Annotated in this window: 163 protein-coding genes, 1 tRNA gene, 1 rRNA gene and 9 pseudogenes (1 of these 174 running past the window's edge); 80 read left to right on the plus strand and 94 right to left on the minus strand. The window is 62.6% G+C overall.

All coding sequences use genetic code 11. The features are described from left to right. From H3V53_RS01840 to H3V53_RS01850, 3 genes are all read right to left on the minus strand, one after another. Positions 1-913, minus strand: partial view of a PhoX family protein gene (locus H3V53_RS01840; RefSeq protein WP_336596451.1) — the start only. Its footprint begins 1,076 nt before the window's first position; 913 of the gene's 1,989 nt are visible here — the first part of the coding sequence; the start codon lies at positions 911-913; its stop codon lies beyond the left edge, outside the window. A 159-nt stretch (positions 914-1,072) separates the two neighbouring features. Next, on the minus strand, positions 1,073-1,774 hold the full coding sequence (locus H3V53_RS01845; protein WP_054922642.1) for an SDR family NAD(P)-dependent oxidoreductase: 702 nt from the start codon (positions 1,772-1,774) through the stop codon (positions 1,073-1,075). Between the two features lie 83 nt (positions 1,775-1,857). Continuing rightward, positions 1,858-2,034, minus strand: coding sequence for a hypothetical protein (locus tag H3V53_RS01850; RefSeq protein ID WP_336596452.1), 177 nt, complete (start codon positions 2,032-2,034; stop codon positions 1,858-1,860). A 153-nt stretch (positions 2,035-2,187) separates the two neighbouring features. Here H3V53_RS01850 and H3V53_RS01855 point away from each other — a divergent pair, with 153 nt between their 5' ends. Next, entirely contained in the window at positions 2,188-2,556 is a 369-nt protein-coding gene (locus H3V53_RS01855; RefSeq protein ID WP_336596453.1) for a hypothetical protein, read from the plus strand. On the opposite strand, the gene H3V53_RS01860 is transcribed toward H3V53_RS01855, so the two are convergent. Then, positions 2,511-3,518 (minus strand): AraC family transcriptional regulator, encoded by a 1,008-nt coding sequence (locus H3V53_RS01860; RefSeq protein WP_336596454.1) that lies wholly within the window; start codon positions 3,516-3,518, stop codon positions 2,511-2,513. The genes H3V53_RS01855 and H3V53_RS01860 overlap by 46 nt on opposite strands. A 206-nt stretch (positions 3,519-3,724) precedes the next feature. Here H3V53_RS01860 and H3V53_RS01865 point away from each other — a divergent pair, with 206 nt between their 5' ends. Further along, the gene (locus H3V53_RS01865; protein ID WP_336596455.1) at positions 3,725-4,318 is read left to right on the plus strand and encodes a phosphatase PAP2 family protein; all 594 of its coding nucleotides are present in this window, start codon (positions 3,725-3,727) and stop codon (positions 4,316-4,318) included. A gap of 399 nt (positions 4,319-4,717) precedes the next feature. Here H3V53_RS01865 and H3V53_RS01870 read toward each other — a convergent pair whose 3' ends face one another. Next, complete coding sequence (locus H3V53_RS01870) at positions 4,718-5,038, minus strand: DUF4148 domain-containing protein (RefSeq protein WP_054922653.1); 321 nt, start codon at positions 5,036-5,038, stop codon at positions 4,718-4,720. 238 nt (positions 5,039-5,276) lie between these two features. Here H3V53_RS01870 and H3V53_RS01875 point away from each other — a divergent pair, with 238 nt between their 5' ends. The 3 genes from H3V53_RS01875 to H3V53_RS01885 all read left to right on the plus strand — a co-directional run bounded on the left by H3V53_RS01875 (position 5,277) and on the right by H3V53_RS01885 (position 6,624). After that, positions 5,277-5,621 carry a cupin domain-containing protein gene (locus H3V53_RS01875; RefSeq protein ID WP_336596456.1) on the plus strand — a complete coding sequence of 115 codons (345 nt, stop codon included), beginning with the start codon at positions 5,277-5,279 and terminating at the stop codon, positions 5,619-5,621. Between the two features lie 121 nt (positions 5,622-5,742). After that, positions 5,743-6,018, plus strand: a complete 276-nt coding sequence (locus H3V53_RS01880) for a hypothetical protein (RefSeq protein ID WP_054922632.1) — start codon at positions 5,743-5,745, stop codon at positions 6,016-6,018. 165 nt (positions 6,019-6,183) lie between these two features. Continuing rightward, positions 6,184-6,624 carry a zinc-finger-containing protein gene (locus H3V53_RS01885; RefSeq protein ID WP_336596457.1) on the plus strand — a complete coding sequence of 147 codons (441 nt, stop codon included), beginning with the start codon at positions 6,184-6,186 and terminating at the stop codon, positions 6,622-6,624. A 78-nt stretch (positions 6,625-6,702) separates the two neighbouring features. Here H3V53_RS01885 and H3V53_RS01890 read toward each other — a convergent pair whose 3' ends face one another. From H3V53_RS01890 to H3V53_RS01900, 3 genes are all read right to left on the minus strand, one after another. Beyond that, entirely contained in the window at positions 6,703-7,506 is an 804-nt protein-coding gene (locus tag H3V53_RS01890) for a DNA-3-methyladenine glycosylase I (protein WP_336596458.1), read from the minus strand. Between the two features lie 833 nt (positions 7,507-8,339). Next, the gene (locus tag H3V53_RS01895) at positions 8,340-8,672 is read right to left on the minus strand and encodes an alpha/beta fold hydrolase (RefSeq protein WP_336596459.1); all 333 of its coding nucleotides are present in this window, start codon (positions 8,670-8,672) and stop codon (positions 8,340-8,342) included. 261 nt (positions 8,673-8,933) lie between these two features. After that, positions 8,934-9,794: an MBL fold metallo-hydrolase gene (locus H3V53_RS01900; RefSeq protein WP_336596460.1), complete on the minus strand. Its 861-nt coding sequence runs from the start codon at positions 9,792-9,794 to the stop codon at positions 8,934-8,936. 84 nt (positions 9,795-9,878) lie between these two features. Between H3V53_RS01900 and H3V53_RS01905 the strand changes: the two genes are divergently transcribed. The 4 genes from H3V53_RS01905 to H3V53_RS01920 all read left to right on the plus strand — a co-directional run bounded on the left by H3V53_RS01905 (position 9,879) and on the right by H3V53_RS01920 (position 11,880). Next, positions 9,879-10,196 carry a metalloregulator ArsR/SmtB family transcription factor gene (locus H3V53_RS01905; protein WP_336596461.1) on the plus strand — a complete coding sequence of 106 codons (318 nt, stop codon included), beginning with the start codon at positions 9,879-9,881 and terminating at the stop codon, positions 10,194-10,196. A 16-nt stretch (positions 10,197-10,212) separates the two neighbouring features. Next, entirely contained in the window at positions 10,213-10,647 is a 435-nt protein-coding gene (locus H3V53_RS01910; RefSeq protein ID WP_336596462.1) for a YeeE/YedE family protein, read from the plus strand. A 1-nt stretch (position 10,648) separates the two neighbouring features. After that, positions 10,649-11,080 (plus strand): YeeE/YedE family protein, encoded by a 432-nt coding sequence (locus H3V53_RS01915; RefSeq protein ID WP_336596463.1) that lies wholly within the window; start codon positions 10,649-10,651, stop codon positions 11,078-11,080. 278 nt (positions 11,081-11,358) lie between these two features. Then, the gene (locus H3V53_RS01920; RefSeq protein ID WP_419539396.1) at positions 11,359-11,880 is read left to right on the plus strand and encodes an aspartate carbamoyltransferase; all 522 of its coding nucleotides are present in this window, start codon (positions 11,359-11,361) and stop codon (positions 11,878-11,880) included. Between the two features lie 71 nt (positions 11,881-11,951). Here H3V53_RS01920 and H3V53_RS01925 read toward each other — a convergent pair whose 3' ends face one another. Next, complete coding sequence (locus H3V53_RS01925) at positions 11,952-12,299, minus strand: carboxymuconolactone decarboxylase family protein (protein ID WP_336596464.1); 348 nt, start codon at positions 12,297-12,299, stop codon at positions 11,952-11,954. Between the two features lie 66 nt (positions 12,300-12,365). Beyond that, on the minus strand, positions 12,366-12,884 hold the full coding sequence (locus tag H3V53_RS01930; RefSeq protein WP_336596465.1) for a hypothetical protein: 519 nt from the start codon (positions 12,882-12,884) through the stop codon (positions 12,366-12,368). Positions 12,885-13,154: 270 nt separating this feature from the next. On the opposite strand from H3V53_RS01930, the gene arsD reads away from it, so the two are divergent. Together arsD and arsA are read left to right on the plus strand one after the other, a co-directional pair. Continuing rightward, positions 13,155-13,520, plus strand: a complete 366-nt coding sequence (gene arsD, locus H3V53_RS01935; protein ID WP_336596466.1) for an arsenite efflux transporter metallochaperone ArsD — start codon at positions 13,155-13,157, stop codon at positions 13,518-13,520. A 13-nt stretch (positions 13,521-13,533) separates the two neighbouring features. Continuing rightward, positions 13,534-15,284 (plus strand): annotated as a pseudogene (gene arsA, locus H3V53_RS01940) (arsenical pump-driving ATPase). 467 nt (positions 15,285-15,751) lie between these two features. Here the strand turns inward: arsA and H3V53_RS01945 are convergent. Next, a complete protein-coding gene (locus H3V53_RS01945; RefSeq protein ID WP_336596467.1) occupies positions 15,752-16,300 on the minus strand; it encodes a hypothetical protein in 549 nt (182 codons plus the stop codon). 1,776 nt (positions 16,301-18,076) lie between these two features. Between H3V53_RS01945 and H3V53_RS01950 the strand changes: the two genes are divergently transcribed. Continuing rightward, positions 18,077-19,228: an NHL repeat-containing protein gene (locus H3V53_RS01950; RefSeq protein WP_336596468.1), complete on the plus strand. Its 1,152-nt coding sequence runs from the start codon at positions 18,077-18,079 to the stop codon at positions 19,226-19,228. 511 nt (positions 19,229-19,739) lie between these two features. Here the strand turns inward: H3V53_RS01950 and H3V53_RS01955 are convergent. The 3 genes from H3V53_RS01955 to H3V53_RS01965 are packed head-to-tail and all read right to left on the minus strand — an operon-like array spanning position 19,740 to position 23,029. Further along, a complete protein-coding gene (locus tag H3V53_RS01955; RefSeq protein ID WP_336596469.1) occupies positions 19,740-21,107 on the minus strand; it encodes an MFS transporter in 1,368 nt (455 codons plus the stop codon). Positions 21,108-21,141: 34 nt separating this feature from the next. Then, positions 21,142-22,080 (minus strand): 3,5-dioxohexanoate:acetyl-CoA acetone transferase, encoded by a 939-nt coding sequence (kce, locus tag H3V53_RS01960; RefSeq protein WP_336596470.1) that lies wholly within the window; start codon positions 22,078-22,080, stop codon positions 21,142-21,144. Positions 22,081-22,114: 34 nt separating this feature from the next. Then, entirely contained in the window at positions 22,115-23,029 is a 915-nt protein-coding gene (locus H3V53_RS01965) for a 3-hydroxyacyl-CoA dehydrogenase family protein (protein WP_336596471.1), read from the minus strand. Between the two features lie 134 nt (positions 23,030-23,163). On the opposite strand from H3V53_RS01965, the gene H3V53_RS01970 reads away from it, so the two are divergent. Both H3V53_RS01970 and msrB read left to right on the plus strand, forming a co-directional pair. Further along, on the plus strand, positions 23,164-24,186 hold the full coding sequence (locus H3V53_RS01970; RefSeq protein ID WP_336596472.1) for an AraC family transcriptional regulator: 1,023 nt from the start codon (positions 23,164-23,166) through the stop codon (positions 24,184-24,186). Positions 24,187-24,648: 462 nt separating this feature from the next. Beyond that, on the plus strand, positions 24,649-25,101 hold the full coding sequence (gene msrB / locus H3V53_RS01975; protein WP_336596473.1) for a peptide-methionine (R)-S-oxide reductase MsrB: 453 nt from the start codon (positions 24,649-24,651) through the stop codon (positions 25,099-25,101). 121 nt (positions 25,102-25,222) lie between these two features. Here msrB and H3V53_RS01980 read toward each other — a convergent pair whose 3' ends face one another. Then, positions 25,223-25,726, minus strand: coding sequence for an MOSC domain-containing protein (locus H3V53_RS01980; protein WP_336596474.1), 504 nt, complete (start codon positions 25,724-25,726; stop codon positions 25,223-25,225). A 99-nt stretch (positions 25,727-25,825) separates the two neighbouring features. Here H3V53_RS01980 and H3V53_RS01985 point away from each other — a divergent pair, with 99 nt between their 5' ends. After that, the gene (locus H3V53_RS01985; protein ID WP_336596475.1) at positions 25,826-26,143 is read left to right on the plus strand and encodes a hypothetical protein; all 318 of its coding nucleotides are present in this window, start codon (positions 25,826-25,828) and stop codon (positions 26,141-26,143) included. Positions 26,144-26,164: 21 nt separating this feature from the next. Here H3V53_RS01985 and H3V53_RS01990 read toward each other — a convergent pair whose 3' ends face one another. The 5 genes from H3V53_RS01990 to H3V53_RS02010 all read right to left on the minus strand — a co-directional run bounded on the left by H3V53_RS01990 (position 26,165) and on the right by H3V53_RS02010 (position 35,015). Further along, positions 26,165-27,445: a DUF445 domain-containing protein gene (locus H3V53_RS01990; RefSeq protein ID WP_336596476.1), complete on the minus strand. Its 1,281-nt coding sequence runs from the start codon at positions 27,443-27,445 to the stop codon at positions 26,165-26,167. Positions 27,446-29,561: 2,116 nt separating this feature from the next. Further along, a complete protein-coding gene (locus H3V53_RS01995; protein WP_336596477.1) occupies positions 29,562-30,530 on the minus strand; it encodes a ParB/RepB/Spo0J family partition protein in 969 nt (322 codons plus the stop codon). 12 nt (positions 30,531-30,542) lie between these two features. Beyond that, entirely contained in the window at positions 30,543-31,694 is a 1,152-nt protein-coding gene (locus tag H3V53_RS02000) for an AAA family ATPase (protein ID WP_054922621.1), read from the minus strand. 84 nt (positions 31,695-31,778) lie between these two features. Continuing rightward, positions 31,779-33,134: a replication initiation protein gene (locus H3V53_RS02005; protein WP_336596478.1), complete on the minus strand. Its 1,356-nt coding sequence runs from the start codon at positions 33,132-33,134 to the stop codon at positions 31,779-31,781. Between the two features lie 1,041 nt (positions 33,135-34,175). Further along, complete coding sequence (locus tag H3V53_RS02010) at positions 34,176-35,015, minus strand: MipA/OmpV family protein (protein ID WP_336596479.1); 840 nt, start codon at positions 35,013-35,015, stop codon at positions 34,176-34,178. A 238-nt stretch (positions 35,016-35,253) separates the two neighbouring features. On the opposite strand from H3V53_RS02010, the gene H3V53_RS02015 reads away from it, so the two are divergent. After that, positions 35,254-35,916, plus strand: coding sequence for a MarR family winged helix-turn-helix transcriptional regulator (locus H3V53_RS02015; RefSeq protein WP_336596480.1), 663 nt, complete (start codon positions 35,254-35,256; stop codon positions 35,914-35,916). Then, entirely contained in the window at positions 35,864-36,808 is a 945-nt protein-coding gene (locus tag H3V53_RS02020) for a LysR family transcriptional regulator (protein ID WP_336596481.1), read from the plus strand. The genes H3V53_RS02015 and H3V53_RS02020 overlap by 53 nt, the downstream gene beginning before the upstream one ends. 18 nt (positions 36,809-36,826) lie before the next feature. Here the strand turns inward: H3V53_RS02020 and H3V53_RS02025 are convergent, their stop codons facing one another. From H3V53_RS02025 to H3V53_RS02045, 5 genes are all read right to left on the minus strand, one after another. After that, positions 36,827-38,713, minus strand: coding sequence for an ATP-binding cassette domain-containing protein (locus tag H3V53_RS02025; RefSeq protein WP_336596482.1), 1,887 nt, complete (start codon positions 38,711-38,713; stop codon positions 36,827-36,829). Then, entirely contained in the window at positions 38,710-39,585 is an 876-nt protein-coding gene (locus H3V53_RS02030) for an extracellular solute-binding protein (protein WP_336596483.1), read from the minus strand. The genes H3V53_RS02025 and H3V53_RS02030 overlap by 4 nt, the downstream gene beginning before the upstream one ends. Positions 39,586-39,696: 111 nt before the next feature. Beyond that, the gene (locus H3V53_RS02035) at positions 39,697-41,157 is read right to left on the minus strand and encodes an efflux transporter outer membrane subunit (protein ID WP_336596484.1); all 1,461 of its coding nucleotides are present in this window, start codon (positions 41,155-41,157) and stop codon (positions 39,697-39,699) included. 19 nt (positions 41,158-41,176) lie between these two features. Next, positions 41,177-42,460 (minus strand): efflux RND transporter periplasmic adaptor subunit, encoded by a 1,284-nt coding sequence (locus H3V53_RS02040; RefSeq protein WP_336596485.1) that lies wholly within the window; start codon positions 42,458-42,460, stop codon positions 41,177-41,179. Between the two features lie 9 nt (positions 42,461-42,469). Further along, entirely contained in the window at positions 42,470-45,703 is a 3,234-nt protein-coding gene (locus H3V53_RS02045) for an efflux RND transporter permease subunit (RefSeq protein WP_336596486.1), read from the minus strand. A gap of 320 nt (positions 45,704-46,023) precedes the next feature. On the opposite strand from H3V53_RS02045, the gene H3V53_RS02050 reads away from it, so the two are divergent. Then, entirely contained in the window at positions 46,024-46,347 is a 324-nt protein-coding gene (locus H3V53_RS02050; RefSeq protein ID WP_336596487.1) for a DUF4148 domain-containing protein, read from the plus strand. Between the two features lie 65 nt (positions 46,348-46,412). Here the strand turns inward: H3V53_RS02050 and H3V53_RS02055 are convergent, their stop codons facing one another. The 5 genes from H3V53_RS02055 to H3V53_RS02075 all read right to left on the minus strand — a co-directional run bounded on the left by H3V53_RS02055 (position 46,413) and on the right by H3V53_RS02075 (position 56,204). Beyond that, positions 46,413-49,349, minus strand: coding sequence for a bifunctional diguanylate cyclase/phosphodiesterase (locus tag H3V53_RS02055; RefSeq protein ID WP_336596488.1), 2,937 nt, complete (start codon positions 49,347-49,349; stop codon positions 46,413-46,415). Continuing rightward, positions 49,346-50,587 carry an ABC transporter substrate-binding protein gene (locus tag H3V53_RS02060; protein ID WP_419539401.1) on the minus strand — a complete coding sequence of 414 codons (1,242 nt, stop codon included), beginning with the start codon at positions 50,585-50,587 and terminating at the stop codon, positions 49,346-49,348. Before H3V53_RS02060 ends, H3V53_RS02055 begins: the two co-directional genes overlap by 4 nt. Positions 50,588-50,970: 383 nt before the next feature. Further along, positions 50,971-51,666 carry an alpha/beta hydrolase gene (locus H3V53_RS02065; protein ID WP_336596489.1) on the minus strand — a complete coding sequence of 232 codons (696 nt, stop codon included), beginning with the start codon at positions 51,664-51,666 and terminating at the stop codon, positions 50,971-50,973. Positions 51,667-51,835: 169 nt separating this feature from the next. Next, entirely contained in the window at positions 51,836-55,024 is a 3,189-nt protein-coding gene (locus H3V53_RS02070; protein ID WP_336596490.1) for an autotransporter outer membrane beta-barrel domain-containing protein, read from the minus strand. A 763-nt stretch (positions 55,025-55,787) separates the two neighbouring features. Then, positions 55,788-56,204: an organic hydroperoxide resistance protein gene (locus H3V53_RS02075; protein WP_336596491.1), complete on the minus strand. Its 417-nt coding sequence runs from the start codon at positions 56,202-56,204 to the stop codon at positions 55,788-55,790. A gap of 182 nt (positions 56,205-56,386) precedes the next feature. On the opposite strand from H3V53_RS02075, the gene H3V53_RS02080 reads away from it, so the two are divergent. Beyond that, the gene (locus H3V53_RS02080) at positions 56,387-56,539 is read left to right on the plus strand and encodes a hypothetical protein (protein ID WP_336596492.1); all 153 of its coding nucleotides are present in this window, start codon (positions 56,387-56,389) and stop codon (positions 56,537-56,539) included. Between the two features lie 94 nt (positions 56,540-56,633). Here H3V53_RS02080 and H3V53_RS02085 read toward each other — a convergent pair whose 3' ends face one another. The 6 genes and pseudogenes from H3V53_RS02085 to H3V53_RS02110 form a co-directional block, all read right to left on the minus strand. Continuing rightward, positions 56,634-57,410 carry a DUF899 domain-containing protein gene (locus tag H3V53_RS02085; RefSeq protein WP_336596493.1) on the minus strand — a complete coding sequence of 259 codons (777 nt, stop codon included), beginning with the start codon at positions 57,408-57,410 and terminating at the stop codon, positions 56,634-56,636. Between the two features lie 283 nt (positions 57,411-57,693). Continuing rightward, entirely contained in the window at positions 57,694-58,218 is a 525-nt protein-coding gene (locus H3V53_RS02090; protein WP_336596494.1) for a DUF6622 family protein, read from the minus strand. Between the two features lie 281 nt (positions 58,219-58,499). After that, positions 58,500-58,583 (minus strand): annotated as a pseudogene (locus H3V53_RS02095) (AsnC family transcriptional regulator); the annotation flags it as partial. 301 nt (positions 58,584-58,884) lie between these two features. After that, positions 58,885-59,472, minus strand: a pseudogene (locus tag H3V53_RS02100) (SDR family oxidoreductase); the annotation flags it as partial. A gap of 439 nt (positions 59,473-59,911) precedes the next feature. Beyond that, the gene (gene phoU, locus H3V53_RS02105) at positions 59,912-60,619 is read right to left on the minus strand and encodes a phosphate signaling complex protein PhoU (protein ID WP_336596495.1); all 708 of its coding nucleotides are present in this window, start codon (positions 60,617-60,619) and stop codon (positions 59,912-59,914) included. Positions 60,620-61,000: 381 nt separating this feature from the next. After that, positions 61,001-61,242 (minus strand): annotated as a pseudogene (locus H3V53_RS02110) (hypothetical protein). 300 nt (positions 61,243-61,542) lie between these two features. On the opposite strand from H3V53_RS02110, the gene H3V53_RS02115 reads away from it, so the two are divergent. The 4 genes from H3V53_RS02115 (at position 61,543) to H3V53_RS02130 (ending at position 64,543) form a co-directional block, all read left to right on the plus strand. Further along, positions 61,543-62,694 (plus strand): FUSC family protein, encoded by a 1,152-nt coding sequence (locus H3V53_RS02115; RefSeq protein WP_336596496.1) that lies wholly within the window; start codon positions 61,543-61,545, stop codon positions 62,692-62,694. A gap of 150 nt (positions 62,695-62,844) precedes the next feature. Continuing rightward, positions 62,845-63,210: an FAD-dependent monooxygenase gene (locus tag H3V53_RS02120; protein ID WP_336596497.1), complete on the plus strand. Its 366-nt coding sequence runs from the start codon at positions 62,845-62,847 to the stop codon at positions 63,208-63,210. Continuing rightward, positions 63,108-63,752 (plus strand): FAD-dependent monooxygenase, encoded by a 645-nt coding sequence (locus H3V53_RS02125; protein ID WP_336596498.1) that lies wholly within the window; start codon positions 63,108-63,110, stop codon positions 63,750-63,752. The genes H3V53_RS02120 and H3V53_RS02125 overlap by 103 nt, the downstream gene beginning before the upstream one ends. Beyond that, positions 63,653-64,543: an FAD-dependent monooxygenase gene (locus tag H3V53_RS02130; RefSeq protein ID WP_336596499.1), complete on the plus strand. Its 891-nt coding sequence runs from the start codon at positions 63,653-63,655 to the stop codon at positions 64,541-64,543. The genes H3V53_RS02125 and H3V53_RS02130 overlap by 100 nt, the downstream gene beginning before the upstream one ends. Positions 64,544-64,709: 166 nt before the next feature. On the opposite strand, the gene H3V53_RS02135 is transcribed toward H3V53_RS02130, so the two are convergent. Continuing rightward, positions 64,710-65,444, minus strand: coding sequence for an ABC transporter substrate-binding protein (locus H3V53_RS02135; protein ID WP_336596500.1), 735 nt, complete (start codon positions 65,442-65,444; stop codon positions 64,710-64,712). Positions 65,445-65,802: 358 nt separating this feature from the next. Here H3V53_RS02135 and H3V53_RS02140 point away from each other — a divergent pair, with 358 nt between their 5' ends. Both H3V53_RS02140 and H3V53_RS02145 read left to right on the plus strand, forming a co-directional pair. Next, positions 65,803-66,144: a DUF4148 domain-containing protein gene (locus H3V53_RS02140; protein ID WP_336596501.1), complete on the plus strand. Its 342-nt coding sequence runs from the start codon at positions 65,803-65,805 to the stop codon at positions 66,142-66,144. A 67-nt stretch (positions 66,145-66,211) separates the two neighbouring features. Continuing rightward, positions 66,212-66,550, plus strand: coding sequence for a DUF4148 domain-containing protein (locus tag H3V53_RS02145; protein WP_336596502.1), 339 nt, complete (start codon positions 66,212-66,214; stop codon positions 66,548-66,550). Positions 66,551-66,581: 31 nt separating this feature from the next. Here the strand turns inward: H3V53_RS02145 and H3V53_RS02150 are convergent, their stop codons facing one another. Then, positions 66,582-68,051: a heavy metal sensor histidine kinase gene (locus H3V53_RS02150; RefSeq protein ID WP_336596503.1), complete on the minus strand. Its 1,470-nt coding sequence runs from the start codon at positions 68,049-68,051 to the stop codon at positions 66,582-66,584. Next, positions 68,048-68,719 carry a heavy metal response regulator transcription factor gene (locus H3V53_RS02155; RefSeq protein ID WP_336596504.1) on the minus strand — a complete coding sequence of 224 codons (672 nt, stop codon included), beginning with the start codon at positions 68,717-68,719 and terminating at the stop codon, positions 68,048-68,050. Before H3V53_RS02155 ends, H3V53_RS02150 begins: the two co-directional genes overlap by 4 nt. A 270-nt stretch (positions 68,720-68,989) precedes the next feature. On the opposite strand from H3V53_RS02155, the gene H3V53_RS02160 reads away from it, so the two are divergent. Next, positions 68,990-69,658: a carbonic anhydrase gene (locus tag H3V53_RS02160; RefSeq protein WP_336596505.1), complete on the plus strand. Its 669-nt coding sequence runs from the start codon at positions 68,990-68,992 to the stop codon at positions 69,656-69,658. A gap of 129 nt (positions 69,659-69,787) precedes the next feature. Next, complete coding sequence (locus H3V53_RS02165) at positions 69,788-71,347, plus strand: SulP family inorganic anion transporter (protein WP_336596506.1); 1,560 nt, start codon at positions 69,788-69,790, stop codon at positions 71,345-71,347. Positions 71,348-71,368: 21 nt separating this feature from the next. Here the strand turns inward: H3V53_RS02165 and H3V53_RS02170 are convergent, their stop codons facing one another. The 6 genes from H3V53_RS02170 to H3V53_RS02195 all read right to left on the minus strand — a co-directional run bounded on the left by H3V53_RS02170 (position 71,369) and on the right by H3V53_RS02195 (position 78,693). Then, entirely contained in the window at positions 71,369-72,676 is a 1,308-nt protein-coding gene (locus H3V53_RS02170) for a cation:proton antiporter (RefSeq protein ID WP_336596507.1), read from the minus strand. 174 nt (positions 72,677-72,850) lie between these two features. Beyond that, on the minus strand, positions 72,851-73,531 hold the full coding sequence (locus H3V53_RS02175) for a response regulator transcription factor (protein WP_336596508.1): 681 nt from the start codon (positions 73,529-73,531) through the stop codon (positions 72,851-72,853). Positions 73,532-73,560: 29 nt separating this feature from the next. Further along, positions 73,561-74,640, minus strand: coding sequence for a porin (locus tag H3V53_RS02180; RefSeq protein WP_336596509.1), 1,080 nt, complete (start codon positions 74,638-74,640; stop codon positions 73,561-73,563). Between the two features lie 56 nt (positions 74,641-74,696). Then, the gene (locus H3V53_RS02185) at positions 74,697-75,764 is read right to left on the minus strand and encodes an ABC transporter ATP-binding protein (protein WP_336596510.1); all 1,068 of its coding nucleotides are present in this window, start codon (positions 75,762-75,764) and stop codon (positions 74,697-74,699) included. Further along, entirely contained in the window at positions 75,757-77,493 is a 1,737-nt protein-coding gene (locus H3V53_RS02190; protein WP_336596600.1) for an ABC transporter permease, read from the minus strand. Before H3V53_RS02190 ends, H3V53_RS02185 begins: the two co-directional genes overlap by 8 nt. Positions 77,494-77,604: 111 nt before the next feature. Further along, complete coding sequence (locus tag H3V53_RS02195; RefSeq protein ID WP_419539398.1) at positions 77,605-78,693, minus strand: ABC transporter substrate-binding protein; 1,089 nt, start codon at positions 78,691-78,693, stop codon at positions 77,605-77,607. Positions 78,694-78,819: 126 nt separating this feature from the next. Here H3V53_RS02195 and H3V53_RS02200 point away from each other — a divergent pair, with 126 nt between their 5' ends. Continuing rightward, positions 78,820-79,491: a response regulator gene (locus H3V53_RS02200; RefSeq protein ID WP_336596511.1), complete on the plus strand. Its 672-nt coding sequence runs from the start codon at positions 78,820-78,822 to the stop codon at positions 79,489-79,491. Then, complete coding sequence (locus tag H3V53_RS02205; protein WP_336596512.1) at positions 79,488-80,903, plus strand: sensor histidine kinase; 1,416 nt, start codon at positions 79,488-79,490, stop codon at positions 80,901-80,903. Before H3V53_RS02200 ends, H3V53_RS02205 begins: the two co-directional genes overlap by 4 nt. A gap of 79 nt (positions 80,904-80,982) precedes the next feature. Here the strand turns inward: H3V53_RS02205 and H3V53_RS02210 are convergent. From H3V53_RS02210 to H3V53_RS02220, 3 genes and pseudogenes are all read right to left on the minus strand, one after another. Next, positions 80,983-81,942, minus strand: a pseudogene (locus H3V53_RS02210) (hypothetical protein); the annotation flags it as partial. A 237-nt stretch (positions 81,943-82,179) separates the two neighbouring features. Further along, a complete protein-coding gene (locus H3V53_RS02215) occupies positions 82,180-83,106 on the minus strand; it encodes a winged helix-turn-helix domain-containing protein (RefSeq protein WP_336596513.1) in 927 nt (308 codons plus the stop codon). Between the two features lie 402 nt (positions 83,107-83,508). Beyond that, positions 83,509-84,624, minus strand: a complete 1,116-nt coding sequence (locus H3V53_RS02220; protein ID WP_336596514.1) for a transglutaminase domain-containing protein — start codon at positions 84,622-84,624, stop codon at positions 83,509-83,511. A gap of 553 nt (positions 84,625-85,177) precedes the next feature. On the opposite strand from H3V53_RS02220, the pseudogene H3V53_RS02225 reads away from it, so the two are divergent. Continuing rightward, a pseudogene (locus H3V53_RS02225) lies at positions 85,178-86,305 on the plus strand (serine hydrolase domain-containing protein); the annotation flags it as partial. Between the two features lie 81 nt (positions 86,306-86,386). On the opposite strand, the gene H3V53_RS02230 reads toward H3V53_RS02225, so the two are convergent. Next, a complete protein-coding gene (locus H3V53_RS02230) occupies positions 86,387-87,328 on the minus strand; it encodes a DMT family transporter (protein WP_336596515.1) in 942 nt (313 codons plus the stop codon). Positions 87,329-87,457: 129 nt separating this feature from the next. On the opposite strand from H3V53_RS02230, the gene H3V53_RS02235 reads away from it, so the two are divergent. Together H3V53_RS02235 and H3V53_RS02240 are read left to right on the plus strand one after the other, a co-directional pair. Next, a complete protein-coding gene (locus H3V53_RS02235; RefSeq protein ID WP_336596516.1) occupies positions 87,458-88,384 on the plus strand; it encodes a LysR family transcriptional regulator in 927 nt (308 codons plus the stop codon). 154 nt (positions 88,385-88,538) lie between these two features. Beyond that, positions 88,539-88,802 carry a hypothetical protein gene (locus tag H3V53_RS02240; protein WP_054922596.1) on the plus strand — a complete coding sequence of 88 codons (264 nt, stop codon included), beginning with the start codon at positions 88,539-88,541 and terminating at the stop codon, positions 88,800-88,802. Positions 88,803-88,925: 123 nt separating this feature from the next. Here the strand turns inward: H3V53_RS02240 and H3V53_RS02245 are convergent, their stop codons facing one another. From H3V53_RS02245 to H3V53_RS02260, 4 genes and pseudogenes are all read right to left on the minus strand, one after another. After that, positions 88,926-90,395 (minus strand): MFS transporter, encoded by a 1,470-nt coding sequence (locus H3V53_RS02245; RefSeq protein WP_336596517.1) that lies wholly within the window; start codon positions 90,393-90,395, stop codon positions 88,926-88,928. 76 nt (positions 90,396-90,471) lie between these two features. After that, complete coding sequence (locus H3V53_RS02250) at positions 90,472-92,433, minus strand: aconitase family protein (protein ID WP_336596518.1); 1,962 nt, start codon at positions 92,431-92,433, stop codon at positions 90,472-90,474. Positions 92,434-92,526: 93 nt separating this feature from the next. Next, a pseudogene (locus H3V53_RS02255) lies at positions 92,527-93,419 on the minus strand (LysR family transcriptional regulator). Between the two features lie 57 nt (positions 93,420-93,476). Then, positions 93,477-97,073 (minus strand): indolepyruvate ferredoxin oxidoreductase family protein, encoded by a 3,597-nt coding sequence (locus H3V53_RS02260; RefSeq protein WP_336596519.1) that lies wholly within the window; start codon positions 97,071-97,073, stop codon positions 93,477-93,479. Between the two features lie 100 nt (positions 97,074-97,173). On the opposite strand from H3V53_RS02260, the gene H3V53_RS02265 reads away from it, so the two are divergent. Next, the gene (locus H3V53_RS02265; RefSeq protein WP_336596520.1) at positions 97,174-98,079 is read left to right on the plus strand and encodes a LysR family transcriptional regulator; all 906 of its coding nucleotides are present in this window, start codon (positions 97,174-97,176) and stop codon (positions 98,077-98,079) included. 884 nt (positions 98,080-98,963) lie between these two features. Beyond that, entirely contained in the window at positions 98,964-100,235 is a 1,272-nt protein-coding gene (locus tag H3V53_RS02270; protein ID WP_336596521.1) for a hypothetical protein, read from the plus strand. A 33-nt stretch (positions 100,236-100,268) separates the two neighbouring features. Here H3V53_RS02270 and H3V53_RS02275 read toward each other — a convergent pair whose 3' ends face one another. Continuing rightward, positions 100,269-101,180: a LysR family transcriptional regulator gene (locus H3V53_RS02275; RefSeq protein ID WP_336596522.1), complete on the minus strand. Its 912-nt coding sequence runs from the start codon at positions 101,178-101,180 to the stop codon at positions 100,269-100,271. Positions 101,181-101,301: 121 nt separating this feature from the next. On the opposite strand from H3V53_RS02275, the gene H3V53_RS02280 reads away from it, so the two are divergent. The 3 genes from H3V53_RS02280 (at position 101,302) to H3V53_RS02290 (ending at position 104,332) form a co-directional block, all read left to right on the plus strand. Then, a complete protein-coding gene (locus tag H3V53_RS02280; protein ID WP_336596523.1) occupies positions 101,302-102,033 on the plus strand; it encodes an SDR family oxidoreductase in 732 nt (243 codons plus the stop codon). Between the two features lie 195 nt (positions 102,034-102,228). After that, a complete protein-coding gene (locus tag H3V53_RS02285) occupies positions 102,229-103,422 on the plus strand; it encodes an MFS transporter (RefSeq protein ID WP_336596524.1) in 1,194 nt (397 codons plus the stop codon). 178 nt (positions 103,423-103,600) lie between these two features. After that, a complete protein-coding gene (locus H3V53_RS02290; RefSeq protein ID WP_336596525.1) occupies positions 103,601-104,332 on the plus strand; it encodes a haloacid dehalogenase type II in 732 nt (243 codons plus the stop codon). A 52-nt stretch (positions 104,333-104,384) separates the two neighbouring features. Here the strand turns inward: H3V53_RS02290 and H3V53_RS02295 are convergent, their stop codons facing one another. Next, on the minus strand, positions 104,385-104,657 hold the full coding sequence (locus H3V53_RS02295) for a hypothetical protein (RefSeq protein ID WP_054922593.1): 273 nt from the start codon (positions 104,655-104,657) through the stop codon (positions 104,385-104,387). Between the two features lie 147 nt (positions 104,658-104,804). Next, positions 104,805-105,551 (minus strand): glycine zipper 2TM domain-containing protein, encoded by a 747-nt coding sequence (locus H3V53_RS02300; protein WP_336596526.1) that lies wholly within the window; start codon positions 105,549-105,551, stop codon positions 104,805-104,807. 285 nt (positions 105,552-105,836) lie between these two features. Between H3V53_RS02300 and acnB the strand changes: the two genes are divergently transcribed. After that, on the plus strand, positions 105,837-108,422 hold the full coding sequence (gene acnB / locus H3V53_RS02305) for a bifunctional aconitate hydratase 2/2-methylisocitrate dehydratase (RefSeq protein WP_336596527.1): 2,586 nt from the start codon (positions 105,837-105,839) through the stop codon (positions 108,420-108,422). A 181-nt stretch (positions 108,423-108,603) separates the two neighbouring features. On the opposite strand, the gene H3V53_RS02310 is transcribed toward acnB, so the two are convergent. Beyond that, a complete protein-coding gene (locus H3V53_RS02310; protein WP_336596528.1) occupies positions 108,604-109,215 on the minus strand; it encodes a TetR/AcrR family transcriptional regulator in 612 nt (203 codons plus the stop codon). A gap of 157 nt (positions 109,216-109,372) precedes the next feature. On the opposite strand from H3V53_RS02310, the gene H3V53_RS02315 reads away from it, so the two are divergent. Continuing rightward, positions 109,373-110,236 carry an NmrA family NAD(P)-binding protein gene (locus H3V53_RS02315; protein WP_336596529.1) on the plus strand — a complete coding sequence of 288 codons (864 nt, stop codon included), beginning with the start codon at positions 109,373-109,375 and terminating at the stop codon, positions 110,234-110,236. 462 nt (positions 110,237-110,698) lie between these two features. Beyond that, the gene (locus H3V53_RS02320) at positions 110,699-111,454 is read left to right on the plus strand and encodes an SDR family oxidoreductase (RefSeq protein ID WP_336596530.1); all 756 of its coding nucleotides are present in this window, start codon (positions 110,699-110,701) and stop codon (positions 111,452-111,454) included. Between the two features lie 381 nt (positions 111,455-111,835). Here the strand turns inward: H3V53_RS02320 and H3V53_RS02325 are convergent, their stop codons facing one another. Next, positions 111,836-112,546, minus strand: a complete 711-nt coding sequence (locus H3V53_RS02325; RefSeq protein ID WP_336596602.1) for an SDR family NAD(P)-dependent oxidoreductase — start codon at positions 112,544-112,546, stop codon at positions 111,836-111,838. Between the two features lie 943 nt (positions 112,547-113,489). On the opposite strand from H3V53_RS02325, the gene H3V53_RS02330 reads away from it, so the two are divergent. Then, positions 113,490-114,035, plus strand: a complete 546-nt coding sequence (locus H3V53_RS02330) for a hypothetical protein (protein ID WP_336596531.1) — start codon at positions 113,490-113,492, stop codon at positions 114,033-114,035. A gap of 404 nt (positions 114,036-114,439) precedes the next feature. Here H3V53_RS02330 and H3V53_RS02335 read toward each other — a convergent pair whose 3' ends face one another. After that, a complete protein-coding gene (locus tag H3V53_RS02335; RefSeq protein ID WP_336596532.1) occupies positions 114,440-114,994 on the minus strand; it encodes a carboxymuconolactone decarboxylase family protein in 555 nt (184 codons plus the stop codon). 123 nt (positions 114,995-115,117) lie between these two features. Continuing rightward, entirely contained in the window at positions 115,118-115,936 is an 819-nt protein-coding gene (locus H3V53_RS02340; RefSeq protein WP_336596533.1) for an alpha/beta fold hydrolase, read from the minus strand. Between the two features lie 342 nt (positions 115,937-116,278). On the opposite strand from H3V53_RS02340, the gene H3V53_RS02345 reads away from it, so the two are divergent. Next, on the plus strand, positions 116,279-117,196 hold the full coding sequence (locus tag H3V53_RS02345; RefSeq protein ID WP_336596534.1) for a LysR family transcriptional regulator: 918 nt from the start codon (positions 116,279-116,281) through the stop codon (positions 117,194-117,196). A 336-nt stretch (positions 117,197-117,532) separates the two neighbouring features. Here the strand turns inward: H3V53_RS02345 and H3V53_RS02350 are convergent, their stop codons facing one another. Continuing rightward, positions 117,533-118,339 carry a YkgB family protein gene (locus H3V53_RS02350; RefSeq protein ID WP_419539402.1) on the minus strand — a complete coding sequence of 269 codons (807 nt, stop codon included), beginning with the start codon at positions 118,337-118,339 and terminating at the stop codon, positions 117,533-117,535. Between the two features lie 63 nt (positions 118,340-118,402). Next, a pseudogene (locus tag H3V53_RS43530) lies at positions 118,403-118,663 on the minus strand (Tn3 family transposase); the annotation flags it as partial. A gap of 86 nt (positions 118,664-118,749) precedes the next feature. Here H3V53_RS43530 and H3V53_RS02355 point away from each other — a divergent pair. Next, a complete protein-coding gene (locus H3V53_RS02355; RefSeq protein ID WP_336596536.1) occupies positions 118,750-119,052 on the plus strand; it encodes a hypothetical protein in 303 nt (100 codons plus the stop codon). Positions 119,053-119,372: 320 nt separating this feature from the next. After that, positions 119,373-119,516, plus strand: a pseudogene (locus H3V53_RS43535) (DUF637 domain-containing protein); the annotation flags it as partial. A 52-nt stretch (positions 119,517-119,568) separates the two neighbouring features. On the opposite strand, the gene H3V53_RS02360 reads toward H3V53_RS43535, so the two are convergent. The 3 genes from H3V53_RS02360 to H3V53_RS02370 all read right to left on the minus strand — a co-directional run bounded on the left by H3V53_RS02360 (position 119,569) and on the right by H3V53_RS02370 (position 122,530). Beyond that, positions 119,569-119,649: transfer RNA gene (locus H3V53_RS02360), tRNA-OTHER, on the minus strand. A 91-nt stretch (positions 119,650-119,740) separates the two neighbouring features. Then, positions 119,741-120,010 (minus strand): DUF2934 domain-containing protein, encoded by a 270-nt coding sequence (locus tag H3V53_RS02365; protein WP_336596537.1) that lies wholly within the window; start codon positions 120,008-120,010, stop codon positions 119,741-119,743. 132 nt (positions 120,011-120,142) lie between these two features. Then, positions 120,143-122,530 (minus strand): glucose/quinate/shikimate family membrane-bound PQQ-dependent dehydrogenase, encoded by a 2,388-nt coding sequence (locus tag H3V53_RS02370; RefSeq protein WP_336596603.1) that lies wholly within the window; start codon positions 122,528-122,530, stop codon positions 120,143-120,145. 385 nt (positions 122,531-122,915) lie between these two features. Here H3V53_RS02370 and H3V53_RS02375 point away from each other — a divergent pair, with 385 nt between their 5' ends. The 3 genes from H3V53_RS02375 to H3V53_RS02385 all read left to right on the plus strand — a co-directional run bounded on the left by H3V53_RS02375 (position 122,916) and on the right by H3V53_RS02385 (position 125,846). Then, the gene (locus H3V53_RS02375; protein WP_336596538.1) at positions 122,916-123,680 is read left to right on the plus strand and encodes a DUF4148 domain-containing protein; all 765 of its coding nucleotides are present in this window, start codon (positions 122,916-122,918) and stop codon (positions 123,678-123,680) included. A gap of 267 nt (positions 123,681-123,947) precedes the next feature. Then, positions 123,948-125,156 (plus strand): NAD(P)/FAD-dependent oxidoreductase, encoded by a 1,209-nt coding sequence (locus H3V53_RS02380; protein WP_336596539.1) that lies wholly within the window; start codon positions 123,948-123,950, stop codon positions 125,154-125,156. Positions 125,157-125,276: 120 nt separating this feature from the next. After that, the gene (locus tag H3V53_RS02385) at positions 125,277-125,846 is read left to right on the plus strand and encodes a YbhB/YbcL family Raf kinase inhibitor-like protein (protein WP_336596540.1); all 570 of its coding nucleotides are present in this window, start codon (positions 125,277-125,279) and stop codon (positions 125,844-125,846) included. 21 nt (positions 125,847-125,867) lie between these two features. On the opposite strand, the gene H3V53_RS02390 is transcribed toward H3V53_RS02385, so the two are convergent. Further along, positions 125,868-126,617, minus strand: coding sequence for an SDR family NAD(P)-dependent oxidoreductase (locus H3V53_RS02390; protein ID WP_336596541.1), 750 nt, complete (start codon positions 126,615-126,617; stop codon positions 125,868-125,870). Between the two features lie 109 nt (positions 126,618-126,726). Between H3V53_RS02390 and H3V53_RS02395 the strand changes: the two genes are divergently transcribed. Then, positions 126,727-127,623: a LysR family transcriptional regulator gene (locus H3V53_RS02395; protein ID WP_336596542.1), complete on the plus strand. Its 897-nt coding sequence runs from the start codon at positions 126,727-126,729 to the stop codon at positions 127,621-127,623. Positions 127,624-127,813: 190 nt separating this feature from the next. After that, on the plus strand, positions 127,814-128,557 hold the full coding sequence (locus tag H3V53_RS02400; RefSeq protein WP_336596543.1) for an SDR family NAD(P)-dependent oxidoreductase: 744 nt from the start codon (positions 127,814-127,816) through the stop codon (positions 128,555-128,557). Between the two features lie 94 nt (positions 128,558-128,651). On the opposite strand, the gene pdxR is transcribed toward H3V53_RS02400, so the two are convergent. After that, positions 128,652-130,169 carry a MocR-like pyridoxine biosynthesis transcription factor PdxR gene (pdxR, locus tag H3V53_RS02405; protein ID WP_336596544.1) on the minus strand — a complete coding sequence of 506 codons (1,518 nt, stop codon included), beginning with the start codon at positions 130,167-130,169 and terminating at the stop codon, positions 128,652-128,654. A gap of 402 nt (positions 130,170-130,571) precedes the next feature. Here pdxR and H3V53_RS02410 point away from each other — a divergent pair, with 402 nt between their 5' ends. Further along, entirely contained in the window at positions 130,572-131,186 is a 615-nt protein-coding gene (locus H3V53_RS02410) for a TetR/AcrR family transcriptional regulator (RefSeq protein ID WP_336596545.1), read from the plus strand. Positions 131,187-131,226: 40 nt separating this feature from the next. Here the strand turns inward: H3V53_RS02410 and H3V53_RS02415 are convergent, their stop codons facing one another. Continuing rightward, positions 131,227-132,084, minus strand: coding sequence for a DMT family transporter (locus H3V53_RS02415; RefSeq protein ID WP_336596546.1), 858 nt, complete (start codon positions 132,082-132,084; stop codon positions 131,227-131,229). Continuing rightward, positions 132,081-133,103 carry a LysR family transcriptional regulator gene (locus H3V53_RS02420; protein ID WP_419539399.1) on the minus strand — a complete coding sequence of 341 codons (1,023 nt, stop codon included), beginning with the start codon at positions 133,101-133,103 and terminating at the stop codon, positions 132,081-132,083. The genes H3V53_RS02415 and H3V53_RS02420 overlap by 4 nt, the downstream gene beginning before the upstream one ends. Positions 133,104-133,329: 226 nt before the next feature. Here H3V53_RS02420 and H3V53_RS02425 point away from each other — a divergent pair, with 226 nt between their 5' ends. Next, entirely contained in the window at positions 133,330-133,704 is a 375-nt protein-coding gene (locus H3V53_RS02425) for a hypothetical protein (RefSeq protein WP_336596548.1), read from the plus strand. Positions 133,705-133,829: 125 nt separating this feature from the next. Further along, on the plus strand, positions 133,830-136,577 hold the full coding sequence (locus H3V53_RS02430; protein WP_336596549.1) for an ATP-binding protein: 2,748 nt from the start codon (positions 133,830-133,832) through the stop codon (positions 136,575-136,577). A gap of 92 nt (positions 136,578-136,669) precedes the next feature. Here H3V53_RS02430 and H3V53_RS02435 read toward each other — a convergent pair whose 3' ends face one another. From H3V53_RS02435 to H3V53_RS02450, 4 genes are all read right to left on the minus strand, one after another. Then, positions 136,670-137,650: an alpha/beta fold hydrolase gene (locus H3V53_RS02435; RefSeq protein ID WP_336596550.1), complete on the minus strand. Its 981-nt coding sequence runs from the start codon at positions 137,648-137,650 to the stop codon at positions 136,670-136,672. 30 nt (positions 137,651-137,680) lie between these two features. Further along, complete coding sequence (locus tag H3V53_RS02440; protein ID WP_336596551.1) at positions 137,681-138,106, minus strand: DUF3331 domain-containing protein; 426 nt, start codon at positions 138,104-138,106, stop codon at positions 137,681-137,683. 31 nt (positions 138,107-138,137) lie between these two features. Beyond that, positions 138,138-138,653: an Ohr family peroxiredoxin gene (locus H3V53_RS02445; protein ID WP_336596552.1), complete on the minus strand. Its 516-nt coding sequence runs from the start codon at positions 138,651-138,653 to the stop codon at positions 138,138-138,140. 484 nt (positions 138,654-139,137) lie between these two features. Further along, the gene (locus H3V53_RS02450; RefSeq protein ID WP_336596553.1) at positions 139,138-139,716 is read right to left on the minus strand and encodes a TetR/AcrR family transcriptional regulator; all 579 of its coding nucleotides are present in this window, start codon (positions 139,714-139,716) and stop codon (positions 139,138-139,140) included. Positions 139,717-139,831: 115 nt separating this feature from the next. On the opposite strand from H3V53_RS02450, the gene H3V53_RS02455 reads away from it, so the two are divergent. After that, positions 139,832-140,809, plus strand: coding sequence for an SDR family NAD(P)-dependent oxidoreductase (locus tag H3V53_RS02455; protein ID WP_336596554.1), 978 nt, complete (start codon positions 139,832-139,834; stop codon positions 140,807-140,809). A 73-nt stretch (positions 140,810-140,882) separates the two neighbouring features. Here the strand turns inward: H3V53_RS02455 and H3V53_RS02460 are convergent, their stop codons facing one another. Genes H3V53_RS02460 through H3V53_RS02470 form a run of 3 tightly spaced genes read right to left on the minus strand, consistent with a single transcriptional unit; the run spans position 140,883 to position 141,705 of the window. Continuing rightward, the gene (locus H3V53_RS02460) at positions 140,883-141,161 is read right to left on the minus strand and encodes a VOC family protein (RefSeq protein WP_336596607.1); all 279 of its coding nucleotides are present in this window, start codon (positions 141,159-141,161) and stop codon (positions 140,883-140,885) included. Further along, positions 141,122-141,286, minus strand: a complete 165-nt coding sequence (locus tag H3V53_RS02465; RefSeq protein WP_336596555.1) for a VOC family protein — start codon at positions 141,284-141,286, stop codon at positions 141,122-141,124. The genes H3V53_RS02460 and H3V53_RS02465 overlap by 40 nt, the downstream gene beginning before the upstream one ends. 56 nt (positions 141,287-141,342) lie before the next feature. Further along, entirely contained in the window at positions 141,343-141,705 is a 363-nt protein-coding gene (locus H3V53_RS02470) for a hypothetical protein (protein ID WP_336596556.1), read from the minus strand. A 147-nt stretch (positions 141,706-141,852) separates the two neighbouring features. On the opposite strand from H3V53_RS02470, the gene H3V53_RS02475 reads away from it, so the two are divergent. Then, on the plus strand, positions 141,853-144,051 hold the full coding sequence (locus tag H3V53_RS02475) for a TonB-dependent siderophore receptor (RefSeq protein ID WP_336596557.1): 2,199 nt from the start codon (positions 141,853-141,855) through the stop codon (positions 144,049-144,051). Between the two features lie 97 nt (positions 144,052-144,148). Here H3V53_RS02475 and H3V53_RS02480 read toward each other — a convergent pair whose 3' ends face one another. Then, the gene (locus H3V53_RS02480) at positions 144,149-144,325 is read right to left on the minus strand and encodes a hypothetical protein (protein ID WP_336596558.1); all 177 of its coding nucleotides are present in this window, start codon (positions 144,323-144,325) and stop codon (positions 144,149-144,151) included. 227 nt (positions 144,326-144,552) lie between these two features. Between H3V53_RS02480 and H3V53_RS02485 the strand changes: the two genes are divergently transcribed. From H3V53_RS02485 to H3V53_RS02510, 6 genes are all read left to right on the plus strand, one after another. Next, positions 144,553-145,002: a DUF2231 domain-containing protein gene (locus H3V53_RS02485; RefSeq protein ID WP_336596559.1), complete on the plus strand. Its 450-nt coding sequence runs from the start codon at positions 144,553-144,555 to the stop codon at positions 145,000-145,002. Positions 145,003-145,042: 40 nt separating this feature from the next. After that, on the plus strand, positions 145,043-146,314 hold the full coding sequence (locus H3V53_RS02490) for a PQQ-dependent sugar dehydrogenase (protein WP_419539403.1): 1,272 nt from the start codon (positions 145,043-145,045) through the stop codon (positions 146,312-146,314). A 289-nt stretch (positions 146,315-146,603) separates the two neighbouring features. Next, positions 146,604-147,869, plus strand: coding sequence for an ABC transporter substrate-binding protein (locus H3V53_RS02495; protein ID WP_336596561.1), 1,266 nt, complete (start codon positions 146,604-146,606; stop codon positions 147,867-147,869). A gap of 129 nt (positions 147,870-147,998) precedes the next feature. Continuing rightward, complete coding sequence (locus H3V53_RS02500) at positions 147,999-148,874, plus strand: branched-chain amino acid ABC transporter permease (RefSeq protein ID WP_336596562.1); 876 nt, start codon at positions 147,999-148,001, stop codon at positions 148,872-148,874. A 14-nt stretch (positions 148,875-148,888) separates the two neighbouring features. After that, positions 148,889-149,812, plus strand: coding sequence for a branched-chain amino acid ABC transporter permease (locus H3V53_RS02505; protein ID WP_336596563.1), 924 nt, complete (start codon positions 148,889-148,891; stop codon positions 149,810-149,812). Then, positions 149,809-151,341 carry an ATP-binding cassette domain-containing protein gene (locus H3V53_RS02510; protein ID WP_336596564.1) on the plus strand — a complete coding sequence of 511 codons (1,533 nt, stop codon included), beginning with the start codon at positions 149,809-149,811 and terminating at the stop codon, positions 151,339-151,341. The genes H3V53_RS02505 and H3V53_RS02510 overlap by 4 nt, the downstream gene beginning before the upstream one ends. A 13-nt stretch (positions 151,342-151,354) precedes the next feature. On the opposite strand, the gene H3V53_RS02515 is transcribed toward H3V53_RS02510, so the two are convergent. Then, entirely contained in the window at positions 151,355-152,923 is a 1,569-nt protein-coding gene (locus H3V53_RS02515; protein ID WP_336596565.1) for a methyl-accepting chemotaxis protein, read from the minus strand. A 390-nt stretch (positions 152,924-153,313) separates the two neighbouring features. After that, positions 153,314-153,559, minus strand: coding sequence for a hypothetical protein (locus H3V53_RS02520; RefSeq protein ID WP_336596566.1), 246 nt, complete (start codon positions 153,557-153,559; stop codon positions 153,314-153,316). Positions 153,560-153,810: 251 nt separating this feature from the next. Here H3V53_RS02520 and H3V53_RS02525 point away from each other — a divergent pair, with 251 nt between their 5' ends. From H3V53_RS02525 to H3V53_RS02535, 3 genes are read left to right on the plus strand one after another with little or no spacing between them, the layout of a single operon-like run. Continuing rightward, complete coding sequence (locus H3V53_RS02525) at positions 153,811-154,650, plus strand: DUF4118 domain-containing protein (protein ID WP_336596567.1); 840 nt, start codon at positions 153,811-153,813, stop codon at positions 154,648-154,650. 14 nt (positions 154,651-154,664) lie between these two features. Continuing rightward, on the plus strand, positions 154,665-155,555 hold the full coding sequence (locus tag H3V53_RS02530) for an alpha/beta hydrolase (RefSeq protein ID WP_336596568.1): 891 nt from the start codon (positions 154,665-154,667) through the stop codon (positions 155,553-155,555). 2 nt (positions 155,556-155,557) lie between these two features. After that, on the plus strand, positions 155,558-156,415 hold the full coding sequence (locus H3V53_RS02535) for a MipA/OmpV family protein (RefSeq protein ID WP_336596604.1): 858 nt from the start codon (positions 155,558-155,560) through the stop codon (positions 156,413-156,415). Positions 156,416-156,518: 103 nt separating this feature from the next. Here H3V53_RS02535 and H3V53_RS02540 read toward each other — a convergent pair whose 3' ends face one another. Beyond that, entirely contained in the window at positions 156,519-156,800 is a 282-nt protein-coding gene (locus H3V53_RS02540; protein ID WP_336596569.1) for a DUF2059 domain-containing protein, read from the minus strand. 641 nt (positions 156,801-157,441) lie between these two features. Here H3V53_RS02540 and H3V53_RS02545 point away from each other — a divergent pair. Then, positions 157,442-158,260: a flagellin domain-containing protein gene (locus H3V53_RS02545; protein ID WP_336596570.1), complete on the plus strand. Its 819-nt coding sequence runs from the start codon at positions 157,442-157,444 to the stop codon at positions 158,258-158,260. Positions 158,261-158,429: 169 nt separating this feature from the next. Here the strand turns inward: H3V53_RS02545 and H3V53_RS02550 are convergent, their stop codons facing one another. Next, on the minus strand, positions 158,430-158,888 hold the full coding sequence (locus tag H3V53_RS02550; protein ID WP_336596571.1) for a GNAT family N-acetyltransferase: 459 nt from the start codon (positions 158,886-158,888) through the stop codon (positions 158,430-158,432). 526 nt (positions 158,889-159,414) lie between these two features. Between H3V53_RS02550 and H3V53_RS02555 the strand changes: the two genes are divergently transcribed. Next, positions 159,415-159,771: a BON domain-containing protein gene (locus H3V53_RS02555; RefSeq protein WP_054922422.1), complete on the plus strand. Its 357-nt coding sequence runs from the start codon at positions 159,415-159,417 to the stop codon at positions 159,769-159,771. A gap of 287 nt (positions 159,772-160,058) precedes the next feature. Next, positions 160,059-160,697, plus strand: coding sequence for a VOC family protein (locus H3V53_RS02560; RefSeq protein ID WP_336596572.1), 639 nt, complete (start codon positions 160,059-160,061; stop codon positions 160,695-160,697). Between the two features lie 69 nt (positions 160,698-160,766). Here H3V53_RS02560 and H3V53_RS02565 read toward each other — a convergent pair whose 3' ends face one another. Beyond that, a complete protein-coding gene (locus H3V53_RS02565; RefSeq protein WP_336596573.1) occupies positions 160,767-161,684 on the minus strand; it encodes a LysR family transcriptional regulator in 918 nt (305 codons plus the stop codon). Positions 161,685-161,789: 105 nt separating this feature from the next. Here H3V53_RS02565 and H3V53_RS02570 point away from each other — a divergent pair, with 105 nt between their 5' ends. Next, positions 161,790-163,061 (plus strand): MFS transporter, encoded by a 1,272-nt coding sequence (locus H3V53_RS02570; protein ID WP_336596574.1) that lies wholly within the window; start codon positions 161,790-161,792, stop codon positions 163,059-163,061. A 151-nt stretch (positions 163,062-163,212) separates the two neighbouring features. Here the strand turns inward: H3V53_RS02570 and H3V53_RS02575 are convergent, their stop codons facing one another. Next, positions 163,213-163,794 (minus strand): hydrolase, encoded by a 582-nt coding sequence (locus H3V53_RS02575; protein WP_336596575.1) that lies wholly within the window; start codon positions 163,792-163,794, stop codon positions 163,213-163,215. Between the two features lie 69 nt (positions 163,795-163,863). On the opposite strand from H3V53_RS02575, the gene H3V53_RS02580 reads away from it, so the two are divergent. The 9 genes from H3V53_RS02580 to H3V53_RS02620 all read left to right on the plus strand — a co-directional run bounded on the left by H3V53_RS02580 (position 163,864) and on the right by H3V53_RS02620 (position 174,672). After that, positions 163,864-164,586 (plus strand): TetR/AcrR family transcriptional regulator, encoded by a 723-nt coding sequence (locus tag H3V53_RS02580; RefSeq protein ID WP_336596576.1) that lies wholly within the window; start codon positions 163,864-163,866, stop codon positions 164,584-164,586. Positions 164,587-164,699: 113 nt separating this feature from the next. Continuing rightward, positions 164,700-165,170, plus strand: a complete 471-nt coding sequence (locus H3V53_RS02585; RefSeq protein ID WP_336596577.1) for a nucleoside deaminase — start codon at positions 164,700-164,702, stop codon at positions 165,168-165,170. Between the two features lie 1,000 nt (positions 165,171-166,170). Next, entirely contained in the window at positions 166,171-166,497 is a 327-nt protein-coding gene (locus H3V53_RS02590) for an HdeA/HdeB family chaperone (protein ID WP_336596578.1), read from the plus strand. A 461-nt stretch (positions 166,498-166,958) separates the two neighbouring features. Continuing rightward, positions 166,959-167,606, plus strand: a complete 648-nt coding sequence (locus tag H3V53_RS02595; RefSeq protein WP_336596579.1) for a TetR/AcrR family transcriptional regulator — start codon at positions 166,959-166,961, stop codon at positions 167,604-167,606. Positions 167,607-167,709: 103 nt separating this feature from the next. After that, positions 167,710-168,972, plus strand: a complete 1,263-nt coding sequence (locus H3V53_RS02600) for an efflux transporter outer membrane subunit (RefSeq protein WP_473766651.1) — start codon at positions 167,710-167,712, stop codon at positions 168,970-168,972. Continuing rightward, the gene (locus H3V53_RS02605) at positions 168,927-169,301 is read left to right on the plus strand and encodes a TolC family protein (RefSeq protein WP_473766652.1); all 375 of its coding nucleotides are present in this window, start codon (positions 168,927-168,929) and stop codon (positions 169,299-169,301) included. Before H3V53_RS02600 ends, H3V53_RS02605 begins: the two co-directional genes overlap by 46 nt. 62 nt (positions 169,302-169,363) lie before the next feature. Further along, on the plus strand, positions 169,364-170,602 hold the full coding sequence (locus H3V53_RS02610; RefSeq protein WP_336596580.1) for an efflux RND transporter periplasmic adaptor subunit: 1,239 nt from the start codon (positions 169,364-169,366) through the stop codon (positions 170,600-170,602). A 10-nt stretch (positions 170,603-170,612) separates the two neighbouring features. Continuing rightward, positions 170,613-173,957 carry an efflux RND transporter permease subunit gene (locus tag H3V53_RS02615; protein ID WP_336596581.1) on the plus strand — a complete coding sequence of 1,115 codons (3,345 nt, stop codon included), beginning with the start codon at positions 170,613-170,615 and terminating at the stop codon, positions 173,955-173,957. 61 nt (positions 173,958-174,018) lie between these two features. Continuing rightward, positions 174,019-174,672: a TetR family transcriptional regulator gene (locus H3V53_RS02620; RefSeq protein ID WP_336596582.1), complete on the plus strand. Its 654-nt coding sequence runs from the start codon at positions 174,019-174,021 to the stop codon at positions 174,670-174,672. A 127-nt stretch (positions 174,673-174,799) separates the two neighbouring features. Here H3V53_RS02620 and H3V53_RS02625 read toward each other — a convergent pair whose 3' ends face one another. From H3V53_RS02625 to H3V53_RS02640, 4 genes are all read right to left on the minus strand, one after another. Further along, positions 174,800-176,206, minus strand: coding sequence for a sugar porter family MFS transporter (locus H3V53_RS02625; RefSeq protein WP_336596583.1), 1,407 nt, complete (start codon positions 176,204-176,206; stop codon positions 174,800-174,802). Between the two features lie 261 nt (positions 176,207-176,467). Then, positions 176,468-177,388 (minus strand): AEC family transporter, encoded by a 921-nt coding sequence (locus H3V53_RS02630; protein WP_336596584.1) that lies wholly within the window; start codon positions 177,386-177,388, stop codon positions 176,468-176,470. A 118-nt stretch (positions 177,389-177,506) separates the two neighbouring features. Next, a complete protein-coding gene (locus H3V53_RS02635; protein WP_336596585.1) occupies positions 177,507-178,556 on the minus strand; it encodes a 2-dehydropantoate 2-reductase in 1,050 nt (349 codons plus the stop codon). Between the two features lie 111 nt (positions 178,557-178,667). Next, complete coding sequence (locus H3V53_RS02640) at positions 178,668-179,435, minus strand: class II aldolase/adducin family protein (protein ID WP_336596586.1); 768 nt, start codon at positions 179,433-179,435, stop codon at positions 178,668-178,670. A 191-nt stretch (positions 179,436-179,626) separates the two neighbouring features. Between H3V53_RS02640 and H3V53_RS02645 the strand changes: the two genes are divergently transcribed. Both H3V53_RS02645 and H3V53_RS02650 read left to right on the plus strand, forming a co-directional pair. After that, entirely contained in the window at positions 179,627-180,331 is a 705-nt protein-coding gene (locus H3V53_RS02645) for a Crp/Fnr family transcriptional regulator (RefSeq protein WP_336596587.1), read from the plus strand. Between the two features lie 363 nt (positions 180,332-180,694). Further along, positions 180,695-182,086, plus strand: a complete 1,392-nt coding sequence (locus tag H3V53_RS02650; protein WP_336596588.1) for an FAD-binding oxidoreductase — start codon at positions 180,695-180,697, stop codon at positions 182,084-182,086. Between the two features lie 44 nt (positions 182,087-182,130). Here H3V53_RS02650 and H3V53_RS02655 read toward each other — a convergent pair whose 3' ends face one another. The 7 genes from H3V53_RS02655 to H3V53_RS02685 all read right to left on the minus strand — a co-directional run bounded on the left by H3V53_RS02655 (position 182,131) and on the right by H3V53_RS02685 (position 189,406). Next, positions 182,131-182,850, minus strand: a complete 720-nt coding sequence (locus H3V53_RS02655) for a DUF1223 domain-containing protein (RefSeq protein WP_336596589.1) — start codon at positions 182,848-182,850, stop codon at positions 182,131-182,133. A gap of 54 nt (positions 182,851-182,904) precedes the next feature. Further along, on the minus strand, positions 182,905-183,759 hold the full coding sequence (locus tag H3V53_RS02660) for a YkgJ family cysteine cluster protein (RefSeq protein ID WP_336596590.1): 855 nt from the start codon (positions 183,757-183,759) through the stop codon (positions 182,905-182,907). Positions 183,760-183,927: 168 nt separating this feature from the next. Further along, on the minus strand, positions 183,928-184,920 hold the full coding sequence (locus H3V53_RS02665) for an SDR family oxidoreductase (RefSeq protein ID WP_336596606.1): 993 nt from the start codon (positions 184,918-184,920) through the stop codon (positions 183,928-183,930). A gap of 52 nt (positions 184,921-184,972) precedes the next feature. Then, complete coding sequence (locus H3V53_RS02670; protein ID WP_336596591.1) at positions 184,973-186,619, minus strand: GMC family oxidoreductase; 1,647 nt, start codon at positions 186,617-186,619, stop codon at positions 184,973-184,975. Then, a complete protein-coding gene (locus tag H3V53_RS02675) occupies positions 186,609-187,274 on the minus strand; it encodes a gluconate 2-dehydrogenase subunit 3 family protein (RefSeq protein ID WP_336596592.1) in 666 nt (221 codons plus the stop codon). Before H3V53_RS02675 ends, H3V53_RS02670 begins: the two co-directional genes overlap by 11 nt. Beyond that, positions 187,267-188,223: a hypothetical protein gene (locus H3V53_RS02680; RefSeq protein ID WP_336596593.1), complete on the minus strand. Its 957-nt coding sequence runs from the start codon at positions 188,221-188,223 to the stop codon at positions 187,267-187,269. The genes H3V53_RS02675 and H3V53_RS02680 overlap by 8 nt, the downstream gene beginning before the upstream one ends. A 31-nt stretch (positions 188,224-188,254) precedes the next feature. Next, positions 188,255-189,406 carry an enolase C-terminal domain-like protein gene (locus H3V53_RS02685; RefSeq protein ID WP_336596594.1) on the minus strand — a complete coding sequence of 384 codons (1,152 nt, stop codon included), beginning with the start codon at positions 189,404-189,406 and terminating at the stop codon, positions 188,255-188,257. 205 nt (positions 189,407-189,611) lie between these two features. On the opposite strand from H3V53_RS02685, the gene H3V53_RS02690 reads away from it, so the two are divergent. Together H3V53_RS02690 and H3V53_RS02695 are read left to right on the plus strand one after the other, a co-directional pair. After that, the gene (locus H3V53_RS02690) at positions 189,612-191,405 is read left to right on the plus strand and encodes a thiamine pyrophosphate-requiring protein (protein WP_336596595.1); all 1,794 of its coding nucleotides are present in this window, start codon (positions 189,612-189,614) and stop codon (positions 191,403-191,405) included. Positions 191,406-192,021: 616 nt separating this feature from the next. Continuing rightward, positions 192,022-192,187, plus strand: a 16S ribosomal RNA gene (locus H3V53_RS02695); the annotation flags it as partial.

Below are 192,187 nucleotides of genomic sequence, written 5' to 3' on the forward strand. Positions count from 1 at the left end.
CCAGGCAGTAGTGCTTCCTGACCGTGCCCGTGCCGTCGGGATGCACGGTGACTTCCGGCAAATGTCCGTAGTGATATGGCCGCGCTGCCGTTGCACTGCCGTACAGATTCTGGCTATACGCCTGGAACTGCGTGTTGGTGGCGATCGTCGCGGCATCGGGCTCGTACTCTTCGCTCGACAGATGCGTATTCCACGGCGACAGGCTCGCGCCGCAGGTGATCCACAGCCCATGCGCGCCCGATGTGTCGACGTTCGAATAGCTGACCAGCGTGAGCTTGCCCGTCGCCGGGTCCTGGTCGAGCGTGAGCACGGCGATAGGCGACGGCAGCTTGCCGTACATGTCGCCGGCCGCCGTCTGCGACTGGTCGCGCGTCGTGTATTCGAATTGCACGACGGCGAATACCGGGTTGCCCTTCACGCCTTTCACGGTCGGCTTGTCGAGCCGGATCAGCGACGTGCCGTCCGGACAGTCCGAATAGAACTGACGCTCCTTGCCGGGCACCGAGGCGTCGATGATCGGTTGATTGTTGATGTCGAAGTAGCCGCCCGCGACGATCGTGCCGCCCGTTGTGTTCGGCACCGTGTCGCCCGTGACGAAGAACGGCTGATACGCGAGCTTGTATGTGCGGCGGCTGCGGTCGCTGAACTGCGCGGTCATCGTCGACGCGACCGTGGTCGTCGCCATCGCGGCCGGGTTGGCCAGCGTGGGCGCGGCCATGCCGCCGAAGGTCGCTGCCACGAAAGCGGCCGCGGGTGCGGGCGTGGCCGCGCTGGGCGCGTCGTTCGCGTCATGGCTGCTGCCGCCGCAAGCGGCGAGCAGCGACGCCGTGGCCGCGCCGCCGAGCGGCAGCATCGGCGCACCGGCGATGATCTTGAGCGCCTTGCGGCGGGAATAGTCGAGTGGCTGCGCCATGTTCTTTTGATCCATTGGTGGGGGTGGTTCGTCGGCCGGAAGCTGGCCCACGCCCTGGATCGTTGGTCCACGGCGCGCCTTGGTGAGGCGCTACTTTAGAAAATGATTATGAAATACATTTGACAGTCGACTGTAATGTTGCAAGCCGCCTTGCTGGCTTCACACCCGGCCCGCAACCGGGATCAACGCGCCCGTGATGCACTGCGCCTCCTTCGACAGCAGGAACGCGATCACGCCGCCCAACTGCTCGGGCGTCACCCAGCGCGTGAAATCGGCGTCGTGCATGTCGGCGCGATTCTGCGGCGTATCGATGATGCTCGGCAGGATCGCGTTGACGGTCGTCCCCTTGTCCTTGAGTTCTTCGGCAAGTGCTTCCGTCAAACGCATCACGCCGGCCTTCGACGCCGCGTAGGCGCCCATCCCCATGCCCGCCTTCAGTCCCGCCATTGCGCCGATATTGACGATGCGGCCGCCGACGTTCGCGGTCACATGCCGAAGCGCCGCTCTCGTTGCATTCAGCGCCGTGTTCACGTTCACGTCGAACATGCGTTCCCACGTGTCCGCGCTGCCGTCGGCGACCGTCTCCCAGCTGAACCCGCCCGCGATGTTGACGAGCGCATTCAGGCCGCCGAGCTGACTGACGATCGTTTCGATTGCACGCTGCGCGGCGTCCCGTTCTGCGAGATCGATGCCGTTCACGACGCAGGCGTTCGCGAGCGCAGCAGGCAGGTCCGAGGGCGTCTTTCCCCTGCCGATCAACGCGACCTTCGCGCCGCGTTGCGCGAGCACTTGCGCCGTCACGAGACCGAGATTGCCGAAGGCACCCGTAATAGCGACGATGGTTCCATCGAGATTGTTCATGAAGTACGCGCTCCCAACGCAAGTCGAACTCCCTCGCAACGCGCAAGGGAAAGAACACAGTGTTGACGTCCCGCTCGCTCGCGTCAATCGACGTTATCGCCATCACGCAGCACGCGCGGCACATTGCGCAGGACGCGCGGCAAAGTCCGCACGATGCGCGGCGCAGAAAAAGACGATCGGACAAAGAGCCGCGACGCGAGAGCAAGGGTGATCGACGCGCGCTGCCTCATAGTGAATCCAGAGACGGCATCGAGCACCATGAAGCAACCGTTGCAGCAACCACGTTCAACGACGTCGCGCAGCCAGGTCTTGTGAAGTCAGGGTGTCCAGCCTTTTCCATCGGCGTGACGGGCGCGCATGCGCCTTCACCGGCCGACAGAACCCGCGACCCTTTCGATTCAGGAGGCCTTGTCATGCGTCTGCCCGGCCCGCACCGAGATTGCATCAGCGACGATCCGCACGCGCAGTTGCTCGCGCAACTGCAAAGCGATCCGCTGATACGCGACGGCCTCGCGCTCCTGCCGCCCGTGCTGTTGTTCGTATTGCTGCATGTTCAGGCGCACGTCGGCTGGGACGCGTGCTTCGCAGCCGTACGCCAGCTGGAGAACGATCACGGCAGACACGTTCGCGAACTCAGCACCGCGCTATCGGCATTGAAATCGCTGCGCGGCTCGCGGGCCTTCGATCCTCTCGTGTGGCACGCCTCGGCGCGCCGCCTGAAGCACGCGGCCGTGTGTCACTGGCTTTCGGCAAGCATCTCGACACCGTTCACATGGCTATGACGCTTGCGCCACGCAGCGGGCGGATGGCCGAACTCACGCCGGAACGCCCGATGGAACGCCGACTCGGATTCATAGCCCACTTGTTCGGCAATCGCTGCAATCGCCTTGCTGCCGTGCGAGAGTTCCTGCGCCGCTACGATCAGGCGCCAGCGCGCGAGGTATTGCATCGGCGGCTGCCCTAGCAGGTCGCTGAAGCGATGAGCGAACGCCGAACGCGACAGGCCCACGTTTCGCGCGAGTTCGTCGACGGTCCAGTTGTAGGCGGGCTTTGCGTGCAGCATGGACAGTGCGCGACCGACGAAACGGTCCTTCACGCCCGCCAGCCAGTTCTTGCGATCGGCGGGCAGTTCGTCGATGCAGCGGCGCACGGCCCAGACGAACAGCAGCTCCGACAGGCGCGACAGCACGATTGCGCTGCCCGCGCGCCGTTGCGCGGCCTCGGCGGCGGCAAAGCGCAGCGACGCTTCGAGCCATGTCGAGTGAGGATCGTTTCGCACGTCGACCTTGAAGATGCGTGGCAGCGCAGCGAGCACGGGATTGTTGGGTGCGTCGTCGCAGGCGAGAAAGCCGCACAGCATGCGTGTCGGCAGTCCGCCTCCGCCGTGCGACAGACTCAGCACTTCGCCGGGCCCCGCCGCAACCTGCTCAGCGAGCAGCGGGCCGGCGGGCACGGGCGCGAGGTCGGGCGCGCTTCCCATGATGTGCGCCTCGCCTTGCGGCACGACGAGCAACTCGCCCGCGCTGACGCTGAAAGGGGGATCGGCGCGATCGGGCAAGCGCGCCCAGCAGGCGCCTTCCGTGACGAGATGATAGGAGACGACGCGGTCGGCGCGTGGCAGATACGACGTGCACAGCGCTTCATCGGCATGACCGACGAGACACCACGGCGCCGTCAGTTCAGCGTGGAGATAAACCGCGCCAGCAAGGCGCACGACGCGCAGCACGTCGGAGACTGCATCCATGAAACACCGCCCTTCGATTTCGGCATATTGCTAAAAGACGGCATACGTACCGCCTTTTGCAAGTTCAACGAAAGCGTACTCCGATCGCCGCGAGCGGGCACGGCGCGTGGCGGTATGAGCGTGGCGGCATAAGCGCGTCATAAGGTTCGGCCGGTACGATCCCCGGACGTTCTTCTGCAGAAGCCGAGTCCTCCTCACCATCGCTCATGAACACGTTCAACCAGTCGCTCTTTCTCGCGATCAACGCGAGCTCGTCGATGCCGCGCTGGCAAATCGACGCCGCAATTGCGATCGCCGACTATCTGATCTATCTCGTGCCGCTGATGCTCGCCGCGCTGTGGCTGTCGGGCGGAAAACGGCAGCGCGAGACTGCCGTGCGCGCGTGTTGTGTTGCGATGCTCGCACTCGGATTCAATCAGCTTATCGGTCTGGTCTACATGCATCCAAGGCCGTTCATGATCGGTCTGGGTCACACGTTCGTTGCACACGCGCCGGATTCGTCGTTTCCCAGCGACCACGCCACGGTCTTCGCGAGCGTTGCGTTGACCTTGCTGTGCGCGCGGATGTGGCGGCGCGGCGCGCTGATGCTGCTGACCGGCTTGGCTGTCGCGTGGGCGCGCGTCTTCGTCGGCGTGCATTTTCCGCTCGATATGGCGGGCGCCGTCATCATCGCCTGCGCGGCGTTCGTCATCGTGATGCCGCTATGGTCACGGGCTGGCGAGTCGCTCACGCGCGCGGTGATCGCCGTGTATCGCAAGGTGCTCGCCTGGCCGATCGCGCAAGGCTGGATTGCGCAGTGAGCGTGTGATGTCGGTGGCCTTGCGCGACGCCCGACGCGACCACGATGGTATGCGACATGACGCGCTTGCCGTCGTCGTGTTCCAATTCGCTGAGTACGCGCTCGCAATCAACGCTCGCACGCGCGTCGGAAAGGAAATATGTATACCGAATTTTCGCGCCTGCATGCGCGCACGGCGCGTCAACGCCTGGCGGGAAATGCCCGTCGGAAATCGCAGGATCGCACATGAGGGCCCGGATCGTCGTCACGCCCACGCGCGACGCCGTGCCCCAAAAAGCAAAACCGCGACATGCGTCCCGTCGAACGACGGCGCGAGTCGCGGCTGGATGAAGCGGGTTAAACCCCGTTACAGCACGTAGAAGGCGATTGCCCCGCCGGCCGTCTCGCTGGCGCGCATCGATCAGTGATGCTCGAACACGGGAACCGAGTACGAGCTGGGCGCAAACGAAGCGCGTTGGCCCGCTTGCGACGAACCATCAGCGACACCGCCGACTGCGCTATTCGCGGCGCCGTTCGCACTTTCGACCTTGGCTTCCGCTGCCTGAATGTTGGCCGGGTATTGCGTATCGCTGCTGTTCGAAGGGACGTAACCTGCCTTTTCCAGTTGCACCAGTTCAGCGCGAACCTGGGCACGGGTTACGGGCTGACTGGATTGCGCGAATGACAGCATCGGAACAGCGAGGACAGCAGCAACTGCGACAGCCTTGATGAGCGATTTCATGATCATTACCTCCAGGATTTCGTTTTCGGATGCGTCGAACAGTTCGTTCGTCGCGTTGAAAACAGTGTAGGACTGACGTCTACTCGGATAAACCCCCGATCGACTAACTCACAGTTTCAGTAAACGCTATAAAACACCCGTCTCCCGTGCGAACGGCTGCACGCGCATGCGAAACGGCGATGGTTTCCTGACGAGGCGTAAGCGTGAATGGCGAGCGCCGCGGCGCGAGGAGAACGATATGAACAGGCAACACCCTTCACCGCGCTTTTCATCGATCGACGCGCATGCGCTGCCGTGGATGCCATCGGCATGTTCGCACGGCGTCGAAATCAAGCATCTCGGCAAGGCCAACGGACGCGCCATGCAACTCGTGCGCTTCGCGCCGGGCACGGTGTTTCCGATGCACCTGCACACGGGGCCGGAATTCATCTACATGCTGGAAGGCGAGGCCTTCCAGAATGGTGCGCGCCTGCTGCCGGGCTGGATCGGCGTCGCCGAAACGGGGACTGTCGATAACGGCTTCAGAAGCGATGCCGGGTGCATGTTTCTGCTGTTCTACGAACTGACACAGCGCTTTTGCTAGCGGCATGCGCCTGCGTTGCGCCCGGCGCCGCTGTCGAAAGGCGTTGCCATCGGGGCGGCGTCCATGGTAGAAGCTCCGCGCGCCCGTTTCCGGCGCGACGAATTATCGACAGGAGCATACGTTGAAGAGGACCGCCGAGAACAAGCTGAAGGTGGTGGCAGTGCGGGTGGACCCGGCGATCGAACGAAGGCTGCGGCTGCTGGCGGAAGTCACGGGACGCCGGCAATCGTTCTTTCTGCAGCAGATGATCGAAAGCGGCATCGGCGCGATGGAAGAAGCGTGGCTGCCGCCTGCCGTGCTCGCGCAGGTGCGCGACGGCACGCTGCCTGCGCAGGAACGCGAGCGCGATACCGCGCCGGATCTGTTCAGCGATCTTTTCGCCGACGAGAACCGCTAGTTCACACCCCGACCGCGCGCTACGCGGGTGACGAACACGCGCGTCGCGCCAACGGCCAGCGAAACGGCAACGGGTATCTTTGGGTAAGCTCATCGTATTTCGTCGCTGCGTTCATCCACCGTCGAGCCGTCGTATGAACCATCTGAAACCCGCCGAGGCGCCGCGATGCGCGTAGGCAAACCCGTCAAGGCGCTGCCGCAGCCGCTGTGCGACTACTGCGGCGCGAAGGCCGTGTTCGCGCGCGCGGGCGACGAAAGCTATCCGTATCGCGACGATCACGGCCCGGTCTGGGTCTGCGTGCCGTGCCAGGCGTGGATCGGCATTCACGCGCGCAGCACGCGGCACGTCCCGCTCGGCCGGCTGGCGGATGCCGCGCTGCGCGACGCAAAAAGCCGTCTGCACGATGCGCTCGAACCGCTCGTCGCGGGCAAGGTACGGCGCGACGGCGTCAACGCATTCGAAGCGCGCGCCAAGGCGATCCGATGGGTTTCGACGGAACTCGGCTTCGATCCATTGCCCAATTCGATTCACATGCTCACGCCCGATCAATGCGAGCAGGCGCTTGGCTATGTCGAGGCGTTCATGGCCGCGCGTCGCGGCGGTTGACGGGCGGTCGAGGGGTGCGATACATCGCGCGGTGCTGCGCGACGTTGCGTTGCACAGCGCTTGTGGATGACGAAGACGTCATCCGCGCGGCCAGACGCCCGAGCTTCCGCGGCGATGGCTGTCGACCAGATGCGTGTCCACGATGCCCGTCGCTTCCATCAGCGCATGCATCGTCGTCGGACCGACGAACACGAAGCCGCGTTTGCGCAGCGCCTTGCTTAGCGCAAGCGATTCGGCCGAGGTCGTCGGAATCTCCGAGATCGTGCGAGGCGCGGGCGTTGCGTGCGGCTGGAACGACCAGATCAGCGCGGCCAAGCCGCCCTCTTCGCGCAGCCGGATCGTGGCCGCCGCATTGTTGATGGTCGCGAGAATCTTGGCGCGGTTGCGGATGATGCGCTCGTCGGCCATCAGACGCTCGATGTCCTTGTCGTTGAATGCAGCGACGGCATCGGGATCGAAGCTCGCGAACGCCTCGCGAAACGCGTCGCGCTTGCGCAAGATCGTCGCCCACGACAGCCCCGACTGGAACGCCTCGAGACTGAGCCGCTCGAAGAGGCCGCGCTCATCGCGCACGGGCATGCCCCATTCGGTGTCGTAATAATGCTTGAGCAGCGGATCGACGGCCGCCCACGGCGGACGCGCGAGGCCATCCGCGCCGACGATCGCGTCGAGCGGTTGCGGCTTCTTCGGGCGCGCGGCTTTTTTCGCCGCCGCACGTGGCCTCGCGGCCGCCGCGCTTTTTTCAGCGACGGATTGCCTCGCGCCTGCCTGCTTTCTCGCTGCGGACGTTTTGGCCGTGGACTTTTCGGCCGTGGATTTTTTAGCTGCCGGCGTGTCGGCGGCAGGCTTCGCTTGCGGCCTGGCGGATAGGGGTTTCTTCATCGTCGGTGCACGTGTCGGGCGGGGCAAGGGTTCGGCGTGCGGCGCGCATGGCGCCGGATCGGGCGCGCTTATTGTCGTCGCGCTCGCGTGCCCGTCGCAAGCGCGGCGAATGATTCAGCAAGCGCGCCCATTCGCCCATTCCGCCCATTCCGCCCATTCGCTGCCCGCAAATAATGAAACGTTCCCAATCGCTATATCGGTTGCGAGAAAAATCAATTACGACAATGGGTTAGCATGATTCGGGGAACGCTTTTCCCAGCGGCAATCACCCGTGAAAACGACAAACTTTGCCTCGATAGCCTCGAACACAAAGAATACGTTATTTCTCTTTTAAATCATGAAGTTATGAGAGAATTGCCCGATTGCCCGCTATGCTTGGATTGATGAAGCGCGCCTACGGTCAAGTCGCAACTCAGTGCCGTGATGAACCAGCCGCATCGCTCCACAGGTCGCCATGTTCCTTTGACGGAGCGGACGCACGGCGCTCCGCCGCTCCAACATCAATGAATCAATCAGTGGTTGACTCGCTTCGCGAAATCCGAAATCGCGTCAGCCATTGCCTTCGGCTGTTCCGGCGCCATCGCATGACCTGCGTTGCGCAACACGACGACAGTCACTCGATCTCCGAGCATGTTCTTGAGCACTTGCGAGAACCGGCGAGGCGCCACCGCATCGTTCTCTCCCTTGCAGGTCGAGAATCGGTGCAGTGCCGGCTGCGAAATAGTCGTCGACGGGAGTAGTGTTACGTGCATGGCCCTCTGCTTCGTGGCTTTCGGGATGCCACCCGCCGAGCCAGACACTGGGGTCGTTCCCGGGAGCGAAGAAGGCATCCTTCAGATACTGCAGCCGCTGCTCTTGCCGACACCGCGAGGTTCCGGACGCAGCACACGGAACCCATCCGCGACGAGATATTGCGCCACTTGGTCGTAATCGCGCACCGAGCGTCCCAACGATGGAACAATAACGATAGTCGGTCCCTTGCCTTGGCTCAAGACCTCAATCTGGACATCTCCATGTTTGACAACGTCGACAGTGAATTTCACACCGCCGGCTGCCGCAAAGGCGCTTACCGACATGGAGAGAATGACGGCTACATGGCCGCATGCGAAAACGCATTCATTGGCGGCGCTGCTGCAGCACAGGGCCGCATCTCGGAAACGGCCCACGCCCTGGGCAACTCCAGAAAAGTGTCATTGGGAGAACATACGCAAACATGCGATTGCAGTCGAACCGCTTCATTGAATGTTCGGGCCTGTCAGGCATTCCTTGTCTGGGCTTTAAGGCCCTCGATGCGGTTGCAAACGCAACCGGCAGCGCCCGGCGCGCCGGTCATATACTTGCGCCTGTCAGGGCCCGTGTGCAGGCATCGGTCGACACGCTAGCGGCGACAACGGCCGATGCTGACTATTAGCGAGCGTTTGACTGCCCTACAATACATTTATTGGAATCTTTAGATAGCTGACGCCGTTCTCCTCGACCGGCGCAAACGCGCCTGCCCGGATGTTGACCTGCACGGATGGCAGAATCAGCACCGGCATCGCAAGCGTCGCATCACGCGCCTTACGCATGCTCACGAACTGTTCCTCTGTCACGCCATCGTGCACGTGGATGTTCTCGACACGCTGCGCCAGTACCGTGGTTTGCCATGTGGGCTTGCGTCCTTCGGGAGGGTAGTCGTGACACATGAACAGCCGGGTGTCGCCCGGCAGGTCGAGCAACTTTCGAATTGACCTGTATAGCCTGTGCGCATCGCCGCCGGGGAAATCACAACGGGCGGTACCGACATCGGGCATAAATAGCGTGTCCCCGACGAACACTGCATTCCCGATCTGGTAGGCCGTGTCGGCAGGAGTATGGCCTGGCACATAGAGCGCCTTTGCCGTCAGGCCACCGATGCAAAACGTCTCGTCTTCGTGGAAAAGATGGTCGAACTGAGAGCCGTCTACATGAAATCCCGGTTCGAGATTAAAAAGCTTTTTGAAGACCCCTTGAACGGTGCGAATGTGTTCTCCAATCGCAATCTTTCCACCAAGCTCGCCCCGCAAATAATGCGCTGCAGACAGATGGTCCGCGTGCGCGTGGGTCTCCAGAATCCACTGCACGCGCAGGCCATGATGGCGAACGAATTCGACGACCTTGTCGGCGTTCGTCGTTGAAGTGCGTCCTGCTTTTGGGTCGTAGTCAAGGACCGGGTCAATGACTGCACATTCCTGATGCCCGGACCGGAAAACCACGTATGTGACCGTGCCGGTGACCGGGTCGAAGAACGGTTGAATGATGGGCTGCATTCTGACCTCCTCAGATGCTCCCATTCTATTCACAAATAATCTATAATTCAATATATTATGATTATGTAAATTATAGGATGAGATATGAGGAAGAAGTCCGCCTCAATCGACCTTTCGGTGATGCAGGCCTCGGCAGAGAAAGCCAGTGCGCTCCTGAAGGTACTGGCTAATCCTGACCGGCTGCTTCTGATGTGCCAGCTGTCCCAGGGCGAGTTGTGTGTGAGCGACCTGGAAGAACAGTTGGGCATACGACAGCCCACGCTCTCCCAACAACTCGGCGTACTTCGCGATAACGCGCTTGTCGAGACACGCCGGGAAGGGAAAAGTATCTTTTATTCCATCGCGAGCAAGGAAGCAATTGCGGTCATGAATGTGCTGTACGAACAGTTCTGTGCCAAATGAAGATGAGGAGGGGGCCATGTCGATTGATATCGCGAGTTTCACACCCGGTCTGTCATTGGCTGGCGGCCTGGTGATTGGCGCTGCGGCTGCTGTGCTTGTTTTGCTCAACGGACGTATCGCCGGCATCAGCGGGATTCTCGGTGACCTGCTGGGCACGCCTCAGAAAGATGTGGGTTGGCGTGTCGCCTTTCTCGCAGGGCTAATCGGGGCACCTGTGCTGGCAAGTCTGCTCGGCAATCCGGTCGCGCCTGATATTCAGGCCGGGTGGGGCGAAATGCTTGTCGCGGGCTTTCTGGTTGGCATCGGCACGCGTTACGCGAGCGGTTGCACAAGCGGTCATGGTGTCTGTGGCATCTCGCGTGGCTCCGTCCGTTCGATTATCGCGACGGCTACATTCATGGCAAGCGGTTTTCTGACCGTATTCGTGTCCAGACATCTGCTGGGAGGCTGAAATGGGTTTGCTCGCTGCTTTGCTTTCCGGCCTTCTGTTTGGCGTCGGCCTGATGGTGTCCGGCATGGCCAATCCCGCGAAGGTGCTAGGATTTCTCGACCTCGCGGGACGATGGGACCCGTCACTTGCATTCGTGATGGCTGGGGCAATAGCCGTAGGCTCTATTGCGTTCGTGTTTGCTAAACGCCGCGAAAAATCGCTGCTGGGCCTGCCCATGCAGGTTCCAGCCGGTACCGCCGTGACGTTGAGACTGGTACTGGGAAGCGCGGTGTTTGGCGTTGGCTGGGGGCTTGCAGGATTCTGCCCGGGGCCCGCACTGGTCGCCATGGGCGCTGGCTTTCCGAAGGCGTGGGGTTTTGTGGCTGCGATGCTCTGCGGCATGATGGTGTTCGAGCTTCTCGAACGTGCGAAGCTGAGTCGACAGCAGGCCTGAGTAGTTGCACACTCATTTGAGCGCGGTCCGCACAAATGCGGCGGATTTGTGAGGCAGACGAACGGACAGCTTGATTGCAGGAGGATGTCTCTGGGAGATGTCGTCGGCCTGATTCTCGCGCTGACGGGTGCTGGCGGTGCCATCGTGGCACTCCCCTTACCGCTCTTTGTTCTTCGCCTCGATTTGGCCGACGCTTCGCCGCTAGCTCCACTTGCTGCTGGTCTGTCTGCGGGAATAGGGCAATCAGGCACAGGTTGGCCACGCGGGAGTCTCATGCAATGAAAGAGACCATATTTTTTACTACGCTAATGGTGATGGCGGGCTTGGCCGCGCCGTTTGAATCGTTCGCGGCGGACGCTCAACGTCAGGCAGAGGTCGCGCAGCGAGGTGCGGAGGTTATGCCGTTCAGCCTCGAGGCCACGACCCACATCTTCACCAAATCGGTCGATGGTGGAATCCAGCAGGTGATTGCGAAAAACCCAGCCGACAGCGTCCAGATTCGGCTGATTCGTACGCACCTGCGTGAAATCCAGACGCAGTTCCAGCGTGGTGATTTTTCGGGACCTGCTCGGACTCACGGAACCGACATGCCTGGATTGGCGCAACTCAGAGCGGCAAAACCCGGTCAGGTATCGATTGCGTACAAGGACATTGAAGGTGGAGGCGAGCTTAGTTATCGCAGCGATGACCCAAAATTAGTGTCGTCACTTCACGAATGGTTCGACGCACAGCTTTCGGACCACGGCGCTGACGCGATGGATGGGCATATGCATCATCACCAAGGGATGACGCCGCCATGAGTGCCATGCTGTGGTCCTCTTCGGGGGCTGCTTTGCACCGCAGACACTGGTACACATCCGGGCGGTTGATTTCAGAGCGAGAATTCATCAAAGGCTCTCAACGCATGGGTGGCATACATCATCGATGGGCCGCCTCCCATATAGACGGCAGTGCCAAGCACGTCTTCCAGTTCGGCCTTTGTCGTGCCCAGCTTCACCAGCGTCTGGACGTGAAAGCCGATGCAGTCGTCGCAACGGCAGGCAAGCGCAATCCCTAACGCGACCAGTTCCCGCGTCTTTCGGCTCAGCGCCCCGTCCTTTGTCCCAGCCGCAGCGAGTTGCCCGGATGCCGTCATCAACTCGGGTTGTGACGCGCGCATCGCTCGCATCTGAACCGATACCGCCCCTGTCAGGTCTTTGTAGTTGGCATTTCCGCTCATGTTCGCTCCTGTAGGTGGCGAGCTTTTGAGGCTGGAATGTCGTCGATATTCGGTTCTCCAGTATGTCTACTGCGCGCCGGCAGGCGGTGGCCCCATCCGGTATTGCTGCTGGAACATCATGTTATTCATCATCTCCTGCTGCATCCGCAAGTATTGGTCAGTCATATATTGACGCTGCCGCAGTTGCTCGGGCGTCAGGTGTGAGTAGTAGCCACCCATATGACCCCAGCCTCCCATCATCCCGGGCCCAGCGCCACCCATCATGCCTGGGCCCATTCCGTGGCCCATCATCCCCGGGCCCCACATCCCGTGCATGATCGTCATCGCGCTTTGCATCGTGGCCCAGTGCTGCTCAAGTAGCTTCTGGCGTTCCTGAGGGTCTTGTGTGTTGCGAATCTGGTCCATCTGCGCTTGCATTGTCTTCATTTGCTGCTGGAGCTGGCCGAGATTCTTGTCGAACTCTGCAGCGCCGGCGGGTGGCGTTTTTGAACTGCCTTGCGGCGCACCTGTGTCCTTGGGCGCAGCTTGCAGGACGGGGGATGTCAATGCGATACCGGCAGCCATCGCAACCAGAAGCTTTTTCATATCTCCTCCCTGTGGACGAGCGACTCGACGACAGAGCGTATGCAGTCATCGTGCACACAAGGCTACATGTCAGCAGCGACCTTCCCTTGACGCTCGTCAACGAAGCGGCTGCGGTCGAGGAGCAAGTGATTTGATTTTCCATGCGGGGAAACGCCGTTCCATCGTCTGTGACTTGACCGAGGTCAATGACTCGTCCTTCAGAGGGACGAGCATGACCGAGGTGGACACGGCTGCCGTTCGGCTGGACAAGCAAATTTCGTAGGAGCGACGATGAGCAAACTTGAAGTGTTTGAACCGGCCATGTGCTGCGCGACGGGTGTGTGCGGCGTCGACGTCGACCCGACGCTTGTTCAGTTCAGCGCTGACGTTCGTTGGCTTGCTGAACATGGTGTCGAAGTCGTCCGGCACGGCCTCGGACACGATGCGGCTGCCTTTGCGGCCAATCCGGAAGTGGTCCGGGAGCTGCATGCGGGTATGGACCGCCTGCCCATCGCAACGGTGGATGGCCGGATTATCTCTGTCGGGGTCTATCCGTCACGTGCCCAGTTGATCCAGAAACTGGGCCTCAAGATTTCCGCCGCCGACAAGCCGCACATCAAGGTCGGAGCCTGCGGTTGCAAGCCTGGCGAATGCTAACCGGCGCACCGATATGACACTTCCTGCCGTTACAACTCGCCATCTCTTTTTCACCGGGAAGGGCGGCGTCGGTAAGACGTCGCTCGCGTGTGCAACGGCGCTGCAGTTGGCCGAAAAGGGTAAGACCGTGCTGCTGGTCAGCACCGACCCGGCGTCCAATCTCGATGAGGTGCTCGAAACTCGACTTTCCGGGCGGCCGACACCAATTGCCCAGGTTCCGAACCTCCACGCGCTGAACATCGACCCGGAACTCGCTGCGGCGGCCTACCGCGAGCGTACGGTCAGCCCTTATCGAGGCGTGTTGCCCGATGCGGCAATTCGCAGCATGGAGGAACAGTTTTCCGGTGGCTGCACCCTCGAGATAGCGGCGTTCGACGCCTTTGCCGACCTGTTGGGCGGTAGCGCCACCACGAATGCGTATGACCACATCATTTTCGACACCGCACCCACGGGGCACACGTTGCGTTTGCTGACACTGCCGTCTGCATGGAGCAACTTTCTGTCGACAAACACAACCGGCAACTCGTGCCTGGGACCTCTGACGGGCCTTGAGCAAAACAGGCAACTGTACGCAGCGGCCGTTGCCGAACTGACCAACCAGGACCGCACTATTGTCGTCCTCGTGACACGACCAGAGGCATCTGCATTCCGTGAGGCGGAGCGAACCCGTATCGAACTGGCCGACCTCGGGGTCCGAAATCTTGTGCTCGCCGTGAATGGTGTTTTCAAGGCTGTCTCATCTGACGATGACATTGCTTGCGCGATGGAAGAACAGCAGGGCGTAGCGATAAAGGCGATGCCGCCGGGTCTCGCAGCCCTTCCGCGGAAACGGGCTTCATTCCCAAAGGATTGGTTGGGCTGACCGCGTTAAAGGCGTATTTGCACCCGGAGCAGATTGCCGCGCCGAGAACAGATGTCCGGTTGAGCGTGGAGTTGCCCGGCGGCCTCGTGCCGCTTGTTGACGACCTTGAGAAAGCGGGGCATGGCCTTGTCATGACGATGGGCAAGGGTGGCGTCGGCAAGACGACGGTTGCTGCGACGATAGCACTGGAACTGGCTCAGCGCGGACACGCAGTCCTGCTTTCGACCACTGACCCGGCCGCGCATGTGGCGTGGACTTTCCAGGAGTCGCTGCCGGGTCTGAGCGTGAGTCGCATCGACCCGGAACTGGAAGTCAACCGCTATCGCAATGAGGTTCTTGCCAAGGCCGGGACTCAGCTCGATGCCCAAGGGAAGGCGATGCTCGAGGAAGACCTGCGGTCGCCGTGCACCGAGGAGATAGCTGTTTTTCGCGCATTCGCGCGAACGGTGGATGAGGCCCGGGACGCGTTCGTGATACTCGACACGGCCCCGACCGGACACACCATCCTGCTGATGGACTCAGCGGAGGCTTACCATCGCGAAGTCATGCGCACCCAGGGCGATATGCCAGACGAGGTTCGCCAGCTTCTGCCACGTCTGCGTGACCCCGAGTTTACGCGCGTACTTATCGTGACGATTCCTGAGGCGACACCGGTTCATGAGGCGGAGCGACTACAAGCCGACCTTCGCCGGGCCCATATTGAACCGTATGCCTGGGTCATTGAGCAAAGTCTGCTCGCAAGCGGCACCCACGACCCGGCACTCGCCGAACGAGAGCGCTACGAGGTGCCATTCATCGAGCGCGTGGTGAAGCAGGACGCGAAACGGGCTGTGTTGTTGCCGTGGCAGGCCACTCCGCCCGTTGGTCTACGCGGGCTTGAAGAGCTGGCCCGCGGACATTGACCGATGAAACGGCTCGTAGCGGACAGCACGCGCCGGCAATCACCCGACCGTACGCTGGCCGGTGCTCAGACGCCACAGTCTCTACGAACCTTAGCCGCCCATCTCGAACTTTCACTCGAATGCGCCCGCGTCTCATCATCATGCAGTCCCGCCTACGGAAATATGTGATGTATGTTTGAGACCGAGCTGGCTCGGACAACGATTTGCATAGAACCGGGACAATTGAAAAAGCGTGCTTGTTGAGTTTCGTGCCATCCAGCGACGTTATTGATTAGCGAATTGACGAGCTAAATCGGATGTCATATGGGCCTCATCCTCTATCACGGAATCCCTGCTGACTTGAAGGCGGTAGTGTTTGCGGCAGCGCCGTGAGCGGCCCTGCATGCACCGGCTGCCATGCATCAGCCCATAAAACGGAGTATATTTCCGGCGCCGCGATAGGTCGGGTCTTATTCAAGTCCTGGGCTCTAACGTCCAACGGTAATCATCAGGGTTGTGTCCTTCGCAATGTCCACCGGCATTCCAAAGACACTCTCCGGGATATGGAACCGGCCGCCATAATGAATCGTATGGGGGTCAGGGGAGAACAGTTTGAGCATAAGGAAATAACCGTCGCCTACGCCTGTGCCGATACCGCCGGTCGTGTTGGAAATCCACGGCGTGGGAGCGTCAAATGTGAATTGGGCGGTGGTCGTCCGATACGCCGTCACATCGGTGACCGGCACTCCATCGACGGTCACGAACAAGTCCTCGATGTAGTTAGCAAATTGCTGGGCAATCGCCAGCTGGCCGGCCGCCGTGGTGTCATTGAAGGGCGGCGCGTCGAGCGATGACGCCTCGTCATCAAGCGTGGACAGAAAGATGGGAGTGCCTGAGGGAATAATCGTCGCTGACTGGTCACAGACTTCACCAGGGAGGTCGGGAGCGGACCGATACCAGACATTTCCGCTTTGACCTGCCGAAATGGGGCGACTGCAATCCAGAAACGGGTGAGGAAGGGGACCATCGACTGGCAACGCGAGCGCCCACTGCCTGTACGTTTTGCCTCGATAAACGGCATTGTGCGGGATGACTTGCGGATTGACGGATTGCGCCGGGGAAGCTGCACTAAGCGCTGATGTTTAAGCAGTGGTGGAATTGCCGCTGTCGCCGCCCCCACAGCCTGCAAATGCAGTCGCGAGCAATACGGTGATTGCCAATGTCTGCAGAGTTTTCTTAAGAGACGCCAGTAGGTCTTCCATAGCAACCTCCAACATACGAAAACGTGCTTTCTAGCGAGAGCCGGCGTTCCGCGCGACGGTGCTCGAAGAGAGGGCAGACAATGGTCAACGCGATGCCGGATGGCAGCGGCACAATAAGTTGGCCGGAGTTTTGGCGATGCTTTTATCTTGGCGACTTGATGAGTGACCGTGGGCTTCGCACGTTATGCCACCTCCACTCAGGGCGGACCATGAAAGGGGCGAGCGCAATTGTCCTCTGCAGTTGATATCGACAGAGACAAGTGCACGCGTGCGCCTAAGATGGCGCGCAAAAGCGCTACTGAGGGAAAAGAGAGAAAGTATGCGGGAAGCAGGTGTCCATACGCGCCGATTTCCTGATTCACTACACCGCCCCGAGCACCAGCAAGCTCACGATGAGGCGAGGAATATCGCGTTCAATATGCGCAAAGCCTAGGGCACCGTTTTGTTGATTGCAACCCAAGTATATAGATTTCGCGTCGGCATACCGATGAACTAGTGCGGAATAAGGATGCCAATCTGCAATCCGTCGCAACCGTTAGTCGCGTGGTTTAAAAAAGTCCATGTTGAAAAGCGCACAGCTAAAGCGGCGAATAACATTCAGTGTTATTCGCTGGCCCCACCTTCCCGGAATAACCGGTCACTTGTTGGAGCCGTCTGCTGGTTGTGGCCATGTTTGACTACATGAAGCGTAACAGTGACTGCCGTTGTTTCACAAACAAATCTTTATGCGAAGCCACGAGTCGTACTCCACATGAAATGATAAAAATAGAATTGACGCAGGCCGATGTCGAGCAGGAGTTCAAGCAACAAAAGGAGTTCTGAATTTCGAGCGGAGCCCTTCGAACCGATGCAAAAGAATCTTTAACGTTAGTCCGCCTTGGTAGCGATTCTCCGCCATAACGCAGACGCCACCGGAAAAAACACAGAGGCGGTAATTTCTGACGACGCGCGAACTATACTGTTTGCCACATGAGAGTGCTTTAAAGATATTAAAGGCCGGTTTTTGCTGTCAATTGAATTGCTAAGACCAATCTCGAGGGCTAATTCCGCGCTTTACACGTGACGCAGCTTGCCAATACGTCCGCCAGCATTCCTCCGCTCGCGCTACCGTTCTTCTCGTATCGTGCTTATGCGACAGGACCATTGACTGTGTCGTTCGGCGTAGTCGCTGACACGCTGGTTTTTGCTCTGTGAGGCAATCAAGGCATGCCCCACGATTGTTGTTGTTCGCCACGAACAGCAGGGTAGGCATTAGTCGCATTCCCCGCTGAGGTGGTCCCAACGACGTTGCCCACTGGAATTCGCCATGAACTTTTTCCTCTCGTTCCTAAAAAAAGCATTTCATGCAACAGGATTCGCCATATTGGTCGCAACGACCTTGTCGGCATGTGGCGGAGGTGATTCGGGCGCGACGGGTTCGTCCGCCGACAAATCAGCGTCGCCGACGCAGACAGACGGTGGATAGGGTGTTGCCTTCGCTGAGCTTACCTCGCTGGTCCTACTCGACGTTCTTGTTGGCAATCAAGCAGTAAAAACGAATGGAGGCATCAAATGAGTACGTCTTTTCTTTCATCGGTCCATGGCGCCCCGACAAGACGTCGTTTTAGCTACCGAGGCGCACTGCGCTCAGTATTACTGTTCCTAGTCGTTGTGAGTGTTTCCTGGCTGGTCCCCCAGACGGCCACTGCCGATAACGTGTTCATCGGTGACGTAGGTGACAATTCAGTGAAAGCTTTCGACGCGACAAGCGGGGCGTTCAGCGGAACGTTCATCGCCCCAAAGAGTGCTGGTCTAAAAGGCCTGACAGGAATGATTTTTACTGATGGGCAACTCGTGGTTGTTAATCAGAATACGAGCTCAGGAGGAAGCTCGGGCCAACGCGGTGAAATTCTGCGCTTCGATGACGTCACTGGCACTTTCATCGGCAAGCTCGTCGCGTCTAGCGACCGCAACGCACCCTTTGCTCCGCAAGGCATTGTGCGCGGAGGACCAGACAATGCCTTCTATGTTGCTGATATCGGCGACCAGTCGAAGAAGTGCACAAACGAAGGCAATGTCAAGGTATATGACAATGCAGGGGCGTTTAAAGGCAATCTCGACCGGCAGGCATTTCATAAGGAATTCCATCCGAGAGGTATGGTGTTCGGACCGGACGGCCTGCTTTATGTCTCTGCTGTGGGCTGTCTTGACCCGACTGACGCGCTATACGACCCACTCGCTGGGTACATCTTGCGATTCAATGCGACGACCATGCGTTTCGTAGACGAGTTCGCTTCAACTACCACAGTGCCAAGGTTGCACCGTCCAGAAGGCTTGGTGTTTGATAACGCAGGTAACCTGTGGGTGACCAGCTTTCGGGATAACTCTCCCGACTCCACCGACGTCGACAGAATACTAAAGCTCAATGGCAAGACGGGTAAACTTCTCTATGCATTGCCACTATGGGTTTGGGACTCATCCAAGCCGGCAGCTCAGGCCATTCTTGCGAGGGCCTATGCGCAGGCGGTTCTCTTCGGGCCCGAATCCAAGCTTTTTGTTCCTATCACAGGTGGCGGTGGAGATACGGCGGGACAAGTGAGGCGTTGCAATATCGCGACAAATCAGTGCGACGTTATCGTTCAGGCCGGTGGAGTGCTGGAGTCGCCGTGGTTCCTGATTTTCCGGAGCACGGACCCCGCGACGCTCCAATATACGGGGCGGTAGAGCCCCGCAGATGGCAAGGCGGCTTCGGTCCAATGTGCTTGGACCGGCCGGGCCGCCGGCGGGCACGTTTAGCGCGATAGCGATGACGAATGCGAACGTGGCGATTTGGGGGCAAGTGAGTGAGGTATCAGGACGTCGAGCCTGGCTGAGGCCAAGGCCTACCTGCTCCTTCGCAAGGCGAACTGCCGATGCAGGAAGCTCCGGCGAATATGACTTTATAGACCATTGGCATATCGGTGCACACGTTCGGCAGTGGCAGGCACATTTGAGGGGTCCGCGACTTTGCTGGCGGGGCGATAATTGGCGGAGCAATTTACACAGTCAACGGCGATTTCCCGGGAGCCATCTTTTCGCGCGTGTCCGAGAGACTGGACATCGAGAATAAAACTGGAAGTGATTTGACTCCGTGTAGTGCGCGCCGGCGAACGCCGAGTGCGCTGCGAAAAGCGCTAGGAGGCCACACGCCTGCATCGACAGCTGCCGCACGGCGATTGCGGGCCGAGTCACTGTTTTACCGGCTGTCGACTGCAACTCCGACTCGTACGGCATTTTTCGGTAATGCAAAGAGCACTGCCAGTCCACCGACCACCATCACTGCCGAGATGAAGTAGATGCCATTTGACAGACTTCCTGTCTGGGTTTTGATAAAGCCCAACAGCGTTGGACTGACAAAACCGCCAATTACGCCAATCGAGCTCACAAGGCCAATGCCAACGGCTGCCGAATCTGTGTTGAGATACGTAGGCGGGATAGCCCAAAACGCGATGCCCGCGCCGAACTGAAAGAAGCCGACAAAGCACAGCAATGCAAGCGTTAGTGCAAGTGAGTTGTGCAACTGCGGTGTGAGAGTGAGTCCGATGGCAGCAATGATGAGCGAGCCCCCAACATGCCACCGACGCTCCTTGAGTTTGTCGGAGCTCTTACTCACCAGTAGAACACCGGCACCGGCAAATGCATAGGGGATGGCAGAATACCAGCCGACCATCGCCAGGTCACTGACGCCCAGCCCCTTAATCATCGTCGGCAGCCAGAACGTGAATGTATAGTTCGCACAAGCGGTCGCGAAGTAAATCAGAGCTAAAAGCCAAACACGTGGGTCCGTCGCTGCCTGCCGAAACTCACCAGAGGGGCTTGTGTGGCGCGACTTCACTCGTCCGGTATCCGACTCAAGTACCTGATGCACGACCGCTTTTTCGCTTTCAGTTAGCCACGGTGCCTCGGAAGGTCGATTCTTCAACACAAGGAAACACACCACCCCGAGGATAGCGGTAGGAATGCCCTCGATGAGAAACATCCACTGCCAACCTGCGTAGCCGCCGACTCCGCCCATGTGCGACATTATCCAGCCCGAAATGGGTCCTCCAATGATGCCGGCGACTGGAATTGCGAACATAAACTGTCCGGTAACCGCTCCTCGTCGGGTACTTGGATACCAATACGTCAGATACAGGATGATGCCCGGGAAGAATCCTGCTTCGAAGAGTCCGAGCAGAAAACGTACGACATAGAACTGCGTAGGCGACGCCACGAACATCGTTGCCGCCGATGTGATGCCCCACAGGAACATGATGCGCAACATCGTCAGACGGGCACCGACTCTCTCCAGCAAGAGATTGCTCGGGACTTCAAAGAGCAGATAACTCAGGAAGAAAATGCCTGCGCCCAGCCCGTACACTGCGTCCGAGAACCCAAGGTCCGTCTTCATCTGCAGTTGCGCGTATCCCACGTTGATGCGGTCGAGAAACGCGAGGAGATAGGATACGAACAGCAACGGCATCAAACGCAGTGTTATCTTTCGATAGACGGCACCTTCTGTCGTTGCATCGACTGTCGACCGGCCATAGGTGTCGTTACTCAAGTGAAGTGAGGGGCCCATCATGTCTCCAATATCTTATGGCGTCACAAGTTGTTGACTAAAACCCGACCTTGTCGCGGCCCTTCAACTTGAGAATCTCGCGAGCTTCCGCTGGCGTGGCAATCTCGAAGGAAAGCTCTTCGAGGATGCGACGGATTTTCCGCACCTGTTCTGCATTCGATTGCGCCTTCGTTCCTTTGCCGAGGTAGATACTGTCTTCGAGACCAACCCGAACGTTGCCACCCATAATTGCGCCCATCGTCAGGAGCTGCATCTGATGACGCCCTGCGCCAAGGATGGAGAACTCGTAGCATTCGCGCCCGAAAAGGCGGTCCGCGACGGTCCGCATCATGGCGAGATTCTCCGGGTCGGGACCTACACCGCCTAAAATTCCGTAGATTGACTGGATGAAAAATGGCGGCTTGATAAGGCCTTCGTCCACGAAGTACGCGAGGTTGTAGAGGTGACCAACGTCGTAGCATTCGAGCTCGAAGCGCGTGCCATGCTCGCCCAGTTCCAAAAGGATGTGCTTGATGTCCGCGAACGTGTTGCGGAAGATGAGGTCTTCCATGCCTTCGACGTAGGATTGCTCCCACTCATACTTCCAGCTCGAAATCTTGCGCGCGACCGGGTGAATCGAAAAGTTCATCGAACCCATGTTCAACGAACACATCTCGGGCTTCGCTTGCAGCGGATAGGCAAGGCGCTCTTCCAGCGTCATGCGTGTACTGCCGCCCGTTGTGATGTTGATGACGGCATCGGTTGCCTCCTCAATCCGGGGGATGAACTGGTTGAACAGCGCCGGTTCAGGCGATGGGCGTCCATCCTTCGGGTCCCGGGCATGCAGGTGAAGAATCGCTGCGCCAGCCTCCACAGCCTCCATGGATTGCTCCGCAATCTCGTCGGGTGTGATGGGCAGGTACTCCGACATGGTCGGAGTGTGAACAGCGCCTGTTACAGCGCAAGTAATGATGACCTTGCGGTTCGTCGAACTCATGGTGTCTCCGGATGCTTCTCGAATGTCTGGTGCCTTAACTGTCACCGGCGGCGATGAGATGTAGAGCAAGACGGCGGCACACTTCTTCCGCTTGGTCAGCCGTCCATTCCCGCAGTCCCTTTCCAGTGCGCATGCCGGCGTGGCCTTTTTCAAGCAGGTCCACAAGCATGGGAGACGGCTCTTTGCCACAATCCAGGTCCGGAAAAATAATCTGGTGGACCGCGCAGGCCAGTTCGAGGCCTACAAGATCGGCGTTTTCCATGGGCCCCAGTACGGGTAAGCGCATGCCGAAGCTCTGCTTAACGACCGTATCGATGGTCTCCGCGTCACACACGCCACGCTCGACGAGCGAAATAGCTTCGCGCCACATAGCGTGCTGCAACCGGTTGCCGATGAATCCCGGCACGTCCTTATAGACCTTAACCGGCGTCTTTCCCAGCTCACGGAGGATTTCGAAGGTCTCATCGAAAACCGAATCCGCTGTGTAGTTCGTCGCGACGACCTCGACGAGTGGCACAAGGTGAGGAGGGTTCCACCAGTGCGTTCCGACCAGCCGGAAGCGAGCCTGGTTTTCAAGGTGCTCGCCAATTTTGGTGATGGGGATGACGGAGGTGTTGCTTGCCAGAATCGCCGACTGCGGTGCGGCGTCCGCGATGCGTTTAAAGAGTTGTTGCTTCAGTTCGATACGCTCGGAAGCAGCCTCGATGACCAGATTTGCATTGGACACAGCTTCGGCCAGGTCGCCGCACAGATGAATGCGCTCGAGCACGACGTCAGACTCGATTTTCATCTGCTCGAGATTGTGTTTGATGTAGCCGCGCGCGGCTTTCAAGACGTCCTTGCTCGTGTCGGTGAGGGTCGTCTCATGCCCTGCGGTTGCAAACACCTGAGCGATGCCATGCCCCATCAGGCCAGCGCCGACAACGGCTACTTTCAAATTCCTTTGCACCTGTGTCTCCAATGTTGGCGCAATCAGACAACGGCGAAATTGCGCACTTGGAGCCGATACTATGCAGAGGGGACTTATGCGATAAGCTCTTTTTCGGACAAGATTGTATCTAAATGGGACATGGGAGGAACAACGTGTCAGCCAGGCTGCCGTTGCTGAATGAGCGCATTTACGCGCCGTACAAGATTGAGATGTTGGTGGAGACCCTTGCAGAACAAGGGATTGCGCCCGAAGACGCACTCCGTGGCAGCGGCCTTGGAGCCGAAGAAATTCACAATCCAGACCGGCTTACCTCGGTAAGGCAGTACCTGAGCGTATGCCGGAATGCCGTCCGGCTGTCCCGGGACCCCGCGACGCCGTTCAAGGTGGGGAGCAAGATGCACCTCTCTGCCTACGGTATGTACGGCTACGCACTAATGTGCAGCGTAACGATTCGAGATTTCTTCAACCTTGGGGTTAAGTACCACAAGCTCGCGACGCCTACACTGACAATTCAGTGGCGAGAGCAGCCCGATGCAGCAGTATGGGTCTTCCCGGACGCATTCATCACGGGCCCGTCGCGCGAACTCAAGGAGTTCCTCATCGAGCAACAGTTCGCTCAGCACGTCATCCATCTCAAAGATGTCGCGGGCCGGGACACGGCGGCAATAAAAGCATGCTTTGCGTATCCTGCCCCCCCTCATGCCACCATCTACGAAGAGCATCTTGGTTGCCGCTGCTTCTTCGACCAGAATGAATGCGAGCTCTACTATCCCGCATCCATCCTCGACCAGAGACCACAACTCGCCCATCGACTGACGTCGACCCTGCTCCAGGAAACATGCGACCGACTCATCGGCGAGACCAAAACATCGTCTGGCACAGCCGGTGAGGTATATCAGTTGCTGATGTGTACGCCCGGACACTTCCCGTCAATGGAAGAAGCAGCCGACGTCCTCAGCATGACTCCGAGAACCCTGCGCCGACATCTTGAGTCTGAAGGCACTACGTTTGCACAGATTTCTGACGATGTTCGATGCTCGCTAGCGACGGAGTATCTTCGAACAACCAAGCTGAGCACTGACGATATCGCCAGCCTCGTAGGCTTCAGTGAAACATCGAATTTCCGCCGCGCCTTCAAGCGTTGGACAGGAAAGGCACCTAGCGATTTTCGTTAGCACCTGCCAATCGATGCCAAGGTAAGGGCAGCTCGCGAGGCGAAGGCAACAGGGCAAGCAGGATGGCTTGATTTCCATGTGTTTCCGGCCCATTCGAGTTGCCCCCCTCGGAAAAAGCGTGCCCGAAGCGGCGAGCACCGCAATCTTTTCGCGACGTGGTAGGGGTGAAACATCGCCGAGACAGGACGCCTCGGGCCTGCCGTCCCAAATACGTTCCCGGTCTTATTTCACACGTTTGGCCGGGGAACCTTACCCCTCCTGGAAAGGCTATCTTTTCTCCGTCGGGAACGCTCGCATTGTTAGCGAACATTCGCCCATTCGCCGTATTGCATGCGGGCTGCAGCCCGCCGGACATTTGCGTATCCTTGTGCGTATCGACACCGCCCATATATATGAAGCCCGCCAGCGGCGGCGCCAGCCTTGGCGCCCCAGTGCCCGCGCCCATCAAGGAGAGATTCACAGATGCCCGCGTATGACAAAACCCCGGAAGCATTGGCCCGTCTGACACCCGAGCAGCGTCGCGTAACGCAGGAAAGCGGGACGGAACGCCCGTTTTACAACGAGTTCTGGGACAGCAAGGAAGCAGGCTTGTATGTCGACGTCGTATCCGGCGAGCCGCTCTTCACGTCGCTGGACAAATTCGACAGCGGCTGCGGCTGGCCGAGCTTCACGAAGCCGCTCGAGGACACGCATGTCGTCGAGTTGCGCGACATGAGCCATGGCATGATCCGCACGGAAGTGCGCTCGAAACACGGTGACAGCCATCTGGGCCACGTGTTTCCAGATGGTCCGCGCGAAGCGGGCGGGCTGCGCTACTGCATCAATTCAGCGTCGCTGCGCTTCATCCCTGTCGCAAAGCTGGAAGAAGAAGGCTACGGGCAATATCGGAGTCTGTTCGAGCTCGCGAAGAAGTAATGCGTCGCGGGCAGCCTGCCGGCGAAATGGTATGCTGCCACACATGCTGTCGGCGCGGCTGCGGCCGTTTGTTGCCGTGGGGCCGTTGTCCGCGCCGCGTTTGATACATTCCTCCGAACCGCTAGTCCGACACGGGCAGCGCTTCAATCCGATCTCCGATGCGGATTGCGCCGCCCTTCACGACACGCGCCGTGATCCCGCCGAAGCCGCGCACCGCGTTGTAGCCGCCCGCGCCCAGCACGTCTTCCATGCGCGAACATGGATGGCAATCGCCCGTCGTTTGCAGCACGGCTTCGCCGATCCGGAATTGCCGGTCTTTCAGCGCCATCAGATTGATGCCCTCCGTGACGATGTTGCGCCGCAAGTCGCACGCGTCGATGTCGTCGCGTCCCAGGTGACTTGCAATGCTGCGCAGACTCTCGGCCTGAATCAGCGTGACCTGCCGTGCGCCGCCGCGGCTCGCATAATGATCGCCGACGAGGCCCGCGTCGAAATCGATCTGAGCCGCCTCGACCACCGACATCGCGACTTTTCGCCGCGCCCGCAAGCCGATCCAGACGATCTTGCCGGGATGGACAGGGCCGTTGATCAGACGGGCGAGCGGCGACGCAGGGTTCAACGGCATGAGTGGACGGTAGAAAAGGGTCAATAGCGATGCGCGCCGGGCTCAATCGAAGCGGCGCCCGTCTTTATACTATCGCCCATCTGATAACAGGAACCGGAAATGAAACGAGCAGTAGCCACGGCGGCGCTCGCCGTCTGCCTCGCGCAACCTTCGATGCAGGCGTATGCGCAAACGGTCGCCGACCAGTGCTTCGCGATCGGCGATATCGCGGGCCAGGTCGCGTCCTGGCGCCTTCACAAAAAGAGCAAGGCGCAGGCGCTGGCGCAGGCCCAGAAGTACTACAAGGAGGCGTCGGATCAACAGGCCGTCACGGCGATGATCGACAGGCTGTACAGCGGCGCGGCCATGACGCCCGATCAGGCGAGCATGGTTTTCACGCAGGAATGCGCGCAGCAGAAAAAGCGCGCGGCGCAGTAACGGGACGTCGGCGCCTGTCCGCTACCATGCGTGCAGCCGCGCGTACGCAAACAGTTGCGAGCTCGCGTAGAGCAGCAAGCCAATACATCCGCCGACTATCGTTCCGTTGATGCGGATGTACTGCAAATCCTTGCCGATGTTCAGCTCGATCTGCTGCGACATCTCGCGGGAATCCCAGTTTTTCACGGTATCGCTGATGTGGCGCGTCAGGTAGCTGGCGAAATCCGGCGCCATCGCCCGGGCCGCCTCTTCCATGTGTGCGTTGAGCGACCGGCGCAACGACTCATCTTGCGCCAGCTCGCGCCCGATCCACCGGCCCATCGCGGCCACTTTCGAACGCAGCACGGAATCGTCGCGCGCGAGATCGCGCCGCAGCCAGTCGCGCAGTTCGCTCCACATATCTTTCACGTAGAGCGCGAGATTCTCGCTGTCTTTTATATAGCGCTTGATTTCCTCCCCTTTTTGCAGAAACGCCGGATCGGACTTTAGTCGAACGACCAGTCGCGCAGCCGCCTCATCGAATTTGTGCCGCAGCTTGTGGGCGGGATCTTCGCTCACGCGCAGCAGCATATTGTTCACCGTATCGGCGACGACCTTGGCCGCGTTCTCCCCAAGCCATTCAGACGGCATGATCTTTTCGAGGGTCGGATACTCGCGCTTCAGCCAGTCGACGATCTGTTCCGCGATGAACGCACGCACAGGCGGTTCGCGCAGCAGCGCCATCAGATGATCGATGCCGTCGTCGAGTAGTTGCTGGTGACGGCCGTCGCGCGTCAGCGTGTCGAGAATCGCGCCCGTTGCCTTCGACAGATCGATTTTGTCGAGCATCGCGTCGAGCGCATTCCTGATGAACGTCTGGATGCGCGCGTCGTCGAGCAATTCGAGGATGCCGCCCGTCAGCTTCAGGACGTAATCGCCGAGACGCTGGGTATTGCTATCGACACATAGCCAGTTTGTGATGCTTTGCGCGGGGTCGTGCTTGCGAATCAAGCCGATGATCGAAGACTCGTCCAGAAACTTCTCGCGCACAAACAGGGCGAGGTTGTCGGCGATTTTCTCCTTGTTCTGCGGAATGATCGCCGTGTGCGCCGCGACGCCCGGAATGGGCACGCGCCGGAACAACGCGACGACGGCAAACCAGTCGGCCAACGCGCCGACCATCGCCGCTTCGGCGATGGCCTTGATCCCGTCGATCCACATGCCTCGTTGCATGAACGCCGTCGCGACGAAGATGGCGGTGGCGGCCAGCAGCAACAGCGTCGCGCGTTGCTTGGCGCGTTTGAGCTCGGCTTCTTTGTTCATCGGCTGGGTGGGATGGTTTCTGTCGGGTGGCGCTCGCAGGAGACGTTCCAGCCGCCCCTTCGCGCCTGATGGATATTGTGCGGCCCCTTGCAGCGGCGACGGCGGATGATTCGGGGCGTTCTTGGGCGCTCTTGACCGTTGGCAACCCCTCGATTCGTTCTAAATACAACGATATACGTATCGAACGTTACGGTTTAAGCGGTGCGAGGAAGAAAATCGTCGAATCGGCGATTTACCGCAAAATATCTCACGTTCGAGCGCAAAACGCGTGAAACATTCGGGGTTTGATTGGCTAACTCATTGCATTATAAAGGTTTCTTCCTATGCAGGGTTTTCTTAAGGTTGTTTCACGGATTCGGCGGCAAGTTGTTGTCGGCAAAAGTTTTTCTGTGCGGTTTGGTATGGTTAAGAACACGTTGGCGGTTTCTGGGCGTACCGCTTGGGTGCTATATGGTGGCTCGCCGTTCGTGCGACGCGGCGGCGGGCTGGGCATCGCCGTAATCGCCGATGCATTCAATAGGACTTCTTACCGTCTTGCCCAGTGTGCATTTCGCAGGGAGCTTCGGCTTTATGTCTGGTCGCTCATCGCAGTGATGAGCCAACAATTCTCTAGTTTGGCTGTCCGATCTCGATGGGATCGTCCACACATATTTTGCGAGGCGAGCGACTCAAGCTTCTGTTCGGGTTCTCCGCTGCACGCGATAGGAAAACATCGCCTTAATAAACTGTCTGCCGTTAGCGATCGGCTTTGGCTGGTTGTAGCTCTGCGAACAGCGGCACCTGAGCCTCGCAGTCGTCAGTGCGGCAATCTCTATGCAAGTGACGGCCGCGTGCTAGGAAGCGACCGCGATTTATCGCGCCCTTGCCGTTGTTTAAGTCGCTGTGGCGAGGCTGGCGGATCGATGTCCGCGACTCGGCGTCGAGAACCCGATCGCAAGGTCCGTCGTGGCGGCGATGCCTTGGTGCCGAATCGATCGATGGCGGAGCGGCATTGAGAATTCGTACACGCGTACACGGGTTGGTGCAGCCCGAATAGACCGTTTGCCGCGAACGGTTGCCGCGCTAAATGCGAGCTGGGAGGCCAGATTTCATAAGGTTCTGTCAATGCGAGATTCGGCCCGTGCTTTGCCGCGACGCGACGCTTTGCATTAACTCGTCATCGATCCGACGGATGCGATATCGGCTCATCGAGTGCGAACTACGGCTTTGTCGCTTTAAGCGTTGCCGACTCTCGCACCGCCGCGTTGATCAAATCAGGTCACCCGAGCGGCGCAGGAATATATCCGCCCAAAAAGCTCGAGTCCGTCGAGTCGAGGGGGCACATCTTCACCGCATAAGGGCTTCGGAACGAGGCCTACAGTAAGGCCCGCTCGTGGAAATCGTGATGGCGCTGGTCCTTACCGGCAAATCCGGGTTAGTGATCGTGCGTGGGATCGTTTGCCTCTTCCGTTCTATAGCCGGCTAGCTCACTGACGCGCGGCAAAGCATAGTCATCAGCGTAACGGGCCTGCACCTGTCGCGATGCATGCATGGGATTGGGCGCCAAACGCGGCTGTCGGAGGCGCATCGCCCGTCTCGCCGCTTTTGGTCCACAAGGCGAAGGGCCTTCGTTCAGGCAACGTTCCTCCAACCTATTCCGCTTCTGTCTTTGATCACCGCAGATGGCAGCGCGAGCCGCAACTGTCTCGTCAGAGGTAGATCCGCCCGTCGTTGATGTGGTGCCGAGCATCGAATGCGCTGGGGTTATTTACCGTAAATAACCGCGGCCGACCCGCAGTTCTGCCCTCGGCGCAGCGCGGGCGCCCGAGACTATTTACTGTAAATAACCGGTAGGCGGCGACGTTAGCGAGCGTCGAACCGAGAACGCAAGTGTCACGGTAGCGCATCGCACCTATTTACCGTAAATAACCCACCGCAGCACCAATGCTCGCCCTCCGGCAAACGACTCTACGCCTCCGACGGCCATATCCGGAGACGATCGACAGAACCTCAAGGGGATGGGTCTTTCAGACCGAGGAGGGAAAGGCGTGGAGAGCACCACGCCTCGAAACAACACCGCACTTCACGAACCATCTTACAAGCGCGCCCGACGATCCGGCGGGTGACGCATTAACCATCATTCACCGGACGACTGCACATCCTCAAGAAACCCGGTGATCAACTGACGCAACTCTTCCACGCGGTCCTGCGGCACCCCGCTCGCACGCAACCGGATCACAAGCAGATCCCCCTTGCGTTGAATCCCGACCTCCTCCTCTTTTCTAGCGGGAGTCGGCGCACGCGCCGCGCCAAGCAAAGCAGAAAGCACCTCCGGCGCAGTGCGCGACGGACCATCCGCAAGCTCCACCGCCCGTTGCATGATCTCCTCAGGCGTCTTCTTCAACGCAACGGACAACTTGCGTGCCGCTTGAAACTGGATGTCGTGCGGAGACGGAAACGCACTGACGATCTCCGCAGGAAGCTCTGCGACCAGCAGCGCGCTAGAGATATTCCCCTGCGACAATCCACATGCCTTCGCCATTGCGTTCTGCGACGGCCACAGTTGATCGTCGAGCGCGCGCTTGTACCAGACGCCCTGCTCCCACGGGCTCAGATTCTTGCGCGCCCGGTTCTCCTGATCCATCTGGACAAACTGACCTTGCTCCGTGATTTCGCGGTCCACGATCGCGTTCACAGGCAGGCCCAGTTCTAGACATGCGCGATGTCGGCGGTGTCCGAAGACAATTTCATAGTCGTCGCCGTCCCCCGATGGCCGCACCTTGATCGGTTGCGTATTTCCGCCCGCCTCCGCGATCAGTGACTTCAGCTCGGCAAAACTCTCATCGCCAAAATCCTGCCGGTTCGCCCACTTCGATGCGCGAATCGTCTTCGGGTCGAGCGCACGAATAGGCACCGATCCGTCGTATTCTTTGAGCTGCGCCTCAAGCTGCGAGACGCGGTCGGAACTCTCGCGCATCGCGCTACGAAACGCCAGCATCTGACCGGGCGCCGTCCGCGGCGAAGCACCTCGACCCGACGCTTCCTGGGACGGAGCCGGTACCATCAGGTCGCCAGTCTTTTTCGCAAGCCTGTCCTTGATCGACATTTACTCCTCCCTTTATTTCGACTTCGCCCAGAAGGCCACAATGGATTGCTCAACGATCTCCGTCACGCGGTCATAGGCTTCGCGTGCGCGTCGGTACGTCTTCGCATTGCCGTCGTAGCGCGAGATGTCATACACGGTGCCGAATTCCGCCGAGCTCGCAGCCGTCACCGCCGTCTTCGGAATCTCGACGGGGAGAACCTTTTCCGCATACGTCGCCGAAATCCACTCGCGCACCACTCCCGCCGCTGCATCAGCCGGATCAACGCGCGAGAGCAGCACGTGAATAAACTCGAAAGACTTGTCGGTGTTCGTCTCAGCCGTGAGATTCGAGGCGAGGTCGCTGAACAAGGTCCAGAACTGCGCCGAACTCGCGAAATCGAGCGCGTTCGGCGGCGTTGGAACGATCAGGCCGTCGGCGGCCATGAACGCATTGACCGTGCCGTAGCTCAGTGCCGGCGGCGTGTCGATGATGATCACGTCGTAGTTGCTGCGCGCCTGCTCCAGGCTCAAATTCAACACGTTCCAGAACTCGAAGTCCGGTTCCTTCATCTGGCGGCTCGGCAAGATGAACTCGACATTGAAGAGTGACGACGACGCCGGCACGAGATCAATGCCATCCCAGTACGTTTCGCGGATCGCGTACTCGATGCTCGATTGATCGCCCGTTGCCAGTGCGGTGATCGTCGAATCCTCTTCGACTTCCGTATCGGGAAGAATGCCGAACAGCGTTGTGAGCGAACCCTGCGGATCGGTGTCGATGACGAGCACGCGATGACCTCGCAGACTCAGGCCTTGGGCCAACGTCATCGCAGTGGTGGTCTTGCTGACCCCGCCCTTGAAGTTACCGATCGCAACCGTCATGGCCGGCGCGCTGTCGGGGCGCAGCGCATTGCCGCGATACGCGCGAACCCAGGAACGTGCTTCGGGCAGTGAGAACTCGCGCCGCGAGCCCGTCGCGTTGACGGTACCGGGCGGCAGATCGCCTTTCGAGGTGCGATAGGTGATCTGGCTCTTGTCGACTTCGCAGAGCGCGGCTAGTTGGGAGGCGTTGAAGACGGGCGGGTTTTTGCGGGCATTCGGCGCCAGCATGCGGCCCCGAACCTGGGAGACGATGTCAGTGGCGCGAGCGGCCTGATCGACGATATCTTGAATAGTAATGTTCATTAGCTGATCCGCAAGAGACGATGCAGTCAGCTTATATCAGATGGCTCGACAGAAAGCCATTTATTCAACGGAAAAACGGGATTTTTATGAATTCCGTTGCAACGCAACGTCCTGGTGATTCTCAGAAAGCCACGCGTCGAACTTGGCCGCGTCGAATTCGGGTCGCACGCGGTTTCTGAGCCAGGACGCGAAATTCACGCGACCAACAGAGCCCGAGAACAGTCCCGGGCTGTCTGGCCGGAATTCGCGGGCGTATTTGGTACCGTCACCTTCGATGAACTGACGCGCGAAGGCGCGTTTGTCGTCCTGCGTCAGCGCCTTGACTGCCACGGCGCACTGCAGACGATCGAAGTCGATGCGCAATTCCTGAAGCCGTGCATCCAGCGTCCGCGACCGCGCGGCTGCCGCCTGCTTCTGAGCCTTTTCCCGCTTATCCTTTTCGTATTCCGGTTCAGAAACATCTGCCTTGTTCTCGATCAGCGTCCGGATAAAGCCAGCTGTCGACCGCTTGATCTGGCCTTTGCGGTCCTTTTCCTCGGCGAGTTGAACCACAAGGCGCGCGCGCTCCTCATCCTCGATGACAAAGCTCAGAGCCAGCTTATCGCCGATGCCGTGCGCCCTAAGCTTCCGATAGATCTCGCTATCGCGCACGTGAGCAAAGTCGTCTTCTGTTTCGGGCGTCAGAAGCGACTGCTGCGCGCCCTGGCGAATCAGAAATTTCACGCCCGTTACTGAGCGTCCTAGCCGTTGATATTCCACGTCGACGTTGATGTCCGAGACGTCGTTGATCTCCTTGACGGCCTTCTGAATAACCTTGCTGTTCAGACGACGAAAATCGTCGTAGTACTCCTGGGTGGCGCCCAACAGCTTTCGAAGTACAGGCAGCTCGATCCAACCTGTTGACCCAACCTTCTGAAAACGCAGGCAATTTTCGTAGAGCGTCAGCGCGTGCGATTTTGAGAACTTGCGCTGTACGCCAAGATTGACCGTCGCATAAATGGACGGGTCATAGAGCTTTTCGGCGAGCGCCTCGTCATAGCGATACGAACAGACGCCGGCGCGAATCTCTGCAAACGACAAGATGGGCATGACGCTCCATCGCTCGCGTCCGTCGTCCATCACGTTGAACTCGACGGCCGTGGTGACCAGCTGCCGAAGCGCCTCGCGGAGCTTTTCCGTGTTTTCGCTTTCCGTCCAGCCGAGCACGAGCATGAGCGTGCGCACCGGAAGACGGTGCGTTCTCGTGTTCAACAGATTGTCGTACGAATGCAGCAGCAGCACGTTGGACAGCTTCCGCTCGAGCAGCGAAAGGTCCCCGCTCGTGTGGATCGCGGCAACGTGCTTTTTGACGCTTTCGGTACGGACGTCAGTCGGCATGGATCTCGGCATGCCGGGATTGTGCGCTAAATGACCCCAGCTTGCAATCACCGGCTGGGACATTGATACCGCGCATCCGGAAGCTTCCGCATTTTTCGCGCGACAACGACGCAGCTCAACGTCCCCTTTCGCTCAGTCACCACAGAAGGGGACGATTCCACCGCGTTTGGGGGCGCGAAACGCCCCAGAAGGGGACGTATAGTCTGAAATGGCACCCCAGTCAGGGACAGAAGCCACCCCAAACGGAGACATTTGTGCTCGCTCTCCCTTACCGGATAAGGCTTCTGTTGCTGTAAACGATGTAAACGTTGTTTACCAAACGGTTTACAAACATCAAGACACCCTAAACGGGGACAACGAAACGCTCATGTTGTTGTTTTCCATCCCGAAATCGAACCGATAAAGACACGGGCCTAACGCTGTTGCACCGAGATTCGAACTCGAGACCACGCGAACGATGCCGGCTAACTCCCTGAAGACACGAAGCAAAATTGGACGAAGCCGGCTCCCCGCTCGAATTGGTCTAATGTATTTACCGTAAATAAGTGCCGCATGCTTCCCCGCCGTGCAACCGCCACGCCCCAACTGGGGACATCAGATCTCAGCGCGCCATCTGCTGCCGACGCAACCCCAACTGGGGACATTCGCGCGTGTTTCGTCGTCAAATTGGCCCGTGCGAACGATCATGGAGCACGATACGCCAACAAACTTCAAGAGGCGTAAGGGATTTCGCGCTTCGCCACCCCGAATGGGGACATGAACTCGGGCGCCGAGCAGCCACGCGCGGCGGTTGCGAATCGCACACCCCAAATGGGGACGATGGAACGAGCACAGTCCTATTTACGATAAATAGCGCTCTCCTGAAGGCATCTGTAAGCCAATGCGGAGATGCAATCTCCGGAGGCACAGCGTAGCGAAAAGCGGCCCGGCGCAGCAGCACCGCGGTTACGATCGTCCAGAAACGTCAGAAAAACCCGCGACGAACAGCTGCAACACCGCAAACGCCAAGCAATTTCACTTGAACGTTCAGGATCACCAGGTAATCAAGCGGCTCTGGACATGTCGAAAAGTCGCTCAATCGAACCCCGCCCAACGCATCGCACTTCAAAACTGATAGTTGATGGAGACGTCGCACACGCCGTTCGTTTTGGACTGCGTGATAGGGCTGTTGGCCGCGCTTCCAAGCAGGCGCTTGAGTGCGCCGTCCGCAGTAACAAACCAGTGTTTGTTGACGAACCAGATCATCGTGACGCCGAAGCCCGCCGACTTCAACCCGGCGCTCGCGTCGTACGGCGAATAGCGGGAAGCGGCTGCCTGCGTTGCGCTCACGCCAAACCAGCTATTCATATATTTGGAATCGGCGAACGTCACGGACGGGCCCGCGAACCAGAAAAAGTGTTCCGAACTGCCCGGCAACGGCATGTAGGCGCCAAGGTCTGCCACCCATCCGTTCGATCCGCCGAAGCTGCGCGTCACGGCCCCACGAAACACAAGCGGAAATTCCTTTGACACGACGTATTCGCCCGCCAGCTTGGCCTCCGGCGCGGGGTTGATGTTGCCGAGCCCATCGAGCCGCGTGGGATCATCGTGCGCGCGCCGGCCCAGATCATAGACGGCGGCGATGCTCACGCGCCAGTTCGGACCTTGGATCACATTGACGCCGAGCCCTTCACCCGTCGACAGAAAGGCGAGGTCTTTGTAGCGGATGTCCGTGCTGGGGCCGACGAGCGTGTGGTAACGATCGGAGCCGTCATAACGCGGCTCGAAGGTCGCGCCGATGCCAATTCGTGCTTCCCAGTTTGGCCGGTTCGGCTGAAACAGCTTTTCGAGCGGAATGCCGGCCGAATATTGCCATTCGCCAAGGGGCGAAGGCGTTTGCGCCACGGCTGCGGGCGCGCCGCAGATCAAATAAGCGAGGCTGGCATAGACCGGTAGCTTTGTCATGTCGACGAACGTTTCCGTTGTGAATTGGCTGACGCGACAGCAGCAATCCTCGTACCTGATCGGCAAATTTTGCGCATTTGCGCGAGGCGATCGCATTGAGCCGAAAACGCGTCTTCGTGCCTTTCGCAGCAAACAACCCGCAAACGATACGTCCGCGAAACCTCATCCCCAGCAACATCGCCTGCCGCACCTATCTATATAGTTGTCTGGCTAGTCAAATCGGACCCGCACTCACGCCATGTTCGACCGATGCCTCGATTACAACGCGTCCGCGCCTGCATGTCTCATCGAGCGGGAGTGGGCGGCGGTCTACGCGGACTTCGGCTCGACTCCTGCGCAGGGCCACGTACCGCGCATCGTGCAGACGAAGCCCGGCTGTCGCGGCACCGACATTGCGGCCACGGCCGGCATTGCTCGGCCGACGGCCACGCGGCTCATCGACTGTCTGTCGGACAAGCAACTCGTCGAGCGTCGGCGGGGCATCAGTGATGGACGCGAGTGGGGCGTCTACGCGACCCGCAGGCAAGGCGCTGCAAAAATCCATCGCGGACGCGAGCACGCAGCTGACGCGTCGCTTACGCGCGAAGATCGGGCCGGATGTCGTCGACAGCACCATGCAAGGCATGCGCAAGATGCGAAAAGCGCTCGCATGACACAGGGCAGCGATCTTGCCGCTCATGCCAACGCAGCGCATTCGCTGCCTTTCGATTTCATGAAATTGTCGGCGCGTGGTGAACAGTCAATTCAGCGGCTGCTGCTTTATCGATGCGAGCGCGATTTGTACAGTCCACAGTTGAACTCTGACTTTCGTCGTGCCTGCGGGACGGCGATTCCACAGAAGCGCAACGATGGACTATCTGCAGTCACTCAGAATGTTTGTAAAGGTCGCGGAGCTCGGTAGCTTCACGAATGCGGCCGATCAGATGAAAGTGTCGAGCGCGGTTGCGACGCGCAGCGTGGCGTCGCTCGAAGAACGGCTCGACGCGCGGCTTTTGCAACGCACGACGCGCAGTGTGACGCTCACCGAAGCCGGCCGTCTGTTTCTGGATCGCGTCAGATCGATCGTCGAGGAGATCGACGACGTGGAGGGCGGGTTGCTCGCCGCGACTCACATTCCGGCGGGCACGCTGCGCCTCGCCGTGCAAGGCAGCGTCGGCGCGGGTTACCTCGCGAAACTGCTCAGCACGTACAGCGCGCGCTATCCGCACGTCGTGCCGCAAGTGATATTCGCCGACGGCCCGATCAGCCTCGTCGAAGGGCGCTTCGACGCCGCGCTTACGAGCGACACCTATCCGCATCCCGGTTCGGTCGTCGCTCGCACGTTTGCGCGACTCGATATGGCGCTCGTCGCGTCGCCGCGCTACGTTCCGAACGTGCGCGGCATCACGGAACTTGCAGACCTCGAGCGCCTGGTGATCCTTTCGCACGAGGACGGCGCGACCAGCGCGGAACATGATCTTGCGCGCCGTTGGCTCGACGCGAACGTGCCGCACGCCACGCATGTCCGCGCCAACAGCAGCGACATGGTGCGGCGTATGGCCATCGAAGGGATGGGCGTTGCGCTGCTGCCCGCCGCGCTGATCGACGACGATCTGCACGAACGCGCGCTGCTGCGCGTGCTGCCCCACGTCGCATTGCCGTCGATGGGGTTGTCGATCGCGTACGGCAGCCGACGCAATCTGGCGCCGAACGTGCGGGCACTGGTCGACTTTCTCGTCGAGCATTCGGCATACGATTCGCTGAAGGTGCCCGTCAGCGGGCAGGAAGAGGCCGCGCTCGCGGCGAACGACTGACGTCTATACGATTCACGTCTACGCGGCGGACGACGAGGCGGACGACACGCTGTCGCATCGAACGGCCCGGGCCCGATCGACCCACACGCTGACGCCACGCGGATCGATATCGAAGCGCACGCTCGCAGGCTCCGACACAGGCGCGAGTGCGCCGTCGCCCGCCACATCGAAGCGCATTCCGCCGACATTCAATACCACGTACGGATCGCCGTGCCGCAGCTCGACGGCATCGACGGCGCCCGATTGCGCGCCGTGCGCCGAGATCGCGATCGACGACGGCGAAACTCGCCACATCACGCGTTCGCCCGCGGGAATCGAGCGATTCGCAGTGGCGATCGACAGTCCCGATGCCGTATCGACGACGCCGTGCTCACGCATCGTTCCTTCGCCCACGTTGTGCAAGCCGAGCAGGGCCGCGACCTGCAATGATGCGGGTTGCCCGAATACCTGATCGACGGTGCCCGACTGCAGCACGCGCCCATGTTCGATGACGAGCACTTCGTCGGCGAGCAGCGCGGCTTCGTCGGGATCATGCGTGACGATCACGGTGACGGCCGAAATCTCGCGCTGCAACGCGCGCAGCGCCTGTTGCAGGCGGCGACGGCGCGGCGTATCGAGCGCCGAAAACGGCTCGTCGAACAGCAGCAGCTGGCTATGCCGCGATAGGGCGCGCGCCAGCGCGACGCGCTGCCGCTGGCCGAACGACAACTGATGCGGCAAACGCGCCGTCAGCGCCGACAGGCCGAGATGCTCGATCCAGTAGCGCGCGCTGGAAGGGTCGGCATCGACGGGGAACGACAACTGCCGCGCGAGCGTCATGTGTGGAAACAGACCGTAATCCTGCGGCATGTAGCCGATATGACGGCGCTCGGGCGGCAGCGCATCGAGCTGCGCGCCGCCGAATCGAACGAAGCCCATCTCGTTGCGTTCGAGGCCCGCAATCAGTTTCAGCGCGAGCGACTTGCCCGAGCCCGACGGCCCGATGATGGCGAGCCGGCGCGTCGAAGGCATCCATTCGATGTCGAGATCGAACGCGCCGAGCTGGCGTCTGAGCGCGATCGCCAGGCGCGGATTGGGCAGGGCAGGGCGTGCCGGCTCGCTCGCGAGGCTGTCGGCCGTATCGCCGTTATCGGCGGCGTTGAACAGGTTCCCGCGCCCGCCGCGCCAGGCGACGGACAGCGCCGCGCACAACACGGCAATCGCGAGCGTCGGCAGCAACAGCGGCATCATCGCGGGCAGCCCCTGGCCGCCGAACACCACATACGTATAGACGGGCAGCGAATACGGATGGTAGGCCACCATCACCGTCGCGCCGAATTCGCCGAACGCGCGCAGCCACGCGAGCACGAGACCCGCGCGGATCGACGGCCAGGCGATGGGCAGCATCACCCGGAAAAAGCGGCTCGCCGCGCGATGGCCGAGCGTGGCCGCGACGTCGTCATAGACGGGATCGACGGAGGCGAACGCCGAGCGCGCCGCGACGATCAGAAAAGGCGCCGCCACGAATGTTTCGGCGAGCACGATGCCCGCGAACGAGTCGGTGAGTGCGCCGTTCGTGAGCTGACCCAGCCAGCTATACGGGCCGAGCAGAAACAGCAGCAGCACGCCGCTCGTGAGCGGCGGCAGCGCGAGCGGCAATTGCACGACGAACCCGAGCAACGCCATGCCGCGCGAGTCCGAGCGCGCGAGCCAATAGCCGAGCGGCACGCCGCCAATCAGTATGGCGAGCGACGCCACGCTCGCGCTGCCCGCCGACACCGCCACGGCCGACCACGTCGCGCGCCAGTCCACGTGCGTCCAGTCCGCCTGTCCGATCTGCGGGATGCTCGCGAGGAACGGCGCGCACAGATAGACGGCGAGCAGACATGCCAGCCACAGAAGCGGACGCGCGGCCGGCCGGGTCATGGCGCGGCGTCGGTCACGGCTTGCACGGAAGGCGGCACCGCCTGCACATTGCCTGTCACGGTGGGCTTGATCACCTCGACGCCATGCTGCTTCAGCAACGCGCGGCCCGTATCGCTCAACAGGAAATCGACGAAGCGCGCAGCGCCCGTCTGGTTGGGGGCGTCGTTGAGAATCGTCAGTGTGTAGCTCGCCTTTGCCTGCAGTTCGCGCGCGGGGCGCAGCGCGGGAATCTTCAGATCCGACGTTTCCGTCGAGTAGAAGAAGCCGGCATCGAGCTGGCCCGACTGCAGACGGCCGACCAGCGTTTCTTCCGGCAGCACCTGCGCGGGATTCTCCGGATCGCCGAGCGTCTTCTCAACGAGATCCGGCTGGTGATACAGCTGCGCCGCCTTCGTCATCATGTCGACGGTGAACGCGCCTTTCGGATCGAGCTTCGGATCGGTGCGCCCGATGCGGATGCCCGGCTCCTGCAGCACCTGATCCCAGCGCTTGCTCTTGAAGTCGGCGGCGAAGCGGCTTTGCGGGTGATAGCCGATCATCAGCGGCGATTCGGCGAAGTTCACATACCAACCCACATGATCGCCATTGGCGGGGCCCATCAGGCCCGCGTTGACCTTCGGGCTCGCGCTGATGAACACGTCGCCGCGCCGCAGTTTGCCCTTGATCTCGTTGGCGATCTTGTTCGAGCCCGCCGCGTAGCCGCTGAAATGCAGGCCCGTTGCCTTTTCGAAAGCGGGACCGACGCTGCGCTCCATCAGATTCACCAGCGATCCTGCGTACAACACGTTGACGGTGCTTTCGTCGGCGCACGCCCCGCCCGCAAATAGAAGGCCGGCCGATACGATCCCCGACAGCAACAGCTTGCGCATCATCACGATGTCCCCGTGCGTTATGAACGCGCATATATTACGACGACATCCTGTCGCGATGCAGTTGGCGAACCACGGCGCTCTGCGCCACGCCGGGCGCCGGCGCAGCAAGCGTCAGTCGGTTGCATTCGCATCCGTCAGCGACGCGCGATCCCAGCCGCCGCCGAGCGCCTTCAGCAACTGCACGCTCGCATCCACACGCCGCGCGTCGATCTGCTGCGTCAACCGCTCGTTGGTGAGCGCGATGGTTTGCGCGGTGACGACGTCCAGATAGCTGACGGCGCCCGCCTGATAGCGGTTGGTCGTCAATTTCAGCGACAACTGCGCCGCCGACGTCGCGCGCTGCTGGCTGTCCGCTTCGCTTGCGAGCGTATTGAGCGTGGACAATTCGTCTTCGACCTGCTGGAACGCGACCAGCACGGTTTGCCGATAATCGGCGACCGCGCCGTCGTATTGCGCGTTGGCGCCCTTCAACGCGGCGGAGCGCCGACCGCCGTCGAACAGCGTGCCCGCTATCTGCGAGCCAAGCGACCAGAACAGGCTGGACGCTGTGAGCCACGGAGCGTAATACGAGCTTTCAAGCCCCACCGCTGCCGACAAGGTCAGATTCGGATAGAACGCCGCGCGCGCCTGGCCGATCTGCGCATTCGCGGCCGCGACGCGCCGCTCCTCGGCCGCAATGTCGGGACGCCGCTCCAGCAATTGCGATGGCACGCCCGTTGGGATCTGCGGCAGCGTGACGGTTTCGACCTTCGGCGGCAAAGAGAACGAAGATGCCGGTTTTCCGATCAGCGTCGCGATTGCATGTTCGAGTTGGGCGCGTTGCACGTCGATGTCGCTGTCCTGCGTGCGCGTGCTTTCGAGTTGCGTCTGCGCTTGCGCGACTGCCGATGCATCGATCGCACCGTCCTTCAGTTGCTGTTGCACGATGCGCAGCGCGGCGGCATAAGCCGTGACGGTGTCGTCGAGCAGCTTCTTTTGCCGGTCGAGCGAGCGCAGATTGAAATAGTCAATGGCGAGATCGGTGGCGACCGACAGACGCACGGATTCGAGATCCGCTTCGCTGGCCTGAGCGTTGTCGCGCGCGTTGACAACGGCGTCCTTCACGCGTCCAAACAGGTCCGGCTCCCAGCTCGCCGCAAGTCCCGCCGAGAAATCGGGCACGGTATGCCCCGCCAGCCCCTTGTGCACCACATTCTGCGACGTGCGAAAGCGTTGCGCCGACGTCCCTGCAGTGACGACGGGCGAATAACCCGAGCGCTGATAGTCGACCATCGCGCGTGCCGCTTCCAGCTGCGCGACGGCTTTGCGCACGGTCTGGTTCGATACATCGACCTGCGCTTCCAGGCGGTTCAGCTCGTCGTCGCCGTAGAGCGTCCACCATGGGCCGCGCGGCTGTGCATCGGCGGGCGCGGCGAGCGTCCAGCCCGCCGACGCCTGCGGCGTGCTGGCGAAGTGATCGGGCACGGCCGTTTGCGGCTGTGTGTAATGCGGCAAGGTGGAACAGGCGCTCAACGCGCCCGCGACGGCGACGACGAGCGCCTTGCGAATCACCGATTTGCGGATATCGAACATGATGGGTCTCGCGTCGCGCTCAGGCGTGCTTCGCCGGTCCGGCGGCCGCGGGCGCTGCCGCCGCTGCTGGCGCCGCCGCCGTCGCGATGCGCACGGTCTCGCCGTTGCTGATCGCATCGCCGGGATTGTTGATCACGCGGTCGGCCGCCGTGAGTCCCGTGGCGACTTCGACATACGTGCCGAAGTCCCGGCCGATGGTCACGGTGCGCAACTGCACCTTGTTGTCGCCGCCGACCACCGCGACGGTCACGCCGTCCGGCCGGAACAGCAGCGCGCTCACGGGCACTTCGAGCGCGGGATGCGCCGTCTGCAGCGCAAGATGAACCTGCGCATACGCGCCCGGCAGCAACGCGCCGTCGCGGTTGTCGACGTCGACTTCGACGCGCAGCGTGCGGCTCACGGGATCGATCGAGTCCGACGTCCGCGCGACCGTCGCATCGAACTTGCGCCCCGGATACTGCTGCGTCGTCAGATAGACCTGCGTGCCTTGCGTGACCGTAGCGGCGTCGTTCTGCGGCACGTCGACATAGACTCGCAGGCGGTCGGTCTGTTCGATGTGAAAGAGCTGCCCCGGGTTGGCCGCGAGGCCGGGCGTGCCGCCCGCCGTCACCAGCGCGCCGACGTTCACGTTGCGCGCGGTGATGACGCCGTCGAACGGCGCCGTCACCTTCTCGTATGACACCAACTCTGTCAGGCGCGCCACGTCGGCCTGCGCCGCCTGCCAGGCCGCGAGCTTCGCCGCGCTGTCGGCTGTCTTCGCGTCGGTGTCCTGCTGCGAGACCGATTGCGTTTGCAGCATCGTCTGCCAGCGCTGCGCCGTGCTGCTGGCGAAGCCGTAGTTGGCCTTCGCGGTCGCTTCGTCGGCGCGTGCCTGACGCAACTGCGCGTCGAGCTCGGGCGTGTCGATGTCGGCAAGCGTCTGTCCCGCCTTGACCTTCGCGCCGATGTCCGCGTACCAGTGCTGGACGTAGCCGCTCGTGCGCGCATAGATCGACGCGTCGGCATAGGGCGTCACGGCGCCCGGCAACAGCAGTTCCTGCGACGCGGGCGCGGGCTTCGGCGTCACGGTTTCGACACTCAGATAACGTTGCGCGTCGACCTGATCTGTCAGCGCCGCGCTTGCGTGCCAACGCGGCACGATGCCGATCGCGAGCAGCGCGGCGGCGACCGCGGCGAGCGCGACGGGCAGCAGATAGCGCCGGCGACGCGGCATGGGCGCGCTGCCGGTTTGCGCGAGATCGGTGCGCGCGAGATCCGTGCGCGTGGACGGTTCGGGAGCCGTCGGCAGAGTGGGCGTGGTCATGGCAGTTCCTTATTCAGCATGTGTGGTCACATCGGCGCGACCGGCTTCGTGTCTGGCGCGGCGCTTCGCGAGCCACGCGTGCACGGCGCCGAACACGACGGGCACGAGCATCAGCGTCGAGACGGTGCCGATGGCCAGCCCGCCGATCACCGCGCGTCCGAGCGGCGCGTTCTGCTCGCCGCCGTCGCCGAGTCCGAGCGCCATCGGCAGCATGCCGATCAGCATCGCCAGCGCTGTCATCAGCACGGGACGGAAGCGGTTGAAGCCGGCGTCGAGCGCGGCCGCGAGCGGCTCCATGCCGCCCGCGAGCGATTCGCGCGCGGTGTTGATGACGAGAATGCTGTTGGCCGTCGCGATGCCGATGCACAGAATCGTGCCCGTCAGCGCAGGGACGCTCAGTGTCGTGTGCGTCGCGAACAGCATCCACGCGATGCCCGCGAGCGAGCCGGGCAAGCCGCTGACGATGATCAGCGGATCGAGCCACGACTGGAAATTCACCACCATCAGCAGATAGACGAGCACGATCGCGAACACGAGCCCCGTGCCGAGCCCGGCGAACGACTGGTTCATCGACTGCACCTGGCCGCGCATCACGATCGACGAGCCGGGCGGCAATTGCGCGCGTGCGGCGTCGACGAGCTTCGTCACGTCGTCAGCGACGCCGCCCAGATCGCGCCCTTGCGTCGACGCGAAAATGTCGAGCACAGGCTGCACGTTGTAGTGCGACACGACGGCCTGCTGCGTGCTGCGCGACATCGTGCCGAGCGTGCCCAACTGGTTCTGCGGATTCGCGCTGACCTGGTTGGCCGCCTGATTGGTCGCCTGATTGGTCGCCGAAGTCGTCGACAACGGAATGTTGGCGAGCGTCTGCAGCGAGTGAATATCGTATTGCGGCACTTCGGCCATCAACGGATAGCTCACGCCGTTCTTCGGATCGAGCCAGAAATTCGGCGTGGTCTGCGAACTGCCCGACAGCGCGATCAGCAGATTCTGCGCGACGTCCTTCTGCATGAGCCCCGCCTGAATGGCCTTCGTGCGATCGACATCGACGTTGATGGTCGGCTCGTCACCGGGCTGCTGGATGCGCGCATCGACGAGCCCGCGCACGCCGCGCATCTGCGCGAGCAGCTTGTCGGCGACGACGCGGTTCTGTGCGAGCTTGTTGCCGACGATCTGCACGTCGATCGGCGCGGGCAGGCCGAAGTTGAGAATCTGGCTGACGATGTCGGCGGGCAGGAACGCGAACGTCACGCCCGGAAACGACTGCGCGAGCACGTTGCGCAACTGCGCGACGTATTGCGCCGTTGGCTTGTGATCGGGTTTCAGCGTGATCAGGATGTCGGCGTCCTCGGGGCCGATCGGGTCCGACGAGTCGTACGTGAGATTGATGCCGCTCACTGGCACGCCGATGTTGTCGAGCACGGCGGCCTGATCCGATTTCGGAATCACGGTGCGGATCTTCGCTTCGACTTCGTCGGTGATGCGCGCCGTCTGCTCGATGCGCGTGCCCGTCGGCGCGCGCAGATGCAGACGGATTTCGCCCGTATCGACGGCGGGGAAGAAGTCGCGTCCTTCGAATGCAATCAACGCGAGCGACGCGAAACACAACACGAGATAAATCGGGATGAAGCGGCGGCGATTGGCAATCGCGCGTTGCAGCACGCCGTGATAGCGGTGGCGCAGCGCCTCGAAGCGTTGTTCGAAGCCGCGTTGAAAGCGCACGAAGAGGGCGAAGGGACCTGATGCGTGTTGAACATTCGCGGAAGGCGCGCGCATCAGATACATCGCGAGCGTCGGAATCAGCGTGCGCGAGAAGAAGTACGACGCGCACATCGCGAACACGACAGCTTCCGCCAACGGCACGAACAGATAGCGCGCGACGCCCGACAACAGGAACATCGGCACGAACACGATGCAGATGGAGAGCGTGGAGACGAAAGTAGGCACGGCGATTTCTCCGGACCCGTTGAGAATAGCGTCGTGTAGGGGCTCGCCTTTTTCCAGATGATGCGTGATGTTTTCGATTGCCACGGTCGCGTCGTCGACAAGGATGCCGACCGCGAGCGCGAGCCCGCCGAGCGTCATGATGTTGATGGTTTGCCCGAGCGCGAACAGCGCGATCAGCGACGTCAGCACGGCAAGCGGAATCGACACCGCGATGATGAGCGTCGCGCGCCAGCTGCCGAGAAACAGCAGGATCATCGCGGCCGTCAGGCACGCGGCGATCAGCGCTTCGCGCACGACGCCCGAAATCGCCGACTTCACGAACACCGATTGATCCGACAGCGGCGTGATGTGCAGCGCGCTCGGCAAGCCGGCGGCGATCTTCGGCAGCATCGACTTGACCTGCTGGATGATGGTGAGCGTCGACGCGCTGCCCGTCTTTTCGATTTGCAGCAGCGCCGCGCGCTTGCCGTCGCTGCGCACGATGTTGGTCTGCGGCGCGTAGCCGTCGATCACATGCGCGACATCGCGCACATACACCACGCTGCCGTTAGCCGTCTTGATGGGCAGGTCGTTGAGCGCGGCCACCGTGCTGGTGCTGCCGTTCATCTCGACGTTGTATTCGCGTGCGCCGATCTTCGCGGTGCCGCCGGGCAGAATCAGATTCTGGGCGTTGACGGCGTTGACCACATCGATCGGTGCAAGGCCTTTTTCCTGCAGCGCTTTCGGGTCGAGCTCGACCATGATCTGACGGATCTTGCCGCCGTACGGCAGCGGCACGGCCGCACCCTGAACCGTGGCGAGCTGCGTGCGGATGAAGCTGTTGCCGAGGTCGTAGAGCGTCTGCTCGGGCAGCGTCTTGCTCGACAGACCCAGTTGCAGCACGGGCACCGTCGAGGCGTTGTACGTGATGATGTTTGGCGGAAGAGTACCTGGTGGCAGCACTTTCAGGATCGACGCGGAGTTCGACGCGGCCTCCGCGATTGCGCGATTGATGTCCGCGCCCGGATGGAAGAACACCTTCACCACAGCCACGCCGTTGAGCGACTGCGATTCGATGTGCTCGATGTCGTCGACATCGGTGGTCAGCGCGCGCTCGTAGTTCGACACGATGCGATGCGCCATGTCCTCGGAGGAGAAGCCGTTATAGGTCCAGACGATGCTGACGACGGGAATGTCGATGTTCGGAAAGATGTCCGTCGGCATGCGCAGGATCGCGAGCGGCCCCACGATAAAGATAAGCACAGCCAATACGATGAAGGTGTAGGGCCGCCGCAGGGCCAGTTTGACGATCCACATGACGTTTCCTTGGACGATGATCTGCCGGAAATGCACGGCGGCGGTGCGCGCTCGGGCATTGCATGGGTCGCAGTGTGACGGCGAGGCCGTTACCTATCGATAACTGGCACATTACAAATCCGACATCTTCGAGCGGCTTCGGGACGGTCGCCGGACACGCACATCGCGCAGATGACGCATTTGTCATGTGAGAGACAGCCTTCGGTCAGTGGTCATTGACCACAATGGTGGCAACCCTTAAGAAGGGTATTGGTGCCGCATTCGCATGCCATCCGGCGCGAATGCGGCGCGGTCCAGGACTCACACGCAGGTGAACCATCATGAAAGCACTGATCCAGGCGGTCGTCGTTTCGTGCGCGCTGGCTGCGCCGGCACTTTCTTTCGCTCAGTCCGAACAGGGCGACGTCACGCGCGCTCAGGTGCGCGACGATCTTCAGCGCGTCGAGCAGGCTGGCTATCGCCCGATCGCGCGCGACGCCAGCTACCCGGATGACATTCAGGCCGCTGAAGCGAAAGTCTCGGCGCAAGACCCGCAGCCGATGACGCATACGGCCGTGGGCGGCGTCGCACCGAACGGCATGATGCAGATGGGGGCGCCGCGCTCGTCGGATGCGTATCCCGAGCCCATCTTCTTCGGCAACTGATTGCACGGCGGCGGGTGTGTGCCGCCCGCCAGCACGTCATCGCATCTGATGCGGCAAGCTGCGCGTCAGACGTTTTCCTCGCTGCATTCGATGCGCGGCCAGACGAGTGCCTCGAATGCGTCGGGCGGCACCGGCTGCGACCACAGGAAGCCTTGCGCGAAGTCGCAGCCGACGGCGGCCAGAAACGCGCGCTGCTCGACAGTTTCCACGCCTTCCGCGATCACCTTCAGGCCGAGCTTGTGCGCGAGCACGACGATTGCCTCGCACAGCGCCTGATTGTCGGCATCGAGCCCCAGGTTCTGGACGAAGGAACGGTCGATCTTCAGATAGTCGATGTCGAAGCGCTTCAGGTACGCCAGCGACGAATAGCCCGTACCGAAGTCGTCGATCGAAATACGGATGCCCGCATCGCGGAACGTCGCCAGCTTTTCGTCGATCTTCAGATCGGCGTGCAGCAGCAGCCCTTCCGTAATCTCGACCGCGATGCTTTGCCCCGGCATGCTCTCGCGAACCAGATACTCGGACCACTGCGTGCATAGCTGCGTGTTCTGCCGGATCTGCACGGGCGACATGTTGACGCTGATCTGGAACGATGGATGGAACCGGCTGCGCCATTGCTTCGCCTGATGCACGGCCTGCCTGAATACCCAGTCGCCGATCGGCACGATGAGTCCCGTGTCTTCCGCCAACGGAATGAACTCGAGCGGGCTGATCGTGCCGCGCTCGGGATGCAGCCAGCGGATCAGCGCTTCGGCCTTGTGGATGTCGCCCGTCGCGAGCTCGACGATTGGCTGGTAATACAGCTCGAACTGTTCGCCGGGCAGCGCGGCGCGCAGATCGCTCGTGAGCCGCAGACGCTTTTCCGCCGCGACCTGCAGATCGGGCGTGAACCAGGCGAAGCGGTTGCGGCCCGCGTTCTTGGCGGCGTACATGGCCTGGTCGGCATTCTTGAACAGGACGTCGAGTTCGCGGGCGTCGTCGGGATACAGCGTCACGCCGACACTCGCCGAAATGAACGCATCGTGCGGCCCGAGCTTGAACGGCTCCGACAGCGCGCCGATGATCGTCTGCGCCACGCGTTCGATGCTTTCCGTGTCGTGCAGATCCGGCAGGATCACGGTGAACTCGTCGCCGCCAAGACGCGCGACGGTATCCGGTTCGCGCACGCACGACGTGATGCGCCGCGCGGCCTCGATCAGCAGCGTGTCGCCGAAATCGTGGCCGAGCGAATCGTTGACCTCCTTGAAGCGGTCCAGATCGATCAGCATCAACGCCATCCGATGCCGGGCGCGTCGCGTGACCTTCGCTTCCTGTTCGAGCCGGTTCTGGAACATTTGCCGGTTCGGCAGCCCCGTCAGCGTGTCGAAATTGGCCTGCCGCCAGATCGCGGCTTCGAAGGCCATCCGGTCCGACAGATCGCGGCCCACGGCCAGCACCGAGTTCACGTTGCCCGACGGATCGACCTCGGGCGTCAGGCGAATGTGCGAGCACTGCTCGACGCCGTCCCTGTTGACCCAGCGCAGTTCGAACTGCCCGCTCTTGCCCGTCTCGATGACCTGGCTGATCTTGCGTTCGTAGATCAGGGCGTTCGCGCCGCCGGGAAGCTCCGAAGGCCGCTTGCCGAGCGCTTCGCCGAGCGTGTGTCCCGCCGACGCGCAGAAAGCCGGGTTTGCATAGGTGCGGCGAAGATCGCGGTCGTAGCGTGTGATCGTGTCCGGCGAATTGTCGATCAAGGTCCGCGATTCCTGCTCGCGGCGCGTCAGCTCCGCCGTCCGCTCGACGACGGTGTGTTCGAGCGACGCGTTGATCTCGTTGATCTTCTGGATCTTTTGCCGGATTGCCGCGCGCATTCTTTCGAAGCGCTGCGCGAGCCGGCCCAGTTCGTCCTGATCGCCCGTTTCGACGTGCGCGTCGGCGAGCGCATCGGCTTCGGCGCCCGCGTCACTGCCCGTATCGTGCATCTTGCGCACGAGTTCGTTGAGCGGCGCCGAAATGCTGTGTGCGATGAAGTACGCGAGAAAGATCGAAAGCAGGAAGCCCGAAATGCCGACCAGCACGATCTGGTTGCGCACGGATTGCGCCTCGGCCGTCAGCCGCTTCTCCGGAATCGTGCTGACGACGAACCACGTGGTGCCGGGAATGCGCGTGTACGCGGCAAAGTAGCCCGTGTGCTCCTTGCCTTCGAAGCTGACGAAACCGTCCGGCTCGCCGTTGCTGTCGTGTGTGATCCCGTCGATGAGGGCCGGCTCGGCGGTGTCGTCGGCGCTCATCGACGCGTAGTCGGAACGCACGATCAGCCGGTTGTTGCTCGCGTCGAGCACATAGACTTCCGTGCCCGAGCCGAGCGCGACGTCGTTGAAGATCGTCGAAAAATACTCCGGGCGGATCACCAGCACAAGACTGCCGAGCCGCCCGTTGTTGCTCTTGCCGATGACGGCGCGCACCATGCCCAGGTTCTGTTGCCCGACACCGTTGTCATAGCTGCCCCAGTAGGGCCGCCCGTTCCGATCGGGCGCCTGCCGCACGAAGCGCATCACGCCGCGCGTGAGTTGTGCGAACGCTTGCGTGTCCATGATCCGGTTGTTGGCGTCGAGCAGGTACTTCTCGTTGACGAAGTCGGCCGAACCGTAGTGATCGAGCAGAAGGCGCGTCATGTCCTGGCGCGCTTCGTTCTGTTCCTTCGCGCTGCCGTTCGCGACTTTCGTGAGCGCCGCCTGAACCTGATCGGACAGCACGAGCAGGCTGCTTTCCGTCTCGATCTGCTCCATGCGCAACCCGACGTTCTTCGACACCTGCCTGACCACTTCCTTCGAGAAGATGCGGGCCTTTTCCTTGATGGCCGCCGTCGACTCTGCGTACGAGATGTAGCCTGAAATGAGCACGGGCAGCAGCGACAGCAGGATGAACGCAGTCATCAGCCGGTAGCGGATTTCGACCCGGCGCAGCAGATCCTGCGAGAAAAAGTCGAAAGCCCGTCGCAGTGAACCGATGATCGCGTTCATTTGTAATGCATCTTCGCTTCATGCTTGACGGACGCATCGAGCAGGGTGGCAGCCTGTCTGGGCGTGATCCTGTTCAACAGCACGTCCTGCATCAAACGGTGCAGCCGCTCGATGGAGTTGGAGGGAAGCTCCGAATAGTACGGACTCGCCGTGACGGGATAACGACTCACTTCGTTCGTATAGGCGACGATCTGCGGGTCGCCCGCGATCGCTTGAGCGCCCGGCCTGAACGGCGAAATGTTCTGCCGCTTGCGCTGCACGATCGCGAAGCCCTTGCCCGTCATGAACTCGACAAAGCGCAGCGCGGCCGCCTTGTTGGGTGTTTCGCACACGGCAAAACCCGTCTCGCTGCCGATCACGGGCACCACGCGCTTGCCGGGGGCATTCCACGGCGGAATGAACACACCCGCCTCGAAGGGGTTGCCGTGCAGCAGCAGACCGGCGGCCCAACTGCCGTGGAACGCCATCGCGACCTTGCCTTCCTTGAACAGGCGGATGCCGCCGTCGTAGTCGGTCGCCATGAATCCATCCTGCACGTAGCCGCGCCGCGCGATCAGCGACAGCTTCGCGAAGATGTCGGCGGCTTGCGGCGTGTCCAGATCCAGCGTGCCGTCTTCCATTTTCTTTTTCCAGTCCGGCTCGCGCGCGACCACGTTGTTGGCGAAGCCGAAACTGAACGGGCCGTTGCCCAGCATGTTCGGAAAGCCGCCGTTCCACATGATCGGCGTGAAACCCGCGCGCCTGAGCTGTTCGCACACGGCAAGGAACTCGGGGAAACTGGTCGGCAGCGTCTTGACGCCGGCCTTCGCGAACATGTCCTTGTTGTAGTACATCAGCACCGTCGCCACGCCGCCGGAAATGCCGAAGGCCTTGCCCTGGCGGCTGGTCCAGTCGCCCTTGAGCGGGTCGAGCATGTTGCTCCACGCCGTGGTGTGGCTGACGGCGGCCAACACGCCCTGATCGGCGAGTGCGGCGGCGTAGGCATTCGGATTGACGCTGACGACATCGGGCAGGTTGCCCGACGCGATACGCGGCTTGATGTTTTCCTCGACCGAATTGCCGACCATGAATTGCACGTTCACGCCGATGTCGGGGTTGAGCTTGCTGAATTCGGCTGCGATCTGCAGCATTTCTTCCGGCCAGTCCGGCGCCCAGATCAGCGCGGTGATGGTGGTCCGGGTCGGTACGGTTGCGCTTGACGAGGGGGAGCCTTTCCGATGGCAACCATACAACGACAAAAACAGCGAAGTCACGAGGCCACAGAGCAGGGCGGCAAACGCAATTCGGCGCACTTGGGAACCACTATGAGTTTCGGATCGGATCGGCCGGGGCAACGCGGAGCGCGGTCGATCTGCACGCGCAAACGCTTGCGGCAGGGTTGCGGCGGATCGAACGCGTACCAGGGCGTGACGGCGGCAAGAAGAAGCGGACGGGCAGTGCCTCTACTGCATATCGGCAACGGCTCCGATTACTTGAGCGCGGCGGCCCGTCGATATTCGCGCGAGCCCGGTGCCGCGACAGGCGGTGAGAGAAATGGGTGCGATGAACCAGGTCGTCGGCGCATCGCGTGTTGCAATCGATGCGCCGGCGGCCGTGCTGTTTGATGCTATCTATTCGCCATTTACATCGAGAGCGCGCGGGCAGCCTCATCGATGAGACCAGCGACCTCGACGGGACGCGACGCTAATGACGCGTGACTCGATGCGAGCGTGATGACTTTTTTCGCCTGAAGCCTTGCTGACATCATCTGTTGATTGGCCGGCGAGATCATCCCGTCTTCGCTCGAGATCTGATACCACGATGGCTTGTGTTTCCACGCGGGCGACGTGACGGTATCGCCGAACGTCTTTATCAGCGGTGCCTTCTGCGTCACGGCCATGACCAGTGCTTCGTCCGATGTCAGATCCTGGCAGAAGCTCTCGTGGAACTTCTCTCGTTTGATCCACAGATAACCATCGTTGTCGGGAGTCAGATTCTCCGCGGCGACGGGCGGGTTCTGCTGGGTGATCGCGCCCGGGCTTTCGCCTGAATCGGGTGCAAATGCGGCGATATAAACCAGACCAGCGACGTTGTCGCCATGGCCGGCTTCCGTTATCACGGCACCGCCGTAGGAATGACCGACCAGCAGCACGGGACCATCGATCTGCGCAACCATCTGCCGTGTGCGTGCTGCGTCGTCGGCGAGCGACGTCAACGGGAGCTCGACGGCATGTAGATCGGTATAGCCCTTGCGCGACAACTCGACGATCACCTTGCTCCAGTGCGCTGCTCCTCCCCAAAATCCATGGACGAATACGATTGCTGGTTTGACGCTCACGATTTGCCTCCAGTGCATACATGCGACGTTAAGTTCCGGTGCGAATCGGGTTGACGGCTGGCTATCGCACCGGGCCAACAGCGACTGATATCTGAGGTTGCTGAATGCGCCGGCGTCGGGCGTTCGCTGCATTCACTATCGCGATCGACGCTGACAAACCGGCAGGACGCTACCAGCGATAGTCAAAGCCGGCGCTGCCCGCATGTGAGGTGCTACGGCCACCGAACTCGCCGTCGTAGCGGACTCGCAGATGCGTGCTTCGACCCAGCGAGACACTCGCGCCCAATTCGATCTGCGCGGCATCGCGCGCGAGGCCGCTGCCGTGGACCGTAAAGCCCGTGTTCGGCGCGCCGGAGAAGCTCGCGTCGATCGTCCGCGTGAGCGCGCCGTATTCGTGCGCCCACGCCGCGGTGGCGTCCACGCGCCATTGATGTCCCAACCAGTCGATCGCGCGACGCCACTGCGCGCCGAGCAGAGACCGCACGGCACTGCCCGACGGCGACTGCACCGCCAGATTCACGGAATCTGCGCCCGTCTCGGTGATTGCTGGCAAGACAACGTACTGCGCTTCCAGACCGATAAACGGCGACACCACGCCAACGGGACCGGCATCGAGGTCGACGCCCGTTTGCAGCGACGCGAAATACTGGTTCCCGTCCACCTTGCCTTGGGCCGTGCGCGACGGGATGGTGAAGGTGATGTCGCGCTTCATTTGATCGTCGTTGCGTCCGTAGCCCAGCGCGCCCTGCAACCAATACCGTCCCGGCGCATAGCTGCCGTACAGCGCGATCTGATAACTGTCGAACTGTCCGTGTACGGGCAACGTGTCGGTGGACGTATTGCCGTGGATGTAGCTGAGCGCCGCGCCGAGCGTAACCGGCCCCGCGACACGATAATCGATGCCAGCGATCGCACCGGCGAGATCGATCTGCTGCGTGAGCCACGTGTCGTATCCGCCGTTGCTGCCTGTTTTGCCGAGCAGCGCTGCCCACGAGCAGATGCGTGTGTCGCCATCCGCCGGGAACTGCGTGGACCGGGCGGCGGGCGTCGTGGACTTCGTGCATGAACTGCTGCGCGCGTCGGCGAGGCGCGCCTGAATGGCATCCGTCGTTTGACGCGACGCTGCGACGTGGGCGCTGAGCAGCGCCGCATACGACTCCGCGCCCAGCTGGTCGAGCGCGGCGTAGGCCGCCGGACCTTCGATACTGACAAGATCGGCGGCGACGCTCAGGAAATCGCGGCTGGGTGGCGTGCCCGAGCCGATCGCCGCGATACCGTGATCCAGCGCGCCTTCTACGGCAAGCTCATTCGGGGTGCCGCCCGCGTGCAGAAAATCGCGTTGCACGACGAGGTACGCGTGATCGGCATCGTACGCAAGCGACGGTTGGACAAACGGGCTGAGCGTCGAGACACCGGCGAACGTGCCGCTCACGCCTGCCGACGCCGCGACGATCGTGTAGATATCGGTGCGGTTGAACGACGTCGTTCGGAGACGGGCGAGTACTGTCCCGCCCTGTAATGTCGCCGGGCCTGTGATGTCGACGAGATCGTTGCCCGTGGGCAGCACATCGACCACGTAGCGGCTTCCCGCAGCCTGCGCAAAAGAACCGGCGACGTGCAACGTACCGACCGCGAGCGCCGGCAGTGCGGACACGGCCGTTCCCAACGGCGCGGCAACGGCATTGCCCGGAGCGATTGCGCCTTGCACGACGAGTGCGCCCTCGACGGTTCCCGTTCCGGCAATCGCTGCAGCCGGCGCAACCGCGGTGGCTGTACTGCCCAACGTGCCATTCACGCGCAGCGTGCCCGTGTCGACCGTTGCATTGCCGACCGAGGCATCGCCTGCCAGCGACCAGTCAGTGCCGCGCATCGCAAGCGACGCGAACCCGTACAGGCGGCTTGCGAGACTGCCCGTGCCTTGCAACACCAGCGCATTCCCAAGGCCATTGCCGCCGTCGAGGTCGCCTGTCACATTGCTGCCGCTGACGAGCGTCAGCGCGTCGTCCGAACCTGTGAAGCGGACGGCGGCGTCGCGGCCCATCAGGTTCCCTGCGTTCAGGATCACGACATGGGAGCCGGCGAGCACGGCGACGCCCTGTTCGCTGGAAATCGCCGCGCCGGCCTGGTTGACAACGCTCACACGGCCATTCGCCGTATCGAGGCTGATGGCGGGCGAGCCCGCGCCGACCGCGCTGATGGAACCCGCATTGACGATGCTGCTGCCGCCGCCTTGCACGGTGAGCGTGGCAGTGTCGCTGGCATGGCCGTCGATGGTGCCGCCATTCACGATTCGGCTTGCCGCTCCGAGCGAGATCGCGCTTCCTGTTTGTGCGTGCACGGCGCCGCCGCTCGCGATTTCGACATCGATACGGGTGGCCTGCGGGACGGCGGTGATACCGCCCGACAACTGCCCCGCGACGATCAGATTGCCTCCCGCAATCTGCCACGCCTGATTGACGCTGCTTACGCCCGTCAGCGTCCAGGTGCCGACGTCCTGCTTCGCGAGCATGTCGAAGTTGCGGTATTGCGCATTGGCGCCGATCGAAGACAGGTCGAAGGTACCCGCCGTCGTGCCGCCGAGAATCAGCGCGTTGGCGCCGCCCGCGTCGTGCGCCCCGCCGTCCACGATCCCCAAGATGGACGACGTGCCCGTGATGAGCAATGTGTCGTCGTGCGGACCGAACAGGATCGCTGTCCCGCTATCGCCGCCCATAATCGTGCCGCTATTGACGACGAGACCGCCCATGCTGCTGGTGCCCGTCGTCAGGTCAATTGCGGCCTTGCTGCCGGATGCGATGAGGCCAGCGTTTATGACCGTTGTCGCGGGCGCGGAAAGGATGGCCGATGCGGAACCCGCGATGCGGCCGGTTGACAGATTGGTGATGGCGCCGCCGTCGGGCATGTGGATCGCTGCCTGCGTGTTGGCGAGGCCGACGACGTCTCCCGCGATATCGCCTGCGTTGACGACCGTGCTCGTCGAGCCGCGCACGAAGACGCCGTCCAGCTTCCCGGCGATGACCGCGCCGACGTGATTGGTGACGTCGGCGCCGCCGAAGAGTGCGACTGCCGTGGTGATGGGACTGATGAACTGTCCATTGTTGACCACGGTGGCGTGCTGGCTGAACTGGAGCGCCCAGTATCCGCCCGCGACGGTGCCGTTATTGGTCAGCATCCACCCGGAACCCGCTACGCTGTCGATTGCGGTGACGCCTGTCGCTCGCGTATCGATGATTGCGCCAAGCACCACCACATAGGGATTGCCGCCCGAGGTCAGCACATAGCCGGTCTGTGAGCTTGTCAGATCGGTAGCGCCTGCCTGCTGGATGACGCCGCAGACGATCACGACGAGCATCATCATGGCGTGAACGCGAGACAGTTCGCATACCTGAGAAGCTCGAAAATTCCCGGCTGCACTATATGTGGTTCGTGCTTTCGTCGAGCGCATGGCACATTCGGAAAGGACTGCCAATCGAGGCCCCTTTTGGGGACGGGGTGAAGCGCGGTAGATGGGTCTAGAGGTACGTCTAATATCTGAAGCGATGCTTTGGGTCAAGGGGGCGGGTCCGATGTGGCAGGCAGGGCCACGTGCTGGACTTTAAATCGACCACGGGAAAACGTGGAATGATGCTTTCGACGGGCGGTTGCGAGGAACGGCCTCGGCCAATATGGGACCTCTGACCGACCAGCGATCGGAAGAAAAGCGCGTGAGGCCAGAATTGTCTGGTGCGCGTGCCCGGAGTCGAGCTACAGGTCAACCGACCTGCCCTCAGGATTTCCAACGTGATCTTACGGACGGAAGTAAATGCTCCATCATCATTAGGTGGCTGGAAAGAAACGATTCCGTTACTTAACCCCCGAGGTCAATCCACCTCAACGGATCGGAGAACTCCGGATTTGTCCACGCCGTGAGCAAAGAGGCAAACGCCAGACGTAAAACGAAGCGCGGGCGGTGAGTGCGCCAACACTCACCGCCCGCTGACCACCACCAACTCACAGCAGGAGTTGACTACGGCTGATGCCAATCTTAAAGCACGTCCATCTGTCACGGAGCGATTCGTGACCATCCAGCATTCACAGCGCTACCGGTGCAACTGGCGAAGCCGCACGGTTCCGCCGCGACGTCAGACAAGCGTGAGCGTGACGTCGATGTTGCCGCGCGTTGCCTTCGAGTACGGACAGGTCTGGTGCGCTCGGTCGACCAGTTGCTGCGCGACGTCGCGCGGCAGGCCGGGCAGGCTCACGTTCAGACGTGCCTGAATGAAGTAGGCGCCATCCGTGGTGCCGAGATCGATTTCGGCATCGACAGCCGTTTCGGCTGGCAGCGAGACGTTCAGCGCACGCGCCGCACCGCCCATCGCGCCGATGAAGCACGCCGACCAGCCCGCCGCGAACAGTTGCTCGGGGTTCGTGCCCGCGCCCGCGCCGCCCGGCGTCGACAGTGCGATGTCGAGACGGCCATCCGAGCTGCGCGCCGCGCCTTCCCGACCACCCGTCGTGTGAACCTTGCCTGTGTACAGCACCTTGTCGATCCGCGTCATGATGCGTTGCTCCCGTTGGGTTGATGAGGTCAATCGATGTGCGTATTGGAGCGCGCGGATGTATCTCGCATGTGTCGGGTACGGGCGGTTTTGTATGCACGTGTATCGATGCGCGGCGCGCCGATACATGGCGGTACAGAGCAGGCATCGTCGGGCGATTCGTCGGCGTGCCGGAATGTTCGATGTATGGACAGCATGATCGGTGTCGCCCGCAGCAGTTGCCGTTCATCTCGATGTCGTTCTACAGCGCGCCGTTCGTCGATCGACTCGACGGCGCGGATGTCTCGTGGATCGTCGGGCTCGCCGTCACGCTCCGAACGTGCCGGCGCGCATGATCCTGCCGTCGGATGCGACGCATGCCGTGCAGGTCAACGATGCCGTGCCGCAGTAAGCGGCGGGCATCGTCTCTCATTCCGCCGTGCTCGCGCTTTACGCGTTGCCCTCGGCGGATCTCTTCCTGAACGCCGCTTCGCCCGCGTCCGACACCTCGACCCACTTCCGGTCCGGCGGCGCGTCGTCGATGTAGCTGTCGTGCCAGTTCCACCATTTGTAGGTCGGCGTCTGCGGATAGCCTTCGGGCGAATCTTCCCAGACTTCCTGCCGTCCTAGCGGCGTGATGTCGAGATAGTTCCAGGTGCCGCCCATCTGCTCGTCGCCGCGATTGTTGAGGAAGTAGGTGCGAAACACGCGGTCGCCGTCGCGGAAGAACACGTTGGTGCCGTGCCATTCGCCGACGCCGAAGTCGGCATCGAAGCTGTCCGTGATCGTGAACCACGGTATCTGCCAGCCCATGCGTGCCTTCAGATCGGCAATGGCCGCTTGCGGCGCGCGCGACACGAACACGAGCGTGGTGTCGCGTGCGTTGAGATGCGAGACGTGTGCGACCTGATCGGCCACCATCGAGCAGCCGCGGCACGCGTGCTCCGGCCAGCCGAACACGCCAGGCTCGAAGAACGCGCGATAGACGATCAGCTGCCGCCTTCCGTCGAACAGACCGGTCAGATCGACCTTGCCGGTCGGGCCGTCGAATGCGTAGTCTTTTTCGACGGCCATCCACGGCATGCGGCGGCGCTCGGCGGCAAGCGCGTCGCGGGCGCGCGTGTGGGCCTTCTCCTTGACGAGCAACTGCTCGCGCGCGGCTTCCCATTCCTGCTGCGATACGACGGGTGGCGTCTGCATGGCGCCGTTCTTGTCTGATGTACTCATGGCTCGTGCGTCCTCCTGATTCGGGCAGGTTGCCGCGCTTCATGGCGAAAACGCGGCGCTATTCGCTGTTCATCGTTCGATGTTCGCGCGATGTTTGCGCTGAGACAGTCTGGACCTGGAAAGCGAAGCCGGGGAGTAACAAGTATGGCGGCATTGAGCTTCGGGAGATGTGCGGGCGACCCGATCCGGGCGCCCTTGCACAGTTGGCCTTGCTCGGGCCGCGTCGCTGACGCGGCCTGGTTCGGGCGGCCTCGTTCGGGCGGCCCGATTCGCATGCTCCCGTTCAGGCGCTCTGCGAGCAGGTCTTGATGAACCGGCGCGCATTCATCGCCCGGCAATATGTGAGGAAGCGTCCGCCGAACACGCCCGCCACGATGCCCGACACGGCTGCACCGATCAGCACGTACGTTCCCAGCGCGGCGACATCCGTCGCGGTCGCCATTTCGACGCCGAGCCAGAATTTGGCCGCGAAGGTAGCGACGATCAGCACCAGCGGCACGACGGAGCCGGGCGTCATCACGGTATGGCTGACGGGATCGACGATGAAGCGGCTGCGGCTCGCGATGAACACGCCGCCTGAGATACCCACGAGCGCGCCGACGATCCACACGATCACGGAAGACCATCCCGACAGCGGATCGGTGATCAGATGCAATATGCCCCAGCCCGCGAAGATGACAGGGACGATGGCCAGTCTGGACAGCGTCGCCGTGCCGCTGTTCAACGCCTTGAACCCGCGCGAGAGCAGGATGACGAGAAGCACCCACACCCAGATGGGGGTGCCTTGAATGATAGTTGCGATCGACATGATGCCCTCCTTCTGAGCCGTTTTTCCTCGATGTGATGACGTACTGCCGGATGACCAGCATCGTACGCAGCGGGAATTAGCGAAGAATGAGGGCGGCCTTCGGCGGCCTTCGGCGGCCTTTGGCGCCGTCCTGCGTTCGGTCAGGGCAGCGGGAGCGACGGCGCGATGACGCGATGACGCGCTCACGCGTCATTCGTCGCCGGGATCGATGGGCGGCCGAGCCGGGCTTCACGCGGCGTCGTGAAGCACTCGACGTTGTTGGAGAAGACGAATTGCCGCTAGCACCGCTGGATTTGCGGACATCGCGCGAAACTGCGCTTCATCGCGTCGAGCAAATGGATCTGCTCGCTTTCGACCTCGACGTTCGCCGCCTGTGCTGCGATGGATGCCAGACCGCGTGAGCGCGAGCGCGGCGCGGCGCGGCGCGGCGCTTTCACGCGTATCAACCACCGCCCGCGCATCGCCGCTCATCCCACGAGCAGCGATTGCCCGCCGTCGATCCAGACGGGCGTCCCCGTGATGAATCGCGCGCGCTCCGAGACGAGAAAGGCCACCATTTCGGCGATGTCGTCGCCCGTGCCGGCCTTTCCATCCGTGAGCGGGATCTTTCCTTCCGGATAGTCGGCGGGCTCCGAGGCTTCGCCCCCCCGAGCGGGCATTCGTGTTTTCGTCGATGCTCGATTCGATTTTCCCGGGACACACCACATTGACGCGAATCTTGTGCTTCGCGAGTTCGAGCGCGACCATCTGTCCGAGCGCGAGCAGGCCGCCTTTGGTCGTCGAATAGGCGGATGCGCCACCGTGGCTGAACACCCGCGTGCCATTGATCGACGAAATGATGATGATCGAGCCCCGACCTGCGCGCTTCAGATGCGGCACCGTGTAGTGCAGCGTCAGATAGGTGCCGCGCAGATTCGTGTTCAGCGTGTTGTCCCATTCGTCGGGCTGCAGTTCGTCGATTGGCGCCCAGACGCCGTTGATGCCCGCATTGGCCACGACGATGTCGAGCTGGCCGAACATCGCGATACCGCCTTCGATAGCGGCCTTGAAGCCCTTGTCGTCGCGCAGGTCGGCCGTGATGCCGAACGCCTCGCCGCCCCCTTGTTCGATTGCCTCGACCGTGGCATGGGTTTCGTCTTCCTTGTGCGCGTGGACGATCACGCGCGCGCCGTCGGCGGCCAGCCTGAGCGCGCACGCCTTGCCGATGCCCGAGCCCGCGCCCGTGACGAGCGCGACTTTTTCCTGCAGATCCATTCGCTTCTCCCTGTCCGCGTTCGATCAACCGCCGCCGATGCCCTGGAGCACCTTTCCGGTGCCGTTGCAAACGCTACAGCGCTGGCCTTCGACGCTGCCCTTCCCATGACAGGCGGGACATAGATCCTCGCCGACTCCGGGGGCGTCAGGCGGACCTTCGTCGCCGGGATTGAGTGGGGTGTCGTCGGGTTGCATGTCGGCCTCCGTATTCCGAACCAGTCGTTGGAGAGGCGCAAGTGGCATTCCCGCCAGGTGTGCCCGTCAGGCGCGGACAGGTGATAGCTGGGGAATTGGCGGGGGACGCCGATTCGCAGGCGTCCGCGCTAGGCGACCTCGTTCCGGTGCGCGTGCCGGGCAAAAAACCTGCGGCAACACATGAAGGAAACGGGGCGCAAGCAGAAGGCAAGAAAGGGCAAGAAGGCTGTGCTCGAGTGCGGCGTCAGTTGGCCATCGCCTCGCGTTCGAGTTCGCCGAGCGGCATGTGCCGCACATCGCGGCCTTTGACGACGAACACGACGAACTCGGCGATGTTCTTCGCGTGATCGCCGATCCGTTCGAGCGCTTTCGCGATAAACAGATATTCGATCGCGACCGACACCGTTCGCGGTGTCTCGCTCATCTGCATGACGAGCTTGCGAACCGACGCGCGGAACACTTCGTCGATGGCCTGATCGTCGCGCACGAGTTTTGCCGCGGCGACGGCATCCATCCGCGCAAACGCGTCGAGCACGCCGTGCAGGATCGACGACGCCAGTTCGCCGCAACTCTTCAGCTCGACGAGAGGAATGGCGGCCGTCTGGCCGTTTTCATCGATGCGGCGCAAGCGCTTGGAAATCTTGCGCGCTTCGTCGCCCATACGTTCGAGATTGGTCACGCATTTGGACATGGCCATCAGCAGGCGCAGGTCGCGCGCGGCAGGCTGGCGGCGCGCGATGACGCGATGGATTTCCTCGTCGATCCGGATTTCGAGCGCATTGAGGTCGCGTTCGCTCGCGCGGATCTCTTCGAACAGCGTTGGGTCGTAGTCGCTCAGCAGCGTCAGACAGCGCGCAATCTGCAATTCGACGCGGCCGCCCATTTCGAGCAGTTCAGTCGACAGCGCGGTGAGCGCGGCCTCGAATTGACTCGACAGATGCTTGTTGGACATGGTGCCCTCCCTGGGCCGTCAAGACCCGATGACGAAGGTGCCGTCGCGCGTCGAAACGAACTGGACACACAAATGGGACGCGCGAGGGAAACCGTATATACCGTTTTATGGTAACGATGCAAAATGACGCGCGCAAGGCATTCTGTGCGCTTGTGCGATTTTGTGTTGTTTTTCGGGCGAGCGGAGTGGGTAGATGCTGCGAAGGGCGTGACGCGAGCAAAGCAGAGGCCAGGCGAACCGGGACACGTGAAGTCGCGAGCGGAATGTGGGTTCGCGAGGGTAGTTGGATTCGCAAGCGTCGCGCGCGTGGTGCTTGCTGCGCGCGTTGCGCTTGCCGTTGCCGCGGCAAGATGTGCGGATGCGCGGCGCGGCCGGCAAAGACTACATGGCCGTATCGCCGCCTAGAGAGGGCGAAATGGTGCTGTCGCGCGTCGGATCGTCCGCCCGTTCGTCGGGCGCGCGGGCCTCATCGACACGGGCGGGTGCTCGCGATGGCACGTCTCTATGGAGCCGTTGACAAGGCATTGCTGAAACGCGTCGGCGTCTTCTTTTCTGGCGAAGGTGTACGCCGTCTGTTCGACCTGAATTTCGGTGTCCGACTTGCGGATCGTGGTGATCGTCATGGCTGGCTCCCGTGAGCAAAACGCAATCGACAATCGGCGCGCAAGCAGCGTTCCCGCGATGCCGTCGCGCAGAACAGGCGCGTCTGGACGGCGCCGGGCGGGCTTTGCAGATCGCGCCCAGCTGCCGTGCAGCCCGCTTTGATCCCGCCGATAGCTCGCGGCTATAGCGGCCCACCGCCTTGCCGCCATCGCGCCGACGCCGCGACAGTGCCGGCAGCGCCCATCCCCGGAACAAACGCAGGCACTGACGTACCATGCTGGAGCGATCCTTTTCATGTCCTTTGGCCCGTGGCGCGCATCATGTACGACACGTTTCTGCTGGCATTGCGCAATACGCTCAGCGCTTTCCGCGCGGAGCTGTCGTGGCGCACGCTCGCCGCGCGCGTGCGGCGCTGTTCGGAAGCGGTGCTCGCAACGTTGGTCGCCGTGTGTGTGAGCCGCTTTTTCGGCCTGCCGGAAATATGGTGGGCCGCGATCTGCGCGTTTTCGCTGACGGGCCTCGCGCTGGGCGCCGCGCTCGATCTCGGCGTGCAGCAGATCATCGGCACGTTCGGCGGGACCGTGATCGGGCTGCTGCTGTCGCGCTTGGCCGCACATGACGTTGCCGTGTTCGTGCTGACGATGGCGTGCCTGTCGGCGGCCGGGCTCTACCTGGCGACGAAACGCTCGGCGGGCTACATGTGGATTCTGTCGACGGCGCTCGCCATTTACATCGTGGCGACGACGCATGCCCAACCCGCCGCCGACCTGCGCGGCGTCGCGCAGGCGCTCTGGATCAATGCGCTGATCGGCACCACGGCCTATCTCGGCGTGACCTTGGTGGTCGCGGCGGCGATGCTGCTATGCAACGCGCGCAGGCCGGCTGCCGAAGCCGGCCATCCCCGCTTCGCGCATGCGCTGACGGACCGCACGCTGGGCCGTCTGCCGCATACGACGATCGGCGCGGTCACGTTGTCGATGCTCGCGTATCTCGCATGGCGCTATCCCGTGGAAGGGTTCGCGCAGGCCATGACGACGGCCATCGTCGTGCTGATGGTGCCCGTGGACGCACAAGGCACGTGGTCGCCGTACGGCGTCGTGCAGCGGATGTGTCATCGGCTGCTCGGCTGCGCGCTGGGCTGTGCCGTCGTGCTCGCTGTGCTGCCGCTGACGGCGGGCAGTCTCGTCGACTGTCTGCTCGCGGTGTGCGTGTTCGTGTGGCTCGCGTGCTTTCTGCGCTTTGGGCACTCGGACATCAGCTATGTCGGTACGCAGTTCGGCGCGGTCGTCATCCTGTCGTTCGTTCACGACCGCGTGTGGCTCAGCGACGATGCAGGCGTTGCCTATCGCCGGCTGGTGGGGATCGCGGCGGGAAATGTCGCGCTCGCCGCTGTGTTCGTGCTGGTGATGGCAGCGTGCGCCGTGTGGGCGCGCAACCGGACGGCGAAGCAAACCGGCAAGCAGACCCCATAGCGCCGGCGCGGCGACGGGTTGCGGGCACCGTGATCGCGCGATGGCGCGGCGCATCGCCTATGCTTGTCTGGCTCGCGGCAGCCGTGCGCAATGCCCGTTCGCCGCACGCCGGAAAGCGCGCGCAATGATCCACCCCATGAGGAGCAGACAATGGATGACGTGGATGTGCTCGTCGTCGACGCGGGCCCGGTCGGCCTGCTGCTCGGCACCGAACTGATGCGCGACGGCATCGCCGTCAGCGTGATCGACAAGATGCCGTCGCGAGGTTTCTTCTGCAAGGCGCTCGGCATCACGCCGCGCACGCTGGAGATTTTCGACGACCTGGGCATCGTTGACCGCGCAATCGACGCAGGCCTCTGGCTGACGGGCGTGCAGACGTGGGTCGATGCGGCGAAGGTTCCGGCGCGCAGCATGTGCATGCCGGAAGCGGTCTGCCGTACGGCTCGCTGTCGCTCGCGCAAAACGAAACGGAGCGGCTGCTCGAAACGGCGTTCGCGGAGCATGGCGGGCGCGTGACGTACGGCACCGCGCTAGAGCGTTTCGTCGAGACGGACGGCGGCATCGAAGCGCGTTTGACCGGGCCGCAGGGCGAGACGCATGCGGTGCGATGCCGATGGCTCGTCGGCTGTGACGGCGCGCACAGCGCGGTGCGCACTGCGCTGGGGCTCGCGTTCGAAGGCGGGCAATATCCGCAGACCTTTGCGCTCGTCGACGTCGACGTGGATTGGGCGTATCCGCGCGGGCCGATGTACCGCTTCGAATGGACGGATGCGGCGCGCGCGAAATCGAGCGTGGCAGCCGTGCCGGTGCGCGGCTCGCAGCGGCGCTACCGGCTGTCGATGATCGTGCCCGACGAGCAGGCTTCGTCGCTTGCGGGCGTTGCCGCGCCGGACTTCGACACGATGCGCGCGCTGCTGCTGCCGTCGCTGCCGCCAGACACGCGCTTGTCGTCGATGCGATGGTCGTCCGTGTACCGCGCAGTCATCGCATCGCGTCGGCTTACGGACGCGGCCGCGCGTTCATTGCCGGCGACGCCGCGCACATCCATCCGCCCGTAGGCGGGCAGGGCATGAACACGGGGCTGCAGGACGCGCACAACCTCGCGTGGAAGCTCGCCTATGTGGCGCGCGGCGTCGCAGGTCCGGCGCTGCTCGACAGCTATTCGGCGGAGCGGCATCCCGTGGGCGTCGACGTGGTGCACTCGACGAGTGCGGCGCTCAATGCCGTGCTCGCCCGCGAGGGCGCCAATCCGGCGATGCGCGACACGCAGTTGCTGATCACGTATCGCGGCAGCGCGATCGTCGACGACATGTGCGCCGACGCCGACCCCGCGTTGCCCGCGCCCGGCGATCGTCTGCCGGATGCGTGCGGGCTGTCGCAACACTTCGTCGGGCATCCGCGGCGGCTGCACGAATACATCGGCCGTGGGCGGCACACGCTGATCGGCTATATCGACGCGGCGGGGCCGCAATACGACGCGTTCGTCAACGCGTGCCGCACGCTCGACGCGACGCTGCCGGAGGAGGCCGCATCGGCTGTGCTCGTCGCGGCGCCGGGGTTGCGACGTGCCAGACGACGAACGGATGACCGTGCTAACCGACACGTCGGGCGAATTCGCCGTGGCGTATCGGCCGGCGGGCGGCGCGGCGTGGATCGTGCGGCCCGATGGACATATCGGCTGGCGCAGCCGTGGCTGTGCGGGGGAAGCGGTGAGCGGCTGGCTGGAGCGGCTGCGGAAGACGGGCGGCCCGGCGCGATAGCTGCGCGAGCGCGTACCGCAAGCGCGAAATCGTACTCGCCGTCGACGAACGTGCGGGCAGGCGGCGGCGACGATTTAACCGTTAATTAGAAAGATTCTGGAGTCGTTGCCCCGCTGCAACATGGCATGTCTGACATGTGCGCTGCGCCGCGCGGGTGGAACTCGCCGTCCCTGCGCATAGGCGAAAGAAAGCCGCCGGCGTGCTGCCGGCGGCGTCATGGGTCAGGCAAGTTGAATCGATGGAGAGAGCGCCCGATCAGCCTTCAGGCGCGACCGATGCGCCCGCGACCCCGTGCCGCGCGAGCGCGTCGGCGACGAAGCCCGTCGCTTTCATCTCTTCGACGAATGCATGCAGCGCGTCGGCGGCCGCCTGTCCGCGGCTTTTGGGCGTGCCCATCGCCTGCTGGATCACCATGAAGCGTTCGTCGAGCAGGCGAAGGCCCGTCATGTTCTTCGTGTCGGCCTCGAGTTGCTGCTTGACGCCCGCCGCCACTTCGAGATTCTGCTCGAGAAAGGTCTGCACCACGGCGGGCGAAGTCGGCGCGCGGACGATCTGCGCGGACCGCAGCTCGCGCGTGAGGAACAGGTCATACGCGCTGCCTTTGCCGACGGCGACGCGGTTGTGCGGCTGATCGACATCGGCGTTCGTCCTGACGGGCGACTCGTTGCGCACGAGATAAAAGCCTTCGATCAGCACGTACGGCGCCGTGAACGCGATCTTCTCGCCGCGCACGGGATCGACGGCGAAAAAGCCGAAATCCGCTCGCTCTTCGTTGATCGCTTCGACCGATTTCCCGGCCGCATCGAATACCACCAGTTCCAGTTCGACGCCGAGCCGTTGCGCGAAGGCGCGCGCGAGATCGATGGATACGCCGACCGGCTCGCCGGTGCCGGGGTGCCGGTTGGCGAGAATCGGATTGCCGAGATTGATCGATGCGCGCACCTTGCCCGCGGGCGTGAAGGCGGCGACGACGGAGGGATCGAAGGTCATGGCTGCTCTCGTTGCGACCGCGCCTTTGGGCGGCGGTCTGGGTTCAGAAATATGACTGACAGGCAACAGTAACCGTGCGTCGGACGACTCGCGTGCAAGCGTACGCGGCGCATGTATTTGAGGCAAGGATCGACACAAAAGTCACGTTGAACCTCATTGTTGTCCCAAGGCGCGCGCACTGCCGCGTCGAATATCGCTTGGCACAGCCATCAAGCGACGCTCAGGCGGCCAACTGTGACCGCCATATGACGCATCGCATTCCTGACAAAAACATCATCGGCGGATCATGTTGGCGATTCCTGCGCGAGCCAAACTGGCGTCGAAGTCAATCACGACATCGACCGCAAAGGAGGTTCAAATGAACACGCGAAGTTGGATCTGCATGGGCCTGTTCAGCGCGTTGCTGGCGCCACTGGGCTACGCGTATGCGAACGAAGGCCCCATCCTGCACGATCACGGCTATGGCGGCACGCGCAACACGACCGTCGAGTCGGGTCCGGCACCGGCGGCCGCGGTCAACGCACCGCCTGTCGTCAAGCGCGCGCCGCAGGGCAAAACCCGGGCCGAAGTGCGCCAGGAACTCATTCAGGCATACAGGGACGGTCTGATACCCATGACGGAAGCCGACTATCCGCCGAGCAGGCAGACCATCGAGCGCAACAAGGCGCGCTTTGCCGCGTCCGAACGCTATTACAAATAATCCGCAACACCCGCGTTTGCCTCTCGCGGCAGCGCAAAGCGCCTTTTTCAAATGGATGGAGTCGCACATGAAAACATGCTTCACGCTCGCACTGACGTCGGCGGTACTGTTGTCTTCCGCCGTGCATGCGCAAGGTCTCACGCGCGCAGAAGTGCATCAGCAGCTCATCGACGCGCAGGCCAAAGGCTCGCGTTACGTCACGGAGACTTCGTATCCCGAGGTTCATCCGGCTTTTGCGCAGAAGGTCAAAGCCGACGCCAGGACGCAACCGGCGCAAAGCGGCGAAGGCGGCGTGCCGACAGGCACGCAACAGTCGGGCGCCATGCCGCATGGCAATCCGATGCCTGACGGCAATCCGCATTGCGTCGGGCCAGTGACCTTCTGCAATATCTACGCGGGATCGTGATGCTGTGCGGCGAACACGGCGCAGCCGACGCTCACGCGCGAACGCGCCTGAATGTCAGCACAAACGCCGTGCGCACGCCCGGCTCGCTCGTCACGCTGCACGCGCCGTCGTGTTCGTCCATGATCGAGCGGACGATGGCGAGCCCGAGGCCCGTTCCCGATGCCGGTTCATGACGTGCGGGATCGACGCGATAAAAGCGGTCGAAGATTCGTTCGAGATGCTCGGCGGCAATACCCGCGCCAGAATCGATGACGGCCACTTCCGCCGCGCCGTCACGCTCCGTGCATTGCACGACGACTTCGCTGCCTGCGGGCGCGTGAACGAGCGCATTCGAAATCAGATTGCTCAACGCGCGCTGCACGAGCAGCCGGTTGCCTTCGAAGCGCGCGTCGTTCACGACGCGTATGCCGACATCTTTTTCGCTGGCGAGCGACTCGTAATATCCGGCGATCCGCTCGGCCTCTTCGCGAGCATGCAGGCGCTGAAATGCCAGACGATGCGCGCGCTTTTCGGATCTGGCGAGAAACAGCATGTCGTCGATCATTCGCGAGAGGCGCTGCGTCTCGTCGATGCCCGACTCGATCACTGAGCGGTATTCGTGTGCTTCGCGCGGCCTCGACAGCGCCACTTGCGACTCCGCGAGCATGTTGGTCAGCGGCGTGCGCATGTCGTGAGCGAGATCGGACGAGAAACGCGACAACTGGACGAACGATTCATCGAGACGTTGCAGCATCCGGTTGAACGCCTGGTTCAGCGCGAGTATTTCCCCCGACATCGAAATGTCCGGCAACGGCTGAACCAGTTTGCTGCACGACACCTGGTCGGCCCGCTCGGCAAGCAGCTTCAACGGCCGCAGGCCGAGCTTTGCGAGCCAATACGCGCCCACGGCGGAAACAAGTGCACCGAGCAGCGTGACGAGCACGACATTGAACGCATAGACGCGTAGCAATGCGCGTTCGCGGCTGCCGTCGTACTGAACCACGGCGAAAACGGCCCCGGCTTGCGACGCCGCTCCCGCGAGCGGCATCCATGCGCCCACATAGCGGATCACGCCGTTATTCATGTCGAGCGTGTGTGGCGCTCTGCCGCGCTTGTCGATGCGCAGACCCTCGCGGTCCACGAAGCGGTCTTTGATGCGGTCTTTGAAGCGTTCCATGAAGCGGTCTACGAAGCGGCCTACGAAGCGGTCAGAGCGCACCAGCTCCTGCCCATTCGCGGCGTAGAGCGCGATCTCCATGTTTTCGTGCCCGTGAAACGGATCGAACCAGACGGGACGATGTGCGGCGACGTCCGCGTGGCTGTTCAGCGTGGCGAGGCGCGCGCGGGTGGCCGCGAGTGTGCGCGCGATGTCTTCCGTCGCGTCGGCTTGCAGGTTTTGCCCGAGCACCGCGTACAGATACAAACCGTTGATCGTGAGTAACGCCGTGCTGGCCAGCGCGAACAGCACGGCAAGGCGCACACTGAGCGTGCGCGGCAAAAGACGCTGAACGGGCAGGTTCAATCGCGGGCCTCCAGCACGTAACCCATGCCGCGAACCGTGTGGATCAGTTTGAGCGGGTAGATGTCGTCGACCTTCGCGCGGACTCGCCTGACGGCGGAATCGACGATGTTGGTGTCGCTGCTGAAATTGATGTCCCACACCTGCGAAGCGATGATCGAACGGGGCAGCACTTCGCCCGCTCGCCGCATCAGCAGCCACAGTAATGAAAATTCCTTGGATGTGAGGACGATTGTGTTGCCCTGGCGCGTCGCCTTGCGTCTCATCAGATCGAGTTCGAGATCGGCGACTTTCAGGAATGCAGGGTCGCGGCCTTTGCCTCTGCGCAAAATGGTGCGAATACGCGCGAGCAATTCGTCGAAATCGAACGGCTTGGCCATGTAGTCGTCGGCGCCCATTTCGAGCCCCATGATCTTGTCGGCGATATCGTCGCGCGCGGTGAGCATCAGCACGGGCGTGGCATGTGTTTGCCTCAGCGTAGCCAGTAATGACCAGCCGTCAAGTGCGGGAAGCATGACATCGAGCACGATCAGATCATAGGCACACGCGGTGGCCTGACGAAGTCCTGCCGCGCCGTCGCGAACCCAGTCTGTCGAAAAGCCCGCTTCAGCAAGGCCTTTTTGCAAATGGCTGCCCGTTTTGGTTTCGTCTTCGACAATCAATATTCTCATTTCAGCTCTTTTCGTACAGTGAATGATGCGGCATGCGTATATGACGAAGATCTCATTTGGCCGTCATGCAAACGCACCCGTTCATCGCTACATTGATTTATCGAAGGGCCGGTGCACGCCGATGAGTGCGGCATCGACTCGATCAGAAGCCTGTGAATCCGCCTGCACGCGGAAAACAGAAAGAAGGCGGCGAATGCCAATCGCTCGAATAGACATCGGTCGCGCAGCACGGTTCCGTAGCTGCGGATGCAAACCTGACGGGAGTATTCAATGAACAGAACGAAGCATATGTTGCTGCGGAACATGGCGTGGGCGAGAGAATCCGCGCAAAGTAATCCGGCTTTTTTCGCGGGTCTCGCACGGGGGCAGAGTCCGAATGCGTTGTGGATCGGCTGTTCCGATAGCCGCGTGCCCGCCGAGATCGTGACGAACTGCTCGCCGGGCGAACTGTTCGTTCATCGCAACATCGCCAACCTCTTCTCGACCGACGACGACAACACGATGAGCGTGCTCGAGTATGCGGTTCAGGTGCTGAAGGTGGACGACATCATCGTCTGCGGGCATTACGGATGCGGCGGCGTGAAGGCATCGCTGCTGCCGCCGCCCGCGGACCTGCCGCATGTGGCGCGGCGTATCGCGCGTATGCGCTCGCGCGCGAGCGCGCTGGACGGCTGCGCCAGCAGCGACGATCAGGTCGACCGGCTCGCCGAGCTGAATGTGATCGCGCAGGCGAAGGCGATCCGCGCGACGTCCATCGTTCGCAACGCGCCGCACGCGCCCGCCGTGCATGGCTGGATCTTCGGACTGCACGACGGCCACATCAAGGTGCTGGCCGCGGGCGAGCGTCATGCGACGCACGGCGCATCGCATAGCGCGTCGAGCCAGCGCGACGCGGCGCCCGTTCTGCAGCAGCATCGCGCGGAGGCAATGGCCGGTTGAGCCGCGGCAAAAGGCTCAGGCTCACGTCAAAAGGCTCACGTCAAAAGCGCTAGAACACTTACGCCTGGAGACTTAAGCCAAAAGCGGCACCCGAAGCACCTCGTCTCCTACCTTTGGAATTCCACACTCATGAATCTACGCGAACAGCTTGCATCGTTTCCGCGCGACATGTTTGCCGGCACCGTCGTCTTTCTCGTTGCGCTTCCGTTGTGTCTGGGCATCGCCAATGCGTCGGGCGTCGATCCGTTTGCGGGTCTGCTCTCCGGCATCATCGGCGGACTCGTCGTGGCTTTGCTGAGCGGCTCGCATCTGAGCGTCAGCGGACCCGCCGCCGGGCTCGTGGTGATCGTCGTCGACGGCATTGCGAAGCTCGGCAGTTTTCCTTCGTTCCTGATGGCCGTCCTGCTTGCGGGCGTGATCCAGTTCGGCTTCGGCATGCTCAAGGCGGGGCGCTTCGCTTCGTATGTGCCGTCGTCCGTCATCAAGGGCATGCTGGCGGCCATCGGCCTGTTGCTGATCATCAAGCAGATGCCGCTCGCGGCCGGGCTCGCCAACGGCGGCGCGACGGCGCCCGCTCTCGCGGCTGGCACGGTCGACACGCCCTTCGGCGCGATGTCCGTAGCGGCCTGTTTGATCGCGATCGTGTCGCTCGGCATTCTCGCCTGCTGGGAGACGCGGGCCGCGCGCCGCTTCGCGCTGGTGCGCTATATGCCCGCGCCGCTTGCCGTCGTCGTGTTCGGCATCGCCGTCACGCTGCTGCTGGACTTCGCAGCGCCCGGTTTTGCGCCGCCGTCCGAGCATCGCGTGTCGCTGCCTTCGCTGGCTTCACTCGCAGCACTGGACGCGGCGTTCAACTGGCCCGACCTCGCGCACCTCGCGAATCCCGATGTCTGGCGTCTGGCGATGACGCTCGCCATCGTCGCCAGTCTCGAAACCCTGCTCAGTCTCGAAGCCGTCGAGCAGCTCGATCCGAAGAAGCGCCCCGTGCAGCCGGATCGCGAGCTGAAGGCGCAGGGGATCGGCAACATGGTGGCGGGCGCGATCGGCGCGCTGCCGATCACGTCGGTGATCGTGCGCAGCTCGGCCAATGTCAACGCGGGCGCACAAAGCCGCTGGTCGGCCGTCGTGCATGGCGTGCTGCTGCTCGTGAGCGTGTTTGCGTTGACGGCGGTGATCAACCTGATTCCGCTTGCGTGTCTCGCCGCGATCCTGATCTTCACGGGATTCAAGCTCGCGAAGCCTTCGATGTTCGCCGACGCCGCAAAACAGGGGCTCGCGCGCTTTGCGCCGTTCATCGTGACGATTGCGGGCGTGCTGTTGACGGATCTTTTGATGGGCATCGTGATGGGCATCGCGTGCAGCGTGGCGCTTGCCGTCTACGCGCACATGCAGCGGCCGATCACAATGGCGCAGCACGACGATCACTATCTGCTGTCGTTTCGCAAGGACGTGTCGTTTCTCGCGAAGGTCAGCCTGAAAGCGCATCTGAAGGCGATTCCGGACGGAGCCGTTGTGATACTCGACGGCTGCCGCGCGGATTTCATCGATCCCGACGTGCGCGAACTGATCGACGAGTTTGTGAAGGCAGCGCCCGGGCGCGGGATTCATGTCGAATGCCGGCAGCTCGCGGCGGCGGTGCCGGAGCCGGACAAGGATGCGGCGTTCGGAATGCGACTGCGCCGGCAATGACGCACGAACGCCGACGCGCGGTTATTCCGGCCTGCCCGCTTTGGCCGTCCGCTCGTCGCGTCCTATGCCCAGGCGCCGGCTCAGCCTGCTCAGCGTCAATCCGTTACAGACGAGGTTGAGCAGCACGAAGCCCGTCGCCATCGTCGCGGCGAAGTGACGCGTGCCCGACGGCAACGCCGCGTTGCGCGCGATGCAGATCGCGAGCGTCAGCGTGACGGGGCCGCGCACGCCGCCCCACGCGATCAGAAACCGGTGCGCGCGCGGCAGCGGCTTGCAGATACCGAGCCGGCTCAACAGCGGGAGGCAGAGCGTCAGGATGCAAAGCCGGCTCGCGATGGCCGCAGCAAGCGCGAGGCAAAGCGTGATGGCGTCGAGCGCATTGAGATCGTCGAGCATGCCGGGCACATGCGCGGAAGCGAGCAGAAACACGGCGGCTGCCGCCAGCGCCGCCTGGTTCTGCCACAGGTGCCTGAAGAGCGTGAGGTGCGAGGCGGCCCAGCGCGATTGCATCAGGCGGTTTGCCACCAGACCTGCGCAGACGGCCGCCGCTACGCCCGATACGTGCAGCCAGTGCTCCGCCGCGGGATAAATCAGGTTGGGCACCGCTAGCGACAGCGTGTACGCGGAAAAGGGCGCACTGTGCAGCGCCCCGGACAAGGCCACGAACGCTGCGCCGACGATGCTCCCCAATGCGCAACCGCCCGCGAGCGAAAGCAGGAAATGCCCGAGCGGATGCTCGCCCGCCGCGCCCGAAGGTGGCGTGAGTGACAGTGCGCCGATCAGCAGCGTCGAAATGGCAATCGCTGCTGCGTCATTGAAGAGACTTTCTCCTTCGATAAGACGTATCAGACGGTCGGGTACGCCGCTGCCCTGGAATAGCGAAATCACCGTGGAAGGATCGGTGGTGCTGACGATGGCGCCGAGCAACAGGCAGACGACGAGGCGCTGCCCGCTCATCAGGTACGCCATGAGTCCGACGCCCGCCGTCGCTGCCAGCACCGCGCCGATGGCGAGCACGAGGATGGGAGCGAGGTCGGCGAGAAAGCCTTTAGTGTCGACTTCCATCGCGGCCTGGAAGAGTATCGACGGCAGGAAGATCCATAGATACGCCTCTGGCGGCAGCGCGGGCGTCAGAAACGATGTGATGCTGGCTGCCGTGAATTGCGGCGCGACATGCTCCAGCATCCAGTAGACGATGCCGAGCAATACGCCTGCGCCTGTCAGCGCGAACGAATCGGGCAGACGCAAGCGCTGCGCCAACGCATGACACAGCGCGATGATGAGCAGCAGGCTGCCGGCGCGGGTCGGCAGTTCGATGGCGAATTCCAAGGGAAGTACTCCAGCGGCGACGAAGGGACGACACACCGGGCGCGCCCCAATGCATTGCGGGAAGGCGTGTTTGACGATGAGGCGGCGACCTTAGCCTGGAAGCGGGATCATCGCCTTGATAATGGGCAACGCGTCGCGTGCATGGCGTCAAGCGGCTCGGACAGTCCGGACGGCTCAGACCGCGAGCCTGCTGCGCGTGCGCAGGATATAGCCGACGCCGCGCAGCGTCAGTATCTCCGCGGACGACGTGAGCAGGCGCTTGCGCAAACGGTGGATATACAGATCGATCACATCGGTATTGGGCTCTTCTTCGAGCGAATAGACGCTGTTGATCAACGCTGCCTTGGATACCGTCCGGCCTTGCCGCAGCATCAGCGTTTCGAGCACCGCGTGTTCGCGGCGTCGCAGGCCGAGGGCCGCGCCGTTGTGCAGGAACTCGCGCGTCGCGGGGACGTAGCGCAGATCGCCGCAGACGAGCGCCGTCGACATGTCGGTCAGCTTGCGCCGGATCAGCGCCTTCACACGGGCAAGAAGTTCGCGCGAGTCGAATGGCTTCACGACAAACTCGTCGGCGCCCGCCGAAAAGCAGAACAGCTTGTCTTCAATCGATTCATGCTCGGTGAGCATCAGCACGGGCACGTTGTCGCGGCGCCGGCGTATGCGCGCGAGCACGTCCACGCCGCTCATGCGGGGCAAGCGGAAATCGAGCAGAACGGCAACGTAGTGCTGCGTCGCCATGATGGCTTCCGCACTTTCGCCGTCGTGCACGATATCGACGACGAAGTTCTCTTCCTGCAGCAGCGCCCCGATGCTTTGCGCTTGCGCCGCGTTGGACTCCACGATCAATAGCTTCATGTCGCACCTCTTGGCAACCGGCCCGCGATCTAGAAACGATGCTGCAACCCCGCCGTGACACCCGCCTGCGTGTCCGCCGCGCCCACCAGGTCGCGTGACAGGCTGACCGCCCGGCCGTTCTTCGCCATCGCGTATCCGCCGGACAGATAGACGAGCGTGCGCTTGGACAAGGCGTACTGCGCACGCAGCGAAAGGAGCGTCGGGTCGGCATGGGTTGCATCCTTGATATCCTGGCGATAGACGGCTCCATGCAGCGAGAACGACGGTGTCAGCTCGACGATGCCGCCGAGCCAGATCATGTCGCTGCGCAGCGCCGGCTCGGATGTCCTGAACGTGCGCCGGTAGTGGCGGTAGCCCGCCATCGCTTTCGCGCCGCCAAAGTCGTAGCTGATGCCGGCGTGAATCATCTGAAGCGCGTCGGTCGGGTCGGCGGGCGAGACGCTGTCGCCCGCGCCGTTCTGCCGGTCGAACGTGACCACGGCGGCCAGCTTGCCGAGTTCGTAACCCAGCCCGACGTCGTATTTCGAGGCCGTTTTCAGGCCGCCCGGCACGTTGCCGAAGCCATAGAGCAAGCCGAGCGTGAAGCCGGCGAATTTGCCGTCGTAGCGCACGGCATTCGCCGAGCGCGCGAACAGGATGTCTCGCCGCCCGCCGCTCGCTGTCGAGGCAATCGCCCACGAATAATTGGGCGCATAACCCATCGGATCGAACGGCAGCATGTAGTCGAACGTGACCGTGAACGTGCGGCCGAAGATCAACTGACCGAACCGGTTTTTCAGGCCCACGGTGGCGCGCCGTTCGAACAGCGCGCCCGGCCCGTCGTCGAACTGCCCGTTCCCGATGTTGATGCCGCTTTCCAGCTGGAAGATCGCCTTCATCCCGCCGCCCACATCTTCGACGCCGCGCAGCCCCCAGCGGGCTGTGTTCTTCGCACCCGACATGAACCGCAGCGCGTTGCCGCCCGCTGCGGCGTGGGTCACATACTCGATGCCGGCGTCGACGATGCCATACAGCGTCACGCTCGACTGCGCGCGCGCCGCCTGCGCGAATCCGACGCACGTCAGCGCGCACGACACGCTGATGGACGTGCGCGCAATCCTCGATCTCATGGTGGTGTCTCCCTGTTTGCTTTATCGACGGCACAGGCGCGCGATGCGCTGCCTCGTCAGTTCGCATGCGCGAACACCCAGCAGTCGTGGGAAGGGAATTCGAGCCAGTGCCTGCCTGCCGGGCGCGGTGTCTGGCCGAATGCGCGCAGCCGCAACTCGCCGCAATGGAACAGGTATTCCCAGCGGTCGCCCAGATACAGCGATGCGACGAGGTCAGCGGCAATGCGGTTGCTGCCGGGGCCGTCGGCGACGCGCAGCCGCTCGGCGCGGATCACCGCTTGCGCGGGCTGACCTGCCTGCAGCGGCTCGCGTGCGTGCGCCTGGAGTTGCCAACCCTCCCCCGCGAGCGTGACGCGCGCGCCGTCCACTGCGGCGACGCGCGCACGGAAGCGGTTGTTGCTGCCCATGAACTCGGCCGCGTAGAGCGAGCGCGGCGCGCCATAGAGATCGGCGGGCGTGCCTGACTGTTCGATGCAGCCGTTGCGCAGCAGCAGGATGCGATCGGACATCGCCATCGCCTCCGTCTGGTCGTGCGTGACGCACAGCGCGGACAGCCCGAGCGACACGATCAGCTCGCGCAGCCACGCGCGCGCTTCCTCGCGCAGCTTGGCGTCGAGATTCGACAAAGGCTCGTCGAGCAGAATGACGGGCGGGTTGTAGACGAGCGCGCGCGCAATCGCCACGCGCTGCTGCTGCCCGCCCGACAGTTGGTACGGGTAACGTGCCGCGAGATGACCGAGGCCGAGCTGATCGAGCGCTTCCTGCACGCGCCGCTTTTGCGCGGCGGCGTCGACCCGGCGCAGCTTCAGGCCATAGCCGACGTTGTCGGCGACCGTGCGATGCGGCCACAGCGCATACGACTGGAACACGAGGCCGAGCGAGCGTTGCTCGACGGGAAGATCCACGGCGGCGCGGTCGTCGAAGAACAGTTGATCGTCGAGCTGGATGCGGCCCGACGATGGTTGCTCGAGCCCGGCGACGGCACGCAACAGCGTGGTCTTGCCGCTGCCGGATGCGCCGAGCAGGCAGACCACTTCGCCCGCGTTCAGTTCGAACGACACGCCGTTCAGAATCGGGTTGCTCCCATAGCTGAGGAACAGATTGTCGACGACGAGCTTATCCATGAAGCTTCACTCCGAAACGCAGCGCGACGGCGAGCCCCGCGCCGACCATGGCGATGTTGATGACGGACAGCGCAGCGACCTGATCGACGGCGCCCGTCGCCCACAGCGACACCAGCAGCGCGCCGATCACTTCCGTGCCGGGCGAGAGCAGATAGACAGCCGTCGAATACTCGCGCTCGAAGATCATGAAGATCAGCAGCCACGCGGCGAGCAGGCCGAACCGCACGAGCGGCAACGTGATGTCGAGGCTCACGCGGGAACGCGTGCCACCCGCGCTGCGTCCCGCTTCTTCGAGTTCGGGGCCGACTTGCAGCAGCGCGCTCTGGATCAGGCGCATGCCGTACGCGAGCCACACGACCGTGTACGCGATCCAGATGCTCCACATCGAGTTCTTCAACTCTTTCAGTCCGGGCACGAACAGGAAGATCCACAGGAACGCGAGACCCGCGAGCAGTCCAGGCACCGCGCGCGGCAGCAGCACGATGTAGTCGATCACGCGCGTCGCCCAGTCGTGGCGGCGATGTCCGGCGAACGCGACGAGCGAATAGAAGCCGACGGCGAGCGCACCGCCCAGCACGCCGATGCCGAGCGTGTTGACGATCGCGCGCACCAGGTTGTCGTGCTCGAACAGTTGCGTGAAGTTGGCGAAGGTCAGCACGTCGGCAAGTTCGACGCCTTCGCCCCACGACGTCACGAACGCGCGCAACACGATCCCCGACAGCGGCACGGCGACAGTCAGAAACAGCCAGAGCCCGACGACGGCAAGCGCGACCCAGCGCCAGGTGCCCAGCGGCAGGGCCCTTTGCCGCGCACCTTTGCCCTTGACCGTCACGAAGCGGTTCGCGCTCTTTAGCAGATGACGCTGCAACAGCACGAGCGGAAAAGTGATCGCGACGATGCAGACCGCGACGGCCGCCATCAGGTGATACGACGGAACGCCGAGCTTGTTGGTGAGCTTGTACAGATACGTCGCGAGCACCAGATGACCTTCGGGGTCGCCGAGCACGAGCGGCAGGCCGAACACCTCGAAGCCGAGAAAGAACACCAGCACGCCGGCGAACAGCAGCGCGGGCATCGTCATCGGCAGGCTGATGCCGAGCGCGACGCGAAACGGCCTGGCGCCTGCGACGCGCGCGGCTTCTTCGACATCGGAGGCGAGGCTGCGCAGCGCCGCCGACGAATACAGGTACACGTGCGGCACATGCGTGAGCCCGACGATCACGGTGATCGCGAAGATCGAGTACACGGTCCACGGCGCGTCGGCCGTGCCGAACAGTGCCTTCCACCACACCGAATAAAAACCGGCTGGCCCGGCGGCGACCACGTAGCCGAACGCGAGCACCATTGGCGAGACGAACACGGGCATCAGCAGCAGCGGTTCGAGCCAGCGTCGGCCGGGCAGGTCGGTGCGCACCATCAGGAAGGCGAGCACGCCGCCCAGCGGAATGGAGATGAACAGCATGCCGCTCGCGATCAGAAACGAGTTCTTCACGGCCGACCAGAAGTCGGGGTCACTGAAGACGAACGCGAAGCTGCTGGTGCCCACAACGCGCTTCGCATCGAAGAACGGCGCATTCAGCGCGCTCTGGAACAGGATGAACCCGAGCGGCAGCACGACGGCCAGCGTCAGCACAGCGATGACGAGCCAGCGCAGCACACCCGCGAGCGGGCGCAAGCCGCGTGTCGCGAGCGCCGGCACCGGCGCCGCGGAAAGCGCGCCTACGGGCATGTCGCGGCGTGCGGGGGCGGCGGTTGAAGGCATGAGTGTCCTCCTGCGGCGTGATTCGCCGCATCGAGCAATACGTGATGGATGGAAAGGGCGCTGCGGGTCAGACGCGGGCTAGCGCCGGACTGCCCGTTGCCATTGCTTCAGGAATTCGAGGCGCTTGGCCTGGTCGAGGTAGACCAGCAAGCCAGCGCCGACCGGAATGGGTTTCAGCGAATCGCCGAGTTGTTTCGACAGGCGTGCCATCGATGTCTCGCCGTCGACGTCGGCGCGAATCGAGAACAGGTCAGCCCGATTGGCGAGCAGCGTCTGGCCGCGCTTTGACAGCAGATAGTCGACCCAGAGCTTCGCGGCATTCGGATGCGCCGCGTTCTTTGAGATCGTCACAAGGCGGCTGACGACTTGCGTGTAATCCTTCGGATAGACATAGCCGATGGACGGATCTTTCTTAGCCTTGGCAAACGCGTATGAGCCGAGGATGTTGTAGCCGATCAGGTTCTCGCCCGACGAGATCCGCTCCATCATTGCGCCCGTACTTGTCTGAAGCTTTGGCTTTGTCTCGCCGATTGTTTTGACGAGTTCCCAGGTGACTTGCGGATTCACTCGGACATCTTGCGTCAGGTAATTGAAGCCGGTGCCCGATTTTTCGATGTCGTAAGTCGTGACCTTGCCCCGGTACTGATCGGCGCGCGCCCGCAGCAGCCGGATCAGGTCCGCGCGCGTTTGCGGCACATCGCCCGCTGCTACGAGCCGCTTGTTGTAGACGATCGCGAGCGGCTCATACGTCGTGCCGTAAGCCTGCTGCTGGTATTGCGCCCACTGCGGCAGATGGGCGGTTTCGGGTGATTCGTACGTGAGCATCAGGCCGTCGTTGACGAGCTTGACCTGGAGGTCCATTGCGGAACTCCACAACACGTCCGCGCTCTTACTGTTGGCCGCGCGTTCACTGATGTAGCGGTTGTACAGTTCCGTACTGTTCATGTCGTGGTATTCGATCTCCACGCCGTACAGTGCTTCGAAGTCCTTGATGAGTGGCCGCACGGGCGCGGTATCGGTGGCCGAGTAGACGATCAGCTTGCGCTCTTTTTTCGCGCCGTCTATCACCGCCTGATAGCCGCCCGGATAACCGGATGGAACCTGTGCCGACGCGTAGCCGGCTGAAAGAAGAATGGATAAGGCAATGCAATGCAGGACGGTCCGCACGTCTTCCTCCGCGTCGAATGTTTTGTGTTGCGAAGTTTAAGTAGTGCGTGCTTTCTGATCGCTTTCATTTTTAAAGAAAATCAAGGCGCCATCGCCGACAAGTCTTGAATAACAGAGGTTCCCACCATGCGTGTTCTGCTCGTCGAAGACAGTCCCATCCTTTCCCGCTCGCTCACTGATGCGCTCACCAGCGCGCGCCTCACCGTCGACTGCATGTGCGACGGCGAAGCCGCCGATCACGTGCTGCGCACGCAGGACTACGCGCTCGTCATTCTCGATCTGAATTTGCCCAAACTCGACGGCCTCGAAGTGTTGCGGCGGCTGCGCGCGCGCCGCAACGCGGTGCCCGTGCTGATCCTGTCGGCGCAAGGTTCCGTCGAAGACCGCGTGCGCGGCCTCGAGCTCGGCGCCGACGATTACCTCGCCAAGCCATTTGAGCTGACGGAACTCGAGGCGCGTGCGCGGGCATTGATCCGCCGCAGCCACGGGCACGGTCCTTCGCGGGTGCAATGCGGCTCGCTGGTGTACGACAGTATCGATCGCGGCTTCAGCCTGGACGCGACGCCGCTGCCGCTCACGCCGCGCGAGCGCGCGGTGCTCGAAGTGCTGATCCTGCGCAACGGCCGCGCGATCAACAAGGAGACGCTGTCGGAGAAAATCTTCGGGCTCGACGAGTCCGTCAGCCCAGAGGCGATTGAAATCTACGTGCACCGCCTGCGCAAGAAGATCGAGCACAGTGATGTGGCCATCGTCACGCTGCGCGGCCTCGGTTATCTGCTGGAGGCAAAGCCGCAATGAAACGTCGCAGCCTGCGGATGCAGGTATCGATATGGCTGCTCGGGCCGCTGCTCGCACTGCTCGCGCTCGATGCGTGCCTGACCTACCAGCGCGCCATGGACGCGGCCAACGCCGCATTCGACCGCACGCTCGGCTTCTCGTTGAAGTCGATCCGCGAGGGCATTCGCCTGCGCAACGGCGACATCGAAGTGGACCTGCCGTATCTGTCGCTGGACATGTTCGAATCGAACACGGGCGGCAAGATCTATTACGTGGTCCGCGACGAAAGCGGCCGCGCGATCACCGGTTATGCCGATCTGCCGCTGCCCGCGAAGCGGCTCGCCGAACCGTATCAGACGCGCTTCTACAACTCGACGTTTCGTGGCCAGCCATTGCGGATGGCGGCACTGCGGCTGCCTGTGCACGATGTGCCGAACGCGCAGACGCGCGTCGTGCAGGTGATGGTCGGCGAAACGCCCGATGCGCGCGAAGCGCTCGCGCGCGAGATCCTGTCGGGCTCGCTGTTGCAGGAGGGATTGCTGGTGGTGCTGGCGCTCGGCATCGTGCGGCTCGGCGTCGAGCGCGGCTTGCTGCCGCTCAGACGCTTGTCCGCGAAGGTGGCTGCACGCTCGGACGACGATCCCACGCCGCTCGACAAAGAGGGGCTGCCATGCGAGGTGGCGCCTCTCGTCGAATCGATCAATCAGTACATCGGCCGCACGCAGCGGATGCTGATATCGCGCCGGCGCTTTTTCGCGGATGCCGCGCATCAGCTGAAGACGCCGCTTGCCGTGATACAGGCGGAGTCCGAACTGGCGATGCGCGACGACGCGCCCGCGCCGGCCGGCACGCGCGAGTGCCGCGACGTGCACTTGCGCCGCCTGAACCGGGCGGTGAGGCAGGCGGCGCGGATCGTGCAGCAATTGATGTCGTTGTCGCGCTTCGATGCGGACAGCGGTCATGCCGTGCAGCTGGTTGTCGTGCCACTGCACGCGATCGCCCGCGACGCGGCGCTCGACTGGTCGCCCGTGGCGCGCTCGCGCGGCATCGATTTGGGCTTCGAGCAGGCGGCACGCGTGGACGTGGTCGGGCAGGCGCATTTGCTGACGGAACTGGTCGGCAATCTGATCGACAACGCGATTCGCTACGCAGGCGACGCGTCGGTGATCACCGTGCGGGTTGCATCGCACGACACGCGGCCGGTGCTCGAAGTGATCGACGACGGCCCCGGCATTGCCGCCGACGAACGCGAAGCCGTGTTCGAACGCTTCTATCGAAGCAGCGCGACGCAGACTGTCGAAGGGAGCGGGCTTGGGCTGTCGATCGTTCGGGAGATCGTGCGCGTGCACGACGCGCGAATCAGTCTGCTCGATGCGCCCGGCGGCGGGTTGATCGCGCGGGTGACGTTTCCACCCGCGAAGCGCGAGCGATGAGTGGTTTGTTCTGCGGGCGCATCACGATGCACGAATTCGCGCATACCGGGTCCGGAAGCCGGCGCATTTCTCACGCCTGTCAGCCACTGTCAGGGTGCCCCGCAATGAAGCTCGTGAATGCGTCATAAGGTTGACTCAATATGGCACCGTCGATCATCAGGCCGAAGGTGTCGTTCCCGCTGTCGAGTTCGTAGTACATCACCGATTGAATGTTCTTCGCCTTCCTGGCCACGAAGTAGTTGGCGAACTTCGTGCTGATATAGCTTGCGCGATACGCTGCTGACTGTTCGGGCCCTGTGTTCCATTCGGTGAGCAGGAACGGCACGCCGTAATGAGCCTGGCAATACGCAGGCAGGTCGAAGCCCGGGCCCGATCCATCCGAGCCGAGGTTGAAGATGTCGCCGTAGACCTCGAAGTTATGCCATGTCGTCATGTCCCAACGTACCGTCGGATGGCCGCTGCTTCCATCCGGCTGCGTGCCGTTCCACAACGCGTCGGATGCGCCGATGTCGGCCACAGTGAAATTGACGCCGCATCTCGCGGCTGGTTGCGCGGACTTCACGCCATCGATCATTCCGCGAATGAGGCCGCGCATGACGGGCCAGTTGGTGTTGTTGAAATCCACGGCCTTGGTGCCGGCATTGGTGGGGTCGAGAATGATGTCGCCTGCCCGTGTCAATTCGTTGCCGCACTCGTACATCGTCACGCCGTAGGGGCCAAGCGCCGTGGCGACCGTTGCCGCGCAGGACCGCCCGCGCTCGTACGCGATCGATTCGCTGGCGAACATGACGCGATTGCTGTCGTAGATGCTGAGATCGATAAGCACGAACAAGGTCAGTCCTGCCGCCTGGAATGCCTGAGCGAGTTTCACGACGGCGCTCAGTTGCGGCGGGTCGTCGGTGCAGCCGAGCCGATAGGTCGAGCAGCCCAGGGCTTTCACGATCGCGACGACCTGGGCGGGCGTGTAGCGATAATCGTAGTGTCCGTTGATTCCGTAAAAGGTACCCGCAGTTGCTGCAGTGACGATGCGCGGGTTGCTCGTCGCAGCGCTCGGGGCGGAGCCACTGCCGCCGCCGCATCCGCCCAGCACATAGCTGCCCCCGAGCGCCGTCAGGCAGCCGAGAATCTGACGTCTTTTGAGCATGTGATTGCTCCCCGCCGGCGCCCGGCAACAGGTTGCGAAGACGAGCGGCGGAAGAGCGCAGACGCGAGGGCGGCACGCAGGGCGTCTGCTGGCCGCGCCGGTTCTCGTCATTGCGGCCTCACCGACGCGTCGTCAGTTGTGACGGGCGACAGCATCCATGGCCGCCGCGACGACAGGATCTGCCTGCCCCCACGGCGCACGCATCCCACGCTCGTCACAGTCGAGTCTGGCGGCCGCGCACGCAAATACCCGCGCGCCTCGCCCGCCGTGTGGCCCGACCAGGCATCGCTTGACTTGCAGCAGCCCGTCGTTCACCAGCGGACGCAGCGCCCTGAGGACTTCGCCGCGGCTCGTGTCCAGTTGCTCTGCGAGATGTACTGCAGTGCATTCGCTACCGTCGGCCAGCAGCGCAACGATGCGCTCCGCCAGTCCTGGAGCTCGCCGTGTTTTGCAATCCAGAGGGGCAGGAATCCATGTCGCGACCGGGCGGGACTCGTCTCGCGCCATTTGCGGGTATTGGCGTTCCTCTCGACAGCCGACGAGTGAAGGATTCCGCGCTCTCTTGCAGCGTTGATCGATGTCCAGCTGGCTCAAGGGATTTTCGAAGATTCGCGCGAGCTGATCGATGTCGAAGCGGCCGCGAAGTGCGCGCCAGACATCCTGCCAGCCATCAAAGGCACCGCTTCGGGCAAGCCCGAAGGCGGCTTGTCGAACGGCCTCGCGTGCCTCGACAAGATCCCAGTTCGTGATGGGCCTCATGGCAGGTTCCCTCGTGAACGGCTGGCACGCAATTTCCCCGGCATGCGGGCGATGTGACGAGGAGGCGGATGCGCGGGTTGACAGCGGGCGCTCGCGCGTAGAAGGGTCAAAGTCGAAAAAAGCGGCAGACCGGCGGCGCGGATCATCGCCATCATCAGGGCGGTTGACGTTGTCATGGAAATGCTCCGGACAAAGCAACCTGCTCAGAATAAGCCTGACGTCCAGCGACCTGTATTGGACTTTGGTCCAATAAGGGCAATATGCGGTCGATTGGGGAAGCGTCAAAAGGCAGTGGTCCATAGACTGACTCGGGTAGCGCAGTCCGGTAGCGAGATTATTCGCAGCGTGATGGTGTTTCAGACAGCGCTCTGCCGGCAAACTGTCCAAACGCCACCATTAAAAGCCTTCACTGTGGACCAAAAGTATGGTCGAAGAACAATGGGAAAACGTCCGGGCTTCTATAAGAATACCTAACTAAATGAAGAGATCGCTGACCGTTGCTGGCAAGCGGTCCAGGCACTTTCGAAGCCCCGCATCCTTCAAGGCGACAGGGCTGCCTGGCGCGTCGAGCTGACGGATCGGCAGCAGTTTTCAGCGGGCAGCGTCGCGTAGGTTGAGCGGTTTACCCGAGTTCGCCTTGGCCGCGTCTGGTGTGTTCGCAGCTGAGCGACGCGTCGCCACCTGGCGCCAGCCACGCCTCAGTCAGCGCACCGCCACGCGCATGGGCTTCGCCGCTGGCTGAGACCTCGCCTGCGCGTCCGCCTGGTCAACGGCGACGCGCCACTTCGGAAACGTGCCGGAGCCGTCGACTTTCCACGGATCGCCCATCTCGTCGACATACATTGCGTTCGCGCTTCGCCCGACGGCCGGCGCGCGCTGCGGCGCGCCCGGCGCATCGCGTTCGAACGACCGGCTGCCCTGTTCGTTGAACACTGTCGCGAGCGGCCGCCGCGCCTGGCCCGACCGGCTGAGCGGCGCGGCAATCGCTTTCGCGGGTGCGCGCAGCACTGCGTCGGCGCGCTCGCGGCCGGCGAGGATCGCGCCGAGGAGCGCAGACGGGCCGATCGAAGCCGATGCTTCGCTGGCCGTATCGCTGGCGCGCTTTGCGCCCGGCGCGCTCGGCGAATCGAGCGCGAGCGGTTCGCTCGCCCCGTCGATCTGCACGACGAGGATGACGTGCCAGTCGTCCGGCGTGTTGTTGTAACGCGGCGCGAGCGACACCAGACGCAGCCGCGCGATATCGAAGCCCGCGTCGCGCAGCAGCAGGTATTTGGCGACGGCGAAATCCTTGCACACGCCGCTTTCGGCAAAGAAGCGTGCCGGCGCGTAGTAGCTGCCGTCGGTGCCGTCGCGGTAGCGGACCTCGTTGACGAGCGCGTTGGCGAGCAGTGCGGCCGACGCATCGCCGGCCTTCGCGCGCTCGTCCCGCACCTGCGCAACGAGGCGGCGCCAGCCGGCAGGTTCGCGCGTCAGATGGCCGCGTAGCGCCTCGCGCAGGCGCTGCACGCGGCCAACCGCGTCCGACGACGGTTCGAGTTTGTTGTCGGCAAGCGGCAGCAGGAACATCAGGTCGCCGACTTGCGCGAACTCCGGGCGGATCTTGCGATTGGCTTCCCACCACGTCCCGGCGCGCAGGCGCTCGATACCTGCTTTCAGTGCGCGAGGCGTGACGGCATCACTGGACGCCGCGTCGCGCGCGCCGGATGCATCGTGTTGCAATGCGGTCTGCAGACTCGCGGCACCCGCGACGTAGGGCAAAAGCACCGCGGCCGCGATCGAGCACTTCAGAACGCAGAGGAGCAGTCGGGCGAGCGGCATATGCAGACTCCGGAAGCGATACCGGGCGCCGACGCGTCCAGTGTTTCGAGCCACCGATGCTGTTATTGCGCGATTGCGCGAACGACAGCGCCGGCTTGAAACCAACAGTGCACGCAATGTGCCAATTCTTTGCGTCGCGCTATGTCACTGAAAATCAAGGAAACTGGCTTTGGTGGCAGGCGCATTGCAAACTTCAGATGGCGCTCAACGCCCGACAGGCGCGCGATAGCTGTTGGTTTTTATGGAACACATTGAGCCGGTGAAGCTGTTCGATCGCCCGAATTGCTATCTGCGCAAATCACACGCTCGCTTCGCACGCGGCGTCCTATAGTTGTTCGGCACGCACCGAAAGAAGAACGAGAGCGCTTGCCTGGAAGCCCACGTGCAGCGCGGTGTCCTGATGTCGCTCATTTCGGTTTGAGCACACTCGTGAAGCAGCTTGCATCCAGCGACGCTGAACCCGCCCTGATGACATGGCGTCGGGACGACGGAGGGAAAAACAATGGCAACGCCCCGCTTTGTTATGGACTCGGCGCGCGTGTTTTCGCGCGGCATGTATGCGGTTGCACTGGCCGTCGGGATAGGCCTGTCGATTCCCGGTTGCGGTGGCGACGACAACCCGGCATCGACCGAGCCCGCATTCGCCATCGCGGCGCGCCCCCAGATCAACGCCTTGCTCGCGGACACGATGACATCGGGTGCTGTCGTCTATGTGCAATCGCCAAACGGCGACTGGCTCGCATCGTTCGGAACGGCAGTGCGAGGGACGAACACACCGATACCGACGACCGCTCACTTTCGCGTCGGCAGCGTGACGAAAACCTGGACGGGCACGGTGATCCTGCAACTCGTGCAGGAAGGGAAGATCGCGCTGAGCGATCCGATCGGCAAATACGTCCCGAACGTCCCCAACGGCGACCAGATTACGATCGAGCAGTTGCTGACGATGCGCAGCGGCCTCTACAACTATTCGACCAGTCTCGCATTCAATCAGACGCTCGATTCGCAGCCCAACAAACTCTGGACCGCCGCGGAACTGCTGGACATCGGCTTGGGGCAGCCGGTGTATTTCGCGCCGGGTGCCGACTTTCGCTACTCGAACACGAACACGGTGCTGCTCGGACTTGTCATCGAGCAGCAAACGGGGATGAGCGCCGCAGACGCGATGAAAGCTCGTCTTTTTGCGCCGCTCGGCTTGACCGATACGTTTCTTCCGCCGCAGGACGACACGTCGCTGCCCGCGCCCGCGCCGCATGGCTACCAGTGGGGCACCAATGCCGAGACGACCGATAGCGACGCGCTATCCCCCGAGCGTCAGGCGGCCGCGAAGAACGGGACGCTGCAGCCCACCGACGTGACGGGCGTGAGCACATCCTGGGCGTGGACGGCCGGCTCGGGCATTTCAACCGTCAAGGAACTGGCGGCGTATGTGCAACGGATGGTCGGCGGCGGCTATCTGAACGCCGGTCTGCAGGCACAACGGCTCGCCAGTTGCCAGTCGCTGCAACCGTCCGATCCGATGGCGGCCAGTTACTGCCTTGGCCTTGCCAAATTCGGCACGTTCTACGGACACACGGGCGAAATACCCGGCTTCAATACGTTCATGGGCCATGATCCGGCCACGAAAACGACCATCGTCGTGTGGGCGACGACGGCTGCAGCGCCCGACGGCCGCGCACCCGCGAACGTCATCGCGCAGATTCTCATGAGCGAACTCAGCAAGGCATCGGAAGTACCGAGCGAGGCCGGCCCTAGTGCGTCATCAGGCGTCGTGCGAAACGGCCGCGCGCACTCCTTCGACGCAGGCGGAGGCGCTGGCGCGCTTCTTCCACTGCGCGGTGGCGAGCACGGAGGCGAGCACCATCAGTGCGCCACCGAGCCAGCCCGACAGCGAAAGCTGCTCGCCGAGCCAGATGTACGCGAACCATGCGCCGAACGCTGGTTCGCTGCCCATCAACAACGCGACGCGCGTCGGGCTACTGCGCTTGACGGCGAAATTCTGCGCGAAGAAGGCGAACAGCGTGCAGGCAATCACCAGATAGCCAATGCTCATCCAGAAGAGGCCGTGCCCGGCGAACGTCGGCAGCGCCGGCCAACGCGCGCCGGGCAAGATCAGGGCGACGACGGCGCTGCCAAGCGCGACGGTGCCCGCCTGAACCGCCGTCACCGATAACGGCGCGATTGCCGAGTCGCGCATCACGCGTTTGGTCACGCAGACCATCAATGCGCGCAGCAGCGCGGCAAGCAGAATCAGCGCATCGCCCGTCGTCGGAATGAACACACCGCCGCTCACGAGGGCTGCGCCCGCCAGCGACAACGCGACGGCCATCCACTCCGCGTTCGACGGCTTTCTGCGCAGCAGCGCCCATTCGACGAGCGGCGTCAGCACGACACACAAGCTGACCAGAAACGCTGCATTCGATGCGCTCGTCAGCGATATGCCGAACGTCTCGGCCAGAAAAATGCCGAGCAGCAGCACACTCGCGCCCAACGTGCCGGCCAACGCGGACGGCTTCGCATGCCGCAGCGAGCGCAACGCCGGCGACAGCACGATGAAGGTCAGCCCGAAGCGCAGCGCCAGCAGTCCCAGCACGGGATAGAACGCCAGCGCGGCTTTCACGACCCCGTAGCTCGTGCCCCAGACCATCGCGACCGCGAGCAGCATCAGGTCCGACATCCAGAGCAAGCGTGTTTGTTTCGACATGGCGGACCTCTTCTTTCTTCGGACAGGACCGAATTGTCCGGTATTGCACGCGAAACTATAATCCGGTCGCGGCGAACATCTTCTGTGTCGCCAGTGCACAAATGCTTTTGCGTCGATGCGAGCACGACAATGAATCCCACCGAGCTTTTCGCGCTGTTGCCGGACATGGCAACCTTCGCCCGCGTGGTCGATGCCGGCAATTTCTCCGAGGCCGCGCGCCAGTTGGGCAGCACGCCGTCGACGGTCAGCCGGCAGATCAAACGGCTCGAAGAATCGCTCGGCACGCGCTTGCTGGAACGCTCGACGCGCAGCGTCCGGCTGACGGATTCGGGCGCGCAGGTGTACGGCTATTGCCGCGACATCGTCGGCGCGGCGTCGGGTGCCGTCGACGTCGCCGGACAAGCGGTCGGCGAACCGCGCGGGAAGGTCAGCATCAGCGCGCCGATTGCCTACGCCCGCTCCGTCATTCATCCGCTGATTCCCGGCTTTCTGCGCAGCTGGCCGGACGTGGACGTGCAACTCGTCTTCGCCGACCGCGAAGTCGACCCGTTGCGCGATGACGTCGACGTGGTGATCCGCTTGACCCGTTCGCCTCCACTGGGTCTTGCCGGGCGGCAGATCGGCACGGTGAAATGGCTGCTGTGCGCGTCGCCGGGCTATCTGGCGGCAAACGGGACGCCTGTCGAGCCGCGCGATCTCGCCCGGCACGAGTGCCTGTATCTCGGCGAAACGGTCGACGACAATCGCTGGCATTTCCGGCGCGGCACGCAGACCCAGTCGCTGGAAGTCAGGGGACGGTATATCGCCAATCACACAGGGGCTCGTCTGGATGCGGCGTTGCAGGGCTTCGGCATCGCGAGCCTGCCCGATTTCACCGCTGCCCAGGCGCTGAGCGAAGGCGGCCTCGTCCAGGTGCTGGACGAGTGGGCATTCGAGGCGCGCCCCTATATGGGTCCTGTCTGGCTGCTGTATCCGCCCAACCGCTTCCTTCCGTCGAGGGTGCGCGCGCTGATCGACTATCTCGCCAGCCATTTGCACGGCCCGGCGGGCGAGTGAATGTCACCCATGACGACGCATCAGGGTTTGTACCTATTCTGGCAACATTCAATTGTTCTGCGAGGGCTTAATTACATCTCTCCTCCGGCCTAGACTGGAATCACTGAAACGCAAACAGGGTGTTTGCGAAGAAATCCAACTGGAGGTAAAGATCATGAAACTCGTTCAATCGCTCGTCGTTGCAGCCGCTCTTGCTATCCCCGCCGTTTCGTCGTTTGCCCAATCGACTGACACGGCTCCCGCAACCAACGCCCCGGTCACGCAAGCAGATGTCGGCGGTGTCGCCGATGGTTCGTCGGCAGCGGGCACGCAGCATCATGGTTTCCGCAACGCCGTTTCCCGCGTCGAGCACAAGATTCAAGGCTCGATCCGTCCGGACGCGAACTCGGGAATGAAGCCGATCTATTTCGGCAACTAAGCCACTGTGCTGATGGTTGTCGCTTTGGTCATGAGCGAGGCGCCTACGCCCTGTCAACCGTGGCGTGGCGCCTCGCTCATTGAACGTTGAGGCGCGGGCATGCGCACAGCGCCACCCATCACTTCAGTGAGAAATGCTTTCCAGCGACTGGCCGAGCGTGCGCGGCCCCATCATACCGATCGAGAGCATCACCAGCATCATCGATCCCGCGATAAACACGAACACCCCCGCCACGCCGAAGTCTTTCAGCGCGAAAGCGATGATGAACGAGCTGAACACGGCCGACAGCCGGCTCCACGAATACACGAAACCCACGGCGCGAGCGCGGATCGACGTCGGATACAGCTCCTGCTGATACGTGTGATAGGTGAACGAGATGATGTTGCCTGCGAGCGTCAACAGCACGCCGAGCGCAACGATCGTCACTGCCGAGCTCGCCTGGCTGAACGCCAGCCCGCTCACGATATTCAGCGCCGCCATGCCGACGATCACATGCTTGCGCTCGAAACGATCCGCGATCCAGTAGCCGAGCATCGGTCCGATCGGCGCCGCGAGGCCGATCACGGTCGTATAGAGCAGGCTCGACGTCACGGTGATGCCCTGTTTGACGAGAAGCGTCGGCACCCAGTTTGCAAAGCCGAAAAAGCCAACCGTCTGGAAGACGTGAAACACGATCAGCATCAGCGTGCGCGAGCGATACGGCGCTTTCCACATATCGGCGAAACTGGCCTTGCGCGGCAGCGGATCGGCGGGTCCGGGCGCAGGTAACGCCTGCCCGTACTGTCGAGCGACGGTGTCTTCGAGCTTGCGCAGCACGGCGTCCGCTTCTTCGTTTCGGCCTTTGCTCAGGAGCCAGCGCGGGCTTTCGGGCAGATTACGCCGGAAGTACCAGACGAACAGCGCGCTGACTCCGCCGAGCAGCACGACCCAGCGCCAGCCATCGAGCCCCAGCGGCGCACGCGGCACCAGTTGCCACGACAGAAACGCCACCACGGGCACCGCCGAGAAACCGATGGTCTGACAGACCGCGAATGCGCGCCCGCGAAGATGCTTCGGCGCGAGTTCCGACAGATACGTGCCGATCGTCACCAGCTCGACGCCGATCCCCATGCCCGACACGAAGCGCCAAGCGTTGAGCGCGCCCGCGGAGTCCTGAAACGCCATCATCGTATTGGCGGCCACGTACCACAGCATCGACCAGGTGAAGATCGCGCGGCGTCCAAACCGGTCGGCGAGAAACCCGCATGCGATCGTGCCGACGAACAGGCCGCTGAACAGCGCCGCGATAAAGCTCGCCACGCCCGACGTGCCGAACAGCCCCGGCGTGGTCGGCGTGAGGATGCCGCTTCGGACGAGACCGGGGGCGACGTAGCCGGTATAGAGCAGATCGTAGAGCTCGAAGAAGAAGCCGAGGCTGAGCAGCAGGATCAGCTTCCAGATCGCCCGGGTTGCGGGCAGGCGGTCGAGGCGCGCGGATACGCCGGCGGGATCGGCGAGCGCGGCGGCTTCCGCCGATTGCGGTGATTGTGCTGGTTGCGCTGCTTGCGGGCGGTTCGCCGCGCGCAGCGCGGACGCTTCCTCCGTGATGGCCATGTTTGTCTCTCCAAAAGTCTGGTCATTGTAGTGATGTCGTGTCGCGAGCGGGGCGCAGCTCAGCCGCGACCGGCACTCATGGATAGCGCGCCATGAGTTCTTCAAACGAGGCGATATGGCCGGCGATGGCGCTCGCCACTACGGTCGGCGGGCTGGCGAGCCAGACCTTGCCCGGCCCCGAGCGGCCCGGAAAATTTCGGTTGATCGCGCTGATCGTGATCTGACCTTCCTCGGTCGACGATCCCGGGCCGCAGTTCGCGCATGCGCCGCACGACGGTTGCAGCAGGATCGCGCCGACGCGTTCGAACGCGTCGAGATAGCCGCGCCCGATGCAGTAGTCGCGCACATCCGACGTGCCGAACTGCAGATACAGCTTGATGCCGTCAGATACGCGCAGGCCGCGCGCCGCGGCCCATGCGAGCACTGCGTGATAGTGATCGAAGTCGTCACGCTTGCCCGCCGTGCACGAGCCGCCATACGCGATGTCGATGTGCGGCCGTTCGGTCATATGGCGCAACGCGATGCCGTTGCCGGGGTCGCCCGGCGCGGCGAGCATCGGCGAAACCTGCGTGCAGTCGATTGCAATCACGTCCGCGTACTGCGCGCCCGGATCGCTGTGCATCCACGGCTCGATCGTGAAGTCGATGCCGCGCCGTTGCTTGAGAAAGCGCACGGTTTCTTCGTCAGGCGCGACGATGCCCGCGAAGCCGCCGAGTTCGGCCGTCATGTTCGTCAGCGTCGTGCGTTCGTCAGTGCTCAGTTGCGCGATTGCCGAGCCGGCAAACTCGAAGATCTTGCCGACACCCGCGCCCTCGCGAATGCGCGGCTCGGCCAGCAATTGCAACACGAGGTCTTTCGCGGTGACGCCCGGCGCAATGGCACCGTTGAACTCGATGCGCAATGCGAACGGCACCGTCATCCGCACGGCGCCCGTCACGAACGCATTCGCCATGTCCGTCGTGCCGACGCCGAACGCAACGCAACCGAGCGCGCCGCTATGCGGCGTATGCGAATCGGTGCCTGCGATCAGTTGGCCCGGCAGCGCATAGCGTTCGGCCATCATCGCGTGCGAGATGCCTTCCGAGCCTTCGTCGATGCCGCTGCCGTTTTCGCTGAGATAACCGTGTTCCGTCAGCCCGTACTCTTTCACGAACGCGCGATGTGCCGCCGACAGTTCGCGCACGTCCGGCAGCAGGCCGTTGCGGATGTGCAGCTCGCTGCGATGCGAGTACGACAGATGGTCCTCGAACGTGAGGATGGTCTGCGGGTCGTACAGCGGCAGCGGCTTGCCGAACGCCGCGTGCAGCATATGCGTCGCCATGCCCGTGTAGTACTCGTGGATAAAGCGCCAGTCGGCTCGCACGAACGCGCCTTCGCCGGGTGTCGATGCGTCGCCGGTCGATGCCGTGCGCAACGCGTGACGCTCGATGATTTTTTGCGCGAGCGTGCGCGGCTTTTCGTCAGTGGCGGATGGCGCAGCTGTCTGCACGTCGCGCATGTGCGCCGCGCCGTAGGGCAGCAGGCCGCCGCTGCGCAGGATCGACGCGGCGAGCGTTTCGCGCGAGGCGACGAGTTCTTCGATATCGATCGCTTCGCCGCGCTGAATGCGTTCGATCAGCCCGAAGTCCGTCGACGTGAACAGCCCGACGTTGTCCGCATTCTGCCTATAGATGCGCTCGAAGCTCTTCGCGATCACGAGCCGCACGCCCGCACGATATTCGGCGACAGGGCTATGTTCGCGCGACGAGCCCTTGCCATAGCGATTGCCCGCGACCGTCACGCAGAAATTGCCTGCGCGCACGGCGTCGAGACCAATCGGATTGCGCTCGCCCGCGCGCAGGCCGACATAGGGCACGCGGCCAAGGCGTTCGTCGAAGCGGGTGAGCACGCTCATCGGCGTGATTTCGTCGGTCGAGACGTCGTCGCGCAGCGGGCCAGCCGTCTGTAGCGTGAGGTCGTCGCCTGCAAGCTGACGTTCGATCAGGTGCGGATCCGCGCACAGAAAAAGGACCCGGCCCGTGAGGTTGAGTGATGCCATCGTCGTCTCCTTGCGCCCCAATCTAGACGGCGAGCGACGAAAAGGTGAAGTGCTCAAATGACAAGAGGGTCATCGCAAACGGCGATGTTCTCGTTAACCCTCGTTCGACGTGAGCAGATCGATCAGCGCCTGAACCGCGCGCGGGCGCGGCTTCTTTCTGAGCGCGTGCAATTGCAGCGTGCGTGTTTTGGCCCAAGGTTCGTCGAGCGGCCGGCGCACGAAGCCGTGCGAGCCCGCGAACGCCGACGCCGCGCTCGTCGGCACGATGCCGATGCCAAGACCGGCTTCGACCATCCGGCATTGCGCATCGAAACTGTTGACGGTCACGGAGAAACGCAGCGGCGTGCTCGCCGCAACGGCACGCTCGCGCAGCACGAGATCGAGCGAGCCGCCCGCCTGAAGCGCCACGAGCGGAAAGCGCAGCACGTCGGCGAAAGCGGGCGTTTCGAGCGCGGCTAGCTCATGGCCGACGGGCATGACGACCAGCAATGGGTCGTCGGCGAAATGCCACGATTCCAGTACGCCCGGCGCGCGGCCGCCTGACGAAATGCCGACATCGGCGCGATCGTCGATGCAGGCACGCACGACTTCGTCGCTGATGTGCTCGCTCAACGCGATTTCGACGAGCGGATAACGCGCCTGAAACGCCTTCAGACGCTCCGGCAAAAACCCGACGATTGCCGACGCGTTCGCATACAGACGCACGACGCCCGCGACCTGCCCCGCGAGCGACTGGACTTCGCGCGCCATCGTCTGCAACTGCTGATGCACGGCGCGCGCATGCGTGACGGCATGCCGGCCGGCCTCGGTGAGTTCGACGCCGCTCGGCGAGCGGGTCAGCAACGGCGCGCCGACGGCGGCTTCGAGATCGCGATGCGCCGGCTCAGCGCCGACGGCGCGATGTGAGCGCGGCTCGCGGCGCGGCCGATCGAGCCTTCCTCGACGACGGACAGAAACAGTTCGAGGCTGTACGGGTCGATGCGCATGCGGGCGTGTCGGGAGTTGCGGCAGGCGAAATGGTAGCAGGTGCCTGCCACGCTCATTCATGCGCTCGCGCGCGCCAGCGTCTTCGTTCGATACTCGCTTAGCAACCGCTCGCGCTTCGTCTGCGCGGCGGCCATGTTGCGGTCCTTCACGTGGCCGAATCCGCGAATCTCTTCCGGCAGACGGGCCAGTTGCAGCGCCGCCTGATGACGCTCGCTATCGAGACTCGCGCAGAACTCGTCGATCAGCGCGAGGTAGTCGGCGATCAGTTGCCGTTCCTGACGGCGCTCGTCGGTCTTGCCGAACACATCGAACGCGGTGCCGCGCAGTCCTTTCATGCGCGCGAGCATTCTGAAGACGGGCAGCATCCACGGACCGAAGCGCTTTTTCTGCAACTGTCCCTTGTCGTCGCGCTTCGCGAGCAGCGGCGGCGCGAGATAGAAGTTCAGCTTGTAATCGCGGCCCGGCTCGCCTTCGAACTGCTGGCGCAGTTTCTCCATATACGACGGGTCGGCGTACAGACGCGCGACTTCGTATTCGTCCTTGTAGGCCATCAGTTTCGCGAGATTCGCTGCGACCGCACGCGTGAGCGGCAGTTTCGCGTTGCCCGTGATCTGCATTTCCTTCGCACGAATTGCGTCGACCGCCTTGCGATACGACTGCGCGTACGCTGCGTTCTGATACGCGCTCAAGAGCGTTTCGCGGGCCGCAATCAGCTTGTCGAGCGATTCGGGCATCTGCACGACGATCGCCTGTTGCGCAACCGGCTTGATCAGCGCTTGCACAGCGGCCTCGCCATGATGCGCGACATAGCGTCCCCAGTTGAACGCCTTCACGTTCTTGTCGACCGATACGCCGTTGAGTTCGATCGCGCGCAACAGGCTTGCCAGTTCCAGCGGCAGCCAGCCCTTTTGCCACGCGAAGCCCAGCAGCAGCGGATTGCTGTATAGCGTGTCGCCGAGCAGCGCGAGTGCGAGCGCATTCGCGTCGATGAACGCGCATCCGTCGCCGATGCTCTCGCGCAATTCCGTTTCCGTCTGCGTCCCAGGAAAGCTCCAGTCCGGGTTGCGGACGAAGTCGGCCGTCGGTGTCGCGCCGCTATTGATCGCAGCGCAGGTCACGCCGTGCTGCGTGCGCGACAGCACATCGTTCGATGCCGACACGATCGCATCGCAGCCGATCACGAGGCGCGCTTCACCCGTCGCGATACGCGTGGCGTGCAGCGCGTTTGGTGTCGATGCGATCTGCACGTGGCTCAATACCGCGCCGCCTTTTTGCGCGAGGCCCGCCATATCGAGCACGGTCACGCCTTTGTGCTCGAGATGCGCAGCCATCCCGATCAGTCCGCCGATCGTCACGACGCCCGTGCCGCCGACGCCCGTCACGAGCACGCCATAGGGCCGCTCGAGCGCGGGCAGCGAAGGCAGCGCAAGCGCATCGAAATCCGCGCCGTCATTTGCACTGCCTGCGCGCGCCGCCGCTTGCGGCTTGCGAAGCTGCGCGCCTTCGGCCGTCACGAAGCTCGGGCAAAAGCCCTTCACGCACGAAAAGTCCTTGTTGCACGACGACTGGTTGATCTTGCGCTTCGTGCCGAGCGGCGTTTGCAGCGGCTCGACCGACAGACAGTTCGATTGCACCGAGCAATCGCCGCAGCCTTCGCACACGGCGTCGTTGATAAAGGCGCGGCGCGCGGGATCGGGATACGCGCCGCGCTTGCGGCGCCGGCGCTTCTCCGTCGCGCAGGTCTGGTCGTAGATCAGCACGGTGGTGCCGGGCTGCTCGCGCAATGTGCGCTGCACGTTATCGAGCTGGTCGCGATGATGCACATCGACGCCCGCAGGCAGCACGATGCCCGAGTGATACTTTTCCGGCTCGTCGCTCACGATGACGATGCGCTTCGCGCCTTCGGCATGAACCTGATGCGCGATCTGCGGCACGGTCAGCACGCCGTCGACGGGTTGGCCGCCCGTCATCGCGACGGCATCGTTATAAAGAATCTTGTACGTGACGTTCGCGTTCGCCGCGATGGCCGCGCGGATCGCGAGCAAACCGGAGTGGAAGTACGTGCCGTCGCCGAGATTGACGAACACGTGTTTGTCGCCGGAGAAGTGCATCTGTCCGAGCCACGCGACGCCTTCGCCGCCCATCTGGCTGAAGGTTTCCGTCTTGCGGTCCATCCACATCGACATGTAATGGCAACCGATGCCTGCCAGCGCGCGGGAGCCTTCGGGCACGTTCGTCGACGTATTGTGCGGACAGCCCGAGCAGAACCACGGCTTGCGCTCGACGGCCACGCGGGGTTTGGCCGCATCGCGCTCTTTCGCCTCGATGATCGCGACGCGCGCGAGCATGCGTGCGCGCACGTCGGCGGGCAGATCCGCGCGCGCGAGACGCCGCGCAATCGCCTTTGCGATCAGCGCCGGCGACAGCTCGTAATGCGCGGGCAGAAGCCAGTCGCCGCGCGGCACCGACCATTCGCCGCCTTCGTTGTCACGCTCGTCGAATTTGCCGTAGATCTTCGGCCGAACGTCCTCGCGCCAGTTGTATAGCTCTTCTTTCAGCGCGTATTCGAGAATCTGGCGCTTCTCTTCGACCACCAGAATCTCTTCGAGACCCGTCGCGAATGCGCGCGCATCCTGCGCGTCGAGCGGCCACACGCAGCCGACTTTCAGCACGCGCAAGCCGATTTTCGCGCACGTGTCGTCGTCGAGGCCGAGATCGCTGAGCGCCTGACGCACGTCGAGATACGCCTTGCCCGCGGTGATGATGCCGAAGCACGGCGTCGGCGAATCGATCACGACGCGGTTCAGTTTGTTCGCGCGCACGTAGGCGAGGGCTGCGTACCACTTCTCGTCGAGCAACCGCGCTTCCTGCGCGAGCGGCGCGTCGGGCCAGCGGATGTTGAGGCCGTTTTCGGGCATGACGTAATCGGTCGGCGTGACGATCCGCACGCGGTCCGGGTCGAGATCGATCGAAGCCGTCGATTCGATGACGTCCGTCACGCACTTCATCGCGACCCAGAGGCCCGAATAACGGCTCATCGCCCAGCCGTGCAGCCCGTAATCCAGATACTCCTGGACGTTCGCCGGATAGAGCACGGGAATGCCCGCCGCGATGAACGTGTGTTCCGACTGATGCGCGACCGACGACGACTTCGCCGCGTGATCGTCGCCTGCCAGCACAAGCACGCCGCCATTCTTGTCGCTGCCCGCCGAATTCGCGTGCTTGAACACGTCGCCTGTTCGGTCGACGCCCGGCCCTTTGCCGTACCACATGCCGAATACGCCGTCGCGCGTCGCGCCCGGCCACAGGTTGATCTGCTGCGTGCCCCACACGGCCGTGGCGGCGAGATCCTCGTTGACGCCCGGCTGAAACACGACGTCGTGCGCTTGCAGATGCTTTTTCGCTTTCCACAGAGACTGATCGAGCGCGCCGAGCGGCGACCCGCGATAGCCGGAAATGAAGCCCGCCGTGTTGAGCCCTGCTTTCAGATCGCGCGCCTTTTGCAGCATCGGCAGACGCACCAGCGCCTGCGTGCCGCTGATATAGACGCGGCCTTTTTCGAGCGTGTATTTGTCGTCGAGCGTGACGGACGCATTGGGCGAGGCCGTATCGGCCGCGAGGTCGGAAGCGATGGCTAGATCGGGCGCATTCATGGCAGGGCTGTCTCCGGGGAATCGAATTTTTTGCCGAGTATAGGAAGCCGATTTGTCATCGTAAAATCACAAATAGACAACTCTGGTATTCGAAAATCAGATGGCGTTCGATCTCACACTGCGGCAACTGCGTTACTTCGTGGCGGCGGCGCAGACAGGCCAGTTCTCGATGGCGGCCGTCAACGAGCATGTGTCGCAATCGGCGATCACCAACGCCGTGCTGGCGCTGGAGAGCGGACTCGGCACGCGGCTGTTCGAGCGGCTGCCGCAGGGCGTGACGCTCACGCCGGACGGTCAGGATTTCTACAACCACGCGCGGCGCGTGCTCGACGCGGCACGCGACGCCGTCCACAAGCCGCCGTTCCGTTCCCACGACATGCGCGGCACCGTGCGGATCGCGGCGTCGTATACGGTCCTCGGGTATTTCTTGCCTGATCTGCTGGCGCGGTTTCGCGCGACATATCCGTATGTCGAATTCGATCTGCACGACATGGAGCGCGTGGAGATCGAGCAGGGCGTGCTCGCAGGCGGGATCGAAATCGGCGTGGTGCTGCTGTCGAATGTCGAAAGATTGGGCCGCTTCGGCAATCAGGTGCTGATGCGTTCGCGGCGGCAGTTGTGGGTCGCGCCGACGCATCCGCTCGCACAGGTCGAAGCGCCGTCGCTGAAGGACATTGCCGCGCATCCGTACATCCTGATTACCGTAGACGAAGGGGAGCAGTCGACCCTGCGTTACTGGAAGAAAAAAGGCATCGCACCGAAAATCGCCTTTCGCACCAGTTCAATGGAGGCGTTGCGCGGACTCGTCGCGCATGGCTTCGGCGTGACCGTGCTGTCGGACATGGTGTTCCGGCCGTGGTCGCTGGAAGGCCGGCGCATCGAGGTGCGGCCGATTCTCGATGTCGTGCCGCAAATGGACGTGGGCATGATCTGGCAGAAAGGCGCGCAGCTGAACGGCCCAGCGGCTGCGTTACAGCAATTCCTGATTCACGCGTGCGGGACTTGAACGGATCTGCGTATCGCTGATGGACGTGGCCACAATTCACGAGACGCAACGAGGACGCTCAAGCGCCAACACGAAGGCAACGCCGTTGCGCCTCCACCTCTACGCTTATAAGGCGGTCGGTCGGCCAGTGAAGATCAGGCAATCCGGCGAAGCGGCCTAAGGCATCGAACCTGGTGATTCGATAAAGCGGATCGGTCGAATTCGGGCTCGACATTCTTTCCGTTTTTTCCTGATCAATAACCTCCATTCAGTATTTCGCGCCACATTACTGACGTTAAGGGCCGATGCTTTCAGGGTCGATTCGGAAAAAATATTCTCGTTATCCGGCTTTTCTAATCAAGGTTGAAACGCCAGGATCTTCGGTAATTATGTCTTGCGTGGCGGAAGAAACGCCGCTCTTTTCGACCCGCGCGTAATTTCTCGACTACTAATTCGCAAAGACCGAACGATCGAGGTCCAACAATTACCGCATCGACGCGCATTAGCCGTCGGACACGCCCGCGCGGTCATCACTCATTGTCAAAAAAAGGGCAATTTTCCTTTCCAGACTCTAACGGTCGGAAGAATGGTGCTAATTGGACTGAAGACCTGTAAATGAGACTGCATCGCAGGTATTATTTACCCCGATCGAAAACTGCTGTTCAACTGCGCCACGGGTTTAGCCGACGGCATTCAACCCTCGGCGCATCACCACCCACGAAAGACCTGTCGTAGTCGCGGTTCAATCAGGCTCTACCATTCTGTTTCTCAAGCATTGATCGAAATGCAATGCTAGTCATTAGGCGTGCGAAATGATAGTCGGGTCGCGCGCTTTGGTTTGGAAAATCGGCAGTCATCTTTTTGGATTTTCCCCCTGAAATTTTGTCGATGAGGACGAGTTTGCAATGATTAAAAGACGTCAATTCCTTCGTGGCCTGACGGCCCTCGGTGGCAGTTATGTACTGACGGGGTATGGTCAGAGTTCGAGCGGCAGTGCAGGCGCATCGCCTGACGGGACGACGATACCTTCTGCGTCGTCCATCATCGACAAGACGGGCGCAACGTGGACGGTTGTCAAAGGTGTCATTTATCGGAATGGCCGCACTGTCGGCAATACGTACAGCGTGTCGCTGCTGCTCTGGTACGGCGGAAAGATGTGGCACATAGGCACGGGCGGGCAGTTCTACGTATGCAATGACCTTGACCAATGGTTGCCATGCAGCGACCCGCGCGTCGACGTGGCAGCGACGCCAGGAACGTTCTACGGGATCAACGGCCACCACGACTACACCTACACACCGGCACAACTGGTGTCGATCCTGAAGGGCATGGGCGTCACGACCTATCGCGTGGGATGTTCTGACGACCCCAGTCAGGTGAACGCCGTCGTCAAGCTGGCTCAGGCATTCCAGTCCAATGGAATTTCACTGTTCGTGCTGATCAATCAGGGCATCTACGATTCCGTCGGCAATCTGTTCAGCAGCGAGTCGGCGGCCTACAACCGCGGGCTACAGGCGGCCATGACTGTCGCCAATGCGCTCAAGCCTTATGGCGTCACCCTCTACGAGTGTGGAAATGAACTGACGCGACAGGTACAGACCGTCCTGGACTTCACGAACGCAGGCACTAAAGCCATCGACTTCAACAACGCAAACTGGCCAGTGATGCGCGGTGCAATGCGCGGGATGATCGACGGCGTCAAGACCGTTCAGCCGTCGGCAAAATGCGGCATCAACTTCTGTGTCGCGGACATTGGTGCAGCAGACGCATTGTGGGACGGCATGCAACCGGATGGCACGGGTGGCTATCCAAAGGTGCGATGGGATATCACGACCTGGCACAACTACGAGGTGTACGGCAACCTCTTCAACATCGGCATTGACGGTGCGGGGCCGGGGTTCGATCTGCCGACATACTGCAAGGCCCGCTACGGCGTGCCGTTCATGGTCACCGAATGGAACACGGGCCCGGAGAAGAGTCAGGCCTATCGAGCCAACTACATCACGACCACGCTGGGCAATTTCTATCAGGCGCGGAAAACGCACAACGTTCAGTCTGTGATGTATTTCATCCTGGATAGCGGAAACAACACCTTCGGCGTGATGACCAACGGCGCTGCGCTCAATCCGCCGTACAGTGCGTTCACCAGTTTCGTGGCATCTAACCCGGATAGGTGATGCAGGGGAGAACTTCGCAGCGGCCGGTTCGCGTCATCGCAATGGCAGCCAAAGCGGGCTCTCCCACGCCTTGAGCGCATCGAGAAACGCCTTCAGCCTGGATGGCATAAAGCGCCGCGTCGGATAGACGGCATGCACGTGTATCTCCGGTGACGACCATTCGGGCAATACGCGAACCAGTTCTCCGCTCGCGATATACGGATCGCAATAGCTGGAGGGCAGGAGTGCGATGCCGTGCCCGCGAAGGGCAAATGCACTGACGATGTGAAAGTCGCGCGCGGCGACGGGCCCCTTCACGTGCACCTTCGCCGACTTTCGACCGCTGACGAGGTGCCATTCGGTCTCGTTGTTTCGAGCATTGATCAACACGCATGGATGATCGCCGACCTCGTCGGGCCGAGAGGGAAGACGGTGATTGCGCGCGTATCCGGCCGACGCGACGAGCTGCCGGACACTCCTTCCCACGCGTTGCGCGACGAGGCTCGAGTCCCGCAATTCGCCAAAGCGGATCGCCACATCGACGTTTTCGGCGATCAGATCGACGAACGCATTCGTGAAATGAAGCTCCACCTGGATCTGCGGATAGTCGTTCAGAAATGCCGACAGGAATGCGTAAAACGGCTCCTGCTCGAGCATCACAGGGCCGGAGATGCGCAGTAGACCCTCCGGTCTTTTTTGCGTCTGCGTGATCACCCGTTCCGCGTCGTACAGATGACTCAGCGGCTCGCTGCACTCGTCGAAATAGGCTCGCCCTTGCACGGTCAGGCTGAGCTTGCGGGTCGTGCGTTGCAGCAGCGTCACGCCAAGGCGTTCTTCGAGCGCAGTGACCTTGCGGCTCACGGTGGAGACGGGCATGCCAAGCGCGCGGGCAGCGCGGCTGAAGCTCTCGAATTGCGCTACCCGGACAAAGACGGCGATATCGTTCAAGTCAGCCAGTTCGGTCATGTGAGGCTCGTCATGGACTTTTGCATTGACGGAAAAGACATTCCATATATTCCAGTCTAATCAAAAATCGCGCGTCGAACGACACTTCTTTCCATGCAATTCAACTTCTCGGAGAGAAATCATGGCAAACAAAGTCGTCGTTATTACCGGAGCTTCCAGCGGAATCGGTGAAGCCACCGCCAGGCTCCTCGCCTCGAAAGGCGCCATCGTCGCCCTGGCGGCGCGCAGGCTCGACAACCTCAAGCGCATTGCCGCGGATATCGAGGCAAAGGGCGGCACGGCATCCGTTCATCAGGTCGACGTGACGGATCAGGCACAGGTCAATCGCCTCGTCAGCGAGGTCGTCTCGCAACATGGCCGCCTCGACGTGATGGTGAACAACGCGGGCCTGATGGCGATTGCGCCCCTGTCGCTGCGCAAGACGGACGAGTGGGACCGCATGATCGACATCAACATCAAGGGCCTTCTTTACGGGGTCGCGGCGGCTTTGCCGGTTTTCGAAAGGCAGCAGTCGGGTCACTTCATCAATATTGCGTCGGTCGTGGGCCTGAAGGTCTTCAGCCCCGGAGGCACGGTGTATTCGGGGACGAAGTTCGCGGTCCGCGCCATTTCCGAAGGTTTGCGTCATGAGGTGGGCGGCAACATCCGCACGACGGTGATTTCGCCCGGGGCAATCGACACGGAACTGAAGTTCGGTTCCGGCCATGACGACAGCCGCGACTTCGTCGTCGATTTCTACAAGATGGCCATTCCCGCCGATGCCATCGCGCAAGCCATTGCCTATGCGGTCGAGCAGCCCCGCTCGGTCGACGTCAACGAGATTGTGATCCGTCCCACCGTTCAGGATTTCTGAAAACGGGCGCTATCGTCGCCTAGATCGGTATGAGGCTGGCGGGCCGGAATGACGTTGAACCCGTCCGCTCGCCAGCGGCGTTTCGCTTAAAGCCTGTTAGTTCGAGTCGCGTGACGTTCAGGGATGAAAGACGTGTCACTCGACCTGCTTTGAAATCGCGAATGCGAATTCAATGACTCTATTGAGGACATCATCATGCCTGCTGCAGTGTTTTCTCTGGCGTTCGCGGCCTTCGCGATCGGAACGACAGAATTCGTCATCGTCGGCTTATTGCCGGACATTGGAAGAACCTTCGGAATTTCCGTATCGACGGCTGGGTTGCTGGTGAGTTTCTACGCCTTGGCCATCACGGTCGGCACGCCGTTAATCTCCGCCGTGACGGCACGGCTGCCTCGCAGGGTGTTGCTGCTTGCCCTGATGGCACTTTTCACGCTTTGCAATCTTGCTGCGGGATTTTCAGGCGCGTTTCCGGCGTTGCTGGCGATTCGAATCGTAATGGCCGTCGCGCATGGCGTTTTCTTCGGCTTGGGCACGACCGTCGCCATGTCGCTGGTGCCGACGCAGAAGTCGGGCAGGGCGGTCGCCATCATGGTTAGCGGCCTGACAGTGGCGATGGTCACGGGCGTGCCTGGCGGCACATGGCTGGGAGATCTGATGGGGTGGCGGCTTCCGTTTCTCGTTGTCGCTGCAATGGGCGCGCTTGCGACGGCTGGGCTCTGGTGGTTTTTGCCCGCGCTTTCGACGCAACGCAGTTCGGGCAGCATCCTGTCGCAGCTGTCGCTGGTCAAGAGCCGCGCGTTGATGCCGCTCTACGCGATGGCTGCGCTCGGGATGGGCGCGACGTTCACGGTCTTTACCTACCTGTCGCCGTTGTTGACGCATAGCGCGGGGCTGAAGAGTGACGGCGTGACCCTGGGGTTGGTGATCTTCGGTCTGGGATCGGTCGTCGGGACCATCGGCGGCGGCCGTCTTTCTGACCGTTATGGGCCGAAGCCCAGCATGAACATCGCATTGACGGGACTCGCCATGTCGGTGGCCAGTCTGTGGATCACCGCGCATCAGCCGGTTCTCGTCATGGTCAATCTGTTCGTCTGGGGCGCATTCGCCTTCGCCATTCCTCCCATCATGCAGGCGACTGTTGTCCTGATCGCCCGACGCGTGGCGCCGCAGGCCGTCGGTACAGCCGCCGGGCTCAATGTCGCGGCGTTCAACCTGGGAATCTCTGGCGGCTCCTTCCTTGGCGGACTGGTTTTGACAGGCGAGAACGTCCTCGCGACGGTCTACGTCGGCGTGGCTCTGGCGATCGCAGGGCTGGTCGTTGTGGCGATGTACCGATGGTCCGGGCGGCCTTCTGCCGCGACACCTCGCCACGCTGTCGAAGAGTGCTGAACGGGCACGACGGACGGCGACGACACAGAACCATTCGATGAGGAACATCGTGAACCCATCACACCCCCAACCCATTCACCCCGGCAGACGACGTTTTGTGCAACTGCTCGCATCGCTGCCGTTCGTCCCGGGCACTGCACTCGCTCAGACACTTTCAACCATACCGTCAGGAGCCGCGATGACGACTGCGGAACATATCGTCCGCCCGAAGGCTTTGGTCTTCGACATGCAAGGCACCGTCTTTGATTTCTATGATCCGATGATGCGTGAACTTGCCCGCATTCCGTCCGTTGCATCGCACCTTTCGCATTGGTCGACCTTCCCGGGCAGATGGAGCGCGTCGGCACACGACGCCATCGTCGAGATCTCCGCCGGTCGAAAGCCGTGGCAACCCAATAGCGCTGTCTACGCAGAGGTCTTGAACCCTTTGCTCTCGCGCTATCCGGGCGGCGAAACGCTTTCTGTTGAAGACAAGACCCGATTGCTAGGTGTCTGGGGGAAGATGAAGCCGTGGACCGATTCGGCGAGGGGCTTGATCTCACTACGCGAGACGTTCGTGATTGCAACGCTGACGAACGCGTCGATGGCCGGAATGATCGCGCTCGTCAAGCGCGAGAGGCTTCCATTCGATGCGATCCTGACGGGTGAACTGGTTCACGCGTTCAAACCCGACCCACGGGTCTACCAACTCGCGTCCGACTATCTCGGCTTTGCACCCGGCGAGATTCTGATGGTATCGGCTCACAAGTGGGATCTGCTGGCGGCCAAGCGCAGCGGCTTGCTCACGGCGTTCGTTCCGCGTCCCTATGAAAACGGCCCACAGACCGAGGCGGATATTTCACCCGAGCCGTACATCGACGTCACGGCTGCCGGTTTGCCGCAACTCGCTTCGCTACTGGGTCGCGGCTGAAGCGGCCGGTTCGATCGCACCGGCGCGCACTGGCATCCGCATCCGATCGGCTTCAGTCGTCATCGTCGTGATGATGACGCCAGCCGCGATGACGACCATGATCGTGCCACCGGCGATCGTCCGGATAGCCGTATCCATAGCCGTAGTAGACAGGCGCGGGCGCATAGACGGCGGGCGGCGGCGCCTCGTACACGACGGGCGGTTGCTCGACATAGACGGGGGCGGGAATGCCCAACGTCACGCCGACATCGACATGCGCCATCGCTGCCGTCGACGAGCAGGCAGCGATGAGGCCAGCGGTGCATATGAGAGTGAGGCGTTTCAAATTGTTGCTCCGTCCGTTGGGCGTTTGCGAATCAATGCCATTCGATGGCATGGGCGCAGATTCTAAAAATGCAGTCGTTCTCAGGTTGCATCGTCGATGTTTCCTCTGTAACCGGTAGTAACTGATGCATCGTGTTCGCTGACGCCGTCACGAGGCTGTCAGCGTGTCGCCTGATACGTGCACGCGCTCGCCGACCTGCACGGGCGGTTGTGTCGTATAGCTGAAGTTGCGGTAGCTGCCGTCTTGCATGCGGACCTGAACCTGATAGCTCGTCTGCTTGCGCACCGCATGTTCGATGCCGTTACCCGCCAAACCGCCGCCGACAGCGCCTGCCACCGTGGCTAGAATGCGGCCGCGTCCGCCGCCGATCTGGTTGCCGATCAGTCCGCCCGCAACCGCGCCGCCGACTGCGCCGAGGCCTGTCGTCGGCTCCGATGTCTGAACCGGGTTGATCGCGACGACTTCGCCGGAATACGGATCGGCGGCGATTGGTCGTGGGCTGGAAGGTTGCGAAGACGTCTGCGAGTAGTCGCCGTTGGCGTACTGCGGAGCGGGCGTGACATGCGGCTTTTGCGTGTGATGGACGCGCGGCGGCGCAGCCGGTTGCGTCTGTTGTGCAACGGCTTGTGCGGCTGGCTGCTGAAGAGCGGGTTGAACGGCAGGTTGAGCGACAGGTTGAACGGCGGGTTGAGCTGCGAGCGGCGCGCTGGCCGTCTGCGCATTGGCTGCTGCGACCTGCGCATCCGGCGCCGGCACTGCGCGCGATACGGGAAGAATGCCCGTCATCGCTGCGACGCCGGTTCCGCAGGCAAGAATCACGGAGATCGCTGCGCCCGCGATCAATGGATGAATGCGGCTGCGTTGCGGAATGTTGTTCGTCACGTTCGGGTTCATTGCGGGCTCCACGGGTGTGTGTGCGAGAAATAACGCGGAGTGGAGGCTGGCGGTGCACGCGCAAAACGTGAGCTTTGTAAGCATATGTAGCGCGGCCAGGCGCAAAGCCGGCGGATGCGCCAGTCGGTGTATCGGGCGACGGTCGTTGCGTTCAACTCTTATATAAGACATAAGACATTTGACACAGCATGCCAGTCGCAACTAGAATCGCGATCAAAGCAGTGCCGATGGCAGCCTCGACCTGTCAGCAACGCCTTCCCCTGAAACGCAAAATCACGGTCCCTCATGCTTGATAATTTTCGTGCTCACGTAGCCGCACGCGCCGCGCTCGGCATTCCTCCTCTGCCGCTGACGGCTCAGCAGACCGCCGAACTGGTGGAACTGCTGACGAATCCGCCTGCCGGCGAAGAGCAGACCTTGCTCGACCTGATCACCCACCGCGTGCCCGCTGGCGTGGACGAGGCCGCACGCGTGAAGGCGGGTTTCCTCGCGGCCGTGGCCAAAGGCGAGACCGCTTGCCCGCTGATCTCGCGCGAGCGCGCCACCGAACTGCTCGGCACCATGCTGGGCGGCTACAACATCCAGCCGCTGATCGAACTGCTGTCCGACGCCGAAGTCGGCACCGTGGCGGCCAACGCGCTGAAGAAAACGCTCCTGATGTTCGACCAGTTCCACGACGTCAAGGAACTGGCCGACAAGGGCAATGCCAATGCACGCGCCGTGCTGCAGAGCTGGGCCGACGCCGAATGGTTCACCAGCCGTCCGGAAGTGCCGCAGAGCCTGACCATCACCGTCTTCAAGGTGACGGGCGAAACCAATACCGACGACCTGTCACCCGCCCCGGATGCCACCACGCGCCCGGATATTCCGTTGCACGCGCTGGCGATGCTGAAGAACGCCCGTCCCGGCATCACGCCGGAAGAAGATGGCAAGCGCGGCCCCGTCAAGTTCATCGAATCGCTGAAGGAAAAGGGCCATCTGGTCGCGTACGTGGGCGACGTGGTCGGCACCGGCTCCTCGCGCAAGTCGGCGACCAACTCGGTGCTGTGGTTCACGGGCGAAGACATTCCTTTCATCCCGAACAAGCGCTTCGGCGGCGTGTGTCTGGGCGGCAAGATCGCGCCCATCTTCTACAACACGATGGAAGATGCCGGCGCGCTGCCGATCGAACTCGACGTGTCGAAGATGGAAATGGGCGACGTCGTCGAACTGCGCCCGTACGAGGGAAAGGCGCTGAAGAACGGCGAAGTGATCGCCGAGTTCCAGGTCAAGTCGGACGTGCTGTTCGACGAAGTGCGCGCCGGCGGCCGCATTCCCCTGATCATCGGCCGCGGATTGACCGCCAAGGCGCGTGAAGCGCTGGGCCTCGCTCCGTCGACGCTGTTCCGCCTGTCGCAACAGCCGGCCGACAGCGGCAAGGGATTCTCGCTGGCGCAGAAGATGGTCGGCCGCGCCTGCGGCCTGCCGGAAGGCCAGGGCGTCCGGCCGGGCACGTACTGCGAACCGAAGATGACCTCCGTCGGCTCGCAGGACACCACGGGCCCGATGACCCGCGACGAACTGAAGGATCTGGCCTGTCTGGGCTTTTCCGCCGACCTCGTCATGCAGTCGTTCTGCCACACGGCCGCGTATCCGAAGCCTGTGGATGTGAAGACGCATCAGACCCTGCCGAACTTCATCAGCAACCGTGGCGGCATCGCACTGCGCCCGGGCGACGGCGTGATCCACTCGTGGCTGAACCGCATGCTGCTGCCGGACACCGTGGGCACGGGCGGTGATTCGCACACGCGCTTCCCGATCGGCATCAGCTTCCCGGCGGGTTCGGGCCTGGTCGCCTTTGCGGCCGCCACGGGCACGATGCCGCTCGACATGCCGGAATCGGTGCTGGTCCGCTTCAAGGGCAAGATGCAGCCTGGCGTGACCCTGCGAGACCTCGTCAACGCGATCCCGCTGTACGCCATCAAGCAAGGCATGCTGACGGTTGCGAAGCAAGGCAAGAAGAACATCTTCTCGGGCCGCATTCTCGAAATCGAAGGCCTCCCCGATCTGAAGGTCGAGCAGGCATTTGAATTGTCGGATGCTTCCGCAGAACGTTCGGCCGCGGGCTGCACGGTCCACCTGAACAAGGAACCGATCATCGAATACCTCAACAGCAACATCACGCTGCTGAAGTGGATGATCGCGCAGGGCTACCAGGACCCGCGCAGCCTGCAGCGCCGCATCAAGGCGATGGAGCAGTGGCTGGCCGACCCGCAACTGCTGCAACCGGATGCCGACGCCGAATACGCCGCCGTCATCGAAATCGATCTCGCCGATATTCACGAGCCGATCGTTGCCTGCCCGAACGATCCCGACGACGTGAAGACGCTGTCGGACGTGGCAGGCGCGAAGATCGACGAGGTGTTCATCGGCTCGTGCATGACCAATATCGGGCACTTCCGCGCCGCGTCGAAGCTGCTGGAAGGCAAGCGCGATATTCCCGTGAAGCTGTGGGTGGCCCCGCCGACCAAGATGGACCAGAAGCAACTGACGGAAGAAGGCCACTACGGCGTGTTCGGCACGGCGGGCGCCCGTACCGAAATGCCGGGCTGCTCGCTGTGCATGGGCAACCAGGCACAGGTGCGCGAAGGCGCGACGGTCATGTCGACCTCGACCCGCAACTTCCCGAACCGCCTGGGCAAGAACACGAACGTGTACCTCGGCTCGGCGGAACTGGCAGCGATCTGCTCGCGCCTTGGCAAGATTCCGACCAAAGACGAGTACATGGCCGACATGGGCGTGCTCAATGCCAACGGCGACAAGATCTACCAGTACATGAACTTCGACCGGATCGAAGACTTCAAGGAAGCGGCCGACACCGTGTCGATGTAAGCGTGCTGGCACACTGCGGCGGATTGTTCTTGCCGTAGCGCCCCGAATGCCCGCCGCAGGCGAATGCCTGCGGCGGGCATTGTCAATTGTGCGGGCGCGGGTTAGGTGTGTGTCTCGAGCGTAGTTATCGAAGCGCTATCACGACAATCGCGGGATCACGGCACCCCGCGACAGACGCGCGTCAGTCGAGAGCTGCTCGCGTTTCACGCAAAATCTCTTCTGACAGTTCAGGGTCATCGATCGCGCGAGCCAGAATGATGGCTCCAACGATGCTTGAAAGCGTGTGAATCGCATCGCGACGAGCATTTTTCTTTCTTGTCTTTCCGCGAGGCTCAGTGAATCCTTTGATCATCCCCTCGACATGCTGTGTGAAGGCGGGTTGAGCGGCGGGTTCACGGGCAATCTCGCCGGCCAATCCTGCCATCATGCATCCGCTGCCTCTGTCGTCGCGATGTTGCTCCGTCAGATATGCGTCCACGTACTGAGCTCTCAGTTCGCCGCGCGCCGCGCCTTCTCTCATCGACTCGAGCGCTTTGGCCGAGGTGTCTTCGATGCTCTTCGCGATCAGATCCTCTTTTGACTCGAAGTGATGGTAGAAAGCGCCGTGAGTAAGGCCGGTCGCCTTCATGATTTCGCTCAGGCTGACGCCGGAAAATCCGCGTTCGCGAAACAGAATCGATGCTTGTTCCAGGATGCGGGCATGCTTTTCTGCCGTCTCTTCTGGCGGGTAACGCATACGTCCTCCGACAAAACCGGAAAGAAATGAATTGACTTCAAACAGTATAGCCATCATGCTTCGCAAATCAAAGCATGATGGTCATCATGTTTGAACGGCCGCATTGAATTGTTCTGTGCGTGCTTGCGCCCCATAACATGATGACCATACTGCTTGACCGTGCGAGCATGGCGCGCACGCCGTGCCCGCGTTTTCTTAGTTTCCGGAGGCTTATATGAAGAAGTTTCTCGTCACAGGTTCCACTGGCGCCACGGGCGCGCCTACCGTTCGCCTCCTGCGGGCACACGGCCACAACGTCGTGGCTTTTGTTCGCCGTGAAGACGACCGTTCTCAGGCGATGAAGAAACTGGGCGCAGACATCGTGACGGGTGACATGCTGAAGATCGAAGATGTCCGTCGTGCGATGAAGGGTGTCGACGGCGTCTACTTCTGCTATCCGCTGACGCAAGGCGCAGTAGAAGCAGCCGCGATCCTCGCCCAGGCCGCAAGCGAGCACAGCGTGAAACAGATCGTCTACATGTCGCAACGGCAGTCGCGCCCGCACGCACGCAGCCCGGCAACGATGGGCCACTGGCTATCCGAGCAGATCCTCGACCGCTCGGGCGTTCCGGCAGCCCATCTTCGCGTCAACTTCTTTGCCGAATGGATGTTGTACGCAGCCGCCGAGATCCGCGCCGGCCGCTATCTGACGCCGTTCGATCCGCACAGTCGCTTCGTGCCCATCGCCGCGGCCGATATCGCACGTGTGGTCGTAAAGATTCTTGAGAATCCCGAGGCGTTCGGTAACGCGATCATCCCGGTCACAGGCCCGGTCGAAGTCAGCCACATCGAACTCACGGGCATCCTCGCGAAGACGCTCGCAAAGGAGGTTCGTTTCGAGCAGGTCTCGGTGGACGAATTCGTCAAGACCCTCGGCCTGGACGGCGATCCTTCATTTGCCGCCCATTTCAAGGCGGTCAAGATCGATCAGCAGGAGCAACTGCTTGCCGGCATCGATAAGAGCGCGGCGCAGATCGTCGGTGAGCCGCTAGCGACGCCCGAACAGTTCATCGAAGCGCATCGCCATTTGCTGGCGTAAAGGTCACCGCTGTCAGACGGGCCGGGTCGCTGCCGCGTCGGAATGAGCGAGCGGGCGTTTCTGTGGGAGGATTCCAGCATTCGCAGCAGGGCATCTTCCGGGACAGAACGGTCGGTTCCGAGCGAGACAGCCGGCTGCGGTGCCGTCAGTTTGAGCACGCAATGCGGGCCGGGCTGAACGCGCGGGCGGTCAAACTGTTTTCGAGGAAGAGCGCGCCGATCGGCGCGATCGCGCGGATCGGTCTCGACAGGCTGATGAAATCAGACGAAACGCAGTTTCACATCAACTCCGCACAAGTCGCTCACTGCTTGAGCGGATGAATGAGCAAGCAGCGACGGGCTGTCCTTGATTGGTTCCAAATAGACAACAGTATGAGTCGCATCACGCATCTGCCCGGAGAGGCGGCGAATGTCTATGATGGTCTTATGCGGAATCCGCCGCTACGGATAGGGAGAACGCGTCATGAAGATTGTCGTCATCGGCGGTACGGGCCTGATCGGCTCAAAGACTGTCGCGATTCTGGCCGGGCAAGGGCATGAACTGGTCGCGGCCTCGCCCCGAAACGGTGTCAACAGCATCACTGGCGAGGGACTCGCGACGGCCATGACGGGCGCGCAGGTAGTGGTCGATCTCTCCAACTCGCCATCGTTCGAGGACAGCGCGGTGCTGGAGTTCTTCAAGACATCGACGAGCAATCTTCTCGCAGCGGAGGAGGCGGCGGGTGTCGGGCACCACGTCGCGCTTTCTATCGTCGGTATCGAGCGCACGCCGGAGAATGGCTATTTTCGTGCCAAGGTCGCGCAGGAGCAACTGATCGAAGCATCGGGCATTCCCTACACCATCGTTCGCGCCACGCAGTTCCTGGAGTTCCTTGGCGGCATTGCGGATTCGTGTGCGGTGGGTAACGAGGTCAGGGTCTCGCCGGGTCTCTTTCAGCCTATCGCCGCTGACGACGTTGCGGCCAACATGGCTGAGGCCGCGCTCGCGGCGCCACGCAACGGCATCGTCGAGATAGCGGGGCCTGAGCGTGCGCCGTTCAACGAGATCATTGCCCGCTATCTGAAGCATGTTGGCGACCCTCGCGAGGTCGTGCGTGATCCCGCCGCGCGCTATTTTGGCGGTCTCGTCGAAGAACAGTCGCTGGTGCCCATGGGCGAAGCGCGCCTGGGCCGCGTGGGCCTGGATGAATGGCTTCGCCGCTCAAAGCAAAACACCTGAATCCGATTTGCGGCTGGCAAGTCCGACTTTCTCGCCGAGTTTTCCGCGATCAGGCGATGCTCGACGCCGTCGCAAACGCATTGGCGCGCGACGGCGAGCGTTTTGTCGCGGAGCAATCAACGCTGCGTTACGCGCCGCGTACGACTTGCTGCCGCCACGGGAGCGACGAGTCGTGACTCTCGTCGCAGCGGGGATGATAAAGAAGCAGAATGCGTCCACGATGAAGAAGATCCGAACCTCGCGTCGAGCGAAGCTGGAGGAGAACGAACCCGATGGCGGAGTACCGTTGATAGCACTGCCCTGCGTGTCTGGGTATAGGAGAATCGACGCTAATTCGGTTCTACCAGATGCGACAACGCGTGTCGCATCGCCCGTGGAGATTTAGCGGCCGGCGCTCTGGCCGCCGTCGACGTGCAAGATCTCCCCTGTGATGAACGGCGCCGAATCCAGGAACAGGATCGCATCGGCGATATCGCTCATCTCGCCCATATATCCGAGCGGATGTAGAGCGCCCAGCGCTTCGTGCGTTTGCGGCGCATGCATCGGCGTCTTGATGATGCCTGGTGCGACGGCATTGACGCGTATCCCTTTCCTGGCGTACTCGATTGCAAGTGACTTCGTGGCCGCGTTCAAACCACCTTTGGTCAGCGCCGCCAGCACCGAAAACACGCCGCTAATTGCAACGTCGGCGGTACTGGAAGTTACGCTGACCACGTGGCCACTCGAATGCTTTTCCATTTCGGCAATCGCGAGTTGCGTGATGTGAAAGAACCCCGCGAGGTTGACATTCACCACTGCGGCGTAGTCCTCGACGGTATGTTGCGTGAAGGGTTTCCCGATGTAGATACCCGCGTTGTTCACCAGTGTGTCAATCCGGCCAAATTTGCGGATGCCTTCGGAAATGACGCGTTGCGCAGTGGACGCATCGCCAATGTCGCCGGCTACGGTGAGTATGTTCGGATCGTCGGATGACCCGATCGAACGCGCGGTCGCGACGATGCGATAGTCGAGCTTCCGAAACGCCTTCACGACTTGGGCGCCGATGCCCCGCGATGCTCCCGTCACGACGACAACCTTTTGTGATGTGCTCATGCTGTACCTGGAGATGTGTCTGGAGGGAGTGCCGTATCTGACTCTTGCCGCGGCACTCAGGTAGATGTTTGGGTGAAGCAAAAGATAGTCTTCATTGGGAGTCTTCTGGACGAGACTCGTTCGACACATACTGCCGTCGAAGCGTGCAGTTGTATTGAGCCAGTCGCCGGTTCGTTGGATGGTCCACTTGCGGATTTTCCGAACAGGTATGGCGATTTTCGTGCTTGGAATGTTATGGAGAGGAAGAATATACTGAGGCCCGCTCAAGACGGTATGACGCGCTGCGGCGTCACGTCGTGCCGGACTGAGAGTCGGGCCAAATCCGTAGCGTAGCGCCACAGAATAAGCGGCGCGCGATTGTCGGTACATGCCTTGGTGCCCAGGGCGGGAATGAAAAAATCCCTGCTTTCGTATGCCAGTAGGCGGTCCGGCATTCCCGCGTCGGCAAAATACGACCCAAAATACCACCGATATGTTTGGGCTTATAACGGCGTAGCTGACGTTGCGCCTTTAGCCGCCACGGCCCGTCCGCGCGGTGCAGACTGTTCCGAATCGTCTTGTAGGTTGACGTCATTATGCGGATGGCCGAGACGTCGTTGCTCGGGGAGGGCTACGAACACGCGCACAATTTCGCCTCGACCGATGTTCGGCCAGACGGGCTCGACATCAGCAACGCGGCAGACAGCGGACAGTGGCAGTATCAAGCAATCCGACGTCAGTTTCCTTCGTCAGCGAACCCACACTTTCGGCCATAAAGAGACATTCGACGCTGCAGGCTAGATCACCAACAATCCGATGATGCAAGGTACGTATGAGTTAAGTTCGCTCGCGCACTGAATGCAACAATTCAATGGGGTGTAGTACACATCTAACAGATTCGACAATAATGCCGACGGGCGCCCTCCCCTCGGCCGACTCTAGTGCATTCCAAGGTGTCTGATTTATGGATCACAGGCTACTCAAGAAGTACCGGGAGTATGCGAACACAGAAGAGGCGCTTGCCGTTCTCTTCGTGAAGAAACATCTCACTCAGGCGAAGGGACACTGGGTGGACGTCGTCGATTGCCAGCGCTACGAAATGTCATCGGACAGCCTTCACTTCAGGTTCGTCGTTGGCGCTCTGTACGAGAGAAGGATTCAACCGCAATACCCACCAAGATCCTCGTATACCATCAACGGTAAATTTGATGAACACACCTACTACTTGATGGCGCGCGCCATAACATGGGAAACCGCCCACAACGACATCGAGCAGCAGAAGTCCAAGCGTGTAAAGCCGTTGAAGTTCGAGATCACGGGTGTTAGTTACGACAAGAATCGGAACAACAAGGCCTACTTTCGGGAGGATGCCCCGCGAGAAATTAAGGCACTTGCGGCCAATCTTTACGACCGTACTGACCCGTTGTGGGACAAGGCCGTGCAATACATCAACGCGCCCGAGTTCGTCTATGAGGTTCGCCAAGCCAGGATCATCTTGCACGGCACCTAGAAACGCAGTCACGCAGACGCCGCTTCGCGGCGCGGCTTGATTTCGGCGTTCCTGAACGTCTGCTTCTGCGAGCCGGTCATTTCCGCTCAGGGTCGTCTACGGAAGTTCGGCTTTCACCATGGATCGCAGTGTTCGAGGCGACCTCGGATTTTCGGGTTCGCCCATCAAGGGACATTAATGGATCAACTTATATTGCTGCCCGCGCGAATAGGTGAAAGCACTGCTCAAGCAGTGCCTGATCGTGGTTTTGTCGCCGCAAATCGAAAGAGTCGGCTTCGGCCTATCGCGTATCACCATTGGTCGAATTGGGCAAACGCTGATCAATGTTCCGTCTGTGCTGCTCGCGACGCGCGATCGCGAGACCACATTGGTGCTGCCGTCCCGTCGGGCGTTTTGTTATACGGTTAGCCGGCGCGGAAACCGGCGTCGATTTTGGGCCGCGACAGATGAGCAACCGTGTTCACGAGTGTCTTTGCGGCGGCAGCCAATGCGATGGTCACCATCGCGCGGTGGTCGAATCCCGCGGCTTTCAGGGCATTGACGTCACTGTCCGATACCTGCGTCCGGTTGGTTGCGATTGCGGCAGCGAAGCGACGCACGGCTTCCAGCCTGCAATCCGGAATTGTGCTTCCGTTTCTCAGTGCCTGGACGACGTCGGCCGATGCGCCCAGCTTCGCCGCGAGAGTGGCATGCACGGCAATGCCGTAACCCGCAGCGTTTGCGCGGCTTGCGGAGACCATTGCGACTTGCTGTGCGATAGGGTCGAGCGAACTTGCCCCAAGAGACTGGAGCATCGCGATATAGGCTCCGAGCACCGGCGGTTCGGCGGCAATCGCGTAGCCCAGGTTAGGCACGAAGCCGAACACGCCACGCATGCCGTCGAGCAATGCTTTCGCCTCGGCAGGTGCCGATGCTTCTCCCAGTTCTCCGAACAGTGCCGCGCCTTGCGCCGAATCCACGGTCCGCGCCAGAAATGCCCGGATGATCGCCGCGACTTCGTCGAGATGCGTTTCCAGCGGGAAGTGTCCCGCGTCGACGAAGTGAACCTCCGCTTCCCTGTTCTGGTTCGAGCCGGCGTCCCGTCAGGATTTGATGAATTCGAGAAGGTCCGGGTTGAGGACGTCCGCGTGGGTAGTCAGCATGCCGTGCGGGAAGCCAGAGTATGTCTTCAGCACACCGTTCGCGAGCAGGTCGACCGCGCGCGGCACCGAACTGGCGAACGGGACGATCTGGTCGTCTTCGCCATGCATGACCAGTACCGGCACAGTGATCTTCTTCAGGTCTTCGGTGTAGTCCTCCAGCCAGGAGGATACGGTCTCGTAATGGGCCTGGGCGCTGCCGGCCATGCCCTGGCGCCACCAGTTCGCGATCACCGCCTCCGACGGCTTGGCGCCTGGACGGTTGAATCCATAGAACGGACCCTCCGGGACTGCCCGGTAAAACTCCGACCGGTTGCCGAGCACGCCTGACTTAACCGCGTCGAACCACTCCCGCGGCTGACCGCCAGGGTTCGCGTCGGTTTTCACCATGTTCGGCGTCAACGAGGCCACCAGCACTGCCTTGGCGACCCGCTCCTGGTGACGAGCGACGTAGCGGGCCACCTCGCCGCCGCCGGTGGAGTGCCCGATGTGGATCGCGTCGCGGATGCCGAGGTGTTCGGTCAGTGCAGCGAGGTCGGCGACCCAGTGGTCCATGTCGTTGCCGGTGCCGACTTGCTCGGACCGACCGTGCCCACGCCGGTCATGGGCGATCACCCGGTAGCCGTGGTGAAGGAAAAACATCATCTGGGCGTCCCAGTCATCGGCAGACAGGGGCCAGCCATGGCTGAAGATGATCGGCTGACCGGACCCCCAGTCCTTGTAGAAGATCTGCACGCCGTCCGGAGTGGTGATCGTAGGCATCGCTGGTACCTCCTTTAAAAAGATCGATTGAAGCGTTGGTGCTCCGCGAGGCATCGAGAGCGCTGCGGGCGGCTTCTTTCGCAGTCAAATTTCACAGTGCGCATCTGAAAACTGCGAGCGGAGCGCACTCCGACAACGCCGCGATGGACTGCAGTGGCGGAACGCGATGCTAAGCTTGGAATCTATAGACATTGCCCTCTCCTTCGTGGATGCGACTGGTGTGCCGCGGTGCCTCCGTCGATGCATAGACGGAAGCTACTGCAAAGAATAGGCATCCCTTTCCCTGAGGACAAAGGCTTTGTAAGGCACTTACCTATGCCTTGAAGGCATATCGGAAATCCAATGGAACTTCGACATTTGCGATATTTCGTGGCCGTTGCGGAGGAAGGCAGCCTATTGACGGCCGCTCAGCGGAGATTGCACACGTCGCAGCCGTCGTTGAGCCGGCAGATTCGCGACCTGGAATCCGAAGTCGGTGTGAAGTTGCTGGAGCGCCAGGCACGTGGCGTGGCGCTCACTGCCGCCGGGAGGGTTTTTCTTGATCACGCGCGCCTGGCGCTGTTGCAAGTTGAAGCGGCTACTGACGGCGCGCGGCGGGCGGACCAGCCGGAAAAGCCTGTTTTGTCCATGGGTTTCCTTGCCGGGCAGGAAGTTGTGTGGCTACCCCACGCGTTACGGATCCTCCGCGAGGAGGCGCCGCAGGCCGAGATCACGTTGTGCAGTCAGTCCTCCCCAGAACTTGCGCTCGGGCTGATGCGAGGGAAGCTAGACGTTGCCTTTCTTCGCCATGAGCGACAGACGGATGGCCTGGCTTTCAAGGTCTTGGCAAAGGAGCCTCTGATCGCCGTGCTGCCCGCAGACCATCGCCTGACGTCACGCAAAAAAATCCGGCCGCAGGATCTTGCCCGCGAAATCTACGTCAGTTCAGCCAGGACTTCGCCTGTATTGGAGTCCGTGATTCAGGATTACGCATCGAAAGTCGGAATCACGCTCAAGCCGGGGTACGAAGGCGAGAACCTCCCGTCGGCAATGTCGCTTGTCACCTCCACGGGTGGCGTTACGCTTATCCCGCTGTATGCGCAAAACATGCTGACACCGAATGTAGTTGCGCGGGCTCTCGACGGCGTGCCGCCGACGATTGATCTTGCCATGGGATACAACAGTGCGAATACAAACCCGTTGCTACTTCGGCTTTTATCTCGTGCTGATGAGTTGGTCGAGAACGTTCAAGATCAGAGCATCATTCGATATGCCGTCTAGGTAATGGGTGCCTGCCCGGTCGCTTCGAAATCGAACGGCCGCTTTGCCGGACCGGGCGGCCGTCTAAATGCCAGGGTGGCACGACATCAACGTTACGCTTGTTTCTCACCGTGCAGGATGGGTCAGAGAGATTACCTCCGGTGATTGCAGCGCAAGTTGCTTCTCGCTTCGTCGGCTGAGTTGCCCTGTGCTGCTTCTCTCACGGCAAAAAAAAAAAGCCGACCGCTTGGCCGGCAAACTGTTCAACCGTATCGCGCATAGCGCGGTAGTTGTAAACCGCGCAAGACGCATCCCCAAACCCATGACAGGTGGACCAGGGACACGTTCCTGCAGCCGTTATACCTTCAGTTTGCGGAAAGGGCCGACGTCCCGTTGTGCGGCAGAGCCGCGGGCCTCCATCACTCGGGCAACGTCCTGCTTGAGCAGATACACGGAAACAACCAGCAGAACAAGATCCTTCAAAAGGAAAGCCGAAACTATTGTCATGGCAGGAAAGCCTCCAGCGGCGTGCTCCCAAGCGCCAGGCGCGAATGGAAAGATCGAGAACGTTGCTATGAAGCTGAACGTGGAACCGAGGGCGCCCAAGACGCCCAATTTCTTATTCCAGTAGCCCAAGAACAGTAAAGAGCCGAACGTCCATTCTGCCGTTCCCAAAAGAATGCTTGTGCCTCCAACGCCCAACACCGCAGGCATCCAGAAGATAAGCGGGCCGTGGGTGATTAACGGAAGCAGTCCTGTGATCTCAACATCGAACCATTTATCGTAACCGAACCACGCGAAAATGATCACCATCGCGGCGCGGATCAGGTGGTAATCGAGGTCGCGCGTCATAAGGACGGAACGACTCAATATATTGATGATGTAATTCATGATTTTCTCCATGTTCATGCTAGGGGCACTTTGGCGCCAGTGGCGGTCTAAAGTGCGAGGGCCCGGACGCGCGACATCGAAACTCGTTCTCATCAGTTCGCTTCCGTAAGTGAGACCAGTATATGAGTCGGATTTGATACCCGTAATGCCTAATTGGCTCGATAAAATGCTCGAACGTATCATCGCGTGAATGCGTGCGGCTGCAAATCCTCTCCATGCGCTTCCTGTTTGCGCGCACCTTTCGCCGTAGCTGCTTCTTCGCAGACACGTCATCACGGCTTTACGGAACCGCTTCACGATCCGGCCACGCGCCGCCACGTTCCGCGGAAATTGACATGTGAGCGGCCTCAAAGAGCCCGATGTCGCGATCATTTCGTCGCGGCGTCGTCCGCGCTCCTGCACGATCTCGCCGGTATAGATGGCGCGCTGCAACTGATCGACCGATTCGCCGCAGTTGAGCAACGTATGTATCTCTCGGCTGAACTCAATGTTGCTGAAGTAATCGCACAGGAAAAGCATGCGCAGTAAGCTGCCAAGGTGGTCTGCTGCCCGGTACAACGGGTCGCCCTGCGTCGCGCTGCCGAACCGCTGCAATGCGGATGACAAGTATTCGTCCCGGGGGGCTCGATATGGTTTTAATCCGCCGGTGACGATCGGCCCAAAGTTGAATCAAGGAACTGAATATGCAACTGAGCCTGGAGTTGAGAAAAAATCTTGGTTGGCTGGCCGAGAACTGGGAGAGGAAGCAACTGGCACGTCTCTCGCCGTACAACACTGCCTTCTATTCTGCACTGCGGAATATCTTGACAGATTGCGGGAGCCAACGGGACGTCGCGCTGGTTATCGAAGGAACGTTGGGGAAGGTGGCAGACGGGTACGCGCATATGCTCGATGTTAATTCAGAAGAGCTAGCGAATGACCCGTGGGCTGCATTGCGACGCCTCGGAGAAATTTCTGAAGATCTTAGGAAGGCCGGAAGCAAGTAAATCCGAAGTTTGATACGGCGTGCCTCGTGTAGTCCAGCGCTTTCCGGTACGCCACGATACGCATCATCAACGACAACAGGGGAAATTGCTTCGACGCGTTGGAATCAATCCTGCGGGGAGGAAAGATGAGAATGATTAAACTGATTTCGGTCTCGCCGGCATTGCCGAGTCCGTGGGCGTGGCGATGCTGTCGGTGGGCATTACCAACGGCGTGACGCACAACACCATACGAGTGCATTGGTATTGCGTACTTGTCACTGAACCCGAACAAACTCGGCGATAGTGTCCAGACGCTTGGGCAGACGGCCGGGACGAGTTCGGTGGTCGGAACGACCATCTCGCAATCGACCGGGTCCACCGGAGCCAGCTTGTCGCAGCAGGCACGTGGTATCGCGACACAATCCACGCTGGCGGCTGGCGTGCAGACGGCCATCAAGGGCGGCAGTTTCCTGACCAACCTTGAAACAGACGCAGTAAGCAGTGTTGCAGCGGTTGGGGCAAATGATATAGGCACCTTGGCTCAGGGCGGGACTCGAACCCGCACGCCTCTCGGCGCTAGTCCCTCAAGATAGTGCGTCTGCCAATTTCGCCACCCGGGCAAGGGGCCGCAATGGTAGCAACTCGGCGAGCGCTTTGAAGCGGTCCGCGCCAAAAATCTCAGACAACGCCGCGAACCGCTCACGACGCATTATCGTGTGCGCTTCGCACGCGGCTTGGCCACCGCCTCGACGTTGGGCGTGTCGCCTTCCTGCGGGTCTTCGCTTTCGAGCTGCCGTTTGTCCGACTGCTCGACGGGCGGCGTGACGGACGCGTCGTCGACGCCCTCCGCTTCGATCTGTCTGCGCGCGGTATCCCAGTACTCGTCCGCATGCTTCTTCGGATCGTCGTCGCGTTCCCACAACTCGTACGCGCGTTCGCGAATGCGCTCGTCGATGTTTCGTTCGTCACGCTCAGCCATGTCGCTCTCCTCGATCGGATACGGCGCGCATCCCGGCGATGCGCTTGCGCATTCGCGTGAGCATGCGCGGTGCCTGGCCGGTCGATTCGCAACGGCAAGCGATGCGCGGCGGCGCGCGCGCATGCAAGCGCGCTATTTATTCGGCAGCGCGTACGCGATCACATAGTCGCCGAGTTTCGTCCCGAACGAGCCGTGCCCGCCTGCCGCGATTACCACGAACTGTTTGCCGTTCGCCTCGTAGGTCATCGGCGTGGCCTGTCCGCCCGCGGGCAAACGCGCATGCCACAACTCGTCGCCCGTATCCGTGCTGAACGCGCGCAAGTAATTGTCGGCGGTCGCGCCGATGAAGAACACGTGACCGGCCGTCGTCATCGGGCCGCCGAGCATCGGCATGCCCATCTTGAACGGCAGCGGCACGGGCGCGCTGTCGCGCACCGTGCCGATGCGCTTTTTCCACACCACCTGGTTCGTCTTCAGATCGATTGCGGCGACATAGCCCCATGCCGGCTGTTTGCACGGCAAGCCGACGGGCGACAGGAACGGATTCAATGTGACGCCGAACGGCACGCCGTATTGCGGCTGGATGCCGACTTCCGTGCCCGTTCCGCCCTGGCCGCTCGCGGCAGGCTGCTCGGGATTGCCCGGTCCGCGCCTGATGAGCCGCGACACGAACGGCAGCGCGATCGGATTGGCGATCGCGAGTTGCCGGTCGGTATCGACGGCCAGGCCGCCCCATTCGAACATGCCGAGGTTGCCGGGAAACACCAGCGTGCCCTGTTCGGACGGCGGCGTGAACGTGCCTTCGTAGCGCAGCCGATGAAAGATCACGCGACACGCGAGCTGGTCGTACATCGTCGCGCCCCACATGTCGGCACCCGTCAGGTTCTTCGTGGGGCGAAAGGTCAGCTGCGAGAACGGCTGCGTCGGCGACACGCGATCGCCTTGCGCGGCGCCTTGCGGAACAGGCTGCTCGGGCGCGGGCACGATGGGCGTGCCCGTGCGCCGGTCGAGCACGAAGATGTTGCCGGTTTTCGCGGGCGCGTAGATGGCGGGTATCACATTGCCGTTGCGGTCGGTGATGTCGGCGATGGTCGGCTGCGCCGGCAGGTCCATGTCCCACAGGTCGTGATGAACGGTCTGATAGAACCACGCGAGCTTGCCCGTCGACGCATGCAGCGCCAGCAGCCCGCTCGCATAGCGCTCATCCTGCGGCGTGCGGTTGCCGCCCCAGATGTCGGGTGTCGTCACGCCCATGGGTAGATAGACGAGGTCGAGCTTCGCATCGTAGGCCGAAGGCGCCCACGAGTTCGGCGAATTCAGCGTGAACGCGTGCTGGTCGTCGGGAATCGCATTCGGCGTATCCGAGCCCGGGTCGAACGCCCACACGAGCTTGCCCGTTTCGACGTCGAAGCCGCGGATCACGCCGGACGGTTCGTGCGTCGAGTAGTTGTCCGTCACCGAGCCGGCGATCACGATGATCTTGTCGGTGACGACAGGCGGCGAGGTCGGCTCGTATTGGCCCGCTGTCTTCACCGGCTGCAGATGCTGCAGGTCGAGGTCGCCATTGTTGCCGAAGCCCGCGCAGCGTTGTCCCGTTGCCGCATCGAGTTCGAACAGATGGCCGTCGTTGACGGGCAGGATCACGCGGCGCGCGCACGCGGGCAATGCCTGTCGCGCGGCGGCGTCTTTGGCGGCGGCGGCTGCTTGCGTCTCGTGATACGACACGCCCCGGCAGGTCACGTGCTGAAAGCTCGGATCTGCCTTCAGGCGCGGATCGAAGCGCCATTTCTCCTTGCCTGTCGCTGCGTCGAGCGCGAACAGGATCTGATGAGGCGAGCACAGATAGAGCATGTCGCCGACCTTGATCGGCGTGACCTCGTCCGTGATTTCGATGGGATCATTGGGGCCTTTCTTGTCGCCTGTTTCGAAGGTCCACGCGACCTGCAGGTCTTTGACGTTTTGCTGATTGATCTGCGTGAGCGGCGAGTAACGGGTGCCCGCCTGCGTGCGGCCGTACGCGGTCCAGTCGCCGGGCTGCGAGTCCGCCTGCGCGGACGGCGTGGGAGCCGTCGCTGCAACCGTGCCGTTGAGCTCCTGAGGATCGTTGAACGCGGCATACGCGAGCGTGATGCCCGTGAGCACGAGGCAGACGACGAGTGCGACAGCGCCGCGCCGCGCCGATGCATCGAAGAGACGGTAGACGAAGGGCAGCAGCAGCCAGATGCCGAACAGCACAAGGATGTCGGTGCGCGGCGCGAGCGCCCAGAAGTCGAAGCCCGCTTCCACGACGGCCCATATCAGCGTGCCGATCAGCAGCAGCGCATACAGCGACAACGCGAGCCCGTTGCCGCGAGCGATGAGCCACGCGATCGCGAGCAGCGCGATGCCCGCCATCACGTAATAGGGCGAGCCGCCGACCGCGACGAGCCAGCCGCCCCCCACCAGCAGATACATGCCGGACAGCACGGCAAACAGAATGCTGAGCCATCGTGCGAGGTTCGACGGCGATGCGCGCTTCATGTCGCGCGATGCCTCTACCTGGGTCTCGTGGTTCATGCTGCAATCCTCCGTGAAAGATTAGGCGCGCATGCGATTGCGTTAGTTTCCGTTACTCAGTGTAGTCGGCGACCGGGCGGGCGCTTCGCGCATGCAATGGAGATAGGACAAACCAATCCTTGCCAGCATTCTTCGTGCCGTCCGCTGGAACGCGTTCGCAACGCGTGCGCAATGCTTACATCGGTCTTTCTTGAAGCGGCATGCATGGCGCGTCGTTCGCATCGCTTGCTTCCCGCGCTTCACGCGCTAGTGACGCGTCGCGCTGACCGTGTTTATCATGTTGCGATAGGGCCGTGCGGCGGGGTGGGCATCCGTCTTGCTCGAAACGGCTTCGCGCTGGAGTGAAACGATGAACGGTCGCTTCGACAGGAAGGCTATTGCGGGCTGCGTCGTGATGGGCGGACTCGCCCTTGCCGCGGTGGCATTGCATATGGAGTCGGCAGACTCCTCCAGGCCCGCGCTATTTCAGCGCGACGATATTCCCACCGCCGACAATCCGCCCCAAGCGCCGCTTGTCGCCCCGCTTGTCGCCCCGCTTGTCACTCCACGCGTCACCCAGCTTGCCAACCCTGCGGGCACTGCGCCGCCCGCCATCGCGCACGACGACACCTCCGACGCGGATATCGCGTACGTGCTGCAGTCGGTCCACGACAGTCTGCAACGCAACGATCTGACGGCCGCGAAGGTGCTGCTCGAAGCCGTGCTCGCCGTCCACAGCGATCTGCCCCAGGCGCTGGCGCTGCAGCAGGAATTGCGCGCGCGCGAGGCGAAACAGGCTCGCGCTGCTGCGGATGCGCTCGTGACGGCAAGTGACAGCCCGCAGGCCGCCGCGCCTGCCAGCGTGAACGCCGTGCAGGCTCGCCCGGCGCAACAGAATGCGTTGCCTGTCGCACATGAACCGGACCGCAAGCATGAGCGGACCGCGCGGCATGCGAAGGTGGCGTCGAGCGGAAAGACCCACGCCAGATCGCATCAGGCGTCCTCTGCCGCACAGCGCGATCACACGGTTCATGCATCGGCGCAGCGTCCGAAGTCGCGCGCCGAAGTCGTGGCGGAACTCAGGCGCGCTCGCGCCAATGGGTCGATACCAAACTACAGCAACCGCCATCCATAGCGCGGCGATGGCGGCCGCCTTGGTCGCACACCACCTCCTCAGTTCCCCTTTCCGGCGATATCGATTGTTGCTGTCGAGACAACACGATGCGGCTGTCTGCGTGTCTTCTGGCGCCGCGCGTCCAAACCTACAATCCGTCACACCTGCCAGAAATGGTGCGGCACGCCGGCGTTCATCGACGCACGCCGCCTGACGATGCACGGTCCCGATGGTGTCGACCAGGGTGCCCGCCATCGACTTCGTAACTCTCTAACTGAAGGCAAATTCATGTCGCAGAAGATCCTGATCGTGGGTGCCGGTTTCGCCGGCGTGTGGGGCGCGCTGGGCGCAGCGCGCGTGCTCGACAGCGCCGGCGTGCGCAGCAGCGACGTCGAAATTACGTTGATCTCGCCGCAGCCGGAATTGCAGATCCGGCCGCGCATGTATGAAAGCGAGCCGCAGAAGATGGCCGCGCCGCTGTTGCCGCTGCTCGAGGCCGTGGGTGTGAAGTATGTCGAAGGCAGCGTCGATGAGATTTCCGTTCGGGACAAGACAGTCAATGTCGTGTCGGCCGACGGGCAAACGCGTTCGCTCGCCTACGACCGCTTGCTGCTGACGAGCGGCAGCAAGCTGAGCCGCCCGCCCGTTCCCGGTCTTGCGGAGCATGCGTTCTCGGTCGATCGTATCGAAGATGCCGTCTTGCTCGATCAGCACTTCGCCAGCCTGATGAAGCAGCCCGCAACGCCTGCGCGCAACACCGTCGCGATTGTCGGCTGTGGCTTCACGGGTATCGAGGTCGCAACCGAATTGCCGAAGCGCCTGCGCGATGTGTTCGGCGCCGACGCGCAAACGCGTGTCGTCGTGATCGGCTCGCAGGATGAAATCGGTCCCGATCTCGGGGCCAATCCGCGTCCTTTCATTGCCGAGGCGTTCGAGTCGCTTGGCGTCGAGGCCGTGCTCGGCTCGGGCGTGGTGGCGATCGATGCAGACGGCGTGCGGACGGCGTCGGGCGCGCGCATCGAAGCGAAGACGGTGATCTGGGCTGGCGGCATGCGCGCGAGCACGTTGGCCGCGCAGGTATCGTCGCGCCTCGATCCGCTTGGGCGCGTCGAAGCCGCCGAAGACCTGCGTGTGCCGGAAGCACGCGACGTGTTCGTGGCGGGCGACGTCGCGCGAGTCCTGACCGACGACGACGGACACTACGCGCTGATGTCCTGCCAGCACGCCATGGTGATGGGCAAGTTCGGCGGCTACAACGTCGCCGCCGATCTGCTCGGTCTGCCGACGCTCCAGTACCGCCAGCCGTTCTACGCGACGTGCGTCGATCTCGGCGAATGGGGCGCCATTTATTCGGAAGGCTGGGACCGTCAGGTCAAGCTGACGCGTGCCGAAGGCAAAGAGCGCAAGCGGATGATCAACACGAAGTGGATCTATCCGCCGGCAGCCGATCGCGTAGAGGCACTGGCCGCCGGCGATCCCCTCGCGACGTTCGGCTAGACGGATGTAGCCGCTCGCGCTGTAAAGGCGAACCGGGCGGATCTCCGGGTGCGGCCGTGATGCGGTTCTCACGCATCGCCGCCGCACACGTCACACGTTTTTCTTGCAACGGAGCGCGCGATGCGGCTGACCGTTCTTCGAACGACGATCTGTTCTGCAGTGCTTCTCTCGATCATGCCGGCGATAGCGCTCGCCGAACCCTTCACCGTGAAAGTGGACGACCTGAGTCGCGGTCAGTTCGCGAACGAGCAGGTGTACGGCGGATTCGGCTGCCACGGCGACAACGTATCGCCGCATATTTCGTGGTCGAACGTACCGGCGGGCGCGCAGAGCATCGTCGTGACGATCTATGATCCCGATGCGCCGACGGGCGGGCTCGGCTGGACACATTGGGAAGTGGTCAACATTCCGGCGACGGCTACGTCGATCGACAAGGGTGCATCGGGCAATCCAAAGCGCTTGCCGACGGGCGCCGTCGAAACGCTGACGGACTTCGGCGAGTCGCGTTACGGCGGTCCTTGTCCGCCGCAGGGAACGTCGCATCGCTATGTCGTCACGGCGTCTGCGCTGAACGTGCCGCATATCGATGTGCGCGCGGCATCGAGCCCCGCGCTCGTCGCTTATCAGATGCATGGCAACGTCATTGCGCAGGCCCGATACGTCGCGAAGTATCGCCGGGCGCCGGAGTGAACCTCGCCCTTGCATCGCGGCTCACGTCAGCGATATGCCGCCATCGACGCGCAGATTGACGCCCGTGACGAAGCTGCTTTCGTCGCTGACGAGAAACAGCGCGGCGCGCGCCAGTTCTTCCGGGCGTCCAAGGCGCCCGAGCGGAATGCGCCCGGCGACGGCTGCCTCGAACGCGGGGCGGGACGTCGCGTCGATGCCGAGCTTGGAAAGAATCGGCGTATCGACCGGGCCGGGACTCAGTACGTTGACGCGAATGCCGCGCGCTTTGAATTCAAGTGTCCAGCTTCGGGCAAACGCTTCAATTGCCGCTTTGGAGCCCGCATAAACAGCGTGTCCGTCGAGAACTTTCGCGCTTGCAATCGAACTGGTCAGCAGAATGGCGCCGTTGTCGCGAATGAACGGCATGATTGTCTGAACGCCGAAGAACACGGCTTTGGTGTTCGCAGCGAAATGCGCATCGTACGATTCGATGCTGACCTCGTCTGACGGCGTGATCGTGTTGATGCCTGCATTGGCGACGTAGATGTCGGCCTTGCCGAAGCGTTGGGCAACCAGATCGGCTACGCGCGCATGCGTTTGCGCATCCGCGAGATCACCGGTCAACCCCGTCGCGCGTTCGCCGAGTTGAGCCGTTGCCGCATCGACGGCATCGGCGCGGCGCCCGACGATCACGACGCTCGCGCCTTCCGCGATAAAGAGCTTTGCGGTTGCAAAGCCAATTCCACTATTGCCGCCTGTGATGACAGCCACCTTGTTCTTAAGCCGATCCATTTGATTCTCCGTTGTTCAACGCGTGTATGCGTACGGCGTCAAGGTAACGTCGGAGGTCAGCGCGCTGTAGTCCTGCAACGGCACAATCAATTTTTCCAAAGTGTCATCCATGTCTGCTGAGAGATTGAGTGGTCTGCCTGCATTCGTGAGGGCGGTCGAGGCGGGTTCGTTTACGGCCGCTGCGCGCTCGCTTGGAACGACGCCGTCGGCGATATCGAAGAGCGTGGCGCGGCTGGAGAAGCGGCTTGGCGTTCGGCTGTTTCAGCGCTCGACCCGCGCCTTCGTGCTGACCCACGAAGGCCAGGTCTATTACGAGCGCATTGCGCCGCATATGCGCGCACTCGAAGAAGCCGACGACGTACTCGCAGCGCCCGCAACAGCCGTCGGCAGATTGCGTGTGAGTCTGCCCGGCGAGCTGGGGCGCGCCTTGCTGGAACCGCTCACGCAAAAACTGATGCCTGACAATCCGGCACTCGCGCTCGAAGTGAGCATCAGCGACCGTCATGTCGATCTCATCCGCGAAGGATTCGATATCGCCATCCGGGTCGGACAGACGGTCGATAGCAGGCTGTACGCTCAGCCGATAGCGGACCTTCCGCTATTGCTCGTTGCATCCCCGGACTATCTGCGACGGCACGGCACGCCCGAAAGCAGGCACGACCTGGTCGCACATCGGCATGTGCGTTACTGGCTCAACGGACGCGCAATGCCCGTCATCTTTGGCGATGGAAGCAGCATGACAGTTGAAGGCGTGTTCGACGCCGACAGCGGCGACGCGATGAGAGTGGCCGCTGTCAACGGACTGGGAATCGCGCAGCTTCTGCGCACGACAGTGCAACCCGATCTCGCTGCGAACCGCTTGAGCGTGCTGTTACCCGACATCGCGCTTGCCACCATTCCCGTGCAGGCGCTTCACGCATTTGGCAGAAGCATGCCGTCGCGGGCAAGAATCTTTATCGACTTCGTTGCGGCAGAACTAGCGCAATCGCTACAGCGAACTGCGTGATTGGCGCGCCTTGTCGATAAGACCACCTACGGAGTCAATTTGCTTCGGGTCGATTCGACAGCGTGCAATTGAAATCGCCCTATAAACAAGGGCTATTCGCCTGGCCCGATTCTTGATTCGTGCAACGCGTCAGGGCGATTCACGATCTGTCGCCCGACAAAAGAACGGAACAAACGAAAAGGAAAGAACCATGTTTAAGGTCTTCGATAATCGCCTTGCTGTCGTAACGGCAGCGAGCTCCGGAATAGGACTCGCGACGGTCCAACGTTTACTGGAGCACGGAGCGCGCGTCCTGGCGATGAGCAGAACCATCGGCGGCTTGAGTACGCTTACTTCGCAATACGGAGAAAAGCTCGAATGGATTGCAGGAGATGTGGCGAAAAGCGCCGATCTTCTCGCGCTTGCCGAACGCGCACGAGCGATCGGCCCGGTTCATTGCCTCGTGCCCAATGCCGGAATTGCGCAACTGGCCGATGGCCTGGATGCGTCGGCGTTTGAACGTCAATGGGCTGTGAACGGCGCGGGCGCATTGAACACGCTGCGAGCGTTGCAGGCGGGGTTGGCGAAACCAGCGTCCGTCGTTTTCATTGGCACCTTTCTGTCGTCAGTGAGCTTTCCCGGGCTCGCCGCTTATATCGCCACGAAGACTGCGCTGAAGGCACAAGCCAGAACACTCGCAGTCGAACTCGCGGCGCGAGGCATCAGGATCAATCTTGTGTCGCCGGGGCCGACTGCGACTGCAATATGGTCCACGCTTGGCTTGCCGCAAGACGAACTCGCGAAGGTGGCGGAGCGCGTGAACCAGAGGCTGCTGACAGGTCAGTTCCTCGAACCGGACGCAATCGCCGATACGATCATGTTCCTGCTTTCGCCTGCGTCGCGCGGCTTGTACGGTCAGGATCTGATTGTCGATAACGGGTACACGCTGCAATAAGCGTGTCCATGCGGAGCCTTCAATCGCGCGATATCAGACCGACGCGATTGAAGCCGCGAGTCACAAGCGGCACGCCGGCGCGGACACGCCGTCTTCATTCCACCGTCGTTACCGTTTCGTGCAAGGCGGCTGCGAACCGTTGCGCGGCGCGATCGATTTCCTCTTCGCTGAATGGCGCGAAGCCCATCACGAGCGCCGGGCGCTGCGTATGACGGTGCGTGTACCGGCCCAACGGCGCGGCATCGATACCTGCCGCTTTCAGCTTTTGAACGGCCGTGTGCTCATCGAACGACCGCAGTCGCCCTACGACATCGAGTCCAGACACAGACGCAACGTCGATGAGATCCTGCCAGTACTTCTGCGCCGCGTGTTCGAACGCGCTTGCGCGAGCGGCGTAGATCTTTCTGATCCGGCGCACATGCTGGTCGAAATGTCCATCGCCGAGAAACTCCGCGAGCACAGCTTGCGTCAATCCATTTGCGCTTCTGGCCGTGAGTGACGCCGCGCGGACGAACGGCTCGACAAGCTGCGGCGGCAGCACCGCATACGCGAGCCGCAGTGACGGGAACATCACCTTGTTGAAGGCGCCCGCCAGCACGACGCGCGAGTCGGCGCCGGGAAGACTGCGCAGCGCCGGCAGCGGGCCCGAACGGGAGCAATACTCGCTGTCGTAGTCGTCTTCGAACACGATCGCACCGCTTTGCGTCGCCCACTCCAGCAGTGCAGCCCGCCGGCGCGCGGATAGCGGCACACCGAGCGGTGCATGGCGCGATGCGCTTACGTAGGCGAGTGCCGCCGCAGGTGCTTCCCGGACGCCGTCTTCCACACGCAAGCCTTCGCAATCGACGGGCACATCGACGACATGCGCGCCGCTCGCGTGCATGATCTGCCGCGCGCCCATATAGCCGGGATCTTCCATCCACACGGCGTCGCCCGGCGCTGTCAGCAAGCGCATGCAAAGATCGAGCGCCTGTTGCACGCTGCCGACGACAACGATCTGTTCCGGCGACACGTGCACGCCCCGTGCAATGGCCAGATGTCCTGCAATCGCGCAGCGCAAGGCGGGTAATCCGCCCGGGCTCGTGTCGTTGAGCGTGAGCAAGCGGGAAGGCCCCAACTGCCGCACGTGAAGTTGACGCCACAGATCGACGGGAAACAGGCGAATGTCGCCGCGATGCGGAAGAAATGGCTGCGGCAGTGCGTTTGCGGTTGCGAGAGGAAAGGGCGGGTCACATTGGCTGAGCCGGTGTATCCACGGCGCGCGACATTCCCGCGAAATGTCGCGCTCATGCGTCGCTTGCGGCGTTTGGGCGGGTGGGATCTGGGGCTTTGAATCGGGCAGCGTCGTGCTTACGCGCGTGCCGCTTCCCGTGCGGGTAACCAGATATCCTTCCGAATGCAACCGCTCATAGGCCGCCGCGACGGTGCCTCGCGCAATGCCGTATTGCTTCGCGAGCGTGCGCGTGCCCGGCAGCACGCTGCCTGCTGGCAGTCGCGCTGTGACGATGGCCAGACGCAATCCGTTATAGAGCCAGCGCTGTAAACCTTCGTTTGCGTCCGGTGCGCCCAGCGCAAGCGCCCATACGATGGTGGAGCGCCTGTGCCTGCCCATTCGCGTGGGGATTTCATCTCGATCACTCATCACAACAGGAATGTTTGTCGCCTGCTTCGCGGCCATATCCGAACGGGATGCTGCGCTCTTTCCACTGCATTTGCAGCCCTTATAGCCAAGACGTTTGGGACCCCGGCTTTGTGACACGGACATGTTGTGAAATACGGGTATTGGAACAGTAGGGAAATGTGGGCAGAGGCAAGTGGCCCAGTTCGAGAATGCGGAACCGGCACATTACATTTGAGCGCTTTAGCCGCAGTATCTACGTGTCCAATGCACCCGTTCCGGCCCGAAACGGCGTGCAGATAATCTGCTCCCACTACCTTTGCGAAGATGAACGTCCAACGTCCGCCGCCTCGTAAATCGCCGCGACAACTGCGTGCAGCAAGAACTGTCGAGACTGTGCTCGAGGCAGTCATCCAGATACTCGACGCGCACGGTTTCGATGGCCTGACGACAACGCGCGTCGCAAAGCGATCCGGTTTTGCCGTCGGTACCATCTACCAGTACTTCGAAAACAAGCAGGCGTTGGTCGATGCAACGGTGTCTCGCCAGCTCGATCGGATCGTCGCATACGTACGAAATGCCTGCGAGGATCTGCGGGCATGCAACCCCGATGACATGGTCGCGGGACTCGCCCAGGCTTTTGTGACGGCGAACGCCGAAAGGCCGCGTGAAGTACACGCCATTCGTGCCGTATGGGCAAGGCTCGATACCGAGCACCTGCTGCGCGACACGTTTGCGCACCTGCAGTCGGCCACGCATCGCATGCTCGAAACGCTGCGCTGCGACGCATCGTGGAGCGGCCCGCAGCGCGACATGCTCAGCCGGCAATTGGCGTCCGTGCTCGTCGGCGCGACACGCACGTTATTCGAACGGCCTACGCACGAGGATTCGGTGTACGCGTCGCAGCAGCAGTTTGTGAACATCGTGCGCGAACTGACGATCAACGTGGTCGAGCGGTTGTCGCCAGGCGAAAGGTGGGATGCTGCCAGTACGATGGAACTGGAAACTTGAAGCATGCGATGGATGCGCCCGGAAATAGCGAAGCTCACGGTCACGAAGTACTCAACGACGTCAAACGCCATCGTTGCGACATGAATATTCCCCAAGCACTCATCGCAATGGAGATGGTCACGATAAGCCAGTCTATGCCGGAGGCGGGATCGGCGAAGCGCAGCATCAGAAGCGACAGCGGCGGACACAGATACGAGATCGCCCCGAGCGTGCCGGCATCAACCATCCGGGACGCGCGATTCCATGCGACGAACGCCATGCCGAGCGGCCCTGCTCCGATTGCCGCGATCCACACGAGTTCGCGAAGGTTCACCGCGACGGCTGGTCCTGCAACCGTATGCACGACCAGTGCCGTCGCTCCGCTTGCTGCGCAGAATCCACCGACGGCCCATGAGCTTTGAGGCTCGAATCTGGGCGTGAGAAGCGTGTAAGTGGCCCAAACCAGGGCGGCGGCAGCAGCGAATCCGTAACCGGCGAGGTCGCGCAATTCGTGATTGCCGTTTGCAATGGGATGCAGCACGAGCACGGCGCAGCCGAGAAATCCGACGGCGCAACAACTCAATTCCGCCAGGCAACCGGATCTTCGCGCTCCGCACAGGTTCGACAGGACCACGAGAATGAAAGGCCATGTGTAGTTGATCAGATTGGCAATGGCGACTGAGCCGTAGGTGAACGACTTCAGCAGGAAGAAGTGATATAGGAACAGGCAACCCGATCCGAACACGAACGTGCGAAGCTTGACCTTCCACGCCTTGACATGGCCAATGGTGACGAGGCTTCCGACGATCAGCGCAAGGCCCGTGACGAGTAGCGGAGGAAGATGCCTCAGCGGCATGCTCAGCGTCGCGAAAGACGACCAGAGGACGATTGCTGTCAGCGCAGGGAAGCAGGATCTCATCGCGCACCCTCGTATGTGCTCGCCGATGGAAGGGCTTCGACTGCGCATTGAAGATCGAGCCGTCGTATCTGGTCGAGCATGAAGTCGATGAACAGGCGCATTCGGGATGGCATGTGCTGTTTGCTCAAGTAGCAGAGAAAATGGCTTCGATCGTCGGGCGCATATTGCTGCAGGCATGGCACGAGCGCGCCCGTTGCGATGTGATCGCACACCTGATAGCCCGCCATTTGCGCAATACCTTGTCCATTCCGTACCGCGTCGAGTACGAGATCCGCATCGTTGAAGGTCAGCGGTGCTACTGGAGCATGCTTGATCATTTCGCCGTTCACCTTGAATTCCCACTCGAAAATTCTTCCCGACGAAAAGCGGAAATTCACAGCACGATGCCCGGCAAGATCGCTGACGGTCAGCGGCAAGCCGTGCTTGCGCGCATAGTCTGCGGATGCGCAAAGAATCATGTGCATCGGGATGATCCGCCGCGCAATGATCTGGCCATCGTCGACGCGCCCATTGCGAAACGCGATGTCGATGCCGTCGTGCGTGAAGTTGGCATGCTTGTCGGACAGCGCGAGATCGATCGACACTTCCGGGTACAACGAACGAAACTCCCCAAGCAGCGGCGCGACCACCTTTCTGCCGAAACCGACCGTCGAGCTGATACGCAGCAGTCCTCGCGGCGGACCGGCGCGCAGATCGCGCATCTGTTCAATTGCATTCAGAATCCGGTCGATGCCCGGCTTGCACGACTCGTAAAAGATCTCACCTTCGGCAGTCAGGCTGACGCTTCGGGTCGTACGCGAAAAGAGCTTGGTGCCGAGCTGCTGCTCCAGCTTCTGAATGTTCCTGCTGACAGAAGATCTGCCGATTCCAAGACGATCGCCCGCTTTCGCGAAACTCTCTTCCGTCGCGACGGCGATGAAGGTCATGACCGCGGCATAGCTCGTACTGAAGCCGGCAGGTAGCGTATCGACGGCTTCTTCCGCCAGTGGACATTGGGTATTGCGCATTGTCGTTCCCATGAGAACACTGTATTCCTCGCAAATCATGTCGATGCTGGTTTATAGAGCAAACCGCAGCGCTAGCGGCAAAATACAATGGACATATCGCAATGGCTAACAACCGCTAACAGGATATAGCAGACGAAAGCAGTAGAATCGGCGACCATTTGCGCTCTTGTTCCCTGGAGGAGCCGGGATGCGTGGTCGGAAAAAGCCAATCAGAAAGAGCGCGCAAGGAGATAAAGATGTGATTGCATCGTTTCTGTCGGCATTCAATCGTGCCGACGCCAATGCAATGGGAGCGCATTTCAGGAAGGACGCGCTCGTCAACGATCAGCTACGTGATTTTTGGGGACGTCCCGCGATCGAAGGCTGGATTGCAAGAGAAGTCATCGCCGATAGTTTGAGAATAGAAGTGCTGCGCAGCTTCGATCACTATCGCGTCACGACAGTCGTTGCAGTAATCACGGGCACATTCGATACGAGCGGCTTGCCCAATCCACTCGTTCTGAATCTGCATTTTTCGCTATTGGGCGGAAAGATCGCCAGGCTCTTCATTCTGCTCAACCGGCAGACAGACACATTCCCCGACGTGCGCCGACCGGCGTTGAAAATCGTCTAACGTAAAGGCGAAAACTGACCGGATACTCGAGTTTCAGTTTTGGTATTTCAACCTTTTAAGAGGTTCGGTTTTTGTAAGGCGTCGTATAGAATCGGCAAAAGCGATCACTTCATGCGAGATGATACTTGTTTGCCAGCTTATCGAAATACGGACCGACGGTATCGCATCCAGTCGCTACGCGGTTTTCGTTCGGACCGTTCTTTCTGTTTCCGGATAAACGGCTGCTTGTTTGTCACGGAAAGCAGGTCAAACTCGGCGGGCGCGCACTCGACATTCTCATTGCACTCGTGCGCCAGGCCGGTTCGGTTCTGAGTACGCGCGACCTTCTCGCCGAGGTTTGGCGCGATACGGTCGTCGAAGAAGGGAGTTTGCGTTTTCATCTCGTCACGCTACGCAAGGCGTTGTCCGACGGTGATCCTGGTGTCAGCTACGTCGTGAATGTGCCCGGGCGCGGCTATACCTTCGTCGCCACAGTGGTGGTGAGTGGCGGCGCACCGGCAGGTTCCGGCTCTGCTGATGTGCCCGTCGGCGCGCGTCTTCACGGCGGCTTCCTGCAGTGCGGCGGCGACGCGATAGTGGGTCGCGAACGTGAGATCGAGCAGATCATCAGGCAACTGGGCGAGCGCCGCTTCGTAAGCATTGTCGGCGCCGGCGGCATCGGCAAGACGACGGTCGCGAATGCGGTAGTGGAACGCTTGCGCGAAGAATTCGACGGCAGGGTCGTCTGCATCGATCTCTCTGTCATTCGGGATTCCGATCTCGTCTCGGCGACGCTCGTCGCCGCGCTTCGCCAGGGACAAGGAACCGCGTCGATCGGCGAAGTGTGCGCTGCGATCGGCCATACGAGAACGCTCGTTCTACTCGATTGCTGCGAGCATCTGATAGATGACGTGGCGCAGGTCGTGGAAGTGCTCTACCGGAGTGCAGCCGGCATATCCATACTGGTGACCTCGCGAGAAGTCGTGAATGTCGACGGAGAATATGTGTTCCGTCTTCCGCCGCTCGAAGTACCGCCGCCTGGCGAAATGCTCAGCGGACGCGCTGCACTCAACTACTCTGCGGTAAGGCTGTTTGCCGAACGTGTTGTGCAAGCGGGTTGCCGGTTCGAATTGACGGACGAGAATGCGCAATCGGTGGCACGGCTGTGCCGCGGACTCGATGGTATTGCGCTGGCAATTGAACTCGCTGCGAGGCAACTGCCAACATTCGGCCTCGCAGGCATTCTCGAACTGGTCGACAACAACAGCCGGTTGATGTGGCACGGTCGCCGCACGGCCGTGCCGCGGCATCAGACACTGAGAGCGACGCTCGACTGGAGCTACGGCTTGTTGACGGAACGCGAGCGGCTATGTTTGAGGCGGCTTGCAGTGTTCGTCGGCGGCTTCGCGCTCGAAGCGGCGGTATGCGTGCTGGCCGCCGAGGACATCGAGCGTGCCGACGTAATGGAAGCGATCAACCAGTTGTCGAACAAGTCGCTTCTCGACGTCAGGCTGCACGACACCGGGGTCCGCTATTTCCTGCTCGACACGACGCGCTCCTATGTACGCGTGAAGCTGGAAGAAGCGGGCGAGCTGGACCGGTTTTGTGCCCGCCATACGTCGTTCTATGCGGCAAGATGGCTGGATGAACCTGTAGCGGACGATGCCTGTGACAAGCAATCCGCCGACTTCGGCAATGTGCGCGCGGCCCTCGAATGGACGCTGGTGCGCGAGAAGGATGTGCTCACGGGCTGCAGGCTGGTCGCGTCTTATGCGCGGCTGCTGTTGCGCAGATCGATGGTCGGGGAGGTTAGAAAATGGACAGAGATCGCGCTGGCGAAACTGGACGTCCGGGAGCGGGGTAGTCCGATCGAACTGGAACTGGTCGCCTCTTACGGCCAGGCGCTGATGTTCACGGGCAGCAACAGTCGCGAGGTGCAGATCGCCCACGAACGTGGCTTGTCGATTGCGATGTCGTTGGGCGATGCCGCGTGGCACGAGCGGCTCCTGTGCGGGCTGATCATGCACCTTTACCGGATCAGCGATTTTCGCGGCGCATTGTCCTTCGCAACAGAGGCCGTGCAATGGATGCTGGCGCAAGGGCGCGACGCGTCGGCAGTCTATTCGATGCAGGGCGTAGCGTTGCATATGATGGGCGACATTGCGTCTTCGTCGAGGCTTTGGGACGCTGTCGTCGAGTCCAACGCCGCACATGAAGGCTATGCGCTCGTACCTTGCGGGCTCGGCATCAATCTGTATTTGCGGGCCTTGAGCGGAAAAGCAAGAAATCTCTGGCTAACCGGGCATTCGAAAGACGCAGAGCATGCCGCTAACGACGCCATCGAAAAGGCGCGTGGGCTTCGCCATCCGGCCACGCAATGTGTCACCCTCATCTGGGCGGGAGAAGTGTTTGCGTGGACGGGAAACTGGACGCGGCTCACGCGTATTGCCGACGAGTTGGACACCCTCGTCAGGGTGAATGGATTCACGCCTTATCGCTACGCGGCGCAGGGGATTCGCGGACAGATCGCATTCGCCGAAGGAAGAGCGGGGGAGGCGATTGCGTTGCTCGAAGCCTGCCTGGGCGGGATGAAGACATGCGACTACACGATGCCTGCTTCGATATTCAGGAACGCACTGGCGATGGCGCTTTGCTTCATCGGCGATGCGCGGCGTGCCACGCTGATATGCGACGAAACGATCGTCGAAATCGTGGCGAACGGCGACGCGTTGCATCTCCCTCAAGTGCTCATCACGAAGGCTGCTGCTTTACGTCTCGAAGGAGATCATCGTGCGAGCGTTTCGTGCTTGCGCGACGCGCTACGTGCTGCAAGGAAACAAGGCGCCACGGCGTATGAGCGTCAGATCCAGCTGATCGGCGTGGATGAAGTCTGAAGGCGAAGCACGACATGAGGCGTGCAAGCGCTGCTTGATAAAAAGGGCAAGCATTGAGATGCTTGCCCTTGCGTCTCGAAGCCTGCGTGATGTCAGCTCTGAATGAACTTGAGCAGGTCCGCGTTGAATTGATCCTTATGCGTGTCCGTCAGGCCATGCGGCGCGCCCGGATACACCACAAGCGTTGAATTGCGGATCAGCTTTGCCGACGCACGGCCCGCGGCGTCGACGGGTACGATCTGGTCATCGTCGCCATGGATGATCAGCGTGGGGACGTCGATCTTCTTCAGGTCTTCGGTGAAGTCGGTTTCGGAGAACGCCTTGATCGAATCGTAGGTGTTCTTGTGGCCGCCCTGCATGCCTTGCATCCACCATGAATCGATCAAACCCTGCGACGGCTTCGCGCCCGGCCGATTGAAGCCATAGAACGGGCCCGACGGCACGTCGCGATAGAACTGGGAACGGTTGGCCAGTTGCGCCGCGCGTAGTCCGTCGAATACATCGATGGGCAGGCCACCCGGATTCGCGGGCGTTTTCAGCATCAACGGCGGCACGGCGGATACCAGCACGACTTTGGACACGCGGCGCGTGCCGTGGCGGCCGAGATAGCGCGCGACTTCTCCGCCGCCCGTCGAAAATCCGACGAGAACGGCATCCTTCAGGCCGAGCGTGTCGAACACTGTGGCGAGGTCGTCGGCGTAGGTGTCCATCTCGTTGCCGTTCCACGGCTGGCTCGATCGTCCGTGGCCGCGGCGGTCATGGGCGACGGCGCGAAAGCCGTGCGACGCCACTAGCATCATCTGCGATTCCCAGCTATCCGAACTGAGCGGCCAGCCGTGACAGAACACGACGGGTCGCCCGCCGCCCCAGTCCTTGTAGTAGAGCTGCGTGCCGTCTTTCGCGGTGATGTAGCTCGCAGTGCGCACGCCGCCCGTCTTCGCGGCGCGCGATGATGCGGCTGGCTGCGCGGTGCCGGGTATCAGCGATGCAGCGAGGCCGCCGGCGGCAGCGGCGCTGCCGATCAGCAGATTCCGGCGGGTGACATTCTGTTTTTGTTCGTCTTGCTTCGACATCTTCATGGTCCTCATTGTGGTACTTCGTTTTCAATTGAGCGAGTAGCGCTGGGCCCGCAGCGGGTCAGCGAGAATCATGTCGAGCGCGTTGGCGGGCAATGTGCTGCCGCGATGAAGCGGCCTGAAGACCGGATCGCCGCGACGCACCGGCACGCCCGTGAGCCCGCAAACTCCCGCTGTGCGCGCAAAGCCCTCGCGCCATGTCTGGTCTTCATAGTGGCCGAGCGTGGAATCGCTCCATGTCACGAGGATCGTGCAGGTGGTCTGCCATTCGATGCGGCGGATGGAGGTGGCGTTGGCCATCGCTCGCGCGATCGTGCCTGTCATTGCGCCTGTCATCGCGTGGCGCCGTTTGCGCGGCCGTTGCGCGACGGGCATCGGACTCGGCGGTGCAGCGTACGGCGCACGCTCGTGCAACCCGCTGACAATCTGCATCCAGGGATCGATTCGCTTCATAACCAACCTCTCTACAAGACGGCGATTCGCGTCAGGATTCGCCCGTATCGCGTGGCGCGGCAAGCGCGACGATGTTCACGATGCCCTGCCGCGCCATCTTGGTGTACGGGCAGAACCGCTCCGTGTTGCGCACGAGTTCTTCGCCCACCGCGCGATGAACGCCCGGCAAATGCACGAGCGTGCGCGCGCTCAGGACGAACAGACCATCCATCGGGTCGCGGCTGAAGTCGACGGTGACATCGACGCGAGCACCCGCGATGGGAATGGCAGCGCGTGCGGCCAACAGGCTCAGCGCGCCGTGAAAGCACGCTGCATAGCCGGCGGCGAACAACTGCTCCGGATTGGTGCCGCCGCCGGGGCCGCCTAGTGATGTCGGCAAGCGCAACTCGACGGCAAGTTGTCCGTCGTCGGAACGCGCCGCGCCCGACGCGCGGCCATGACGTGCGTCGCCGCCCGTGACGGTGACCGTCGTCGAATAGAGCGTGCGCGGTTCTTGTCCGTGATACCTGTCGAGTAACGTGAGCGGCGGTGGGCGTAGTGTCGTCATCCGGATTATTGTCGGTGGTTGCGGCTTGCTTGCGTGCTGCACGGCGCGCGAAACATTCGCGGCTCGGTTGCGCAGGATGAATCGTAGAGGCATGCGCTCGCGTGCAGAAGCCTCGCAAAGGGGAGCACGGTGTTGCATCGGGAACATCAATGGCGGGCGCTGTTCGTTGGCGAGCCATGGATAAAGCGCAATTGTTGTGGGTGGCGAAAAGACAAATAAATATGGGGTGCTAATCAATACGATGATGCTTCAGACGCGCACGAATCTGACGCAAATGAACGGCGTTGCGCTTGCGTCGATGAGCAGGAGCCAGTACGTCATGTCGGCGGGCATGCGTCATCGTTTCCAGCCCGTGCGCCGTCTGAAACGTTTTCTTCAGGTCTTGATTTGCCGCCTTTCTGGGAGGCTTTTTTCGTTTCGCGATGCGGCGTGCATGCACGCGCGATGCCCACCATTCAGCGCGAGCGGAAAGCCTGACGCCCTTTCACTCCGGCGGGCGCGAGCCCACCAGAAGAATATCGACCAGGCGCCTCGCGCTCTGCTGCCAGTCGGGCGCGGACGCGACGTTCGACACGCCCACGAGCGCGCGCAGCAGATCCAGCGGGTCGAGGTCGGCGCGAACGTCGCCGCTTTCGATCGCACGCGCGACGAGCGACTGGATCGCCTCCTTGATTTGCGCACCCGACGATTCGAACAGTTGGCTTGGTCCGCCCACGATCGAGTTCAACGCCGGCGCAATGATCTTCTTCGTCGCGATGTAGTCGACGAACAGCAGCATCCACGCGCGCAGCGCTTCGGGCGCCGGCATCGAATCGGCGAGCCGGCGTTCTTCGTTCGCGAGCTTTTCCACCTCGGCCCGATACACGCTTTCGAGCAGCGCATCGCGCGTCGGGAAGTGCCGATACAGCGTGCCGGGGCCGACGCCCGCCTGACGCGCGACGTCCTCCAGGCTGATGTCGCCGCCTGCCCGCGTGAACGCCTTCTTGGCTTCGTCGAGGATGCGCTCGCGGTTGCGCAGCGCGTCGGCTCTGGGTTTGCGTTCTTTCGGCGTCGAATGAGTCATGATTTTGATGCTTGCAAGCGGAGGGAGACTCCGGTTAGTATGTAAAAGCGGATGGAGGCTCCGTTTTATCCCGGACGGAGCGAAGCGTCAACCTTACAGCAAGCGGAGAAAGTGAATGGCTCAGAACTTTGGTGCAACTTCGACGACGGACGACGTACTGGCGGGCGTCGATCTGGGCGGCAAGCGGATTCTCGTGACGGGCGTGTCGGCGGGGCTCGGCGTCGAGACGGCGCGCTCGCTTGCCGCGCGGGGCGCGAGCGTGATCGGCGCGGCGCGGGATCTGGACAAGGCGTCGCGCGCCATCGCGGACGCGCGGCGCGAGGCGGCGTCGGCGGGCGGCAGCATCGAGTTGGTTTCGCTCGATCTCGCGAGCCTCGATAGCGTGCGCGCGTGCGCCGACGCGCTGCAGGCGCAGCGCAAGCCGCTCGACGTCATCATCGCCAATGCCGGCGTGATGGCAACGCCGTTCGGCAAGACGGCCGATGGATTTGAAACGCAGTTCGGCACGAACCACATCGGGCACTTCGTGCTGGTGAACCGGCTCGCGTCGCTGCTGCCCCCGGGCGGCCGCGTGGTGATGCTGGCGTCGTCGGGGCATCGGTTTTCGAACGTGGATCTCGACGATCCCAACTTCGAGCGAACGCCTTACGACCCGTTCGTCGCATACGGGCGCGCGAAGACGGCCAACGTGCTGTTCGCGCTCGGGTTCGACAGGCGGCATCGGGCGCGCGGCGTGCGCGCGGCGGCCGTTCATCCCGGCGGGATTCACACCGAGTTGGGGCGTCACATGGACGAGGGGCAGATGACGGGGCTGCTGGAGACGATCAACACCCAGCTGGCGTCCGAGGGCAAGGCGCCGTTCGAGTTCAAGACCGTCCCGCAAGGCGCGGCGACATCGGTGTGGACGGCAGTCGTCGCATCGGCCGATGAGTTCGGCGGCCGCTACTGCGAGAACTGCCACGTGAGCGAGATCGTCGCCGACGACGTGGTCATTACGCCCGTGAGCGAAGGCGTCCGCCGATACGCGCTCGATCCCGCCAACGCCGACGCACTGTGGCGCAAGACGGAAGAGATGATCGGCGAAACCTTCTGACGAGCTGATTCGCGCATCGCGGCTTCCTTGATACATAGCTGGGAAGCCGCGTCGCCATCGACGCGGCGACGGTTCAATCCGCCGCCATCAATTCCAGAAGATTGCCGTCCGGATCACGAAAGAATATCGAATGCCCGGGCCGCCCGTCGGCGGTTCTGCGCGGCGTCGGGCCCTCCAGCACGGCGATGTTTCTCGACGCGAGCAGCGCGACGGCCTCGTCGATCGTGCCGTTCCAGCGAAAGCAGATATCGGCGGCGCCCGGCGTCGGACGGGCCGCGACCAGATTCACGCCATTGCCTCGCTGGTGAATGCTCAACACGGCGCCGCCAAGCGCGATCTGACGCACCAGCACGGTTTCGCCGACGCTGTGCTGCGCGCGACCACTTGCGCGCCGAACAGGCTGTCATAGAACGCGCACGCCGACGTCAGATCGTTGGCCGTGATCGCGACGTGATCGATTCCGCCAATGCCCTTCATCGTTGCCTCCTGTCGAAAGGCACCTCTTGACGCGACGACTATGAGAAGAAGATGAGCTATGCGGTGCTTGCTTTGGCCGCGCCGGCGCGCTTGCGATCGCGCAGCCGTCGGAGCGAGAGATCGAGCCCGATTGCGACGACGACTTCGAGCGCCAGAATGACAAAAAGCAGCACGACGGCCGCTATGACTTTGACGATGACGAAGATCATGGTGAGGAGTCGTCTGGTCCGTTGAGTGGCGGCGTTCTCGCGGGGGCGCTTGCCCGGCGCAATGCGCTGGCGCAGAGAACTGAAACAAGAGACCCATACTAGCCGTTTCTCGCGCAACGAGACGCGCAAGGCCGCGTTGTCGCCAGCGCTGGCGTGGCGCGCAAACGCCAGCTTGGTGGCGGACGCGAAGTGTGCCTGACCACCCTGCATCGAACCATGCCGGCGAGTTCAGCATCGCCTGCATCGACGCGGGTTTCCGAACCTCACACGCGAACTTTACAAACGCAGAACGAAGCGGCACAATGCGCATCGCAAATAACAATGATTCGCATTTACAAAAAATCCGGCAAAAGACCAATGAAATCACGCAAGACACTTTCGACCGTGCTGCGGCCGATCACGATAGCGGTGCTGCTCGCGTTGGCGACCCTGCACGCGGGGGCACAGTCCACCGATGCGCGGCCCGGCGCCTCCGCTGGCGCCCCGGCCGACGTCCAGCAAGAAGGCACGCTGCCCGCCGTCAGCGTGACGGCCCAAACCGACAGCGACGAACCGTACGGGCCGACCCACGCCTATGTCGCCGAATGGAACTCGTCGGCGACCAAATCGGGCACGCCGATTCTCGAGACGCCGCAGTCGGTGTCCGTCATCACGCGCGCGCAGATGGACCAGCAGAACGCGCAGAATCTGAACGCAGTCGTGCGCTACACGTCGGGCGTGACGCCCGAGACGCGCGGCGCTGTCGCGACGCGTTACGACCAGCTCAAAGTGCGCGGTTTCGACGCCGACACCTACTGGAATGGCCTCAAGCTGATCGGCAATAACTGGTACGGCACGCCGCAGCTCGATCCGTACATGATGGATCGCGTCGAAGTGGTGAAGGGGCCGGTGTCGGTGCTGTACGGCCAGGCGGCCGCGGGCGGCCTGCTCGACATGGAAAGCAAGATGCCGACGGTGCAGCCGCTGCACGAAGTCGGCGTCGAATTCGGCAACTACGGCCATGTGCAGGGCAAGTTCGACCTGTCGGGCCCCGTCGCAGGCGACGACCGCTATCTGTTTCGCGTGACGGGCATCGCGCGCACCGAGGACGGCCAGGTGAGCCAGACGAAGAACGAGCGGATCGCATTTGCGCCGACGTTCACGTGGCGACCGGACAGCAAGACGTCGCTGACGCTGTTCGGTCTCTATCAGCATGATCCGCGCAGCACGTCGTACGGCAGTGTGCCGCCGCAAGGCACTGTGCTGTTCAACCCGAACGGCAAGCTGCCCAGCAACTTCTACGACGGCGACCCGAGCTTCGAGAGCTTCAATCGCGTGCAGGAATCGATCGGCTACAAGTTCGAGCGGCGTCTCACCAATGCGTGGTCGTTCCGCTCGAATGCCCGCTTTCTGCATCTCGCGCAGGATTACAAGAGCGTCTACGGCTCCGCGCTCGAAGCCGACCTGCGCACGCTCGACCGCGGCACGGCGGCATCGGCGGATAACCTGAACACCTTTGCGATCGACAATCAGGTGGAAGGCAACTTCAGGACAGGTCCGATCGACCATACGCTGCTGGTCGGCTTCGATTACCAGCACTACGCGAGCAACTTCGACGCGGGCTTCGGCACGGCGCCGTCGCTCGACATCTTCGCGCCCGTCTACAACCAGACCATCACACCGCCCGACCGCTACCATCAGATTCTGAGCGGGACGCAATACGGCGTCTATGCGCAGGATCAGGCGCGTTTCGGCAATGTGATCCTGACGCTCGGCGGGCGCGAGGACTGGGCCAGCAGCGAGACGCGCAACACCACTTTCGATACGTCGTCGAGCCAGTTCGACCGCGCGTTCACGGGGCGCGCGGGACTTACCTATGTGTTCAGCAACGGCATCGCGCCGTATGTCAGCTATACGCAGTCGTTCACGCCGCAGGCGGGCACCGACATCAACGGCAAGGCATTCGATCCCGAGCGCGGCCATCAATATGAAGTCGGTGTGAAGTTCCAGCCGAAAGGCTACGACGCGCTGTTCACGGCGGCGCTATTCAGTCTGACGCGCGAAAACCTGCTGACGACGGATGCGTCGAATCCGAACTTCCAGTCGCAGGCAGGCGAAGCGAGATCGCGCGGGGTCGAACTCGAAGCCAAGGTCAGCTTGACGAATTCGTTGAACGTCGCCGCGAGCTACACGTATCTGGACACCGTCTACACGAAGGACAACAGTGGTCTCGAAGGCAAGTATCTGGCGGGCATTCCGCAGAATCAGGCTTCATTGTGGGCGTATTACACGATCGACCGCGGTCCGCTGGCGGGACTGTCGATGGGCGCAGGCGGCCGCTACACGGGCACGACCTATAGCAGCGACAACACGTTCAAGGTGCAGAGCTTTTTCCTCGTCGATGCGACGCTGCGCTATGACCTCGGCCGCGCTGCACCGCAGTTGAAGGGCGCCGAGCTTTACGTGAACGCGCAGAACCTGTTCAACAAGGAATACGTTGCCTCCTGCTACTACGGTAGCTGGTGCGCGTTCGGCTATGGACGCCAGGTATTCGCAGGCATGAACTATCACTGGTAAGCCGCGCAACGCAACGTGATGGACGGGCCGGCTGGATGGGCAAGTGTTCGCGCATCGAGCCGGCCTTGGTTTTCCACACGACATGACGCGGCACCGGCTATCTGCTCACGCCGCCTGGCACCGCTGTCGGCAAACGCGCCTTCGACGTCATGCCCGACGGCTCGATGGCCGAGACGATGCCGCTCCTGCCTACGCTCATGCTGTCGTTGCCTGCGTGGTGTGCTTTCTTGCACGCGGCGGGGCCGAGCGCGAGAACCGCGACGGCGACTGTCATACACGCAAATCGCATCATTTGTCGACTCCCATCATGCGCATTGGCCAACTGACTGGTCAGCAGAAGCCATGCCCACCGCGCAGAGCCGTCACGCGATGCGCCGCTGTATCGATGTCAGCTTGTTGAATGATGCGGGCACGTGCGATGCAGAGACACGGACGAACGGACCGTGTCGATTCGAAGCTTCAGGCGGCCGTTGCACCTCAATCCTGCAGAGGAGCATGTCGATGAGTTCGAGTTCCCCTTACCCTTACTATCGGTCGCGATTCGCCACCACCGTCTTCGATCTGTTCAATCCCATTCCGTACGGCCTGTTCGTCGGCACGCTCATTTTCGACATTACCTATGCGAACACGGGCAATGTGTTCTGGGGAAAGGCCGCTGCATGGCTTGTCACGACGGGGCTGTTCTTCGCGATCATTCCGCGCCTGATCAATCTCTTCCATGTGTGGCTGCCGTCGCGCTACAAGTCGACGCGCCGCGAACGGATCGCCTTCTGGCTGAATCTGATCGGCATCGTGGCGGCGATCGTCAACGCGTTTGTCCACAGTCGCGATGCGTATGCGATGGTGCCGCTGAACGTGATCCTGTCGGCCGTCACGGTGGCGTTGCTGAGCGTCGGGCAGTTCGCGCTCGCCTCCGACAAATTCGTCCTGAGGGAGGCGCCTCGTGAATAGGTCCATCTTGAGCAGCATCCTTGCACTTGCCGTTGCCGCGATGGCGAGCGGCTGCAACGAACATGCGAGATACGATGCCGAGCACCAGGCGGGCGACAATCCGCCGCTGCCGCGCGCCCGCAATTTCTTCGCGCCGCCGATGCAGGTGCCGAAGTACGTCGCGTGGAAGGACGGCCAGACGCCGAAAGTAGCGGACGGGCTGAAGATCGAGAAGATCGCGTCGGGTCTCGTGCATCCGCGCCAGGTGTATGTGCTGCCGAACGGCGACATTCTCGTCGCGGAATCGAACAGCCCGAACGAAGAGGCCGTCACCACGCCGAAGCAGCTGATCGCGGGCCTGATCGAAGAGCGCTCGGGCAAGAAGGCAGACGGCGCGAATCGCATTACGCTGCTGCGCAAGCGCGCCGACGGCAGCGGGCAATGGGACCGTCATGTGTTCATCGACCATCTGCATTCGCCGTTCGGCATGCAGCTGGTCGGCGACACGCTGTATGTCGCCGATACCGACGCGATCCTCAAGTTTCCGTACAAGACGGGCGAGACGCGCATCGCGGGGCCGGGCGTCGAGCTGACCGATCTTCCCGACACGCTCAACCATCACTGGACCAAGGCGCTCCTCGCGAGTCCCGACGGCAAGAAGCTGTATGTCGGCGTCGGCTCGAACAGCAATGTCGGCGAGAACGGGCTGGAAGTCGAATACCGCCGCGCGGACGTGCTCGAAGTGGACATCGCAACGGGCGGCAGCCGCATCTACGCGGCTGGAATCCGTAATCCGACCGGGCTGCAGTGGGAGCCGAAAACGGGACGCTTGTGGGCAATCGCGAACGAGCGCGACGAAATCGGCGCCGACCTCGTGCCTGACTATCTGACGTCCGTGCAGGAGAACGCGTTCTATGGCTGGCCGTATAGCTACTATGGCCAGCATGTCGACAGCCGGGTCAAACCGCAGCGTCCCGATCTCGTCGCGAAGGCGATCAAGCCTGACTATGCGATCGGTTCGCATGTTGCGCCGCTCGGGCTGATGTTCTACACGGGCACCAATCTGCCTCCGCAGTATCGGGGCGGCGCGTTCATCGGCGAGCATGGCAGCTGGGATCGTTCGCCGCTGAGCGGCTATGCCGTCGCATATGTCGCGTTCGAAAACGGCAAGCCCGTCGGCGAACCGAAACCGGTTGTCACGGGCTTCACTTCCGACGATCAGAAGCAGCTGCATGGCGCGCCCGTTGGGTTGGCGCAGGATCGCGACGGCGCGCTCGTCATCGCGGACGACGTCGGCAATGCCATCTGGCGCGTGACGAAGGCGGGCAGCTAGATCGACGACCGAACGCTCGAAATAACGCTCGAAGAAAGCTCGCGCGCAAACGAAGTGCCTGCCCGCATGCGTGATTTCCCCAGCGCAGCGCAAACCGGGCGTGAGCGCAATCCGCCACGCATCCGCCGCGCGTTTTGCCGCTTTGCATCATGCAAACCGCGACGTTCCCGTAATCGTAAGTACCGATGTAGTGCCTGAAAACAGGTGATATTGTTGTGCGCGCACCCTTCAGATCTGCAATGTAGCGGGCAGATGTCGCTCAACGATCGTACAGAATCGGAGATGCATCATGTCGGATAGCAGAACGTGGCGGACCCTGTCTCGCGTCGTCGCGGCAGGCACGGTGGCAACAGGGCTCGGCTTCGCGGCTGGGGCCCATGCGGCAGGGGAGCCGATCAAGATCGGCGTCATCAGCGAGGAGTCCGCGGTCGCGGGCGCATCCATTAGCAAGGCCGCGCAACTCGCCGCGGACGAAATCAACGCCAACGGCGGCGTGGACGGCCGGCCCATCCAGATCATCGCGTATGACGACCACTCGTCGGCCTCGGACGGTGTGCGCGCGTTTCAGCGCGCCGCGAACCAGGACAAGGTGGTCGCCGTGATCGGCAGCTATATCAGCGAAGTGGCGCTCGCGATGGAGCCGTGGTCGGGACGTCTGAAGATGCCGTTCATCACGCCCGGCGCGGCGAGCAACGACATTTCGAAGCACGTCCACGACGACTACGATCACTACAAGTACACCTTCCACGGCTGGATGACGTCGGCATTCATCGCGCAGTCGATCTGCGACTTCTCGCACGATATTCTCGTCGGCCAGTTCAAAATGAAGACGACCGTCGTGATGAGCGAGGACGCCGCGTGGACCAAGCCGCTCGACGAACGCTATCTGGAATGCCTGCCGAAAGCGGGTCTTCAGGTGCTCGACCACATCCGCTTCAATCCCGATACGACCGACTTCACGCCGATCTTCAACCAGATCGAGGCGAAGCATCCGGATACGATCACGACGGGCATCAGCCACGTCGGCGTGCAGCCGACCGTGCAATGGCACGCGCAGCAGGTGCCGATTCCGCTCACGGGCCAAAGCTCGCAGGCCACCACGACGAGCTTCTGGAAGGACACGAACGGCGCAACGGAAGGCGTGATCACGGCATCGGCCGCGGCGCCGGGCATCGCGGTGACGCAAAAAACCGTGCCCTTCACGGAGGCGTACCAGAAGAAGTTCGGCGTATCGCCAGCGTACTGCGGCTTCACGAGCTATGACCTCGTCTACATCCTCGCCGATGCGATCAGGCGCAACAAAGGCTCGACCGATCCCGACCAGATGGTCGACGCGCTCGAAAAGACGGACTACGTGGGCACGATCGGACGCTGGCAGTTCTACGGCAAGAACGACACGTTCACGCATGCGCTGAAGTACGGGCAGGGCTATATCACGGGCATCAACCTGCAATGGCAGGACGGCAAGCAGGTGGCGATCTGGCCGAAGTCCGTGGCGAACGGCAAGGTCAAGTTCCCGGCCTTCGTGAAGGTGCAGCAGGCGGCCGCGAACTAGCCGCGCAACCGATGCCCCGTGCTCCCGTGCGGTTAGCCGCGAGCACGGATCACGACTGGGCGGACACGCGCTTGAAGAAGGTCCGCGCAGTCTTTGCATCGACGTTCCATTCGACATGAAGGGCCGTGCATGCTGCCACTGCAGATACTCGTCGATGGCTTTGCGATCAGCTCGCTCTACGCATTGGGCGCGATCGGCTTCACGCTGATTTTCGGCGTGTCCGGCATTCTGAATCTCGCGCACGGCGGCGTGATGCTGGTGGCGGCGCTGCTCGGCTGGCTGCTCGCAGGCGAGGCGGGTCTCGGCACCTGGCTCGGCACGCTGCTGGGCGTGCTCGCGGGCCTCGTGACGGCCTATATCACCTATCTGATGGTGGTGCGGCCAATCCAGCGCTCGTCCGCGATTCCCGGCGAAGAGAAGGAAATCTTCGTGCTCACGGGCACGCTGCTGTGGGGCATCATGATCCAGCAGGGCATGGCCTGGCTTTTCACCGACAACCCCGTGACGATGCGTCCGCTGATCAGCGGCGTCGTGAGCTTCGCGGGCGTGCGCGTGCCGTACAACGAAATCATGATCGCCGTGGTCTGCTGGGCCGTGATCGGCCTGCTGTGGCTGTTCGTGAACCGCACGCGGGCGGGCAAGGCGCTGCTCGCCGCGTCGATGAACCCGCGCGGGCTGACGCTGCTCGGCTTCGAGCTGTCGCATATCTATTTGCTCGCGTGGACCATCTACGGCGTGCTGGCGGGCATCGCGGGCGTGCTGCTCGCATCGTTTCTCGGCGTCAGCACGAACAACACGGGCCAACTCACGGCGAGCGCGTTTTCGATCGTGGTGCTCGGCGGACTCGGCAGCGTGTCCGGCTCGTTGATGGCGGCGTACGTGGTCGGCTATCTGGAGACCATCACTGCCTATCTCGTCGCGCCGACGCTGCGGCCGCTGCCCGCGCTGCTGCTCCTCGTGCTCGTCGTGTACGTCAGGCCGCAGGGCTTTCTTGGCCGGCGATAACGGAGCGCTTCGACATGACCCTTCTTCGCTCGCGTTCCGTCTGGGTTGCCGTCGCGCTCGCCGCGATTGCGGCGACGTTGCCGCTGTGGCTGTCGGGCTACATTCTCGGCGTGCTGACGGTGGCGTTCTATTTCGGCGTGTTCGCGATGTCGTGGGATCTGCTGTTCGGCTTCGCGGGCGAGGTCAACTTCGGTCCGACCTTCCTGATCGGGCTCGGCGCGTACGCAGCCGCTATTCTCGATGCGAAATGGGGCGCGCCCGTGCCCGTTTGCGTGATCGCGGGCGGGCTCGTCGCGCTGGTTGGCGGGCTGCTGCTCGCCGTGCCGGCGCTGCGCTTGCGCGGCCCCTATTTCGGGCTCGTCACGCTGGTTGCCGTGCTGCTGCTGCAGAACGCCATCGTGATTTTCGCGGGCGTGACGGGCGGCGAGATCGGCATGATGGTGCCGGACGTGATGTCGGTCGATGCGGGTCATAACTTCTGGATCGCGCTCGCGTTCCTGATCGTCTGCGCGATTCTGCTGTTCGGCCTGTCGCGCTCGGCGATCGGGCTGATCCTGCAGGCGAGCGGCCAGGACGCCATCGGCGCGCAGGCGCTCGGTTTCAACGTGACGCGGCACAAGCTCGCGGCCTTTTGCATCAGCGCGGTTTTCTCGGGCGTGGCGGGTGCGATGCTGGTGTTCTATCAGGGGACGGCTTCCGTCAGCACGGTGGTCGATCTCGGCGTCGGCGTGCAGATCATCATCGCGGCCGTGCTGGGCGGACGCCGCACGATCCTGGGCGCCGTGCTCGGCTCGATTTTCCTGATCGTGGCGGGCGAGTTTCTGCGTCCGCTCGGGCAGATCAACACGTTCGTCGTCGCGGCTGTCGCGCTTGCCGTGATCCTGTTCTTTCCGGACGGCCTGCTCGGCAATGTGCTGCGCGTGAGGGAGCGCGAATGAACGATACGCCGCTTCTGTCCGTGCACGGACTCACCAAGCGCTTCGGCGGTCTCGTCGCCGTCAAGGACATCGGTTTCGAGATCCGGCCCGGCGAAATTCTCGGTCTGATCGGCCCGAATGGTTCGGGCAAGTCGACGGTGATGAAGCTGATCATGGGCATCGAGCGGCCTAACGCGGGGTCGATCAAGGTGGGCGGCGTCGAGATGGCAGGCTGGGCGCCGCACAAGATCGCGCGGGCTGGCGTGGGCATCGTGTTCCAGCATTCGCGTCCGCTGCATCGGCAGACGGTGCTCGAACACATCAAGCTCGCGCTGCTGCCGGACTCGCTCGTGAAGCTCGCCGCCGAGCCGCATGTCGATCGACGCGCGCGCGAGATCGCCGTTCGCGTCGGCCTGGGCGCGGTGATGCACCGGCATCCCGCGACGCTGCCGTTCGCCGACCTGCGCCGCATGGAAATGGCCAAGGCGATTGCGCGCGACCCGAAGGTCGTGCTGGTCGACGAGCCGTTTGCGGGGCTGACGGTGGCGGAGTCGGGGGCTTTTTCCGAGCTGATTCGCGGCTTTCGCGCGGAGGGCCGCGCGGTGCTGCTGGTCGATCACAACGTCAAGAGTCTCGCCGCGCTCGCCGATCGCGTGCTTGCGATGTACCTCGGCGAGCACATCGCCGAAGGCACGGCCGAAGACGTGATGCGCAACGAGACGGTGCGGCGCGTCTACCTGGGCGGCGCGCTGGAAGTGCGCGAGCGCAGTGCCGCCGATGCCGGGGCGAAGCCCGTCATCCTCGATGTGTCCGGCGTGGGCGTGCTGTACGACAAGGCCTGCGCGCTCGATCAGGTCAGCCTGCAGGTGCGCGAAGGCGAATTCGTTTCGGTGGTCGGATTGAACGGCGCGGGCAAGACGACATTGTTCAACGCGATTTCGGGCCTCGTGCGCTACACGGGGACCATCCGCTTTCACGGACAGGACCTGAAGGGCATGAGCGGCGCGGCGATCGCGCGCTCGGGCGTCGTGCAATGCCCGGAAACGCGCGAGCTGTTCGGCGACATGACGGTGCGCGAGAACCTCGACCTGGGCGGCTATCATCTCGCCGACAAGGCGCGCGCGGACCAGCTGGCGTGGCTCTTCGATCTCTTTCCGATTCTCAAGTCGCGCCAGGGCCAGACGGCGCGCACGTTGTCGGGCGGCGAACAGCAGATGCTTGCGATTGCGCGCGCGCTGATGACGCAGCCCAAGCTGCTGATTCTCGACGAACCGACGCTCGGTCTTGCACCCGTGATTCTCGAACAGTTGTCGAAGGCGCTGGACCTGATGCAGAAATCCACGCCGATCACCGTGCTGCTCGGGGAGCAGAACGTGAGGTTCGCGTTGCCGCATGCGGACCGCGTCTACGTGCTCGAACATGCGCGCATCATCTGGGAAGGCAACGCGTCGCGCTTCGAGCGGGAGATGGGGCGCGGCTTTCTCGAAGCCGTGCCGCCGTGCGATCGGCAAGCGGTCGCATCCGGCGACGCGCGGGTTCGAGGCTTGTAGTAGCCGAAAGCGCTCAGGCGAAAGCCAGCGCCCGCTCGACCCGGAACACCGACACAGCGTTCTTCAACGCGCCCGTCTGCTCTTCGAGCGCGAGCGCGGCCGCCGAAGCCTGTTCCACGAGCGCCGCGTTTTGTTGCGTGACCTGGTCCATCTGCGTGATCGCGCGGTTCACCTGCTCGATGCCTTCCGATTGTTCTTCCGATGCAGCCGCGATCTCGCCCATCAGATCGCTGACCCGGTTCACGGAAGTGAGAATCTCGGCCATCACCTGGCTCGCGCGTTCGACCTGCTGTGCGCCCGCTTCGACGCGGCCGAGCGAATCGGTGATGCGCTCCTTGATCTCCTTCGCGGCGCTCGCGCTGCGCTGCGCGAGCGATCGGACTTCGCTCGCCACAACCGCGAAGCCGCGGCCTTCGTCGCCGGCGCGGGCCGCTTCGACGGCCGCGTTCAGCGAAAGAATGTTGGTCTGAAACGCGATGCCTTCGATCACGTTGGTGATGTCGGCGATCTTGCCCGACAGGTCGGAGAGCCCCTGCATCGTCGCCACGACTTCCTTCGCGGCGCGATTGCCTTGCTCCGTGATCTGCGCCGTGCTCATCACGAGCTGCGTGGCCTGTTTGGCGTTGTCGGCGTTCTGGCGCACCGTGTTCGTGAGCTGCTCCATCGACGACGCCGTCTCCTGCAATGCGGCCGCCTGCTCTTCCGTGCGCTGCGACAGATCGGTGTTGCCGCTTGCCATCTGATGCACGCCCGTCGCGATGGTGTCGGTGCCGCCCGACACGGCATGCACGATGCCCGCGAGGCTGCCCTTCATTGCCTTCATCGACTCGAACAGCTTGCCGATCTCGTTGGTGGACTCGTGATGGATCGCGACCGTCAGGTCGCCGCGCGCGACGTGCTCGAGCACGCGCATGGCTTCCTTGAGCGGCAGCACGACGGCGCGATTGAGCGCGTGATAGACCAGCAGGATCAGGACGGCCGACAGCGCGAGCATGCCGATCGCGATGCCCGACAACAGCGATTTTGCGTGCGCTTTCTGGTCTTCGAGTTGCGCCGACTCGTCGCCGGCCACTGCGAAGAACGCGTCGGCCGACTTGCCGAACGCGGCGCTCGTCTGCGTCATCGGACCTTCGTTGGTGGCCGCGTAGGCCTTGACGTCGCCTGAGGCGATCGCGGCAAACAGCTGGTCGATGGCGCTGGCGTGCGCATGGAAAGTGTCGGATACGCGCTTTGCCGCGTCCTGCTGGGCAGAGGTTTCCTTCGGGATGCCTTCGAACGCGGTGAAGGCCTTCTTCGCGAGGTTGTAGTAGCCCGTCGCCGCCGCGACGGCAGCATCCTTGTCGGCGGGGTTCGACGACAGCGCGATGAAGGCGCGGCTAAGCGCGCTGCGCGCTTTCAGGTTGTTGATGTAGACGTCCTTCAGGTCCACGGTTTCCGTGTTGAGCGTGCTGATCTCTTCCGACAGCGCGTTATTGCGCGTCAGCGAATAGATGCCCAGCAACGCGGTGACCAGGACAAGCATGCCAAACAGTGCGAGAACCGCGATAAAGCCCGTTCGTACGGGCAAGTTTTTGAGTTGCATGGTTTTCGTTTTCTATTTTCTAAAGAGAGCTGCGATGTCGTGGCCTGCGGCCGGGGCGCGAGAGTGACGGCCGCAGGACGTTGCTGCGGCTGTGTTAACGGTCATGTAGATGAGAACTTGACAGTCGCCGGGCGCAAGTCAGCCGACCGCGACGGCGTTATTGCCGGGAGGGTGGGTGCGGAGCGAAGGGCGCGCAGTATCGGCTGACCGGGCAGCGCGATGCGTCGTATGGTTTGTTTTCTTGCCATCCGACGCAGGTCGGATCGGGTCTGTCGGGCAAGACCGACAGGGCACGGTTCTTGTATTTGGCGCGCCATCCAGCGGGCGTCGGCCGCAAGCGCCGATGGGGCGGTGGGGGGCACGTGCCGGGCACGCGCAGCCGGAAAGCGTTCAGCCCATCGCGCCGATGCCCGAATCCGCGTCGTCTTCCACGTCGGGATCGCCGCCCAGCGAGCGGATGCAGTCGTCGAGGAATTCCATCGTGACGGCTTCGTATTCGACGCTGCCCGGCGTGCAGTCTTCCGGGTTCAGTTTTCCGCGCGCCCGGCGGATGGCGCGGACGCTGCCTTCGACGGCTTGCGCGACCGCCCACATCGGATCGTCCGGGGCCAGCTTGTGACGTTCGTTCTCGTTCATGCAAGCGTTATCGGCGACCGCGCGTGAACCTTGAGATGCAAATTTCGCGCAAACGTTAGCGTACGTAAGATATGCGCGTCAGTGTCTCATCCGCGCCAAAACACAGAAAAGTCCTAACTATTACTAGGAATTACATGTGCTATCGTGCGGGCCGTTTGCGCGGTTTTGCCATTGATCCAGGCATGATCCGTCACCCTCTGGCCGTGTGGCCCTTTTGAAGCCGTCCGGTCGTCCGGCAAAAACAAAAAATCATGGAAGTCCAAAATGCCCGTCGCTGGGCGCCTCGCGGGCCGCGGCGATGGATTGCCGCAGTGGCCGCCGTATGCATCGCGAGCGGCGTGCGTCTGCTGTTGCACCCGCTGCTCGGTCCCGTGATGCCGGGCACCGCCTTTAGCATCGCAGCCGTGCTGATCGAGTATTACTTCGGCCTCGCGCCCGCGCTGAGCGTCATGCTGGCGGGCCTGTGCATCGCCGATTACCTGTTCGTGCCGCCTTACGCGGCGCTCGGCGTCATCAATCGCTCCGACGTGCTGTTCGTCGTCTCGTATCCCCTCGTCGCGCTCGTGGTGATCACGCTGGTCGAGCGGCTGCGCCGGGCGCAGTTTCGCGCGGAGCTGATCGCATCGGTGGCGCAGTCGCGCTACGAAATGCTGCTGCGCCACGACAACGAACGCATGCTGGCGCGCCGCGCCGTCGATGAAACGCACAGGCTGCTGCGCCATCTCTCGCAGTATCACAAGTCGTTCGTGATGATTCAGGCGCTGGAACGCACGCCCGGGGGCAACGGCCGCACGGCGGCGCGCGCGCACGGCGAGGCGGCGGACGGTCCGTCGGCGGCGTCCCCGCTTTGCGCCATTGCGCCCGGTCCGCGCTTCGACGACGTCGAGCCCGACGACATCCGGCGGCTGTCGAACGCGTTGTGGGCCGGCCCGCACCGCGTGCGTCTGCGCGAGGGCGACGCAACCGCCGCGATGCCGGCAGGCGGCGTGGCGGGCGCGCAAGGCGCGGGGGCAGCGCAGCTGGTCGACTGCGTCTGCGAGCGCTTCACGACACATGCGGGCGATTTTCTCGTGCTGCGTATCGGCGAGTGATGAAAGACCCGCATATGACAATCCCGACCAAAGCGATCTTCAACCAGGGCGACGGACACGCCGTGCTGATGCTGCACGGTCTGTCGAGTTCGCCGCTCGAATTGCGCTATCTCGCGCGCTTTCTCAACGACGAAGGCTTCACGACCAGCGCGCCGATGCTCGACGGCTATAGCGCGGGCTCGCGCGAGCAATCGATGGAACGATGGGTCGACGCCGCCACGGAGCAATTCGACGCGCTCGCGCAGCGCTACGAACGCGTGTCGGTGTGCGGGCTGTCGATCGGCGCGGCGCTGGCGCTCGCGCTTGTGCATCGGCGGCCGCAGGCGCAGGCCCTGGCGCTGCTGTCGCTCACGCTCGCCTACGATGGCTGGGCGATTCCCTGGTATCGCTTCCTGCCCGACTGGGCTTACTACTCGCCGTTGCGCTCGCGATACCGCTATCGCGAGTCGCAGCCGTACGGGCTGCGCAACGAGGCGTTGCGCGCCAAGATCGCGCGCGCGATGGAGCGCGACGACTTCAGCGAAATCGGTCCGTCGACAATCTCGCTTCCCGCGCTCCACGAAGCGAGCCGGCTGGCCGCGAGCGTGCGCTCGCAAGTGCGCGCGATCCGCAACGACTGCCTGATCGTTCATTCGATCGACGACGAAACGTCGAGCCCGCGCAACCCGCGCCTCGTCGCGTCGACAATCGGTTCGACGTTTTTGCGCACCATCTGGCTCGACGATTCGTATCACATGATCACATCCGACAACGAGCGCGAGATCGTCGCGCGAGAGACGGCGCTGTTCCTGCGCGAGAGCGAAACGGCGAGCCGCGACGGCGACGCGGGCGGCAAGCCTGTCGTGTCGAAAGCGCTGGCGCGCCGTCGGCGGCAACTCGCGGCCGTCGGCAAGAGCGGCGCATGACGATGAGGCTGCGTCATGTTGCGGCAGCGCGGCTTGGTGAGGGATTCGCTGCCAGACTCACTGCGGGACTCGCAGTCGTGCTCGCGTTGACGGCCCACGCGCACGGCGCGCAAGCCGCCGATAACATCGAGACTTCCGCTCCCGTCGACACCTCCGCGACGCCGCAGCCGGCCAGCAAATGGAAGATCGCGCTCGGGCCGGGCGTGGTCGTCACGCCGCTGTATCCGGGCGCGCGCGAGCTGCGTGTGTTTCCGTATCCGGCGCTCGACATCTCCTACGACGAGCGTGTCTTTTCTCAAGGCCCCGACGTGCTCGGCCTGAACGTCTTACGCGCCGACGACTATCACGTCGGCGCGGCCCTGAGCTTCGACTTCCAGTCGCGCCACGAAAAGGATGATCCGCATCTGCACGGACTCGGCGACGTGGACGGCGGGCCGAAGCTGAAGCTCTTCGCCGACTACTCGGTGTGGATGTTCACCGGTTCCGTTGCGATGTATCAGGACATCGCCGGACACGGACAGGGCAAGACCGTCGTCAGCGATCTCTATGCGTCGGTGCCCGCGGGCGGATGGCTCTTCTCTGCGGGCCCGGGCTTCACGTGGGCGGACGCGCTGTACACGCGCACCTTCTTCGGCGTTTCAAGCCGGCAAAGCGCCGCGTCCGGACTGCCTGCCTACGACGTCGGCGCGGGCATCCGCGACGTCCATCTGAACGGCTACGTCAGCCACGACTTTTCGAAGCATTGCGTGGCGTCCGTCGCGATGACCTTTGGGCGTCTGCAGCACTATGCGGCTGCGAGCCCTGTCACCGAGCGTAGAAGCGAGCTGAACATGCTCGCCTCCGTCAACTATCGTTTTTGAGCGCAGCGCAATCGCGGGATGCGTCGCGATGAGCGCAGCGTCGCTGCAACCTGGCCGTATCCCGGCGGCGCGCGCCAGGGCGCAGACCAACTGCACGCGGCGACTAGCTACCGAAGAAGATGTCGCAGTAGCTGACGGGCCCCACACAGGTGTCGCTGGATTGGCTGCGGTTGCCGTTGCGATGTGCAAAACCGAACAGGTGATGGCGCGCGTTGCCTTGCGTCGATGCGCCTGCCGCGCCCGAGCCGTCGGCCGTGCCGCCGTAGCTGGTTGCCGCGACGCCTTGCGTGGCCTGTGCGTTCGCAGGGCTGTCCGTCTGCGCGAACGACACGGCGGGGATGGCAAGTGCGGCTGCGATGACGATTGTGCGAGTCAGCGATTTCATGATGTGCTCCTGAGTCCGTTCTGAGTCCGTTTCCTGCTGCGGAGCCTTGCCCGCAGCGCCTTGGAAACCAGTCTAGGCAACCAGACCGGGAAGATTAAGGGCGCTGCGGGAAGAAGACCGTTGAGTGGGGACGCGTGAATCGGCGGGGTATCTGCCCCTTTCTGCTGTCCGATGTGGGTCCGTCGAACTCTTTTTTCGCGCTACGCGCAATCGTGTTACGCCCGCAACATGACTTACCGCATCGAAAGGTTCGGGCCGCCGATGGCAAAAAATCTGTCAGCAAAAGTTATTGCTGTGTCAGCATTAACTACGCGTTACCGATTTTTTCTTTCATCGCGTAATAAGTCTTACGTAATTACTCGTAATAACGATGTTTTTGCGATATGAATCGTAATTGACCAGAATTAAATCGAAAGAAATTGTTTTTAACTGTATTTAACTATAAAAATCATATAGATACGGCGATCCGTTGCTGGCTTCACGCACGCCGTTTTCACCCGCAATCCGGAAATCCATTTCGGATGACAATCTAAATTAATATCTTGAGAGGTCGTAAACCCCCTCAAGCGGCGTAGCGGGGATTTCAAATCATTCGTCATGCCGCCCATGTCGATCTTGATCCAAATTCGAAGGGGGTTCGAATGCTTAACATCAATACGAACATCATGTCGCTGACGGCGCAGAACAACCTGCAAGGCTCGCAAAGCGCGCTCTCGCAGGCAATCAACCGTCTGTCGTCCGGCAAGCGCATCAACACGGCAGCCGACGATGCCGCGGGCCTCGCCATCGCGACGTCGCAAACGGCGTCGATCAACGCGCTGACGCAAGGTGCCGCCAATGCCAACAACGGCATCTCGATGGTGCAAACCACGAACGGGGCGCTCCAATCGATCGTCGACAACCTGCAACGTATCCGCCAGCTGGCTGTGGAAGCAGGCGACGGCTCGCTCGACTCGAACGCACTGGCTAACCTCCAGTCGGAAGTGTCGACGCGTCTGACGGAAATCACGCGCGTTGCACAACAGACGACGTTCAACGGCCAGGCCGTGCTGAACGGCGCCGGCACGGTCAACTTCCAGATCGGTGCGTTCAATGGCCAGGAAATCACCGCTAACTTCGGCACGCAATCGTGGGATTCGAACAGCTTGGGCATCAGCGGCCTGACGGTTGCAACGGCGTCGGGCGCACAAGCCGCGATGAGCCAGATCGACACGGTTCTGACGAGCGTCAATACCTTCCAGGCAACGCTCGGCGCAACGCAGAACACGTTCCAGGCAGCGATTTCGACGACGCAAACGGAAGCCACGAACATGAGCGCCGCCGAATCGCAGATCACCGACGCAGACTTCGCGACGGAAACGGCGAACCTGTCGAAGGCTCAGGTTCTGCAACAAGCGGGTATCTCGGTTCTGGCACAAGCGAACTCGATGCCGCAGCAGGTGCTGAAGCTGCTGCAGTAATCGTTGAAGTGTCGTGCATCCTGATCGGCAGGCCAGGATGCACTTTTGTTGGTTGCGTCCTCGGAGGGGAAGCACGCCATGTCTGGCGATACGCGGTGCGGTCAACCGGCCGCCGTGCGGTTGTTTCCCCCTCTTTTTCGCATGCGCAAAACATCTGGCATGACGTCGTCTATTTTTTCGGCGATACGCGCCGCTTGAGCAGAACCTCGGTCGCCGTTTTGGTGAGGATTTCGAATCCTTGTCGCTGAAACAGCCGTATCGCGGCATTGCCATGTTCGAGAATCACGGAGACGCTGACGCGGGCTGCCTGCGCCTCGTCCAGGATGGCGAGCAGCAGCAGCGTGCCGAAGCCCTTGCGCCGATACCCGGCTTCGATCTTCAGCGCTCTCAAGCGCCAGTCGCCCGGCCGTTTGTCCACGCTGAGAATGCCGATCGGCTCATCGTCGGCGCATACCAGCATCGCGTCTTTCAGGATCAGGTCTTCCCGGCCGAATTGCACGACGTCGTCGATGAGCCCCTGACTGGCGGCCTGTTCGGCCGTCGCCTCCTTCAATATCCGCAGCACGGTGGGATGGTCGGCGGGAACGACGGGGCGAAGTCGCAGCCGCACCGTATTCATGGGCCTCATGGGCGTGTCTCGTTCAAAGAGTGGGACGGTGTATGCGTAATGCACGACCTTGATCGAGAGTAGCCCCCGTCGATCCCGGGAAGGTGCCGATGTGGCCAGATTTGCTGTGCATTTGTCGCGTCCCGCGCGGGTCGGACGCTGTATCGCGAGATCGGCATCCGCTTGGCAAGATCGCGTCCGACACGAACGACGGTTCGTCATATTTTTGCGAGAACATGCGCGGTTGCCGGCGCTGCGCTGCAACTTTGCCGTCAAAGTCGGATACTGAGGATCCTGTTGACCCCGATGGACCTCAAATGGACCCCGAGTGGACCCCGAGTGGACCCCGAGCGGACCCGAGTGGCCGCATGTTTCGCGGGCTGCGTTTGCGTAGGGACGCCGGGTATGAGTCCGGCTGGCGGGCGATGCATCGGCAAGGAACCGGGCGCAAGAGCAGGAGATCGTCGGCGTGCGTTTGCGCGGCGGACCGCGGCGCGTCGTGTTTCCGAAAGGAGTTTCCGTTAGTTCAACAACACTGGAGCAGGCAATGAACGCAATCAAAACACTCAAACTGGCATGCACTGCCTTGATTCTCGTCGTCGTTTCCGTCAACGCATGGCCGCAGGCCAGCGACGCGACTGCCGGAGCGTCGGCAACGCAAACTCCGTCGAAGAAGACCGTCAGGAAGGCAAACCGGGCATTGAGCAGGAAAGTGCTGACTGCGCTGTCGAAGGGCGGCGTCGATACCGTGGGCATCAACGTGCTCGCCAAGGGCGGCGCCGTTACGCTCACTGGAAGCGTCACCGATCCGTCGGAGATCGACAAGGCTGCGTCGATCGCGAAGGGCGTGTCGGGTGTGACGTCCGTGAAGAATTCCTTGACGGTTCGCGAAGGAGGGCAGTAACGCTGCCAGGGCGTTCCGCGCGCCTTGTTTGAGGCATGCGGCGGGAGGGTACGTCGGGACGGCACCGTTTGTGCGGTCCGGCAGTGCCCGTCGTGCCCGCTGCTGATTAAAGCGCCTGTCGGGCGTAATCGCGACAGCATTGCCCCGGGGCGGACGGGCGCGCGCCTTGCAGGGCAGTCGCAGGCGATCAACGCTTCAGATGTGTTGCACAGACTGCATGTGCAGAGTTTCTTAGGTTTGCCGCTCTTCACGCGGCCCGTGGTTCAGACAATCGCGAGGAACTTGACATGAGCAATGAGCAGGCCGGAATCGACATGAAGCTCGAAGTGGTCGTGATTCCCGTATCGGACATCGATCGCGCGAAGCAGTTTTATGCAAGCCTCGGTTGGAGACTCGACGTCGATCTCGCGAAGGACGACCAGTTCCGCGTCGTCCACTTTACGCCGACGGGCTCGGCGTGTTCGGTGCTGTTCGGAAAGGGCGTGACGACGGAAAAGCCGGGCTCGGTGCAAGGGCTGCACCTGATCGTGTCCGACGTGGTCGCGGCGCGCGCGGACCTCGTTGCGCGCGGCGTCGACGTGAGCGAAGTCTTCCACGACATCGGCGGCGTGTTTCACCACGCAGGCGTGGAAGGTCGCGTGAGCGGCCTGCAACCCGAGCGCAGGAGCTACGGTTCATTCGCCTCGTTCAACGACCCCGACGGCAACGGCTGGGTCTTTCAGGAAGTCACGACTCGCCTGCCTGGACGCATCGATTCGCGCGCCACCACCTTCGCTTCGTCGACGGACCTCGCGGGCGCGCTGCGCCGCGCCGCCGCCGCGCATGGCGAGCACGAGAAGCTGACGGGCCAGCACGACGAAAACTGGCCCGACTGGTACGCGGAATTTATCGTCCGCGAACAGGCGGGCGCACCACGGCCGGCCTGAGCTGACGACGCAAGCCGCCGTGTGCAGGTGTCGGCGAAGCATGACAGACGCCTGCGCCCGCCGATCCCTTCAAGCCTCGAGATGCTGCAGACGGGACTTCACGATCCTGGTGAGTTCGGCGAAGGCCGCTTCCTGCGGCGACACATCGCCTGTGCGCAGCACGAGCCACATGGCCGAGCGCGCGCCTTTCTCGCGCAACGACCGATACTGCACCCCGTTCACATCGATGCTGCTCAGCGCCGCCGGCACGAACGCGACGCCGAGCCCTGCCGCGACCAGCCCGACGATGGTCGGCACCTCGCGCGCTTCCTGTGCGATTCGGGGCGAGAACCCTGCCTGCCGGCACAGCGTCATGATGTGCTCGTAGACGCCCGTGCCGCTATCGCGCCGATACATGACGAATTGCTCGCCGGCGAGCGCTTGCACGGAAAGCGCGCCCGTGTGCGCCGTGAGCGGGTGCTGCGGCGGCAACGCGACCATCAGCGGATCTTCGAACAGTGAGCTCGCGCGCAGGCTGGGCGGCAGGTCCGGGCGTTTTTCGCTGCGCACGAAGGCCACTTCGAGACGGCGCTCGAGCATCGCTTTCAACTGCTCGTGGGTGGTCAGTTCCTCCAGCTTCAGATGCACATCAGGGAAGCGCTGCCGGTAAGCGAAGATCAGCTGCGGAATCACCGAGCTGAACGCCGTCGAGCTGGTGAAGCCGACGCGCAGTTCCCCCAGTTCGCCGCGCTGCGCGCGGGCGGCGATGGTACCCGCGCGCTCGGCTTGCGCGAGCAGCGCGCGCGCCTCGGGCAGCAACGCCTTGCCGGCGGGCGTCAGTTCGACATGACGATTGCTTCGCTCGAACAGTTGCGCGCCGAGTTCGTTTTCGAGCGTGCGGATCTGCTGGCTCAGGGGTGGCTGCGCGATGTTCAGGCGCGTTGCGGCGCGGCCGAAGTGGAGCGTTTCGGCGAGCACGACGAAGTAGCGGATGCGGCGTAGGTCCATGATATGAATTATGTATCAATCGCCGCTAAAACAATATTGGACGGCTACGTGGCTTCGGATTGATCATTCGCTGCATAGAGTGCATTCGAATGAGGTTTTGAGATCATGGCAGAGCAAGACTGCGAGGTTTTGCACACATCGGCGCACGCATCGTTGCGTTCTGCGGCGCCGGCGGCTTTCATCCGCGAAGAATTGGTCGCGAAGATCGAACACGGCACGCCTGCGTTCGTGCGCACCAACTGCGCGCTCTTCGCAGCGGGATTCGCAACGTTCGCGCTGCTCTACTGCGTGCAGCCGCTCATGCCGATTTTCTCCAGCGACTTCAAGGTGAGCGCGGCAGGCGCAAGTCTCTCGCTGTCGCTCACCACGGGGCTGCTGTCCGTGTCGATGCTGGTGGCGGGCGTGCTCTCCGAAGCGTGGGGGCGCAAGCCGGTCATGGCGGCGTCGTTGGCGCTCTCCGTCGTGCTCGCGATGATCAGCGCGTTCCTGCCTCACTGGACGACGTTTCTTGTCGCCCGCGCGCTGATGGGCGTGGCGCTCAGCGGGCTGCCTGCCGTCGCGATGGCGTATGTCGGCGAGGAGATGCATCCGGGCTCGCTGGGCCTCGCGATGGGGCTGTATGTGGGTGGCACCGGGCTGGGCGGCATGGCGGGCCGCCTGTTGACGGGCGTGATTACGGATGCCTGGGACTGGCGCGTCGCGATAATGACGATGGGCGTGCTGGGCGTCGTGTGCGTCGTTTTGCTTTGGCGTTTTCTGCCTGCGTCGCGGCACTTCTCGGCGCGCCCGCTTCGCTTCGCGCCGCTCTTTCGCACATACGCGACGCATCTGCGCGACGGCGTGCTGCCCTTGCTGTTCGCGGAAGGCTTCCTGCTGATGGGCGGATTCGTCACTGTCTACAACTACGTCGGCTACCGGCTCATCGCGCCGCCGTATTCGCTGAGTCAGACGGAAATCGGCCTGATCTTCGCGGTGTACCTGTTCGGCATCGTCAGTTCCGCATGGGTCGGCAGCCTGTCGGGCTGGCTCGGCCGCCGCAACCTGCTGCCTGTCACGCTCGCGCTGATGCTCGCGGGGTCCGCGCTCACGCTGGCAAGCCCGTTGTGGGTGATCGTGCTCGGCATCGCCGTGCTGACGGTCGGGTTCTTCGGCACGCATTCCGTCGCGAGCGCATGGGTCGGGGCGCGCGCGCAATCCGGCAAGGCGCAGGCGTCGTCGCTCTATCTGTTTGCGTACTATCTTGGGTCGAGCGTCGTCGGCTCGGTGGGCGGCGTGTTCTGGAAGCTGGACAAATGGCCAGGCGTCGTCGGCATGACCTGCGCGCTGTTCGTCATCGCCATTGCAATCGCGCTGTGGTTGCGGCGATCGTCGCGCTGAGCTACGACGGGCAGCACACGACGGCGCAGGTGCGAACAGTGAGAGATGTGACGTCTGGCCGTTGAGGATGTCGCGAGCCCGAAAGCGCCACGGCGCGCGGTCCCGTTCTCATCGAAGCGAGCCGTGCGCGCCGTGTGCGGGGGTGAGGCGATCAGTCCGCGAGTGCCGCGAGCACATCGGCCGATTGGCGCACGAGGCCGAGCCTCGGGAAGATGTGGTTGAGCGACGCAGCGTGATGCTCGGGCGCGCCGCTGCTCATCGCGTCTTCGACGAGCACCAGCGAGTAGCCGTGCTCATACGCGGCGCGCGCCGTCGACTCGACGCCGATGTTGGTCGAGATGCCGCCGAGCACGATGGTCTCGATACCACGGCGACGCAGCTGCAAGTCGAGTTCCGTGCCGTAAAAGGCGCCCCATTGACGCTTCGTGATCTTGATGTCGCGTTCCTCGACGGCCAGTTCGGCCGGAAACTCCCACCAGTTCGCAGGCAGTCCGCCGGGCGGAAGCGCCGCCGGTTGATCGACGGGCTGCTTCAGCGCATCACCGAAGTCGGCACTCCAGCCGACACGCACCAGCACGACGGGCGCATTCACTTCGCGAAAGCGCTTTGCCAGCGCCGCCGCCGCCGCGACCGCGGCCTCGCCGGAACGAGGCGCTTTGCCAAAACCGAGAATGCCTTGCTGAAGGTCGATCAGAACGAGGGCGATAGTCCTGGGGTCGAGTTTGGGCAGCATGATGGAACTCCGTTGAAAGGGTGAGGGTGCTGGTGTATTGTGAGGCTGGACTCACAAAAGTATATGAGGATGGACTCACAAAAGTCAACGCCGATGGCAGGCGAGGCGAAGGCGCCTCGACGCGCGCGCGGTCACGCGCGGGTCGCAACGCTGCTCGACGCGGCCAGCGCGGAATTCGCCGAAAAAGGGTATGAAGCGACGACAATGACGGCAATCGCCGCGCGCGCGCAGTCGTCAATCGGCTCGCTCTACCAGTTCTTTCCGACCAAGGAGCAGGTCGCGGGGACGCTGCTGGAGCAGTACGTCGGGCAACTCCTCGAAGCGCTCGACCGGCTCGGCAAGGAAGCATCGCGGCTGGGCATATCGACGGTTGCGCAGCGTCTTGCGATGCTGTTCGTCGCGTTTCGCACGACGCATCCCGCGTTCGAGATATTGGCGGATGCGATGGCCCTGACACTGCCAGGCGCAATCGGCGTGCGCCAGAGGTTGCGCAAGAGCATTGCGTCGGTGGTGGCGCCATTTGCGCCGGGACTTTCCGAGGACCAGGTGCTGTTGCACGCGGCCGTCGTTCAGCACCTGATGAAAGCTGCCGTCGCGCTCAGCCGCGACGCGACGATCAAGGAGCCTGACGCGGCGATGTCGGAGCTTCAACGCGTGATCGAGCGGTATCTCGCCGACCTGGCGGGCGGTGAAAGCGGTGCACGCGCGCATCGCAGGACGGATGCGGCGCGCCCTTCGAGCACGACGGCGGGAAGCACCCAGCGCGCGCAGCTTAAGCGCAAGCCGGCGTGAATGCCTGACGAGGCGCGCCCTCGCGGCTTCGCGCGCGGATTGCGGCGGGTCTTAGAATGGTTGTTTGCGTGATTCGTGCAAGCCTGATCGTGCTCATCAAAGGAACGGCCTTCATGACCTCACAGCAGCGCTTTCTCTCCGAAGCCGTTCGTCTCGCGCACGACAATGCCGAAAGCGGCGGCCGCTCTTTCGGCGCAGTCGTCGTCAAAGACGATGCCGTCGTCGCAACCGGTGTGAACCAGATCCTGGGCACGGATGATCCGACCTCGCATGCCGAACTGAATGCGATTCGCGCGGCGAGCCAGCGGCTCGGTTCACCGAACCTCGCGGGCTGCACCGTGTATGCCAGCGGTCACCCTTGTCCCATGTGCCTCGCGGCGATGCGGTTGGCCGGCATCCGCGACGTGGTCTATGCCTATTCGAACGAGGACGGTGCCCCGTACGGTCTGTCGACGGCGGATATCTACGCCGAACTGGCGAAGCCGTTCGCCGAACAAACCGTCAAGATGCGATACGAACCGCTTCGCCTCGAGTCGCGCGGCGATCTCTATGCCGACTGGAAAGCCAGGCAGAACGAAAAGTAGCGCACCGCTTGCGCCGATCGATGACGATGCGGGTTTGCAATGAACTCGGCATGAGTGCGCACGCTTGTGATCTGAGCATAGTCCGTGATTGACTTTGCCTTTTGCGACCTTGAACGGATCGGCGGCTGGCACCCCAGGAAGCGCAAGGTCCCGCATAGCAAGGCCCCTTTCATGCTCGATTACTTGCCATCACAGCATCTGTTCGGGCAATCCCGTTCGAACGATATTTCTACGCGTCGGCCGTTATCGACGTCACGACGCGAATAGACGCGCGTAGTTGTCTTGACCTCGCCGCGAAGGAAGCCAAGTTTCCCGATCAATACCATGCCAGTGCCAAGGCGCTTCTTCGCCACACTGGCAGGATCACGCTCGTCTTCTTCGGCGTGGCCGCTAACCAGGGTGCTGTCGCTTGTCTTGTGACTGGCGTATGCGATCTGTCAACGACCCAATTCGCGAGCCGGATGATTTCGTCGTTTGCGAAATCATCGCTATTCCTGGAGAAGTAAATGTCGAAGTTCTCGTTAGCTGTACATGCAATAGCCGATGAACTCGAAACAACAAACGCGATGGCGACCGTATAGGCTTTAAGCTGCATAGATGACATATCCGGCAATACTGTCTGCGTTGTCGAGGGCTTGGTCCGGGTTCTCTGCGCCAGGCGTTAAACACTTGTTCATGAAGTAGCGCTAAGCTTTCGTGCCCGTTGTGTCGGAGAAATGGCTTGCCTCGTGAATCAGCGTTGATACTACCGAATCTTTGTCCCACGAGAATTCGCCCATGGCGCAGGAATCCGAATTGATGGCGATAGCATGAGTAGCTGTGTCCGGGAAACACACCGAAGCAGCAACGCCTCCAGCGGTTGCCCGCTCGCGCTAACCCCCGCTAATTCTGCGCTTCTACGATGTGCACGAGTACTCGCCGACATGCGCCTCACAGCTTGTTCGGCTCTCTGGTCGCACGCTTGCGACGCATCCATCTTTTCAATCTCATGGAGTGCCTTATGAAGCCCGCCAAAATCGCAATCGTCTTCGCCTGCGTCGCCTTTGCTCAAGCTGCGAGCGCGCAGGAGAAAAAAGTGACACCGGCGAAGATGACCTGCGCTGACTACGTCGCCGTCGACGAAGCGTATCGGCCGGCGCTCGTCTACTGGGTCGCCGGTGTCGACAAACTGGGTGTGAAGGAAACTGACACGATGGTGGTCGATACGGCACAGCCTGTCGGCGAAGCGGTCATGCAAGCGTGCACCAAAGACCCGCACGCACCGTTCATGTCGAAGGTGCGATCGATGATCAAGACCAAGCAGATCTCGCTGTTCCAGCATTCGTAATGACGCGTGCCGCTCGCGCGGCTCAAGGAATGCGTGCGGGCATGTGCCGCGCGCAACTTCCCGGGTAACGGACGATGCGTGCTGCAAACGCACCCAGCCCAGAAGCGGCGGCGGTAGTTCTTCTTTCAGATAATCGACGAGCGTGTGCACGGCGCGCATTCCGTTAGCAAACGCATTAGCAAACAGGAATAAGCGGAAGGAAGCCTAAATCGCCGATCAATAGCGGCCGAAATAATGAATGATTTGGCAGTGCATGTTTTGACAGACACCGCATTAAACGGTCGATTGCACGAACAACAATTTTTTATTGCCGAATCCACTCGTCAATTTTCATTGACTATACTGCCCTAGGCTGTGGTCGTCGGTGCGCGATTGCGCGTTTCTCATTGAAGTCACGGTATTAGTGCTGGCGATTGGGAAACGCGCCTGTAGCGTTTCCGCGCGGCACGTTCTCGGACGCCATGAATCCAGATCGCAAGCACGGGCCGGGTGGGCGCTTGACGGCGTGCGAGTCGAAGGCCCGGCTTCGCGCGGCGATCGAAAGCGCCAAAAGACGCTTCCTGACGGATGGCTTCCGGGAGACGAGTCTCGACGACATTGCGCGCGACGCAGGCGTGGCGAAAAAGACGCTTTATTGTCATTTCGGCAGCAAGGAGCGGCTGTTCAGCTCGATCCTCGATACGCTGGAGCGGACGTGGCAAGACGAACTTCGGCATATCGTCGTGACGGAAGGCGAGCCGGCCGAAGTGCTCGAAAAAGCGGCGCTGCAGCTGCTCGATATCGGCACGCGCGAGGACATGACGCAGCTGTACTGGGTTCTGCTGGTGGAAGCGCGCCGGTTTCCGTCGCTTGCGGCCGGGCTTTATCAGGAGCGCGGACGCCTCACCGGCATCGAGCCGCTCGAACGCTATCTGCGCGCGGCCATGCAAAGCGGCAAGCTCGAATTCGACGACGTCGAACTGGCAGCGGAGCAGTTCGTTCATCTCGTCCTGGCGGGCGTGCGCGCCAGGATGCTCCTGATGACCGCGCGCCGTCCAGGCGCGGCGAGACGACGAACGATCGCGAAGCAGGCGGTCAGGATTTTCATCGCCGGTTGCGCGAAAAAATGACGTCATGCTTTCAAAACGTTTTCGGTTTTAATTCAAATTAATTAGTCATACGAAGTTATGTTGTATTGGTCGGAATGCTGATCCCGTCAATGGAGGCGCGTGCATGAAGACAGCTTCGCGTGCGTTGGGTGCTGTCCGCGCACGGCACGGTCGTAGGGAATGGCGGCTGGCCGCGCTGGGCAGCACCGCGCTCGCCATCGTCACGCTGCTGGCGGCGTGCATGTTGGGGCCGGACTATCGCAGGCCGCAGGTGCAGGTTCCCGAAGGCTTCAAGGAAGGCGTCGACTGGCAGCGCGCCGATGCGAATCCGCAAGCTGCCATCGACAGCACATGGTGGCGCATGTACGGCGACGAGAAGCTGGACAGTCTCGTCGATCAGGCGTTGCGGGCCAATCAGTCGATCGCCGCAGCGGAAGCGGCTTACCGGCTCGCGCTCGCCACGGTCGAAGCCAATCGCGCGGGGCTGTTCCCGATCGTGACGGCTAGCTTCTCCGCCTCGCGTTCCGGCGGCAATCTTGCGGGGCTCGGCGCGGCGCGCGGTTCCGGCTCGTCGACGGCGGGCGCGCCGGGCAACAGCGTTGTCGCGCTCGGTTCCGTCAACTGGGAACTCGACCTGTGGGGCCAGATACGCCGCCAGATCGAGGAGGCGAAGGCGAACGCGCAGGCGTCGGACGCGCAGCTCGCCGGCACGCGCGTTTCGATCGCGGCCAGCGTCGCCACCGATTACTTCGCGTTGCGCCAGGCCGACTACGACATCCGGTCGCTGACGGAGCAGCGCGACGCTTACGCCCGCATCCTCGCGATCGTGCAGACGGCGTACGTGCAGGGCGGCGCCTCGAACGACGACGTGCTCGTTGTGCAGCAAGACCTCGAAACGGTCATCGCCGATCTGCAGACCACGCAGATCAACCGCGAGCACGACGAGCACGCGCTGGCCGTGCTGGCGGGCGTGCCGCCCGAAGCGTTCAGCATCGCGCCCGATCCCGACTATCGCTTCGTCGCGCCTGCTGTGCCGACCTCGCTGCCGTCGCAACTGCTGGAACGTCGCTACGACGTCGTCAGTGCCGAGCGCACGGCGGCCGCCGCCAACGCGACCATCGGCGTGGCGGAAGCCGCGTTCTTTCCGACGCTCACGCTATCCGCCGACGGCGGTTTCGCGCACAGCACGCTCGCCCATCTGTTCACGGTGCCGAACCGCTTCTGGACGCTCGGGCCGCAGCTCGCGCAAACGATTTTCGACGGCGGCGCGCGCACGGCCGCCGTTCCGTTCACGAGGCACGCGCGTCTTATGACGAACAGGTCGCCAACTATCGCAACACGGTGCTCGGCGCGTTTCAGAGCGTCGAAGACAGCCTGTCGTCGATGAATCATCTGCGCGCGCAGGAGAGCGCATTCGCGAACGTGCTCGACAGCAACACGCGGCTATTCGCGAGCCAGGAGGCGCAGTTCAATGCGGGCGCCGTCAGCCAGCAAAACGTGCTGACCCAGCGACTGACATTGATCCAGGCGCAGCAGAGTCTGCGCGATACGCAGGCGCTGCTCGCGCAGAGTCACGTGCAGCTCGTGAAGAACCTCGGCGGAGGATGGCAGCGCGATGACGCCGACATGACATCGACGCCAGCCGCCGCATCGCCGGCTTCGGAAAGCGCACTGCTACGCCCCGTCGCGCAGCAATCCTCGCACTCTGCCGATTAATCGGCACGCTGTTCAACACGACGCGGCATCGTACGGCGGCGTCACGCAAGAACGGAGTTCTCATGATGTCACGTCCAGAGCGCGTGCCGCTGTCATGTCTGTGTCTGTTCGTGCTCGCCGCCTGCTCGAAGCAGGCGCCGCCGCCGCCGCCGCCGCAGGTCGCGACGGTAAAGGTGCAATCGCAGTCCGTGCCGCTCGAACGCCACTTCGTCGGCCGCCTGTCGGCGTACTACAGCGCGAACGTGACGGCCCGCGTGTCGGGGGTGCTGCTCAGGCGCGCCTACACGGAAGGCGCGCAGGTGCGCGCGGGGCAGTTGCTGTTCGAGATCGATCCGACCTTCTACCGCGCGCAGCTCGACAACGATCTTGCGCTCCTGGCGGAAGACCGCGCGACCTACATCAACGATCACATCACCGCCGAGCGCAACCGCAAGCTGCTGCCCGTCGGTTCGGTTTCGCAACAGACCGTCGACAACTCCGACGCCGCCGAACGCAGCGCGGCCGCCAAGGTGAAGGCCGACGAAGCGACGGTCCAGAGCGCGCGGATCGCGTTGGATTACACCCGCGTGACGGCGCCCATCGGCGGCATCGCGGGGCAGCAGCAGGTCACGGCGGGCGCGGTGGTCGGCAGCAGCACGATGGACACGGGCGGCAACGGCACGCTGCTGACCACCATCCAGCAGATCGACCCGATGTACGTGAACTTCACGATCAGCTCGGCGGATCTCGCGACGCTGCAGCAATCGCAAACGGGCGGAACGGTCGATCTTTCGCAGCAAGGCCAAGTGTCGGTGCGCATCGCGCTGCCCAATGGCGCGCCGTATGGCAACGCCGGCGTGCTCGATTTCTCCGACGTGACGGTGAACGCGTCGACGGGCGCCGTCAATCTGCGCGCGCTGGTTTCGAATCCGCAGCGGCGCCTCTTGCCCGGCATGTTCGTCTCGCTGACGGTCGACTTCGGGCGGCAGAACAACGTGTTTCTCGTTCCGCAGCAGGCCTTGCTGCGCGATACGACGGGCGGCTACGTGCTGACGGTCGGCGCGGACAGCAAGGTGGCGCGCAGGGACGTCGAGACCACCGACAGCCGCGGCGCCGACTGGATCGTCACGAAGGGGCTGAACGACGGCGACGAGATCATCGTGACAGGCGTGCAGGTCGCGCACGAAGGCGCGTCCGTCAAGACGGTTGCGTGGCAGTCGCCTGCTGCAGGGTCGCCCGCGTCGTCCGCTGCTGCGACGGCTGCTGCATCGTCGGCATCGGCATCTCCGGCTGCACCGGCTTCGGCCGGCGCGGCGAAGTAGGAGGCCGTCCATGCCGAGTTTCTTTATCGACCGTCCCGTCTTTGCGTGGGTCATCGCCATTCTGATTTCGCTGTTCGGCAGTATCGCGGTGCGCACCATGGGTATCGATTCGTATCCCGACATCGCGCCGCCGCAGGTCACCGTCACCGCGCAGTATCCGGGCGCGAGTGCCCAGACGATGGAATCGACGGTGACGCAGGTGATCGAGCAGCAACTGACGGGCATCGACAACCTGCTGTACTTCAGCTCGACGTCGAGTTCGAACGGCCAGACGCAGATCATCCTGACGTTCGCGACGGGCACGAACCCCGACATCGCGCAGGTGCAGGTGCAGAACAAGGTCACGCTCGCGGAGCCGCTGCTGCCTTCGCAGGTCACGCAGCAAGGCGTGATCGTCGCGAAGTCGAGCCCGGACATTCTGCTGTTCATCGCGTTGCAGTCGAACAATCCGGCGATCGATGCGGGGCGTCTGTCCGACATTCTCGCGTCGCAGATTCAACCGGTGATCGGCCGCGTGACGGGCGTCGGCAATACGACGCTGCTGGGCTCGGAATACGCGATGCGTATCTGGCTCGACCCCGACAAGCTGCAGAGTTACGGGCTGTCGACCACTCAGGTGCTCAACGCGGTCAACGGACAGAACGCGCAGTTCGCGGCGGGCTCGCTCGGGGCCGATCCCGCCGTGAAGGGGCAGGTGTTCACCGCGACCGTGTCGGGCGACCGCCTGTTTTCTTCGTTGCAGCAGTTCCGCGACATCATCGTCATGTCGAACAACAACGGCACCACGGTCAGGCTGAGCGACGTGGCGCGCGTCTCGTTCGGCTCGCAGACTTACGGGCAGGCGCCCAGGTACAATGGCAAGCCCGCCGGCGGCATGGCCGTGTTCCTGCTGCCGGGCGCGAATGCGCTGACGGTCGAGAAAGCCGTGAAGGCGACGATGGACACGCTCGCGCGCGATCTGCCGGAGGGCGTCTCGTGGAGCGTGCCGTACGACACCACGCCGTTCATCACCGCGTCGATCACGGATGTGATCCGCACGCTGATCGAAGCCATCCTGCTGGTGTTCTTCGTGATGCTGGTCTTTCTGCAGAACCTGCGCGCGACGATCATTCCCACGCTCGTGATTCCCGTCGCGCTGCTCGGCACGTTCATCGGCCTCGCGGCCCTGCACTACACGCTCAACCAGTTGACGCTGTTCGGCATGGTGCTCGCGATCGGCATCGTGGTGGACGATGCCATCGTCGTGATCGAGAACGTCGAGCGCATCATGACGGAGGAACATCTAAGCCCGCGCGAGGCGACGCGCAAGGCGATGAAGCAGATCACGGGCGCCATCGTCGCCATCACGGTGGTGCTGTCCGCGGTGTTCGTGCCGTCCGCGCTGCAGCCCGGCGCGACAGGCATCATCTACGCGCAGTTCGCGCTGACGATCGCGGTGTCGATGGGCTTCTCCGCGTTTCTGGCGATGTCGTTCACGCCGTCGCTGTGCGCGGCCATTCTCAGGCCCGAGCATCAGGTGAAGAAGAATGCGTTCTATCGCTGGTTCGACCGGACCTTCGAGTGGACGACGACTCATTACCTCAGTCACGCGGGCAAGGCCGTGCGTCACGCGCCGCGCTGGATGGCGGTGTTCGTGGTCGTCGTGATACTCACGGGGTTTCTGTACACGCGCCTGCCGACCAGTTTCGTGCCCGATGAAGATCAGGGCTTCGCGCTCGCGCTCGTCAACCTGCCGCCCGGCTCGACGCTCGAGCGCACCAATCACGTAATGGGCGAGTTGCGCGACAAGCTCACCAACAGCCCGCTCGGCAAGGACATCGTGGGCATCTTCCAGCCGGAGGGCTTCAGTTTTGTCGGCACGAGCGAGAACGTCGGCATGTCGTTCATCAAGCTATCGGACTGGGACAGGCGCTCGCAGACGGCGATGAAGCTGATTCCGCAGATGAACCGCATCCTGTCGTCGATCACCGATGCGCAGATCTTCGTGGTGAACCTGCCGACCATTCGCGGCCTGAGCCAGTTCGGCGGCGTCGACATGTATCTGCAGGCGCGCGCGGGACAGTCGCGTGCGGAACTCGGCGAGGCGCAGCGCACGTTGCTGGCGAGCGCGTCGAAGAGCCCCGTGCTGTTCGGCATCCGGCCCAACTCGCTGCCGAATTCGCCGCAACTGGAGATCGCCGTGGACCGCACGCAGGCTCAGGCAATGGGGCTGTCGCTGACGGATGTATACCAGACGCTCGAGATGGAGCTGGCGCCGTTCTACATCGACCAGTTCACTTATGGCGGACGCGTGAAGCGGGTCTATATCCAGGCGGACGCGCCGTTTCGCATGTCGCTCGATGCGTTCCAGCATCTCTATACGCCGAGCCTGTTCCCGGCGAACAGCACGTCGGCCGGCAAGAGCACGACGGGCACGGCGGTCGGGTCGAATGGCTTCGTGACGGCGGTCGACCCGTCGCCCGCCAACACGTCGATCGCGCCTTATAACATGGTGCCGCTTTCGAGCGTCGTGAACGCGAAGTGGGCATTCGGGCCGACGGTGCTGCCACGCTACAACGGCTATTCGTCGATCGAGATCGTCGGCAACTCCGCGCCCGGCTACTCGACGGGGCAAGCCATCGACACGCTGAACAACATCGTCAATCACCAGTTGCCGCGCGGCTTTGCGGCTGACTGGACGGGGCAGTCGTACCAGGAGCTGTTGTCCGGCTCATCGGCGACGACGCTGATGGCGCTGTCGATCGTAGTGGTGTTCCTGTGTCTCGCGGCGCTGTACGAAAGCTGGTCGATTCCCGTGTCGGTGCTGCTCGTCGTGCCGCTCGGCCTGCTCGGCATGCTCGCGTTCTGCCTGAGCTTCGGCGTGCCGAACGACATCTACTTCAAGATCGGGCTCGTGACGGTGATCGGCCTCGCGGCGAAGAACGCAATCCTGATCGTCGAGTTCGCCGTGGAAGGTCAGCAGAACGGCATGACGCTGCGCGACGCTGTGCTGACGGCGGCGCGCCTGCGGCTGCGGCCGATCCTGATGACATCGATGGCGTTCATTCTCGGCGTGTTTCCGCTCGTGATTTCATCGGGCGCGGGCGCCGCGTCGCGCCACGAGATCGGCACGGGCGTGATCGGCGGCATGCTGTTCGCGACCTTTCTCGGCTTGCTGCTGATCCCCGTGTTCTATGTGGTCGTGCGGCGGCTGCTCGGCGACAAGCTCGACGAGGTGTCGCACAAGATGCCGCATCACGGCGACGGGCACGACGGCGATGGCGGCGGCAGCGGAACTGCGGGCGATCAGGGCGGTGCCGCGCCGGACGATGGCCCGCCGCGCGACGGGACGCCAGGTGCAGGCGCGCCCGCGTGACGGATGCACGCACGCCGCGTGCGCGGCGCTCTTGAGCGACTCTCGAACGGTGCAAGTACCGATGAGACGGACCCGGCAGCAGGCGCGCGAAACGCGCGACCAGATTCTCGACGCGGCCGAGCGGCTGTTCGCGGAGCATGGCGTGTCGCGCACGTCGCTGGAGGAGATCGCGCTGCACGCGGGGTGCACGCGCGGCGCGATCTACGGGCACTTTCGCAACAAGAGCGACCTGTTCGTCGCGCTGACGAGCCGCGTGATGCTGCCGATGGAGCTGCTCGTCGCGGCGACCGTCGATGCCGCGGAACAGAACCCGCTCGGCCGCATACGGCAGCTGCTGTTGTACGTTCTCGGCAAGGTCGTGGTCGAGCCGCACAGCCGCCGCGTGTTCGAAGTGCTGTTCACGAAGTGCGAAAACACGAAAGAGATGGAGCTGGTGCTGGAGCGGCAGCACGACGCGGCGCGCAACGGCAGGAAGTATCTCGAACTCGGGCTGCGCAATGCAATCGACAAGGGACAACTGCCCGGCAATCTCGATACCGCGCGCGCATCGAGCGTGGTGCATGCCTTTCTTGGCGGCGTGCTGCGGGACTGGCTGCTCGAACAGGATTCGATCATGCTGCCGCGCGATGCCGAATTTCTGACGGACGTCTGCATCGGCATGTTGAAGTATTCGCCTTCGTTGCGACACGCCCGCGCGCAAGGCTCGCCGCCGTGACGAATCGCGCTGCGTGGCGGGGCGAGCGCGGCGGCATGACTGCGATGCCGCGCAGCAAAGCGCGGGCGGCCCGCGATGGGGCCGCCCGGTCGTCGAAGGCGTCGTGCGTTTGGACGCGAAGCGATCGCTAGTTTCCCTTGCCTAGATCGCGCAGGCGCTTGCCGGACATCAGGTCGTTGCCGAGCTTTTCGAGCGAGACGCCGCGCGTCTCGGGGACATAGAAGTACACGACGATCGCGAAGATCACGTTGAGGATCGCGTACAGCACGAAGGTGTTCGCTTCGCCAGCCGTCGACAGCAAGCTGAGAAACGTGGCCGCGACGGCCATGTTCGCCACCCAGTTGACCAGCGTCGAGACAGCGATGCCGAAGTCGCGTCCCTGCTGCGGCTGGATCTCCGAGCAAAGAATCCAGACGAGCGGCCCCGCGGACATCGCGAAGCCCGCGATGAAAAGCAGCAGCGACGCGACGGCCAGGCTCTGCGCCGCGACGCTCGCCACGCCGGCATGCAGCAGAAACCCGAGCGCGCACATGCCGAATGCCATGATGGCGCAACCCGCGTAGAGAATCGGCTTGCGGCCCCAGCGATCGACGAAGGCAATGGCGCCGAACGTCGCCACGACGTTGACCAGACCGACGATGACCGTCGCCCAGAGTTGCTGCTCATGGGTACCGAAGCCCGCCAGCTGGAAGATGCGCGGCGCGTAGTACATCACGACGTTGATGCCCGTGAGTTGCTGGAAAACCTGCAGCACGATGCCGAGCAGCACCGAGCGGCGGAAGTTCGGATTCGCGCGCAGCAGGCTCCATCCGCGCTGGGGACGCGTGTTGTCGTCGTTGACCTGATCGAGTTCTGCTTGAACATCGGCGGGATTGCCGTACAGGCGCTGCAGCACGGCGCGCGCTTCGGCGGCGCGGTTTTTCTGCAGCAGCCAGCGCGGGCTGTCGGGCAGGGCGAGCACGCCTGCCAGGAAGATCGCGGCGGGGACGGCGATGATGCCCAGCATCCAGCGCCAGTCGGACACGTAGGACAGTCCGATGTTCGACAGGAACGCAGCGAGAATGCCGACGGTAATCATCAGCTGATAGGTCGAGATCATGGCCCCGCGCACCTGCCGCGGCGCGACTTCCGACAGGTACAGCGGCGCCGTGAACGACGCCATGCCGACAGCGAGACCGAGCAGCAGACGCGCCTCGATCAGTTGCGCCGGGCTGCCCGCGAACCCCGACCACAGCGACCCGGCGATGAAAAACATCGCCGCGAGCGCCAGCGCATGGCGCCGTCCGAGCCGCCACGAGAGCCAGCTCGCGCCCAATGCGCCGAGCGCCGCGCCGACCATCATCGAGCTGACGATCCATTCCTGCGCGCGGTCGTTCAGGACGAAGTGCTTGGCGATGAAAGGCAGCGCGCCCGAAATCACACCGATGTCGAGGCCGAACAGCAGGCCGGCAAGCGCTGCCATCAGGCAGACGAACAGGCCGTAACGTTTGGACCGCGAGGGTGCGAGGACACGGCTGTCAGCGAGAGTGCTCATGGGATGTCTCCAGGTTCCTTTTGTCATACCGATCGAGGCAGCGGTCGGGCGCTTTCGCTTCGGCCGTTGCGTCTGCGTGCATGATCGGACGGGAAAATTAGCGCTGGGTGAGGACGCGCGACGGCTTCGCGCGGCAACGCGAATTGTGCGGGGACAACCCTGGAGAACGTGAGACCTGAGACCTGAGACCTGAGACCTGAGACCTGAGACCTGAGACCTCAGACCTCAGACCTCAGACCTTGAGGCGGCCGCGAGACCGCGTCAGACGATACGCAGCCACGCGAGCAGCGTGAACACCGACAACAACGTGGTCATCGAGATGACGCCGCTCACCACTGTTTTCTCGACGTCGTATTCCGCGGCGAGCACGTAGGCGCTCTTCGCGGTCGGCACGGCCGCGCAGACGACGGCCGCGACGGTTGCCGTCCGGTCGAGTTGCGCCGCGACGCACAGCGCGTAGACGACGAGCGGCACGATGGCCAGCTTGAGCACCGTGAGCAGCGCGTAGAGTCTGAGCCGCTGGCGCAGTTCGCCGAGCGTCAGATCGAGGCCGATCGCGAACAGCGCGCAAGGCGTCAACGCTTCGCCGAGGATCGTCAGAAACGACCCGACGGGCCTGGGCAACGGCACGCCGACAATCGACCAGACCAGTCCGCAGAGGGTGGCGAGAATGACGGGGTTGGTCGCGATCTGCCGCACCAGCGCGGCTCCGCGCAGGTTGTGCTGGGCATCGGGCCGGTCGATTTCGAGGAGCACGACCAGCACGGGGAAGATGATCGCGCCGACGAAGATCGTCGCGATGGCGGCAGCGAGCACGCCGGGCTGGCCGAACAGCGATTTCAGGATCGGCAGCGCGACGAAGCCGGTGTTGGTCATCGAAACGGCGGCGCCCAGCATTGCGCTTTTTCGCAAGCTCGCGCCGCCCGCGACGCGCTCGAACATCATCACGGCCGCGAAGCACACCATGGAGCCGCCGCCGAACGCGGCGACGAAGCGCCAGTCGAGAAGCGAGTGGAGCGTCTCGGCCGCGATGGTCAGAAACACGAGCGCCGGCATCGCGATGTAGTAGGCGAAGCGCATCAGCGGTCCCGCCAGATCGCGCGGCATGTAGCCGGAGGCACCGGCAATCCATCCCGCCAGAATGATCGCGAAGATCGGAAGTATGGTGCCCGCGAGATGCATGAGACCTCCCGTGACGATCGAACGCGCCGACGCGCGCCTAAGCATGCGCCATTATCGAAGAAAGCAACGCGCGACGTCGGTATGGGGCGGCGCGCTGGGCAAGCGCGCCCGCTCATCGCTATGCGGGCAGGCGTTGGCTCCGTGTGGAAGGGCCCTGCGACGCAGCGCGCAACTCGGCCAACAACGCGTCGCCCGTCCACGACGCACGCGCTTCCTGGTGCTCCGCTTCATGTACCAGTTGGCACAGGCGCGCGTTCACGGGCGCGGCGAGTCCAAGGCGGTCAGCGAGCTTGACCACTTCGCCGTTGATCCAGTCGACTTCCGTTGCGCGTCGCGCCTCGAGATCGTCGGACATCGACGAGCGCGCGAGCGGATCGATCGTCAGCATCGCGCGTGCAAGACGCGCGAACCATGCATCGGGCAAGCCGAGAAAGCGCGGCATCCAGGCGGGCGGAATGGGCGTCAGACGCGCTGGCCGAATGCCGGCCCGCGCGAGCAGCGCGAGCGTCTCCGTTTGCGCCATGCCGAGGCAGCGGCGATACGCGCGCTGCGAAAGCTCGTCTTTTAGCGGCCGGTTCGACAATGCATTCACCGCGTTGTTCAGGTTGAGCAGCAGCTTGGCCCATTGCACGGGCAGCATGTCGGCGTGCTGTTGCAGCGGCAGCCCCGCCTTCGCGAAGTCGTCGACAAATGGCTGGATGCCGGGCGCGCGCCGGACCTGCAGTTCGCCGCCCGACCCCTGGTGATAAGCGCCCGGGCCGCGTTCGACGACGTTGAACGGCACCATGCCTTCGAGCACCGTCTGGTCCGGCAACGCGGCGCGCAGCACGTCGGCGTTGCCGAGGCCGTTCTGGAAACTCACCACGACGGTGCCAGCGCGCAACACGCCTGCCAGTTCCGCCGCGACCGTCGGCGTCGCCGCGGACTTCACGGTGACAAGTACGAGATCGGCGGCGGCGGCTGCCGCGCAGTCGCTCGACACATCGATGCGCTCACGCGGCACCGACCAGCGCCGCTCGCCGAACTGCGACAGTGTCAGCCCATGCTCGCGCAACTGGTTGCCGATGCGTTCGCGCGCGATGAAGGTGACGTCGCTGCCGCCAGCGAGCAACCGCCCGCCGACGTAGCAGCCAATGGAACCCGCGCCATAGATACAGATTTTCGCCATGCCATGTCCTGATCGGGCCGCGTGCCGTACCGTCGATGCGCTGGGCAGCAAGCGCGGCCCATGAGAGGTATGCTGCCCGGTTCCCGCATCGGTCCTTCGAATGACGATGCGTCAGTCCGCATAGCCGGGGTTGCGCCGGTCGAGCCGCCGCAGCAGCCCCGGCCACACGAGTTGTCCGGGGCTCGCGCCGCGCATTGCTTCTTTCGCCTGTTGCCGGATACCGTCGAGGATCGGCTGCGCGACGGGCAGCAGCTTCCCGCCGCCTGCCTGCGCGCGAACCTGGATCATGCACGAGACTTCAAAGAAGTACATCGCGACGAAGGCGTCGGCGGGCGTTGCGCCGACGGTCAGCAGGCCGTGGTTGCGCAGCATCAGGTGGGTACGGCTGCCAAGGTCGCGCACGAGCCGGGGCTTTTCGTCCTCGTTGAGCGCGATGCCTTCGTAATCGTGATACCCGAGCGACGCCAGCACGATGAGCGATTGCTGCGACAGCGGCAGCAAGCCTGCTTCCTGCGCCGACACAGCGGCGCCGTTGACCGAATGCGTGTGCATCACGCACAGCGCATCTTCGCGCGCCGCATGAATCGCGCTGTGGATGGTGAAGCCGGCGGGATTCACTTCGTAGGGCGAATCGGACACCTTGCGTCCGTCGAGATCGATCTTGACGAGCGACGACGCCGTGATCTCGTCGAACATCATCCCGTACGGGTTAATCAGGAAGTGATGCTCGGGGCCGGGCACGCGCGCGGAAATATGCGTGAACACGAGATCGTCCCAGCCGAACAACGCGACAAGCCGATACGCCGCCGCAAGATTGACGCGCGCGTCCCATTCGGCGGGGGACACTGCCTGCTTCAGGCTGATTTCAGACGAAGCCATGTCGACACTCCTTGTTCGAGGGTTCGTGCGGTCTGCAGGTGCTGCTTCCAGGGGAGACAAGTACAGGTATAGACAACGTACAAGCGGTTTCATCCGGTGGCGCGCAAACCGCGCCGTCAGCGAAGCCCGTGACGGCATGATGTCGGCAATCGCGCGTAAAATCTGTCGCCTAGCCGACACGTCGACCTGCTATGGATCCCAGGCTGCTTCGCTATCGTCCGCAACTCGAATCGACGCCCTGGTTTCGCGGCCTGCCCGTCGAGTTGCAAGACTATCTGACGAGCCACGCAACGCTGCTGCGGCTGGAAAAAGGGCAGGTTCTGTATCGGCGCGGCGACCGTTCTTACGGCTTGTATGCCGTGCTCGAAGGCGCGCTGTCGATCGGCACGGTCGGCGTCGACGGCAGGGAATCACTGGTCGCCGTGCTGGGCCCGACAGCGTGGATCGGCGAGATCTCGCTGTTCGACGGGCTGCCGCGTCCACATGACGTGATCGCCGTGAGCCGGGCGTTTTGCCTGCACGTGCCGGAAGCGGCGCTGCAAAGCCTGCTCGACGCCACGCCGCGCTACTGGCGGGATTTCGCGCTGTTGATGGCGCAGCGCCTGCGCATTTCGTTCAAGAGCACTGAGTCGCTGACGCTGCAGCCTGCCGCGCAGCGTGTGGCAAGCCGTCTGCTCCTGATCGCCGAAGGATATGACGGCCTCAATGCCGTGCGGAGCACGATCCGGCTCTCGCAGGATAGTCTGGCGTCGATGGTGTCGCTGTCGCGGCAAACCACGAACCAGTTGCTCAAGAGCCTCGAGAGCCAGCAGATCGTCAGTCTGAAATTCGGCGAAATTCAGATTCTGGACATCGAGCGGCTGCGCGCCGCGAGCGTCGGCGCGTTGAAACTGTAATCGAGCGCTTGCGCAGACCTGCAGTGGAGCAATCACGACGCGTCGAGGCGATCGTCAGCGCGAGTGGCCATTCCTGCCGTTCACCTTGATATGCAGATTACATTTTCCTAAAGTTAAGCTGGCCGTGTCGGACCCGGGCGACGACTTGCACGTCGTAAGCGGCGCGATCACGTCGCCTGATGGCCCTTGCCTGTACCGAACATTCCGACGACCTGATCCGCCTATCAGCAAAGCGTGGCCCTTCACCGCTTTATCGCGGACCTTCGGCCCTTACGGACCATGCACGCATTCGTAAAACGTTTCAAATAAACATCGGCGCATAGGCGTACCGATGGACGGGCAGCGTCAGAGAAGGAGAGCGCAATGATCGATGCTTCCGAAGTTCGTCAATCTGGTTTCCGGGGAGAACTCATTCAATCCGGCGATCAGAACTACGACGAGGCGCGGGCCGTCTTCAATGCGTCGATCGACCGGCGTCCCCTCCTGATTGCGCGCTGTCTCGATGCCGACGACGTGGCGATCATCGTGGCGCTCGCAAGAAGCCGCGATCTGCCGCTTGCTGTGCGCAGCACCGGTCACAGCGTCGCCGGATATGCCGTTTGCGACGGCGGCGTCGTGATCGATCTGTCGCCGATGAAGGGCATTACCGTCGATCCGTCGGCTCGCACCGTGCGTGTGGAAAGCGGCTGCAACTGGGGTGAAGTGAACGATGCACTCCAGCCGTATGGGCTCGCGGCCACGGGCGGTTTCGTGTCGATTACGGGCGTGGCGGGACTGACGCTGGGCGGCGGGCTTGGCTGGCTGGTCCGCAAGCACGGACTCGCGCTGGACAATCTCCGGAGCGCGGAGATCGTGCTCCCCGACGGTCGCAACGTGACGGCCAGCAGCCACGCAAACGAGGATTTGTTCTGGGCGATACGCGGCGGCGGAGGCAACTTCGGCGTGGTGACATCGTTCGAATTCGACATACATGAGGGCGGGACCGTGCTTGCGGGCATCGTGCTTCATCCCGCTCATGCGGCGTCGGGCGCGATCCGCAAATGGCGGGATCTCGAACGGGAGGCACGGGAGGAATCGACGCTAGGCGCGCTTCTGTTTCACATGCCCGACGATCCTTCGCTGCCCGAGCCGATGCGCGGCGCGCCCGTTGCGGGACTCGGCGGCGTCTACGCCGGTCCACTGGAAGACGGCGAGCGAGCGCTACAGGCATTGCGCGAATACGGGCCGCCCCTCGTCGACAAGTTCGCACCCACGCCGTACAACGAGGCGCAACGCATGGCGGACTTTCTCTGGCCGCCGGGCCTGCACAGCTACTGGAAATCGAGCTATCTCACGTCGCTCGACGACGCGGCCATCGACATCGTGGTCGATCGTTTTGCGCGTGTCCCCTCGCGGCAAACGGTGATTGTGCTGGAGAACTATGGGAACAGCGCGTGGAGCCGCGTTGCCGAATCGGCGACCGCGTTCGGCCATCGCGATTGGCCGTGGAATATCGTGGTGACGTCTGCGTGGTCGGATGCGCAGCACAGCGAACGCAATATCGCGTGGACGCGCGAATTGCTAGAGGCGCTTGGCCCCTATCGAGCGCCGGGTGCGTACGTCAACTACCTGGGCGGCGACGAGGGCGAGGCGGGATTGCAGGCAGCGTATGGCGCCAAGCTCACGCGGCTCGCTGCCATCAAGGCAAAGTATGACCCCGCCAACCTGTTGCGCCTGAACCAGAACATCGCGCCCGCGCAGCATGCGGGCGCCTGAGAGACGGACAGCGAAGGGCAACCCGAGGCAACCACGCCCGTCGCTTATTGCGCAGGCGCCTCGGCTGCATCGGCAACGCGTGCGGCACCGACAATCGCGCCATCCGCGGCTTCGAGAAGTACGGCGAGATGCTCACCCGCCACGGCGCCCGCATGCAGCGTCAGCGCCGTGCCGGACCATTCGCCGATTGGCGCAAACCCCCGCACGACATTCGATTCGGTCAGCGTATGCCCCGCGTTCTCGCCGCGCCCGATCGGCGTCACGTGGCGCGCGTCGTAGCCTACCAGCAGCACGCGCGCGCGCCCCGTGCCCGGACCGATGGACACGGAAACGCCGCCGCCCGCGCGCGTGGCGCTCACGGTCGCGGCCGTCACATCCAGGGACTTTGCGTGATCGATGGCCATGCCCGCAGCCGCGCGATTCGAGCCCACCACCTCGGCCTTGCCGTCGATCACCATCTGCGGCGTGTATTCGAAGCCGCGAAACCGCTGGGCGTACTGGGCCTGGCGCGCATCGGCGTCGTCGAACGAAAACGGATCTTTCCAGCCGAGCTGATTCCAGTAGGTGACGTGGAACGCCAGCGGCAGCACATCGGCGCGTGTGTCGCTCAATTCGGAGAGAAAGCGATCGGCCGGCGGGCACGACGAACAACCCTGCGATGTGAATAGTTCGACGACGACGGGACGCGGCGCAGCAGCGAACGCATGCGAAGCGAACAGCGCCGCAGCGGCGGCGCAGGTGGCAGTGAGAAAACGGGCCAGCATGTCCTGACTCCAGATGAAGGCGTTAACGGTAATTCGCTCGCCGTCACGCGCTGGTTACAGTCGATACGTTTCCGGCGTGTCGGGTGAATCCCGTCGATCGCTGTCGACATCGCTGTCGAAGAAGCCCAAATATGTCAGGGCTTGCGCGGCGCCTGGCGGTTGCTCGGACAGTTGGGCGATTGCGCCGATCGAGCGCAGCGTCGCGAGCGTCGTCGAACGGTTTGTCATGAAGCGCCAGGCATGCGATGAGCCGGGCTCCCGGTTATCGGGCGGCGCCCCCGATTGCCGCGCCGCTTGCAGTGCTGCTCGCAGTGCTGCTTCAAGGCGCTGGCGCTGCGGCGCGTAGACAGCGAAACCCTCGTTGGCGAGGGCGGCGGTGTCGTACCCGAGCAGCGCGCACAAGCGAGCCTTGGCGAAACGGTCGCGCTCGTCAGACTCGCGCGACTGCGCGACGAGCGCCGCTGTGTCGGCATTCACGATCTGGCCCGCGTGCATCAGCAGCGGACCGGCGTCGGACCACGCATCGGCAGGACAGGCCTTCGCGGCGGGATCGAGCGGCAGGAACGGATTGACCTCGGCGGGATAGATGCGGCACACGCGCGGACGCTGCTCGTACGCGCCGCAAGTCATGTCGGGGCGCAGGTTCGGGCACGCGCCCTCGAATACGGCGACCAGCGTCACCGTGACGCGCACAGGCAACGTGCCGCTGTGCGCAGCGAACGAGCGGCGGCGCCGGTGCCGAGCGAGCGCGTCGCCTGGGGGCGGCTCTTGCGGCCAGACGATTGCATCGCAAAACAGCTGCACGTTGCCGCCGCGCGCGATCCATTTGAGCGCTTCATCGACGGACAGCGGCAGGCGCAGATCATGACAGCAACGGCCGCACAGGGTGCATGAAAAGTGAACGGACATAGGCAGGCGCGGCGAACGGTAGTGGGCGAGTCGGTTAGTTCGTCGGTCGGGCGGCGTCGGTTACACGTCGACGTCAATCAGCGGCGTTTCGTTTCGCGGCGCGTATGTCGCGTATGTCGCGCATGACGTTCATGCGTTTGCGCGCATCCCCAAGACGCGCGGGCGTGCTCAGCTACGCCGGCGAATGAGGCCGACGCAAAGCGTCGTGAGCGCGGCAACGCCCAGGAGTGCGAGTTTGCGATGCGTGTCGAGCCAGAGCGCGGGGCTCGACGATGACGCTTCGGAATCGAAGCGCCCATGCACGCGATGCAGTCCGTGCACCGGCTTCCACAGGTTCGACGGTCGCGTGGTGCTGGCGATCTTCGCGTCCTGCTGCGCGTCGACGCCTGTGCGCCCCAGATAGCGGTCGAGCAAGCCAGGTATCCACTGGTTCGCGACGATCGCCTTGATCGACGAAGCGCCGACCCACACTTCGCGGCGCCCGTGCGTCGCGGCCCAATAGATGGCGCGCGCCGCGACTTCCGGCTGGAAGATCGGCGCGACCGGGCGCGGCGCATGCGGCATCTGGTTCTCTGCCCATTCGAACTGCGGCGTATTGAGTGCGGGCATCTGCACCATCGTCACGTGCACGCGGCTCTTGCGCTGATGCAATTCGCAGCGCAATGCGTCGGTGAATCCGCGTATTGCGTGCTTGGCGCCACAGTACGCGGATTGCAGTGGAATCGAGCGATAGGCGAGCGCGGAGCCGACCTGCACGATCACGCCGCGATCGCGCGTCATCATCCGTTTCAGCGCGGCCATCGTGCCCCACACGAAGCCGTGATACGTCACATCGGTGATGCGCGCAAAGTCGTTGTGCGAGATGGCATCGACGGGTGCAAAGGCCGTCACCATCGCGTTGTTGACCCACACGTCGATCGGGCCGAGCCGCGATTCGATCGACGCGGCGGCGGCTTCCACGGCCTGCGCGTCGCTCACGTCGACGGGAATGGACAGCACGCGCACGCCCGCCGCGCGCACTTCCTGAGCCGTTTCGTGAAGCGGGCCGGCATCGCGCGCGAGCAGCGCGACGTCGGCGCCGTGCCGCGCGAATTCGAGTGCGGCAGCGCGGCCCACGCCCGCCGTCGCGCCCGTGATTGCCACGATCCTCGGTGTGCGCATTCTGTTCACGATTCACCTCCTCGCTATCCGGTGCGCCGACCCTCGCGATCCATCACGACAACTCGCCGCGCGCGGCGAGCGTTTCGATTCTGTCCGCGGTGCGGCACGCAATCGCCTGGATGGTCAGCGACGGATTGACGCCGCCCACGGTAGGAAACACGGACCCGTCGCAGATCCACAGGTTCGGTATGTCCCAGCTGCGGCAATCCGCGTTGACGACACTGACGGCACGATCGTCGCCCATGCGCGCCGTTCCGTTCAGATGACAGGTATCGTCATGTTGCGCCCAGATCTGTCGCGCGCCGGCCGCTTCGAGGGCTTGTGTCATGAAGCCGAGCGCATGGGCAATCAGCCGGCGGTCGTTGTCGCAATAGCTCCATGTGACGCGCGCAATGGGCAGACCGTACTGGTCTTTTTCATCGGCAAGCGTGACGCGGTTGCGTTCCTGAGGCAGCGTTTCGCCGACGATCTTCAGACCGGCCTGATGGTTGTACATCTGCATTTCGTCGAGCAGCGGCTGGCCCCACAGACCGCGGCCCAACTGCGTCTGCGCCCAGACCACGGGCAGCGGGCCCTGGCTCATGTAGGCATAGCCGCCGAAGAAATCCTTGCCGGTGTCGGTGTAATTCCAGTGCTCGGTGATGGAGAGGGAAGGCGGCCCCTTGTACCAGCGGATCTCGTCGTCCAGCACACCCCATACGGCCTGGTTCGACTGAACCATCAGGTTCCTGCCGACCAGCCCCGAACTGTTTGCGAGACCCTCCGGAAACCGGCTGTTGGCCGACATCAAAAGCAGGCGCGGCGTTTCGATTGCATACCCGGCGACCACGACATGACGCGCGCGCTGAAACTGCCAGCGCCCTTCGCGCAAGTATTCGACGCCCGTTGCGCGGCCGGACTGATTCACATCGATGCGGCCGGCCATCGAAAGATCGCGAATCTCGGCGCCCGCCTGCACGGCGCGCGGAATCCATGTGACGAGCGCGCTCTGTTTGGCATTGGTCGCGCAGCCCGATACGCAGAAGCCGCGATAGACGCAGGGATGCGCCTTGCCACGCGGTGCCGACACGGTGGCGAGCGGCGTCGGGCTCCAGCCGATGCCCAGGGCTTCCGCGCCTTTTGCGAGCACGAGGGCAGCCGCGTTCATCTCATGCGCGCGATACGGATAGCGCGGGCGCTTCGGCCCCCACGGATAGCGGACGGGGCCCGAAATCTTGAGCGCATCTTCGACGTAGGTGTAATAACGCCACATCTCGCGCCAGTCGAGCGGCCAGTCCGCGCCATAACCGAGCAGCGAGCGCGACTTGAACCACTCGGGCCTGAAGCGCAGCGACACCATCGCGAAGTGCACGGTGCTGCCGCCGACTGCCTTGCCGCTATTGTTCGCACCGAGCACGAGCGGATCATCGCCGTCGACGATGCGCTCGTCGGTCCAGTACAGCTTCGACTGATGCGCCTCGTCGGAGGCGAATTCTTCCAGCGGTCTCCACCAGGCGCCCGCGTCGAGCGCGACGACCTTGAAGCCCTTTTCCGCGAGACGGCATGCGAGCGTGCCGCCGCCCGCACCCGTGCCGACGATCACGAAATCGACTTCTTCATGCTGCGGATACTCGCGCATCGGCAGCCAGCCGCCGCGCGTGAAGACGTCAGGCGCGCGGCCGTCCTTGCCACGCGGATGGCGAAGCGCGTCATCGAGCACGGCCGTTCTCCCGTGCCGCATGCGCGTCGTCGCCCGGCGACGCTTCAGCGGCCTCCCACGGGTCGCGGCGGTTGAAAACCATCCGCACATAGCCGCGCGGATTGGCAGGTCCGCCAAAGCCGATCTGGCTCCACGTCGACGGATGCGAGTAATACGTCGTGCAGATATCGTGCAGGACGCGTTCCTTGAAGAACAGCTTCGACGGCATGTCCTGCCATGCATCGCCCGTCAGCGTGCCATGCTCCAGCGCCTGGATCATGCCGATACGCGCCGCTTCGTCGAGGTCCGCGAAGGCGGCGCGATGCCGTCGACGGCTTTCGTCATCGAGTGCGGCGAGACCGATGCGCCATGCGTCCTGCAGGCGGGGCAGACGCGCGTTGCGATAGCCGTCGCGCTTGTCCGATGCGATCTTGCGATCGACCAGCGCGGCGAGCGGCACACGCGGACGCTCGTCCGGCTGAGGGACGACCACCGCGCATAGCGCGCGCAACGTCCGCCATTGATCGGGATTGCACCATGCCGGTTGATCGGCGGTGCCGATGCGCTCGTCGATGACGGCGCGTGTCGCATCGTCCCAAGAAGGCGAGTTGCGTTTGTCGAGCACGTCGTAACCAGGATAAGCGGGATAGGCGGGACGGCGGCGCGCGTCATTCATGTTCGGTCTCCCTCATGCGCAAGGCCGCAAGACCGGCAAGCGCGAGTGCGGTGAAGCTGGGCGGCGCGGGCAAGGGCGGACCGCCTAACAGGTTTTGCGACCAGTTGCGCCAGCCGCCCTGACTGCGCGCGATTCCTCGCGCATGAAACAGCGTGCCGACGAGACCCAGCGCTGCCGTGACGCGCAGCCAGAGGCGCGTGAACCAGCGCTCGCGCGGCGTCGATAACGCGGCATGGACGAGCATCGCAGCGGCGAGGGGCGGGATCGTCACGGGGGCGTACATCGCGCGATGCTGGAACGCGCCGCGAAAATGCAGCAGCGCAACTTCGCCCACCGTGCCCAGCAGTCCGGCGCTCGCTGCTAGCGCAAGTGCTTTCCCGGCGGGCATGCCGAACAGGCGGGGATCGATGGCGGGCTGGTTGCGCAACTGCTCGCCGACCGCGCCGAGCGCGCCCGACAACAGCAGCGACATGGGCGCGCCGAGCGGGGCGCCGTAAAAGAGGTTGTGCCAGCTGAATCCGCCCGGGCGCTTTGTGACGTTGTAGAGATGAAATGCCGTACCGGCGACGCCTGCCGCCGCCGCCGCGACATACACCGCATGCCTGAGCGCGTGCGCTGCCTGCGTCCGGTCGGCGCCGCCGTGCAGCCCGGCAAGCAGCGCGCCGCTCGCCGATACGAGCGGCGTGATCATCGCTGGGTTGTCGAACGAACCGCGATAGTGCTCCATCGCGCTGTCCGCGAGCGCCGAGAACGCGAGCAGCGCGGAACTGTGGTTGAAGCCCCGCGCGGCGTCGATATGGACACGCGACGTCCCGCCGCCTGCGCCGCGCCGCGCGGCAGCCACCAATGCGCGTGGCCGCACGGCAGCGCGGCCGTTGCGCGTCGCTAGCGCGGCGGCGCCTGAAGCGGCACATAGCGCGCCGAGGACATAGAGCGTCGTTCTCTTCATCGTCTTCTTTTCGCTTCGAGCAAAAATGCGCTTACGGCACGCTGACCGCGAAGCGGCGCGCATCGTCGCGTTTGAATTCGAGCCCGCAGCCGGCGCGAGACAGATCGGGCGCAATGCTGCCGTGATCCACGCGCGGCGCGCCATCGAACAACATGGCTTCGATACGCGCGTGATCGTGGAACCATTCCTGGTGGCAAAAGCCCGGCACGGCGGCCGCCGCGTGCAAATGCAAGGCCGGCGCGCAATGCGCGGACAGCGGCACATGGCATGCGGCCGCGAGATGCGCTGCCTGGATGAAACCCGTGATGCCGCCGCACCGGCTGGCGTCGGCTTGCAGCACGTCCACGGCGGATGCTTCGAGCATTCGGCGGAAGTAGTCCAGCGTATAACCGTATTCGCCCGCCGCGATGTTCATCTGCGCGGGCGCGGCAGAGCGGATCGCGCACAGGCCCGCAAGGTCGTCCGAGGTGACGGGCTCTTCGAACCATTGCACGTCATGCTCCGCGAACGTCTCGGCGAAGCGCAGCGCCGTCTTTCGGTCGAATGCGCCGTTTGCATCGACGAACAATCCGCTCGCGGCGCCGATCGCATCGCGCGCGCATTGCACTCGCGCGGGGTCGCGCTCCGGCTCGCTGCCGACCTTGATCTTCACCCAGCGGCATCCGTCGTCGTGCACCCATCGGCCCAACTGCTCGCGCATCTGCGTATCGGTGTAGGTCGTGAAGCCGCCGCTGCCGTAGACGGGCACGCGCTCGCGCGCCTGACCCAACAGCGCGACGAGCGGGACATCGAGCCGTTTGGCGTGCAGATCCCACAGCGCGCAGTCGAGTGCGGAAATAGCGGTGCCCGCGATGCCTTCGCGGCCCAGATTGCGCACGCGGCGCTGCATCCGCTGCCACAGACGCTGCACCTGCGACGCATCCTCACCCAGCAACGTGTCCGTCAGCGAGTGGCGAATCAGCGATGCGACACATGCATCGCTGTACGTATAGCCGAGGCCCGTTACGCCAGCCGCTTCGACCTCCGTCACGATCAGTGTTGTGGAGTGCCATTCGAAGGTGCCGTCTGCTTCGGGGGCATCGGTCGGAATCGTATAGGCGTGCGCCATGACGCGCGTGATCGGGGCCGCCGCGGAGCGATCCGTCGCGAAAGGTGGCGCAGTGGGAAGTGCAACGTCGTGCATGGTTGTCGCTCTTGTCAAACGCACATCGACGTACGAACAAACGTACCGGCGGCTATCAGACGACTTCACCGCCACTAACGGGGCAGCAATGGTTGTGCCTTACAGCACGGTTTCGGCTGGGCGCGGTGCATCTCTTGCTGTCAAGACAGATGGCGCGATGTGCGACCAGCGACATCGCACGACTTTTTTTCGGCAGGAGGCTTTCATGGCAAAGACAGTGGGCGACTTTATCGTCGAGCGGCTTCATCAATGGGGCATCAGGCGCATGTACGGTTATCCAGGTGACGGCATCAATGGCGTATTCGGTGCCCTCAATCGTGCGGAAGGAAAAATCGAATTCGTGCAGGCACGTCATGAGGAAATGGCGGCGTTCATGGCGAGCGCGCACGCCAAATTTACCGGCGAACTGGGCGTGTGCATTGCCACATCCGGCCCGGGTGCCGCGCATCTGATTACGGGACTCTATGACGCGCGAATGGATCACATGCCTGTGCTCGCGATAGTCGGGCAGCAGGCGCGCGCGGCGCTCGGCTCGCATTATCAGCAGGAAGTCGATCTCGCGGCGATGTTCAAGGATGTGGCGGGCTCCTACGTGCAGCAGGCGAGCGTGCCTGCGCAAGTGCGGCATATGGTCGATCGCGCCGTGCGCATCGCGTTGGCCGAACGGCGCGTAACCGCGCTTATCCTGCCGAACGACCTGCAAGACCTCGAATACGAGCCGCCTGCGCACAAGCACGGCACGGCGCATTCGGGCGTCGGATACTCGCGGCCGAAAGTCGTGCCGGCGCACGAAGATCTGCAACGCGCCGCGGACGTGCTGAACGAAGGCCGCAAGGTCGCAATCCTGGTGGGCGCGGGCGCCCTGCATGCAACGGACGAAGTGATCGAGGTCGCGAACCGGCTCGGCGCAGGTGTCGCGAAAGCCTTGCTCGGCAAGGCCGCATTGCCCGACGATCTGCCGTGGGTCACGGGGTCGATCGGCTTGCTTGGCACCAAGCCGAGCTACGAGCTGATGATGTCGTGCGATACGTTGCTGATGATCGGCTCAGGCTTCCCCTACTCGGAGTTTCTGCCGAAGGAGGGCGATGCGCGCGGCGTGCAGATCGATATCAAGGCCGACATGCTGAGCCTGCGCTATCCCATGGACGTCAATCTGGTTGGCGACAGTGCGGAGACGTTGCGTGCGCTTTTGCCGCTGCTGAAAGAAAAGGACAGCCAGACGTGGCGCTCGCGTATCGAGCGCTGGACCTCGCGCTGGTGGGAGACGCTCGACGAGCGCGCGCATCAGGCGTCCACCAACGGCGTGAACCCACAGCGCGCATTCACGGAACTGTCGCCGCGCCTGCCCAATAACGTCATTCTGACCAGCGACTCCGGCTCGTGCGCGAACTGGTACGCGCGTGACCTGAAAATCCGCCGCGGCATGATGGCATCGCTCTCGGGCGGGCTCGCGTCGATGGGCGCGGCGGTTCCGTATGCCATCGCCGCGAAGTTTGCGTTTCCCGGCCGCCCCGTGATCGCGATGGTCGGCGACGGTGCGATGCAGATGAACAATATGGCCGAACTGATCACCGTCGCGAAGTACTGGAAGCAATGGGCCGACCCGCGCTGGATCTGCATGGTGCTCAACAACGAGGACCTGAATCAGGTGACGTGGGAGCAGCGCGTGATGGAAGGCGATCCGAAGTTCAATGCGTCGCAGCAGATTCCCAACGTTGCTTATCACCGCTTCGCGGAGCTGATCGGCTTGACGGGTATTTATGTGGACAACGCGGAGCAGTTGCCAGAAGCATGGGAAACCGCGTTGGCTGCGAAGCGTCCCGTCGTGCTCGAGGTGAAAACCGATCCCGAAGTGCCGCCGTTGCCGCCTCACGTCACGATAGCGCAGGCGCGTGCGTTTGCACGGACCTTGATGGAGGGCGATCCAAAAGAAGGCAGCGTGATTGTCAACACGGCGCGTCAGGTGCTGGGCTCGGTGATACCTGGGGGCAAGGATTAGCGCGTCGGCGCATGTCGGGTACGGATCGTGTAAATGTCACATTGTGATGTAAAGCCTACCTGACTGTTGATCGTGCGCGCCTCGTCGCGTCGCGTGCGCGCGTGTTTTGTTCGCTCGGCGTGCTTTGCATTGCTTGGGGCAGCCGCCGGTAATTTTTGCGTCGCGCCGTCTGCTCGATTCGGTGCGCGCACGTTTGTGATCCGTATAACAAATACAAATGCTCGGACCCTTCATTCAATGCATCCGCAATCGGCCTTGCATTTCGCGGCTTCTTTAGACACGACGAATACACGGGCAAAAATATTTTCAATTTCCTCTTGACGCATGGTGGCCGGTAGCGAATAATTCGGCCTCTCCAAACGACGGAGACGCAAGAAAGCAGCAGAAAACAGCGGCTTTTTAGCGAATGTTCTTTAACAATCAACAGCCGATAAGTGTGGGTGCTCGATGGCGGCGCGCGGTGGTTTTCGAACTGCCGGATAGCGAAAGTAATCGAGTCTCACACGAAAGAAATTGAGGAAGGTTTGATGGAGCCGGGAGGCTCGATCGGATCATTCGTCAGTGATTTTGAGTGAGCGACCGGTTGGTCAAACAACCGAAAAACAGTAACAGGTTTGAACTGAAGAGTTTGATCCTGGCTCAGATTGAACGCTGGCGGCATGCCTTACACATGCAAGTCGGACGGCAGCGCGGGCTTCGGCCTGGCGGCGAGTGGCGAACGGGTGAGTAAGACATCGGAACGTGTCCTGGAGTGGGGGATAGCCCGGCGAAAGCCGGATTAA

The sequence above is a fragment of the Paraburkholderia bengalensis genome (assembly GCF_037126505.1).
Lineage (GTDB): Bacteria > Pseudomonadota > Gammaproteobacteria > Burkholderiales > Burkholderiaceae > Paraburkholderia > Paraburkholderia bengalensis.

Bases quoted from the DNA above. Each gene is read 5' to 3' on its own strand.
- H3V53_RS01845 (WP_054922642.1), bottom strand. From the start codon at position 1,774: ATGAACAATCTCGATGGAACCATCGTCGCTATTACGGGTGCCTTCGGC.
- H3V53_RS01850 (WP_336596452.1), bottom strand. From the start codon at position 2,034: ATGGTGCTCGATGCCGTCTCTGGATTCACTATGAGGCAGCGCGCGTCG.
- H3V53_RS01855 (WP_336596453.1), top strand. From the start codon at position 2,188: ATGCGTCTGCCCGGCCCGCACCGAGATTGCATCAGCGACGATCCGCAC.
- H3V53_RS01860 (WP_336596454.1), bottom strand. From the start codon at position 3,518: ATGGATGCAGTCTCCGACGTGCTGCGCGTCGTGCGCCTTGCTGGCGCG.
- H3V53_RS01865 (WP_336596455.1), top strand. From the start codon at position 3,725: ATGAACACGTTCAACCAGTCGCTCTTTCTCGCGATCAACGCGAGCTCG.
- H3V53_RS01870 (WP_054922653.1), bottom strand. From the start codon at position 5,038: ATGAAATCGCTCATCAAGGCTGTCGCAGTTGCTGCTGTCCTCGCTGTT.
- H3V53_RS01875 (WP_336596456.1), top strand. From the start codon at position 5,277: ATGAACAGGCAACACCCTTCACCGCGCTTTTCATCGATCGACGCGCAT.
- H3V53_RS01885 (WP_336596457.1), top strand. From the start codon at position 6,184: ATGCGCGTAGGCAAACCCGTCAAGGCGCTGCCGCAGCCGCTGTGCGAC.
- H3V53_RS01890 (WP_336596458.1), bottom strand. From the start codon at position 7,506: ATGAAGAAACCCCTATCCGCCAGGCCGCAAGCGAAGCCTGCCGCCGAC.
- H3V53_RS01900 (WP_336596460.1), bottom strand. From the start codon at position 9,794: ATGCAGCCCATCATTCAACCGTTCTTCGACCCGGTCACCGGCACGGTC.
- H3V53_RS01905 (WP_336596461.1), top strand. From the start codon at position 9,879: ATGAGGAAGAAGTCCGCCTCAATCGACCTTTCGGTGATGCAGGCCTCG.
- H3V53_RS01910 (WP_336596462.1), top strand. From the start codon at position 10,213: ATGTCGATTGATATCGCGAGTTTCACACCCGGTCTGTCATTGGCTGGC.
- H3V53_RS01915 (WP_336596463.1), top strand. From the start codon at position 10,649: ATGGGTTTGCTCGCTGCTTTGCTTTCCGGCCTTCTGTTTGGCGTCGGC.
- H3V53_RS01920 (WP_419539396.1), top strand. From the start codon at position 11,359: ATGAAAGAGACCATATTTTTTACTACGCTAATGGTGATGGCGGGCTTG.
- H3V53_RS01925 (WP_336596464.1), bottom strand. From the start codon at position 12,299: ATGAGCGGAAATGCCAACTACAAAGACCTGACAGGGGCGGTATCGGTT.
- H3V53_RS01930 (WP_336596465.1), bottom strand. From the start codon at position 12,884: ATGAAAAAGCTTCTGGTTGCGATGGCTGCCGGTATCGCATTGACATCC.
- arsD (WP_336596466.1), top strand. From the start codon at position 13,155: ATGAGCAAACTTGAAGTGTTTGAACCGGCCATGTGCTGCGCGACGGGT.
- H3V53_RS01950 (WP_336596468.1), top strand. From the start codon at position 18,077: ATGAGTACGTCTTTTCTTTCATCGGTCCATGGCGCCCCGACAAGACGT.
- H3V53_RS01955 (WP_336596469.1), bottom strand. From the start codon at position 21,107: ATGATGGGCCCCTCACTTCACTTGAGTAACGACACCTATGGCCGGTCG.
- kce (WP_336596470.1), bottom strand. From the start codon at position 22,080: ATGAGTTCGACGAACCGCAAGGTCATCATTACTTGCGCTGTAACAGGC.
- msrB (WP_336596473.1), top strand. From the start codon at position 24,649: ATGCCCGCGTATGACAAAACCCCGGAAGCATTGGCCCGTCTGACACCC.
- H3V53_RS01980 (WP_336596474.1), bottom strand. From the start codon at position 25,726: ATGCCGTTGAACCCTGCGTCGCCGCTCGCCCGTCTGATCAACGGCCCT.
- H3V53_RS01985 (WP_336596475.1), top strand. From the start codon at position 25,826: ATGAAACGAGCAGTAGCCACGGCGGCGCTCGCCGTCTGCCTCGCGCAA.
- H3V53_RS01990 (WP_336596476.1), bottom strand. From the start codon at position 27,445: ATGAACAAAGAAGCCGAGCTCAAACGCGCCAAGCAACGCGCGACGCTG.
- H3V53_RS01995 (WP_336596477.1), bottom strand. From the start codon at position 30,530: ATGTCGATCAAGGACAGGCTTGCGAAAAAGACTGGCGACCTGATGGTA.
- H3V53_RS02000 (WP_054922621.1), bottom strand. From the start codon at position 31,694: ATGAACATTACTATTCAAGATATCGTCGATCAGGCCGCTCGCGCCACT.
- H3V53_RS02005 (WP_336596478.1), bottom strand. From the start codon at position 33,134: ATGTCCCAGCCGGTGATTGCAAGCTGGGGTCATTTAGCGCACAATCCC.
- H3V53_RS02010 (WP_336596479.1), bottom strand. From the start codon at position 35,015: ATGACAAAGCTACCGGTCTATGCCAGCCTCGCTTATTTGATCTGCGGC.
- H3V53_RS02015 (WP_336596480.1), top strand. From the start codon at position 35,254: ATGTTCGACCGATGCCTCGATTACAACGCGTCCGCGCCTGCATGTCTC.
- H3V53_RS02020 (WP_336596481.1), top strand. From the start codon at position 35,864: ATGGACTATCTGCAGTCACTCAGAATGTTTGTAAAGGTCGCGGAGCTC.
- H3V53_RS02025 (WP_336596482.1), bottom strand. From the start codon at position 38,713: ATGACCCGGCCGGCCGCGCGTCCGCTTCTGTGGCTGGCATGTCTGCTC.
- H3V53_RS02030 (WP_336596483.1), bottom strand. From the start codon at position 39,585: ATGATGCGCAAGCTGTTGCTGTCGGGGATCGTATCGGCCGGCCTTCTA.
- H3V53_RS02035 (WP_336596484.1), bottom strand. From the start codon at position 41,157: ATGTTCGATATCCGCAAATCGGTGATTCGCAAGGCGCTCGTCGTCGCC.
- H3V53_RS02040 (WP_336596485.1), bottom strand. From the start codon at position 42,460: ATGACCACGCCCACTCTGCCGACGGCTCCCGAACCGTCCACGCGCACG.
- H3V53_RS02045 (WP_336596486.1), bottom strand. From the start codon at position 45,703: ATGTGGATCGTCAAACTGGCCCTGCGGCGGCCCTACACCTTCATCGTA.
- H3V53_RS02050 (WP_336596487.1), top strand. From the start codon at position 46,024: ATGAAAGCACTGATCCAGGCGGTCGTCGTTTCGTGCGCGCTGGCTGCG.
- H3V53_RS02055 (WP_336596488.1), bottom strand. From the start codon at position 49,349: ATGAACGCGATCATCGGTTCACTGCGACGGGCTTTCGACTTTTTCTCG.
- H3V53_RS02070 (WP_336596490.1), bottom strand. From the start codon at position 55,024: ATGATGATGCTCGTCGTGATCGTCTGCGGCGTCATCCAGCAGGCAGGC.
- H3V53_RS02075 (WP_336596491.1), bottom strand. From the start codon at position 56,204: ATGACGCGGATCGACAAGGTGCTGTACACAGGCAAGGTTCACACGACG.
- H3V53_RS02080 (WP_336596492.1), top strand. From the start codon at position 56,387: ATGTATGGACAGCATGATCGGTGTCGCCCGCAGCAGTTGCCGTTCATC.
- H3V53_RS02085 (WP_336596493.1), bottom strand. From the start codon at position 57,410: ATGAGTACATCAGACAAGAACGGCGCCATGCAGACGCCACCCGTCGTA.
- H3V53_RS02090 (WP_336596494.1), bottom strand. From the start codon at position 58,218: ATGTCGATCGCAACTATCATTCAAGGCACCCCCATCTGGGTGTGGGTG.
- phoU (WP_336596495.1), bottom strand. From the start codon at position 60,619: ATGTCCAACAAGCATCTGTCGAGTCAATTCGAGGCCGCGCTCACCGCG.
- H3V53_RS02115 (WP_336596496.1), top strand. From the start codon at position 61,543: ATGTACGACACGTTTCTGCTGGCATTGCGCAATACGCTCAGCGCTTTC.
- H3V53_RS02120 (WP_336596497.1), top strand. From the start codon at position 62,845: ATGGATGACGTGGATGTGCTCGTCGTCGACGCGGGCCCGGTCGGCCTG.
- H3V53_RS02130 (WP_336596499.1), top strand. From the start codon at position 63,653: ATGGTCGTCCGTGTACCGCGCAGTCATCGCATCGCGTCGGCTTACGGA.
- H3V53_RS02135 (WP_336596500.1), bottom strand. From the start codon at position 65,444: ATGACCTTCGATCCCTCCGTCGTCGCCGCCTTCACGCCCGCGGGCAAG.
- H3V53_RS02140 (WP_336596501.1), top strand. From the start codon at position 65,803: ATGAACACGCGAAGTTGGATCTGCATGGGCCTGTTCAGCGCGTTGCTG.
- H3V53_RS02145 (WP_336596502.1), top strand. From the start codon at position 66,212: ATGAAAACATGCTTCACGCTCGCACTGACGTCGGCGGTACTGTTGTCT.
- H3V53_RS02155 (WP_336596504.1), bottom strand. From the start codon at position 68,719: ATGAGAATATTGATTGTCGAAGACGAAACCAAAACGGGCAGCCATTTG.
- H3V53_RS02160 (WP_336596505.1), top strand. From the start codon at position 68,990: ATGAACAGAACGAAGCATATGTTGCTGCGGAACATGGCGTGGGCGAGA.
- H3V53_RS02165 (WP_336596506.1), top strand. From the start codon at position 69,788: ATGAATCTACGCGAACAGCTTGCATCGTTTCCGCGCGACATGTTTGCC.
- H3V53_RS02175 (WP_336596508.1), bottom strand. From the start codon at position 73,531: ATGAAGCTATTGATCGTGGAGTCCAACGCGGCGCAAGCGCAAAGCATC.
- H3V53_RS02180 (WP_336596509.1), bottom strand. From the start codon at position 74,640: ATGAGATCGAGGATTGCGCGCACGTCCATCAGCGTGTCGTGCGCGCTG.
- H3V53_RS02185 (WP_336596510.1), bottom strand. From the start codon at position 75,764: ATGGATAAGCTCGTCGTCGACAATCTGTTCCTCAGCTATGGGAGCAAC.
- H3V53_RS02190 (WP_336596600.1), bottom strand. From the start codon at position 77,493: ATGCCCGTAGGCGCGCTTTCCGCGGCGCCGGTGCCGGCGCTCGCGACA.
- H3V53_RS02200 (WP_336596511.1), top strand. From the start codon at position 78,820: ATGCGTGTTCTGCTCGTCGAAGACAGTCCCATCCTTTCCCGCTCGCTC.
- H3V53_RS02205 (WP_336596512.1), top strand. From the start codon at position 79,488: ATGAAACGTCGCAGCCTGCGGATGCAGGTATCGATATGGCTGCTCGGG.
- H3V53_RS02215 (WP_336596513.1), bottom strand. From the start codon at position 83,106: ATGGACCACTGCCTTTTGACGCTTCCCCAATCGACCGCATATTGCCCT.
- H3V53_RS02220 (WP_336596514.1), bottom strand. From the start codon at position 84,624: ATGCCGCTCGCCCGACTGCTCCTCTGCGTTCTGAAGTGCTCGATCGCG.
- H3V53_RS02230 (WP_336596515.1), bottom strand. From the start codon at position 87,328: ATGTCGAAACAAACACGCTTGCTCTGGATGTCGGACCTGATGCTGCTC.
- H3V53_RS02235 (WP_336596516.1), top strand. From the start codon at position 87,458: ATGAATCCCACCGAGCTTTTCGCGCTGTTGCCGGACATGGCAACCTTC.
- H3V53_RS02240 (WP_054922596.1), top strand. From the start codon at position 88,539: ATGAAACTCGTTCAATCGCTCGTCGTTGCAGCCGCTCTTGCTATCCCC.
- H3V53_RS02245 (WP_336596517.1), bottom strand. From the start codon at position 90,395: ATGGCCATCACGGAGGAAGCGTCCGCGCTGCGCGCGGCGAACCGCCCG.
- H3V53_RS02250 (WP_336596518.1), bottom strand. From the start codon at position 92,433: ATGGCATCACTCAACCTCACGGGCCGGGTCCTTTTTCTGTGCGCGGAT.
- H3V53_RS02260 (WP_336596519.1), bottom strand. From the start codon at position 97,073: ATGAATGCGCCCGATCTAGCCATCGCTTCCGACCTCGCGGCCGATACG.
- H3V53_RS02265 (WP_336596520.1), top strand. From the start codon at position 97,174: ATGGCGTTCGATCTCACACTGCGGCAACTGCGTTACTTCGTGGCGGCG.
- H3V53_RS02270 (WP_336596521.1), top strand. From the start codon at position 98,964: ATGATTAAAAGACGTCAATTCCTTCGTGGCCTGACGGCCCTCGGTGGC.
- H3V53_RS02275 (WP_336596522.1), bottom strand. From the start codon at position 101,180: ATGACCGAACTGGCTGACTTGAACGATATCGCCGTCTTTGTCCGGGTA.
- H3V53_RS02280 (WP_336596523.1), top strand. From the start codon at position 101,302: ATGGCAAACAAAGTCGTCGTTATTACCGGAGCTTCCAGCGGAATCGGT.
- H3V53_RS02285 (WP_336596524.1), top strand. From the start codon at position 102,229: ATGCCTGCTGCAGTGTTTTCTCTGGCGTTCGCGGCCTTCGCGATCGGA.
- H3V53_RS02290 (WP_336596525.1), top strand. From the start codon at position 103,601: ATGACGACTGCGGAACATATCGTCCGCCCGAAGGCTTTGGTCTTCGAC.
- H3V53_RS02300 (WP_336596526.1), bottom strand. From the start codon at position 105,551: ATGAACCCGAACGTGACGAACAACATTCCGCAACGCAGCCGCATTCAT.
- acnB (WP_336596527.1), top strand. From the start codon at position 105,837: ATGCTTGATAATTTTCGTGCTCACGTAGCCGCACGCGCCGCGCTCGGC.
- H3V53_RS02310 (WP_336596528.1), bottom strand. From the start codon at position 109,215: ATGATGGCTATACTGTTTGAAGTCAATTCATTTCTTTCCGGTTTTGTC.
- H3V53_RS02315 (WP_336596529.1), top strand. From the start codon at position 109,373: ATGAAGAAGTTTCTCGTCACAGGTTCCACTGGCGCCACGGGCGCGCCT.
- H3V53_RS02320 (WP_336596530.1), top strand. From the start codon at position 110,699: ATGAAGATTGTCGTCATCGGCGGTACGGGCCTGATCGGCTCAAAGACT.
- H3V53_RS02325 (WP_336596602.1), bottom strand. From the start codon at position 112,546: ATGAGCACATCACAAAAGGTTGTCGTCGTGACGGGAGCATCGCGGGGC.
- H3V53_RS02330 (WP_336596531.1), top strand. From the start codon at position 113,490: ATGGATCACAGGCTACTCAAGAAGTACCGGGAGTATGCGAACACAGAA.
- H3V53_RS02340 (WP_336596533.1), bottom strand. From the start codon at position 115,936: ATGCCTACGATCACCACTCCGGACGGCGTGCAGATCTTCTACAAGGAC.
- H3V53_RS02345 (WP_336596534.1), top strand. From the start codon at position 116,279: ATGGAACTTCGACATTTGCGATATTTCGTGGCCGTTGCGGAGGAAGGC.
- H3V53_RS02350 (WP_419539402.1), bottom strand. From the start codon at position 118,339: ATGACGTGTCTGCGAAGAAGCAGCTACGGCGAAAGGTGCGCGCAAACA.
- H3V53_RS02355 (WP_336596536.1), top strand. From the start codon at position 118,750: ATGCAACTGAGCCTGGAGTTGAGAAAAAATCTTGGTTGGCTGGCCGAG.
- H3V53_RS02365 (WP_336596537.1), bottom strand. From the start codon at position 120,010: ATGGCTGAGCGTGACGAACGAAACATCGACGAGCGCATTCGCGAACGC.
- H3V53_RS02370 (WP_336596603.1), bottom strand. From the start codon at position 122,530: ATGAAGCGCGCATCGCCGTCGAACCTCGCACGATGGCTCAGCATTCTG.
- H3V53_RS02375 (WP_336596538.1), top strand. From the start codon at position 122,916: ATGAACGGTCGCTTCGACAGGAAGGCTATTGCGGGCTGCGTCGTGATG.
- H3V53_RS02380 (WP_336596539.1), top strand. From the start codon at position 123,948: ATGTCGCAGAAGATCCTGATCGTGGGTGCCGGTTTCGCCGGCGTGTGG.
- H3V53_RS02385 (WP_336596540.1), top strand. From the start codon at position 125,277: ATGCGGCTGACCGTTCTTCGAACGACGATCTGTTCTGCAGTGCTTCTC.
- H3V53_RS02390 (WP_336596541.1), bottom strand. From the start codon at position 126,617: ATGGATCGGCTTAAGAACAAGGTGGCTGTCATCACAGGCGGCAATAGT.
- H3V53_RS02395 (WP_336596542.1), top strand. From the start codon at position 126,727: ATGTCTGCTGAGAGATTGAGTGGTCTGCCTGCATTCGTGAGGGCGGTC.
- H3V53_RS02400 (WP_336596543.1), top strand. From the start codon at position 127,814: ATGTTTAAGGTCTTCGATAATCGCCTTGCTGTCGTAACGGCAGCGAGC.
- pdxR (WP_336596544.1), bottom strand. From the start codon at position 130,169: ATGGGCAGGCACAGGCGCTCCACCATCGTATGGGCGCTTGCGCTGGGC.
- H3V53_RS02415 (WP_336596546.1), bottom strand. From the start codon at position 132,084: ATGAGATCCTGCTTCCCTGCGCTGACAGCAATCGTCCTCTGGTCGTCT.
- H3V53_RS02420 (WP_419539399.1), bottom strand. From the start codon at position 133,103: ATGGGAACGACAATGCGCAATACCCAATGTCCACTGGCGGAAGAAGCC.
- H3V53_RS02435 (WP_336596550.1), bottom strand. From the start codon at position 137,650: ATGTCGAAGCAAGACGAACAAAAACAGAATGTCACCCGCCGGAATCTG.
- H3V53_RS02440 (WP_336596551.1), bottom strand. From the start codon at position 138,106: ATGAAGCGAATCGATCCCTGGATGCAGATTGTCAGCGGGTTGCACGAG.
- H3V53_RS02445 (WP_336596552.1), bottom strand. From the start codon at position 138,653: ATGACGACACTACGCCCACCGCCGCTCACGTTACTCGACAGGTATCAC.
- H3V53_RS02450 (WP_336596553.1), bottom strand. From the start codon at position 139,716: ATGACTCATTCGACGCCGAAAGAACGCAAACCCAGAGCCGACGCGCTG.
- H3V53_RS02455 (WP_336596554.1), top strand. From the start codon at position 139,832: ATGGCTCAGAACTTTGGTGCAACTTCGACGACGGACGACGTACTGGCG.
- H3V53_RS02465 (WP_336596555.1), bottom strand. From the start codon at position 141,286: ATGAAGGGCATTGGCGGAATCGATCACGTCGCGATCACGGCCAACGAT.
- H3V53_RS02470 (WP_336596556.1), bottom strand. From the start codon at position 141,705: ATGCAGGGTGGTCAGGCACACTTCGCGTCCGCCACCAAGCTGGCGTTT.
- H3V53_RS02475 (WP_336596557.1), top strand. From the start codon at position 141,853: ATGAAATCACGCAAGACACTTTCGACCGTGCTGCGGCCGATCACGATA.
- H3V53_RS02480 (WP_336596558.1), bottom strand. From the start codon at position 144,325: ATGACAGTCGCCGTCGCGGTTCTCGCGCTCGGCCCCGCCGCGTGCAAG.
- H3V53_RS02485 (WP_336596559.1), top strand. From the start codon at position 144,553: ATGAGTTCGAGTTCCCCTTACCCTTACTATCGGTCGCGATTCGCCACC.
- H3V53_RS02490 (WP_419539403.1), top strand. From the start codon at position 145,043: ATGGCGAGCGGCTGCAACGAACATGCGAGATACGATGCCGAGCACCAG.
- H3V53_RS02495 (WP_336596561.1), top strand. From the start codon at position 146,604: ATGTCGGATAGCAGAACGTGGCGGACCCTGTCTCGCGTCGTCGCGGCA.
- H3V53_RS02500 (WP_336596562.1), top strand. From the start codon at position 147,999: ATGCTGCCACTGCAGATACTCGTCGATGGCTTTGCGATCAGCTCGCTC.
- H3V53_RS02505 (WP_336596563.1), top strand. From the start codon at position 148,889: ATGACCCTTCTTCGCTCGCGTTCCGTCTGGGTTGCCGTCGCGCTCGCC.
- H3V53_RS02510 (WP_336596564.1), top strand. From the start codon at position 149,809: ATGAACGATACGCCGCTTCTGTCCGTGCACGGACTCACCAAGCGCTTC.
- H3V53_RS02515 (WP_336596565.1), bottom strand. From the start codon at position 152,923: ATGCAACTCAAAAACTTGCCCGTACGAACGGGCTTTATCGCGGTTCTC.
- H3V53_RS02520 (WP_336596566.1), bottom strand. From the start codon at position 153,559: ATGAACGAGAACGAACGTCACAAGCTGGCCCCGGACGATCCGATGTGG.
- H3V53_RS02525 (WP_336596567.1), top strand. From the start codon at position 153,811: ATGGAAGTCCAAAATGCCCGTCGCTGGGCGCCTCGCGGGCCGCGGCGA.
- H3V53_RS02530 (WP_336596568.1), top strand. From the start codon at position 154,665: ATGACAATCCCGACCAAAGCGATCTTCAACCAGGGCGACGGACACGCC.
- H3V53_RS02535 (WP_336596604.1), top strand. From the start codon at position 155,558: ATGAGGCTGCGTCATGTTGCGGCAGCGCGGCTTGGTGAGGGATTCGCT.
- H3V53_RS02540 (WP_336596569.1), bottom strand. From the start codon at position 156,800: ATGAAATCGCTGACTCGCACAATCGTCATCGCAGCCGCACTTGCCATC.
- H3V53_RS02545 (WP_336596570.1), top strand. From the start codon at position 157,442: ATGCTTAACATCAATACGAACATCATGTCGCTGACGGCGCAGAACAAC.
- H3V53_RS02550 (WP_336596571.1), bottom strand. From the start codon at position 158,888: ATGAGGCCCATGAATACGGTGCGGCTGCGACTTCGCCCCGTCGTTCCC.
- H3V53_RS02555 (WP_054922422.1), top strand. From the start codon at position 159,415: ATGAACGCAATCAAAACACTCAAACTGGCATGCACTGCCTTGATTCTC.
- H3V53_RS02560 (WP_336596572.1), top strand. From the start codon at position 160,059: ATGAGCAATGAGCAGGCCGGAATCGACATGAAGCTCGAAGTGGTCGTG.
- H3V53_RS02565 (WP_336596573.1), bottom strand. From the start codon at position 161,684: ATGGACCTACGCCGCATCCGCTACTTCGTCGTGCTCGCCGAAACGCTC.
- H3V53_RS02570 (WP_336596574.1), top strand. From the start codon at position 161,790: ATGGCAGAGCAAGACTGCGAGGTTTTGCACACATCGGCGCACGCATCG.
- H3V53_RS02575 (WP_336596575.1), bottom strand. From the start codon at position 163,794: ATGCTGCCCAAACTCGACCCCAGGACTATCGCCCTCGTTCTGATCGAC.
- H3V53_RS02580 (WP_336596576.1), top strand. From the start codon at position 163,864: ATGGACTCACAAAAGTCAACGCCGATGGCAGGCGAGGCGAAGGCGCCT.
- H3V53_RS02585 (WP_336596577.1), top strand. From the start codon at position 164,700: ATGACCTCACAGCAGCGCTTTCTCTCCGAAGCCGTTCGTCTCGCGCAC.
- H3V53_RS02590 (WP_336596578.1), top strand. From the start codon at position 166,171: ATGAAGCCCGCCAAAATCGCAATCGTCTTCGCCTGCGTCGCCTTTGCT.
- H3V53_RS02595 (WP_336596579.1), top strand. From the start codon at position 166,959: ATGAATCCAGATCGCAAGCACGGGCCGGGTGGGCGCTTGACGGCGTGC.
- H3V53_RS02600 (WP_473766651.1), top strand. From the start codon at position 167,710: ATGAAGACAGCTTCGCGTGCGTTGGGTGCTGTCCGCGCACGGCACGGT.
- H3V53_RS02610 (WP_336596580.1), top strand. From the start codon at position 169,364: ATGATGTCACGTCCAGAGCGCGTGCCGCTGTCATGTCTGTGTCTGTTC.
- H3V53_RS02615 (WP_336596581.1), top strand. From the start codon at position 170,613: ATGCCGAGTTTCTTTATCGACCGTCCCGTCTTTGCGTGGGTCATCGCC.
- H3V53_RS02620 (WP_336596582.1), top strand. From the start codon at position 174,019: ATGAGACGGACCCGGCAGCAGGCGCGCGAAACGCGCGACCAGATTCTC.
- H3V53_RS02625 (WP_336596583.1), bottom strand. From the start codon at position 176,206: ATGAGCACTCTCGCTGACAGCCGTGTCCTCGCACCCTCGCGGTCCAAA.
- H3V53_RS02630 (WP_336596584.1), bottom strand. From the start codon at position 177,388: ATGCATCTCGCGGGCACCATACTTCCGATCTTCGCGATCATTCTGGCG.
- H3V53_RS02635 (WP_336596585.1), bottom strand. From the start codon at position 178,556: ATGGCGAAAATCTGTATCTATGGCGCGGGTTCCATTGGCTGCTACGTC.
- H3V53_RS02640 (WP_336596586.1), bottom strand. From the start codon at position 179,435: ATGGCTTCGTCTGAAATCAGCCTGAAGCAGGCAGTGTCCCCCGCCGAA.
- H3V53_RS02645 (WP_336596587.1), top strand. From the start codon at position 179,627: ATGGATCCCAGGCTGCTTCGCTATCGTCCGCAACTCGAATCGACGCCC.
- H3V53_RS02650 (WP_336596588.1), top strand. From the start codon at position 180,695: ATGATCGATGCTTCCGAAGTTCGTCAATCTGGTTTCCGGGGAGAACTC.
- H3V53_RS02655 (WP_336596589.1), bottom strand. From the start codon at position 182,850: ATGCTGGCCCGTTTTCTCACTGCCACCTGCGCCGCCGCTGCGGCGCTG.
- H3V53_RS02660 (WP_336596590.1), bottom strand. From the start codon at position 183,759: ATGTCCGTTCACTTTTCATGCACCCTGTGCGGCCGTTGCTGTCATGAT.
- H3V53_RS02665 (WP_336596606.1), bottom strand. From the start codon at position 184,920: ATGCGCACACCGAGGATCGTGGCAATCACGGGCGCGACGGCGGGCGTG.
- H3V53_RS02675 (WP_336596592.1), bottom strand. From the start codon at position 187,274: ATGAATGACGCGCGCCGCCGTCCCGCCTATCCCGCTTATCCTGGTTAC.
- H3V53_RS02680 (WP_336596593.1), bottom strand. From the start codon at position 188,223: ATGAAGAGAACGACGCTCTATGTCCTCGGCGCGCTATGTGCCGCTTCA.
- H3V53_RS02685 (WP_336596594.1), bottom strand. From the start codon at position 189,406: ATGCACGACGTTGCACTTCCCACTGCGCCACCTTTCGCGACGGATCGC.
- H3V53_RS02690 (WP_336596595.1), top strand. From the start codon at position 189,612: ATGGCAAAGACAGTGGGCGACTTTATCGTCGAGCGGCTTCATCAATGG.